Below are 230,686 nucleotides of genomic sequence, written 5' to 3' on the forward strand. Positions count from 1 at the left end.
TTACTAAGTCCTTGGCTGACCGCCTGGACTCGCTTTCAAGTATCAGGGTAAAAGAGGCAGAGCATGGGGAGCATCTTCAAAAAGGTACTGCTTATATCGCACCCGGCGGATTTCATATGAAAGTAATACAATCAGAAACTAAAATGAAAATCGAACTGAATAAAGAAGAACCTCCCCGTAATGGACACCGTCCGGCCGTTGATGTTCTTTTTGAATCAGCGGGAATAATCGATGGCTGTAATAAAATTGCGGTCATTATGACCGGAATGGGTTCGGACGGTACACAAGGGTTAAAAAAGCTGATGGGGTCCGGCGGTGTAAAGACGATCGCAGAGTCCCATGAAACGTGCATCGTTTACGGGATGCCGAAGTCAGTAATAGCGGCAGATCTTGCAGATGAAGTTGTGAATGTCGAAGAAATTGCTCAATCAATAATGAAGTACATGGTGTAGAGAGGTGTGAAGCACATGGAAATGAGTCAATATTTAGAAGTCTTCATAGAAGAAAGTAAAGAAAACTTGCAAACCTGCAACGAACAATTGCTTGAACTTGAAAAAAGTCCGCAGAATCTATCAATCGTAAACGAAATATTTCGTGCAGCTCATACATTAAAAGGTATGTCTGCAACGATGGGGTACGAAGATCTCGCCAACCTTACCCATAAGATGGAGAATGTCCTTGATGGAATCAGAAATGAAAAGATTCATGTTACTCCTGAAATTCTTGATGTTGTATTTAAATCTGTGGATGACCTTGAGGAAATGGTCCTTTCCATTTCAAATGGAGGCGACGGTAGAAGGGATATAACAGAAGTCACAGCCATGCTCCAGGCAATCGAAAATGGGGATGAAATATCTTCTTCAAAAGCAATGGCACAAAAAGAAACAGCGTCTGCGAAGGTTGAAGAAAAGCCTTCAATAGAGTATGAAGCTTACGAACAGACCGTAATTGAACAATCTTATGAAATGGGAATGCATTGTTATGAACTTGCTGTGTCGCTTAGAGAAGATTGCCTTCTGAAGGCAGCAAGAGTATTTATGGTCTTTGAAGTACTTGAGAAAATCGGGGAAGTAATTAAATCAAGACCTACTGTAGATAAACTCGAAGAAGAACAATTCGATCAAACATTTACCGTAACAATCGTAACGAATGAAAACTCACTTGACCTCAAAAAGAAAATAATGAAAGTATCAGAAGTTGAAAAAGTAGAAGTAATTGAAATAACACCTGGAATTCTGCAAAGCCATGGTAACGTACATACAAAAGAAGAACAAAAGCAGGAACAACAGACAGAAAATGCATCTGTAAAAGAAGCGGAACCTGTGAAAGATTCGGATTCTCCAAAAGAATCCCCAAAATCAACTTCCTCAAATAAAACGATCCGAGTGAATATAGAACGTCTCGATATATTGATGAATCTATTCGAAGAGCTTGTTATTGACCGGGGAAGGCTGGAACAGATATCAAAAGATCTTGATAACCCTGAATTAAATGAAACAGTTGAGAGAATGACCCGCATTTCAGGTGATTTACAAAATATTATTTTGAATATGCGGATGGTACCGGTAGAAACAGTCTTTAATCGTTTTCCACGAATGGTGCGTCAGCTGGCCAGAGATTTAAACAAAAAGATCAATATTGACATTGTAGGAGCGGAAACGGAACTGGATCGCACGGTCATCGACGAGATTGGCGACCCATTGGTCCACTTGATCCGTAATGCGATCGACCACGGTATTGAAAAACCGGAAATCCGCTTGAAAAATGGTAAAGTCGAAGAAGGAACAGTCAAGTTAAAGGCTTACCATAGCGGAAATCATGTGTTCATTGAACTAGAGGATGACGGGGCTGGCATCAATACAGAGCGGGTCCTTGAGAAAGCGGTTCAAAAAGGGATTGTCAGTGAAGAAACTGCTCAGACACTGACTGACCGTCAAATTTATGAGTTGATCTTGGCTTCAGGTTTTTCTACGGCAGAACAAATTTCCGACATATCCGGAAGGGGAGTTGGATTGGATGTAGTGAAAGCAACGATAGAGTCGCTTGGTGGATCAATCACTATTGATTCCACTGAAGGGAAAGGCTCACTCTTTTCCATTCAGCTTCCATTAACTCTTTCTATCATCTCGGTGATGCTTGTGGAAATCGAGAAGGAAAAATACGCAATCCCATTATCATCAATTATTGAGACAGCCATTGTGAAAAAAGAAGATATCATGAATGCACATAATCAAAGAGTCATCGATTTCCGTGGAAGAGTGGTACCGATGGTATTTCTTGAGGATGTTTTCGAAGTTCCAAAAGAGAAAAAAGAAAATGAAGAATTCTATTCCACAGTAATCGTGCGAAAAGGGGAAAAGATGGCCGGACTTGTTGTTGATTCCTTTATCGGCCAGCAGGAAATCGTCTTAAAATCATTAGGGAATTATCTGACAGATGTATTTGCCATTTCCGGTGCCACCATTCTTGGTGACGGACAGGTAGCGTTGATCGTTGATTGTAACGCATTAATCAAATAAGGAGGTATAGGTAATGAGTGAGATGACAGCATTAACGGAGGATCTAAAGCTTATCGTGTTTCAATTAATGGATAAAGAATATGCCATTCCTGTCAATCAAGTGCGGTCGATTGAGAAACTGCAGTATATAACCAGAGTACCTAAAACTCCATCTTATGTGAAAGGTGTCGTCAATTTACGGGGAGTAGTGACTCCGATCATCGATTTAAGGTCCAAGTTCGGACTGACTCCTGTTGAAACTTCAGATAGTACAAGAGTCATCATTGCAGGACTCCAGGATAAAGAAGTCGGATTGATAGTGGATGCGGCCAATGATGTGCTGGATGTCTCGAAGGACGCCATTGAACCTCCACCTGAAGTAGTCGGGGTTGTGGAAGCTGAGTATGTAGGCGGGGTAGTGAAGAAAGACAGGAGATTGCTTATCTTACTTCATTTGGACCACATCCTTGAGACTTTGTAGGAGATAACTTATGGGATATGAACAAAAAATCAACTCTATGCATCTTGATATATTAAAAGAGATTGGTAATATCGGGGCTGGTCATGCAGCAACTGCCCTCTCGATTCTATTAGATAAACAAATAGATATGAAAGTTCCCAGCGTGAAGATCGTTTCCTTTGATCAAATAATGGAAATGGCAGGGGGAGCTGATAATGTAGTAGTCAGTGTCTTTTTGCGGATTGAAGGAGATGCGCCGGGCAGCATGTTTTTTATACTTCCCCTTGAACAAGCATCAGCGTACATTAAATCCATGACCCATGACGATAGCTTCTCTTTTCATGCTTCGCCTCCCTCTGACTTGGGGCTATCGGCCATGCAGGAATTAGGGAATATACTTTCAGGGTCTTACCTGTCATCTTTAGCGGATTTTACACAACTCAACTTATTGCCGTCTGTACCGTCTTTGTCGGTTGATATGGCCGGGGCCATCATCGGTTTCGGATTGATTGAAATTTCCCAGGTCAGTGATTATGCAATAGTAATCGATACTGCTATAAAAGAAGTAGCAGCAGGTTCAGGAAGTGTGAATGGACATTTTTTCCTTCTTCCTGATCCAGATTCACTGGATATCATCTTTCAATCCCTGGGTGTTCAAAAATGATCCAGCTGCAGTCTGTCGTTAAAGTCGGTATCGCTGATATGAATACGGTGAGAGGAAGCGGTTCAATTCGGACTTCGGGACTTGGCTCATGTGTTGGTGTCGTTTTATTTGACGATTACTTGAAAATAGCCGGCATGGTACATGTCATGCTTCCAAGTTCTGCGATTGCTAAGGAAACACCACTGAATGCAGCTAAATATGCAGATTCAGGTGTGGAAGAGTTGATACGCAGGTTGAGGGTAATGGGAGCGGCTTTGCCAAGGTTGAAATGTAAAATGGCCGGGGGAGCCCAAATGTTTCAAGTTTCTTCGAAGAGTGAATTGATGAGAATAGGTCCCCGAAATGTAGAAGCAGTAAGAGAAGCACTGTTGAAAAAAAATATTCCGCTCATTGGGGAGGATGTAGGAGGCAGCAAAGGAAGAACGATAGAATTTTTTGCTGCTGATAGTACGCTTCAGGTCCGTACCGTGAATGAGGGAACAAAAAGGTTATAACAACAACGGAATAAATGAAGGAGGAGGAGTCTTATGTCTCAGCAACCCGTTCGCACCGAAGAACAAACCTATTGGGATAAATGGATATCGAACCGTGACACTCAAGCGGGTGATCTGTTAGTGAAGAAATATATGCCCTTGGTGTCTTATCATGTTGCGCGAATTTCTGTCGGGCTGCCGAAAAATGTTTCGAGAGAAGATATCAAAAGTCTTGGGTTGATGGGATTACTCGACGCCCTTCAAAAATTTGATCCAACAAGAGATTTGAAATTTGATACGTATGCTTCATTTCGCGTAAGGGGTGCCATTCTTGACGGCTTAAGGAAAGAAGATTGGCTCCCAAGGTCCACCAGGGATAAAGCTAAAAGAATTGAAGCGAAAATGGTTGAACTTGAACAAAGACATCTTCGTCATGTTACAGCAGAGGAAGTAGCCGAAGAATTGGAGATGACTGCAGAGGATGTTTATCAAACTACTAATGAACATTTCTTTGCAAATGTACTTTCCATGGATGATCAGCTGACAGATGAGGACCATGACACTGGGACGTATTCCTTAAAGGATGAAAAGACGATCTCACCTGAGGAGGAAGTTTTGAAGGGTGAGAATTTGGTTGAATTGGAACAAACGATCAGGAAGCTTTCTGAAAAGGAACAGCTTGTGTTAAGTTTATTTTATAAAGAAGAGTTGACCCTTACAGAAATTGGGGAAATCATGAAGCTTTCCACATCCAGAATTTCACAAATACATTCTAAAGCCATTTTTAAATTGCGTAACCTGCTCAGTTCTTAAACTTTTCGGAATGAGGTATGTTATATGAGTTTAAAGGCGATTGAAATGCAAATCGCGCTTCCGAGGACATTTGATGCGGCAAAACAGACAGCGCAGCTTAATATACACAATCATGTGGCTCAGAGCGCGGCAGGAACTGAAATGGAAAAAGAACTGAACAAAAAAAGGCACACAGCAACTGGAATTGAACAAAAAGGGAATGCAGGCCTTCAGAAGGACCATGATCGGAACCACGAACAGGATGAACATAAAAAGCAGAGAGATTCAACTTCAGAAGAAAACAAGTTCAATCCCCACCCATATAAAGGGAAAAAAATTGACTGCTCAGGTTAACTACATAAGAACAGCATATTCCAAAGAACAGGTGATACTATGACCACGTTTTTATTCTTTGTATCGTTTCTGCTAAACATCGTATCCCTGCTTGCCATCATCATCCTTTATACAAGGCAGAACAGATTCATCGACCTTGAAAAACGGCAGGGGAAGATGCTTCAGGAGATGGAAGAGACGATTTCAACCTATCTTATAGAAATGAAAGAAGAAAATGAAGCCTTCATCAACAGCCTTCATCAAAGAAATGAAGAACCTTCATCCCATCCCGCACAGCCTGATTCCAGCCGTAAAGAGGAACCGTCCTCACTTGCCAATAAGCGCCTTCATGCAGCCAAAGCGTACAAGAAGCCGGCTGCTTCGGTTGAAAGGAACGAGGAGGATAGCGGTTGGTCCCCGCCTCTCCCTGATGACAGCAGGGAATTCGGGGGCGGATCATTGGTCACTCAAGTTATCACTCTCCAGCAAAAAGGGCTCTCTATTGAAGAAATTGCAAAAAGGCTTGGAAAAGGAAAAACAGAAATTGAACTTCTATTAAAATTTAATCAAAAATCATAAGAAGTTCTTGCTTGGGCAAAAGAGGTATGCTATAGTATTCATGGTGTGATTACACACGTTTCTCGATTGAGTGGATGGTGCTATTCAAGTAGGATAGTTTCTGCTGCAAGATGACAGAAACGGAGGAGAAAAATTAAAACCATTAGGAGGAAACACACATGTCAGTAATTTCTATGAAACAATTACTAGAAGCTGGTGTACATTTCGGACACCAAACTCGCCGTTGGAACCCAAAAATGAAGAGATACATCTTCACTGAGCGTAACGGTATCTACATCATTGACCTTCAAAAGACTGTTAAGAAGGTAGAAGAAGCTTATAACTTCGTGAAAGAATTAGCTGGTAACGGCGGTAAAGTTCTTTTCGTAGGGACTAAGAAGCAAGCACAAGAATCTGTTAAAGAAGAAGCAGAACGTGCAGGTATGTACTACATCAACCAACGCTGGTTGGGTGGAACACTTACTAACTTCGAAACAATCCAAAAGCGTATTTCACGTCTTAAGCAAATCGAAAAGATGGAAGAAGATGGAACATTCGAAGTACTTCCAAAGAAAGAAGTAGTTCAACTTAAGAAAGAACATGAACGCTTAGTTAAATTCCTAGGCGGAATTAAAGATATGAATACACTTCCAGATGCATTATTCATCATCGACCCTCGTAAAGAGCGTATTGCTGTAGCTGAAGCTCGTAAATTAAATATCCCTATCGTGGGTATTGTCGATACGAACTGTGATCCGGATGAAATCGATGTTGTCATTCCTGCGAATGACGATGCGATCCGTGCAGTTAAGCTTCTTACAGGTAAAATGGCAGATGCCATCTTAGAAGCTAAGCAAGGTGAAGAAGCAGCTGTAGCAGCTGAGTAATTTTAAGAAGGTGATAAGAGGGACTTACCCTTATCACCTTTTTTTAAAGAGTATGCCCAACTGATGTCCCTTTTTCAAGGGGTATCGTTCTATGACTAATCATCTCAAAAACTGCAGAATGAACATGCGTTATATCGTTTATACTGACTACTGACTGCTTAATGAAATGATTTTAGTCTACATAGTTAAACTAAGGAGGAAACCCACTATGGCAATTACTGCACAAATGGTTAAAGAACTTCGTGAAAAAACTGGCGCTGGAATGATGGACTGTAAAAAAGCGTTAACAGAAACTGACGGAGATATGGACAAAGCAATTGACTTCCTTCGTGAAAAAGGGATCGCGAAAGCAGCTAAAAAAGCTGACCGCATCGCTGCAGAAGGTACAACTTTCATTACAAGCGAAGGAAACACTGCAATTATCCTTGAAGTGAATGCAGAAACTGACTTCGTTGCGAAAAATGAAAACTTCCAAAACCTTGTTAAGGAACTTGCAGATCATTTACTAGCTACTAAACCAGCTTCTGTAGAAGAAGCTATGGATCAAAAAATGGCTAACGGTTCTTCTGTTACTGAATTCATCAACACAGCAATCGCTAAGATTGGTGAGAAAATCACTTTACGTCGTTTCGAAATCCGCACAAAAGACGATAACGCAGCATTTGGTGAGTACCTGCACATGGGCGGCCGCATCGGCGTTCTTACTGTGGTTGAAGGTACAACTGATGCAAGTGTAGCGAAAGACGTTGCTATGCACGCTGCAGCTTTAAACCCTAAGTATGTTTCACGCGACCAAGTTTCTGCTGAAGAAGTAGAACGTGAGCGTGAAGTCCTTAAACAACAAGCACTTAACGAAGGCAAACCTGAAAATATCGTTGAAAAAATGGTAGAAGGCCGCCTTGGGAAATATTTCGAAGATATCTGTATCCTTGATCAAACGTTCGTTAAGAACCCTGACCAAAAGGTACGTCAATACCTTGAGTCTAACAAAGCTACTTTAACTGACTTCATCCGTTACGAAGTAGGAGAAGGTCTTGAAAAGCGTCAAGACAACTTCGCTGAAGAAGTAATGAGCCAAGTTAAAAAGTAATCGGATCAAAGAAGTTAAACATTTCTTAGTAGGGAACACCTGGCGTGTTCCCTATTTTTCAAGAAAAATTCTACTACATATGGAGGTTCCCATGAGCGTTCCTAAATACAAACGTGTCGTTCTTAAACTGAGTGGAGAGGCTTTGGCTGGAAATGACGGCTTCGGAATTAACCCTTCAGTTATAAAAAACGTGGCAGAAGAAGTGAAAGAAATCGCCGAGCTTGGTGTGGAAGTAGCCGTTGTTGTTGGCGGAGGAAACATCTGGCGTGGTAAAATAGGTAGTGAAATGGGAATGGATCGTGCATCAGCAGACTACATGGGGATGCTTGCGACCGTCATGAATTCCCTTGCATTGCAGGACAGCCTGGAACAGATCGGGATTGAAACAAGAGTTCAGACTTCAATTGATATGCGCCAAGTTGCAGAACCTTATATCAGAAGAAGAGCGATTCGCCATTTAGAGAAAAAGCGTGTTGTCATCTTTGCGGCAGGTACAGGTAACCCATACTTCTCTACTGATACTACTGCAGCCCTGCGTGCGGCAGAAATTGAAGCCGAAGTGATCCTGATGGCGAAAAACAATGTCGACGGAGTTTATTCTGCGGATCCAAAGAAAGATGAGTCAGCAGTTAAGTATGAAGAATTGTCTTATCTGGATGTTCTTAAGGAAGGGCTGGCGGTAATGGATTCCACTGCCTCTTCATTATGTATGGACAACGATATTCCTCTTATTGTATTCTCAATAATGGAAGATGGAAATATCAAAAGAGCCATTACAGGCGAAAACATCGGTACAATAGTTAGGGGGAAAGCATAATGCCAAATACGATTATTGCAAATGCCAACGAAAGAATGAATAAAGCCATTCAAACTTTTTCTCGTGAATTGGCGAGTATCCGTGCGGGTAGAGCCAATGCATCTTTACTTGATAAGATCACGGTAGATTACTACGGTGCTCCGACTCCGGTCAATCAACTGGCTGGTATTTCAATTCCAGAAGCAAGAATGCTTGTTATTCAGCCTTATGACAAATCAGCTTTGGGTGATATCGAAAAAGCGATTCTAAAGTCAGACTTAGGAATTACGCCTACTAGTGACGGTAATATCCTTCGTATCGTTATCCCTGCATTGACAGAAGAACGCCGTAAAGATCTGGTTAAACTAGTGAAAAAAGAAGCGGAAGATGCAAAAGTCGCGATTCGAAACATCCGTCGTGATGCAAATGATGATTTAAAGAAGAAAGAGAAAAATGGCGACATCACCGAAGATGATCTTCGTGGATTCTCTGACGATGTTCAAAAAGCTACGGACGAGAGCATCGCAAAAATCGATAGTATCTCGAAGGATAAAGAGAAAGAAATTTTAGAAGTTTAATCCGACTATAAAAAATTTAAGGGGCTGGCCTATAAGTGAACTCATATTCCTTATGGGACAGCCCTTTTTTATTACATAACTTCTATTTCAATACATATAAAAAGCTGTCCGATTAACTGACGACAGAATTTGTAACTATTAAAATCTTGTTGTTGTATCTAAGCAGTACCAGCTGTTGATTGGAGTGCAAGACGAAGACTCCTGCGGGAGAAGTGGCCAATTAGAAAAGCGGAAGGGCTTTGCTCAGAGGTGGGTGGCATAAGCCGAATCGGCCTGGAAGGCGCTCTTTGCCTTCTTGGTCGGTTTGGCTTATGACATGTGCCTCTAAGCCCTGCAGCTGGACAAGTGAGACCCCACAGGACCGCAGCGACGAAGAGGCTCACGGGTCACCCGCGGAAATCGAAGTCTTGTACGGAAATCAACAGCGGAGTTTAAGAGAGATTTTAAAATATACTTAACAGTAAAATACTGGTATAGAAAAAGCATAAAGGATTTTGTTGAAGATATCTTCCTTGTTTTTTGATATGATAGTAAAGGTAAATATTTTTTGGATTGTTGCTGGAGGAAATCTTATGCTAAACAAGCTTAAACAATGGAAACGACAACAAAATAATGAAGATGTTGATGAGCGCTTCCAGGAATTATTAAAGCATCCCGTACCCGGTCATATTGCAATCATCATGGATGGTAATGGGCGCTGGGCACAGAAAAGAGCTCTTCCTAGAGTGGCCGGGCACCATGAGGGGATGAAATGTGTTCGCAGAATAACTAAACTGGCAAATGAGTTAGGTATAGAAGCTTTAACTTTATATGCATTTTCAACCGAGAACTGGAAACGTCCGAAGATGGAAGTTGAATTCCTAATGAAACTTCCTGAAGAGTTTCTCGGTACTTTCCTGCCTGAATTGATCGAAGAAAATGTACAAGTAAAGATGATGGGGGCGAAGGAAGCAATCCCTCCGCATACATTGAGGGCTGTGAACAAGGCGATTGATGCAACGAAAGATAACGACGGACTTATCTTGAATTTCGCCTTGAATTATGGAAGCCGTGCAGAAATACTCGATTCCATCAAACATGTCTTAAAAGACGTGCAAAATGGTATACTAGATGAAAAACAATTAAATGAGGAAGTTTTTTCAAATTATTTGATGACGAAAGAATTGAAAGATCCAGATCTGCTGATCCGTACCAGCGGTGAAATCCGATTGAGCAATTTTATGCTTTGGCAGCTAGCGTATACTGAATTCTGGTTTACAGAGTGTTTATGGCCTGATTTCGGTAAAGAACAATTAGTTGAGGCAATTGAAGCATATCAAGGTCGTTCAAGACGATTCGGCGGGATACAAAGTGAGGAATCATAATGAAACAAAGAATTATTACTGCAATTATTGCAGCAGCTGTTTTTTTACCTATCATTCTTTATGGTAAATCTCCGTTTATCATATTGATGTACCTGATCGCTTCAGTGAGTTTATATGAAGCACTTAAGATGAGAGGGCAAAAAATCTATTCCATACCAGGTTTGCTATCCTTGGCAATTCTTTGGGTATTTTTAATACCCGATATTTACATAGGAATTATTAGTTATATTGGATATTCAAAGATTGAACTTTCGTTTTTTGGCGTCTTGATTTTTTTAACCTATACGGTCATTACAAAGAATCGATTCACATTTGACGATGTAGCTTTTTCATTATTGAGCATTCTGTATGTCGGTATCGGTTACTTTTACTTTATGGAAATCCGTTTGGAAGAGGGCGTTCAGTTTGTGTTTTATGCCCTGTTTATCATCTGGGCCACAGATTCAGGTGCGTACTTCATCGGTAAAGCCATCGGAAAGAAAAAACTTTGGCCCCATATCAGTCCCAATAAGACGGTTGAAGGTTTTGTTGGGGGAGTGGTTTGTGCCGTCATTGTCGGGGTGATCATGACCTTCTTCAGCGACTTGGAAATGTCCATTCCAAAGCTTATCGTCGTGACCGCCATTCTTTCCATTTTTGGTCAAATGGGTGATCTGGTTGAGTCCGCTTTGAAACGCCATTATAAAGTAAAGGATTCGGGTCACTTATTACCGGGCCATGGTGGAATGCTGGACCGGTTTGACAGTCTTTTATTTGTTTTACCCCTTCTTTATTTCCTTTTATAAAAGATTGGAAGGGGGTCTTGGGAGGAGTGTAATTTTTGAAGAAAATTAGTTTAATGGGTGCCACGGGTTCGATAGGATCCCAAACCCTTGATGTAATTAGGGAACACCCAGAAGAGTTTAAGCTGACTGCATTATCAGTTGGAAAAAATATAGACGGTGCAAGAAAGATGATTGCAGAATTCAAGCCATTACTTGTATCCGTGCAAAGGGCAGAAGATGCCGACATGCTTCGAAAGGAGATACCTTCAAATGTGAAGGTTCTCTTCGGTGAGGAAGGATTAGTGCAGGTAGCGTGCCATCAGGATGCAGATATCCTTGTGAATGCAGTGCTTGGAAGTGTGGGGCTTTATCCGACACTGCAGGCAATCGAAGCAGGAAAAACAATAGCTATCGCCAATAAAGAAACACTGGTGACTGCCGGTCACATTGTAATGGAGGCAGCCAGGAAGAAGGGTGTAGCGTTATTACCTGTAGACAGCGAGCATTCTGCCATTTTTCAAGCGCTTCAAGGGGAACAAGAAAAGAATATTGAAAAACTGATCATTACCGCTTCCGGGGGGAGCTTCAGAGACCGCAAAAGACATGAATTGGTCGGGGTAACCGTCAAAGAAGCACTTAATCATCCCAATTGGTCGATGGGTGCTAAAATCACAATCGATTCAGCATCCATGATGAATAAGGGGCTGGAAGTGATAGAAGCACATTGGTTATTCGATATCCCTTACGGTAAAATTGATGTCTTGCAGCACAGGGAGAGTATTATCCATTCAATGATACAATTCCATGACACTTCCGTTATGGCCCAGCTTGGAACACCGGATATGCGTGTACCGATCCAATATGCATTAACTTTCCCTGACCGCCTGGACCGCCCTGCGGGAAAACGATTGGATTTGGCCGAAATAGGTCAGCTGCATTTCGAGAAAATGGATGTTGAGCGCTTCAGGTGCCTTGAATTCGCTTATGAAGCTGGACGCACCGGAGGCAGCATGACAACCGTGTTAAATGCGGCCAATGAAGCAGCAGTGGCACTATTCCTGGACAATAAAATTCCATTCCTTGGAATAGAAGATTTGATAGAAAGAGCATTGAATGAACACGAAGTCATCCAAAGTCCTGACCTTGAGACCATTCGTGAGATCGATAGAAGGACTAGATTAACTGTTTCCCAGTGGATTTAAATAGCGGGCTTGTGCATGATTGCATGTACATCAACGTAGTATTTATAAAAGATAATTTTTACGGTTGAAATTTGTACTTATCAGGCCTGTGAATACCAGGTTATTAAAAGGTGGTTTTATATTTGCAAACTGTCATTGCCTTTATCGTTATTTTTGGCGCATTAGTATTTTTCCATGAACTGGGCCACTTGATTTTCGCTAAGCGTGCGGGGATATTATGTCGTGAATTTGCGATAGGCTTCGGTCCTAAAGTGTTTTCTTTCAAGAAGGACGAAACGACATATACGATTAGGCTCCTGCCGCTTGGCGGGTTCGTCCGTATGGCCGGTGAAGACCCGGAAATGGTCGAATTGAAGGCCGGACATAGAATAGGTCTTATTCTGGACCAGGATGAAAAGATAAAGAAAATCGTCCTCAATAATAAAGACCGCTATCCGAATATCCGTGTGATCGAAGTCGAAGATGCGGATTTAGAGCACAGACTTTACATTCGTGGATATGAAGAGGATGAAGAAGAAGTAATGAAGAAATTTGAAATATCGCGGGAAGCGGTGTTTGTTGAAGATGGTGTTGAAACACAGATCGCTCCGTGGGATCGCCAGTTTGCTTCAAAATCCCTTCCTAAACGAGCGATGGCCATTTTTGCCGGACCGCTATTCAACTTCATTCTGGCTTTCTTTATCTTTTTACTTGTCGGATTATTACAAGGGGTGCCTACCAATGATCCTGTACTCGGAAACTTGACTGAGGATGGGGCAGCCAGAGAATCGGGGCTTCAAAAGAATGATGTCGTCCAGAGTATTGATGGCAAGGAAATATCTACTTGGGAAGACATCGTTACAGTCATACAGAAACATCCCGGTGACGAACTTATGTTCACTGTTGAACGCGGAGGCGCGACCCAGGAGATTTCTGTCACACCTAAGCCGCAAGAAGTGGAAGGCAAGGAAATTGGAATCATCGGTGTTCACAGCCCGGTTGAAAAGTCTCCGTTGAAGGTTGTAACGAATAGTGCAGAGCAAACTTACGAGTGGACAAAAATGATCTTTGTCCTTCTCGGCAAGCTTGTATCAGGTGAGTTCTCCATTGATGCTTTATCAGGACCGGTTGGGATTTACCAGTCAACAGATGTTGTAGCCAAATCCGGTATCTTTTACTTGATGAGATGGGCAGCGATCTTGAGCATTAATCTAGGTATCATGAATTTACTTCCAATACCTGCACTTGACGGGGGAAGACTTCTTTTCTTCGCCATAGAAGCAGTTCGCGGAAAGCCTGTCGACCGTCAAATGGAAGGGATGGTCCATTTTGTGGGATTTGCTCTTCTTATGGTCCTGATGCTGGTCGTTACTTGGAATGATATTCAACGATTCTTTTTATAAGATGTACGTTTCATAAAAAGGTTATAGAAGGATGTTCAGGCAGTTTCTACCTCAAACTACTAAAACTGAGGGTAGTACTGCCTGTTCATTTACGCTAAAATAGAAAAGAGAATGGAGGGTGTTTCTCCGTTCTTTTCTTATGATTTACATATCTTTTATCAAATAAATAATATTATCTGTTAACTGAGGTGCTAATAAATGAAGCAACGTAATACTTTAATCCCTACCCTTAGAGAGACACCGGCAGACGCGGAAATCAAAAGTCATCAGCTTTTGCTGCGTGCGGGTTATATTAGACAAAACGCAAGCGGGATTTACAGTTTTCTCCCGTTAGGAAAAAAGGTCTTGAAGAAAGTGGAAGATATCGTCCGGGAAGAATTGGACGCGGTCGGAGCAGCAGAACTGTTAATGCCTGCTCTCCAGCCTTCTGAATTATGGAAGGAATCCGGAAGATGGGGTACGTATGGTCCTGAGCTAATGCGTATGAATGACCGTCATGACCGGGAGTTTGCACTGGGTGCAACTCATGAAGAAATGATTACAAGCATCATAAGAGATGAGATCAAGTCATACAAACGGCTGCCGCTTACTCTTTATCAAATCCAAACAAAGTACCGTGACGAAAAGCGACCGCGCTTTGGTTTGCTGCGAGGCAGGGAATTTGTAATGAAAGACGCCTATTCTTTCCACTCCTCTCCAGAGAGCCTGGACGAGACTTATGAACAAATATTTCAAGCCTACACAAACATCTTTACACGCTGCGGGTTGAATTTCAGAGCTGTTATTGCCGATTCTGGTGCAATGGGCGGAAAAGATACTCATGAATTCATGGTGCTATCCGAGGTCGGTGAAGATACGATTGCTTATTCGGATCAATCCACTTATGCCGCGAATATAGAAATGGCTGAAGTTATTGATTCATATTCACGATCAAATCAAGAAATGCTGGCAGTGGAAAAAGTTTCTACTCCGGATGTCAAGACGATAGAAGATGTAGCGGCCTTCCTTGATGCAGGTAAAGAGAACTGCATTAAATCCCTGCTATTTAAAGTAGACGAAGAATATGTGCTGGTCCTTTCCCGTGGTGATCACGAAATCAATGATATAAAAGTAAAGAACTTTATGAATGCAAATCTAGTAGAACTGGCTTCTGCTGAAGAAACCAAAGAAATCCTTGGCTGCGAGTTCGGATCGATCGGTCCTTGTGCGTTAGGAGATAAAGTGAAGATCGTAGCTGACCAGGCTGTAAGATATATTCGCAACGGAGTAGCAGGTGCCAATGAGGAAGGGAATCACCTGATCAATGTGAATCCTGAACGTGACTTTCATGTTTCTGAGTACGGTGACCTGCGTTTCATTCAAGAGGGAGATCCTTCACCTGATGGCAAGGGAACAATCGTCTTTGCAAAGGGAATAGAGGTCGGCCATGTATTCAAACTTGGAACAAGATATTCCGATGCAATGAACAGTACGTACCTTGACGAAAATGGCCGTGCACAATCAATCATCATGGGGTGTTATGGAATCGGGGTTTCCCGTACACTAGCAGCAGTGGCAGAACAATTCAACGATGATAATGGCCTTGTATGGCCATCTAACTTAGCTCCTTACGATCTGCATCTGATTCCGATCAATCTGAAGGATGAACATCAAGCGGCTTTGGCACATGAACTTTATGAAGAGTTTGGAAAACATCGATATGATGTTCTTATGGATGATCGTGCTGAACGTCCGGGAGTGAAATTTGCTGATTCTGACTTAATTGGCCTGCCTGTCCGGGTTACAGTAGGAAAGAAAGCATCTGAAGGAATCGTTGAAGTAAAAGTAAGAAAAACAGGTGAAATGCTTGAAGTTCATAAAGATGAGCTGATGTCCACCTTGACCGGTTTACTTGAAACAGTTTCTTAATATTAAAGGGCTGATCCTATAGGGAAGCAATGATCCTTATCGTCAGCCCTTTTCTTCGGTTATTAATGAACAAATATTATATAGAAATGGGGGAAGTGACAAATGGATGAAATGTCCCTCGGCAAAAAAGAGAGATTTCAACTGTTACTGCAGCAATTAGGGCTGACGGAAGATGCATTCGTAAAGTATTTCAACAATGCAGAGATAGAAAAACTTTCCGTCTATCGAAGTGAAAGAAAATGGCATTTCCATTTTACGCTTGAAGAAATGATTCCTTGCAAAGTATGGAGCCGCTTTTCGATAGCCCTGCAAACATCGTTTAAACATATCGCAAACGTAAGCTTCAGTTTGAAAGTGCTCAACATGGAAGTAACGGAACAAGCGATTCTGGATTATTGGAGTGAATGTGTTAAAGAAATTCAGGGGATTTCTCCCCCTCTCTCAAAACTTCTCAATACTCAAAAGCCTGAAATAATCGGTAACAAAATTGTGGTTAAAGCATCGAACGATACCGAAGCGACCCAGTTGAAGCGTAAATATGGAGAAATCATTTCTTCCGCATTCGAGAATTTTGGTTTTCCGAAATTGGTTCTTGATGCAGAAGTTGCAAAAATAGAGGAACAAAATAATGATTATGAAAAATTCCTGGAAGAAAAGATGAAAGAAGACCAGGAGAGGGCTAAGCAGGCCCTCATCGAAATGGAAAAAGCCGAAAAAGAAGAAGCATCCGATGCACCCAGCGGACCATTTATGCTCGGTCTTTCCATTAAAGATGACGCAGACTTCAGAAAGATTGAAGAAATCTATGATGAAGAGAGACGTATTGCAATCGAAGGTTATGTATTCGACTGTGAGACACGGGAGCTGAGAAGCGGTCGAACTCTATTAACCTTTAAGGTGACTGATTATACCAGTTCGATCCTCGTGAAGATGTTTTCAAGGGATAAAGAGGATGCTGCCATCATGAATAACATGAAAAAAGGAATGTGGGTCCGCTGCCGTGGAAGTATCCAAAACGATACCTTTGTCAGAGATTTGGTGATGATTGCCAATGATGTGAATGAAATTAAACCTGTCCTTCGACTTGATACGGCACCTTCCGAGGAGAAAAGAGTAGAGCTCCATATGCATTCCCCAATGAGTCAAATGGATGCGGTGAGCTCTGTCTCAAGCCTTGTGGCACAGGCGAAAAAATGGGGACATAAAGCGATAGCCATCACAGATCATGCAGTCGCTCAATCCTTCCCGGAAGCTTATAATGCTAGTAAGAAAAATGATATAAAGGTTTTATATGGGCTTGAAGCAAACCTGGTGGATGATGGGGTCCCCATTGGCTACAACGAAACCGACCGCCCATTGGAAGATGCCGTTTATGTCGTTTTCGATGTGGAAACAACGGGGCTTTCAGCAGTTTATGATACCATCATCGAGCTTGCAGCCGTGAAGATAAAAGATGGCGAGGTCATTGATAAATTTGAATCCTTCGCTAATCCGCATCATCCCCTATCTGCCACTACAATCGATTTAACGGGTATCACGGATGAGATGGTCCAAAATGCACCTGAAATAAATGACGTCCTTCTTGATTACCATAAATGGGTGGGGGACGATGTATTGGTCGCTCACAATGCCTCTTTTGACATGGGCTTCCTGAATGCCGGTTATCAAAAGGCGGGACTTCCGAAAGCGGCTAATCCAGTAATCGATACGTTAGAGCTCGCGAGATTGTTGTATCCGCAATTCAAAAACCATCGATTGAATACGCTGGCAAAGAAATTCGATGTAGAATTAACGCAGCATCACCGCGCAATCTATGATGCGGAAGCTACCGGGTATCTTCTTTTAAAGATGCTGAAAGATGCGTTTGAAAAAGGCATAACCAACCATAATAAATTAAACGATTATATGGGAAAAGGGGATGCTTATAAACGTTCCAGGCCATATCACTGTACCCTGATTGCCCAAAATGAGGAAGGGCTTAAGAACCTGTACAAATTGGTATCCATTTCACACATGCATTACTTCTACAGGGTCCCCAGGATTCCCCGGTCACAGCTTCAGAAGTACCGGAAGGGTATTTTGGTGGGTTCAGGATGTGACAAAGGTGAAGTCTTTGAGGGAATGATGCAAAAAGGGATAGCGGAAGTGGAGGAGACAGCTCATTTCTATGATTATTTAGAAGTTCATCCCAAAGAAATCTATCAGCATTTGATCGAGCTTGACCTTGTGCAGAGTCAAAAGAACCTGGAAGATATCATTAAGAACATCGTGGAGCTCGGTGAAAAGATCAACAAGCCAGTTGTAGCAACAGGGAATGTCCATTACTTAAACGAAACGGATAAAATCTACCGGCAGATCCTTGTCGGGTCACAGGGCGGTGCCAATCCTTTAAACCGTCATACACTCCCTGACGTGCATTTCAGGACGACGAATGAGATGCTCGATTGTTTTTCTTTCTTAGGTAAGGATAAAGCGAAAGAAATTGTCGTCGAGAATTCCAACAAGATTGCTGATATGGTTGAAGTGATCAAGCCGATCAAGGATGATTTGTACACACCTAAGATCGAAGGTGCCGACGAAGAAATGCGCCGGATGAGCTATGCAATGGCAAAGAGCATTTACGGGGAGGAACTTCCTGAAATCGTTGAAGCAAGGCTTGAAAAGGAACTAAAGAGTATCATCGGTCATGGGTTTGCCGTGATTTACTTGATTTCTCATAAACTCGTAAAAAAATCTCTCGATGATGGTTATCTTGTAGGTTCGCGTGGATCGGTAGGGTCTTCCTTCGTAGCGACAATGACTGAAATAACCGAAGTGAATCCACTGCCGCCGCATTATGTTTGTCCTGCATGCAAGAAGTCAGAGTTCTTTGATGACGGGTCTGTCGGCTCAGGCTTTGATCTTCCGGATAAAGACTGTCCTGATTGCGGACACGCATATAAAAAAGATGGGCATGACATTCCTTTCGAAACCTTCCTTGGTTTTAAGGGGGATAAAGTTCCCGATATCGATTTGAACTTTTCTGGTGAATACCAGCCTAAGGCACATAACTACACGAAAGTCCTGTTTGGTGAAGATAATGTATACCGGGCAGGAACGATTGGTACAGTTGCAGAAAAAACAGCCTATGGGTATGTAAAGGGATATGCGAATGATAATGCACTCCAAATCAGGGGAGCGGAAATCGATAGACTGGTCAGCGGCTGTACCGGCGTCAAACGTACAACCGGTCAGCATCCAGGTGGTATCATCGTTGTTCCGGATTATATGGATATATTTGATTTTTCACCGATTCAATTTCCTGCAGATGACAAGAATTCAGAATGGAGAACAACACACTTTGATTTCCATTCAATTCATGATAACTTGTTAAAGCTTGATATACTCGGTCACGACGATCCGACTGTTATCCGGATGCTTCAGGATTTATCCGGAATCGATCCGAAAACGATTCCGACAGACGACCCTGAAGTAATGAAGATATTCAGTGGAACAGAGTCACTGGGAGTAACTGAGGAACAAATAATGTGTAAAACGGGGACGCTCGGAATTCCTGAATTCGGTACTCGCTTTGTTCGTCAAATGCTTGAAGATACAAAGCCGACAACCTTCTCAGAGCTTGTACAAATTTCCGGTCTTTCACATGGAACGGACGTGTGGCTTGGAAACGCACAAGAGCTGATTCACAACAACATATGTAATCTCAGTGAAGTAATCGGCTGTCGTGATGATATCATGGTTTATCTTATCTATCAGGGACTAGAACCGTCCCTTGCGTTTAAGATCATGGAATTCGTACGTAAGGGGAAGGGTCTTCAGGATGAATGGGTAGATGAAATGAAGAACAACGGAGTACCTGACTGGTATATCGATTCCTGCTTGAAAATAAAATACATGTTCCCGAAAGCCCATGCTGCAGCATATGTTCTTATGGCAGTCAGAATTGCTTATTTCAAAGTGCATCATGCTCTCCTATATTATGCTGCTTACTTTACAGTAAGGGCAGAGGATTTTGATATTGAAGCCATGGTAAGGGGTTCCCAGGCTGTACGCGCAAAGATCGAGGAAATCAACAGCAAGGGTCTCGATGCTTCACCTAAGGAAAAAAATACTCTTACTGTACTGGAGCTTGCTCTCGAAATGTGTGAAAGGGGCTATAAATTCCAAAAGGTCGATCTTTACCGTTCCCACGCTTCGGAGTTCATCATTGACGGAGATTCTTTAATTCCTCCTTTCAACTCCATTCCGGGTCTTGGCACAAACGCGGCGATCAATATCGTCAAAGCCCGTGAGGATGGCGAGTTCCTTTCAAAAGAGGATCTTCAGCAAAGGGGACGTGTATCGAAGACGATTATTGAGTATCTTGATAATCATGGATGTCTGGAAAGCTTGCCGGATAAAAATCAATTATCCCTCTTCTAGCCCTGTCTCATGGGAATTGTTTGCATAAAAATGTGGATTATGGTATATTTTTATTGGAAATACTAAAGATAGCTCTAAAGCAGAAGAGTGGGGTCGCACCCCACTCTTTCGTTATTACATGGAGATTTTTAACGATTATTTCTAGTCTTGGTGCAAGATTTTCATATAGACCAGGAGGTAAGTATGAGCAAAATTATTACACTAGTAGAAGAACTTGTCACACCTATCTTAGATGACATGTCATTAGAACTAATTGACATGGAATACGTAAAAGAAGGATCTAATTGGTTCCTTCGTGTATTCATCGATAAGGATTCAGGTGTCGACATTGAAGAATGCGGAATAGTCAGCGAGCGATTGAGTGAGAAGCTGGATGAAATCGATCCGATTCCTCACAATTATTTCCTGGAAGTCTCTTCACCAGGTGCAGAACGTCCTTTGAAAAATGAAAGGGACTTTCAGAAATCAATCGGTAAGAATGTATACGTGAAAACGTATGAACCGATTAATGGGGAGAAGGCATTTGAAGGAATTTTACTTTCCCATTCTTCAGAGACAATTGAGCTTGAAGTAACAATCAAAACTCGAAAAAAGAAGGTTGAAATTCCTGCTGATAAAGTGGCGATCGCAAGATTAGCCGTAACGTTCTAAAAGGATACCAACCGTATAATAAAGGGGGATGACACCACCATGAGCACTCAGTTATTAGATGCTCTAACTGTTTTAGAGAAAGAAAAAGGCATCGCCAGAGATGTGATTATTGAAGCAATTGAAGCAGCTTTGGTTTCGGCTTACAAGAGAAACTTTAATCAAGCACAAAATGTCCGTGTAGACCTTAATCTTGAAACCGGGACTATGCGGGTATTTGCCCGTAAAGAAGTTGTTGATGAAGTATTTGATTCCCGTCTTGAAATTTCAGTCGAAGATGCCGGGGAAATCAATCCAAGCTATGAAGTCGGCGATGTTGTGGAATTAGAGGTTACACCTAAAGACTTCGGACGGATTGCTGCTCAAACAGCCAAGCAAGTTGTGACACAACGTGTCAGAGAAGCGGAGCGGGGGATCATTTACTCTGAATTCGTCGATCGCGAAGAAGATATCATGACAGGAATCGTGCAGCGCCAAGACAATCGATTCATATATGTAGCATTGGGCAAGATTGAAGCGCTCCTTCCTGTGAGTGAACAAATGCCTAATGAAACGTATAAACCTCATGACCGGATCAAAGTATTTATTACAAAAGTCGAAAAAACGACAAAAGGTCCTCAAATCTTTGTTTCCCGTACTCATCCAGGCTTATTAAAAAGACTATTCGAGATTGAGGTTCCTGAAATTTTTGACGGAACGGTTGAAATCAAATCGGTAGCCCGAGAAGCCGGCGACCGTTCAAAGATTTCAGTCCACGCTGAAAACTCCGAAGTCGACCCGGTTGGAGCTTGTGTAGGGACAAAGGGAGCACGTGTACAAGCGATAGTCAATGAGTTAAAAGGCGAGAAGATTGATATTGTACAGTGGTCGGAAGATCCGGTTACATTCGTCGCAAACGCACTAAGCCCATCAAAAGTGCTGGATGTTCAAGTGAATGAAGATGATAAAGCAACCAGAGTGGTCGTGCCTGATTATCAACTATCACTTGCAATTGGTAAACGAGGGCAAAATGCGCGTCTCGCAGCTAAATTGACAAACTGGAAGATTGATATCAAGAGTGAAACAGATGCACGGGAACTTGGGCTCTATCCTCGTGAAGAAGCATTCCTTCCTCAAGATGAAGAAGAAGAGTATGATAACGAACCTTTGAATATTGATTTCGATGATCAAGATTAAGAGGTGAAAATCATGAGCAGCAAAAAGATTCCATTGCGCAAATGTGTAGCAACTGGAGAAATGAAACCAAAGAAAGAAATGATTCGGATTGTCCGTTCAAAAGAAGGAGAAGTATCAATCGATCCCACAGGCAAGAAATCAGGACGAGGTGCTTACCTTTCTAAGGATAAAGATGTCATTTTACAAGCAAAAAAGAAAAATACTTTAGCCAATCAATTACAAGCTAAGATAGATGATTCTATCTATGAAGAATTGATAAGTCTTGTAGAGAAGGAGTAACGTTTAGCGTATGAAACAAGATCGTTGGATGTCACTTTTAGGGTTGGCAAATCGGGCACGTAAGATTATTTCAGGTGAAGAATTGGTGATTAAGGAAGTGCGGAGCGGACGGGCAAAACTAGTGCTGCTTTCCAAGGATGCCTCCGAAAACACTCATAAGAAGGTCACAGATAAATGCAAGTCTTATCACGTGCCGGTCAGGTTGGTGGAAGACAGATATATCCTTGGCAACTCTATAGGAAAAGAAGCCAGGGTGGTCGTAGCCTTATCCGATAAAGGGTTTGCCGATAAATTATCTGAAATGCTCGATTGAATCTCAATGGGGGTGAACATATGAGCAAGATGCGTGTTTATGAATATGCAAAAAAATATAATGTTTCAAGCAAAGATGTTATTTCTAAATTAAAGCAATTGAATATTGAGGTATCAAATCATATGGCAACAATAGAAGACGACACGGTGAAAAAATTAGATTCGATGTTTTCCGGTAATTCAAAGTCTAAAGAGCAGGGAAATAAGCCGGCTCAAAAAAATTCCAGTCAGAAACAAAACACTGCCAGAGAAGAAAATTCCCCAAACAAGGACAAGGTGAAATCTGCTCCTAAGAATCGTGAAGGGAAAAAACATGATCAGCAGTCACAGACAAAGGAGAAAAAAGTTTTCAATAATAATAATCATAACAACAAGAAAAATAAAAATAATAGAAACAATAAGCCTAATAAAAACTTCAAGCAGGCTCCACAGCAACAGCAGCCTGCCAAGAAGAAGGAGCTGCCTTCGAAGATCACTTTCTCTGAATCATTGTCGGTAGCTGAACTTGCAAAGAAACTTCATAAAGAACCTTCTGAAATCATCAAGAAACTCTTTATGCTGGGCGTTATGGCAACAATCAATCAGGAACTTGATAAAGATTCAATCGAATTGATTGCCGGTGAGTACGGCGTTGAGGTTGAAGAAGAGATCAAAATTGATACGACGGATCTCAGTGTGTACTTCACTGAAGATGCTCAAGATCAATTGAAGGAACGTCCTTCAGTTGTAACCATCATGGGTCACGTCGATCATGGTAAAACAACATTACTGGATTCAATCCGTAATACGAAGGTAACTGCAGGCGAAGCAGGCGGGATTACACAGCATATCGGTGCTTATCAAGTTGAAGTGGAAGGTAAGAAAATCACTTTCCTTGATACTCCTGGACATGCTGCATTCACTACAATGCGTGCCCGCGGTGCTCAAGTTACGGATATCGCCATCATTGTCGTTGCTGCTGATGATGGTGTCATGCCGCAGACTGTGGAAGCGATCAACCACGCAAAGGCTGCCGAAGTGCCAATCATCATTGCTGTGAATAAAATGGACAAGGAAGCAGCTAACCCTGACCGTGTCATGCAGGAACTGACAGAATATGAACTGGTACCTGAAGCTTGGGGCGGAGACACAATCTTTGTTCCGCTATCAGCACTATCAGGGGAAGGTATCGATAACCTTCTTGAGATGATTGTCCTTGTAAGTGAAGTAGAAGAGCTGAAAGCAAATCCAGGTCGACTTGCACTTGGTACAGTCATCGAGGCTCAATTGGATAAAGGACGCGGATCTGTAGCTACCTTATTGGTGCAAAATGGTTCGCTTAAAGTCGGAGATCCGATTGTAGTAGGAAACACATTTGGTCGTGTACGTGCTATGGTAAATGACCTGGGCCGCCGTGTGAAAGAAGTGGGTCCATCTACACCAGTCGAAATCACTGGTCTGAATGATGTACCTCAGGCAGGAGATCGTTTTGTTGTGTTTGAAGACGAGAAAACGGCCCGTTCTGTCGGTGAAGCACGTGCTTCTCAAGCTCTTCAAGCTCAACGAGGTGAAAAATCCAAAGTAAGCCTTGAGACTTTATTTGAACAAATGAAACAAGGTGAAATGAAGGATCTTAACCTAGTTCTTAAGGCAGATGTTCAAGGGTCTGTAGAAGCTTTGGCTGCCTCATTGTTGAAAATTGAAGTTGAAGGTGTAAAGATTAACATCATTCACACTGGTGTAGGGGCTATCAATGAGTCCGACATCACTTTGGCATCTGCATCGAATGCCATTGTAATTGGATTTAATGTGCGTCCGGATGTAAATGCAAAGCGTGCTGCGGATGCAGAAGGTGTAGAAATCCGCTTACACCGCATCATCTATAAAGTGATGGAAGAAATTGAAGCAGCCATGAAAGGGATGCTTGATCCAGAATTTGAAGAAAAAATTATCGGTCAGGCAGAAGTCCGCCAAACATTTAAAGTGTCTAAAGTTGGTACGATTGCGGGAAGCTATGTAATAGAGGGTAAAATTTCTCGCGACTCAGGCGTGCGTCTGATTCGTGATGGCGTCGTAATCTTTGAAGGTGAGCTTGATGCTCTTAAACGTTTCAAGGATGATGCTAAAGAAGTTGCAAGAGGCTATGAATGTGGAATTACGATCAAAAACTTCAATGATGTTAAAGAAGGCGATGTTATCGAAGCCTATGTTATGGAGGAAATCACTCGTAAATGATCACATATGTTGAATGTGAGTGCATGATTCATGATTCTCACTCTTTAAAAGAGAAAAGAGCTGTATTACAGAGAGTCCTTACTCGATTAAAGCAGAAGTATAATGTAGCTGTTTCTGAAATTGATCATCAGGATGTATGGCAAAGAACGAGAATAGCCATCGTAACCGTTGCTTCTACAAGGGCGTCCAGTGAAAAAGAAATAGAAAAAGCATTAAAGTTTATCGATTCTTTCCCTGAATGGGAAAGAATCGATACGATAAGAGAACTGATTTAATGAATGACACTCACTTCAATGATCACAATAATGATAGAAATATGGGGTGATATTGATGAGCCATCGTGCGAATCGAGTTGGCGAGCAAATGAAGAAAGAGCTCAGCGATATTATCGGACGAAAAATTAAAGACCCGCGTATTGGATTTGTTACAGTTACGGATGTACAGGTTTCCGGGGATCTTCAGCAGGCAAAAGTATACATTACTGTTCTTGGTGGAGAAGACCAAAGAGAAAATACATTAAAGGGTCTGGCGAAGGCGAAAGGATTTATACGTTCGGAAGTGGGACAGAGAGTCCGCCTTCGTAAAACACCGGAAATAATCTTTGAGTTTGATGAATCGATCGAGTATGGAAATCATATTGAGACTTTACTTCGTAAAGTCCAAGATGAACCGGAAGACGATTCACAGAATAAAGACGAGTAACATGAAAGGACTGATCCGAGCGGGAATCATTTTCGTAAGGATCGGTCTTTTTATTTTGATTTTTTTGTATAGCGAATGGAGGTTAGGTAATGAACGGAATATTACCTTTATGGAAGCCAAGGGGCATGACTTCCCATGATTGTGTGTTTAAGTTAAGGAAATTGCTTCGGACGAAGAAGGTTGGCCATACTGGTACCCTCGATCCCGAAGTATCGGGTGTCCTGCCGATTTGTATCGGAAGGGCGACAAAAATAGCTGAGTATATAACTTCCGCAGGAAAAACGTACGAAGGGGAAGTAACCCTCGGCTCCAGCACTACAACCGAAGATGCCTGGGGGGAAGTGGTTGAAACAAAGCTGGTTGAGAAACCGATCGAAAGAACCACGGTACAAGAGATTCTAAATAGCTTGACTGGAGAAATCACTCAGACGCCGCCGATGTATTCAGCTGTTAAAGTGAATGGCAAGAGACTTTATGAATATGCCCGGAAAGGGATCGAAGTGGAAAGGCCATCCAGGAAGGTCCATATACATGAGTTGGAGCTTCTGGATGATTGGACAACATTGGAGGGGGAACATCCTCATTTCTCCTTTAGAGTATCTTGCAGTAAAGGGACATACGTAAGAACCCTTGCTGTCGAAATCGGTAAGCGGCTTGGCTATCCTGCTCATATGTCATCGCTTACCCGTACGAAATCTGCAAGTTTCACACAAGCTGATTGTTTCACGTTGGAGCAAGTCGGGGAGTATGTCCAAAGTGAAAGAGCTGAGGAGCTTCTTTATCCTTTGGAATCGGGGCTTTCTCATTTGCCGAAAATGGTAATTAGTGATACATTAGCAGAGAAAGTGAAGAATGGTGCACGTTTACAAGAGCCTGAGGATTGGCCAAAGGGATCAGAAGTGGTAATGGAGCACGAAAGCCGTGCCATCGCTATTTATCAGTGCCATCCCGACAAACCTGAGGTCATCAAGCCTGTAAAAGTCCTATTCAACGACTAGTGAAAAAGGTGAAATACTGTGAAATTAATAACTGTACATCATCCTCATTCGTTTAGTAAAGAAGAGTTCCCCCCGATGGTCTTGGCGCTCGGTTATTTTGACGGCGTTCATAAAGGGCACCAGAGGGTGATCAGAACGGCTGTTGAAACAGCGAAAGAACAAAATGTACATAGTGCTGTGATGACGTTTGACCCTCATCCTTCTGTTGTACTTGGGCATAAACATAAACATATACGTTTCATTACCCCTCTGGAGGATAAAAAGGAAATCATAAGCGGATTAGGGGTGGACTATTTATTCGTGGTGCGCTTCACTTCAGAGTTTGCCAGCCTTTTGCCGCAGGAATTTGTCGATCAATATATCATCGATTTTAACGTAGTTCATGTTGTGGCAGGATTTGATTATTCTTATGGCAGAATGGGAAAGGGAACGATGGAAACTCTGCCTTTTCATTCGAGGGAGAGATTTACTTCCACTACCGTACCAAAGCTTACAGAAGAAGAAGACAAAATCAGTTCCTCTTTGATCCGCGAAAGTCTGAAAGAAGGAAACGTGACAAAGGCTGCCAAACTTTTGGGCAGACCTTATGGGATGAAGGGTACCGTTATTCATGGTGATAAGCGCGGCCGGAAAATCGGTTTTCCGACAGCGAATATAGAAATGGCCCATACTTACTTAATCCCTAAAAACGGGGTGTATGCGGTCCGCATGAGAATTCATGAGCAATGGTATGAAGGCGTATGTAATGTCGGTTTTAAGCCTACGTTTAAAAATCCTGATGAATTTTCATTATCAATTGAAGTTCATTTGTTTAATTTCCATTCCTCCATCTACGGGGAAGAGGTTTATGTTGAATGGTTTAATAGGATAAGGGATGAACAAAAATTTTCGGGAATTGAAGAGTTGATCAACCAAATTCAGAAGGATAAAGAAACCGCCATCTCTTACTTTTCAGGAATTTGATGTTATCCCTTGATTTTTGTAGAAAAAAGTAGTATTCTAAATAGCGTATGAAATGAACCTTTGCTTGGCATCACGAATCACCAACGTATGCTCGGTAACTGGGGATTTGAAAGAAATCATTAGGAGGTGAAAAGGATGGCTATCACTAAAGAACGTAAAAACGAACTTATCAGTGAATACAAAACACATGAGAACGATACTGGATCTCCAGAAGTTCAAATTGCTGTCCTAACAGAAGAAATTAACAATCTGAACGATCACTTGCGCGTTCACAAGAAAGACCACCACTCTCGTCGCGGTCTTCTAAAAATGGTAGGTCACCGTCGTAATCTTTTATCTTACCTGCGTAAGAAAGATGTACAACGCTACCGTGAGTTAATTAACAAACTAGGTTTACGTCGATAATCAGACACAAGGAAGCGGGAATATTTCCCGCTTTTTCTTTAGTTTTTATAAGTGGAAATCTTTGTATGATTGTCCACCACTTTTTTTACCGGTCAATCAAAGATTTTATTTCAAAAGTATTCATATAGCGATTTTTTGTCTACAATACATAATAAGAAAAGCGGATAGGCTTCTGGTTATGAGGCGGGCATACACCGGTGTGGATATGCTGAGTCTGGTAATGGGAGCTGTATATTAAAAACTCTGCTTGGCAGAAGATTAAAGTCCATACTTATTTGAATATAACAGCACATTAGTGCATGATATAGATTACTGGAATTTTTAATACGGGTAAGGTAAAACCTACACCCTTTAAGTGATGTATAAAGAGAGGGGTACACTATATGGAACAAACTAAACAAACCTTTTCCATCGAATGGGCTGGAAGAGAATTAACGGTGGAAGTGGGGCAATTGGCTAAACAAGCCAACGGTGCAGTATTGGTGCGCTACGGAGATACAGCAGTACTGAGCAGCGCAACAGCATCTAAAGAGCCGAAACCGCTGGACTTCTTTCCGTTAACAGTTAACTATGAAGAAAGATTATATGCAGTTGGTAAAATCCCGGGAGGATTCATTAAGCGTGAAGGGCGTCCAAGTGAAAAAGCCATTTTAGCCAGCCGGTTAATCGACCGACCAATCCGCCCGTTATTTGCAGACGGCTTCCGTAACGAAGTTCAGGTCATCAGCATGGTCATGAGTGTAGACCAGAATTGTTCGTCTGAAATGGCGGCTATGTTCGGATCTTCTCTTGCCCTGTCGGTATCTGATATTCCTTTCGAAGGTCCGATCGCCGGTGTGATAGTAGGTCTGATTGATGGGGAGTTCATCATTAACCCGTCAGTGGATCAGCTTGAAAAGAGTGAAATTCATCTTTCTGTGGCAGGAACGAAAGATGCAATCAACATGGTTGAAGCAGGGGCAGATGAAGTTCCTGAAGAAACGATGCTGGAAGCCATTATGTTCGGTCATGAAGAAATCAAACGATTAGTAGCTTTCCAGGAAGAAATCGTTGCAAAAGTTGGAAAAGAAAAAATGGAAATAAAATTATTCGAACTTGATGCAGATTTGGAAACAGAAGTTCGTTCACTATGTGAAGAAGAATTGATCCCTGCTATTCAGGTTCAAGAAAAACATGCGCGTGAAGAAGCAATCACTTCGGTTAAAAATAATGTAATTTCTGCATTTGAAGAGAGAGAAGCAGAAGAAGACACGTTGAAGCAAGTGAAAAAAATCTTGGACAAACTCGTAAAAAATGAAGTTCGCCGTCTGATCACTCAAGATAAAGTTCGTCCTGATGGCCGTAAAGTAGATGAGATCCGTCCGCTTTCTTCAGAAGTAGGCCTTCTGCCAAGAACACATGGATCCGGACTATTTACACGTGGACAAACCCAGGCTCTCAGCATTTGTACACTGGGTGCTTTAGGCGATGTTCAAATCCTTGATGGGTTGGGAATCGAAGAATCCAAGCGTTTTATGCATCATTACAATTTCCCTCAATTCAGTGTAGGGGAAACAGGCCCAATCAGAGGACCTGGCCGTCGTGAGATCGGACATGGTGCTTTAGGTGAACGTGCCCTTGAGCCGATCATTCCGAATGAAAAGGATTTCCCATATACAATCCGCCTCGTATCTGAAGTTCTTGAGTCAAATGGCTCAACTTCACAAGCGAGCATTTGTGCAAGCACACTTGCTATGATGGATGCAGGGGTACCGATTAAGGCTCCTGTCGCAGGTATTGCAATGGGTCTGGTTAAATCTGGAGAACATTATTCTATTCTTACGGACATTCAAGGAATGGAAGATTTCTTAGGCGATATGGACTTTAAGGTAGCAGGTACTTCCAAAGGTGTTACGGCTCTTCAAATGGATATCAAGATTGAAGGATTATCAAGAGAAATTCTTGAAGAAGCGCTTCAGCAAGCTAAAATAGGCAGAATGCAAATCCTTGACAGCATGCTTGCAACATTGGGTGAATCAAGATCATCCCTGTCCCAGTATGCACCAAAGATTCTTACCATGCATATCAATCCAGATAAAATCCGCGACGTTATTGGACCAAGCGGTAAGCAAATCAATAAAATCATCGATGAAACTGGAGTTAAGATCGATATCGAACAAGATGGAACCATTTTTATTTCTTCCACTGATGAAGAAATGAATAAGGTAGCCAAGAAAACAATCGAAGATATCGTAAGGGAAGTTGAAGCTGGCCAAATGTATCTCGGTAAAGTTAAACGCATTGAGAAATTCGGTGCATTCGTAGAAATTTTTGCCGGAAAAGACGGATTGGTTCATATTTCTGAAATTGCAGAGGAACGCATCAGGAAAGTAGAAGATGTTGTTTCGATCGGCGATGAAATTTTAGTGAAAGTCCTTGATGTAGACAATCAAGGAAGAGTTAACCTATCCAGAAAAGCCGTGCTTAAAGAACAACGCGAAAAAGAAGAACAAAATCAAGCATAATGCATTGACAGGCTGTCCTGTAAGGAGATCTTTCTTCCGACAGGCAGCCTTTTTCTGTTGATTTCATACTGCGTTCTACCTTGTCCATTCAACTCATATGTTTAAAAGGAAGGAAGGTGGATACAGGTGGAAAAAAAATACTTGATTGGAATTTGTGTAATTGCTATTCTGACAATATTAGCCGTTGAAAATCCATTAACAGATCAATATGTTCTCAGCTTGAAACACCAAGCGGCAGCTGTAAATGGAAGTATCGATACTGTAGCTGTAAGCGGCGGAATCAGTAGTGAAGATTTAACTCAAAAAATAAAGGAAGCAGCAAAAGACAAATCGTTTCCTGCTCAAAACGCGAAGATTGATTCTGTGTGGAAAGCGACTCCAGGTTATAACGGAGTGAAAATAGATATTGATAAATCGTTGCATAATATGAAGAAGGACCGTGGTTTTTCTGAAGAAAAGCTTGTTTACAAACAGATTCCACCCCAAACCCATTTATCCGATTTACCCCCTTCCCCGGTATACCGCGGGAATCCGGATAAGCCCATGGTTTCCTTTATCATTAATGTTGCATGGGGTAATGAACATATCCCCAATATGCTTGCTACTTTGAAAAAGCATCACGTTTATGCTACCTTTTTTCTAGAGGGCAGGTGGGTAAAGAACAATCCGGAGTTAGCTAAGATGATCGTGGATGCAGGCCATGAAGTAGGAAACCATTCTTATTCCCATCCAAATATGGAAACACTCGAAACATCGAAAGTAATCAATGAATTGAAAAAAACCAATGAGATCATCGAGGTGACGACCGGAGAGAAGGTGAAATGGTTTGCACCGCCAAGCGGAAGTTACAGGGATGAAGTGGTGAAAATCGCGCACCAAATGGATATGCGCACCATCATGTGGAGTGTCGATACAATTGATTGGCAAAAACCTCAGCCGGATGTTCTCATCAACCGCGTGATGTCAAAGCTGCATAAAGGTGCCATTGTTCTAATGCATCCAACCGCTTCAACCGCAAACTCCTTAAACAGCTTAATTGTTCAAATTAAAGACAGAGAGCTGCGGCTGGGTACCATTACAAGTTTATTTAAAGAAGAACGGATTCTGGAAGAGATCGATCATTCTTCTAAAGATGGAAATGATCATACAAACTCATAATTTGCTGCATCATGAATAGGAGGAACACTTTTTGATAAAGAAACATACTTGCCAAAATGGACTAAGAATCGTATTAGAAGAAATCCCCACTGTCCGATCGGTCGCGATCGGTATTTGGATCGCTGCCGGTTCAAGGAATGAAGTGCAGGATAACAATGGTATCTCTCATTTTCTTGAGCATATGTTCTTTAAGGGGACAAAGACCAAGTCGGCTAGAGAAATCGCAGAGTCATTTGATAGCATCGGGGGGCAGGTCAACGCTTTTACATCTAAAGAATATACGTGCTACTATGCGAAAGTGCTTGATAATCATGCAGAATATGCACTACATACATTGTCTGACATGTTTTTCAATTCCGCATTTGATGAAGAAGAAATGGGCAAAGAGAAAAACGTGGTTTACGAAGAGATAAAAATGTATGAGGATACTCCCGACGATATTGTACATGATCTACTCAGTAAAGCTATATATGAAGAGCATTCGCTGGGTTATCCAATATTGGGGACAGAAGATACGCTGAGTACGTTTAATAGGGATAAATTAAAGCAATATATGCATGATATGTATACTCCGGAGCAAGTGGTCGTTTCGGTAGCGGGAAATGTGAATGAAAGCTTCATCAAGGATGTTGAAAAATTATTTGGCTCATACCAAGGCGGAAAAGGACCTGAGGAGAAATCTCAGCCTTCATTCAAATACAATAAACTTGCCCGCAAGAAAGATACGGAACAAGCACATCTATGCATGGGCTTCGACGGTCTACAAATTGGCCACAGCGACATTTATAACCTGATAGTATTAAATAACATCGTCGGGGGAAGCATGTCTTCCCGTCTTTTCCAGGAAGTCAGGGAGCAAAGGGGATTGGCATACTCTGTATTCTCATATCATTCTGCATACCAAGACAGCGGTATGGTAACGATCTATGGAGGAACCGGTGCGAACCAACTAGACCAATTATTTGATACGATCCACCATACACTTGAGGAACTAAAAGCAGAGGGCATCACTTCCAAAGAGTTGACCAATAGTAAGGAACAACTGAAAGGAAATCTGATGTTAAGCTTGGAAAGTACGAACAGCCGTATGAGCAGAAACGGAAAGAATGAATTATTATTAAAGCGTCACCGGACGCTGGATGAGATAGTAGAGGAAATCGACGGTGTTACTATGGATAAGGTCAATCGTGTTGCAAAGGACATTTTTACAGATGACTATGCAGCTGCACTGATCAGCCCTGATGGGAATCTTCCAAAGAACTTTAAACAATGACTTCATTGAATGAAAGCAGGTGAAAGCCTGCTTTTTATTTTTCCTCGGACAGAAAGTCCTTCTAAACGTACAAGCCAATGTATACATTGTACTACAGAGCATAATAGGAGGACTGATTTCAGTGAGGTTAAGTGAGTTAAGTGGAAAAGAAATCGTAGATTATCGAAAAGCTGAAAGGCTTGGCGTTCTCGGGCAAACCGATTTAGAGTTTAATGATAAATCCGGCCAGATTCATGCTTTGGTCATTCCAACAGGTAAGTGGATGCGTAAACAAGGAGGAGAAATCAAGGTCCCTTGGCATCAGATCAGGACGATTGGGACAGATATGATCATATTGGAGGTCTCAAACGATTAACCTATATATTGACTTAAAGGAAGAGGCTGGGACAAAAGTATTTTAGTCTAAGTAAAACCCGAACTAATTTGCGTTATTAGAGGCAAATTAGTTCGGGTTTTTAATTTGATTAAATGGACATTTATATTTAGCTCTTTCAAGCGGTTGATTGGAGTGCAAGACGAAGACTCCTGCGGGAAGAGTAGCTTATGTGAGACCCCGCAGGAGCGAACGCGACGAGGAGGCTCACGGGCTACCCGCGGAAAGCGAAGTCTTGCACGGAAATCATTAGCGGTATTAAGAGCCTACACTTAAATTGTTCGTCTTTATGTGGTGGTTTATTAGTTTTGTCCCAGCCTCTTTTTTTAATTTTATTTATACGAGCTTGTCGCCTCTGAAAAAGCCGCCTCCGCTTTTCTTTTCACCCATTAGGTCTCGATAACATACACTGTTGAAGTGAAAAGGGATTTAGAATAGCGATTATGTTAAAAGAAGGTGAAAGCAGTGATGTTGACCGGAATGCAGATCGCAGTTCTAGGCGGAGATGCTCGTCAGCTGGAGATTATACGCAAGCTCACAGAGCTGGATGCGAAGATTTCTCTGGTTGGTTTTGAACAGTTGGATCATGCCTTTACAGGGGCTACGAAGGAAAAGTTAGGTGAGGTAGACTTCTCCATTATAGACGCCATCATTTTACCTGTACCCGGCACGAATCTACAGGGAGAAATAGATACGATCTTTTCGAATGAAAAGATATGTTTAAGTGAAGATATCGTATCGCAAACGCCAGAGCACTGTACGATCTATTCAGGAATAAGCAATAAATACTTGGATAATGTAGTCAATTCAACAAACCGGAAATTGGTTCAGTTATTTGAAAGAGATGATGTCGCCATCTATAATTCCATTCCTACAGTGGAAGGGACAATTATGATGGCTATTCAACATACGGATTTTACGATACATGGCTCTTCAATCGTCGTATTGGGCTTGGGAAGGGTGGGTATGAGTGTAGCCAGGACATTTAATAACCTGGGAGCAAAGGTAAAGGTGGGAGCGCGTAAAAGCGAGCATCTTGCCAGGATCACGGAAATGGGGCTGGAAGCGTTCCATCTTGATCAGTTAACGAAAGAAGTTGAAAACTGTGATATATGCATTAATACAATTCCTACTTCCATTATAAAAGCCAATGTGATTGCTAAGATGCCCCCGCATACCCTCATCATTGATTTGGCATCCAAACCGGGAGGCACAGACTTCCGATATGCAGAAAAACGAGGGATAAAAGCCTTGCTGGCACCGGGGCTGCCTGGAATTGTAGCTCCAAAAACTGCCGGTCAAATATTAGCCAATGTGTTGGCGCAGCTTCTTGAAGAAGATTTTAATTCTGGAAAGGAGAGCTTATCTTGAGTATTAAAGGAAAACGAATCGGATTTGGATTAACGGGCTCACATTGTACTTATGATGCTGTATTCCCTGAGATCGAAAGGCTGGTTAATAACGGAGCCGAGGTCATGCCCATCGTGACTTCTACGGTGATGAATACAGAAACGCGATTTGGAAAAGGAGAAGACTGGATTAATAGGATTGAAAATGTTACAGGACATAAGGTGATTGACTCTATCGTGAAAGCAGAACCATTAGGGCCGAAAATCCCCTTGGATTGTATGGTGATTGCGCCGTTAACAGGCAACTCGATGAGTAAATTCGCAAATGCCATGACGGATTCTCCGGTGCTGATGGCTGCCAAGGCTACCCTCCGTAATCATCGGCCAGTCGTTTTGGGAATTTCAACAAATGATGCATTAGGGTTGAATGGCATTAATCTTATGAGGTTGATTTCGACCAAAGATATTTATTTTATCCCATTTGGCCAGGATGCCCCTGAAAGCAAACCAAAGTCAATGGTTGCCAGAATGACCCTCATACAAGAAACGATCGAAGCAGCTATTGATGGAAAACAACTTCAGCCGGTCATTATAGAAAAGTATTTAGACTAAGCGTTTTGAAGGCTATCATCTGTTGGTTGGATGGCCTTCTTTTCATGCAGTTAAATAAATTCATCAAAAAAACCACTATTGTCAAATAATTGTTTATGTTAAAATAACCTTTATTATAGTAAAAGACTAAATTGTTAGATACTACTATGAGAAAACATAAATGGTTGGAAGGAGAGAAGAGTTTTGAATACAAGTGGTTTTCATGTAGCAGTCGTCGGTGCTACGGGTGCTGTAGGACAACAGATGCTTCATACATTAGAAAAAAGGGATTTTCCGATAAAACAGCTGACTTTATTATCATCTGCCCGTTCAGCCGGTTCAACCGTAACGTTCAGAGGGAAAGAATGGACGGTAGAAGAGGCTAAGCCGGAAAGCTTTGAAGGTGTTGACATTGCATTATTTAGTGCAGGGGGAAGTGTATCAAAACTTCTTGCTCCCGAAGCTGTTAAACGCGGTGCCATCGTGGTGGACAATACAAGTGCCTTTCGTATGGATCCGAATGTTCCGCTTGTTGTACCGGAAGTGAATGAAGAGGACATCAAGCTTCATAATGGCATCATTGCCAATCCAAACTGTTCAACGATTCAAATGGTAGCTGCTCTTGAACCGCTCAGAAAAGAATATGGCTTATCGAAAGTGATTGTATCTACTTATCAGGCAGTTTCAGGAGCCGGGGCTGCGGCAATTGATGAAATGCATGATCAATCACAAGCGATATTGAATGGAGAATCATTCGAACCTGCTGTGCTTCCTGTGAAAGGGGATAAGAAGCATTATCAGATTGCATTTAACGCCATTCCTCAAATTGATATGTTCCAAGACAATGGGTTTACCTACGAAGAGATGAAAATGATTAATGAAACGAAGAAAATCATGCACTTGCCTGCTCTTAAGGTGTCAGCAACATGTGTGAGGCTTCCTGTTGTAACAGGTCACTCTGAAAGTGTATATATTGAAATAGAAAAGGAATCTGTCTCAGTTAAGGAGCTGCAGTCCTTGCTTGAAAATGCACCGGGCGTAACGCTTCAGGATCTCCCTGAAGAACAAGTATACCCGATGCCTGCTTACGCAGTAGGAAAACCTGACGTATTCGTAGGGAGAGTTCGTAAGGATTTAGATGAAGATAAAGGATTCCATATGTGGATTGTCTCTGACAATTTATTAAAAGGTGCTGCGTGGAATTCGGTACAGATTGCAGAAAGCTTGGTTAAACTGGGATTGGTGAAGTAAAAAAGAGGAATATTCTACTATTCGTTTCCTATGATCAACTAGTTCGTTCCCTCCATGCCTCTTGAACAATGACAATGAGGTGTAGTCATGAAAGTGATCGTTCAAAAATTTGGTGGAACATCTGTACGTGATGAAGCAAGTCGTAAGAAGGCACTTGCTCATATTAAAGGAGCGATCGATAAAGGGTATAAGGTGGTAGTAGTGGTCTCTGCAATGGGAAGAAAAGGAGAACCCTATGCTACTGACTCTTTATTATCCTTGATCGGGGGCCAAAATGCTCTCGTGAGCAAAAGAGAACAGGATTTACTGTTATCGTGCGGGGAAATCATTTCCAGTCTGGTCTTCTCGAATATGCTGCTTGAAAACGGCATCCGGTCTACAGCATTGACCGGGGCCCAAGCAGGGTTTATCACGAACAGCGATTTTAATAATGCAAAGATCATTGAGATGCGATGCAGCCGTCTATACAAAGAGCTTGATAGTTATGATGCTGTCGTCGTAGCAGGTTTCCAGGGAGCTACGAAAGAAGGAGATATCACTACGATTGGCAGAGGGGGAAGTGATACTTCTGCTTCTGCGCTTGGAGCCGCACTGAAAGCGGATTTCATCGATATTTTTACAGATGTCGAAGGGGTAATGACAGCGGATCCCAGGATCTCGGCAAAAGCAAGGCCGATTTCTGTTGTATCATATAATGAAGTATGTAATATGGCCTATCAGGGAGCCAAAGTGATCCACCCCAGGGCAGTAGAAATCGCGATGAACTCTAAGATACCGATCAGGATTCGATCCACATACTCAACGAGTGAAGGAACGCTTGTAACAACAGCTGAAAATACGAAGGCACATAAAGAATTCAGAAACCACCCCGTCACTGGGATTGCGCACGTAAGTCAACTGACTCAAATAAAAGTATTCGCAAAGAAGGATCAGTATAATCTTCAGGCAGAAGTGTTCAAGGCGATGGCGAATGAAGGAATCAGTGTGGATTTCATTAATATCTCTCCCCGGGGAGTCATCTATACGGTTGCTTCGACCTTTGCTGAAAAAGCGATTGCGATATTGAAGAAGAAAGGTCATGATCCTGTAGTAGAAGAAAACTGTGCTAAAATTTCAGTTGTAGGGGGAGGAATGACCGGGGTGCCTGGAGTCACTTCAGCAATCGTCACTTCCTTGTCTGATAATGGTATCCGGATTCTTCAATCCGCTGACAGCCATACGACGATTTGGGTACTGGTGAAAGAAAGTGAATTAATACGTGCAGTGAATGCTCTTCATGATACCTTTCAGTTAGAGAAGGCTCACTGTACATTCAAAGCAGGATAGATTTAATAAAGGGGAGTGTAAGTCTTGAATTTTGGCCGTATTTCAACAGCTATGGTCACACCATTTGATCATAAAGGTAATATAGATTTTACGAAGACTACTCAGTTGATAAATTACTTGATTGATAACGGTACGGATTCCCTTGTGGTTGCCGGAACTACCGGGGAGTCTCCGACCTTGACTAAAGAAGAGAAGGTTGCTTTATTTCGTCATGTTGTTAAAGTTGTGAATGGCAGGATTCCTGTGGTGGCAGGAACAGGCAGCAATAACACTCACGCATCAATCGAACTGACCAAAAAAGCAGAAGAAGCAGGGGTCGACGCTGTCATGCTGGTGGCGCCTTATTATAACAAGCCTAGTCAAGAAGGGTTGTTTCAGCACTTTAAGGTCATCGCTGAGTCAACCACTCTGCCAGTCATGCTATATAATATCCCGGGAAGGTCATCAGTGAATATTGCACCGGAAACCGTCATTAGGTTATCCGAAATCGATAATATTGTGGCGGTCAAAGAAGCCAGCGGCGATTTGGATGCAATGACTGAAATTATCTCAAAAACCTCTGAAGACTTTGCATTATACAGCGGAGACGATGGTCTTACGCTTCCAATCTTATCAATCGGAGGAAATGGAATCGTTTCTGTGGCATCCCATATCATCGGGAACGAGATGCAGCAAATGGTCGGAGAGTTCTTCGAAGGCAATATATCTGTTGCAGCAAAGACTCATCAAAAGCTATTACCGGTAATGAAAGGGCTGTTTACGAGCCCGAGTCCAACACCTGTAAAGACCGCACTGCAGTTGAGAGGTCTGGATGTTGGTTCTGTACGTCTTCCATTAATTCCTCTATCAGAAGCTGAAAGAACAAAGCTCAGCCAATTGATCAATACCATATAATAGTGAAAAGTGTGCGGAAATCAAATTTTCTGCACATTTTTTTTATCATGAAAATAAAGGATTTAGTAAATGGATATCGAAATAGTTACATAGAAAAAATGATGCATACTTCGACTTTATCCAGTAGAACACCTCAGAACCTGAACGTTCCTTTACAGGGTAAAATTGGTTGTACTTAAAAAAAGTTATCTAGTATAATGAATCTGACTGACTATAGATCGGGGAGCACAGCATAGGAGGACACAAATTGTGAGTAAGACAAAAAATGAGGTAATCCGCATAATTCCATTAGGTGGAGTGGGGGAAATCGGTAAGAATATGTACGTTGTGGAAGTCGACCACGAAATCTTCATCATTGATGCAGGTCTGATGTTCCCGGAAAATGAAATGCTTGGAATCGATATCGTCATACCTGATATCCAATATCTGATTGAACACAAAGACCGGGTGAAAGGGATCTTCCTGACCCATGGCCATGAAGACAGCATCGGTGCCATTTCGTATGTATTGAACAGAATCAAAGCGCCGGTGTATGGAACGAAATTGACGAATGCTTTAGTCAAAGCACGCTTAAAAGACGCACATGTTGAAGAAGATGTGAAATTTTTCAATGTCCATTCAGACAGTTTGTTGAATTTCGATGGAGTTCAAGTTTCTTTTTTCAGAACCACTCATAGCATCCCGGATTCGGTTGGGGTATGTATCCATACTTCTGAAGGGGTAATCGTACATACAGGGGAATTTAAATTCGATCAGTCAGCCAAACATCTATACAGACCGGATTTAGGCAAGATGGCTGCTATAGGGGATAAAGGGGTGCTCTGCCTATTATCGGATAGTACAGAAGCAGAGAGACCGGGTTATACGACGTCCGAGGCTGTCATTGCCAGTCAGCTGACTGAAACGTTCCGAACTGCCAAAGGGAGGATTATTGTCGCATGCTTCGCTTCCAATCTTATTCGCTTGCAGCAAGTCTTTGATGCTGCTGAACAAAATAACCGTAAAGTTGCGGTTGTGGGAAAAAGCTTGAAGCGAGTATATGATGTGGCATTAAAACTCGGTTATTTGCATATACGCGATGAAATCATGATAACGCTCGATGAAATAGAAAATCATCCAAACGATGAAATTGTCATCATTGCCACCGGAAATCAAGGCGAGCCTTTTGAAGCATTACAGCGCATGGCAAAGAAGTCCCATCGATTAGTTAATATCGAGTCAGGTGATACGGTGCTTATCACAGCTACTCCGTCGCCAGGTATGGAAGTAATCATCGGCAGGACCGTCGATATGTTATTCAGGGCAGGAGCAGAGGTGCTGACTGCGAATAAAAAAGTCCATGTTTCAGGACACGGCAGTCAGGAAGATTTAAAGTTCATGCTGAATATCATGAAGCCAAAACATTTTATACCGATCCAGGGTGAATATAAAATGCTTGTTGCACATTCCAAGGTTGCACATGATATCGGGTTGCCATATAAAAAGATCTTTATCTTGGATAAAGGAGATGTCCTTGAATATAAAGGCGGAAAAATGAAAATGAGCGGCAGGGTACAGGCAGGAAATGTCCTCATCGACGGAAGCGGAGTGGGTGATGTAGGAAATATCGTTCTTCGTGACCGAAAGCTCCTTTCAGAAGATGGTGTATTCACAGTTGTGGTGACAATTAACCGCAGATCCAAGACAATCGTGGCGGGTCCTGAGATCATATCGCGCGGATTTGTTTATGTAAGGGAATCTGAGGAGTTGATCGAAGGGGCATCCGGCATAGTCAGTGATGTCGTTCAAACGTATCTCCAAAAAGGTTCATTTGAATGGTCTGCCATCAAACAGGACATCCGCGACCAGCTCAATTACTATCTATTCAACAAAACAAGAAGAAGACCGATGATACTGCCGATCATCATGGAAGTGTAAGACCTTCTTCCAAGAAAGAAAGAGGCTGGGACAAAAGTGTTTTAGCCTAAGTAAAACCCGAATTAATTCGCCTTCCAGCTGGCAAATTAGTTCGGGTTTTTAGTTTACATGTAGATTTTACATGTTAGCTATTTCCAGCGGTTGATTGGAGTGCAAGACGCAGACTCCTGCGGGAAGAGTAGCTAATGTGAGACCCCGCAGGAGCGTAGCGACGAGGAGGCTCACGGGCTGCCCGCGGAAAGCGAAGTCTTGCACGGAAATCATTAGCGTTGTTAGAGTCTACTCTAGAATGTTCGTCTTTAGACCGAGGTTTTATAGTTTGGTCCCAGCCTCTTTTTGATTCCACAAGCAGTATTCTAAGAATAGAAACAGTCATAGAAGCAGCCGAGGGGCCACCGGCCAAGCTGCCAGCATACCGGAAGCAGTTTCAGAAGTGTTGATTGATGGTATGAAAAAGTGTTCTTTTTTCAATAATAACAAGAGAAGAGGATTGAAAAAAGGAGATGTCATTATGAACGAAAACCAATTGAACATGAATCAAGAGCAGCCGGCACAGCCAAATAAAGGTGACGAGGATAGTAAAGAAAAGCCATCTGGATTAATGGAAAAGATACAACAGTTAGGACAAACCAATGTACCTCAGCTTTCACAGGACTCAAATATCCACTGCCTGACAATTGTAGGTCAGATTGAAGGTCATATGCAGCTGCCGCCGCAAAATAAAACGACAAAATATGAACACGTGATTCCTCAATTAGTGGCGATAGAGCAAAATCCGAAAATAGAGGGTGTGGTAGTCATCCTGAATACTGTCGGTGGTGATGTGGAAGCGGGACTGGCTATTTCCGAAATGCTTGCCTCATTGTCAAAACCGACTGTTTCCGTTGTATTGGGCGGGGGACACAGTATCGGGGTGCCGATAGCTGTTTCCTGTAACTATTCATATATTGCCAGTACCGCAACCATGACAATCCATCCAGTCCGTCTGACAGGACTGGTCATCGGTGTACCGCAGACATTTGAATACCTTGATAAAATGCAGGACCGCGTCGTCAGTTTTGTCACAAAGCACAGTAATATTACAGAAGAAGCATTTAAAGACCTTATGTTTGCAAAAGGTAATCTCACGCGTGATATCGGTACGAATGTAGTGGGAGATGATGCCGTTGATTATGGATTGATAGATGGTATCGGAGGTATAGGTGAAGCAATTCGCAAAATCAATGAATTGATCGAAATGAAAAAGCAAAGTGATGAAAAAGAGGGGTTGATACAATGATCTTATATACAACCGTCCCACAAGAGCAGATCTATCCAACCGATGCTGAGGAATTCAGCGGTCAGATGATGGTAGAGCATGATGGTGTGCCGCTTCTTGTACAGCGCGTGGATAATAAATATCGGATTATCCGCATCATGAGCAGCGACCCCGCACATTATCTGAACAGTACGATATGTCCAGGTGAATTTATCACGAATTAAGGACGAAAGAGGATTTTCTGAAAATATTGGATATGCTATAATAAATGTGGAAGAGAAATATCCGTAACGTAAACCATACTCCATTTTAACGGGAAGGGTCTGACACCTAGGCACATGATATGCCCCAAGTGATCAGCCCTTTCTTCAATTACATAACAACAAAGAATTTATAGAATTTAGGTGAAACATATTGGCAAAACGAAAAAAACGAAAGAAGCGTTCTTCAACAAGTGCTTCTCTGAAACAAACGATCAAATATGAGATTACCGGACTGGCTCTAATGGCATTAAGTTTGATCTCCATCATAGAGCTTGGAGCAGTGGGAAAGGCATTCGTGTATTTCTTTCGGTTTTTTCTTGGGGAATGGTATATGGCTGCATTATTATGGGTCATCTATATTGCAGGCTACCTGATGATTAAAAGGGAAGTCCCTTTATTATTCAGCAGACGGTTACTAGGACTTTATATTATTATCGCAAGTTTTTTACTTTTAAGTCATGTGAAATTATTTGATTTATTGTCCAATAACGGGATGTTTGAAAATCCCAGTGTCATCATGAACACGTGGGATTTATACTGGATGGATGTGAATGGAGAGACCAGTACCTCAGATCTTGGGGGAGGGATGATCGGCAGTATCTTATTTGCCGTTTCATATTTCCTGTTTGATTCACAGGGTGCCCGGATTGTGAGTGCAACCTTTATTTTGATAGGGATCATCCTGGTAACGGGAAAGTCACTTGGCGAGGTATTGGGAAAAATCGGATCTCGTTTTCGGGTGTTTTTGAGCGGCCAATGGGCTGCTTTCAAAAGTGACATGAATGATTGGAAGGAATCCAAAGGAAAGAAAAAAGCAGAAAAACAACAGAAAGCAAAAACTGCAGAGAAAAAGAAAGATGCAGCTGATGATCAGGAAGATGTGCAGGAAGAAGAGAAAATTGAGCCTATCATCTCAAATTTTGCGGAAAGAGCTTACGGGGGCATACCTGGAGATAAAGAAAAAGATAAAGAGGAAGCAAGTGGCCCTATTGGTGAATCTGCAAAGCCGACAGCTCAAACACAAAACAGCAAAGTGGAAGAAGATGGAGCTGATACTACACCGCCTATCACGTTTACCGAGGTCGAAAATAAAGATTATAAACTGCCTTCGCTGGCATTATTAAAAAGCCCTAAACAGACCGATCAAAGCAATGAGTATCAATTGATACATGCCAATGCCGCAAAGCTGGAAAGGACATTTCAAAGCTTCGGTGTCAAAGCTAAAGTGACCCAGGTTCATCTCGGTCCCGCGGTAACCAAGTATGAAGTCCATCCGGATGTCGGAGTCAAGGTAAGCAGAATTGTAAATTTGAGCGATGACCTGGCTTTAGCATTAGCTGCAAAAGACATTCGAATAGAGGCACCGATCCCCGGAAAGTCAGCTATCGGGATCGAAGTACCGAATTCTGAAGTCGCAATGGTTTCTTTACGGGAGGTACTTGAGTCTAAGCAGCATAATAAACCTGAATCCAAACTTCAAATTGGGCTTGGGAGAGACATAACAGGTGAAGCAGTACTGGCTGAGCTGAATAAGATGCCTCACCTGCTTGTTGCCGGGGCAACAGGAAGCGGGAAGAGTGTATGCATCAACGGCATCATTACAAGTATATTGATGCGTGCAAAACCCCACGAAGTAAAATTGATGATGATCGATCCGAAGATGGTAGAATTAAATGTTTACAATGGAGTGCCGCATCTGCTTGCACCTGTCGTCACTGATGCAAAAAAAGCGTCACAGGCATTAAAGAAGGTTGTCAGTGAGATGGAACGGCGTTATGAATTATTTTCACACACAGGTACAAGGAATATTGAAGGATACAACGAATATGTAAGAAGACAGAATGCAGAGAATGAAGAAAAGCAGCCATTACTTCCGTACATTGTGGTTATTGTTGATGAATTGGCTGACTTGATGATGGTAGCCTCGAACGATGTTGAGGATGCAATCACCAGACTTGCCCAAATGGCTCGAGCAGCGGGAATCCATTTAATTATCGCTACCCAGAGGCCTTCTGTGGATGTCATTACCGGCGTGATCAAAGCGAATATACCTTCCCGTATTGCCTTTGCTGTATCTTCGCAAACGGATTCCAGAACCATATTGGACTCCGGGGGGGCTGAAAAGCTATTAGGCCGCGGAGATATGCTGTTCATGCCTGTCGGCGCTTCCAAGCCGACAAGGGTCCAGGGCGCATTTTTATCCGATGAAGAAGTGGAGGAAGTAGTGGATTTCGTGATATCACAACAAAAAGCGCAATATCAGGAAGAAATGATTCCTGATGATGTACCTGAAGAAGCAGGCAGCGGGGAAGCGGAGGATGAATTGTATAACGATGCTGTTCAATTGATTGCCGAAATGCAAACTGCTTCAGTTTCCATGCTTCAGCGCAGATTCAGAATTGGATATACAAGGGCTGCTCGTTTAATAGACGAAATGGAAGTAAGAGGAGTAGTCGGTCCATATGAAGGAAGCAAGCCCAGGACTGTGCTGGTCGGTAAACCTTCTGAAGAACAAAACGCATAAATGAATTAGTTTGTGACAACGAGTGAAGTTATCCTTAAAAAAGGGAGCTTCACTTTTTTTATGCGGTTTCATAACGGATCTTTTGCAAAATTGACGGGGAAGCGTCATTGCTGTTGGAAAATTAGATTTAAAGGGGAAAAATGACCCGCTCATTAAGAGTAACAATAAAGATGTCCGTTGAATGAATCTATAGATTACTAAATCAAAGTACATTAAAATAAACGCTTCATTTTCTTGTATTCTAGTTTATCCACCAATGTGATATACTATTAAAAGCGTTTACATTCAGAAGATAATTATTTCAATAATGTAATAACAAGCCGTGTGAAGTGATGAAATGTAAAAACGGAGTAAAATTTGTCATGTAAATATGAAATAATACCTCTGTTTCTCCTATTAATTACCATTTTTATTTTCAGAATTGTCTTATTGGTCTTTTTTTTCGACAAAATCACATAATGCTATTTATTTATTAAAAGAAAAGTGTTATAGTATTTTCGATTAGTAGGAAAGATATACATCAGAGGTCTGATGTCTTGAGAAAATTTGGTGGTGGTTCCAGTGACGATAAAAACAGACAATCGACATTTATACTTACAAGTTATTGACCGTTTGAAAAAGGATATTGATGCAGGAGTTTATAAAGAAAAAGAAAAACTTCCGTCTGAATTTGATCTTTCCAAACAACTGGGTGTTTCTAGAGCGACCCTCAGGGAAGCGTTAAGAATCCTTGAGGAAGAAAGTGTCATTATACGCCGGCATGGTGTAGGAACCTTTGTAAACGCTAAACCCCTGTTCACTTCAGGGATTGAGCAATTGAACAGTGTTTCCAACATGATTAAGCAGGCAGGAATGGAGCCAGGAACCATTTTCTTAAGCTCAACTACTCAAGAAGCAACTGAGGATGATGTTAAGAGGTTTCAAAGTGAAGAAGAGGAAAACATTATTCTGGTCGAACGCGTTCGGACAGCTAACGGCGAACCGGTAGTGTACTGTGTGGACAAGATTCCTGAAAGAGTCTTAACAAGGAATTTCACGCATGAAGACAATTCGATATTCTCTGTATTGGAAAACCGCGAGAATAGAAGAATCACACATGCCGTCGCCCAGATCGAACCAATGGGATACCATGATAAAATTTCACCGATCCTGAATTGCGAGCCCGAAACGGCATTACTCGTACTCAAACAAATGCACTTTGATGAGAATGATGAGCCGATATTGTACTCAGTGAACTATTTCAGATCAGACAAATTCAGCTTCCATGTTTTAAGAAAACGTGTCTAGCAAACAATCTTTCTACTAATTGATAACAACAAATTTGGGGGGTACTCTAGGTGAAAAAGCGTAAATTCGGTTTAGCGCTGTCTTTTGTTCTTGCAGCAGGTACAATTTTAGGTGCATGTGGATCAAGCGAGAAAGAAGAAGGTGCATCTAGTGGTGATGGCAAGAGTAAAGAAGATCAATTTACTGTAGCAATGGTTACGGATGTTGGTGGAGTAGATGATAAATCATTCAACCAATCTGCATGGGAAGGCCTGAAGGCTTTCGGTGAAGAGCATGGATTGGAAAAAGGTAAAAGCGGTTACGATTATCTTCAATCGCAATCTGATGCAGACTATGCTACAAACTTAAACACATTAGCTCGTCAAGATTTTGACTTAGTATACGGAATCGGCTTCCTTATGGAAGGTGCAATCAATGATATCGCACAGCAGCAGAAAGATTCTCACTTTGCTATTGTTGATGCAGTAGTAGATCAACCAAACGTTGCAAGTATCACATTTAAAGAGCAGGAAGGTTCTTTCCTTGCAGGTGTGGTAGCAGGTCTAACAACAAAAACAAATAAAATTGGCTTCATCGGCGGGATGGAAATCCCGGTTATCGAGCGTTTCCACTCTGGTTTCTTAGCTGGTGTTAAAGCGGTTAACCCTGAAGCTGAAGTAGTTGCCGATTATGCTGGTGCTTTCGATAAGGCAGAACTTGGCCAGACGATCGCTTCTAAAATGTACTCTCAAAACGCAGATGTAGTGTTTCATGCAGCTGGTGGAACAGGTAATGGATTATTCAAAGAAGCTCGTGATTTAAAAGAAAAAGATCCTTCCCGCGAAATCTGGGCAATCGGTGTTGACTCCGATCAATCTGCCGAAGGTAAAGTAGGAGATCATAACATTGTTCTGACATCTTCATTGAAGCGTGTTGATAATGCTGTTCTTGACCTTGCAAACAAGGCGAAAGAAGGAAACTTCCCTGGTGGAGAAGTGATTTCATACGGTCTTAATGAAGATGGCGTAGGTCTTGCAGAACTAAACGAGGAACTATCTAACAAAGATGAAGTAATGACGAAAGTAGACGAGTGGAAAGAAAAAATCGCTAACGGAGATATCACAGTACCTGAGTCTCTTAAAGATGCTGAGTCTTTCTCCGCAGAGTAATAACTAAAATGATGACAGGGATAAGCGGGCCATGGAATGCCGGTCTCTTATCCCTTTTTCCTTAAAGATAACTGGATACATAGTACTAACCGGAACTTCGGGATTGGTATAAATTAACTGGTTTTATGTTTAAAACTTTAATTGAAGTATAGAAATAATTCCTTCTATCTTTCATTTAGAGTTTTAATAGGGGAAACCCTTTTTTCTGGCAGACCAAGGTCTGACCTCTAACTACTAAACTATTTATCCCCAGCCTAAGCAAGGAGTGAAAGCAATGGATTATGTAATCGAGATGCTGAATATCCGCAAGGAATTCCCTGGCATCGTGGCAAATGATAATATCACCCTCCAGCTAAAACAAGGTGAGATTCATGCGCTTCTTGGTGAAAATGGTGCAGGTAAGTCAACGTTAATGAACGTCTTATTTGGACTTTATCAGCCGGAGCAAGGTGAAATCCGCGTAAAGGGTAAGAAAGTAAACATCACAAACCCTAATATTGCAAATGATCTGGGAATCGGGATGGTCCATCAGCATTTTATGCTTGTTGATACATTTACCGTCACCGAAAACATCATTCTCGGCAGAGAACCAAAATCAGGGGCAGCTGTAGATATTAAAAAAGCTGAAAAAGATATATTGGATATTTCCGAAAGATACGGGTTGAAGGTGGATCCATCAGCTAAGATTTCAGACATTTCAGTGGGCATGCAGCAGCGTGTAGAAATTCTCAAAACACTATACCGCGGAGCGGACATTCTGATCTTTGATGAACCTACCGCAGTATTGACCCCTCAAGAAATAAAAGAACTCATTCAAATTATGAAAACCCTTATCAAAGAAGGCAAATCGATCATACTCATCACTCATAAACTCAAAGAGATTATGGAGGTGTGTGATAATGTAACCGTTATCAGAAAAGGTAAAGGAATAGGTACCGTAAAAGTTTCTGAAACGAATCCAAACGACCTTGCCAGCCTGATGGTGGGACGGGAAGTAACATTCAAAACAGATAAAACAGAAGCTTCACCAGATGGAAAAGTGTTGGAAATTATCGATTTAAATGTAAAGGATAACAGGAACGTGCCTGTCGTCAAAGGATTGAACCTTGAGGTGAGAGCGGGAGAAATCCTGGGTATTGCCGGTGTCGACGGGAATGGGCAAACCGAACTAATCGAGGCAATCACAGGGCTTCATAAAGCTGAAAGCGGCTCGATCAAATTGAATGGCAAAGAAATAGTAAACTTAAAACCTCGTAAGATTTATGAAACCGGAGTGGGTCATATTCCTCAGGATCGTCATAAACACGGATTGGTTTTGGATTTTCCGATAGGTGAAAATATGGTCCTTCAGACCTATTATCAAAAACCGTATTCAAGTAAAGGGATTTTAAACTATAAAAAGATTTATGATCAAGCCAGGAAACTAATATCTGAGTTTGATGTAAGAACACCATCTGAATTCACTCTGGCACGGGCACTATCCGGCGGTAATCAGCAAAAAGCGATTATCGGGAGGGAAATAGACCGGGATCCGGATCTATTGATTGCAGCCCAGCCGACACGCGGATTGGATGTAGGGGCGATTGAATTTATCCATAAACGCCTGATAGAACAAAGAGATAACGGAAAAGCTGTATTGCTGCTTTCATTTGAATTAGATGAAATCATGAATGTCAGCGATCGCATTGCAGTCATTTACGAAGGTCAAATCGTCGCCATTGTCGATCCAAAAGAAACGACCGAACAAGAGCTTGGTTTGTTGATGGCAGGTTCAAAAGGAAAGGGAACGGGGGAAAACACAAATGTCTAATCGATTAACAAATATTTTGATCCCGGTTATTTCGGTCCTTTTAGGTATCATTGTTGGAACGATTATCATGCTTGTGAGCGGTTATGATCCTATTGCGGGATATACAGCGTTGTGGCAGGGGATATTCGGTGAAATCTATTATGTAGGTGAAACGATCAGACAGGTAACACCGTATATTTTAGCCGGGCTGGCTGTGGCCTTTGCGTTCAGAACGGGACTTTTCAACATTGGTGTAGAAGGACAACTGATCGTAGGCTGGATGGCTGCTGTTTGGGTGGGTATTGCGTTTGATGACCTGCCGAAAATCATTCACCTGCCGATGGCCATCATCGCAGCTGCGTTAGCGGGTGCAATATGGGGATTCATTCCGGGCTTATTGAAAGCCAAGTACCGGGTGCACGAAGTTATCGTTACAATCATGATGAACTATATCGCTTTACACGTAACAAATTCCATCATTCGTGATGTTTTGACGGAGCGTAAAGATCGTACTGATTATATAGCAGATTCAGCATCATTAACATCACCATTCTTTGAAAGCATTACAGACTATTCCCGTTTACACTGGGGAATCTTCGTAGCACTGGCCTGCGTATTCATCATGTGGTTCTTATTGGAAAAAACGACACGGGGATATGAGCTTCGTTCTGTAGGGTTTAACCAGCATGCATCTCAATATGCAGGTATGAATGTCAACGGAAACATCATTCTTTCTATGGTCATCTCCGGTGCTTTCGCCGGACTTGCCGGAGCTATGGAAGGGCTTGGGACATTTGGATACGCCTCAATCAAAGGCGGTTTCACAGGTGTAGGTTTTGATGGTATCGCTGTTGCGTTACTGGGCGGCAACGTCGCTATCGGTGTAGTATTTGCTGCACTCTTGTTCGGAGGTTTGAAGGTAGGGGCCTTAAATATGCCGCTTGAAGCAGGTATACCGAATGAACTTGTAGATATCATTATCGCTTTGATTATTTTCTTTGTGGCTTCAGGCTACATGATCCGCTACTTAATTCAGCGATTCAGTAAAAAGGGGGTGAAATAAGTGGGCTTAATGGATATTTTGTTAATACTTATCCCGTCTACATTATTATGGGCTTCGCCACTTATTTTCACTGCTTTAGGCGGAGCGTTTTCAGAACGATCCGGAATTGTCAATATTGGACTTGAAGGCCTGATGGTCATTGGTGCCTTCTCGAGTATCGTCTTTAATATAACGTTTGCTGAGACGTTCGGTGCGGCAACTCCTTGGGTCTCACTTCTTATTGCAATGCTGATGGGTGGACTGCTTGCTGTTCTGCATGCTGTTGCTTCCATCACATTCAGAGCTGACCAGGTAGTATCTGGTGTAGCAATCAACCTGCTTGCAATTGGCTTAACATTATTTCTTGTTAAGCGAATCTATGGCAAAGGTCAAACAGATATTATTTCGGAAGGTTTCGGTAAAGTGGATGTGCCGCTTTTACACAAGATCCCCGTGATCGGTGACATCTTTTTCTCTAATACGTATTGGCCGCCATTCGTAGCCATCCTTGTATCGGTGATCGTTTGGTATGTCATGTTTAAAACACCATTTGGGCTGCGACTCCGTTCCGTAGGTGAACATCCGATGGCTGCAGATACAATGGGTATTAATGTGACGAAGATGCGTTATATCGGGGTTATCATCTCTGGTGCATTCGCAGGTGTCGGCGGCGGGGTTTATGCCCAGTCCATATCTTCTGATTTCAGTCATGCGACGATCAGCGGACAAGGGTTCATGGCTCTCGCAGCTTTGATCTTCGGTAAATGGCACCCGCTTGGTGCAATGGGTGCAGCTTTATTCTTTGGTTTTGCACAAAGCTTGAGTATCATCGGAAGCAGTATTCCATTATTCGAAAATATCCCTAGCGTATATCTATTGATCGCTCCTTACGTATTGACAATTTTAGCACTGACCGGTTTCATCGGCCGTGCCGACGCACCTAAAGCATTAGGTACACCATACGTAAAAGGAAGCCGTTAATTAAAGAAAAGAGTGTCTATGTTGAAACATCAACAAAGGCACTCTTTATTATACTTGTGTAAACGTACATAAAGCCAATATACTCAATAAATGGTTTTTGCGTTCCATTCCTGTCTTGATTACCTAGCACGAATACATTGTGAATGGATAGGATTAAGACTAATCAAAATAGATTTAGTAAACGTATTAATTTCAGGGTGATTCCAGCTTTTGCAAGGAAATCAATAGCGGTGATGAATGAAATCAAATAAGTTGAGAAGGCAAAATAAGCTTCTCTATTTAGGGTTGCCTAAAAACAAATCCAAAATCAGGGTGAAGTGAGTATTTTGACGGTTTCGTTCATATCAGGAGGGTCACCGGCCTCTCGCGGAAAGCGAAGTCTTGCACGGAATCGGGCAACGATGTTCAAAAGCAAAGAACCATAGTCTGAACAAATATCTCTAAACATATAATGAATATCATGTATCGATTTTTTCCAACAGAGGAAGATGCTTGAATTCTTTCTATTACTACATGTATAGTTAAAATAAAATACCGCACAATAAAGGTGTTTATATCTTTTAGTTCCATGTTTATAAAAAATGCAAGTATGGACAAGGAGGACGGTACAATGACGGACATTAATGAAGTCGTTAAGAAAAAGCAAGGCTACACATTACATATCGTGAAAACGGATAAGTATAAAACGAACAACCTTGTGATGAAAATGAAAGCCCCCTTAGATCAGGAAACTGTGACGCTGCGCGGGCTTCTTCCGCATGTCATGCAAAGCAGTACAAAGACGTATCCGAATACAACAAAACTCCGTACTTATTTAGATGAATTATATGGTGCCAGCTTTTTTACCGACTTGGCAAAAAAAGGGGAGTATCATATCGTCAGTTTCTCTGTTGAGATAGCAAATGAGAAATTCTTAAAGGATTCAGAGCCGCTGCTTGAGAAAGGGCTTGAATTTCTTTCAGACGTGTTATTGAACCCTAATATTGAGAATAATCAATTTGATGAAGGGACAGTCGAGAAGGAGAAGCGGAATCAAAAGGTGAGGATTCAGGCAGTGTATGACGACAAAATGCGTTATGCCAATTCCAGACTGGTGGAAGAAATGTGTAAGAATGAGAGGTTCGCTCTTCATGTAAATGGAATGAAGGAGAATGTCGATTCGATTTCTTCAAGAGAATTATACCATTACTATCAGAAAGTCATCAATGAAGATCAAATGGACCTCTATGTCATTGGGGACGTCGACGAAGCGCAAGTCGAAAATTTCTGTGACAGGCTGTTTTCAATGCCGGAACGATCACCTTTAGAATCCCAATCCTCAGAAGTAAAGCGAAAAGAGAAGGAAAATGTAGTAAAAGAAAAGCAGGATGTTAAGCAAGGAAAGCTGAATGTGGGATACCGGACAAACACCCAATACGGAGATGACGATTATTATGCACTTCAGGTCTTTAATGGTATATTCGGGGGCTTCTCTCATTCGAAGCTGTTTATAAATGTAAGGGAAAAGGCCAGTCTTGCGTATTATGCAGCCAGCCGCCTGGAAAGTCATAAAGGACTTATGATGGTGATGTCGGGAATTGAATTTAAAAATTATGATCAGGCTGTCGGTATCATCAATGAGCAGCTGGAGGCCATGAAAAATGGTGATTTTACCGAGGGAGAAATTGAACAGACAAAAGCAGTCATAAAAAACCAGCTGCTTGAAACTGTGGATACTTCAAGGGGACTGATCGAAGTCCTGTATCACAATGCTGTATCCAATAAGCAAATCGACCTCGGGACTTGGCTCGAAGAAGTGGAAAGAACGACCAAAGACGAAATCATTGCAGCAGCTAATAAAGTCGAGCTTGATACAATTTACTTCTTAACAGGAATGGAGGAATAAAGATGAAGAAAATTTCCTTCGATCAAATACAAGAGAATTTATATTATGAGAAGATGTCTAACGGTCTGGATGTTTACATCCTTCCAAAGAAAGGATTCAATAAGACGTATGCAACCTTTACAACGAAATATGGAAGCATCGATAATCACTTTGTCCCATTAAACGAAGAGGAATTTGTGAAGGTACCGGATGGCATTGCTCACTTCCTCGAACATAAGCTCTTTGAGAAAGAGGATGGGGACGTCTTTCAGCAGTTCAGCCGTCAAGGTGCTTCTGCTAATGCCTTTACTTCGTTTACACGTACAGCGTATCTATTTTCCAGCACAAATAATGTAGAAAAAAATCTTGAAACTCTGATCGATTTTGTTCAAGATCCCTATTTTACCGAGAAAACGGTTGAAAAAGAAAAAGGCATCATCGGACAGGAAATTACGATGTACGACGATAACCCGGATTGGCGATTGTACTTCGGGGTTATCCAGAACATGTACAAAAATCATCCTGTGAAAATTGACATTGCTGGCACCATCGACTCGATTACGCCGATTACGAAAGATATGCTGTATCAATGCTACAATACTTTCTACCACCCAAGTAACATGCTTCTCTTTGTGGTTGGCCCTGTCGATCCCGAACAAATCATGAATCAGATCCGTTCAAACCAGGAAAGTAAGCCATATGAAAAAATGCCGGAGATTAAACGTCAATTTGATGAGGAGCCGGATGCAGTCGCCGAAACAAAACAGGTGCTGAAAATGAACGTTCAGTCTCCTAAATGCCTGGTGGGCTTAAAGGCGCCAGAACCGACACAGCAAGGAAAAGAAATGCTGAGGCAGGAACTGTCGATGAACGTTTTCCTTGATTTATTGTTTGGAAAGAGCTCTAGCTATTATTTCGATCTTTATAATGAAGGGCTCATTGATGAGACATTCCATTATGATTATACTCAGGAAAACGGATTCGGTTTTGTAACCGTCGGAGGGGATACCGAAAAACCTGATTTACTTGCCGAGAAGCTGAAGGAGCTTCTGTTGAAAGCGAAGGCAGAATCTCTGTTCACGGAAGAAGGACTTGAAAGAACGAAAAAGAAAAAAATCGGTGCTTTCCTTCGAGCGGTGAATTCACCTGAATTTATTGCCAATCAATTCACACGTTATGCATTTAATGAAATGGATCTGTTTGATGTAGTCCCTACTTTGGAATCCTTGACCTACAATGATATTCAAAAGGTGGCGGACTCCATCATCAGCGAAGAACGATTCACTGTATGTCAAGTGGTTCCGAAATCATAATTCATATAGGAACTGCCCTTCGAGCGGGGGTGGTTCCTATCTATGTTTGGGGGGGAATATATGAAATTTGCTTTGATTACAGGGGCTTCAGGAGGTATTGGAAAAAGCACCGCCCTGACTCTCGCGAAGAAGAGATGGAATCTTTATCTTCATTATCATTCTGATCGGGAAAGTATCGACGACTTGTTGACCGAAATAAAGAGGACTGGAGTAGAGGCGATCCCCATACAAGCAGATTTAGCCCAGCCACACCAGGTTCAGAAGGTCATTGACTCCATTTTTCGAATTGATGCCATTGTATATTCAAGCGGAGTAGCGGGCTGGGGGCTTTTTCAGGATCAATCGGAAGAAGAAATGGATCAAATGATCAATATTCATGTGAAAAGCCCCATGATGCTGATACAGGGTCTGCTTCCTAAGCTGATGAAGAATAAAGGCAGTATAGTGATTGTCAGTTCAATTTGGGGGCAAATCGGCGGTGCTTGTGAAGTTGTTTATTCAACAGTTAAAGGGGCTCAGCTTTCATTTGTAAAGGCTCTTGCAAAAGAGACAGCCCTAAATGGAGTAAGGATTAATGCGGTTGCTCCCGGTGCGGTGGCTACGAAAATGTTGGGTTCGTTTTCCGACGAAGAAATCCAGCAAGTCAGTGAGGAAATACCAATGGGAAGGCTGGCATTGAGTAAAGAAGTCGCTTCCTCCATTTATTTCCTTTTATCTGAAGATTCATCTTACATAACCGGCCAGACACTAGCTGTTAATGGAGGATGGCATACATAATAATTTTATCTCAAAGCGCATATTTTTCCCTCCATGATACAAACTAACATTGTATTTCAATTAAGAGGAGGTTCATTACGATGTCAGTATTAGATAACTGGTCAGAGTGGAAAAACTTTTTAGGGGATCGCCTGAATCAAGCACAGCATACCGGAATGGAAAACGAAACGGTTTCAGATTTAGCTTATCAAATTGGTGATTACCTGGCAAAACAGGTCGAGCCAAAGAATGACCAGGAAAAAGTATTAGCGGATTTATGGTCTGTAGCTTCTCCTGAAGAACAGCATGCTATTGCAAACATGATGGTAAAGCTAGTGAACAATAACGGTACTCGTTAAGGAGAGGGAATTTTCCTCTCCTTTTCTTATGACCTGCTTTTAGAAAGCTATATGATACCTTCTTCTTTTTCGATATGGACGACTCTATCCCTTAAATCATCCTAAAGAACTGTTTGTGGATTGATTATGCAGAAATTGTATTAATTCTATAGGTTTTCCTTTTCTATTAGATGAAAATCATTTATTATAAAAGCTAGATGTTTCAAGTGATTTTATCGAAAAAACCCCTATGTTGTCGAATTATGTTGTCGCATAGATTTTCAGGAGGTAACCAATGGAACGAAAAGAATGGTATTTAGAATATGAAATTCAAAAAAACCGTCCTGGCCTCTTAGGTGATATTTCCTCATTATTAGGGATGCTTTCTATAAATATTGTCACGATCAATGGTGTCGATGAAGGAAGAAGAGGGATGCTTCTTCTTGCCAATAATGAAGAGCAGATAACTCGTCTGGAATCGATCCTGCAGACTATGGATACGATTAATGTGACGAAATTAAGGGAACCTAAACTTAGAGACAGACTCGCTGTCAGGCATGGCCGGTATATTCAGCGGGATGCAGATGATAAAAAAACGTTCAGGTTTGTTCGTGATGAACTTGGATTGCTGGTCGACTTCATGGCCGAGCTTTTTAAGCAGGAAGGTCATAAGCTTGTTGGAATAAGGGGAATGCCTCGTGTAGGGAAAACCGAGTCGGTTGTCGCTTCAAGTGTGTGTGCCAATAAGAAATGGCTATTTGTTTCATCCACATTGTTAAAGCAGACGATCAGAAGCAAGCTGATTGAAGACGAATATTCCTCCGACAACCTGTTCATCATTGATGGCATCGTGTCAACCCGACGGGCAAGCGAGAAGCATTGGCAGCTTGTAAGGGAAATCATGCGGCTTTCGGCAGTGAAGGTCATCGAACATCCGGATGTATTTGTTCAAAATTCAGAGTACTCATTAGATGACTTTGATTATATCATCGAGCTGAGAAACAATCCTGAAGAAGAAATTACATACGAATTAGTGGAACAAAATAACCTTTTCCAAAATTCCGATTTTGGAGGTTTTGATTTTTAATATTGGAAGGTGTTAAATAGTGACGGAATTAGGAAAACGTCTGAAAGAAGCCCGTGAAGCCAAAGATTACAGTCTTGATGACTTACAAAGAGTGACGAAGATACAAAAACGTTATCTAGTCGGCATTGAAGAAGGCTCTTATGATATGATGCCAGGGAAATTCTACGTCCGGGCTTTCATCAAGCAATACTGTGAAGCAGTGGGCTTGCAGCCGGAAGTGATCTTTGAGGAATACAAAGATGAAATCCCGACAACGTATGAAGATGAGATCCCAGTCTCCCTTTCTCGTGTACAGTCCAGGAAAGGAGTTTCAGGCGGTTCATCCAAGGCCCTTGATATCATCCCAAAACTTTTGATCGCTGTATTCGTTATCGCGGTTCTAATTGCCCTATGGGTATTCGTGCAAACCAAAGTGGCCGATAATGCAAACAGTGAAGATACAACCAACAAAGAACCAGTGGCTGTCGATCAGCAGGACCTTCCTGAAGAAGAATCTGCTGAAGAGGAAGACAAGGATCAAAAGGAATCCAATGAAGAAACCCAATCTGAAGATGAAAAAGAAACCAAAGAACAAAAAGAGAATACTGAACAATCATTGGAGGCAGTTAAAACAGAAGGTACAAAAACGACCTATCAACTCAAGAACACGGATCAGTTTAAGCTTGAGCTGGCTGCTAAGGGAGACGCCTGGGTAGCCGTGTACAATTCAAAAGATGAAGTGTTGTTCCAAGGGATGCTGTACGAAGAGGATAAGAAAGAGTTTGATCTTACCTCTGATCAGCAGGCGTATCTTATAATCGGTAACGCTGCTAACACTGATATCAATGTGAATGGCAAACTGCTCCAGTATAAGATTCCTACGGATACGGTCAGACAGGATGTTATCATCCAATACCAGCCTGCAGAATCTCAACAATAAGAATATGGGGGCAACCGAGCTCCATAAGTCACATGCTGTAATCATTTTGTTTTCTAAGTATTGGAGGTAGAAAGGTGAACTTACCTAATAAGATTACAATATCGCGGATCTTTTTGATCCCATTATTTTTAATCATCATGCTTGCCCCACTAAACTGGGGAGAGATGGTCTTCCTCGGTGCAGAGATGCCGGTGAAGCATTTTGCAGGAGCGTTGATTTTTATCATCGCTTCGACTACTGATTGGATAGACGGGTATTATGCAAGAAAGTATAATATGGTGACCAATTTAGGGAAATTTTTAGATCCGCTCGCGGATAAACTTCTCGTGTCTGCCGCTTTAATCGTCTTGGTGGAGATTGGTCTTGCTCCTTCATGGATCGTCATCATCATCATCAGCCGTGAATTCGCTGTTACCGGCCTGCGTCTCGTTCTTGCAGGTGAAGGTGAAGTAGTGGCGGCTGGGCAGCTTGGAAAGATAAAGACATGGGCACAAATCATCGCTATTTCAGCTCTATTGCTCCATAATGCCATCTTTGAATTATTCAATTTCCCATTTGCGACGATTGCTTTATGGGTTGCGATGTTCTTTACGATTTGGTCAGGATGGGATTATTTCAAACATAACAAGCAGGCGTTTGTTAACTCTAAATGATTTTTAAGACGGAAGCTGGACGTATGTTCGTTCCCATTATAATCTATAAGAGATGATTCTCGAATGAATCATCTCTTTCTTTATATGAAAGAGTCTACTTAAGGGGGAAAACCAAGTGAATGCTGAAATTATTGCAGTCGGTTCGGAATTACTATTAGGGCAGATTGCCAACACAAATGCTCAATACATATCAGAACAGCTGGCTGAAGCGGGAGTGAATGTCTACTATCACACCAGTGTAGGGGATAACCCTCTCCGTCTGACTCAGGCTATTGAAGTTGCCCAGGGAAGAGCGGATCTGCTCATCTTTACCGGCGGCCTCGGACCTACTAAAGATGATCTGACGAAAGAAACGATAGCTCAAGCATTGGGAACGGGCTTAGCGATGGATGAGGAAGCTTTGGATTCCATAAAATCTTACTTTCAGAAAACAAAACGTCAAATGACACCAAATAATGAAAAGCAGGCTCTTATACTTCAAGGCTCACAAGCTTTAAAAAATGAGAATGGAATGGCTCCTGGTATGTTCTTTAAAAAGGATGGGCTTCAGTACATGCTGCTGCCGGGACCGCCATCTGAAATGCGTCCCATGTTCAGTAAATACGGTATCCCTGCCATTTTAGGCAGCCTCAAGAGGAAAGAAATCATTCAATCACGGGTTTTGCGTTTCTTTGGAATCGGTGAAGCCCAGTTGGAAACGGAATTGGAAGAGCTGATTGACACCCAGACGAACCCTACCATCGCACCGCTCGCAGGGGATGGGGAGGTCACTCTTCGGCTGACTGCCAAGCATGAGTCGAGGGAAGTGGCGGCTGCACTTCTGGATGCTTTGGAAGAAAAAGTATTAAATGTGGCTGGAGAGTATTTCTACGGGTACGATCGTGACTCCCTGGTCGAAGTGGGTATGAAGTTCCTGGAAGAAAAAGGTTTTACCCTATCATGTGCTGAAAGCCTGACAGGGGGGCTGTTTCAATCAGAAATCACGTCTATACCCGGGGCTTCAACCGTATTGAATGGGGGCGTGGTCTGTTACCAGGATGAGATAAAGAAAAAGGTGCTTTCCGTTAAGGAAAGTACACTCGAACAGCATTCAGCCGTAAGTGAACAATGTGCAAAAGAATTGGCTGAAAATGTGCGGACTCTCTTTACTTCCGATATAGGCATCAGTTTCACTGGGGTAGCGGGACCCGACGACCATGAAGGAAAAAAGGCAGGCACAGTATGGATCGGCCTTGCGGTAAAAGACCGTCCTGCCAAAGCATTCCTGCTTAACTTGGCGGGAGGCAGGAATGCCAACCGGAAGCGGACTGCAAAGTACGGCTGGCATTATCTTTTAAAAGAACTAACATGAACCAAGCACAAACTGTCTCCAGCATAAGCAGGGAGACAGTTTTTTATATTTGTTCTCTCCGGGGAATGGACAATCACAAAAAACCGAATGGATGTTCGACTTTTTTCTTGTTTTCTACTTTGACATGGTTTATAGTATAGATAGGTTGGATTTGAGACAAGCTTATAAGTTGTCTTTAAGTTCTATATTCAAAGGAGGAAAAATAGTGAGCGATCGCAAAGCAGCCTTAGATATGGCGTTGAAACAAATAGAGAAACAGTTTGGAAAAGGCTCTATCATGAAGCTTGGGGAACAAACTGATAGAAAAGTAGTGACATGTCCGAGTGGATCACTTGCGCTTGACGCGGCTCTTGGAGTCGGCGGGTATCCTCGCGGAAGAATTATTGAGGTGTATGGACCGGAATCCTCAGGTAAGACAACAGTAGCACTTCATGCTATCGCGGAAGTACAGGCGCAGGGCGGTCAGGCGGCTTTCATCGATGCCGAGCACGCACTTGATCCTGTATATGCACAAAAGCTTGGAGTAAACATAGATGAACTATTGCTTTCTCAGCCTGATACAGGCGAGCAGGCACTGGAAATCGCTGAAGCATTGGTACGAAGCGGTGCAGTTGACGCCATCGTTATCGACTCTGTTGCAGCTCTTGTACCTAAAGCAGAAATCGAAGGGGAAATGGGAGATTCACACGTAGGTCTTCAAGCCCGCTTGATGTCCCAGGCCCTTCGTAAATTATCAGGTGCCATCAACAAATCGAAGACCATCGCGATCTTCATCAACCAGATTCGTGAAAAGGTCGGAGTCATGTTTGGAAACCCCGAGACGACTCCTGGTGGACGCGCTCTGAAATTCTATTCTTCTGTTCGTTTGGAAGTACGTCGTGCGGAAACCCTTAAGCAAGGTAATGAGATGGTTGGTAACAAAACGAAAATCAAAGTCGTTAAAAACAAAGTCGCTCCTCCTTTCCGTGTAGCGGAAGTGGACATTATGTACGGTCAAGGAATCTCCAAAGAAGGGGAAATCGTCGATCTTGGGTCCGAGCTTGATATCGTCCAGAAGAGTGGTGCATGGTACTCTTATAACGAAGAGCGTCTTGGACAAGGCCGTGAAAACGCGAAAATCTTCTTGAAAGAGAACCCTGAAATCCGAACTGAAATCATGTTGAAAATCCGTGAGCATTACGGATTGGATACGGGAGCGGCAGACACGGAAGATCAAGGAGAACTTAATCTATTGGAAGATTAAAGATTAAGACTAAAACTCCAGGGAAGCAGACATATTTTATGTTTGCTTCTCTTTTATTTTTTACTTCTTTTTACAGGAGTGTTGTCGACCATATGTGTATCTACCGTAATAATGTTATGTATACAAGAGGGGTTATACCGATCGAATTTTGTCGAATGGCAAGAAATCCTTGAGAAATCTAGTGATAGACAGGACAACCCCTTGACAATAAATTTTCTGAGATTTAAAATTAACATGTATATTTTACAAATTTTTCGAATGAATATTTGAAAGCCTAGCGCTGTATATTGAGTTCAAATGAGCAATGTACAAGCCGACATGTAAAAGACATGATGACAGTTCATAGCAAGAGGAGGTGAAATAATGCAACCTATTACAATCATCTCCATTTTGCTTGGCCTTATCGTCGGTGTAGTTGTTGGATACTTTATTCGTAAGTCCATTGCTGAAGCGAAAATTGCCGGTGCCAGAGGTTCAGCAGAGCAGATTTTAGAAGATGCTAAGCGCGAGGCAGATGCTCTGAAGAAAGAAGCACTACTTGAAGCAAAGGACGAAAATCATAGACTTCGCACTGAAATGGAAAATGAACTTCGTGAACGAAGAAATGAATTGCAAAAACAAGAAAATCGTTTAATGCAAAAAGAGGAAAACCTCGACCGTAAAGATGATACGCTGGATAAGCGTGAAGCTTTATTGGAAAGAAAAGAGGCAGCTCTTAACGAAAGACAACAACATATTGAAGAGATGGAAAGCAAAGTGGACGAGATGGTACGATCACAGCAAACTGAACTTGAACGTATCTCGAGCCTGACTCGTGATGAAGCGAAAGGAATCATTCTCGACCGCGTGGAAAATGAGCTCTCCCATGATATTGCGATCATGGTCAGAGAACATGAAACACGTGCGAAAGAAGATGCTGACAAGAAAGCGAAAGAAGTCCTTTCACTTGCTATTCAACGTTGTGCTGCTGAACATGTGGCAGAGACAACAGTTAGCGTTGTGAACTTGCCAAATGATGAGATGAAAGGTCGAATTATTGGACGAGAAGGACGTAACATTCGTACGCTGGAAACATTGACAGGAATCGATCTCATAATTGATGATACTCCTGAAGCGGTTATTCTTTCTGGTTTCGATCCGATTCGTAGAGAAACGGCTCGAATTGCATTAGAAAAATTAGTACAGGATGGACGTATCCACCCTGCACGAATTGAAGAAATGGTAGACAAATCCCGTCGTGAAGTGGATGAATATATCCGTGAAATCGGGGAGCAGACAACGTTTGAAGTTGGTGTTCACGGGCTTCACCCGGATTTAATCAAGATTCTGGGCCGTTTAAAGTATCGTACAAGTTACGGACAGAACGTATTAAAGCACTCAATGGAAGTGGCCTATCTATCCGGCTTGCTTGCTGCTGAGCTTGGTGAAGACGAAAGACTTGCCAAGCGCGCCGGTTTACTTCATGACATCGGGAAAGCAATCGACCATGAAGTGGAAGGAAGCCATGTTGAAATTGGTGTGGAACTCGCGACGAAGTATAAAGAGCATCCTGTTGTCATCAACAGTATCGCTTCCCACCACGGAGACACGGAACCGACCTCAATCATTGCGGTTCTTGTAGCGGCTGCCGATGCCTTATCAGCAGCACGTCCAGGTGCAAGAAGTGAAACGCTCGAAAATTATATCCGCCGTCTTGAGAAGCTGGAGGAGATCTCCGAATCCTATGAAGGAGTAGAGAAATCCTTCGCGATTCAAGCAGGACGAGAAGTGCGCATCATGGTAAGACCTGAAGCCATCGACGATTTGGAATCCCACCGATTGGCAAGGGATATCCGTAAGCGGATCGAAGATGAACTTGATTACCCTGGCCACATCAAAGTAACGGTCATCCGTGAAACGAGGGCCGTGGAATATGCGAAATAAAAAAGTTGACTCCCGAAAGGAATGATTTCTTTCGGAGTCAGCTTTTTTATTTGAATCTGTTCACCTTACTTGATGCATAGTGTTAAGGTTATATGTGATACAATAAACTACATAACTAATTGGTCATTTGTAACAAATACATATAAGAGAAGGGAAATATCATGAGAATTTTATTTGTTGGAGACGTAGTCGGCTCAATGGGCCGTGAAATGATTACAGAATATTTATCGAAGCTTAAAAAGAAGCATGAGCCCGATTTTACCATCGTAAATGGGGAGAACGCTGCATCAGGAAGGGGGATCACCGAGAAAATTTATAAAAAATTTCTTCAGGATGGCGCTGACATGGTTACCCTGGGAAACCATACTTGGGACAATAAAGATATCTTCGATTTTATTGATTCATCCAAAAAAATGGTGCGTCCTGCTAACTTTCCTGAAGGAACCCCTGGTAATGGTTTAGTTTTTGGAGAGGTTTATGGAAAGACTGTTGCCGTGATAAATGCTCAAGGGAGAACATTTATGCCCCCGCTTGACGATCCGTTTAAAATAGTCGATGCATTAGTGGATGAAGCAAAAAAGAAAACCTCCATCATCTTTGTTGACTTTCACGCAGAAGCGACAAGTGAAAAGCAGGCAATGGGATGGTTCCTGGATGGCCGGGTTTCAGCGGTGATCGGCACGCATACCCATGTTCAGACTGCGGATAATCGAGTCCTTCCAAATGGAACAGCTTTTATGTGTGATGTAGGAATGACAGGTCCTTATGATGAAGTGTTGGGGATGAATAAAGAGTCTGTGCTTAAGAGGTTTCAGACGAGTCTGCCTGTACGGTTTGAAGTTCCGAAAGAAGGGCGGAAAATATTGAGTGCGTGTCTGATAGATATCGATAATAAAACCGGAAAAGCAAAAAAGATTGAGAGGATCCTTATCAATGAGGACCATCCATTCATAGCTGAATATTAATGTTTTTCCTTCCTTTTTCAGTCATACCGGAATGAATTGTCCATCTCTTGAATATAGTAGCAGTGGAATCATTTATACCAAGTTTGTTCTTTACCACGGACATACGGTATGGGGGAAATGACAAGGAGGAAAAGGAATGGAAATATTAAAAGTTTCAGCAAAATCTAATCCTAATTCTGTAGCTGGTGCACTCGCCGGTGTTCTTCGTGAGAGAGGGGGAGCTGAGATTCAGGCAATTGGTGCAGGAGCGTTGAACCAGGCTGTTAAAGCAGTTGCAATTGCCAGGGGATTTGTTGCTCCCAGTGGTTTAGATTTGATTTGTATTCCGGCATTTACAGACATACAGATTGATGGAGAAGAGCGCACAGCCATTAAGTTAATAGTGGAACCAAGATAAAGTAAAAACCAAATGCCGTCTCTAAAAGTATGAGGAAATTTACAATATATTTCAGCCCTGTATTTGGGAAGGAAAGATTAGTGCCTCATATCCCGGCAATTGAAGCAGGGCTGTTCGTTAAAGATTTTTCTTTAGTGGACAGCCTTTTTATTTTTCATTTATAGTACATATAGGATGTAAGGAAGGATTTGAGAGAAATGATTTTTGACGCACATTGTGATGTATTGATGAAACTTTATATTGACCCTGATAACCTTTCGTTTCAATCAAAACAAGATATGCACATTACATACCCTCAATTGAATGAAGGTGGATCTAAAGTCCAATTGTTCGCCATTTATATCCCATCTTACTTAAAGCCCGGGCAGCGTTTTCATGCGGCTCTGAACATGGTAAACCTATTTCACAGGAAGATCCTTGATCCGCATCACAATGTGAAATTGGTCACTTCCAAACAAGATATTGATAATCTTTCACAGAATGAAATAGGGGCTATGCTGACACTTGAAGGTGCAGAGGCAATTGAAGAAGATTTAGAAAAACTCGAAACGCTCTACCGGCTTGGGGTGCGTTCTGTGGGATTAACATGGAATTGGGCTAATGCGGCAGCGGATGGGGCATTGGAACCGCGGGGAGGGGGCTTGACTAACTTTGGGTTTGAGATGGTTAATTTCCTCAATGAAAAAAAGATGTGGACCGATGTCTCCCATTTATGTGAAAAGGCATTCTGGGATACACTCGAAGCGTCTCTATACCCGATTGCATCCCATTCCAATGCCTATTCAATCTGTCCTAATCCCCGAAATTTAAAAAATGACCAAATAGAAGCACTCATAAAAAAAGATAGTGTAATGGGTGTAACTTTCGTACCTCCGTTCTTAAATAAAAATGGAAGTGCGGTCCTGACCGACATTGTAAGGCATGTTGAACATATATGCAGCCTGGGCGGAGAAGATCACGTTGGTTTCGGCTCTGATTTCGATGGAATCGATCAAACGGTAAAAGGGCTTTCATCTTACCAGCAATATGATAATCTGATCGGGACTCTTCAGCGCTATTATAGTGATAAACAAATAAAGAAATTCTTGTTTGGAAATTTCCATAAACGAATTCAATTTTGAATGGAGGCTGATCTTCTTAGGAGATCAGTTTTTTTATGTCAAATGGTTCACACAGTAGTGATTTCCAGAGAAAAGTGATAAACTTGTTTAGTACATGTTTAATAGAGATGAGATAAATTAGATAGTTATCTATGAATATCACCTGTGTATTTCCAGGTGAAATAATGGAAATCAGAGACCTGTAAGAAAGGGTGTAAAATATATGAAGGAACAACTTTCATGGAAGGTTGGCGGTCAGCAGGGTGAAGGGATCGAAAGTACGGGGGAAATTTTCTCCATGGCCTTGAACCGCCTTGGCTATTACTTATACGGTTACCGCCATTTCTCCTCACGTATCAAGGGAGGGCATACAAACAATAAGATCCGTGTCAGCACTACTCAGGTTCGTGCGATTTCGGATGACTTAGATATTTTGGTAGCATTCGATCAGGAGACGATCGATGTGAACTATAAAGAGCTTCATGACGAAGGTGTCATCATCGCGGATGCCAAATTCAAGCCTGAGAAACCCGAAGATACAAAGGCTTCATTGTATATTGTCCCTTTTACTGAATTAGCAGCAGAACTTGGAACATCATTGATGAAGAACATGGTTGCAGTCGGTGCAACTTGTGCTGTTTTAAATTTGGATACTGAAGTGTTTAAAGAGGTAGTGGATGAAATCTTTGGACGTAAAGGTGAGACGGTTGTAGAGAAGAATATGGAAGCGATCAGACAGGGATATGGCATCATGAAAGCTGAACTTGGGGATAAAGCCGGTTCCCATCAGTTGAAAGAAGCAGACGGCCGTAAACGTATGTTTATGATCGGTAACGATGCGATTGCCCTTGGTGCATTGGCAGGCGGGGTGCGTCTGATGGCTGCTTATCCCATCACCCCGGCATCAGAAATCATGGAATATTTAATTAAAAAGCTGCCGATGGTAGGCGGCACAGTTATCCAGACAGAGGATGAAATCGCTGCAGCGACAATGGCGATAGGTGCAAATTACGGCGGTATCCGTTCATTTACCGCATCTGCCGGACCTGGTCTTTCTCTTATGATGGAAGCGATCGGGTTATCGGGAATGACTGAGCAGCCTCTTGTCGTAGTCGATACCCAGCGCGGAGGGCCATCTACTGGATTACCTACAAAACAGGAACAATCTGACCTGATGGCTATGATATATGGTACACACGGTGAAATACCTAAAATTGTCATGGCTCCAAGTACAGTACAGGAAGCTTTCTATGACACAGTGGAAGCATTCAATCTTGCCGAAGAATATCAATGTCCGGTCATTATTCTATCAGACCTGCAGCTTTCATTAGGTAAACAAACGGTTGAACCGCTTGATTACAGCAAAGTGGAAATTCGCAGAGGGAAGCTTGTCTATGATGAAGCTCAGCTTGGAGAATTGGAACCGAAGAAATACTTCAAGCGTTTTGAGGTAACAGAAGACGGAGTATCCCCTCGTGTGACTCCAGGAATGAAGAATGGGATCCACCATGTCACAGGTGTGGAACATGATGAAACGGGTAAACCTTCAGAGTCGCCTGTAAATCGACAGGCTCAAATGGACAAGCGTATGCGTAAAATAGAAAATATCAATTTCAATCATCCTATCCATATTGCAGCACCTCATGAAGAAGCTGATTTACTTCTGGTAGGGTTCAATTCTACACGTGGAGTAATAGAAGAAGCAATGACCCGTTTGGAGAAGGACGGAGTTAAAGTGAATCATGCGCATATCCGATTGATTCATCCTTTCCCTGCGGACCAACTCCAGCCGCTAATGGAAAAAGCGAAGAAAGTAGTTGTAATCGAACATAATGCCACTGGGCAGTTATCTAATATTATCAAGATGAACGCGGGGTATGGGCATAAAATCAAAAATATGACAAAATATGATGGCACCCCATTCCTGCCTCATGAAATTCACTCTAAATGTAAGGAGTTGAGCTGATCCATGGCTACATTTAAAGACTTTCGAAATAATGTGAAGCCTAACTGGTGTCCTGGATGCGGTGACTTCTCGGTACAAGCCTCTATTCAGCGTGCTGCAGCGAACGTGGGACTCGATCCAGAGAATCTGGCTGTCGTTTCCGGTATCGGATGTTCAGGCCGTATCTCAGGATATATTAATTCATATGGTTTCCATGGAATTCATGGGCGATCCCTTCCAATTGCTCAAGGACTAAAAATGGCAAACAAAGACTTGACGGTGATCGCCTCTGGCGGTGACGGCGATGGATTTGCCATTGGCCTTGGTCATACAATACATGCAATTCGACGAAATGTTGATATCACATATATTGTCATGGATAACCAAATTTATGGATTGACTAAAGGACAGACATCCCCGCGTTCTTCATCGGGATTTAAAACGAAGTCCACACCACAAGGTTCAATCGAACCAGCGCTGGCACCGATGGAAATGGCATTAACAGCCGGTGCAACCTTTGTTGCCCAGAGCTTCTCATCTGATTTAAAGGAACTGACTGCATTGATAGAAGCAGGGTTGAACCACAAGGGATTTTCTTTGATTAACGTATTCAGTCCTTGCGTTACCTATAATAAGATCAACACGTATGACTGGTTCAAAGAAAACCTGACGAAGCTTGCAGATGTGGAAGGGTACGATCCTTCCAACCGTGAGCAGGCAATGAACACGCTAATGGAAAAGGACGGACTTGTTACAGGGTTGATTTATCAGAACACTGAGCAGCCATCTTATCAGGAGTTAGTCGCGGGCTACTCCGAAGAACCGCTGAATACACATGATTTGAAACTTGATGACGAGACATTTGATGGTTTATTAAAAGAATTTATGTAACCAATAAAGCCGGCCGCCATAGAAAATGGGGTGCCGGCTTTTCTCTTTTTTTAATCAGAACTGTTATAATTTTTATTTTCAATAAGAGGCTGTTTTGGACGGTTTTGAATGATATGCGTTTGGATTCTCTTTTGATTCTCTACAAGTCGTTTTAAGTCAAATAAATTTTGGGCCATTTTATCATTGGAATCCCTGATTGAATCAACTTCTCCAATAAAGTTGCTGAACGTATTCTCAACTTCCTGAAATCGACATAAGAATTTCTCATTTTGCTCTTTAAATTGATGTTCCTTTTCATATTCAATTACATCGATTCGTTCTTCTTGCTTTTTCGTCCTAATATCGATATCGGCAAATTGAGCAGAGAACCACCATTCGTTTTCTTCGATCTTTTTCTGATATTGATGCAGCATATCTTTAATAAATTTCATTTTCTCCTTCTCAGAATGGATCAATCGTTCTTTGGCATCCTCTAAGGATTTGATGGTGTGTTTACGTTCTGCTATGAGTCTTTCCAGTTCTTCTGTTTTAGATAGTAGATCAAAGAAGACTTCCTTCTTGGTTTCTTCAGACTTTAACAATGCATTGTTTAAATCGTTGATATGAAGCTTCTGGCTCTTGTTTTGTGTTTTTAACCTTTCTGATTTGACCACCAGGTTTTTATTATCTTTCAAGAGCTGATCATTCTGAGCCGACAGCTCCTTATTGAGGTCTTCAAGTTGAGACAAAGCGGCTTTTTGGTTATTATTTTCTAATTGGAATTTAAGAAGGTCTTTTTCTAATGTTTTGATATGGTCACCCTGTGTTACAATAAGTGATTCTTTGTCACGTAAGGCACGATGGAGGAACATTACCTCTTCTTCCAGCTTTTCTTTTCCTTCTTTGAATTTGTTTCTTTCCAAAATCAAATCATGTTCGGTTGTTTCATTGATTCTTATTTGAGTATAAAGATCCTCGATTTCCTCATCCTTCCCCTGGATGACTCTTTTATAATAATCGGCCTCGGCATATAAATGACTTTCTTTTATTTTCTGGATAGTTTTTTTCAATCGATTGATCTCCGATTGAAGATAATGCTTTTCCTGATTTTCAATATGATACATGGGAGATTTCATTGGTCTATCGATCAGAACCTCCTCCTCTTGGGTATGTGTCTTACTTTACCTTATGCACTGAATCAGCATCCAGTTCCTTCGTAAAAGCCCATTTCTAAGATGGTTACATAAAGTTTGGAACAAATTTCGACAGTTCTGCCTCTCTATTGTATAAGCCTTAAAAAACCTTTATACTGTTATAATGTACAAGTGTAATTGTCAGCTTTACTATTACGGATTTTATAATAGAAGAAATCGGTTAATATTCGTTTGTTATAGAGTTAGAAAGGGGAATTTTCATGAACGAAGAACAACGCAAACATGGACAGCAAGCGAAGTCAGATACTCCAGCGGACAAAAAATCCGAAAAAGATTACAGTAAGTACTTCCAAAGCGTCTATATTCCTCCCTCATTGAAAGATGCAAAAAAACGGGGAAAAGAAGAAGTAAAATATCATAATGATTTTACGATTGAAGATCAATATAGAGGACTGGGGAACGGCAAGAAGTTCTATATTCGCACCTATGGTTGTCAGATGAATGAACATGACACTGAAGTCATGGCAGGGATATTTATGGCTCTTGGGTACGAAGCGACCCATACAACCGAAGATGCGGATGTCATTCTCTTGAATACATGTGCCATCCGTGAAAATGCTGAGAATAAGGTATTCGGCGAGTTAGGTCACTTAAAACACCTGAAGCGCGAGAAGCCAGACCTTTTAATCGGAGTCTGTGGATGTATGTCTCAGGAAGAAGCCGTAGTAAATAAAATTCTGAAAACATATCAGCAGGTTGATATGATTTTCGGAACCCATAATATTCACCGTCTTCCTCAAATTTTATCAGATGCCTATATGTCTAAAGCGATGGTGGTGGAAGTTTGGTCCAAAGAGGGAGACGTTATCGAGAACCTTCCTAAAGTGCGCAAAGGTAATATTAAAGCTTGGGTAAACATTATGTACGGCTGTGATAAATTCTGTACGTATTGTATCGTACCTTATACCCGCGGGAAGGAACGCAGCAGACGCCCTGAAGAAATCATAGCTGAAGTGCGTCACTTGGCGGCCCAAGGGTATCAAGAAATTACGCTTCTCGGACAAAATGTAAACGCGTATGGAAAAGATATAGAAGATCTAGAGAATTATGGCCTTGGTGATCTGATGGATGAGCTGAGAAAGATTGATATCCCGCGCATTCGTTTTACTACAAGTCATCCAAGGGATTTTGACGATTATTTAATTGAAGTCCTCGCTAAAAAGGGGAATCTCGTAGAGCATATCCACTTGCCGGTACAATCAGGCTCTACACCGGTATTGAAAATCATGGCTCGTAAATATTCCAGGGAACAATTCCTTGAATTGGTCCGGAAGATTAAAACAGCTATGCCAGATGTTGCACTGACTACTGACATCATCGTAGGATACCCGAACGAAACAGAAGAGCAATTCGAAGAAACCCTTTCCCTTTATCGTGAAGTAGGATTTGAGTCTGCTTATACTTATATTTACTCTCCACGGGAGGGAACTCCAGCAGCGAAGATGAAAGATAATGTACCGATGGAAGTGAAAAAAAATCGCCTGAGACGTCTGAATGAAGTCGTTCAAGAATACTCTCGAAAAGCACTTGAGAAGTATGCGGGTACAACAGTAGAGGTCCTTGTTGATGGGGAAAGTAAGAAAAACCCTGACGTTTTAGCAGGGTATACACGCAGAAATAAATTAGTGAATTTTAATGCACCTAAAACAGTGATTGGTAAAATTGTAAAAGTGAAGATCACGGATACTAAATCCTGGTCTCTAGATGGTGAAATGATTGAAGAAGGCCAAATAGGTTCAGAATTTCTAGAAGCGGCAGAGGTGAAGTGAAATGGCAAAATATACAAAAGATGATATTATGAAAAGAGCAGAAGAATTGGCGGAAATGATCGCTGAAACAGAAGAAGTGGATTTCTTCAAGCGAGCTGAAGCACAAATCCATGAAAACCAAAAAGTACGTGAGATGATTGCAAGCATCAAGAGTCTACAAAAGCAAGCTGTCAACTTCCAGCATTATGGAAAGATAGAGGCGTTGAAAATGGTGGAAGCCAAAATTGAAAACCTAGAAAAGGAAATCGATGAAATTCCGGTTGTCCAGCAATTTAAAGAGTCTCAAACAGACGTAAATGATCTTCTGCAAATCGTTGCATCTGTTATTTCTAATAACGTAACAGATCATATCATCGAATCTACAGGCGGAGACCTTCTCCGCGGTGAAACAGGTTCTCAGGTCAAAAACTCCACTCCTGGAAGCTGTTCTTAAGAGAAAGATAATTTAATACCCTGAAAGAAAGGCCAATGTTATGAAGAGAATCAACTTCTGACATTGGTCTTTTTTAATATGTATATGAAATAATCGGCCTTCTTTATTTAATAACACAAAAAGCTTTTAGGGAACATTCAATGGGTATTCGCATACAATACATTATCTCGCAACAATCCCATTATGTAATAAAATTTTCTCGCACAAACACCTAGACAGTCGCATAAGATGAATTGAAAATGAATGAGGAGGTTCGCTCGAATGGCAGAATATAGAGAGATTATTACGAAAGCGGTCGTAGCGAAGGGACGTAAATTCACACAGTCTCATCATACGATTAGCCCGCCGCATAATCCATCGAGCATTTTAGGCTGCTGGATCATCAACCATAAGTATGAAGCACACAAAGTAGGCAAGAAGGTGGAAATACACGGTTCATTTGAGGTAAACGTATGGTACTCTCACAGTGACAACACGAAAACATCCGTTGTAACTGAAAGAGTCGATTACTGTGATGAAATTAAACTCAAATACCGTGATCCGGACGTCTTGGATGACATTGAAGTATGTGCACGCGTACTCCAACAGCCGAATTGCTGCGAAGCGGTGATTTCACCAAACGGTAACAGAATTATCGTTCATGTTGAACGTGAGATCCTGGTTGAAGTTATCGGAGAAACAAAGGTATGTGTACTCGTAAATCCTGAAGGCTGCGATGATGACGACTGGGATTGCGACTTTGATGATGAAGAATTCGAAGAGCTCGACCCAGACTTCTTAGAGGGAGTAGAAGAATAGCCTGTGCTAGGAAGAAGGCCTCTTCCTAGTTTTTTTCTTCTGCATTTTAAGGGTTAAAGAGATGGCTCATTTTAAAAAATGCAAACCATACATGAGTGAATAAGTTATGTATATCTTACAAGAGCGTCTGTTTGATGCTCTTTTTTATTGTTCATATTTCAAAGAAAGGCAGCTTAAGATTTAAGCTGCCTTTTTTGATGAAGTTGTTTACATTATGAATAATATACTGATCACCGCGATTGTAATGGAAGCAATCAACCCTGTCAGCAGGGGTTTGAAGCCCAGCTTTGAGAGATCTTTCAGTCGGACCTGGAGTCCAACCGCAGCCATGACCATGATGATCATAAATTTAGAGAGGGATTTTAGCATATCTTCGATGATATCCGGTATCACTCCGATTGTATGAAGGACGGATACTCCAAGAAACATCAGGACAAACCACGGAAATGCCTGTTTAAGTGATGAAGTACTTGGCGTCTCGTTTTTTAACATGAAAGGTAATAACAACATGACAGGGATCAGAAAAAGCGTACGGGCAAGTTTAACTGTCGTGGCCACGTCCCCAGATTGATCTCCATAACTGTAACCGACTGCAACAGCCGAAGACGTATCATGGACAGCGGTACCTGCCCAAATACCAAACGAAACCTGGGATAATCCAAGCAAATGTCCGATAAGGGGAAAAGAAATAAACGCGATCAGATTGAAGAAAACAATGGTGGACAATGCATATGCGGTTTCATTCTCTTTTGCCCCGATAATCCCTTTCACGGCAGAAATGGCAGTAGCTCCGCAAATGCTTGTTCCTATACCAATCAATAAGCTCAGCCTTGTTTGAATACCGAGTACTTTCCCAACCGCATAAGTAACGCTGATGCCAACCGTCACCGATATTAAAATGATCCATAGTGCAGATTGGCCGATTTTCATTATTTCTAAAAGGCTTAATCCCACTCCTAAGAAGACAATTGCTACTTTAAGAAGCTTTTTGATAGTGAATTGAATGCCAGGCTGCCAAGAGGTAGGCAGATCTGTTGTATTTCGGATGATAATTCCTATCAGAATGGCAAATAAAAGACTGCCGGCCAATGGGAACAAAGAGCCTAAGCCTTTTGCCATTATGCTGATCATTAAGATAAAAACCAATCCGATGGTTTCTTTGGGGAGTATGTTGTTTGTATATTGATGCACGTTGATGCAGCTCCTCCTTTAAAAAATCTATTTTCAAGTATAATATATTATAAGTGTAATGGGGACCCCTTACCGAATTCTAATCTATGTTAATATAGAAAGATACTATAAGGCTTTTGCGAAAGGATTTTTTTATGAAAAAGACATTAGTACTGGCAGAAAAACCTTCTGTCGGCAGGGATATTGCAAGAGTGCTTCAATGCACGAAAAAAGGAAATGGATTTTTGGAAGGAAAAGAATATATTGTGACCTGGGCACTCGGTCATCTTGTCACACTTGCAGATCCTGAATCTTATGACGAGAAGTATAAATCATGGAAGCTGGAGGATCTACCGATTATGCCTTCATCCTTAAGACTTGTCGTTATCAAGAAAACAGGAAAGCAGTTTAATGCAGTTAAGGACCAGATGAACCGTCCTGATGTCGGTACCATTGTAATCGCCACTGATGCGGGACGAGAAGGCGAACTTGTTGCACGCTGGATAATCGAAAAAGCAAGAGTCCATAAGCCCCTTAAACGGCTTTGGATTTCATCTGTTACTGATAAAGCCATAAAAGAAGGCTTCAGCAAACTGAAGGACGCGAAGAAATATGAGAATTTATATGAAGCCGCCCAAGCAAGGTCTGAAGCAGACTGGTATGTAGGTATGAATGCCACGAGAGCATTAACAACCAAGCATAATGCACAGCTGTCCTGTGGAAGGGTGCAGACTCCCACGTTGAGTATCATCGCGCAGAGGGAAGAGGATATAAAGCAATTCAAACCCAAAGCTTATTATGGTATCAAAGCTGCAACTGACAAGGGGACTTTCCTCTGGACTAATTCCAAGGGTGATACGAAAACATTTTCCAAAGAAGAGCTGAATGGAATTTTAACTTCCATTAAGAATGAGAAAACCGGTACCGTCAAGTCAGTGAAAACCACCCTGAAAAAACAATATGCCCCGTCCCTCTATGATCTTACTGAATTACAGAGGGATGCACATAAAATTTATGGCTTCAGTGCAAAAGAGACACTCTCGATCATGCAAAAGCTATATGAACAACATAAGCTTGTAACGTATCCGCGTACTGACAGCAAGCACCTCTCTTCGGATATCATTGATACATTAAAGGAACGTCTGAAGGCAATTAATATCCAGCCTTATCGTCCTACTGTCAATAAAGCTTTGAAAAGCTCTATTTCATTGTCTAATGCCTACGTCGATGATCGCAAAGTCAGTGATCACCATGCAATCATCCCGACAGAGGAGACTCCTTTTCTTCAACGTTTACAGGACAGGGAAGTAAAGATATATGACTTGATCGTGAAACGTTTTCTGGCGGTATTCTTACCTCCTTATCAATATGAGCAGACGAAAGTTGATCTGAAGATTGGCAGCGAACAGTTCCACACAAAGGGTAAAAGGGTTAAAGAAAGCGGCTGGAAAGATGTATACGGGTTTGATCATGATGAAGATCAGCTATTGGGTAAAATGGAGGCCGGTACTGTAGTAAACATCCTTTCAGTTGTGGAAACGGAAGGGTTGACCGCTCCGCCAAGCCGTTTTAATGAAGGGACTTTATTAGCAGCAATGGAGAACCCTGTAAAATACATGAAAGAAAGCAGCAAGAAGCTTCTGGAAACCATTGGGGAGACAGGCGGACTTGGAACCGTTGCGACCAGGGCTGACATCATTGAGAAGCTATTCAACTCAGGTTCCATGGAGCAGAAGGGTAAAGAAATATATCTTACTTCCAAAGGAAAACAATTATTGGATCTTGCGCCGGATGAATTGCGTTCTCCTTCCCTTACAGCTGAGTGGGAGCTTAAGCTTGATAAAATTGCGAAAGGCTCTCTGGAAAAGCGGGAATTCATGAGGGAAATTAAAGATTATACTAAAAAGTCTGTTCACGAAATAAAATATTCAGATAAGAAGTTTTCACATGATAACCTCACTGGAACAAAATGTCCAGACTGCGGCAGCCTGATGTTAGAGATCAAAAATAAAAATGGAAAGAAATTAGTATGTCAGGACCGTGAATGCGGACATCGGAAAAATATAAGCAAGAAAACAAACGCACGCTGCCCAAACTGCCAAAAGAGATTAGACTTGCGGGGAGAAGGCGAAGGGCAGCTGTTCGTGTGCGTATGTGGACATAAAGAGAAACTGTCCGCCTTCAATGAGCGAAGGAAAAAAGATAAACACAACAAGGCCAGTAAACGTGATGTGAATCAATACTTAAAAACCCAGCAAAAAGATGAACCTGTCAATACAGCTCTGGCTGATGCGCTCGCAAAATTAAAACTTGATCAATAATATAAAAGAAAGATAGGGATTGCTTCCCTATCTTTTTTCTCTGTATATTGATAGAATATTCTTAATAATCATGTAAATGAGGTGAGAAGGATGACACCGGTTACTGTAAAAGGATTTTTTGCAGCTATCCAAAACGGGGATATAGATGTCGTAGAGCAGTCCTTGCAGGCGGATACAAATTTATGTAATGCAGAGGATGAAAACGGATTGATTGCACTCGGAGTAGCAGCTCATTACGGGCAGATGGGGATTGTCCAGCTTTTATTGAATTATGGTGCGGATATCAAGTCAGTATCAAATTCTAAGGTATCTTATATACCATCCAATAGTGCATTGCATGCTGCGATAGCAGGTAAAGCCCCTAAGGAATTGGTTGAATTTTTATTAATAGAAGGAGCAGACATTCATGGTATTGATTCAGAAGGATATACACCCCTCCATGTCGCTGCTTTTGAAGGAGATGAAGATCTTGTGACACTGCTGTTGGAATTCAGCGCTGACCCTGATTTCAGAAATGATGCCAATCAAACACCATTTGATATTGCAGAAGATAGAGGAAACATGGACTTCATATCCGCCTGTGAACGATATTCAACCAGGTTATAACCGTTAACTTGAAGGAAGCTTATCTCAATCGAGAGTCAGCTTCTTTTTTTTTGCGTATTATTCTTTTTACATCATTGATGTCATTCGACTTTATGCAAAAATAAATAAATTTTTTTTGGGGATTGATGTAATCCCTTACATCATTGTTGTTAATGGAATCATGAAATAAAAAGTCAGGCCATATTATCTGAAAACAATATCTTTTTAGAAAATTCTGTTGTTATTTGTCGTTTAACGTATTAAAATGAATCTTAATTTCATCTGAAGGGAGGACATCTTGATGCTGACATTTCTTGCATCAGTCTGTATTTTAGTAACGGGTTATATGATTTATTCAAAGGTGGTCGAGAAGATTTTCGGTATAGATGACTCGAACCTCACACCTGCATACGCCAGCAAAGACGATTTTGATTACATGCCAATGAGCTGGTGGAAAGCGAGCTTGGTTCAATTATTGAATATCGCAGGACTCGGGCCGATCTTTGGAGCCATTTTAGGGGCTTTATACGGACCGGTCGCATTCATATGGATCGTCGTGGGTACACTTTTCGCAGGAGCTGTACATGATTATTTTTCGGGCATGTTATCACTCCGGCATAATGGAGCTCAATTTCCTTCATTAGTGGGAAGATACCTTGGAAGACATGTCAGATCTGTAATGAATATTCTCTCTATCATCTTGATGATACTTGTAGCAGCAGCATTTACTTCAGGACCTGCTCAATTGATGGCCGAAGTGACACCATTATCCTTCATGGCATCATTGTTAATAATTTTTACATATTTTATTGTTGCCACTGTCTTGCCCATCAACAAAATCATCGGTAAGGTATATCCGATTTTCGGTGCAGTCCTGATATTTATGGCAGTCGCGATTGGTATAGGGTTGTTCTTCTTCGAACATCCTGTACCGAACCTGACACTGGACAATCTACATCCTCAGGAGCTTCCGTTATGGCCGCTGCTGATGGTGACTGTTTCATGCGGAGCGATATCAGGCTTCCATTCTACACAAAGCCCGATCCTTGCCAGAACGTTAAAAAAGGAAAGCGAAGGAAGGAAAGTGTTTTATGGAGCAATGGTGGCCGAAGGTATCATCGCATTGATCTGGGCTGCTGCGGGAATGGCATTCTTCAATGGTACCGGAGGGCTTCAGGAAGCATTGGCTGCTGGAGGTCCTGCAGGAGTTGTAAATGAAATCAGCAAAACGACCCTTGGTACCCTTGGCGGCATCCTGGCGGTACTCGGTGTCATCATCCTGCCGGTAACCACCGGTGACACTGCATTACGATCTTCAAGAATGATGCTCGTAGATCTATTGACTGATTGGAGAAAAAAAGAGCTGAAAGGAAAGTGGCTTCCTGCACTTCTGGTTATCCCTGTAGCACTGCCGACATTCCTGCTGACTCAGATAGATTATACCTTCCTATGGAGATACGTAGGCTGGTCCAATCAGGTAGTAGCAACTGTCATGCTGTGGACTGCTGCTGTTTATCTTCTCCAAAATCAGAAGTTTCATTGGATCTGCAGCATTCCCGCTTTATTCATGACAGCTGTGGTCAGCTCTTATATCTTTTATGCACCGGAAGGATTTCACCTTCCATATACTGAATCCATGATCATAGGAGCTGTCATCTGGACAGCCGTACTGATCTGGTTCATCCGGCAATTACTTAAATATCGACCAGTAAGGCAAAAATCCCTAAATGTTAAATCTGTAAATTCATAGATTTTCAGACACAAGGACAAAAGTGTTTTATCTGAGTAAACCCGAACTAATATTTTGAATTTTAGTATTCAAATTAGTTCGGGTTTTTAAGTATATTTGATTAGAATTCTGAATATTTTGTCGATAAAAAACGAGCTATTTTAAAGAATTACCCTAATTATTTTACATATTTCGCAGAATACATATGCTAACGTTAATTCAACTCCTATAAATAGTTTATTCTATTTAAGAATATACATAATGACCAAAAGTCAAAGGAGCTGATTTTACATAGTGTATAGTGCAATTTAAAAATGTACAAGTTAAAATGAGTTGAAAAGACAAAATATTCAGACATCATCAGATCCGTGAAATTTAGTAAGCGCTCGATAAGCAACAAAAAACATGAAAGCGCTTACTATTGGAATTAATCTATTAGTCTAGGAGGAATAGGGATGTCAGACAAAGTGAAAATTGGTCTTATTCAAGCTTCTCATGATGTAGATGGAAGTGAACCGGTAGAAGTCCATAAGGAACAGTCCATTATAAAACACATTGAATTAGTAAGGGATGCAGCAAAAAAAGGGGCACAAATCATTTGTTTACAGGAAATTTTCTATGGCCCCTATTTTTGCTCAGAACAAAATCCTAAATGGTATGATTCTGCAGAAGAAATTCCGAATGGGCCTACGACGAAACGCTTTCAGGAATTAGCTAAAGAGCTGAATGTCGTGATCGTTCTCCCAATCTATGAAAGAGAAGGAATAGCCACCTATTACAATACAGCTGCTGTGATCGATGCTGATGGTTCGTATCTCGGCAAATACAGAAAGCAGCATATTCCTCATGTCGCAGTTGGCAGCGAAGGGTATGGCTTCTGGGAGAAGTACTACTTTAAACCAGGCAACCTGGGTTATCCGGTTTTCGATACGGCCTATGCAAAAGTCGGGGTGTATATCTGTTATGACCGGCACTTCCCTGAGGGAGCAAGATTATTAGGGTTGAAGGGAGCAGAAGTCGTATTTAATCCTTCTGCTACCGTTGCCGGGCTTTCTGAATATTTATGGAAACTTGAACAGCCTGCCCATGCCGTAGCAAACGGTTATTATTTGGGAGCAATTAACCGGGTCGGTTATGAAGGACCCTGGAACATGGGGGAATTTTACGGACAATCTTATCTGGTAGATCCCCGAGGCGGGTTTGTTTCAATCGGAAGCAGAGACAAAGATGAAGTCATCATCGGGGAAATGGACAAGAAATTGATCCGTGAAGTGAGAGATACTTGGCAGTTCTATCGTGATCGCAGACCTGAAACGTACAACGAAATGACAGCGCTGCTTCCTTGATTTGGCCAGTGCCGCTGTCTTTATTAATCCAGCGCAGTTGCCTTAACAAAATAGGCTGACATCGAAACGCTCTTTGCATGCATTCTTTGTCAGCCTGTAACTGTTTGGCTTTATGAATTTATTAACAGGGGGAATAGGGGGAAGCTATTGTGTCCAAGACATTATCATTACTTAATCTTGAGGAGAATTTTCAGGAGGCACATAAAGGTTTATCCAACAGAGATGCTTTGGAAGAAGCGAATCGATGTCTGTATTGCTACGACGCACCTTGCATTCAAGCATGTCCAACGGGAATTGACATCCCTTCATTTATTAAGAAGATTGCTTCCGGAAACTTTAAGGGCTCCGCAAAAACGATAATGAGTTCGAATCCTGTCGGCGCAAGCTGTTCAAGGGTATGCCCGACTGAGGAGTTATGCGAAGGTGCATGTGTTCTTAATCACTCCACAAAGCCAATTATGATTGGTGATCTCCAACGTTATGCTACCGATTGGGCGCGGCATAATGACGCTGTTTTATTTGAAGCAGGTGAACCAAACGGAAAGAAGGTAGGGATTGTCGGAGGAGGGCCTGCAGGATTATCCGCAGCCAGGGAATTAGCACGTTTTGGTTATGAAGTAACCATATTCGAAGCGGCTGAACAAGCTGGGGGTTTAAACACGTATGGCATTGTGTCGTTCCGCCTTCCACAAAGTATCTCCTATTGGGAAGTAGAGCAAGTCAGGAAACTGAATGTTGAGATAAGGACAAATACCAAGGTCGGTGAAGATATTTCTGCAGAAGAAATCCTGGATAGCCATGACTTTGTCATACTGGCTGCCGGCATGTCACATGTACCTCCCCTGAATATTGAAGGGGAGCATCTTGAAGGGGTTCATGATGCCATAGAGTTTGTAAAGTCCACCAAGAGCGGTGAGATTTCAAATGAGTATATCGGTAAAAAAGTGGTTGTCATCGGAGCTGGGAATACTGCCATTGATGGTGCGACTTGTTCAGTTCGATTGGGAGCTGAAAATGTAAAGATCTTATACCGTCGTACGTTGGAAGAGATGACGGCTTATGATTTTGAATATGAATTTGCAAAACAGGATGGAGTGGAATTCCGATGGCTTACAGCTCCTAAGAGAATTATTGGAAATGAAGATGGCAGGGTGATAGGGATTGAATGTTTGAAAATGGAGCTTGGCGAACCGGGCGAAGATGGAAGGCGCCGTCCCGTTCCGGTAGAAGGATCCGAATTTACCTTACCGGTTGATGCTGTTATTAAAGCGATCGGTCAAACAAGGCATCAATCTTTAATCGATCAATTCCAATTGGCACATAAAGGCGGAGTCGTCCAAGTGGATAAGGATACACTTCAAACTTCCAATCCGAAAGTATTGGCTTGCGGTGATGTAGTTTTCGGAAAAGGAATCGGGGAAGCGATGGTCGTGACAGCTGCTGAACAAGGTAAGAAGGCGGCCCATCACCTTCATAGTAAATTGACGTCGCTTCAGATCAATTAAGATTTGTTAGAGGGGGGAAACACATGGCAAATTTAAGCATTGATTTAGCAGGAATTAAATCACCGAATCCTTTTTGGCTGGCATCAGCACCGCCTACCAATTCGGGTTATCAGGTGCAAAGAGCATTTGAAGCTGGTTGGGGAGGCGCCGTCTGGAAAACGCTGGGGGAACCGATTATCAACGTATCGTCAAGATTTGCGGCGGTAGGTTTTAACGGACAGCGTGTAGCGGGCTTTAATAACATCGAACTCATTACGGATCGACCATTGGAAGTGAATTTAAAAGAGATTTATGAAACGAAAAAGCGTTTCCCGAATCATGCAATCATTGCTTCATTGATGGTAGAACCAAAGCAGGAGAAGTGGCATGAGATTGTCAAGAAAGTGGAGGATATCGGTGTCGATGGATTAGAGCTTAATTTCGGATGTCCGCATGGGATGGCCGAAAGGGGAATGGGAGCTGCCTCAGGTCAGGTTCCGGAATTGGTCGAAAAACAAACGTACTGGGTGAAAGAAGTGGCAAAAACACCTGTCATCGTTAAATTGACTCCTAACATAACGGATATCACCGTAACAGCAGAATCAGCCGTTAAAGGCGGAGCTGATGCAGTAAGTATGATCAATACAATCAATAGTCTGGCGGGCGTCGATCTCGACAGCTGGAACACCATTCCTCATGTAGCAGGTAAAGGCGCGCACGGCGGCTATTGTGGACCGGCAGTGAAGCCTATAGCGCTGAATATGGTGGCTGAGTGTGCACGCAATCCTCGTATCAATGTTCCGATTTCCGGCATGGGAGGAGTATCAAATTGGCAGGATGCCGTGGAATATATGCTGATGGGTGCATCAGGTGTTCAGGTATGTACGGCCGCTATGCATCATGGTTTCAGAATTGTCGAAGATATGCTTGATGGACTAAATAACTACCTTGATGAAAAAGGCATTTCGTCTGTAAAGGATCTTGTCGGGAAATCAGTACCTAGATATTCCGATTGGGGGAATTTAGATCTTAATTACAGTGTGGTAGCGAAAATAAATAATGATGTGTGCATCAATTGCAACAAATGCCATATCGCTTGCGAAGATACCTCTCACCAATGTATCGACATGCTTAAAGACCCAAAAGGAAACAGTTATTTAAAGGTGCGCGAAGAAGATTGTGTGGGCTGCAATCTGTGTTCAATCGTGTGTCCGGTGGATGGTGCAATCGATATGGTGGAAGTACCTAGCGGCCATATGCCGATGACATGGAATGAACGTCAGGCTGCACTTGGTAAATTGGCACAGTGTGAAACGAATGCGGTGAAATAATCAGGAGGGTGAGAAATGAAAAAAATAATTCAAAATGGAACAATCGTTACAGCAGCGGATATCTATAAGGCCGATATTCTTATCGAAGATGAAAAAATCATCAGTATTGGAAAGGGTTTTGACAACAGTGATGCTGAAGTCATTGACGCCGAAGGGAAGTATATTTTTCCCGGCGGGATTGATCCGCATACCCACTTGGAAATGCCATTCGGCGGTACAGTCTCTAAAGATGATTTCGAGACAGGCACAATAGCTGCTGCCTTTGGGGGAACGACAACACTCATCGATTTCTGTTTGACCAATAAAGGTGAACCCCTTCAAAATGCAATTGATACATGGCATGCAAAGTCAAAGGATAAGGCTGTGATCGATTACAGCTTTCATTTGATGATAGGCGAAATCAATCAGGAAGTATTAAGCCAGCTTCCTGAGGTGATTGAAAAAGAAGGTATTACATCTTTCAAAGTTTTCATGGCGTATAAAAATGTTTTTCAGGCAGATGATGAAACCTTGTTCCGTACCTTGGTGGCAGCAAAAGACCTTGGTGCCCTGGTCATGGTGCATGCCGAAAACGGTGATGTCATCGAGTATCTGACAGAAAAAGCACTGGCTGAGGGGAATACAGACCCAATTTACCATGCATTGACGAGACCTCCCGAGCTTGAAGGGGAAGCCACGGGAAGAGCAGCGAAGTTAACAGGGCTTGCTGATTCTCAATTGTATGTGGTCCATGTATCCTGTTCTGAAGCTGTAAAACAAATAGCCGAGGCAAGAAGCAAGGGTCTTAACGTGTGGGGTGAGACCTGTCCCCAATATCTAGTGCTTGATCAAACTTACTTGGAACGGCCGAATTTTGAAGGCGCTAAATACGTGTGGTCCCCGCCGCTGCGCGAAAAGTGGAACCAGGATGTATTATGGAATGCATTAAAAAGCGGCGAGCTTCAAACACTTGGATCCGATCAATGTTCCTTTGACTTTAAAGGGCAGAAAGAACTTGGATTAGGGGACTTCACTAAAATTCCAAATGGCGGACCGATCATTGAGGACCGTGTATCAATATTATTCTCAGAAGGAGTTGAAAAAGGAAGGATTACCTTGAATCAGTTTGTTGATATCATGTCCACACGAAGTGCGAAACTATTTGGTCTTTACCCGCAAAAAGGGACCATTGCAGCAGGATCGGATGCAGATGTGGTGATTTTCGACCCTAATGTGGAACGGGTCATATCCGCAGAGAACCATCATATGGCAGCGGACTATAACCCGTTTGAGGGAATGAAAATCAAGGGAGAACCCGTTTCTGTATTATCCAGAGGTGAATATGTCATTAAAGATAAGCAGTTCGTGGGCAAATTGGGGAAAGGAAAGTATGTTAAGAGAGCGAGATACGGAAAACAACTTTCGAAAGAAGAGAGCGAAGCCTTACAACCTTCTAAATCCTAGTTTCACTCGACTTATGAATCTTGCTTAATAGTAGAACAGCTCCTGCATGAGGAGCAGAATGGTTTGTCCTGCTCCCATGCCTCTCTTGGATTCGTTTGGTTTTGCCATTTGAAGCACACAAAAAGGAGTGTTCATGTTGAAAACAAGCTATTTGAAGTCACCTGATTTACTGCCGGTAAAAGAGAAAGATAGAAAAATCACGAAATTAGGATATTCATTCATGTGGGTCGGTATGGTGGTCGTGCTTGCCACATTCGCCATCGGAGGAGCAGGAGTGATGTCTTTACCGCTTCCCCTTGTACTCTTGGCCACTCTCATAGGCTCTTTAGCAATTGGACTTTTTATTACCTTGACAGGTGATATTGGGGTGGAACATGGATTATCTTTTCCAGTATACATGCGGGCTCCATTCGGAACATTAGGGACTCATATTCCATCACTGGTCAGAGGGGTAGCAGCCTCTATGTGGTTTGGTATCAATACCTATTTCGGAGCCACTGCAATGAATGGAATTTTGAACCTCTTATATGGTTTTGATAACTGGTTTGTATGTTTCATGATTTTTGCTTTATTGCAATTAATCAACACAGCACTGGGGATCAAAGCGGTTGAAAGGTTTGCCGACCTTGCAGCTCCCGTCATCATTTTAATATCCGTATGGATGTATTCTTCTCTATCTGAGTCTGCAGCTGCAGAAGGGAGAGATATATGGAATTGGGTGGAAAGTCCTGTTACAGGAGGAGCGGCAGTCACAGCATTTCTCGTTGTCATTTTTAGTAATATGGGATTCTGGGCGACCTTGGCAGCCGATATCCCATCGATATCACGCTTTATGAAGGCTCCTCGAAATGAGAAGAATTGGTTTAAACGAAATAAAAGCTCTTTGATTGGAAATTTGATCACTCTCCCGATTACACAGACATTCATGGTATTAATCGGTGCTGTATCCTATATTGCAGTCTTAAATTATGATCCTGTCATTGCACTGCAGGAAGCTGCCGGAGGTTTAGTACTTGGTATTCTTTTGCTCATGATTGTCCTGGCTCAATGGTCGACAAATATTGCAGCGAATGTTGTACCGGCAGCGACTATTTTCTCTAACGTAGGCGGACCAAAATTCCCATTTTGGGCAGGCGTATTTACGGCAGGTCTCGTCGGGACTCTCGTGCAGCCGTGGAATTTATTTGGAGTCATCATTCCTGTTCTTTTGTTTATAGGAGGTATATTATCCGCAATCGTCGGAATTCTGGTTGCAGATTATTATTTAATCAGAAAGCGAAGAGTGAATGTTCCTGCTCTATATGAAGATCATGGTCAATACAAATATATGAATGGAGTTAACCTGGCCGGTTTCATCTCTTGGATTATCGGAGCGGTTGCTTCTTATTTTGTCCCTAGCTTTTCATTCCTGGTTGGCTTTGGTGCAGGAGCTGTTTGTTACTATTTCCTCGCCAAGTTTTGGTGGTTCCAAAAATATGAACAGGCGGAGTTACTCGACCCGGATGACGATAAGTATTTAGGCATTTCGGCAGGACGGGACTGGGAGATTGATCTTGAAGGTGACAGATCAATTGAAGAAGCCCCTGCTGGTACAAGTGCCACCGTTTAATTTTTGGTTCCGTTAAGGTTGTTTCTTTAAGGCTTCTATGGAACTGTATCTATAGAAACCTTGGAATATTAAGAGGCTAATGAGGGAGGTTGCTTATGTCGGAATATCAAGAATTCTTAAATGAACGGGATAAAATGGATTTTCTTATTCAAAAAGGATTCAAAATAGAAAAAGTGACAGAGAATTTAAGCGGGGCATACGTCGTTTTTAAGCATTCAGAAAATAAACGAAGTGCGACACTTCATATAAAAACAGCCAATGCAAGAAAGTACTTTTCAAACCTTTTGATCCATTCATAAGACGAAAGGGGGATATAAATGGAGAACCTGCCTGAACTGGCCAAAGATAAGATAAGTGAAATGGAGAAACTTCAATTGTTCCCGAGCAAAATGGACACATCCGAGGATCTTGTGGAATGGATGATATCCTTTCTTTCTTCACCTGAAATATCGGAAGAAGAATGGATCAAGTTCTGCCATTCAGAGGTTCACATTTTGATCCCAGCAGATGAGTAAAGGGTTGGTTATTCCAATCCTTTTTATCTATTTACGTCTACCCAATTGAACGTATTATGCCAGAAGAAGGAGAAGATGATGAAAAGTCTTTATTATCACTCGGTTCAATCGATACTTTCCAGAAGATATTTTGAACATTCAAGGGTCATAGCGGGTCACAAGGGTATTCAGCGTCAGGTGAAATGGGTTCATGTGGTTGAAGTTACCTCTATCAAGAACTTACTCAACGGTAATGAATTGATTCTTACTACAGGGTTGGCTTTAAAGGAAGAGTCTGCGTTCATTTGCTTGCTGAAACAACTTATACAAAGTGAAGCCGCAGCCTTATGTGTAGAACTTGACACGAATATCTCAACGATCCCACCATCGGTCATCCAATTGGCTGAACAACACGATTTTCCTATTATAGTATTTGATGAAGAAGTGCCGTTTGTCAGCATCACACAGGATATCCATTCCGTCCTTATCAACCAGCAATATGAAATGATGAAAAAATTAGATGATTTTGCTCAAGTGCTTAATAAGAGATTGCTGACCGTCAATCATTCTCAAGAAATACTAAAGTTATTACATAAAGAATTAGGGGTACCCGTTATTTTCCAATTGAAGGAACAAGAACCGCAGCTTCATCCCCCGATGAGGCGTTCAGAGGAATTAAAAGTGCGAAGTAAGTATGAAGAACATTTTAAGAGCCCCGGAAGTGATTTTGCTTCTGCAAAAGTCATTTTGTTTGATCAGGAATATGCAGAGCTTTTCATTTTTAGGGATGATCATCCCTTTGGTGAATATGAAACCTTGCTTTTGGACAGGACTTCCACTGCACTTGCTCAATTTTTAATGAGGGAACTCTATTTCAATGAAAAAAAGAGAATCGAAGAATCCAAGTGGATTATGTCATGGCTGAAAGGTGAGCAGTCCAGCGAAAGACTTGAGGCTTATTTAAGAGGCTTAAGAATGAATTTTCATGGAGGAGTCGTTTGTGTATTTAGTGAAATGAAAGGTCAGGAAGCTCAGGATTTTACTTATTTCAATCTAGTCGCAAGAAGTATATTCGAGCAGCAGGGGTTCCACGCACTGCCTGAGAAAGATGGAGATGATTTACTATTCATCCTTCTTGATACCAGAAAACAGATGGATTGGAAGAATCGATTGAAGACCGCGCTTGAGAAGATTCAGAGTTCGCATTTCCTATCGAAAGGAAAAGACATTGTCATTTCCATAGGTAAATATCAGGAAGAAATGATGAACATTCATCTAAGCTTCAAAACTGCAAGGGAAAGTTTGTTGTTCCGTTCGAAAGTCAGAGGGAATCACCGGTTCTTTTTCTTTGATGACTTACACCTTTATAGGCTGATTTCCATCGTAAACAATAATGTGGATCTATGGGGGATGATTGAAGAATACTTGAGTCCCATCATTTTGTATGATGCAGAAAACGAAGGAAGTTTATTATTGACTCTAAAAGTATTCTTAAGCTGTCAGGGTTCAAAACAAGAAACGGCAAAGAAATTATTTATCGTCAGGCAAACGCTGTATCATCGTCTGAAGAAAATTGAAGAATTGCTTGGTAAAGACTATATGAGTTCGGATAAAAGGTTAGCGATTGAGTTTTTATTGGCAGCTCATGATTATCTCGACCCATTAAAGGATGTAATGAGACAGTCGGCCGTAAAATGAGAGGCCGAAGTTAAAGTTTCAAAGAACGAATTGTCCAATGTACAACCCGGGTTACTTTACATTTTGTCTAATGAAAGCCCTTACTTCATCTTTCATAATGGAAGTATACACTTCAAAACGCTTATGCCTGGTGAATCTGTGCTATCCAAAAGTGCTCAAGGAGGAGTTTAAATGTCGGTCATTAAAAAAGAAGTAGCCGTTTTGAAAAATTATATCAATGGGAAATGGGTGGAATCACTAAGTTCGCAAACGATGAAGGTCTTGAATCCCGCAACAAATGAAGAGCTGGCAAACGTTCCGATTTCGACTAAAGAAGATGTCGATCGCGCGGTTCAGTCAGCTAAAGAAGCTTCGAAATCCTGGAAGAAAACACCTGTCCCGAAGAGAGCGAGAATCCTCTATAAATACCATACTCTTTTATCCGACAATCATGAAGAATTAGCCAAGCTCGTAGTGCAGGAAAACGGAAAGTCATATAAAGAAGCATATGGTGAAGTACAGCGCGGGCTTGAATGTGTGGAATTTGCATGCGGTGCCCCGACGTTGATGATGGGTGAAACACTCAGCGGCATTGCAGAAGAAATAGATTCCGAGATGTTCCGTTATCCGCTGGGAGTTGTCGCTGGAATAACACCTTTCAATTTTCCGATGATGGTGCCGCTCTGGATGTTCCCCCTTGCTGTTGCATGTGGAAATACTTTTGTGCTTAAACCATCGGAAAGAACACCGATCCTTGCTAACAAACTTGCTGAATTATTTACCCAAGCTGGAATTCCTGAAGGTGTGCTGAATGTAGTCCATGGGGCGCATGATGTGGTGAACGGGCTGATTGAACATCGTGATATTGCAGCGATATCATTTGTCGGGTCTCAGCCTGTAGCAAAATATGTTTATGAAAAATCGGCTTCTCAAGGGAAACGGGTCCAGGCTTTGTCCGGAGCGAAAAATCATCACGTGGTAATGCCTGATGCAGATATGGACAAAGCGGCGGACCACATCATCAGCTCTGCGTTTGGAAGTGCAGGACAACGGTGCATGGCCTGCAGTGCAGTCGTAGTAGTAGGAGACAACGAACCATTTGTTAATGCACTTAAAAAGAAAGCGGATGAACTTTGTATCGGAAATGGAATGGACGATGAAGTACTGCTCACGCCTGTAATCAGAAGTGAACATCGGGACCGGACTCTTAAATACATTGAAAAAGGCCTCGAGGAAGGCGCTTCCCTGATTCGTGACGGAAGAAAGGAAATGGATGATTTGAAAGAAGGAAACTTTTTGGGAGCAACGATTTTCGATCATGTGACTCCTGAGATGACCATTGCGAAAGAAGAAATGTTTGCCCCGGTGCTGAGTCTGCTGCGTGCAGAAGATTTAGATGAAGGACTTGAATATATTCGCAAATCCCGTTTTGGAAATGGGGCGACCCTCTACACAAAAGATGCTAAAGCAGTAAGAAAGTTCCGGGAAGAAGCTGATGCGGGTATGTTAGGGATCAATGTTGGTGTACCGGCTACCATGGCATTCTTTCCATTTTCAGGGTGGAAGGATTCTTTCTATGGAGACATGCATGTTAACGGAAAAGACGGAGTAAATTTCTTTACTAGGAAGAAAATGATTACCTCAAGATTCGATTTCTAGAAAAGAGAGTAGGAGGAGTTACCATTGGTGAAAACTGATCAAGATATGTGGCTGAAGCAGGATGAACAATATATATGGCATTCCATGAAGCCGTATAATCCTGCTGGGACGATGGTTGTGACCGAGTCAAAGGGTTCCTGGGTAACGGATAATGAAGGCAAGAAATATCTTGACGGAATGGCTGGATTATGGTGTGTGAACGTTGGATACGGGAGACAGGAACTGGCAGAAGCTGCATATGAGCAGCTGAAAAAAATGGCCTACTTCCCTCTCACACAAAGTCATCAGCCCGCTATTAAGCTGGCGGAAAAACTTAACGGGTTACTGGGGGATGAATATGTGATATTTTTCTCCAACAGCGGCTCGGAAGCCAATGAGACGGCATTCAAAATAGCCCGCCAATATCATCAGCAGAAGGGTGAAGGAGAACGTTACAAGATTGTTTCGAGATATAGAGCGTATCATGGAAATTCAATGGGTGCTTTGGCTGCTACAGGGCAGGCACAAAGGAAATATAAATACGAACCCTTGGCTCCTGGTTTCATCCATGTAGCTCCGCCGGACTCATACCGTGATGAAGCAGGGGGGGAATCCCCACATGAATTACCTGGTGTGAAAGCGATTGACCAGGCAATGACCTGGGAGCTCAGTGAAACCGTGGCTGCTCTGATAATGGAGCCGATCATAACGGGAGGAGGTATATTAATACCTCAGGAAGAATATATGAAAGCAGCTAAAGAAGTGTGTGAGAAACACGGGGCATTGATGATCGTCGATGAAGTGATATGCGGTTTCGGCCGCACGGGCAAGCCGTTTGGCTTCATGAATTATGACGTGAAGCCGGACATCATCACGATGGCCAAAGGAATCACATCCGCTTACCTGCCGTTATCTGCTACGGCCGTCAAGCGTGAGATATATGAAGCCTTTAAAGGATCTGAAGAATATGATTACTTCCGCCACATCAATACGTTCGGAGGGAATCCTGCAGCCTGTGCTCTCGCCTTGAAAAACCTTGAAATCATGGAAAACGAAGATCTCTTCACTAGATCTGCGGAGCTGGGAGAAACGGCACTGAATAGTCTCAAGAATCAGCTGCAGGGGCATAACCTCGTTGGTGACATACGAGGAAAAGGACTGCTGATTGGGATCGAGATGGTCAAGGATAAACAATCAAAAGAACCATTGGAAGTGGATAAAGTAAACAAGGTGATTTCATATTGCAAACAAAACGGCGTGATCATAGGAAAAAATGGGGCGACTGTCGCCGGATATAACAATGTCTTGACACTTTCACCTCCTCTGAATATCGAAGTGGAAGATCTTGAATTACTAATCTCAACAGTAATAGATGGTATTAAAAACGTGCAATAATGATTATGATAAGCTGCATACTTTGCAGCTTTTTTTTTGCACCAATATTAGAATTTTATGGTAAAATTAATCCATCAACCATTGAAAGAGGAGAGACTTGATGTCGGTATCATTTAAAGGAATTGATCATATTCAATTGGCTGCACCTGAAAATTGTGAATCAGATGCAAGGAGGTTTTATGGAGAAATAATAGGGTTGAAGGAGATTCCCAAACCTGAAAACCTGCGTGGAAGAGGAGGCTGTTGGTTCCAGTTTGGCTCACAGGAGATTCATGTAGGTATTCAGAAAGATTTTGTTCCAGCAACAAAAGCTCACCCGGGGTTGCTTGTAGAAGGGCTGGACAGCTTTCGCAGTACCTTAACTCTGAAAGGCATTGAAGTAAAAGAAGATACCCCGATTAATGGCAGAAACCGTTTTTTTGTATCAGACCCTTTTGGAAATAGAATAGAGTTTTTGGAATATCATTAATTTCACTGATCAATCACATGCATCTTCTGTAGGAGATGCATGTTTCAGTATGTCGATTTTCGAAATTCTTGAGGTAAATCCTTGGTTGAAGGTGGTACATCCCTTTTTTTAACATTGATTGTATCGGATGAATGGATTGTTACAATCAGCTGGCCCCCGTATACTTTCGAACGGATCAAGAGGGGCTGATTATAAATGTTGCGAAAACGAAATCAGGACCATACCAACTCACAGTAGCATCTCTTCCGTGAGGAACATAAGGGACCCTTTTACTATGATGAAAAAGTTCGACTATTTTAACCCCCGCAAGATCGACAGCATTGTATAGAGTGGAAGAGACCTGACAAATACCTCCCCCGATATCTTCTGAAAGCTCTCCTCTTACTATGACGGGAGCCTTTTTATAACCTTTGTCTTTTGTACGTTTACCCACGACTTTGTTAAATGAAAATACTTCACCGGGAAAGACAACTGTATTGTTGATTTCATTTGCTGCAAGTGCAATATTATGAGACCGTTCCATATTATGTCGGTTGAAATAAGTGACATATTGTCCGATTTGCTTGGTCCGGATCGAAGAAAGCAATTCACTATCCACTCTGGGATATATTACTTTTAAGGGTACTTCAATCGAAGTTGAGCCCTTAGAGAGTAAAGCTTCCAACAGCAGGTTATTGAACTTTTTTTCATGTAAAGTATATCCATTTTCATGCTGTATAATCTGATTGTTTTCATCCAAATATGAATCACGGGGCGGAACCGACACTTTCTTGTTTATGTCTTCGATGATCTTTGCACTCACTTCTGGGTTGAGAAGTGGTTCGTCAATGCCTTTATATAATAAATCGTTTTTTTGATAGGACGAAAGCTGGCTTTCTTGAAAGGTAATATCGATTTGACCGGCGGAGGTTTCTTTCATAACAGGAAATGAAAGAAGAGTGATCAAAGTTAGTTTTGTCAATAGCTGTATCAACGGTTATCATTCCCTTCCTCAGTAGTATAGGTGAGTAATTTACTTTCATGTAGAAAATGTGAAGGATAATGATTTCCAATAATTACAGCTTATTCATTTGAGGTTCATTCAGAAACTATAGAAAAAAAGGTATGGTTCATTATGTATTTTGCAAGGACCCTCATTGTTTATCTTCTTTTCCTTTTTATTATGACTGGACAAGGTGAAGCTGTAATGAAGATAGAAAATGAAAGTGCCATAAATGATCCGCGCCCCTCTTTTTCGATTGAACTTCTGCCGTGGCGTACTGTAAATGAAATGATACCGAATAAATCATTTTTCACGATCATTGACGTGGAAACAGGTCTTTATTTCAATGTGCAGCGGAGGGCAGGGAGTAAACATGCAGATGTCCAGCCCCTTACAAGAAAAGATACAAAAATCATGAAAAGTATATATGGGGGTAAATGGAGTTGGGATAGAAGAGCTATTTTGGTTCAATACAAAGACCTTTTGATCCCTGCTTCCATGAACGGAATGCCGCATGGAGCCGGAGCACTCCAAAATGGATTTCCTGGACACTTTTGTGTTCATTTTTATGGCAGTACCACACACAAAACCCCGACACCCGATTTGGCTCATAAATTGATGATTCTAAAAGCCGGTGGAGAACTTCATAGGTATTTATACAACATGGACCCGTATGAGAGCCTTCATATTATGGAAGTAGCAATCAATCAGCATGATGACAATCTTCTTTCACTTGTCTTGTCGGAAGGGAAGAAAGGTACTGCAAAAAAACTGATAAATGAGATAGAACACATCGATATTGCTGAACTTTCATTGCTCCCATCCGAGGATTTACATCCTCTTTTCGGGCTGGCCGTGAAAGCGAAGCTGAAGTGGATTTCGAATGAAAAAACGCAATTGGTAAAAAATGGTGAAGTAATCATCCGTAAAAATAGTCCTGAAGATCAATGGGCGATTGATGGTGAAATTCTCACTGATTTGGTGAAATAGTTTTCTGTCATTTACAGTTATTGTGAAAAATGTATGGAAAAAACGAAGCGGTAGAGTTTTTTCTCCAACAAACAGGGAAAAGGTTAGGTAAACAAATCGTGGAGGTTAGTAACTCATGCTGGAGTTTATTATAAATGCGATTAGAGAACTGGGGATGTGGGGACTGTTGGCCGGGAACGCAATCGAAGCTTCTTCTCTGCCTTTCCCTGGGGTATTAGTCACACTGACATATGGATATCTGCTTGACCCCTCATGGGGAAAGCTGATCAGTCTTGCTATTTTCAGCAGTCTGATTTATACCGTATTCAGTTACATTCCGTATGTGATCGGATTTAAAATAAAGCATACAATCAAAGATAAAACAAATGATAAAAACACAAGGAAAGTCGAAAAAGCCCAGAAGTGGTTCAGAAAGTATGGTGTATGGAGCATCGCTCTTTCGCGACCACTCGGGATCGGGAATTATATCTCCTACGCCTCCGGAATAAGTAAAGTAAACAAGATAAAGTTTGGCGTTCTTACGTTTATAGGAATCTTTCCAGTTACCTTTATCATGTTAATTGTCGGTAAAAATGGGCATTTAGAGTCGGTTCAGGCGTTAATGAGCAGTGTACAGAACTATATTTTCATCGGCGGGGCTGTATTACTCATCCTTTACATTGCTTACAAATTTCTATACTCGGCCAAAAAGAAGAAAGGCGGAGACTCTTCCCAAGAAAACATAACTCCTAAAACGGCAAAGCAAGGTGAGTCATAAAAGGTAAGTGGGATAATATTATTCACTCGCCGCTTCATAATCGTCCATCCTTATAAGGGTGGCGATTTTTTAGTGTGAACAGGGCATAGAGCGAAGCCCTTCCGCATTTCTTTTTGTCCAGCTCCGGCGGCTAGAGGCTCGAGGTCATAAGTCAAAAACATCAAAAAGGCAAAGAACGCCTTTCCGATGTTTTCGCCTTATGCTTGTCGCCTCTGAGCGAGCCGCCTCCGCTTTTCTTATTGTCCAGCTGCAGGGCTTAGAGGCCCATGTCATAAGCCAAATCGTCCAAGAAGGCAAAAAACGCCTTCATGGCCGATTCGTCTTATGCCACCTGCCTCTGAGCAAAGCCCTTCCGCATTTCTTATTGTCCAGCTGCAGGGCTTAGTGGCCCATGTCATAAGCCTCTCTTCAAAGCCCTTCCGCTTTTCTTTTTTCCTCAATCTGTTACGTGCTCGTTATTGAGTCATTGTGATATAATGAATAGTCGAGATTAGTAGAATTAGCATGAAAGGTTTGATTCGGACCATGACTCAATATACGCCTATGATCAGGCAATATTTACAGGTGAAGGCAGATTATCAGGATGCCTTTTTATTTTTTCGTTTGGGAGATTTTTATGAAATGTTCTTTGATGATGCGATTTCAGCATCCCAGGAACTTGAAATAACGTTAACAAGCCGCGATGGGGGCGGCGAGGAAAGAATTCCTATGTGCGGGGTCCCTTATCATTCAGCACCTAATTACATAGAACAATTGATCGACAAAGGCTACAAAGTCGCCATATGCGAACAGACAGAGGATCCGAAGCAGGCAAAGGGAGTCGTCCGAAGGGAAGTGGTGCAGCTTATCACCCCAGGGACGGTAATGGACGGAAAGGGATTGAATGATAAGGAGAACAACTATATTGCCTCCGTGACACCTTTTGACGACCTTATTTTCGGGCTCTCATATAGTGACCTCACTACCGGTGAATCTAAAGTGACCTTGGTAACGGATGGGATCCAAACATTATTAAATGAACTATCTACCATTGGGGCAAAAGAAGTTGTCCTTCCACTTGATATAGATGAGGAAATTCAAAGAAAGATCAATGAAAGAAATGAGCTTACACTTTCATTTGAAGGGGAAACAAGACTGGATGTTTCTTTCTCTCATCTTCTTGCATCCCTTGAACAGGATAAACTGAAAGAGGCAGCCGCCAGGCTCTTTCAATATTTGTTCCGTACCCAGAAAAGAAGCCTGGATCATTTGCAGAAAGTAGAGACCTATCATATCTATCAATATATGAAGATGGATTACTATTCAAAACGGAATCTCGAATTGACCGAAACGATCCGATCCAAAGGAAAAAAAGGCTCACTCCTCTGGCTTCTTGATGAAACCATGACGGCCATGGGCGCACGTCTGCTGAAACAATGGATAGATCGTCCTCTTATCCAATTAAAAGATATCCAAAAACGTCAGACTGTGGTTGAAGTCCTTTTGGAAAGGTTCTTTGAGAGACAGGACCTGAGGGAACGTCTAAAAGAAGTGTATGATTTGGAGCGGTTGGCAGGAAGGGTCGCCTTCGGGAATGTCAATGCACGTGATCTTATCCAGTTGAAAAAATCACTTCAGCAGATCCCTGTCTTAAGACACCTAGTTGAGACCATGGGAAATGAAGCAACAGATCAACTTGTCTCAGAATTGGATCCGTGTGAAGAGCTGACTGATTTATTGGAACAGGCACTGGTTGACAACCCTCCTCTTTCAATTAAAGAAGGCAGCCTCATGAGGGATGGATACCATGAAGAGCTGGATCAGTATCGAGATGCAAGTAAGAACGGAAAAAGCTGGATTGCAGAACTCGAACGAAAAGAGAGAGAGCGTACGGGAATCCGTTCATTGAAAGTCGGTTTTAATCGGGTATTCGGTTATTACATCGAAGTGACAAAAGCCAATCTTCAGCATTTAGAAGAGGGACGGTATGAAAGAAAGCAAACATTAACAAATGCGGAGCGCTTTATTACACCTGAATTAAAGGAGAAAGAATCCCTCATTCTTCAGGCTGATGAAAAATCAGTGGATTTAGAGTATGAGCTTTTTATAGGGATCCGCGAAACGGTGAAAGAGTATATTCCGCGTCTTCAGAAATTGGCCAGACTGGTAAGTGAACTTGATGTCCTTCAATGTTTTGCAACGGTAAGCGAGAAAAGGCATTACAATAAACCTTCATTTAATGATGATCGGAAAATCATTCTTAAGGATGGCCGTCACCCTGTAGTTGAAAAAGTCATGGGTGCTCAGGAATATGTGCCAAATGACTGCTATATGGATGCAGAACGGGAAATGCTGTTAATCACTGGACCTAACATGTCGGGTAAAAGTACGTATATGCGTCAAGTAGCCCTTACATCCATCCTTGCCCAAATCGGTTGTTATGTCCCTGCAGATCAAGCAGACCTGCCGATTTTTGATCAGGTATTTACCCGCATCGGTGCAGCCGATGACTTGATTTCCGGCCAGAGCACGTTTATGGTTGAAATGCTCGAGGCAAAGAATGCAATCGTCAATGCGACGCAGCAGAGTTTGATCCTATTCGATGAAATAGGCCGTGGAACTTCCACATACGACGGTATGGCTCTTGCTCAGGCGATCATTGAATATATACATGAAAATATCGGTGCAAAAACGCTGTTTTCCACGCATTATCATGAATTGACCATCCTTGAAGAAGAATTGAGAAAAGTGAAAAATGTCCATGTCAGTGCAATGGAACAGAACGGAAAACTTGTTTTCCTTCACAAAATCAAAGATGGGGCTGCCGATAAAAGTTACGGGATCCATGTAGCGGAACTTGCCGATCTCCCGCCAGCACTGATTCAGCGAGCGAACGAGATATTATCCCAGCTTGAACAAAAGGAAGACGGGTTGTCTCTATCCAAACAGGATGCGGATCTGAGAAGAGATGCAAAATCAGAAGCCGCTCCGGTTAATGATGAAATCGCTCAGTTATCCTTTTTCCAGACAGAAAAGAAGGGTTCCAATGATTTACCTGTTAAATCAAAAGAAAAGAAACTCCTGGATGAACTAAAGAAACTCGATATACTTGAAATGACCCCGTTGGATGCGATGAACACTTTATATTCAATCCAAAAAAAGTTAAAAAACTAAGGGCGGTGTAAACGTGGCGAAAATCTTTCAACTAGACGACTCGCTTTCAAACAAAATTGCCGCGGGCGAGGTTGTTGAAAGGCCCGCTTCAGTCGTAAAAGAACTCTTGGAAAATAGTATAGATGCTAATGGAAACGTAATTGAAATTCATATAGAAGAAGCGGGTCTCAACTCCATCCGCATCATTGATAATGGCGATGGCATCGAAGAAGAAGATGTTGAGACAGCTTTCAGGCGTCATGCAACGAGTAAGATAAAAGATGAAAATGATCTCTTCCGGATCCGCACATTGGGGTTTAGAGGAGAGGCACTGCCGAGTATCGCTTCAGTTTCTCATTTCACTCTGAAAACAAGTACGGGAAATGGCCCTGGTACATTCATCGAGCTCCAGGGAGGGGAGATTGTGAAACTGGAGAATACTTCTTCAAGGAAAGGAACAGATATCACAGTTTCACAGATTTTCTTTAATACTCCCGCGAGGTTAAAGTACTTAAAGACCATTCATACAGAACTTGGAAACATCAGTGACGTCGTAAACCGCATTGCGCTGGCTCATCCCGATGTGTCAATTAAACTGCTGCATAATGGCAAATCACTTCTTCATACGAATGGAAACGGTGATGTCCTTCAAGTACTGGCGGCCATCTATGGAGTGGGAATCGCAAAGAAAATGGTTCCTATTGATGTAAGTACACTTGACTTCCGTATAAATGGATATGTCTCTCTCCCTGAGGTCACCCGTGCATCAAGAAATTATATTTCCACGATGATCAATGGGAGGTTCATTAAGAATTATGCTTTGGCAAAAGCGATAGGAGAAGGGTATCATACACTGCTCCCGATTGGGAGGCACCCGATTGTTTTATTAAATATTGAAATGGACCCTGTTCTAGTAGATGTAAACGTCCATCCTTCCAAAATGGAAGTCCGTATAAGCAAGGAAAGTGAATTAAATACGCTAGTGACGGATGGGATTAAAACGATCTTTAAAAGGAAGGAACTCATTCCTTCTGGAGCTATTGTTCAGAGAGCCGCGAAACCGAAGTCTGATCAAACGTATATGGACTTGGATCACAGACCTGTACCCGAAAAGAAAGAAGCGCGCATTTCATGGCCTGTGACTGAACCAGACCATGGGATCGGGGATGTGAAAAAGAAACAAACGTATGATTCACATCAAATGGTAAATGAAGAGAAAACACCTTTACCTACTGAAACAACTGCTTTAATTAATGATACGAAAGAAACAATGCACGTTGAATCTGAAATGATTCAAACAAAAGAGGTCGAGCTGAATGAAGCAGCTAATGAATCATTCAGGGTTCCCCCTCTTTATCCTGTGGGACAGATGCACGGCACATATATTTTTGCTCAAAATGACCAAGGACTGTATATCATTGATCAACATGCTGCACAGGAACGCATCAAATATGAATATTTCAAAGAAAAAGTCGGTCAGGTGGCCAAGGAGCTTCAAGAGCTGCTCGTACCGATGACATTGGAGTATTCCACTGATGAGTATATAAAAATAAATGAAAACCGATCAGCACTTGAAGAAGTGGGGGTCTTCCTTGAAGAGTTCGGCCATAACAGCTTCATTGTACGTTCCCATCCCCAATGGTTTCCTCAAGGGGAAGAAAAAGAAACCATCGAAGATATGATTCAGCAGGTGTTAAAAATGAATCGGGTGGATATCAGGAGGCTGCGGGAGGAAGCAGCAATCATGATGAGCTGCAAAGGCTCTATTAAGGCCAATCATTATCTCAGGAATGATGAGATTCTTGCATTGTTAGATGAATTGAGGAGGACGACCGATCCTTTCACATGTCCACACGGACGCCCTATCATCATTCATTACTCCACATATGAAATGGAAAAAATGTTCAAGCGAATAATGTAAAACAACGCAGGAAGCCTGGTAAACCCGGGCTTCTTTTTTATTCGTATATTTATTTTCAATAATACTGTTATGTTAACTTTTGAAAAATGGTACCTATATTATGTTGGATATTTATATTTAGTGTTGAATTATTTCAACTTTAGTGTAAAATTACACTAAAAGGAACATACTGGGGGAGTTGGGAATGTTTTTAAATTCTATAAAGAAAAAGAGTATCTTTATCATTCTTATTCTATTACTTGCTTACTCTTCAGCTTTTACATTAATTGCGTCAAACAAAAAAGAAGAAAATGTCATATCAGACGTGGGGCGTTTAATGCCGACTAAAATCAAGAAAGTGATAAAAGGCAAGGAAGAAAACAGTATGATTGAAACAATCACAGATGCGAATGAAAATGATCTAAAGATATCGGTTGCGGGCAAACGGCACAGCCAAGGGGGACATACGTATTATCAAGATGGCGTTGTGTTGGATATGACGGATTATAATGAAATTCTACATGTCGATCCCGGGAAAAAGACGATACATGTACAAAGCGGGGCGACTTGGGATGATATTCAACGGGCAGTGAATCCGTATGGTTTAGCGGTGAAAGTGATGCAATCACAAAATATATTCACAATAGGAGGTTCTCTCTCTGTAAATGTCCATGGAAGGGATATTAGAAACGGATCATTAATCGAGACAGTCAACTGGTTCAGATTATTGAAACCGGATGGGACGATTATAAAGGTTTCCAGGACTGAAAACAGTGAATATTTCCCTTTGGTGATAGGGGGATATGGCTTATTCGGGGTCATCCTTGATTGTGAACTTCAATTAACGGAAGATGAATTATATACGATGAGAACGGAAGAAATATCATACGAAGAGTATACGGAATATTTTAAAGAAAATGTACTGGCTGAAGATAAAGTGAAAATGCATTTAGGGAGAATCTCGACAGCCCCTCATTCCTTTTTGGAAGAGATGTATGTAACAGACTATTATTCAAGTGAAAATCAAAAAGAATACAGTGTGTACAGTGAACTTAAAGAGGAGAGGTTCACTTTTTTAACTAAGTTCCTGCTCGGGTTATCCCGGGATTTCAATTGGGGGAAGGATGCATTCTGGGACATGCAGAAAGCATTCTTTCTCAAGCGCAATGAGAAATTGGTGACGAGAAACAACGTCATGCGTTCAGAATCGGAATTCCTTGAATATGAAGCAAAGAATAATACTGATATTCTACAGGAATATTTTGTCCCTGTGGATGAATATGAAGATTATATCAACGACTTAAGGACCTACCTTCAAAAAAGGGATTTAAATTTGTTGAACATTACTGTCCGGTATGTTGAGCGTAACAATGAGGCAGTCATGTCTTTCGCTAAAGAGGATATGTTTGCACTGGTGCTCCTCATTAATCAAGGAATGAATGAAGAAGATATGGCAGAGACAGAAGAAACAGTGAGGGGGATGATCGACATTACTTTAGAGCATGGTGGCAGTTATTATTTGCCCTATTATGAGTATCCGACAATAGATCAGATGAAAGAGGCCTACCCGAATAGTGAGGAATTCTTTCAACAGAAAAGAAAACTGGACCCCGACGAACGCTTCATGAATCAATTTTATGAGAAGTATGGCTTATGAGATGGTTCATATTATCCCAAAGTTTCGCCATGACTGCAGCTAGTGTATCGTTTCCGTTCTATTTGCTCTTCATACAGAATATTGGCCGGTCATTTTCTTCCTTTGGATTTGCATACGGGTTATTCACGCTGAGTGCAGCACTCAGTCACCGCTTGATCGGGAAGTTGGCGGATCAATCAGGCGGTTTGAGACTATTGATCTTTTATGCTGTTGGAATGAGCTTTCTCTTCCTCCTCATACCTTCTGTGACATCTATAGAGACAGTTTATTTCATCCAAATCATCCTCGGTATTCTGGGAGCCGTCCAAAAGACGAGTGAAAAGCTGGTCCTCAGTGATATTCCGCATGCCGGCAGCAGGGGCAAGATGATCGGAAACTATCATTTTTGGACTTCCCTGAGCTCTAGTTTTGCTGTCATGGGGACCGGTCTATTTTTGAATTACTTTACCATCCATTATATTTTTTATGGGTGCTCCATGTTTTTTCTGATAAGTGGAATAAGTCTCATCTTTGGTCATGAAGAACGTATACAAACCAATAAACTGCCAACAAAAAAAACGAAAGGGGGCTGAATCTCTTTCGTTTTTTATAACTCTTCCATTTTTTGAAATTAAGAAGGATATCGTAAATAAAAAGCTAATATTAAATAAAGGATACATTTCTGAATTTTCAATAAAATACACAGGGGGAGTAAGATGAATGGGGGAATAGAGCTTCAACCGTTAAAAAAGAAAAAACGGATAGCTATTTTATTTTGGACGCTCGGGATATTGGTGTTTCTTGCGGGAGGGGGAATCATTGGGGTTAACTTCTATGTGGAGAGGTCATTACCCTTGACTTCCGGAACGATAGCTTTAAACGGATTGTCTCAAGATGTGGAGGTTATCAGGGACGAACAAGGTGTACCTCATATATCGGCAGAAACAGAAAAGGACTTGTTCATTGCCCAGGGATATGTTCAGGCTCAAGACCGATTATTCCAAATGGATTTAAGCAGAAGGCAGGCTTCGGGACAATTAAGTGAAATCATAGGGAAAAAAACCGTTGAAAGGGACAAATTCTTTCGGACTTTAGGGCTCAAGAGGGCTGCGGAAGTATCCTATACAGCCTATCCCGATGAAGCGAAACAGATCCTGGAATGGTATGCAGAAGGCGTCAATGCGTACATGAAGGAAGCAGAAGAAGAGGGCCGGCTGCCGGTCGAATTCACTCTCTTGGGATACAAGCCAAAAAAATGGACGCCAATCGATTCATTGACCATCGGAAAATATATGGCATTCGATTTAGGCGGGCATTGGCATGGACAGGCATTCAGGTATTGGGCGCTGAAGAACCTCTCTGAGGACAAGGCATTTGACCTGTTCCCGTCATATCCGGAAGGTGCACCTGAAATCCTCTCCTCCATCAAGGAGCTTTCAATCGATATAGAAGACTCTTTTGCCGGAGCGGTCATTCCACCGGAATTTAACGGCAGCAACAATTGGGTGGTTAGCGGGGAGAAAACGGCAAGCGGAAAGCCTTTATTGGCTGATGATCCGCATTTATCTCTCGGTACGCCTTCCATTTGGTATCAGATGCATTTAAAAGCCCCCGAAATGAATGTAAGTGGAGTCATCTTCGCTGGAATTCCGGGAATCATCTTAGGTCATAATGAAAAAATCGCTTGGGGAGTAACAAATACAGGTCCGGACGTTCAAGATTTATATATAGAAAAAAAACATGAACAAGATTCAACACTTTTTCTATATGATGATCGGTGGGAAGAAGCGACCGTTATTCAGGAACCGATCACTGTAAAGGGGGAGGAAGTGATTCCTTATGAAGTGGTCATCACCAGACATGGCCCTGTTATTTCAGATTTTGCCCATCAAACGGATAAGGAACATGCGCTCTCACTCAGGTGGACCGCTTTAGATCCAGGTCTCGAACTGCAGGCGATCATAAATATTAATAAAGCAAATAATTGGGAAGAATTCGAGAAGGCACTGGAGGATTTTCATACACCTACTCAAAACTTTGTCTTTGCCGCAAAGGATGGAACGATTGCATATAAAGCGAATGGGAAAATACCAATTCGTAATAAAGGAGACGGATTGATACCGGCTCCAGGGTGGGATCCGGATTATGAATGGAAAGGATTTGTGCCATTTGATGAACTGCCTTCGATTGTCAACCCCGAAAAAGGGTTTATAGCTACCGCGAACAATAAAGTCATTGATGACAGTTATCCCTATCATATCAGTCATCACTGGGCTCAACCTTACAGGTACATGAGAATTGCTCAGTATTTGGAACAAAAGGAAGACTTAACGATACAGGATATGAAAAATCTTCAAATGGACCAAATTAATTTGCACGCTGCAGAGTTTGTACCGATTTTATTAAGGGATATAAAAGATAAAGATTTGACGTCAGGCCAAAGCCAAGCTGTTAAAGTGCTTGAAGAGTGGGACTATAAAGATGATAAATCCGAAGCAGCACCGTTGTTGTTTCACACTTGGATGAACACGTTATCAATGGATATGTTTGAAAAAGAAATACCAAAGGAAATGATGGATCTTTTTGAAGGGCGTCAAAGTATAGTAGATGAAATGCTGAGAAAAGCTCATGAAGGGGAAGTATCCTCATGGTTTGAACCATTTGGCGGATATCAATCGTATCTGCAGAAATCATTGGATGCTGCCATAAGTGAAATTGGGGAACGGTATGGTTCTTCCATGGAACAATGGAAATGGGGCGATTACCACAAGGTTTATTTTGAGCATCCCATGTCAAGTGCCTCTCCGCTTTTAGAACGGTTCTTCAATAGTAAAGATCCGGTTCCCGTCGGCGGAAGCAGGGTCACTGTCCAGGCAGCGAGTTATAATCAAGATGGGGTCGTCAACCATGGTGCCTCATGGAGATTTGTTGTAGACACTGCAAACCTTACAGAAGGATATCATATTGTGGGACCTGGGCTGGCCGGCCACTTCAAGAGTGAATGGTACGATAATCAAATTGATGCGTGGGTACAGGGGGAGTATCATAAAACGTCATTGACTGATGTAAACAGTGAAAATAAATTAGTGTTGAAAGCTGAATGAATGGGGGTCTGATATCCTTCTTGGAATGAAGGATATCAGACTATTTTAATTGAACATGATTAAAAATATTGAAAAAGGTTATACTTACAAGATGTGATTTTTAAGACTATTATGGTACGATAATGTGTAAGGAAGATTTACATAGAAAGCAGTGAAAGTATGGCTCATGCTACCAAACAAAAATTGATCGTACTCATCGGTCCGACTGCTGTTGGAAAAACCAAAACAAGCATTCATCTTGCCAATACGTTCAATGCAGAAATCATAAGCGGGGATTCTATGCAAATTTATAAAGGCATGGATATCGGTACTGCTAAAATAACAGAAAAAGAGATGGCAGGGGTTCCGCATCATTTAATTGATATTAGAGACCCCATGGAACCGTTTTCTGCTGCAGAATTCCAACAGCTTGTCAGAGGTAAAATATCGGAGATTCATTCTCGTGGGAAAATGCCCATGATTGTAGGGGGTACAGGGTTATATATACAATCTGTCATTTTCGATTATCAGTTTACGGAGGCACCGGGAGATGCTGAGTATCGTTTTAGTCTCGAAAAAGAAGTGAAGGAAAACGGTATTGCACCCTTGTATGATGACTTGCGACGCATTGATCCGGAAGCTGCAAGAAATATCCACCCTAACAATACACGGAGGGTCATCCGCGCTTTGGAGATTTACCATTGTACCGGTAAGACGATGACCGATTATCAGGTAGGTCAATCTCATGAATTGCTTTATGACACAGCGTTGATTGGTTTGAACATGGACAGGGAAAAGCTTTATGACCGCATAAACAGGAGAGTCGATCTCATGCTCGATGAAGGACTCCTGGAAGAAGTTAAAACTCTTTTTGATCTTGGAGTGCGGGAGGTTCAATCCGTTCAAGCTATCGGGTATAAAGAGATATATGAATACTTGGAAGGAAATATAAGCCTGGAGCGGGCAATCGAGGATCTTAAGCAGAATTCCAGGAGATATGCAAAAAGGCAGTTAACGTGGTTTCGCAATAAGATGGATGTAAACTGGTTTGATGTGACCGATGAAAATCATCATCAAAAAATTATCAAGGAGATTTCCGAATTTATTGCAGGAAAGCTTAAACTAAAGTCGAATTAGTAAGTAGAGATAGAGGAGGAGGACTAAACATGAAACAATCCATTAATATTCAAGATCAATTTCTCAACCAATTGCGTAAAGACAATTCACTTTGTACGGTATTCCTTTTGAATGGCTTCCAAATCCGCGGTCATGTCAAGGGGTTTGATAATTTTACCGTTCTATTTGAATGTGAAGGGAAACAGCAGCTTGTTTATAAGCATGCGATTTCAACATTCGCTCCTCAGCGAAATGTTCAAATAAATTTTGAAGATAGTAATTAAACGTTTAGTTCTGGTTCTAACTGATTAAACCTGACAGAGCTGCCTGATGTGATTCGGGCAGCTTTTTTATTTTTGGGATGAAAATCATACATTTAATTAATGAAAAGAGTAATGTTTGAATAGAATGATATGAGAATCCATCTGGTTGTTTCCCCTTTCACTACCATAATAAGGGGAAGGCGGGTTCGATTCTTGTTCGATGGTAATAATGTTCAGATTTCTGTATATTTCTCGGGAAAGCGCAAGATATGACACAATTCTGCGTTTTTTTCATTTACTTTTCTTTCATGGATGTCGGTATGTCGAAATAGAGAAGAGGATAAATAGGCGTTTGTCACCCAAAAGGCCTCAAAGAGTATACTGTCTGTAGAATGGTGAGGTGAAATTTTTGGAACAACAACCAATGAGAATGAAAAATAATGGACAAATAAGTATTGTGCTTAATTCACAGAAACGTAATTCAGTACGGGATACACTTAAGCCCGATACCCTGCCCCAATCATTTCCTCAAGAGCATGTGGCATTAAAGGAGATCGAAGAAGAGTTAGGGTCTCTTGTCGGAATGGAAGAAATGAAAAAGATGGTGAAAGAAATTTATGCATGGATATATGTGAATAAAAAGCGTGAAGCAATGGGGTTGAAAGCAGGTAAGCAAGCTCTTCATATGATGTTTAAAGGGAATCCGGGTACAGGGAAGACGACTGTAGCAAGAATAATCGGCAAATTATTTTTAAAGATGAATGTGTTATCAAAAGGTCATTTAATCGAAGCTGAGAGGGCAGACTTGGTCGGGGAGTACATCGGTCATACTGCCCAAAAAACAAGGGACTTGATCAAAAAATCATTAGGCGGGATCTTATTCATCGATGAAGCGTATTCCTTGGGAAGAGGGGGAGAAAAGGATTTCGGGAAGGAAGCGATCGATACCCTTGTTAAACATATGGAAGACAAACAACATGAGTTCATCCTCATACTTGCGGGTTATTCAAAGGAAATGGATCATTTCCTCACGTTAAACCCGGGGCTTCAGTCCAGGTTTCCGCTGGTGTTTCATTTTCCAGATTATTCCGTAGATCAATTGATGGAAATCGGAAAGCGGATGCTTGACGAAAAGCAATACTTATTAAGTTCAGATGCCGAAAGGAAGATCCGTGAGCATTTGCACTCAGCAAAAAATTCACTGTCACCCATGGCATTTTCAAATGGGAGATACGTTAGAAACATATTGGAAAAATCGATCCGCGCCCAAGCGATGAGACTTCTCTTGGAGAATTGTTACAGCAGGAATGATTTAATCACCATCAGAAGCAATGATCTGATTTTTACTAAAAGTACTGCAGATTAATAATGATTGATAGGTGTAATCCTATGAAAACATAAAAAAAGCATTCATATAAATGAATGCTTTTTTATGTTGAATCACCCATGTGCCCGGAGACTTCTATTGGGTAATCGCCATTTATACAAGTATGACAGGACACGCAGCGCTGTCGTCAGAATGAATAAAGTGTAGAGTTCAAATGAAGAACTTGCAATCCCGAGACCAACAGCTGCACCGCACAATACCGCCCAGACAGCATATATTTCAGAACGTAGAACAAGGGGCTTTCTCCCGGCTAGAAGATCACGGATGATACCTCCGCCGCTTCCAGTCAGAACGGCCGCCACAATGACTGCTGATAGTGGATGACTCATTTCAGACGCATATAAGGCACCCTGAATTGCAAAAGCAGAAAGGCCTACGGCATCAAAAAAGTTTCCCCAGCGCCTCCAATGTTTTAACAGGTTATTCGGAAATATAAAAACAGCCGTTATGGCTAGAAGGGCAATTTGAAACAGCATCCCCTGTTCCCATAAAGCGGAAACCGGAACACCGATAAGTAAATTCCTGATGGCCCCACCGCCAAAAGCAGTGACGATCCCCAGTATATATACACCTAGAATGTCATATTCTTCTTCCATGGCTATGATGGCACCAGATACAGCAAATGCAATGGTTCCGATGATACTCAAAACTTCCCAGGTCATACTCAAGCCTCCTAACCCTATACGTAATCTATGTAGACAAATTACTAATCTCTTTAATTCAAACATACTGATTTTATCATGAAAAAATTCATTTGTAACCATTTTTCATGACTTTAAACATAGTGTTTGTGAATTACTTTTGATAAGATGGGATTTATACAACAATACGAATCGAAAGAAGGGTGCTTATTGAAAAAAGATATGAAGGAAAAAATCCTGTTAGTCGGTTGTCAGCTGGAAGAAGATGACCTCCGCTTTCAATATAGCATGAAAGAGCTTGAAGAGTTGACTGAGACGGCTCAGGGGGAAGTGCTGGCGGTATTATCTCAAAAAAGGGACCGGATTCATCCGAGTACATATATAGGAAAAGGAAAGGTAGAGGAGCTTTCGGCTCTGGAAGATCAGTTTGAGCCTGACATCATCATTTTCAATGATGAGCTTTCCCCCAGTCAGATACGAAATCTGTCAAAAGAGCTGGATGCACGGGTCATTGACCGGACTCAGCTTATTTTGGATATATTCGCTCAGCGGGCCAGGTCACGTGAAGGGAAGCTGCAGGTAGAATTAGCTCAGCTTCAGTACCTGCTTCCACGCTTAATCGGACAAGGTACTTCCCTTTCAAGGCTGGGTGGGGGAATCGGTACAAGAGGACCCGGTGAAACCAAGCTCGAAAGCGACAGAAGACATATCCACCGCAGAATCGATGACATCAAAAAGCAGCTTCAAACGATTGTGGAGCATCGGGAAAGATATCGTGAAAGAAGAAAGAAAAATAAAGCCTTTCAAGCAGCCCTCGTCGGGTACACGAATGCAGGTAAGTCCACCTTATTCAACCGCCTTTCGGTAGCTGATTCGTATGAAGAGGACCAGCTCTTTGCCACATTGGATCCGATGACAAGGAAAATGGTGTTACCCAGCGGCTATTATACCTTACTGACGGATACTGTGGGATTCATACAAGATCTGCCTACCTCCCTCATAGCAGCCTTTCGCTCCACTCTTGAAGAAGTGAAAGAAGCTGATCTCCTTCTACATGTAGTGGATAGTTCGAATCCCGATTACCATCAGCATGAAGAAACCGTACTATCGCTCCTTAAGGACCTTGGAATGGAAGGTTTGCCCGTGCTGACGGTTTACAATAAGCGGGATATAAGTCATCCTGAGTTTGTGCCGGTGAGTGGTGCAGGTCAGATCATGGTCAGCGCCATAGATAGTGAAGACCGTAAACAGCTGTTATTAAAGGTTGAAGAGATGGTTAAGAATCAAATGGATCCTTATCACGTAATGATACCTGCAAGTGAAGGGAAGGTTCTCTCGCAGCTTAAGAATGAAACAATTTTAAAAAAACTCGAATTCCTGGAGGAATCCCAATCGTACGAAATAGTCGGGTATCATCTTGAAGATCACCAAATAAGAGGAAGCATCAAGAAATTTCAAAAGCAGAAGGGAAGCAAGTAATGTTTGAACAATTAGTGCATGGAGAGGTTTTAAAACCTCTGGTAAATAAAGTGGAAACCTCAATTCATTCAATACATAAAGGGATTGATGAACGTGCTGAGATGAATCAGTTCAAAGTACTCAGATCGTTTCAAAAGCACAAAGTAAGTGACTCGCACTTCATCCCGTCTACCGGCTACGGGTATGACGATATAGGCCGGGACACGCTTGAAAGTATCTACGCAGATGTCTTCGGCGGTGAAGCCGGATTGGTCAGGTCTCAAATCATTTCAGGGACACATGCCATTTCCATTGCATTATTTGGTGTGTTAAGACCTGGTGATGAATTAGTGTATATTACCGGTAAACCTTATGATACCCTGGAAGAAATAGTAGGAATACGAGGGGAAGGTACCGGTTCTTTGAAGGATTTTGGCATTTCGTACGACTGTGTGGAACTGAATGATTCTGGAAAAGTGGACTTTGTAAATGTCCAGAAAACCATTTCCTCAAAAACTAAAATGGTAGGGATTCAACGTTCTAAAGGATATGCCAACCGTCCTTCTTTTACAATTGAAGAAATAGAAGAAATGATTCGCTTTGTCAAAGAAATCAACCCCGAAATCGTAGTGTTTGTAGATAATTGTTACGGTGAATTTGTAGAGGGGTTTGAGCCATGTCATGTCGGGGCTGATCTCATGGCCGGGTCTTTAATCAAAAACCCGGGTGGCGGCCTGGCCAAGACAGGTGGTTATATTGTAGGGAAAAAAGATATGGTGGAAGCTTGTTCATACAGAATGACCTCCCCTGGCATCGGATCTGAAGCGGGGGCTTCCCTCTATAGTCTTCAGGAGATGTACCAAGGCTTTTTCCTTGCACCACATGTAGTCGCACAATCCTTGAAAGGAGCTGTATTCACTTCTGCCATGCTGACAGAGTTCGGAATGAATACCAATCCTGCCCCTGGTGACAAACGTACAGACCTTATACAATCCGTGCAATTTGACGACAAAGAAAAGATGATTTCTTTTTGCCAGGCCATTCAATTTGCTTCTCCGATCAATTCGCATTTTACGCCGTATCCGAATTATATGCCCGGATATGAAGATGATGTCATCATGGCTGCGGGGACTTTCATCCAGGGTTCAAGTATAGAATTATCTGCAGACGGACCGATCAGACCACCCTATACCGCATATGTACAAGGTGGACTGACCTATTCACATGTGAAAATAGCCGTATGTTCGGCCTTGGATAATTTAATGGAAAAAGGTTTAATAACCATTCATAACGGATATTAAAGTATTAATTGGATAGTCTAAAATCGACTATCCTTTTCTTTTGAGTTTCCATGTAAGAATTTCTAACATTTCATTGACAGAACTTCTAACATTACATATAATAAAATCATGAAGGAAAAGAAAAGGAGGAATCGAGATGAGTGGAAGTGAAATTCGTCGAACGATGGCACTCTTTCCTATAAGTATTGTCATGCAGCTCACGGACTTAACGGCTCGTCAGATTCGATACTACGAAGAGCATGAGTTGATTTCTCCAGCACGTACAGAGGGGAATCGTAGGCTCTTTTCCTTGAATGACATTGATAAACTATTAGAAGTTAAAGATTTGTTAGATCAAGGGGTGAATATGGCAGGTATAAAGAAGATATTCTCAGTGACTGCCATGGACGAAAAGAAAGTAGTGTCTGAAACAAGTAAGCAGGAGGAAGAAAAAGCAAGACAGGATCTTACTGACGAACAGCTTCGTAAATTACTCCGAAATGAATTGATGCATTCCGGAAAGTTTAATCGGGCTTCCTTGCGTCAAGGAGACATGTCCCGCTTTTTTCATTAATAAATAACCTTATATAAATCTGAGGAGGAATTACGTAAATGTCAAAGTATACTCGTGAAGATGTGATTAGATTAGCGAATGAAGAGGGTGTTAAATTCATTCGTCTGCAATTCACTGATATTTTAGGGACGATCAAGAACGTAGAGATCCCTTTCAGTCAGTTGGAGAAGGCACTAGATAATAAGATGATGTTTGACGGATCTTCAATTGAAGGATTCGTGCGTATCGAAGAGTCGGATATGTACCTTTTCCCGGACCTTGACACATGGCTTGTATTCCCTTGGACTGCGGAAAAGGGTAAGGTTGCCCGCTTGATCTGTGATATCTATAATCCGGATGGAACTCCATTCGAAGGGGATCCGCGTAACAACCTTAAGCGAGTGCTAAAGGAAATGGAAGAGCTTGGATTTTCTGACTTCAACTTGGGACCTGAGCCTGAATTCTTCCTCTTTAAATTAGATGTCAATGGAGAGCCTACGCTTGAATTGAATGATAATGGCGGATATTTTGACCTTGCTCCTACTGACCTGGGTGAAAACTGCCGTCGTGATATCGCTCTTGAATTAGAAGAAATGGGCTTTGAAATTGAAGCGTCTCACCATGAGGTAGCTCCTGGTCAGCATGAAATCGACTTTAAATATGCAAGTGCGCTGAGAGCCTGCGACGATATCCAAACGTTTAAACTTGTTGTAAAAACCATTGCACGCAAGCACGGTCTTCATGCAACGTTCATGCCAAAACCATTATTCGGAGTGAATGGTTCAGGAATGCACTGTAACATGTCGCTATTCAAAGACGGTAAAAATGCTTTCTTCGATGAAAAAGGAGATCTGCAATTAAGTGACACTGCACGCCAGTTCCTGGCAGGAACCATTAAGCATGCAACTGCATTCACTGCAATCACGAACCCTACTGTTAACTCGTATAAACGTCTGGTTCCTGGTTATGAAGCTCCATGTTATGTTGCATGGTCAGCTCAAAACCGCAGCCCGTTAATCCGTATTCCAGCTTCCCGTGGAATCAGTACACGTGTAGAAGTTAGAAGTGTGGATCCGGCAGCAAACCCTTATTTGGCTATGTCTGTCCTGCTTGCAGCAGGTCTTGACGGCATCAAGAACAATCTTGAGGCACCTAAGCCAATCGACCGCAACATCTATGTAATGGATAAAAAGGAACGTGAAGAAGCAGGTATCACTGATTTACCGGCCACTTTATATGCTGCATTGGAAGAATTGAAAAAAGATGAAGTGATCATTAAATCCTTAGGCGGCCACATCTTTGAACACTTCGTGGAAGCGAAAGAAATCGAATGGGATATGTTCCGTACACAAGTTCACCCTTGGGAAAGAGAACAGTATATCCAAATGTACTAATACCCATTTAACACATGGAAAAAGCCAGCGCTGACTCAGCGCTGGCTTTTTCATGTGTTTTCCAAACAAAAAAATGCAATTAAATAGTAACGGGTTCGGTTTTGGAGTACAAAATTGCAATCTACACCGCAAAATGTTGCAGTAATTGCAGATGCGTTTACAGCTAATCTTACCCGAGAAGGTGAACAAAAGCGGAACCCGAGCCAGATGAAAGATCAAAAAGGGGAGAAATTTCCCTTAATGAAGAAATGGAATTGAAAACAGTAAAATAAAGGAAGTTTTACTTCTATTTACTTAAAAAACATTAACATTGGGGATCTGTGCAAGATTAGAAGGAAATTTTCCCCTTATTTACCCCTGTCAAAGCGAGCTTCAACAGATTAACAGGAAAATTTCCCTTATTTATATCTTTAGTTACTCTATAAAGGATAAGGTATCCTATGACCCGAAAATTACCAACCTGTTTTTTAGTTTAATAGGGATATACCTCATTTTCACATCTTCCAACTTTGTAGACTAAACTAACACGTTAGCCAGATAATAAAAAACCTGTAACGCTTCAATTTTAGTGCAGTTACGGTAACAAATTAATATACAAATTAGAACCCGAATTCCTTAAAAAGTTTGTTACATCCAATAAAAAAAGGGCTGCAAAATCATGACGATTTGCTTCCCTTTTTTCAATATTTTTATAGTTTGTACCTTAAAACAGAACCCGTAAATTAAATAGCGTTTTTCTGGAATTAATGGACTTGTCGATAGACACCGATGACTTTCCCTAAAATAGATACATTACGTAAAATGATCGGACTCATAGTTGAGTTTTCCGGTTGCAGCCTTACAAAATCTTTTTCTTTGAAAAAACGTTTGACTGTTGCTTCGTCTTCTTCCGTCATTGCAACTACGATATCCCCATTATTAGCAGTCTGCTGTTGTCTTACGATGACGAAGTCCCCATCAAGAATACCGGCTTCGATCATACTGTCTCCCATGATTTCAAGCATGAAAACCTGTTCATCTGAAGGAGCCAGGCGCTCAGGCAGCGGAAAGAATTCCTCGACATTTTCAACAGCCGTAATAGGCTGTCCTGCCGTTACTTTACCAATCAACGGAACATTTACAACTTTTTGACGGGGGATCGTGTCCTCTTCTAAATCGAGAATCTCGATTGCCCTTGGCTTTGTTGGATCCCGGCGGATAAGTCCTTTGCTTTCGAGTCTTGCCAGATGACCGTGGACCGTGGAACTGGAAGCCAAACCGACAGCTTCCCCAATTTCACGGACTGAAGGCGGATAACCCTTTTCTTTCACGGATACTTTAATGTATTGAAGTATGTCTTGCTGTCGTTTAGACAATTTAGTCATGTTCACGCACCTCTATTATCGATCTTATGTTCCCATTATAGCATGTCTTTCCAATTGATACAAACATAAGTTCGAATTTTCGGTTGACACCAAACGGATGTTCGTATTACAATCAAGTTACAAAGAACAGAACAAACATTCGTATGGGGGTCTTTTATATGTTAACACACATTTGGAATCGTTTTTCTTACATAATTACTCTTTTTGTATTATCTTTTTTATCAGCTGGCTATTTATTTTTAACGACAGGGAGCGAGCCTTCCTATGAAACTGTAACTGTAGGTAAAGGTGATACTCTCTGGACGATTGCAGAAACGTTTGAAGGAGAATATTCCATGACAAGAGAAGAGTTCATTAAATGGGTGGGGAAAGAAAATAATCTTATATCTTTTACGATCGAACCAGGAATGTCACTGGTTTTGCCTGTAGAATCTTCCACTTATTCTACCCATTCCGATATACAGCTTGCCATGAATAATGACTAAAGGGTGAGATTCAATGAGAGCTGCGATTTACTGCAGGGTGAGTACAAAGAAAGATACGCAGGAAACTTCACTTGAAAGACAGGAAGCGGAATTGGTTAAGCTTGCAGAGGAGCACCAATTTGACGTACAAGCGATTATTAAGGATCAGGCAAGTGGTTTTGAACTGGACCGCCAAGGTGTCCTGACACTGTTGGATTTAATAAAGGACCAGTCCATTGATGCAGTGCTGATTCAAGATGAAACGAGAATAGGAAGAGGGAATGCAAAAATTGCATTGATTCATTGCATTTTAAAGGAAAATGTAAAAATCATTAGTCAGACCCATAGTGGGGAGCTGCATTTATCTGAATCGGATTCAATGGTCATCAATATTGTCAGTATGGTAGAAGAGTATCAAAGAAAACTCCATAACTTAAAAATTAAACGAGGGATGAAAAGAGCGGTTGAAAATGGCTTCCGTCCGCACAAAAACTTAAAAAATAAAGGGAATTCCGAAGGCAGGGAGCGGATTGAAGTCCCGGTTGAAGAAATTGTGAGACTGAGGAAGAATGAGCTGACGTTTGCCGAAATCGCCGCTACCTTGAGAGGTTTCGGGTATAATATATCAAAAGCGACTGTACATAGAAGGTTTAAAGAGTATATAGAAGCCCAGCAAGAAACATAACCCTTGTCATAAAGGCTGTTATCTAGTAACATATCGGTATATTTCAAAGAGCTGCAGATAGCTGGATAATAGCAGTAAAGGAGTTTTCATAATGCTTTCAAAGAAAAAGATGAATAGAATAAATGAATTGGCAAAGAAGTCAAAAGAGAGTGGCTTAACTGAAAATGAAGCAAAGGAACAAACGAAGTTAAGAAAAGAATACCTGGAGACATTTCGTCAATCAATGAAAGGCACAATAGAAAATACACGCATCTTCGATTCCGAGGGCAACGAAGTCACCCCCAAGAAAGTCAAAGAAATCCAAAACAAACGAAAAATGCATTAAATCGCAAGTCATCATGGGTGATTGGTCCATGATGGCTTTTTTATTGGCTTATGGTGAGAGTGTGTATAAGATAACTGTTGATAATAGTACGTTCCAGCGGTTGATTGGAGTGCAAGGCGAAGACTCCTGCGGGAAAAGTAGCTTATGTGAGACCCCGCAGGAGCGAATGCGACGAGGAGGCTCACGGGCTACCCGCGGAAAGCGAAGTCTTGCACGGAAATCATTAGCGGTATTAGAACCTACTCTGAAATATACTTTTAAAGGGGTTTTTATTTTTCAACAAAACAAAGTCATGTTATCATTCAAGTTAGTTGTATAAACTACCAAAGAAGATTAATATTAATAATGAAGTATGAAAAGGAAGGATGTCTGACATATGTTTGATAATACAGATCAATTAGCAATTAATACAATGCGAACATTATCTATCGATGCAATTGAAAAAGCAGGTTCAGGACACCCGGGTATGCCGATGGGTGCAGCACCTATGGCGTACGCTCTGTGGACACGCTTCATGAATCATAACCCGAAAAATCCTGAGTGGTTTAACAGAGACCGCTTTGTTTTATCTGCCGGGCATGGTTCCATGCTATTGTACAGCCTTCTACATTTATCAGGCTATGATGTATCAATGGATGATCTTAAGGAATTCCGCCAGTGGGGAAGCAAAACTCCCGGGCACCCTGAGTATGGTCACACACCAGGTGTAGAAGCGACTACCGGTCCTCTTGGACAAGGAATTGCGATGGCTGTCGGTATGGCGCTTGCAGAAAGACATTTGGCTGCAACCTACAATAAGGATAGCTACAATCTCGTTGACCATTATACATATTCGATTTGCGGTGATGGAGATTTAATGGAAGGTGTTTCTTCAGAAGCAGCATCTTTAGCAGCTCACCTAAAACTTGGACGCTTGGTCGTTCTTTACGATTCAAATGATATTTCTTTGGATGGAGAATTGGATAAATCTTTCTCCGAGAGTGTTGAAGGCCGTTTTGAGTCATATGGCTGGCAATATATCAGGGTGGAAGACGGTAATGATCTTGAGGAAATTTCAAAAGCGATTGAAGAGGCTCAATCCGACACTTCACGTCCGACGATGATTGAGGTTAAGACTGTTATCGGATATGGTGCACCAAATAAATCAGGAAAATCAGATGTTCATGGTGCCCCGCTGGGTGAAGAAGAAATGAAGCTTACTAAAGAAGCTTATAAATGGACATTCGAACAGGATTTCCATGTACCGGATGAGGTATACAGCCGTTTTGAAGAGAAGATTCAACACACAGGTTCTCAAAAAGAAGAAGAGTGGGCGAATCTGTTCGTAAAATATAAGGAAGAATATCCTGAGTTGGCAGTCCAATTAGAAGCTGCAATTAAAGATGAGCTTCCTGAAGGATGGGACAGTGAAATACCTGTGTATGAAGAAGGTAAATCACTGGCAAGCCGTGCTTCTTCCGGAGAAGTACTAAATGCCATCGCCAAAAATCTTCCTTCATTCATCGGTGGGTCTGCCGATCTGGCAGGTTCAAACAAAACAATGATTAAGGGAGAAGCAGATTTCACTCCAGAATCATATGAAGGGAAAAACATCTGGTTCGGCGTCCGCGAATTCGGAATGGGTGCAGCGATGAATGGCATGGCCCTGCATGGCGGCCTAAAAGTCTTTGGCGGAACATTCTTCGTCTTCAGTGACTATCTAAGACCGGCAATCCGTCTCGCTGCACTTATGGGTCTTCCTGTAACATATGTGTTCACACATGACAGTATTGCTGTAGGGGAAGATGGACCAACACATGAACCAGTAGAACAACTTGCATCACTTCGTGCAATGCCTAACTTGTGTGTAATCAGACCAGCTGACGGAAATGAAGTAGCTGCGGCATGGAAACTTTCCATGGAAACTACTGATCAGCCGACATTGCTTGTGTTATCCCGTCAAAACCTTCCTACATTAAAAGGAACTGCAGATAAAGCATATAACGGAGTAGATAAAGGCGCGTATGTTGTTTCACCGGCAGGGAAAGAACAGCCGGATGCGTTATTGCTTGCTACAGGGTCGGAAGTCAGCTTGGCTGTAGAGGCACAGAATGCGTTAGAGAAAGATGGCATCAGTGTTTCTGTTGTAAGCATGCCTTCTTGGGATCGTTTTGAAAAGCAATCCAAGGAATATAGAGATTCCATCCTGCCTAAGGCTGTAACGAAACGTCTTGCCATTGAAATGGGATCACCTCTTGGATGGGACCGTTATGTGGGTGCAGATGGAGACATTCTTGCCATCAATGGATATGGCGCCTCTGCTCCTGGAGATAAAGTGCTTGAGGAATACGGATTTACAGCAGATAATGTTGTATCAAGAATCAAAGCATTGCTTCAATAAGTTTTGATAAACAAACAGGCTAACTCCTTAGGAATCGACTTCTGATGGGAGTTGGCCTTTTTGATTGATCTTGTATACCTCAATACGCAATGGAGTGCACAGTCACTTTTATGACTGTTCATTCCAGCTGTATGGAAGGTTAGCTGGGAGCTGTTCGCAAATGCATTTAAAAAGAGAAAGTAGTAACAAACGTACAGAGTTTATTCCACTTCTTCTGATAGGTGATGAGGCAGAAGAGATGGTCATGCACTATTTACATGAAGGAGATATCTATACTATTTGGAAAGAAGAGCAAAGAATCGGCATCATTCATGTTCTTCACAGCTCCGGTAACTCTGCTGAAATAAAAAATATGGGCCTGTTGTGCACAGAGCAGGGTAAAGGTTTTGGTAAAGAAGCAATGAAACTTTTAGAAGAAAGCCTATCAAAAGATGGAATTGTTACCTTGAGCGTCGGCACGGCAAATAGCAGTATTGAAAACCTCGCTTTTTATCAAAAATGCGGATATAGGATAAATGAGATCAAACATGACTTCTTCCTTCAATATCCCCGGCCGATCGTAGAAAATGGTATAAGGGCACTTGATATGATTGTTTTGAAAAAACCAATTGGATAAAAGAAACTTCGACAAAACTAGTGCAATTTCTCTACAATTTCTGACATGGTCGTATTCTATCTTCCTTTATACTAGATAGAAGGAAATGTAGGGGGGAATATAAGGTGAGAAGTTATCAAATCTATTGGATTGAAGAACCATTTGCCAACCACTACTATGGACGTGAAAGAATGTTCTTTGGGCTTTTTTCAGAATGGGAAGCAAGCAAAGGAGAACTGAATCAAATCATCGCTAAACAAGTAGACTTCATCACTAAACCCATACCTTACCTTCCTACTCAAAGAATCCTGCAGCATGAACTGGTAAAGGTTGAAGGTTCAAAGTGGATAGACACAACTGCGCAGATTGAACGAAAAGATTCGGGAGCAACCCTTATTCTGAACGAAAAATGCATGACGATAGAATCATGGGGTCCCCATGACTGCGAGTATATATTTTTTGAAATCTTAAGAAGGAATATGGGGCAATTACTGGCTATTGATTTGAAAAACGAACGGTACGGCTGGTTGAAACCTATAAAACAAAGAAAATTTATATATTAATAAGAAATTATGACAGAAATATTGTATAATGTTCCTTGGTTTAGTACACTTTTATAAGGACAACAAGAAGGAGGAAGTAAGAACATGTCAACGACTTGGCTACTTATTCTAGTTGGAGTTCTAGCATTACTTGCCGGAATTGCACTAGGATTTTTCATTGCTCGTAAATACATGATGAGCTACTTAAAGAAAAATCCACCTATTAACGAACAAATGCTTCGCATGATGATGATGCAGATGGGACAGAAACCGTCACAGAAGAAAATCAATCAAATGATGAATGCAATGAACAAAAATATGAAGTAATAGGGTTGAGCACTCACAATCGTTGAGTGCTTTTTCTATTTATGCGCCCCTCTCTAATAGCTTTGAAATGGATGAAGCTGATATGAAAATGTAACAAACATGACGAAAAAACTTCGTCTTTATTGTTCAGTATAAAAAAGAATTTATGATAGAATAAGGTGCGGAGGGAGACATATGAAAAAATGGATGATGGCTTCACTTTCATTTTTGGTGTTATTGTCGGGTTGTAATAATAATAAGACTCAAGAAGTGATAGATGAAGAAACACTTGAAGTACAAGATAGCGCGGCGAGTGATACCCGTGAATATCTTACCTATAAAATCAATAGAGATAAGAAATCCATTAACAGGGGTTTAATCACTATGATGATAAACAACCGAAGTGACATGGATGAAATCGAGACGGGACTAATGTCTTTATCAACAGATCATTTTTCCCCGGAAGATTATGTTTATCAAGAGGGACAGTATTTGAATAATATCAATTCCTGGTTAGGCAGGGAATCGAAGGAAAATGAGGAAGGGCTCAATCCGTCCATTAAGATTACAGAAGGAATGGGCTGGGAAGAGAGGATTGAACGTGAAAAGAAAGACCCTATGTATCTTGCCTATATTCACGAACAGAATTACGTTGACTCAAAAGGGAAAATACAAGGGATTTCATTAGGATTTGCGATGAATAAAATTGATTACATACGTGTAAAAGATTCCAAGGGATTAATGCATTTTGATGAAAAGGTCATTGATGATAAGGTGTTGGAAGAATACGGCAAGGAAGCCGCCCAGAAAGTCGTCAGCAGAATTCGTTCCATGAAAGAATTAAAAAATGTACCGATTTTTGTTTCGATCTATAAATTACAGCCAATCAACAGTGTCGTCCCCGGTACTTATTTCACGAGCAGTTTTGTCGACGATAATGACAAAACGATAAAAAAATGGGAAGACATCAAAGAGAAGTACTATTACTTTCCAAGTAAGGAAGGAGAAGAAAAAGACCGTGATCTCCAGAACCGCATAAGGGATTTAGAAGATTACGTCTCTAAATATTTCTCTCACCAGGATATTGAATTTGTGGGAAAAGCACTGTACAAAAAAGATAATTTAAACCAACTGGTCATCGATGTCCATACGGGTATGGTCAAAGAAACCGAGCTTGTAGGATTCGCACAGGCAATTGGACCTGAAATTGTCGACTATTTCCCTCATATGCCCGTATATCTCTATGTGAAGACTCCCAAAGGGCTTAAAGCAACAATTGTGAAAGAAGTCGATCAAGAACCATTTGTTGAAATTCATGAATAACAGGAATACTACGAAATGAGCAGCCTATGTCTAAAGGCTGCTTTTTTAATTGACAGTATTGATCGGATTCCGATAAAAATAAAGATTTCTCAAATTTAGAAAATTTGGTAAAATAAAGAGTCATTTATTATATCTGCGGAGGATTTATTATGAAGGTCTTTTTAGATTTAAAGTGGTTCTTTATACAAGAGAAAAGATCGTATATAACGGGGACGGTCATACTCTTGTTCGTAGCATTACTACAGTTGATCCCACCTAAAATTGTCGGAATTGTGGTGGATAGTGTTAAAAATAATAACCTTACTTCCGCTCAGCTGATGAAATGGGTGATCATTCTCGCTGTAACAGCCCTTTCTATGTATGGTCTTCGTTTCGTATGGCGTATCATGATATTCGGATCAGCCACAAAGCTTTCCCGATTACTGAGAAATCGCCTGTATCACCATTTCACGAAGATGTCCCCATCTTTTTATCAAAAGAGAAGGGTCGGCGATCTTATGGCTCATGCTACGAATGATTTACAGGCAATTCAGCAGACGGCCGGGTCCGGTGTCCTGACACTTGTCGATTCACTTGCCACGGGCGGGTTTGTCATCATTGCCATGGCATTCACAATCAGTTGGAAGCTGACCCTGATTGCACTCATCCCCATGCCGTTTATGGCGCTGTTGACCAATTACTACGGTACACTTCTGCATAAACGTTTTCATAAAGCGCAGGAAGCGTTTTCGGCTTTAAATGATAAGACCCAGGAAAGTGTCTCGGGAATAAAGGTGATCAAAACGTTTGGGCAGGAAAAAGAAGATATCGAGTCATTTAAAGAACAATCAAGAGATGTGGTAAAGAAAAATGTGGCGGTTGCAAAAGTTGACTCGTTATTCGATCCGACCATATCCATTATTGTAGGAATCTCATTTTTCCTATCCATTGTTTTTGGGTCCCGTATGGTCGTTGGTGGAGAGTTGACGATCGGTGAATTGATTTCTTTTACCACCTATTTGGGATTATTGATATGGCCTATGCTTGCTTTCGGCTGGCTCTTTAATATCGTGGAAAGGGGGAGGGCTTCCTATGACCGGGTATCGGGTCTGTTAAGCGAAGAGATTGAAATTAAAGATAAAGAAAATGCACTGGAGCAATGTCCTTCAGGAGATATTGAGTATCAGGTGGATTCTTTTTCTTATCCCGATGAAGAAAAAATTGCATTAAAAAATATTCATTTCAAAGTCGAAAAGGGCAGCACGATCGGTATTGTCGGAAAAACGGGTGCCGGTAAAACCACTATTTTACGGATGTTATTAAGGGAATTTGAAGGGTATCAAGGAGAAATACTTTTTGGTGACCTTTCAATAAAAGAGTATAAACTTTCAAAATTGAGGGAAGCGATTGGTTACGTCCCGCAGGACCATTTCTTGTTTTCGTCAACCATTTTTGAAAACATAGCATTTACAAACCCGCTCATTGAGCGCCGTCATGTGGAAGAAGCTGCAAAGCTTGCACAAATTCACGAAGATATCATGGATTTCACTCACGGCTACGAAACCGTAGTAGGTGAAAGGGGTGTTTCATTATCAGGAGGACAGAAACAGCGTATTTCAATCGCCAGGGCACTCCTTATGGACCCTGAAGTTTTGCTCCTTGATGATTCACTCTCAGCGGTGGATGCAAAAACTGAAGAAGCCATCTTGTCCTCTTTAAGGGAAAATAGAGCTGGTAAAACGACCATCATCACTGCTCATAGACTTAGCGCAATTCAGCATGCAGATCTCATTGTCGTATTCGATGGCGGAAGAATTGTTGAACGGGGGACTCATGAAGAGTTGATGGGTCATAAAGGTAAATACAGAGAAATGTATCTTAGACAGCAGTTAGAAGAACTGGTAGAGCATGGGGGGTAAGGCGAATGGAAAAGGGTCCAGCAATTACAACAGCCAGACAGCGTGAAATTTTCTTTCGTCTGATGAGATATACAAAGCCTCATAAAAAGAAAATCTTTACGGCTTTTTTACTATTATTATTTACGACCATCGGGGATGTGCTCGGTCCGATCATCATTAAAGTCTTCATCGATGATTACTTGACACCGAGAGAATTTCCTTATGGACCGCTTATCGCTCTCGGATCGGCATATGTAGTGATTCAAATAGGAAATGTTCTCATTTCTTACTTCCAACTATTAAAGTTCCAGGAAATTGCATTAAACATCATTCAGCAGCTTCGGGTAGATGTCTTTACAAAGGTTCAAAGTCTTGGTATGAAATATTTTGATAAAACTCCTGCGGGCAGTATCGTATCACGCGTGACAAATGATACTGAAGCGATCAAAGATATGTTCGTAAGTGTAATGGTCTCTTTCATTCAAGGAGCATTTTTACTCACGGGAATCTTTATCGCAATGTTCGCTCTTAATGCGAAGCTCGCACTATTTTGTTTATTCATACTACCCCTCATTCTCTATATCATGGTTCTTTACCGAAAATACAGCTCTATATTCTATCAAGATATGAGAGAAAGATTGAGCCAACTAAACGCAAAATTAAGTGAGTCTTTACAGGGGATGTCAATCATACAAGTCTTCAGGCAGGAACAGAGGATGCGTGAAGAGTTTGGTGATATCAATGAGAAGCACTACTTGGCGGGCATGAAAAATATTAAAGTGGATGGACTCCTTTTAAGACCCGCAATAGATCTTGTGTATGTCGCAGCATTGATTGTAGTGCTTAGTTTTTTTGGTATTACCTCATTTAATCAGCCAATTGAAATAGGCGTACTGTATGCATTTGTCAACTATCTTGACCGTTTTTTTGAACCAGTCAATCAAATTATGATGCGGTTATCCTTGTTTCAGCAGGCAATCGTTGCCTCTTCGAGGGTTTTTACATTATTGGATGAGGAAGAAGTATCCCCTTCTCAATCATCAGAGAATGGCGTTTCCCATGAAATTGAAGAGGGGCAAATAGCATTTAAAGATGTTACTTTCTCATATGATGGACAAAAAGAGGTGCTCAAAAATATCACCTTTACTGCCAATCCCGGTGAGACCGTGGCACTCGTTGGTCATACAGGGAGCGGGAAGAGTTCAATTATTAATCTCCTGATGAGATTTTACGACTACTCTTCCGGGGATATATTAATAGATGGAAGATCCATTAAATCCTATCCAATGAATGAACTGAGGGAAAAGATGGGACTTGTGCTTCAAGATCCTTTTCTCTTCTATGGCACAATCAGGGATAATATAAAACTTCATAATGAAGCCATGACCGATGAAGAAATTTTAGAAGCAGCCAGGTTTGTGCAGGCAAACGTATTTATTGAGAAGCTCGAAAATGGTTATTCCAGCAAAGTAGTAGAGAGAGGTGCCACGTTATCTAGCGGACAGAGGCAGCTGATTGCTTTTGCCAGAACGATTGCAGCACAACCAAAGATATTGATCCTCGATGAAGCGACGGCCAATATCGATACGGAGACAGAGGAAGCGATCCAGACCGCGCTATCTAAGATGAGGAAGGGCAGAACTACCATCGCCATCGCCCACCGCTTGTCAACGATACAGGATGCAGATCTCATCCTGGTACTGCACCAAGGTGAGGTAGCGGAAAGAGGAACACATCAGGAACTTCTTATGAAGAAAGGGATCTATCACAAGATGTTTTTATTACAAAATGGACTTGTAGAAGGAATGGAAGATGTGGTTTCAAAAGGGATTTCATGAAATTAAGAAGCAGACCTGCTGCAGGTCTGCTTTTCATTATATGAATAGAAGTATGCTTTTCCGATTATTCAGCTTACTTGAGTCGAATATTTCTTTATGTAAGTTGTATTGTAACTGTTCAATAGTAAATCCAATTCTTGACTGTATTGAATGGCCTGAGGTGACGATAGTCCATTTTCGGCAACTATTTCAATTAATTGAGCACGCTTTTTCTCTATACGTTCCAGAAGCTCTTGTTTAGACACGGCTGTTTCCTTTCTTTTGTATTTCCTTACATTAGGAATACAAAACTAGTAATAACTGTAACTTTTTTATTAGTATAACGAAAAAGGGATAAATTTTCAAAGCTAAAATATATATTTAAAGACGCTGAAACATGATTGGAAAGAGGTGAATCAATTTGTAATTAAATGGTCACAAATCGTTCACAGAATAGATTCTCATAGTATAAGCGATTATTTGATAGAATAGAGATATATTATCAAAAACAGGAGTTGTCATGATGGCAGATATCAATTTATTTCTGGCTTTCGGTGCGGGGTTTTTAAGTTTTATTTCCCCATGCTGCCTGCCTTTGTATCCGGCCTTCCTGTCTTATATAACAGGGATGAGTGTCAGTGAACTAAAAACGGACAATGCCATGCTGCAAAGAAGAAGCCTTATACATACAATATTCTTTCTCTTGGGCTTTTCAGTCATTTTCATCGCGATCGGATTCGGTACATCATTCATTGGAGAATTCTTCCTGGACTATAAAGATTTGATCCGCCAGCTCGGCGCAATTTTCATTGTTGTGTTCGGATTGGTTGTCTTAGGTGTATTTACCCCGGAAATGCTGATGAAAGAACGTAAGATTGAGTTCAAGAACAGACCGTCGGGGTTTATTGGTTCCGTATTGATCGGGATGGCATTTGCAGCAGGGTGGACACCGTGTACCGGTCCTATTCTTGCCTCGGTCCTGGCACTCGCAGCAACAAATCCGGGTTCGGGTGTATTATATATGACAGCTTATGTGCTTGGATTCGCCATTCCGTTTCTCATTCTTTCTTTCTTCATCGGCAGAATGCAGTGGATCAGAAAAAACAGTGCAAAAATCGTTAAAATCGGCGGTTATATTATGATTGCAGTCGGAATCATGCTTTTCTTTGATTGGATGACTGTCATTCTTTCATATTTCACTTCCATATTCGGGGGCTTCACAGGATTCTAAACATCTCTTGAGAGTATTTACATTGGAACATTCTTCTGAATAATGATATAGTAAGGATATAACTAGGACTATAGTATGACGAGATGGATGCAGCGAAGGCTTTTGCGAGGAGGAACACCTTTGGCAACTATACTGGTAGTGGATGATGCTAAGTTTATGAGAATGACACTTGGGAATATGCTGACATCCAGTGGACACACTGTAGTAGGGGAAGCGGAAAATGGAGTGGAAGCTGTACTGAAATATGATGAACTTCAGCCAGACCTGGTAACAATGGATATTACGATGCCAGAGATGGACGGGATAGAAGCAGTGAAGGAAATCCTGACAAAGTATCCGAAAGCGAAGATCATTATGTGCTCGGCCATGGGGCAGCAAAGAATCGTAGTGGAAGCAATAGAAAGCGGCGCCAAGGACTTCATCGTAAAACCTTTTGATGAGGTAAGGGTCGTTGATGCAATAAAGAGGGTTTTAGGTTTATAAATGTGGAGGGAGGTTATTTTAACCTCTCTTTTTGATGTTTTCGTTTTCAAGTGAAATAAGCTATAATATAAAAGTAAATAAGTAGAGAGTTAAAGGATGATTGTTTATGATGATTGCTTCATCCATCGCAGCAATATGTATGGGATTTTTTGTTTTATTTATTCGAATGAAGGCACAGAAAAAGCCGGTAAGCGGTAAAAAAATTATTTTACCGCCGATATTTATGAGTACAGGCGCTTTAATGTTTGTTTTTCCTTTTTTTCGCGTGACGATGGCGGAACTTTTTGAAGCACTCGCTGTGGGAATGTTGTTTTCCATTCTCCTGATAAAAACGTCTAAATTTGAAAAACGGGATAATGATATCTATTTAAAAAGATCCAAAGCATTTGCGTTTATATTGATTGGTCTTCTAATCATCCGGATAGTCGCCAAATCGATTCTCAGTACCACAATCGATTATGGGGCACTTAGCGGGATGTTCTGGATTCTTGCATTTGGGATGATTGTTCCTTGGCGTATTGCCATGTATGTTCAATATCGAAAACTCTATCAGGAAAATAGCGACCTTACGACCAACTCCATTTGAATGATAAAAAAACGAGACAAAATGATTTCATTTTGTCCCGTTTTTTTATTGTTCTAAATGATTTATGGTGTTACACCTTGAAATGGTAAATTCCGTGTTACGTTTTTCTTACAAAACACGAAATTGTGAGTAAGGTATTTACTTCAGGGGAAGAGGGAGAGAAACATACATACAAAAGGGGTTTTCACGTTGTTCACTTTACATGATATCTGGACGTTTTTCTTGGCATTTTTCTTAACATTGCCGCTTGTGACAATTGTACATGAAGCAGGTCATGTATTAGTGGCCAGAATATTTGGAGCAAAGATAAAATTTGCAATCGGTACCGGGAAAAAGTTATTTAATATAGGGCCCCTTGAAGTCAATAGGATGTATTTTATGGAAGGTTGGTGTCAATACACTGAATTGAAATACAATAAAGTGTGGTCGCATGTGCTGATCTATTTATCCGGCAGCCTATTTAATCTTATAGTCATCTTAATGATTAATTTTCTCATCTATCAAGGTGTTTTTCCGGTTCATATCTTTTTCTATCAATTTGTTTATTTTTCTGTATATTTTATCTTTTTTTCACTATTCCCTTACCGGAACGGAGATGGAAAGCCAAGCGATGGACTGGCCATCTACGACGTAATCAAATACGGAAAAGCCGCAGACCCTATAGATTAAAACTAAAGCGGAGGCGGCTTGCTCAGAGGCGCCTCGCACATCCACACAATAAAAAATTTGGCAGTACAAAAGTATACAAAAAAGGTAAACGACTCAAATCGTTTACCTGCGGTTTGCTTTTTTCCATTTTCTAAAAAGAAAAACAGCCGCCACTGTAAATATAATGTAGAGAACAATTGGAATTACGAGAATAGAACCCACACGTTTCATTCCTTTTCTATCGTTTAAAATAAATTTTCATAAGGAGTGACGTCAATCTTCATATCATCTAATTTCTTTCGCAGGAATTTATGATCTCGTTTAGGCGTGGCCATGATGTAGCCTCTGATCACCAGTTCCTGTGAAATGGAAGGAGCTTTCTCCCTGATAGCCAATTCCCCGATTTTTCCGGCGATTTTATGTTTAGCCACGTCTCTGAATAAATCAGGAACAGGAGTGACTAATTCATTTAACATTTTCTTTTCCTGATCGCCCCATAAATGAATCGTTTCATTAACATAATATTCTTCCCAGTCCATATCTGACTTTCCATCTTCTTTAGGAAATCTCTTTAAAAATTTTCGAAACATAAAGAAGCCGCCTATGGCAAAGGAAGCCGTTAAGAAAACCACCCAAAAAAGGATAAAGTATAAAAACCATCCGTCTAGCTGCATGCTTTCACCTCATTATTCTATGCACTTTCGTCGAAAACTATTGAAATGGCGGAAGTCAGCCATTTTTCCTTCTGTTCTGCAAAAAATCCAAAACATTTCTATTAACAGTTAAATAGAAAATAAGCTTAGTGTCTCAATAAAAGCATATGTATCGTCTTTCATTATAGACAACGCAAAAGGATGTGACAAGAATATCGTCATAAATCTAAAAGATGCCTATACTGTTCTTAATAAGAAATGATATACTAAGAAATAACAAATATCGTGAAAATTCTATCTTTTTCGATAGTCATCTATTTCTAGCGGGTTTTGGAAGGACGGGGAAGTCAAATGATAAAGTATAAAGGAAGAATCTTGTTTGTTTCAGCAGGAGCTTTATTGATCATTATTTGGGATTTCATCTACTATTTTGTTCTTCACTATTCTTTCAATTTGCAAGTTGATTTACTTTTCGCGACGCTTATATTATTTATCGGATATTATACTGGTAAAAATTACGATGAAAGCAATGAAATCGTAACAGCGCTTAATAAGAGTGAAGAAAAAATTAAGAGGTTGAACGAAGAGCTGCAGCTCGTCCTGCAAAATATTTCAGAAGTGGTGTTTCACACAAATTTAGAAGGAGAATTTCAATTCCTGAATCAATCGTGGGAAGACTTAACGGGTTACAGCCTGAAAGAAAGCTTACATAAAAATGCTCTTCACTTTATTTCATTTCATGAACGACATGAATTTCTGCGTCTGTTGAGAAAGACCATCAGCGAGAAAAAAGAAAAAACAAAGATGGATTTTTCCTTTCAGATGAGGAATGGGCAGTTTCGATGGGGAGAAGTAAACATCAAACTGAATTATAATGAAAAAGGTGAACTGGCTGGTACAGTCGGAACGATATCCGATATAACCGAAAGAATACATAATGAAGAAGAACTGCTGGAAATGAATGAAACCCTTGCCATAGAATCACAGAAACTTTCAGTTGCAGGACAATTAGCAGCAGGCATTGCCCATGAAGTGAGAAATCCCCTAACATCCATAAATGGTTTTCTCCAGCTATTAAGGGATGATGCGGATGAAAAGACGAGGGAGTATCTCGAAATCGTGTTTTCTGAAATTAAAAGAATTGAGCTGGTACTCAGTGAATTGTTGATCGTTGCGAAGCCTCAGTCCGTTACTTATAAACGTATTAATATCGTTGAAACACTCGACCATGTGGCAAGACTGCTCAATACGAATGCAATTCTTTACAACATAGAAATACAAACCGCTTTTCAGAAGCAGGAGTTATACATAAAAGGAGACGAAAATCAGCTTAAACAGGTTTTTATCAACCTCGTAAAGAATGCCATAGAAGCAATGCCCCATGGAGGCAACATAATGATCCAGGCTGGGTTAAACCAATACAATAAAGTGGAAATTACCTTTAAAGATGAAGGGATAGGCATGAAGAAACAAGTCCTCGATAAGCTGGGAGAACCGTTCTTTACCACTAAAACCAAGGGGACAGGTCTTGGCCTGACAATCTGTTTGCGCATATTAAGGGATCATTCTGCTGATATTAACGTCCAAAGTGAACAGGGTGAAGGAACGACATTTTCAATACGATTCGACGCTGTCCAGCAGCAAGAAAGGAAAAAAAGGGAACAACTACATAATGCATGATTGGTGAAGAAGTTTTAGGTTATCCTCCTGAAGCTTCTTTTTTTGGGAGTGAGGAAATTTGGGGAAATGCAGGGTGGTAAGAATGGCGGGACTGCCTGGGAATCGAACCCAGCGGAGACGGCACGCGCCTCCCAGGAGGTTTTGAAGACCTAGGCAAGCACCAGCTCAACAATCAGCCCCGGGTTTTTATTCTAAATCAGTTATATCATTTTCCTGGCTTCTGTTCAACGAATATACCTATACATCAGCAGATAACTTATTGAATCAGAAGATTTAATTAAAATAGATAAGCAGCATCAATTGGTTGTATATTTCAAATATTTGTAAAATTAGAACTTTGGTGAAAGTAAAAACTATTTCTTTACCAACGGTTCATCCCCGTGATAAGATACATTTTGCCGGCTAATATTTGGAAGAAGAAAGCGATTACTTAGCTTTATCTCCAACACAATTCATGCTAGAGAGACAGAAAGGGGATATGCATTATGAAAAAGTTATGGTTTTTAGGTTTAGGGTTATCTTTATTCTTGGTTGGTTGTTCTGACACTGGTACAGAAGAAGGAAAAAAAGAGGAATCTTCTGAAACAAGTCAGGAAAGTACAGACGCAGCTGGAGAATTAATGGATTTTTATCTAAATTTGACTAGCACAGTAAATGGTACAGATATTGACTTGAATGGCTACGAGGCTGCAGTTGGCGGGGAAACGCCTCCAACGGGTGACGAGCTTGCAAAGTTAGAAGAGGCAGCTGCGGTTTCTGCTGAAGAATCTGCTAAGGCAGTTGAAAATACAGAAATCCCATCAGGTCTTGATGAGTATAAAAAAGACATAGAAGAGTTCAAAGCAACTTTGGCAGAGTCTTATACGCTGAAATCTGAGGCTCTGAAAAAAGAGGGAGAAGCGGATCTTACAGCAGCTGACGAAAAGATGATCGAAGCTGAAAATCAGATTAAAGCAATCCTTGAAAAAGCTGGATTAGTCAGCTCCAGCTTAGTGAACGACTTAAACGGTTAATTCACATTGACTATGATGTAAAACGTAAAACGAATCCTTTAAAAGAAGGGTTCGTTTTTTTATTTCATGAACAAGGTGTCCTTAATAGTTGAATACCCCTATATAAGAGTTGAAAGGAGGTTAGGTACATGGAGTCTATTATTCCTTTTATTTCTGAGGTCGGATTTCCAATAGTGGTGACGATGTATCTGCTATATCGCATAGAAACGAAGCTGGATGCAGTGGTGTCATCCATTCAGACCCTTCCTCAAAGAATGAAAGAATAGGAAAGAGAGGCCCCATGGTCTCTTTTTTTTGGCAAGTGGAAAAATATAGTATTTTGATATATAATGAGAACGAACGTTCTGTCTTGGTAACAATTCCTTTTCCCCGCGTCATGAGAGTTTGATATAATTCAGGGTAGAGATACAGGTAATGAGAGGAGATTGTGCGTTGAAATTTATCCATACGGCCGACTGGCATTTAGGGAAACTGGTTCACGGTATATACATGACGGAAGAGCAGAGATACATATTAGAGCAATTCATTGAATTGGTAGAGGAAGAAAAACCCGATGCAGTCGTAATTGCAGGTGATTTATACGACCGTTCCGTACCGCCGACTGAAGCGGTGGAACTGCTGGATGAGGTTCTATACAGAATCAATGTAGAATTGAACACACCTATTGTCGCTGTTTCAGGTAATCATGACAGCGCTGAACGTCTATCGTTCGGCTCCTCGTGGTATAAGCACAGCCACTTTTACTTGAAGGGAAAACTTACAGATTTTACACCAATTAATGTGGGCGGGGTGAATTTTCATTGTGTTCCTTACGCAGAACCGGGTACGGTGCGTCAACTTTTAGAAGATGATTCGATTCATTCCCATCATGATGCGATGAAAGCGATTGTTAACAGGATACAGGAGGGTATGACCCATGAGGAACCCCATGTGTTCGTGGGACATGCTTTTGTCCTAGGCGGCAAAACAACTGATTCAGAAAGAACCCTGTCAGTAGGGGGATCGGGGTGTGTCGGCAGTGACTTGTTCGAGCCGTTTCACTACACTGCATTGGGCCATCTGCACAGCCCTGATGCAATTAAACATGATACGATCCGCTATTCAGGGTCTCTTCTGAAATACTCATTCTCGGAATCTAGGCAACGGAAGTCAGTGACGATTGTCGAGATGAAGGAAGACGGTTCGTTTGAGCTCAGTGAACGTACCTTACGTCCCAAGCAGGATATGAGAGAGCTGCAAGGGCACTTGGAAGAACTGCTTGATCCAGCCTTCTATCAATCTCAGAAAGTGGATGATTATTTAAAGGTCACACTGCATGATGAAGGAACCCTGATCGACCCTATAAATAAGCTGCGACAGGTATACCCGAATGTATTGCATCTTGAACGGAAATTGGAGTTGACGGATGCAAAGAAGAAAAACAGTTTCAAAGTGATTGAAGATAAAAAGAAGTCCGAACTTGAATTGTTTAAAGAATTTTATTCGGACATGACGACCGGAGACTTTTCTCAATCCAAGGAAGATGTTTTAGAGAAGATCATCGAAAAAGCAAGACAGGAGGTGTTGGAAGGATGAAACCCCTTAAATTGACATTGCAGGCATTCGGACCATATGCCGAAAGGGAAGAAATTGACTTCCGTCAATTGGACAACCGTACAATGTTTGTGATTTCAGGTAAAACGGGATCGGGCAAGACGACTATTTTTGACGGTATCTCCTATGCGATTTATGGCAAGGCAAGTGGTGAAGACCGTACTCCGACTGAAATGAGAAGTCAATTCGCCAAAGATGAAGACGTCACAGAAGTGGAGCTTTTATTCAGTCTAAGGGGGAAGACGTACCGGATCTGGAGGTCGCCACAGCAGGACAAAAAGAAAGCCAGGGGAAACGGGTTTACCACTATCAATGCAAGAGCGGAATTATTCACGTATGAAAAAGACGGTACAGAGAAGCTGCTTGCTGCTAATGTCAGGGATGTCGATGAGAAGATAAAATCGCTTATTCAATTGGATGCCAATCAGTTCCGACAGATTCTCATGATACCTCAAGGGGAATTTCGCAAACTATTAACCTCCGATAGTAAAGATAAAGAAGTCATCCTTCAGAGGTTATTCCATACACAACTTTATAAAGTGATTCAGGAAGGGTTGAAGGCAGAAGCCGATGATTTAAGAAAGACGGTGGAAGCATCAGTTGAGACACGCACAAGGGAATTACTGAAGATATATACTGATGAAAATGAAGAATTAAAGGTTTTATTACAAGAAGAACAGATCAATGACAGCAAGATAGTAGGGATCCTGCCGGCTCATATAGAAAAAATGGAACAGAAGTTGGCCGAAGAGCAAAATTCGTATCAATCTGTCCAAAACAGAAGAGATAACATCAATAAGCAGCTGGCGGAAGCGAATACCCTGTTACAGCTATTTGAATTGCAGGGGAATTTAGCAGCTGAATTGAATAGTTTGGAGCAGAAAAAGACTGAGATGGAAGGTATCACTCAAGAAATCACTCTTGCTCATAAGGCAGCCAGGTTAATGAAACAGGATGAATACTGTCATAAACTGAATCAAATCTTTAAAGACTTAAAGCATGAACTTCAGCAATTGGTAAAAGAAAAAGAAATAGTATCCGGGAAGCTTGAGTCGGCTAAGAAACAATATAAAGAGGAGGCAGGTAAAGAATCCCTAAGAGATGATTTGGTTAAAAAGGTCAATCACCTGGAAAGTATCCAAGAAGATGTTTATTCGCTCGATTCGTTACAATCGGAATTGAATGAGCTCGAGGAGAAAACTGCAAAGCAGGAGCAATTGATCAACAAACAATCTGAACAGATCACTTTTTTAAGAAATGGAATCAAGGAAAGAGAAAGTCGTCTTGAGAAGCTTGAAGACATTCAACATTTGTTGTTTCAATCTGAAAAATCGCTTCAGGAGAAAGAGTCTTTAGTAGAAGCACTTAAGGAAATCCAAACGTTATCTTCCCGTCTTGATCATTTCAAGACAAAATGCAAACAATTGAATGAGCAGTACAGCAACATCGGTGTACGGGTAAAAGACGCGTCTGAATCTGTCGCTTATCTGGACAGCACGTGGCGTGCGGCACAATCTGCCATCCTGGCCCGTGATCTAAAGGATGGGTCACCTTGCCCTGTCTGTGGGTCGCTGGATCACCCTGCTCCTGCCAGAGATGAACACCAACTTCCTTCAGAAGAAGATATGAACAGTGCGAAGGAGACACTTCAATCACTTCAGTCAGAAGAAAAACAAATCAGTCTTGCTCTCGCCCAGGAAGAAACGAAAATCCAAGGAACTGAAGAGCAGATTCATTTACTCATTAAAAGGGCAGTGAAGAATGCAGACAACCTTTCGATTGAAAATTATATGGAAGTCACTGAAGAGGCCCAATTAAGTGTAGAACACCTGAAAGGTGAAATTCTTGAAAAGAAAAAAGAAGCGGAATATCTTAAGGAGATGAGAGTGCAAGTCAAGAAGGGCAGGGAGAAACTTGCTGAACTTGAAGAAGCCAGTAAGGTTCATGAGGCCAAGCATCAAGAACTTCAAATGAGTCTCTTGAAAAAGAAAACGGCTTTTGAAAAGGTAAAAGAGACAATCCCTTCAGAACTGAATTCAAGAAAAGACTTTGATTTTGTGTTAAAAAAGACAAAAGATTCATTGGTGAAAATGAAGGGTGATTTCGAGAAGGCTCAATCACAATTTTTTGCATGTGAAAACGAGCATAGTGTAAAAGACTCACAGATAAATGATAAGAAGGCTCAAGTCGAGAAGGCGGATGCCGACATGAAGCAGGAGAGGGAAGCTTTTCTTTCTTTATTGACACAGGAAGGATTTCCGCACTACCGGGCCTTTCACGAAGCAAAAAAGTCGGACGAAGAGATTGCTGCACTTGAAGATAAAGTAAAGAAATATGGTGAAGATTTACGATCTGTCAAAGATCGGCTATCTGATGTCAGCAAGCAGCTTGAATATAAGGAGAAGCCTGAGATACACATTATTGAAGATTCATTGAAAGCTGTTTCTACAGAGCTGAAGGAAATCAACGAAGAGCTTAACCGTATGATTTCACAAACGCAGGAAAATAAAAATATACTTACCCGTGTGGTTGAGATCAATGAAGATATTAAGGAGCTTGAGGAGGCTTATCAAACGGTCGGACACCTAGCAGATATTGCGCGCGGACAAAACGCAAACCGCCTTACATTCGAGAGGTATGTATTGGCTTCGTTCCTTGAAGATATCTTAAGTGTTGCCAATGAACGATTAATCAAAATGACAGCCGGCAGGTATAATCTGATCAGGAAGACAGACCGAAGTAAAGGGAATATACAAAGCGGATTGGAGCTTCTCATATTTGATCAATACACAGGGCAGGAGCGGCATGTCAAAACGCTATCAGGCGGAGAGAGCTTTAAAGCGTCCCTGGCATTGGCGCTTGGCCTTGCAGATGTCGTCCAGCAATATGCAGGCGGCGTATCCCTTGAAACGATGTTCATTGATGAAGGGTTCGGAACGCTCGACCCTGAAGCACTGGACCATGCAATAGAAGCTTTGATGGATATCCAAAGCAGCGGCCGTCTGGTCGGATTGATTTCCCATGTCCCTGAATTGAAAGAAAGAATCGATGCGCGCCTGGAGGTCATATCCTCACAAAATGGAAGCAGGACAGAATTTCAGTTCATGGTCTAACACATTAAAAAATTATGGTAATTCATTAAAAAAGTCAGGGCAGCCCTGACTTTTTTGTTTTTTAACAGGTTAGTTTCGTCGATCAGAGGAAATAAATAGAAATACGTTAAACTTGAGGAGCTTTGAAATGAAGAACTTACAGCCAGTCCTGATTCCCAGACAACTAACCTTATTATTAATCCTTTCTACCGGACTATTAAACCACGTTATGATCATCCCGAGTATTTTACATGCTTCAGGCAGGGACGGATGGATGAGTGTAATCATCTCCTATCCTGTCTTAATAATAGCTACGTTTCTTATTTACTACACACTGAAAAATTCTCCCCCCGAAGGTTTTTTTTACCTCTTGAAGTCAAAATGGCACAAGGCATTCGTTTGGCTATTCGGGCTGCCGGTCTGTTTATTTTTGCTGGCAAGCGCATATATCACGTTCGTTGATTTAATAATATGGTTAAGGGCATATTTTTTAGCTGATGTCCCCAAATTACTGATTGTCCTCATTATGACATTCACTTGTTTCTTGATTACATGGTCGGGGATAAAATATATGGCCATAGCAAGCGGTTTTTTATTACCGCTGGTCATGATTTTTGGCTTTTTCATTGCCTTCACCAATACAAACATGAAAGATCCGAGTCTGCTTTTTCCTATTTTCAGCGACGGCTTTTATCCTGTTTACAAAGGCATGATCTATGTTCTGAGCGGATTATTGGAGATATACATAATCATACTGCTTCAGCCTTTCAGCAAAGGAAAAATAAAAATGCATCATCTAATTATTCTAAGGCTTATTTTCTTGGGGCTGATCATGGGTCCTTTAACTGCCTATATCATGGAGTTCGGATATGTGGAAGCTTCGAAAATGAGGTATCCCGCTTATGAGCAGTGGAGGATACTGGGCATTGGGGAGTTCATCACTCATCTTGACTTTTTCGCTCTTTATCAATGGTTATCCGGGGCAGTCATCAGAATCGGTTTGTTTATATTTTTATTTGGGTTCTTGATTACCAATTCAAAAAACAAGGACAGAATGAAACTGAGGGTTATAGTGCCTCTCTACGTTGTATTCGTGTTATTACTGCTTGTTGATATCGATACATTCTATTTTTATCGTTTTTTATATGAATTTTTCTTCCTTTCACTGTTGTCTTTTTACTGTTTCAGATCATTGTAAGTGCTTTGATTGTGAAGGCATTCTCCATTAATGGCTCACGTTAAGGTAAGGGAAAAGGTAGCAGGCTGACTCCTGGAAAGCAACAATCCGTTTCAATAAAATATGCTGCCCACACAAAAAGGATGTTGTTTAGTATGAAACATGATTTAAAAGATAAAGGTAAAAAGCTTACAGCAAAAGAAAAGATGGAAGGTTTAAAATCCTTATTTTCTAAAAGTCAGGATTTACTTTTTAAAGAACATCGATTTGAACAGGGAAAGGTAACACTGGTTTTTTTTTGAGAGCCTCATAGACACCCAATACCTTGATAAATTCATTCTGCCCAGGCTCGATATACTTACAGAAAAACCCGTTATACAAAAGTTCCAGGCATATTTTCAAGTTGAAAATCTTACCGATCAGAATCAAGAACACATTTTATCATCCTTATTTACAGGCTATGTGCTCTTTTTTGTAGAGGATGTAATCTTTGGTGTTCAGGCTGGGAATCTTCCAAAGCGGGATCCGGAAGAATCGGCGCTGGAAACATCAATCAGGTGACCGAAAGACGGGTTTGTTGAGGATTTGAATACAAATATCTCTTTAGTGAGGAGAAGACTTTTTTCACCATCATTATGTGTCGAGAAATATACTCTGGGCAGCAGAAGTAAGACTAAAGTGGCAGTCTTATATTTAGATGATGTGCTTGATGAAAGGGTACTGGTTGAACTTCATAAGACTGGAAAAAATTGAAATTGACGTACTAGTCTCCAATGAAGAGCTTGAGTCGCTTATAGGTGATTCACCTTATTCGATATTTCCAGGCTTTGATTATACCGGAAGACCTGACTTTATCGTGGAAAGCTTAAAACAAGGCAGGTTTGCCATTATGGTGGACGGGTGTCCCACTGTGTCGTTTGCACCTGTCAATTTACTTTTACAAACAAAATCGCCTGAAGATTCAAACATCAATTATTTCTACGTCTCGATAGAACGAGTGATCAGGATGAGCGGCTTACTTATATCTGGGTTTCTACCGGGTATGTGGGTAGCTTTTTCTGCTTATAACCTGGAACAGATTCCTTATTTGCTTGTCGCTACGATTTCGATGTCAAGATTTGGCTTGCCGCTTTCTGCCCCTGTTGAAATGTTCATTGTGCTGTTTTTGTTTGAATTTTTTAATGAAGCTGGCGTACGGCTGCCCCGGGCCATCGGGCAGACTGTTTCGGTACTTGGTGGTCTCATTGTCGGGGATGCTGCCATTCGAGCTGGGTTAACTTCCCCTACTATGCTCGTTGTAGGGGCGATAACGTATATTTCATCTTTTACACTTGTAAACCAATCATTAAAGAACGGGCTTACAATCTTAAGGTTTATCGTGTTACTTTTAAGCACGTTATTCGGCTTGTTTGGAGTAATATTATCCTTTGTGGTCACCATCCTATATTTAGCCACAAAATCTTCATTTGGCGTCCCATACTTGGGTTCTGTCGCTCCTATTAGTTTAACGGAAACGCTTCGGGCATATATAAAGTTACCACTTCAATTTTATAAGGATCGAACGAAATCGACAAGTCCGGCAGATTCTGAAAGGAAGGGAAATGAAGGATCGTGACTTCTAAGACAATCAAAATCTGTATCATATTTTTATTACTTCTTTTGTCAGGATGTACCGGGATTAAAAATATTCAGGACCTGACATATGTCGTGACAATCGGTATGGACTATGATCCCGATCATGATGAATATACAGTTTATCTGCAAGGCTTGAACTTTATTAATGTTGCTAAACAAGAAACCAGGCCCGCGGAGATAGTACCTACATTGGTCGGTACGGCAACTGGTAAAACGATGAATCTCGCAGTAAGTAAGTTGTACAGGGTTTCCAGGCCGCCATTGTTCTTTGGGCATACAAAAGCGCTCGTGTTATCCAAAAATGTGATGGAATATAAATTCAAGGAAGTGCTGGAGGACGTAGGGAGAAACCGTTCGTTGAGACCTAACCTTTTATTATTCACGACCGATCAAAATATAAAGGAACTCCTCCACACAAAAGGCTTATTTAGTTATCCTCCTGTTTATACGGTTTTGTTGACTGAAGAGCATATTGAACCAAGTCAGGATGACATAGGTCCAGTCAGCCTAATGTCATTCTTAAGAAAATATTATGAGCCGATGGGATCTGCCACCATTCCAATACTGACAATCAATCATGAGGCATGGGAAACTGATGCTCCCAATCCTTCACTCTTGCTGAATGGTTACAGCCTGTTTCAGAGTTCCTCATACAGGGGATCTCTTCCATCCAAGGAGGCTATATGGGTTGACTGGCTCCTCCATAAAAGGAACCAAGTCAACTATGGTCTTTATTTGGAAGATGAATTGGCCGCTACCTTTAAATTATCCTCACAAAAATTGAAAGTGGAATACAGCAAGGACTCAAATAAACCCTCATTTATACTTAATGTGAATGTGGAAGCGGAGCTGTTGGAAAAGGTTAAGGATGTACCCTATGAAAAGGTGAAAGGTTCATTGGAGGATTCAATCAAAAAGGAAGTTCAATCTGTTTATGATATCGGGATTGAAAAGAAGGTGGATCTACTGAATGTCGGTGAGAAATACTACAGATTCAATGCTGGTCAATACAAGGCACTCAAGGATGGGAATTCATTTTATCTTAGTAAAGATTCTTTAGAAAAAATCAATGTCAAGGTAAGTATTACTCATTATAACGCCTACCGGTTTGATAAAGTGAAGGACTGATTCCTTTCTGTGGATAGCCGCATCAGTGGCTCAATATCGCATTACAAAACCTTTATTTCCTTCTTATCCGGGGTTATAGAGAACGGAATTTCAGTATTCATCATGTACTCATTATAATAACCACCTGTGGAAAATCAGTGTAATTTACCTGACTCTTCTATTTACACTTTATATTTCCAAATAAGTTTAATATGATTAAGACAATAAGAATATAAAAAAGCAGGTGATAATAATGAAAATGAGTATTTATATATTATTATTATTAATCTCAGCTGCAGTGGCAATCGGGTGGAGCTGGAAGAGGCTATTGGATTTCAACAGTTACAAGAAGCCGTTTTTAGAAGGGGTTGCGCTTCAATTTTTCTTCCTGCTTTTAGCGTCCATCTGGTGGCTTTTGACAGAGGATTTTTCTAAGGGGATCATGGGCGTATTTTATTATCTTATCGCTTTCCTGGTCATCATGGTGATCCATGGGTATATTCTGCATTATTTATTTTCAAAAAAGAAAATGAAAGAAGAAGCAGAATGAAGGCTATTGGAATCGATGCAGGAGGAACACTTACTAAAGTTGTGTACGAAGAGCAAGGGAGATACCATTATAAAACCTATGACAGTAAAGAATTACTTTCTGTGATAAAGTGGCTCGAACTCACTTCACCTCATGCAAAAATATATGTAACCGGCGGCAAGGCAGGGAAAATTAAATCAATGATTCCTCATTGTGCAGTGTACCCTGAATTCAAAGCAGTTGAGGAAGGGACACGATTGCTTTTAAAGGAACAAAAACAAAAAAATGTAGACCGATTCATTCTCGTGAATATCGGAACGGGGACTTCCTTTTTTAAAGTGGATGATCGTAATTTCACACGAGTACTTGGCAGCGGCATAGGCGGGGGTATGTTTATGGGGCTTGGTACTAAACTGACGGGTGTGAAGGACTTTTCTGAGTTGGTGAGGTTATCCGCAGACGGCCGCCGGGAATCGGTCGACTTGATGGTGAATGAGATTTATGAAGGTCAGGAGTCACCTGTTCCCGATTATTTAACAGCTGCTAACTTTGCCAAATATGCAGATTGTAAGACCAGGAAAGAAGATGTATTAAGGTCATTAACCAATATGATGGCGGAGACAATCATCTTATTGGCCCATCAACTTTCAATCACACACAACACTGGGTCTATCGTCTTTATCGGCAGTACCCTCCGTGCGAATACATCTCTGAAAGAAGATCTGTCACAATTCAAAGAGATGCTTGATTATGATCCCATCTTTATAGGTAATGGAGCCTTCTCAGGCAGTCTCGGTGCCCTGAGCTTAGGTTTGAAAGAACAGGGGGATTTCACAAAATAGTCATGGAAACTCATGGGAAGCGCATTGTTTTTTCTATTTCTATCTACTAACATAGAATGAGAACAGCAGTGAAAGCGGAGGAGATTGAAGTGTCTAAGTTAAAAACACTGGCAGTGGTGATGACTCTGTTGGGTATTCTCCTTGCGGGTTGCAGCAACAGTGACTTCCAAGCAGAAACAAATTATGAAATAGCAGACTTCACTTATACCAACCAAAACAATGAAGAAGTGAGTTTAAAGGATTTAGAGGGAAAAGTCTGGATTGCGGATTTTATTTTCACTAACTGTGAAACTGTCTGTCCGCCGATGACGTTCAACCTGACCAAGCTTCAAGAGGAACTGAAGAAGGAAGGGGTGGAGGATTACAAGATTGTCTCCTTCAGTGTAGACCCTGAGAATGATAAACCTCAAGTATTAAAAGAGTATCTTTCGAAATACCAAGCAGATACCAGTAAATGGGAATTGTTGACCGGTTATCAGTTTGATGAAATCAAGGACTTCGCCGAACATTCTTTTAAAACAATTGTGGCTAAAGACCCCAATTCCGATCAAGTCATTCATCAGACAAGCTTCTTTCTAGTGAATCAAGAAGGTGTGGTTGTTAAGAGTTACAGTGGTAACAGCGACGTTCCTTATGATGAAATCACGGCAGACATGAAGACCCTGATTGAAGAGGGTTCAAAAGAGTAGCTGCAACAAGAATAGTCAAGAGAAACAAACCTGTTTCTCTCGGCTATTTTTTTATTCACATATGGGAATATGGTAAAGTTAGAATAGTTATTCAATTATTGAAGTGGGTGAAGAAAATTCGAAAAACAAAAGGAATCTTTATCTTTGATTGCGTCATCACGGTAGTGATCCTAATGTGGACAATTAAGTCTTTTTCAGAAGGGGAAACCATGAAAGGCATGCTCTTCATCGCATGTTTTGCATTAATGACGGGAGTATTATTTACACATTATAAGCAAAGGAAATCGTAGCGGGAGCAGGTGAAAAAGGGTGCATAAACGATTTTATACGGTCGGTATGGCCGGACATATAGATCATGGCAAGACTACGCTCACTAAAGCGCTCACCAATATCGACACTGATCGGCTCAGAGAGGAAAAGGAAAGGCAGATTTCAATAGAACTTGGCTTCGCCCCTCTTTACCAAAGAGATGACATGCAGATTTCCATCATTGATGTACCCGGTCATGAACGCTTCGTCAGGAAGATGATTGCTGGCGTAGCTGGGATTGATCTTGTTGTGCTGGTTGTCGCTGCAGACGAAGGCATCATGCCTCAGACACGTGAGCATGTGGATATCCTTTCCCTCCTTGGTATCTCAAATGGGATTGTCGTGCTCACGAAATTATCAAATGTGGATGCTGACTTGAGAGAGCTTGCAAAAGATGAGGTAGAAGAAGAGCTTAAAGGTTCTCCTTTTGAGGGCGCTCCTATCTTGATGGTAGATAGTGTTTCAGGGGAAGGAATCCCAGAACTAAAGGATTTAATCATACGCTCTATAGAAAATATTCCGGTCAAGAGTGCAGAAGGTGAGTTTCGTTTGTCGATCGATCAGGTATTTACCTTGAAAGGGCAAGGCACGATCGTTAGGGGGACTATATACGAGGGAACGATCTTGACGGGAACGGATGTCACCATTCTCCCTCAAAGAATTCGAGCGAAAGCAAGACAAATCCAAGTCCATGGGATCAATACCCGGCAAGGATTTGCAGGTCAGCGGACAGCAATCAATTTAGCAGGGGTCAATTACCAACACGTAGAACGTGGAAACGTATTGGTGTCCTCTTCACATTTTGCTGTAACGGACACGGTTGATGTGTCACTAAACATCCTTGGAGGAATTGAGCATGACCTTAAACAAAGAATGGAAATAAAAGTACATACAGGAACATCCGAAGTGATGGGTAAACTTATATTCTTCGACCGGAATAAGGTGGAACAACAAGAAGACTCCATACTTTGTCAGATTCGATTAAATGATAAAATCGTGGTAAAGCGCGGTGATCGATTTATTATAAGGAGACCAACACCTGTAGAAACACTCGGCGGCGGCTGGATCATTAATCCAAACGGAAGAAAGTATAAATTCGGCGGCGAAACGATCACAAAGTTACGTTCTATAGAGGAAGGGACACCGGAAGAAAGAATCTTAAAACTTCTTCAAAAGAAGAAGAGCCTGCCTGTTGAATCCATTCTTAAAGAAGCATCCATCAATCCTGAAGAACTTAATGAACTATTGAAGCAGCAAGGGTGGATAGAGCTGCGCGCCTCCAGCATAACCCACCTCAGCATTGTGGAGAGATGTAAAGAAATGATTAAGGATGTTCTTTGTTCCTACCATGAAAGTCACCCACTCCAAAAAGGAATCAACAAAGGGGAGCTGCAACCATTGCTTCAGCCTTTCACTGATGTTGTGATTCAATATAGTATCGAAAGGTTACTTCAACAAAAAGAAGTAACGAGAGAGAAGGGCTTCTTTCGTTTAGAGGGTTTCGCTCCGAGCCTTCCTACTCAATGGGAAAAAAGGTGTTTGCAGATGCTTCATTCCATCAGGAAAGATGGGCTGAATGTAAAAAAGATGATAGACTATTTTCAAGAGGCTGGCATACCTGAGTCCCTGAGACAATCTTTTTATCACTTCTTTATACAGGAGAAGTGGATCGTCCCGCTGGATGAAAAATATGCGTATGCTCATGGGGTGTATGAAAAAGCTGTAGAAGATCTGAAAGAACATACGGGCAGCACTTTTACAGTAGCCCAAGCAAAAGAGATTCTGGGCATATCTCGTAAATACATGATTCCTTTTTTAGAAAGGCTGGATAAAGAAGGGTATACAGTCAGAATGAAAGAAGAGAGGAAATGGATTTCTTATGAAGATTAAGACTGATAGGTTTTTCTTTTCGAGAAATGTGGTATAAATGTACTCATACAATTGTATATCTTAGTAAATAGACAAGGCAAGAAAGTAGGAGACGTAAGATGCAGGAATTATGGAGAGCATTTGGATGGGTGATCCCCATTCTTGCACTGGTTACCATTACTTCTATCCTAGCCGTCTCCGTATGGAAAAAGAAAAAAGGCAAGGGAAGGTGGATGAACCTCCTTCCCGTCTTATTGCTTTCGATTTCCATTGGCGGTATATGTATGATCACCCTAACACCATTTCTTGGTGACGGAGGAATGAACGGCGGGGTTAAAGGCGATACCAACATGGAGCCTTTCTCCAATCTGAAACTGAACCTTTTATATCGGAATCATTTGGAAGTGCCGATCCGTAACTTAATAGCCAATGTTATTCTCTTTGTGCCATTCGCTTTCTTTTCAAGCTGGTGGATGCGTCATCAAAGGGCGATTCTTTTGAAGGTGACGTTTCTCGGGTCACTCTTTTCATTCTTTATCGAATTGACCCAATATTTTCTTCCTTTAGGAAGGTCCACTGATATTGATGATTGGCTGATGAATTCGTTGGGATCGCTTCTAGGCGGTATTTTATTTATCATAGGAGGTTTCTTATACAGATTGTTGAAGTTAAATGGCAAACTAAATAGATGATAGGAGTCACCGGGAGCATATACCTTACGGAAGGTATATGCTCCCTTTTCTTAGGTTCACTGTCTATAAATGCTGAGGACCCTTTCAGGGGTTGGGAATGCATGGTTATATAAAGTTAGAAAATTATGTTAATATTGTAGGGATATCAATTTTCAAAGGAGAACATACATGGAAATACAAATACATAAGGCATCACTTGATGATGCTGAATTATTGACTTAAATAAAGAAACTAGCGTTTGATGGTGAGGCTGCTAAGTGGCTTGATGAAGAAAATTACAAGGTGGATTACAATATACAGCCTCCTGGATATGCTTCGGTTGAAAAGAACAGGTATATGATTGGGGAATTGGAAGTCTATAAAATATTAAATGGGGAAAAGGTAGCTGGAGGAATCATCGTGACAAGTTCAGGGCGAGCGTACGGAAGGATCGATCGCATTTTTATCCACCCTGACTTTCAGGGGCAAGGTATTGGTACCAGGGTGATTGAATTGATTGAAAAAGAATTTCCTGAAGTGAGAATATGGAATCTTGAAACATCTGCGAGGCAAAAGAATAATCACCGCTTTTACGAAAAAGCAGGGTATCGAACAACGTTTAGATCTGATGATGAATATTGTTACGAGAAGAGGATGGAAAAGGAGGCAGAGCATAAGAATCTACTAAAGGAAAAAGACCTTTCAGGAAGCATTTACGAACATTGTGATTCGAGTCATTCTGAATTCTATGGGGTTACGTTGGAAGGAAGTTCGATCAGTAACAGCAACCTGATGAGTAGTCACGTGAGTAACTGTAATATGAGTCAAGGAAAATTTCAAAATATCAATTTTACACACTCCCTATTTGCAGATTTAAATCTTTCAAATAGTCAATTTGCCCATGTGAACCTGGGTGCCGTTTCCTTTCGGAACACTGATTTGGGAGAGGGGGAAGATCCCTTGAGCTTTAAAGGATGTGAGCTTCAGGGAACCAGTTTTTCTAACTGCAATTTAAAGGGTATTATGATTGAGGACTGTGATTTGTCAGGGATGAAGATTGATAATATTCCGGTGGAAGAACTGATGGCTGCCTATAAGAGGCTGCACAATACATAATATGGCGGGGTTCAAGGAGATTCGACCCCCGGTTGGAAGGAGATGGGACCATGAACGAAGAAAGACTATCCATCTTTGATAAAGATTATAATAGATTAGGAGAGCGTCCCAGGTCGGAAGTGCATGAAAAAGGGTACTGGCATGAAACCTTCCACTGCTGGCTGGCTCACCATGATGAAAACAGCGGGGAAGATTATATTTATTTTCAGTTGAGGAGTGAACGCAAGAAAGATTACCCCGGACTGTTGGATATCACAGCTGCCGGGCATATTCTGTCTCATGAATTGATGGAAGATGGAGTAAGGGAGATCCAAGAAGAATTGGGGCTGGACATTTGCATCAATGAACTTATTTTTACAGGTGTAATCAAGGAAGAGTTGAATGGCGGGGGTTTTACAGACCGTGAATTAGCAAATGTTTTTCTATTTACAAAACCGGTGGCATTTGAACACTTTTCTCTTCAAGTGGAGGAATGTTCAGGGATCTTCCGTACGAGTCTGCGGGACTTCGAGCATCTTTTTTTCCAGGAAAAAGCTGAGATCGAATCAGAGGGCTTTATTGTTAATGAAGATTCAAATAAGGTATACATTAGCAGGAACATTTCAATAAATGATTTTGTAGACCATCCGCTGTCTTATTTTCATGAAATTATTAAGATAGTAAAGAGACAGCTGTTGGAAAAATAATTCAAGTTTCCCATGTTCATTTTATCCTTAATCCTCTATCATGATAATTTCAGTATTTATGCATGCAGATTAAGGGGGAGTGTTGTGAACGGTACAGCACATATGGCCGCGGGAGCAGCGGCAGGATTTATTACAGCCAATTCAATGGGATCAGACTTAAGCACGACTGCCATACTTGTTACAGTCGGTGGAATTGCCGGTCTGATGCCAGATATGGATATTGATGGCAAGCTTAGTAATAAGGTGACATTTTCACCGAGGATGATTCGGGCGGTGGCACAGGTAATTGGTTTTATGATGATGGTTTACAGTTTCCTGGAAGAGCAAGGAAGGGAACAATGGATCGGTATAGGGTACGGTATCGGTATTTTACTGCTTTCCACCGTGATTACTCAGAGGAGGATGCTGACCTTTACGGGAATCGGGGTGACGGCAGCAGGCTGGCACCTTAGTGAAACCTGGATATGGCTGCTTGGAATTTACATCGTAATCGCTTCACTTGTTTCACACCGGAGTTATACTCACTCTCTGCTGGGTTTGACTTTTTTTGGATTCATCGCAAAATACTTTGAGTCTTCACTGATGATTGAGGGCATTTTTGAAGCGTGCATGCTGGGATATGCCAGCCACTTAGTCGGGGATATGAAATTCCTTCCTTTCAATAAAAGAGGCGTCAAATTATTTCTGCCATTTACAACGAAAGAAATATAAAATTTGTTGACCATTTTTTTCACGTGCTATAAAATATTGGAAACAAGAATATAACCTATGCAATGATGAAGAAAAGTAAGCTGTTGAAACACTCCAGAGAGCTGATGGCCGGTGAGAATCAGTGTGGGAAAACAGTCGAATGGGCTTTTGAGCATCCAGGCTGAAATAAAAGTAGGTTTGGCGGAAAGTCCCACCGATACAAGGGACAATGTATCGAGGAAGGATTCCTCTGTACAGATAAGTGCGTTCACGGCAGTGGACGAATGAAGGTGGCACCACGGGTTTCCCGTCCTTTTTAGGACTGGAAGCCTTTTTGTGTTTAAAGAAATGGGAGGAATGAAAGTAATGAAAAAGCAAGTGTTGACCGGAATCAAACCAACAGGCAGGGTGCACCTGGGGAATTATATCGGTGCCATAAAACCCGCTCTTGAGCTGGCCGAAAATGAATTATACCAGCCTGCATATTTTGTAGCGGATTATCATGGACTTACGAAGATACATGACAGAGAGGAAATGAACCAGCTCAGCAGGGGCATTGCAGCAACTTGGTTAGCGTTGGGGCTTGATCCGGAAAAAGCAATCTTTTACAGGCAATCAGATGTTCCGGAGATTTTTGAATTAAGCTGGATTTTAGCCTGTTTCTCACCAAAAGGATTGATGAACCGCGCACATGCCTATAAATCCATTGTCGAGGAAAATCATCACTCAGGGAGAGAAGCAGATACAGGGGTAAATATGGGGTTATTTACGTATCCGATCTTGATGGCTGCGGATATTCTTCTTTTTCAAGCTGAAATTGTTCCGGTTGGTAAGGATCAAATCCAGCATGTTGAAATCGCAAGGGATATCGCTGAAAGCTTTAATCATACCTACGGGGAAACATTCACACTGCCTCAGTATGTCATCGAAAAAGAAACCGCAGTACTCCCCGGATTGGATGGACGTAAAATGAGTAAAAGCTATAATAATACCATTCCATTATTCGAAGAACCGAAAAAGCTCCAAAAACTGATCAATAAGATCAAGACAGATTCCAGTCCGCCTGAAGCGCCGAAGGATCCGGATGATTCCATCATTTTTTCGTTATATAAAGAATTTGCAACAGAAGTTCAAACACAAGAAATGAGAAGTCGCTTCCTAACCGGGATCGGCTGGGGTGAAGCCAAGAAAGAGCTTTTTAAAGTCATGAATGTACATTTAGAAGAACCGCGTGAAAAATATAATGAGTTGATGGCATCCCCTGATAAGCTTAATGAAATGTTATTGCATGGTGCGGAAAAAGCAAGAAAGAAAACCAGACCTTTCTTAGAAGAAGTCAAAATGAAAATCGGGATCATCCACTCTTAAAGGTGAAAATATTAAAAGAGGCTGGGACATACACAGATGTCCCAGCCTCTTTCCCAGCAAACACACTATGGTTTTAAAATCACCTTAATATTTCCGTCTTCTTTCTTATCGAAAATATCATAACCCTTTGCAGCCTCTTCAAGAGGTAAACGATGAGTGATGATATCCGTTGGATCAAACTCGTTGTTTTCTATCATGTCATACAACTTAGGCATAAGGTGTATGACTGGAGCTTGCCCCATTTTGATAGAGACATTTCTACTGAAGAAATCCCCTAATGGAAAACGATTTGCCTCAGTGCCATATACACCTGTCAATTGCACCGTCCCGAATTTCCTTACTGCCTGCGATGCGGTTTTAATAGGGGAGATGGTTCCGAATTGATTATCAAATTCAGATCCGAACGTCTCATCAGGAGCGACGGTCCCATCCATTCCTACACAGTCGATGACCACATCAGCACCCCCTTTGGTATATTCGTGGAGGACAGAGCCGATGTCCGGGGTCTCTTTGAAATTATAGATTTCAGCACTGTTTGTACGTTTAGCATGACTTAGACGGTGCTCAACCTGATCGACAGCAATGACGCGCTCGGCCCCTTTTAACTTGGCGAACTTCTGAGCCATCAGTCCGATCGGACCGCTCCCAAGAACAATGACCGTATCCCCTTCTTTTACTCCGCTGTTTTCAACGCTCCAATAAGCCGTCGGAATGACATCCGAAAGGAAGAGGACACTTTCGTCGTCAAGGTTACTGGTCTCAGGTACTTTAAATGAAGTAAAGTCCGCATAGGGCACTCGTAGATATTCTGCCTGTCCGCCTGGGTAGCCTCCCATCATTTCAGTAAATCCAAATAGACCTCCAATTTCTCCATGTGGGTTGGAATCGTCACACTGACTTTCCATCTGGTTCTTGCAGAAAAAACATTCCCCGCAGCCAATATTGAATGGAATGACGACACGGTCCCCTTTTTTCAGACTTTTTACTTCCGACCCTACTTCTTCGACAATTCCCATTGGCTCATGCCCCACTACATAATCTTGTTCCGGTTCGATTCCGCCGTGGTAAAGGTGAAGGTCAGAACCACAGATACCACTTGCAGTGATTCTCACGATCATGTCTGTATTTTCTTGAATATCGGGAGTTTCAACTTCTTTGACCACCATTTTTTCTTTTCCTTGGAAAGTCACGCCCTTCATTCCTATCACATCCTAATCAAGTATTTCTATACATATAGACTTGATATTGGTTGTTCAAACATATATTTTTTATGCATGCTATTTTGTACGACCTTTTGCTTAAAAATAACTCTTGGCATTCCATTGAAAATGCCAAAGTATTCATAATTTTCATTGACTTTTAATAAAGTATGATGTAAGTTATGAAGAAGTTATTTTAATAAAGTGATTGATGATAGTTAATTAAACCAAATAGATTCTTATCCAGAGAGGTAGAGGGACTGGCCCTATGACACCTCAGCAACCAGCCAAGGGCATGGTGCTAATTCCAGCAAGTTGAATTCAACTTGGACGATAAGAGGGAGATTGAACGACTGAAGCCTTCTTATATTTCATAAGAAGGCTTTTTGTTTTATATCCTTTTTCGTTTAAATAAGAAAAGGAGTGACGAAATTGAAAAAACACATCGATACCATTCTCGTTCAATCAGGAAATCGTACGGATGAGAGGACAGGAGCAATAAGTCCTGCCATTCACTTATCAACCGCATATCAGCATAAGGGGATCGGTCAATCGACTGGATTTGATTATACGCGGACCGGAAACCCGACCAGGACCATTTTGGAAGATACACTGGCTCTTTTGGAAGAGGGGGATAGAGGCTTCGCTTTCAGTTCGGGGATGGCAGCCATCCAAGCTGTACTGAGCTTATTTTCGTCAGGTGATGAATTGATTGTTTCCCAGGATTTGTATGGCGGAAGCTATCGTTTGTTTGTACAGTATGAAAATCAATACGGTATCAGGTTTCATTTCGTGGACACTCATGAAGAAAATCATATTGTTGAAAAAATAAACGAAAAGACAAGAGCGATATTCCTTGAAACGCCAACCAATCCATTAATGAATGAAACAAGTATTTCAACGGTGTCTACCATCGCTAAGGATAACGAGATATTACTGATTGTGGATAACACCTTTTACACACCAATCCTTCAAAAGCCCATTGCAGAAGGTGCTGATATAGTCGTTCACAGTGCTACAAAGTATCTAGGCGGCCACAATGACGTACTTGCCGGTGCTGTCATCGTCAGAAACAAAGAATTGGGAGAGAAACTCTATACCATTCAGAATTCGATCGGTGCCGTTCTTTCACCCTTTGATTGCTGGCTGTTACTCCGCGGCATGAAAACATTAGGCCTGCGGATGGCCCAGCATGAAAAAAATGCAAATGAGGTTGCAGAGTATTTAACGAATCATGACTGCGTGACGGATGTCCTTTATACCGGAAGAGGCGGGATGCTTTCTTTTCGCATTTCTAGGGAGGAATGGGTCGGTCCTTTTCTTGAGAAATTAGACATCATTACATTCGCGGAAAGTCTTGGCGGTGTTGAAAGCTTCATTACGTATCCTGCAACCCAGACCCATGCTGATATTCCTGAATGTGAAAGGAATACACTCGGCATATGTAATCGTCTCTTGAGATTTTCGGTCGGTATTGAAAATGTAGATGATATCATTTCAGATTTGGAGAATGTTTTTAATCAATTAAGAGGAGAGGTGCTTATACATGAGTGAAAAAACGTACTCACAGCAAACTTCCCTGCTTCATTCTCACGGATATGATGCCCATACAGGTGCTGTTTCTACACCGCTCTATCACGCAACCACTTTTCATCAGAGCGATTTTGACCAATATGGATCCTATGATTACAGCAGGTCGGGAAATCCAACCAGGGAAGCATTGGAAGAGACGATTGCAGAACTTGAAGGCGGCGTAGAAGGGTTTGCTTTTTCTTCAGGCATGGCAGCCATTTCTACGAGTTTCCTTATGCTTTCGCATGGGGATCATGTCCTCATTTCTGAAGAAGTATATGGGGGTACTTATCGATTGATCACAGAGGTATTGAACCGATTTGGCATTCAGTATTCCTTTGTGGATATGAGGGATCTTCATGAGGTCGCCCGTTCAATCAAACCAAATACAAAAGTGATTTACATTGAAACACCTTCGAACCCTTTACTTAACATTACAGATATTGAAGGGGTCGTAAAATTGGCAAAAGCCAATAACTGTCTGACCTTTCTCGATAATACGTTTATGACTCCTCTGCTGCAAAAGCCTTTATCACTTGGAGTAGATGTGGTCTTACACAGTGCAACCAAGTTTCTGGCAGGTCACAGTGATGTACTCGCCGGAATAGCAGTGACCGGAAATGAAAAAATCGCCCAGAAGTTATCATTCTTACAAAATTCATTTGGTGCTGTACTGGGACCTCAAGACAGCTGGCTATTGCTGAGAGGCCTTAAAACATTGCATGTACGCCTTAAGCAGTCATCCGAAAGTGCCTATAAGATCGCCCGCTTCCTTGAAACGAGGGATGAAGTGGAAGAAGTATATTACCCGGGACTGAGCTATCATAAAGGCCATGAAATCCATGTTCGCCAGGCAAAAGGACCTGGTGCTGTCTTATCCTTCCGCTTAAAAGGTGAAGAAGAAGTCAGGAAATTGACAAAACAAGTAGATATCCCTGTATTTGCTGTAAGCTTAGGTGCAGTTGAATCCATCCTTTCATATCCTGCAAAAATGTCTCATGCATCCATGCCTGAAAAGGAAAGAGTGAGAAGGGGGATCACATCTGGCCTGCTGAGGTTATCAGTTGGATTGGAGAACACAGATGAATTGATTAAGGACCTTGAACAGGGGTTGAATTCTCTGAAAGAAGTACCAATAAAGAAAGTCATCAATTTATAACAGAGAATGAAAGAGAAGGAGGGATCGTGTGAAACCGCTCATACAATCTTTGAAAGAAAGAATTTTGATAGCAGACGGAGCAATGGGGACTCTGTTGTATTCATACGGGGTGGATCGATGCTTCGAGGAGTTGAACCTTTCACACCCTAATGAAGTATTGAAAGTCCACAGAGATTATATAGAAGCTGGAGCGGATATCATCCAGACCAATACGTACGGTGCCAATTACGAAAAACTTTCCCGGTATGGGCTGGAGGATTCTGTGAAAGAAATCAATACCGCAGCTGCAAGGCTCGCTAAAAAGGCGGCTGGGGATCACACCTATGTAATAGGGACCATTGGTGGAATCAGGGCGATCAAGCAAAATATTTCACTCGAGGAAATCAAAAGAAGCTTCCGGGAACAGCTGTACTGTTTGCTTCTTGAAGGTGTTGATGGAATCCTCCTTGAAACGTACTACGACTTTGAGGAATTGACGACAGTCCTGAAGATTGCAAAGCGGGAAACAGATCTTCCCGTCATTGCACAGGTATCGCTGCATGAAACAGGAGTTCTTCAAAATGGCATGAAGATAAAAGAAGCTCTTCATCAGCTGGAATTGCTGGGTGCAGATGTTGTAGGGATCAATTGCAGAATGGGTCCATATCACATGGTTTCTTCACTTGAAGAAGTGCCGGTTCCCAAGAGCTCCTTTCTATCCGTTTATCCTAATGCGAGTCTGCCGAACTATGAAGAGGGAAGATTCTATTATTCTGCTGAACCGGAGTATTTCGGGGATATCAGCAATGAACTCCGCGAACAAGGGGCCAGAATCATAGGAGGATGCTGCGGGACGACCCCTGAGCATATCCGGGCTGTGTCAAAAAAATTAAAAAGCAGGGTGCCTGTGACTGAAAAGAAAGTGAAGACAAAAAAGTCGGTGCAGCTTTCATCCCAGCCTCCAAAAGAGAGGCTCCTGCATCATCAAGTGAAAGAAAAGAAGACGGTAATCGTCGAACTGGACCCGCCCAAGCACCTTGATACAGATTTGTTCTTTAAGGGTGCTCAAGCTTTAAAGGAAGAGGGGATTGATGCATTGACCCTTGCTGATAATCCATTGGCATCTCCGAGGGTCAGTAATGACGCGATCGGGACAATGGTAAAGGAACGATATGATCTTACTCCATTGGTTCACATCACTTGCCGTGACCGTAATTTAATCGGTCTACAATCACATTTGATGGGACTCCATACCCTGGGGATCCACAATATTTTAGCTATTACAGGTGATCCCGCCAAGATAGGGGATTTCCCGGGAGCGGCTTCTGTTTACGATCTCTCAAGTCTGGAACTGATTGAATTAATCAAACAAAATAATGAAGGAATATCATTCTCCGGCAAGTCACTCAGGCAAAAGACTCAGTTCTCAGTAGGTGCTGCATACAATCCGAACTTCAGGCATATGGATGCTTCGGTAAAACGCCTCGAGAGAAAAATAAAGGCTGGAGCTGATTACTTCATTTCTCAGCCTATATTTGGAGTCGAAGAAATGTTCCAAGTATACGAAGCTACGAAGCATTTAGATACGCCAATTTTCATTGGGATCATGCCTTTACTGAGTTCGAGAAATGCAGAGTTTCTTCACCATGAAGTACCCGGCATCAAAGTACCGGAGGAAACAAGAAACAGAATGAAGGATGCAGGTTCAGACCCCGTCCACACAAGGGCAGTCGGAATGCAGATTGCAAAGGAATCATTGGACACCGCACTTGAATTGTTTAACGGTATCTATCTGATTACTCCTTTTGTCCGTTATGATATGAGTATTGAATTGCTACGGTATATGAAAGAAAAAGCAGTGATAGAAAAGGAGGTTCCTTATGGCCGGCACATTATTTGAACAGCAGCTTAGAAAGAAAATACTCGTCCTCGACGGGGCGATGGGAACAATGCTTCAGGAAGCAGGTTTATCCCCGGAAGATTTCGGTGGTGAGGAATTGGACGGGTGCAACGAACACCTTGTCCTGACCGCTCCAGATGTCATTTACAACATACACAGGGAATATCTGCTGGCAGGAGCGGATGTGATTGAAACGAATACATTCGGGGGCACCCCCGTTGTACTGGATGAATACGAAATAGGATCGAAAGCCTATGAAATAAATAGAACAGCAGCTGAAATAGCCAAACAAGCGGCAAATTCCTTCTCGACAGCCGAGCGGCCAAGATTTGTAGCAGGCTCTATGGGACCGACAACGAAAACGCTATCGGTAACCGGGGGAATCAGTTTCGATGAATTATCGGAGAACTACCGTATTCAGGCAAAGGGACTTCTGGATGGCGGAGTGGACGTTCTATTACTCGAGACCAGCCAGGATGCTCTGAATGTGAAAGCAGCTAACCTTGGTATACGGGCAGCATGCGAAGAAAGCGGAAGGGAGGTTCCCATCCTTCTATCGGGAACCATTGAACCGATGGGTACGACATTGGCGGGGCAGAATATAGAAGCATTTTATTTGTCGCTGGAACATCTGAATCCACTGGTGGTCGGATTGAATTGTGCGACTGGACCTGAATTTATGAGGGACCATCTTAGATCTCTTTCAGATTTAGCGACAACGTATGTGAGCTGTTATCCAAATGCCGGCCTGCCCGATGAGGAAGGGAATTATAATGAAACGCCGGAATCCCTTAGTCTTAAAATGAGGGGATTTCTTGAGAAAGGCTGGCTGAACCTTGTAGGTGGATGCTGCGGTACCTCACCAGAACACATTCGGGCTTTATCAGACTTGGCAAAAGAATTTCAGCCAAGGATTCCGAATGAAGCACATGCCCATGCCGTCTCAGGCATCGAACCATTTTTATATGAAGATAAAGACAACCGTCCGATCCTCGTGGGTGAACGAACGAATGTGATCGGCTCAAGGAAATTTAAGCGCTTGATAGCCGAGAATAAAATCGAAGAAGCTTCAGAAATTGCAAGAGCCCAGGTGAAAAACGGAGCTCAGGTCATCGACATCTGTGTGGCTGATCCTGACCGGGATGAAGTGAATGATATGAATACGTTTATCCAGGAAGTCGTGAAGAAAGTGAAGGTCCCGCTTGTCATAGATTCAACTGATGAAGAAGTCCTGGAAACAGCTTTGAGATATTCACAAGGTAAAGTGATCATCAACTCCATCAACTTGGAAGACGGGGAAGAGCGATTTGAAAAAATTACCCCGCTCATTAAGAAGTACGGAGCTGCAGTTGTGGTAGGAACCATCGATGAAAAGGGAATGGGAGTCACGGCACAGCGAAAGGTTGAAATTGCCCAACGGTCCCATGAACTGTTGACGAAGAAATATGGGCTTGCTTCAGAGGATATCATCTTCGATCCGCTTGTATTTCCAGTGGGGACCGGGGATGCACAATATATAGGCTCAGCGAACGCTACCGTTGAAGCGATCAAGAAAATTAAAGAATTGCTCCCCCAGTGTCCACACATACTCGGGATAAGCAACGTCTCGTTCGGTCTGCCTCCTGTAGGGAGGGAAATCCTGAATGCCGTATTCCTATATCACTGTACGAAAGCCGGACTTGATTACGCGATTGTGAATACAGAGAAGCTTGAACGGTTCGCTTCCATTCCAGCAGAGGAGGTGGAACAGGCAGAAAAACTCCTGTTTGAAACAACGGATGCAACGCTTGCAGCTTTTACTGAATTTTATCGTGGAAAGAAAAAAGAGGTAAAAATACCTGTCAATACGATGACTCTGGAAGAACGGCTAGCTCATTATATTGTCGAAGGTACGAAAGAAGGGTTGATTCCCGATCTTGAACTTGCTTTAGAACAATATAGTGCGCCGCTCGATATCATCAATGGTCCTTTAATGGATGGTATGAGTGAAGTGGGACGCTTATTTAATGATAATCAGCTTATCGTGGCAGAAGTACTTCAAAGTGCTGAAGTCATGAAAGCATCTGTCGCCTTCTTGGAGCCGCATATGGAACAGAGCGGAACATCATCCTCTTCCAAAGGAAAAGTAATACTTGCCACCGTAAAAGGTGATGTTCATGATATCGGTAAGAATCTGGTGGACATCATTCTCAGCAATAATGGTTATGAAGTGAAAGACTTGGGAATCAAAGTTACTCCTCAGGAACTAATTGAAGTGATAAGACAAGAAGAACCGGATATTGTCGGATTATCAGGACTTTTGGTGAAGTCTGCTCAGCAGATGGTCATTACGGCGCAAGATCTAAGGCAGTCCAACATCTCAGTGCCGATCATCGTAGGAGGCGCAGCACTGACCAGAAAATTCACCTCCACCAAAATAGCAAAGGAATATGAAGGTCTCGTTCTATATGCAAAAGACGCCATGGATGGACTAAGCATCATCAATGGGGTGCAAAATGAAGGGACCAGAAAGAAATGGGAAGAGGAAAGCAGGCTGAAGCTCCTGGAAACGAATGGGGCCGAAGAAAAAGAACCTGCAGGAAACTCATCGGTTGCAGTGAAAGTCCGCTCAACTGTGTCAACGGATGTACAGATTTATGTACCGCCGGATTTAAGGCCGCATATCATCAAAGATTTTTCACTGAATCAAATTCATCCTTATATTAATCAGCAAATGCTTCTTGGTCATCACCTTGGGATCAAAGGGAAGGTTTCACGGCTTCTTGAGGAAAGAGATGAACGCACGCTCCGAATCAAGGAAATAACGGATGATTTATATGAGAAAGCAAAAAACGAAGGATTAATACATGCTTCCGCACTTTATCAATTTTTTCCTGCCCAGTCTCAAGGCGACGATGTGATTATTTACGACCCGGATGACGCCGGAAAAGAAATTGAACGATTTCATTTTCCTAGGCAAATGAGAAATCAGCATTTGTGCTTAGCCGATTATCTTCGATCGGTCGAAAGCGGTGAAATGGATTATGTCGGGTTCTTTGCCGTGACAGCCGGACGAGAAATCAGAAAATGGGCTGCTGAATTGAAAGAGGAGGGAAGATTCCTGGAAAGTCATGCTATTCAAGCATTGGCACTTGAGACTGCTGAAGGACTAGCGGAAAGGGTTCATGAAATGATGAGAAGCCGCTGGGGATTTCCCGATCCGGTTGATTTGACAATCCAGGATCGTTTTAGGACTAAATACCAGGGACAGCGTTTTTCATTTGGTTACCCTGCTTGTCCAGACCTTGATGATCAGCAAAAACTCTTCAAGCTCCTCAACCCTGAACGAATAGGGATCGAATTGACGGATGGATGTATGATGGAACCGGAAGCTTCTGTTACAGCAATGGTATTTGCCCATCCTGAAGCCAGGTATTTTAATGTACTTTAGGAAATCTGGCGTAATCAAAATGAAAATAATGATTGAAAAGCCCCCTGACGGGTAACGGGTTCTGTTTTGGAGTGCAAAATTACAATCTACACCGCAAAATGTGGTAGTCATTGCAGATACATTTAAAGATGATCTTACCCGACAAAATGAAAAAAGCGGAACCCCTCGAGCTAGATGAAAGAATCAGTAACATTGGATGATTAAATAAGGGAAGAAATTTCCCTTAATGAAGAAATGGAACTGAAAACAGTTAAAATAAAGGGAAGTTTTACTTTTATTTACTTGAAAAACATTAAAATTGGAGATCTGAGCAAGATTAGAAGAAAATTTTCCCCTTATTTTCCCCTATCCAAGCGAGCTTCAGCAGAATAACGGGGAAATTTCCCCTTATTAATATCTTTAGCTGCTCTATAAAGGATAAGGTATCCTGTGAATCCAAAGATCACCAACCTGTTCTTTAGTTTAATAAATTTTTACCTAATTTTCCCATTTTTTTAATTTTGGAGACTAAACGAACACGTTACCCAGATTATAAAAAAACATCGCAATTGAAGCGTTACAGAAAGTTCTGTAACGCTTCAATTTTAGTGCCGTTTCGGTAACAAGTTAATATTCAAATTAGAAGCCGACTTCTTAAAAAGCTTGTTATATCCAATATAAAAAGGGTTGCAAAATCATGATGATTTGCTTCCCTTTTTTTAATGTTTTTTTATAGTTTGTACCTCAAAACAGTACCCGGTGCTGACAGGGGGATTTTTTTATTGGTTCTATACGACTTTCATGGGTTGAAGGTGCAGGCGGTGAAGTTGATTTGCTGTTAGAGATATTTTAGAGCATGCAGCTGAAAGCAGGAATTATGCCTCTGCGTTATGATGTAACAAGCCTGATTCTTAGATCATCCTTTTTTCGTTTTCAGGCCGAATATAAACGGGAAAATCAAGCTCGATTCTTTCGAGGATCTTTTCTTCAGATAAACCGGTTACCATGGATAGGTTTGCTATACTGGGTGTCATCCCCATATTTTTGCAGAATTCACAAGCACTTTTAATCGAAAGGATTTCAATCGATACTCTTGACAGTTTTCTTTTCACCTTCATCAACTCCCCAATTATTTGGCCATCGGTTGAAAAGACGTTACAATGAATCTATTTTTACGTGCATCCTTTTGACTCATGAATCTGATAAATCGCTCAGAAGAGTTTATCTGCAATTTTTTGGTTTAATCGACATGAAATTCGAAATTCAACAATTCTTTCTTACATTATATACCCTTCCAGGTGTGTAGGCGAGATAATTCAGTTGAAAAATAGAATTTTTATAAATGATCGTGCAATATTATGAATACATTTACAATTATGCAAACTTATTGGCTTTTAATTGAATGATCGCAACTTTAATTGGATGAAAATGGTACAATATGAGTGGGATTAAAGTCTTAAAAGAAGAAAATGAATTCTTTTTTGACGGAATCTTTTCTGAATTATGATTGAGGAAAAGGGGAATCACAAATGGCAGGGTGGGTAAGGAAGAGGGATTTTTCAATTGGGGACAAGGGGATTGACTGCATTGACAGGCTCATCATCGGTGGAGTTTCTCAGTCAATTCTAATACAGGGAGAAAGCATAGATAGACCAGTATTATTATTCATACATGTAGGACCCTCGATGCCACTTCCAGGTGTGTCAAGCAGGGGGCAGGATTACACGATTGCAACAACTACAAAAGAGTTGGTGAAGCATTACATCTTAGTGTTTTGGGACCAGCGGGGAACCGGAAAGTCGTATTCTGCAGATGTTTCTTCAGAATCTATCCATCTCGAGCAATTCATCCGTGATGCCTATGAATTAACCCAGTATTTAAAGAAAAAGTTTAATAGAAAAAAAGTATTCCTGGCTGCTCATTCCTTTGGAAGCCTCATCGGTATTCACTTGGCGAAGAGGTTTCCTGAGGAATACCATTCTTACGTGGGGATATCACAAATCATCAGTTGGACTGATAATGACCGGCTTGCTTTGCAGTGGGCTAAACTCGAAGCAGAAAAAAGGGAAAACATAAAAGCAATCAACGAATTAAATGACATAGGTGAGCCGCCTTATACTGAAAGTTATAAACAATGGTCGGTGCTGAGAAAATGGCAGACAAAATTCAATTCTTTAATATATAAGGGAGATCGTTTGAAGCATCCTGGGTTCGCAAAAATCATGTGGCGGATGATTTCATCACAAGATTATTCATTACTGGATGTCTATAACACCCTGTATAAAAGTTTTAAACTTACATACACAGATACTTTTATCAAAGACCTGCCGAACATTAATTGCAGGAATTCAGTGCAAAATCTAAAAATACCGGTGACGTTTATACATGGTATGAAGGATGTGCATGTATTCGGTTCGTTAGTAGAAGAATATGTTGAATCGCTCATTGCTGAAAAAGGAAAGAAGATGATTCAACTGGAAAAATCAGCTCATTTATTCCACCCTGATGATTGCCGGAAAATAGAACAATTACTGATAGAGGAAAAGGAACATTTATTTCGCAGCCTATAATAATTGGCTTATGGTAATTTACTATACTATAATAGATTGAAAGGATCTTACAAATAAATAATTGTAAAAGCTTCACCAACTATCAGGGGAGGAACGTGCTAGATATGCATATAAACAAAGATTTACATAGCTTTTTATTAAGTAAAGCCCGTGAATTAACGGAGGCTTGGTATAATACAATTGACAAGAATAAAGCATCCGGAGTGTACTCCTCTAGTGATCCGAAAGTAATTGAAAACTTAAAAAATCAAAATTTTGAATTCCATCAATTATTTTGTGAAGTGTTTATGATAGATAAACAGACGTTCAATAAACGGTTGGATGATTGGGTATTAACCATTGCGGAAGATAAACACCATCTTGAGACTCCTACCCATAATATCATACAAGAATTTATGCGTGTCCGTAATCAATACCTTGATTTTGTGAATGAATTTGCCCAAAATTATCCGGAAGAAAATATATTCGACCAGATGAGAATGTGGGAGGATATTGTGATTGAATCATTTGACAGGGCAATGTTAAGGTTTATGGAACTTCAAAATCAAGTTGTGGAAAAACAGCTGCATTCACAGCAGCAAATCATCCACGAATTGAGCACTCCTCTCATTTCCCTAAATGAAGATACGGCATTGGTTCCGCTAATAGGGAATATCGACCCGACCCGTGCTAAATTGATACTTGAAAACACATTGGAACAATGTGTTCAAAAAGAGGTTTCCTATTTATTTATCGACCTTTCAGGTGTTGTCATGATTGATACGATGGTTGCCCATCAGCTATTTCAGCTTATAGATGCCCTCGAATTAATCGGTGTGAAACCAATTCTTTCCGGGTTGCGGCCTGAAATTGCCCAAACGGCGGTTCAGCTTGGTCTGAACTTTGATAGATTGACAATCACGTCTACATTGGCTCAGGCCATTACAATTAACAGTAAGGCTCATAGTTAAGGTGAAAGCATTCGTCTTCATTCGACGGATGCTTTTTTAGTTTTTGGGAGCGAAAAACACTTTGAAATTAAAAATCTTGAATTAAAGATAAATATATTGTAAGCTATTTGTAGATAATGAATAGAACTATAGGATTGGGAGTGAGTAACGAATGAATTTAAAACCACTGAAAGGGCAGCATCATGTTTCTGCCATAACGGCCAACGCCAAAAAAAACTATGAATTTTATACGAAGACACTGGGTCTCCGTTTAGTGAAGAAGTCGATCAACCAGGATGATACTTCAGTCTATCACCTCTTTTATGCGGATGAACGGGGAAATCCAGGAACAGACATTACTTTTTTTGAAATCCCTCACGCCGGTAACACGTATAAGGGAACAAACAGCATCACTTTGACAGCATTGAGGGTAAAAAGCGATGAAGCTTTAAAATTCTGGAAAGCCCGCTTTGAACAAGCAGGGGTGGAACATGATGAGATTTCTAATCATACAGGAAGAGCTGCATTAGGGTTTCGGGATTTTGAAGGACAACGATTGATGCTGGTGTCTGACGAACATAATGAGGGTGTTCCCGGAGGCAAACCTTGGGAAAAGAGTCCAGTCCCATTTGAATATGGAATAGTGGGACTGGGACCGGTTACTCTTACCGCAGCAAGAGGGGATCTTACCGCTAAAATACTGACTGAAGTGTTGGGCTATCGCGAAACGAGAACCTTCTCCGCTTATGAAAAAGACCAGCCCGACATTCGAGTGTTTGAAACTGGAGAAGGGGGAACAGGTGCAGAACTTCATCTTGAAGAAAGAAATGATCTGCCCCAGGAAAGACCCGGAAGAGGAAGTGTCCACCACGTAGCGTTCCGTGTTGAAGATGAAAAGGAATTGCGGAAATGGGTGGAAAGGGTAACCCAAGCCCGCCTGCCAAACTCGGGGTTTGTAGAACGTTATTATTTCCGTTCACTCTATTTCCGTGAACCTAACGGTATCCTTTTTGAATTGGCGACGGATGGACCAGGCTTCGAAACGGATGAAAACTTTGAAAGCTTGGGAGAAAATCTTTCACTGCCTCCATATTTTGAAAGCCAGCGTGAATCAATAGAGGCAAAATTAAAACCTCTGGATACGAAAGAATAGAGATGGGAGGAATGAAAATGAAGCATATTTTTAATAAGGGTAAAAATGATAAATTACCAACCTTGTTACTTCTGCATGGTACCGGGGGAGATGAGCGGGACTTATTGCCCCTCGCGGAAATGATTGCCCCTGATGCATCCGTATTGAGTGTAAAAGGAAACGTGGACGAAAATGGAATGGCTCGTTTTTTTGCACGCTTGCGTGAGGGAGTCTTTGATGAGGAAGATTTATTATTTCGTACTAAAGAATTAAATGAATTCATTGATGAGAGTGCCAACAAATATGAATTTGACCGCGAAAATGTGGTGGCCATAGGGTATTCTAACGGAGCGAATATTGCGGCCAGCCTCATTTATCATCATAAACATTCACTTAGGGGCGGGATCCTTTTTCATGCAATGGTGCCTCGCCGTGGAGTGGTTCTTCCTGAGTTGAGTGGTTCACCTGTATTCATCGGAGCCGGAAAGAGAGATCCATTGATACCGATGGCCGAAACTCAGGAATTGGTCGACAACCTAATCGATGCGCAATCACCTGTTACCGAGTATTGGACTGATGGCGGTCATGAATTAAGAAGAGAAGAGGTGGATGCAGCGAAAGAATGGTTTGAAATGAATTTTAATAATGAATAGATGTAAGAAACCCGGGAAGTGCTGAAGAGTCTCCCGGGTCTTTTAATTTAAATTGACAGTTACCTGAACGTGTTTCTTCTTTTGCATAGCTTATTATCGATTTTTCTAGAAATACCTCGAATTCTTCAGATGTCATCGGTTTGACTTTCATGGATTGTCCCCTAAAACAGTCTGACAATCAAAATGAGTGACTTACCGGTTTATTTTTCCGAAGGAATCAAGAGACCGCAGCATGGACAGCGTCAAGATACCGCTCCATTCGTTCTCTGCCTTTTTCCACGTTTCCTCGTATTCACCAAACCAGGACCAGGATGGCTGCCAACAGCCTATTTCATGCTGAGAATTTATTTCGGCATCTAATTGAATCTCCGTTTCCTTTTTCAGTTCTTCATGAAATGGAGAAGAAGGAAACGGCGCGATATCTAAAGGCTTCGCTACGTATTCATTCCACTTGGCAGGATCTTTGCAGACTGTTTCGTCAACTGTTTCTGATAATGATAAATAGATATCTTTTTTAATTTCTTCATGATCAGGGAGATGTTGAAACAGCCTGGAATAACAAAGGAAATCATGGTGATTAACAGGGCGGGGAAGCTTGGCTAGTTCCACCGATGCTTTTTTTGTCCAATCTTCCAATAATGGATTTTCTTTTTGATATAAGTGAAAATAACCTACAATCTCAGCATTTGGGTTAGCCCATGTTGTCTGTACCCCGCAGAACCCTTTTCTCTCATCGAAGTGCCACCAGGGAGCATGTGGAACATTATTGACTTCGGGTGGCACTGCATGCCATGTTTCCATTTGGACATCGTATGTTGATTCCAGGTAATGCATTGCTTTCACAATCACAGGGTGGTCCTTATCAACGTGAAGATCCCTGGCAATCTGTAAGCCCACAGTCGTAGCCAGTGGAGAGGAGCGTTCCAATCTGAAATCGGGTTCAAGACTGTTCCCGAAGCCTCCATCGCTGTTTTGAAAGTTGGCAAGTTCGATTACAGCATCTTCTCTGCTCCCGTTTTCAAAGTGATAGGTAAATAGTTTCTGTTCCAGTGGGCGGGCATGCGAAAATAAAAATGACCGTGCTGCCTCCCAACCTTCCTTTGTTAGCATCATAGTTCATACCCCTTCCTAGATCGTTATTTGTTTATGTTAAAAACACTTTTTAAAGAGTCGATGTCAAAATGTGCCCCTTACTACATTAGCTATTCCCCATCAGAATTCCTGCATTTCAGACGATATTTAAAGATACTTAAGAACTGTACTAACCTACAGTATGATGAGGGGTGACTTTAATTGAAACTTTTCATGCAGGAAATGCGTATATATGGGCATGAGAGGAAATGAAAAGGAGGGACAATTATGTTCTTTGTAATCGGGTGTATATTGGTTTGTATTTTAGCCGTTTTTCTGTTTGCGAGACGACTTGCACCACAATCCGAGTTATTGAATGCCTTCAAAAAACGTCATTCGTTCAGGAATACAATGATAGGTTTGCTTGCTGCTGCAGTTGCAGCATTCATTGTGCATGCATTTGTTATGACCGGGGAAGAATGGAGGGAATCCGCCATTATTCAAGTGGAAGATTCACAAGGCGACATCCATTTGTTTCAAGGACTTGAGGGGGAAGCAGCCATTGCTTTTGAGGAGACTCCAAAAGCAGGCAGGGAATATCGGACTTCTTTACTGATATGGGGAAACCATGAGAATGTAAGGATTAACGTCAGTAAAAAAGGAGAGGGAAAACAAGCGTTTCGGAAGGAAATGAACGCGGATTTCACTCCTTTTAATGCTCGGGCATATATAGCACCACTATCTATTTTATTTAAAGAAAAAGGCCTGTGGCGTATCACTTTGGAAAGCAACGGAGAGGATGCCGGTAATATTGTTGTTAAAGTAGAGTGAAGCAAAAGTTCCTTTCAGAGACCATGTAGAATTAAGCTTGAGCATATTTTCACATTGCAGACTGCTTAAAAGACTACTAAACTAGTATACAAAATACATACGAAGCAGGGGTAATACAACTTATGAGTTTCATGCTGAAATCAGTCATCCTTACAATAGCATCAGGCCTTCAAGGAACAGCGATGGCAGTTTTTCTGTTCCCGCATTTCATTCCATCAGGCGGTGCTGCAAGTGTCAGTGTGCTGCTGAATTATCTGTTCCATATACCCTTCTCGATCACTCTCTGGATATTAAACGCCGGACTCTTGATTGCCGCAGTGAAATGGCTGGGAAAGGCGAATGCCATGTGGACAATGGTCTGTGTGACAGTTACATCAAGTACCGTGAACTACATTAGTCCTCATACGGAAACACCCCTATCGAATGTTGGGTTAGATATGGTAATCGGGGCAGTGTTGTTTGGAATCGGGATCGGGATTCTTTTCAGAATGGGTGCGTCTTCAGGAGGAATGGATATCCTTGCCCTCATCCTATCCAAATTGAATGGATACTCTCCAGGAAAAACCCTCTTTGTCATCAATGGAAGTTTACTAGTATTAACGGGTATTGTTATTGATTTGAAAGTCATCCTTTATGCGCTCATCTGCCAATTCATCGGAACAAAAATACTTGATTTCATTTATAAGATCGACATTAAGCAGGGATCCTTATGGATTGAAAAAACAGCAGAGTGAAGGACCGCATCTCAATGTTACAAGCATTGAGATGCGGTCCTTCACTCCTTTTTTATTATCGAGTTCACCGTGTGTATAGGGGAGTTCTCAAAAAATGAAAGGTATTGAAAAGGCTTATTTTTTGGAAGTATCAACTTCCTTATCTCATCAGGTGTCCGTCCCTCCCGGTAGTGATTCAGAACGTTCTCCTGAAGGTTCAACAGAAAATCCCGTTTCCGCTCCATCAATCTCCTGCCATTAGGGAGATACCCGCCGTGTGAACAGTAAATTTCCTTGAAAGAGTAGGTCAGCGCTTTATCCAGAGAATGGATTAATTCTGGCACAGATTCAAATGAAAAATGAGAGGTTGGTGAATGATACAGGTATAAATCACCGGAGACACAGATTCCATTTTCCTCATCAATTAAGATGATGTGATCATCGGCATGACCGGGAGTATGAACAATTTTAAACGAATGTCGGCTTGTTCGGAACTCTTCATTTTCAAGTATCAATGGATTAAAGGCCTTCCGGTTATTCCAAAACACCGAACGATAAAAAGGAAGCTTTGTATCCTCACTGCATTTTGACACCCCATTGGCATGAATCCATTGAGGGATCTTCAAATGTTTCTCGATCCAGGGACTGTTTCCTGTATGGTCTTCATGATGGTGGGTATGGATGACACTCTTTATAGGGTGTTCCTTGATGATCTTTCTAACTTGACTATGTAAACTATATGGACCGGAATCGACAAGTATATCATCAACGAGTGTGAGATAGACGGACATTCTAAGACCTGCGATTTTTCTGACTAACTTGAATGTTTTAATCAAGACGGATTCCCTTTCTTTTATCAGCTTAGTGGTTATATTCTAAAGTTATGAATGAAAATCCTTTAAATTATATCTTGAAAATATTTTATAAAAAATAGGTTTAAAGTAAAAAATAAAGGGTATTAGTTAAGGATGTTTTTTATAGATCAAACTAAAGAGTTAAGCAGAAATGACTTAACAAAAGGCTTGAGGGGGCAAAAAGTTGGAAAAGGCAAAAGTTCTGGGTGAATTAATCGTCACAAATAAAATGGAAATAGCAGAGAAAATCAGTAAATCCTTAAATGATGATTACAAACAGTTTTTAAAAAGGAATAACTTTAATAAACCGGAATTGATGGATTGGCGGGCGAATCTGATTGAAATGACTGGCAGGGCATTGATCGCATTCGAGGCGGAAGCCGTGTGGGATGAATTGAACACATGGTCCCAAAAGACTGGCCAGACAGCGGTGGATTATGGTATAGCCATCGACGATCTGCTCAGTATGAATAAAGTATACCGCAAAGAAATATGGAACTTTATACAGGATAATATGGATAAACCCATGATGAAAATTGAAACATTATTGAGAATCAATGAGATCATCGATTCATTGCTCGATCAAACAGCCTATGTGTATAGTGTCACATTTGTAGATTACCACAAGAAAACAATCCGTCTTGCAAAAGATACAATGCTCGAGGTCTCAACTCCTGTCGTTTCTTTATCTGATGATATCGCGATACTTCCGCTCGTTGGCGACCTCGACACCCACCGTGCGAAGATCCTGATGCAAACAGCATTGGAACGATGCGGAGAGTTGGGGAATTCAGAATTGATTGTCGATGTATCCGGTGTACCGATTGTGGATACGATGGTGGCCAATGAATTTTTTGTACTTGCAAAATCATTGAAGCTGATTGGTGTACAGCCCATCTTTACAGGGCTTAGGCCTGAAATAGCCCATGCTGTCGTTAGTCTTGGGATAGATTTCAAGGAAATTAAGATTCTTGGTTCTTTAAAGCAAGCCCTGGCACCTCGTATTTGAAGTTATATCAATGCAAAGAGTCATGGAATCTTCTGTTCCATGGCTTTTTCAATTGCGGATACATAGGGAAAGACCTGTCAAATTAAGCGTTTTTCATAAATATTATGGTAAGATAGATGAAGATTCAGGTGTAATGCATAGGAGGAAATGTTTTGCAGAATTGTGAAGTATGTAAAAGCAAGTTTAAATGGAAAGAACTATTATTTTCGATATGGAGTTCGTATAAGCCTGTTGAATGCAAAAACTGTGGTAAGAAGCATACAATCAGCTTTGCTTCAAAATTTTTTGTTTCATTTTTGATCATTGTGCCTGCCGTTATTTTTGGGCTGCTGATTGCTCCTGATATGGGCTTGAACAAAGCCGTGACCTTCGGGATCATTGTTATGATTGCATTTGCCATTTCGCTGCTGCTGCCGTTCTTTGTTAAATATGAAGTGAAACCAAAGTCTGAATAGGGATTTGCGAGGGACTGCCTTTATTGGCAGTCCCTTAATTTTTTTTTGGAATAAGGGAGTCAATTATGAAAAACACTAATGAAGACTATCATCTAAGGAGCGGACAAATGGCGAAACAAAATATTCCTTTAACAACAGCCGAAATCACAGCATTATGGGTCAGTTACATGAATTGCTCTGCAACAATTTGCTTTTATAAATATTTCCTGCATCATAACGAAGACCAAGAAATAAAAGGATTATTAAAGGATGTATTGATTTCATGCAATGATACGGTTAAAAAAGTAAAAAACATTTTTGAGGAAGAAGATTTTCCGGTGCCACAAGGTTTTTCAGACAAAGATATTGATCTCACAGTCCCGCCACTATTTACTGATTTATTTTCACTGAGTTTCATCTATCGCGCAGGTCAAATCATCATATCCCATTACGCAACTTATTTAACAAAAGTGGCAAGGGAGGACATAACTGAATTTTTTCACGAAAAGCTGAATAAGACAAGCGATCTATATAAGAAATCATTGAATTTAATGATTTCAAAAGGAATTTATGACCGTCCACCCAAAATGGAGTACCCTGATTCTGTCAACTACATTAAGCATCAGCCCTCCCTGTTAGAAACCTGGTTTGGCGAATCCAGGACGTTAAATGCATTTGAATTGAGCGAACTTTTTTTTGCAATCGAGAGAAACTGTATCGGTATGGTCATGTTGAAGGGATTTCTCCAAGTTTCAAGAGACAAAGATGTAAAAGAGTATTTTCGGCAGGGCAAGAAATTAAGCGAGAAGCAGATTTTCACATTCAATAAAGTATTGATGAAAGACGAATTCTTTCCGACTTATCCCGTAGCGATGGAGGTTAAAAATACCGATGCATCCCCTTTTTCAGAGAAACTCATGCTATTCTTTATATCGGCTTCAAACACAGTAGGTCTCACAACATTGTGTCATGCAGCAACGATGTCAATGAGAAAGGATCTTGCGGTACATTATGGATTATTTGTAACTGAAATCATGAAATATTCAACAGATGGACTCAGCTTGCTGATCAAAAGAGGATGGATGGAACAGCCGCCGCAAGCAGCAGATCAAAAAAATTTATACGACTAAGAATGGATGATGGGGGTTTATGATGAATAAGAGTGAAATCGTTATTTCTAATTTACTAGGCATTTTATTACTGTTGATCTTAAGTTTATTTAAAGTTTCAGCTCTCAGGAGGCAGATGGAATTTTGGGTGAATTCCTTCTACTTAAACTTACGCTCATTTTTTTATACACTTAGATAATACAATTCATCCAGGCTGCCTGCTTGGTGACCTTTTTTCACTAGGTGATACACCAGATTATGTAAGAGTACTCCAGATGTAAGGTGATGTACGCTATATTCTCACAAAATAGTCGAAATTTCTGTATTTCTACTATGTCAAAGCATTGAATATTGAGATACAATGAAGGTTATATATCGAGATTTGTCATTTGGTGTTTCGAACCAAATTCAGATAACGGCATTATCCAATTGTCTTAAGTTACGTGCTTTGAAGGAGAGAACACATGCTGGAATATAGAGTTCATCAAGGAGAATTCGAGGAATATGTTGTATTCGTTCATGGTATTGGAGGAAATTCAAATATTTTCGGTAAACAGCTTCATGCATTTAAAAAACATTATAATGTAGTAACCATTCACTTGCCTGGTCATGGACAATCGCCAAGCGTCAAAAGCTATGACGAAAAGTTTTCCATTGAATTGAACCTTCGGGAAGTATTAAAGGTACTGGATCACTTGAAAATTGAACGTGCTCATTTCGTAGGGGTATCACTTGGCTCCATTTTTATTCATGCTTTGTTACAGCGGTACCCTCATCGAGTGAAGAGTGCTGTGATGGCTGGCTGCATTACACGCTTTACGCTGTTTGCGTCTATACTTCTGAAATTGGGGGATGCCATCAAGGCGTTCATTCCTTTTATGTGGTTGTATAAAATATTCGCATATATTATGATGCCAAAGAAAAATCATGCTGTTTCACGCAAGCTTTTCATCAGAGAAGCAAAGAAAATGAATCGACATGACTTTTTAAGCTGGTACAGACTGACCCCATACGTAAAATCCACATATATGGGCGTACAGAAAAAGTCATCAAATATTCCCAAACTGTATATTTCCGGGAAAGAGGACCATTTATTCGTCAAAGCTCTTGATAGGGATATACAGGGTGATCCCTCAGCAGAAAAAATCTTCTTAGAGGACTGCGGACATGTATGCAATGTGGAAAAACCTAAAGAGTTTAATGATTACGCACTGGAGTTCCTTTCCCGTCAAAAAAGAATTCCCCTTCGAAAAGTACTTTGAAACCCAACCCATTTTACCAAAGTAAAATGGGTTTTTTCTTTTCCATCACATACTGCTATATGACTAAAAAAGGAAAAAGGGGCATGAAACAAGAATATAATAGAGAGGAGGATATGAATGAAAGATTTGTTGAACTTCCGTTACGAGGAATATCCATTTGAGTTATTTTCGCTTTCACATATATACGCAGTTATTCTTATGCTGGTCATTATTTCACTTATGTATTTGTATAGAAACAGATTAACTGGTGTTTCGGAGAAAGCAATAAGATGGATACTCATATCACTGATGGCGGCAGGAGAAGTGTTTTTTCATGTATGGTATGCAGTGAATGACGTATGGTCTCTTGCAATAAACCTTCCATTTCAGTTATGTTCGATTTCTCTTTATTTATGTATCATCATGCTTCTGACTAGAAACAGGCTGCTATTTGAAATTACTTTCTTTGCAAGCATGACGGGTGCCTTTGTTGCCATGGTCACCCCGGAACTATTCTTTGGCTTTCCACATATAAGATATTTTCAATTTTTCATTGTACACTCTTCCATTGTACTTTCATGCTTTTACATGGTTTGGATTGAGGGATTCACGGTAACCATTTTTTCACCATTAAAGTCGTTTCTGGCATTGAACATCATCGCTGCCGGGGTGTATGGCATGAACATACTTCTGGGAGCCAATTATATGTTTCTCACTCATAAACCATTCAACCCTAGTCCCATTGACTATTTAGGTGAATACCCTTGGTACTTAATATCATTGGAATCTATTTCCTTTTTTCTGTTTTATTTGATTTATATTCCTTTTCATATTAGAAAAATTGTAAAAAAATGAAACTTTTTAACATTGGAATCGTCTATTAATTAGGCACTTTTCTGTTAAAGGTGATGATGGTCACATTCTTATAGAAAAGTAAGGTGCAAAGCTTTGGATATTATTATTTTGTATATTGTTATCATGGTACTTTCTTATTTGGCTGGAAGTGTGACGGGTGCTTACTATATTGTAATGCTTTACACTGGTCAGGATGTCAGGGAATTGGAGAGCGGGAATGTCGGGGCGACAAATGCAGCGCGTATTATGGGCAAGAAGGGGTTTCTGCTCACATTGTTGATTGATGCCGCAAAAGTTTTTTTTACTTTGTTTATTGTACAGGTGTGGCTTGTAGACAGTGCCATTGCCCTGGTCATCAGTTCAGTTCTTCTGTGTATTGGTCATTTATTTCCAATACAGCTGGGATTTCGTGGAGGAAAGGGTGTAGTTGTATATCTGGCTTCCGCCTTGTTTATATCACCTATTTCTATAGGTGCCGCAGCAGGTGTGATGGGAACATCCTATGGGCTGTTCCGTCGTTATAAAACGTCAGGTTTTCTCTCAATGGCCTCCATCCCTTTTACAGCATTTTTGATTGAAGATTCATTCATCGTCCCATTTGGTCTCCTATTTTTATTCTGCATAGTGGTAATATCTCATTTTAAATGATTTTCGCCTTTCAGTCACTTAAAATCATGAAATTCACTTCATCAAGAGGAGGTACATGTATGAGGGAGCATTCCTTTGTATATAAGATTGCAACCGACCCATACGAATTCCAACAGATCAACCAACTGAATTACCAAACCTTCGTGAAAGAAATCCCGCAGCATGAGGCGAATGACAAAGAACAGCTCGTGGATAAATTTCATGATGAAAATACATATATTATTGCTAAATACCAAGAACAAATCATCGGGATGATTGCCGTCCGGGCCAATCGTCCTTTTTCCCTTGACCTTAAGATTAAGGATCTGGACGAGTATATTCCTGCTGACAGTGTACCTTGTGAAGTACGTCTTTTATCCGTTAAAGAAGAGTATAGAAGTACGCGTGTTTTTTATGGGTTGTGTGAAAGGCTGGTTCAATTCTGTTTAGAGAAAAGGTATAACCTGGCACTTATTTCCGGGACCGTCCGTCAGCTTAAACTGTATAGAAGAATCGGCTTCAAACCTTTTGCATCACTGGTGGGGGAGGAAGAAGCACGTTTTCAGCCAATGTACTTAACGAAGGAGAGCTTTGAACAGTCAACAAAGGCTTTCCAAAAATTGATGCGGTCAAATTCCCGGGATGGCAGAGAAGGAAGAAGCACATTGAGGCATTCATTCCTGCCAGGTCCGGTCCCTCTTCACCCCGAGGTTGAAAAGGCTTTCAGGGAAGCATCCGTTTCTCATCGAAGTACATCCTTCATTCAGGAAGTGAAAGGAATTCAATCAGTTTTATGCGACTCAACAAAAGCGAATCATGCTCAAATCGTGTTGGGAACAGGCACCTTGACCAATGACATGGTTGCTCAGCAGCTAAAGCTTTTAAACGGGGAGGGTCTGATTCTGGCAAACGGGGAGTTTGGATACCGGCTGATCGAACATGCGTATAGAAGCGGGTTATCTTTTAGGACGATCGAGAAACAATGGGGAGAAGATATTTCACTATCAGATATTGAATCCTCACTGAATGCTCATTCCCCTAAATGGATATGGACGGTTCACTGCGAGACATCCACAGGCTATTTATACGACCTGGAAGGCATTGTTTCTTTGTCGAAGGAATACAGTACAGAACTATGTGTGGATGCTTGCAGTTCTCTAGGCGTCGTTCCCGTGGATTTCGAGGATGTTTATTTCGCCACTTCAGTCAGCGGGAAGGGGATTGGTTCATATCCCGGACTTGGAATTGTTTTTCACAGGGATGAGGTTTCTTCCCATCCATCGATACCAAGATACTTGGATTTAGGCATGTATTCAGAAAAAGGGAGCATACCCTTCACTCATTCTTCAAATCTGACTGGGGCGTTGAGAGAAGCCTTAAGGAACTTGAATATGTTCGAGAATTCACAGTTATCCGATACTGTGAAGAAGACATTAAGAGAATGGAATATTCGAATGGTCGGAGATGAAAGCTATTCACCGGGAGTCATTACGATTGAGATTCCCCCAGGGTTATCAAGCAGGGTAATTGGGGATGAATGTAAGAAAAGAGGGATACTGCTCAGCTATGAAAGTGATTACCTCCTTAAAAGGAACTGGGTCCAGGTTGCACTGATGGGATATCAGCGGGAAGAAGAAGTGATGAAAGCAATGACTGTCCTTAAAGGTGTACTGACGCCCATTCAGGAAATCAGGTATGTGTAAATGGAAAAACTAAAAAAATTACATATTAGAGTGAAAAAATTCAAACTGATAGCAATCATACTGCTTCTGCTATGGGTCAAGACGATAATCGTCATGTTTGCAGGCTTTAATATCTCTGCGCATTCTTTTCTTGAATTATGTCTTCTTCTTATAAATTCAATTGGCTCATTGATGATTGCATTAGGGTTCAGCTTTTATTTCAGTAAAAAAGTTCATGCGTTTACGTTATTCCTGGCGATGGTCACTATCACAGGGATTCTGTATGCCGATTTACTATATTATCGGTTTTATTCGGATTTTGTAACTCTCCCTATTTTGTTTCAATTTAAGAATGTCGGAGGGATCGGTCCCAGTACATTTGAGTTGATGAGTCCCTGGGATTTACTGCTTTTCACAGATATTTTCGCTGCGGGATGGTATCTGAACAAGGGAAGGCAATTGCCTTCGTTGAGTTCAAAAGATAAACTGAATTATTTATCGGCAAGCTTTGCAGTTGTCCTATTGACAGTAGTTCTTGGTCTAATCAAAAGCCCCTATTTATTTCAGGAAGCCTATGATCGGGAACAGATGGTTACGGCCATCGGTCCTTTTAATTATCATGTGTACGACACAGGTTATGCACTGGGGGTCAATCTCAATCCATTAGTCGCATCTCAAACCGACACAAATTCCCCGCTGAACTATACAAAATCAAAGAAAAATGACCAGTCTGATTTGTTTGGTGCAGCTGAAGGGAAAAATGTCATCTTGATCAGTATGGAGTCGACTCAGAACTTTGTCATAAACAGAAAAATCGGGGGAGAGGAAATTACACCGTTTTTGAATTCCCTCGTGAAAGAAAGCTATTACTTTAACCAAATTTATGACCAGACCGCACAAGGAAAAACCTCGGATTCGGAGTTTATGATCGATACAGGCCTTTATCCGCTGGCGAGCGGCTCTGTGTTTGTCAGAAACCCTGAAAACGAATTTAAGAGTATGCCTCATATCCTGAAGGATCATGCCGGCTACCACTCAGCCGTATTTCATGGAAATGATGCAACTTTTTGGAACAGGCATATCATGTATGAATCTCTTGGATACGATCGATTTTACTCTAAAAAAGATTTTGATGTGACAGAAGAAAATTCGGTTAATTATGGGATTAAAGATATTCCGTTTTTCAAACAGTCAATTCCTTATATTCAAGATCTGCCTAGGCCTTTCTATACTCGTTTCTTAACATTAACTAATCATTTTCCTTTCTTATTGGAAGAAGAAGATCAATTTATACTACAGGCATCGACTGAAGTGGATGTGGTCAATCGGTATGTGACAACAGTAAGATACGAAGATGAGGCGATCAAACAATTTTTCGATCAACTAAAAGAAAAGGGAATCTATCAAAATTCGATTTTTGTACTGTATGGGGATCATTATGGAATTTCTGAAAAATATGAGCCTGGGGTATTGGAACTGCTGAATATGGAAGACACCCCGTTGAATCATGTGAAACTTCAGCAAGTTCCTCTTATCATTCATGTCCCGGGAATAGAAGGAGAGACCGTATCTACAATCGGCGGAGAAATTGATATCCGTCCCACCATTCTTCACTTACTTGGAATAGAATCGAAAGAAAATCTTTCTTTTGGACACAGTTTGTTTACACGAGTCAAAAATCATCCGGTCATTTTTAGGGATGGAGGATTTGTAACCGAGAAATATGTTTATAAAGATAATGTCTGTTACAGCCGTAAGAATGGGGAGCCTGTACTTGATAATCAGTGCAAACCGTTTAAAGAAATCGCCAGAAAAGAATTAGGGATGTCAGATGATATCATTTATGGAGATTTATTAAGATTTTTGGAATAAGCCTTTAATCCATTCAACCATAATGAAATTATGTAAACCTTCGATCTAAAATAGAAAGCTCAGGCAAGAAATAATAACTTGTCCTGAGCTTATTTTTTATTCGATGGTTGTTGTACCAAAGGAAAAGAAATTTTGACTTTTGTTCCTTTGTCCAGCTCACTTTCGTATTCAATCGTCCCGTCCATTTCACGGATGATCTTGTTTGTGACCATGCTGCCCAGTCCGGTTCCCTTTGATTTGGTTGTATAGAAGGGGAGGCCGATTTTTTTTAATTCATCATTGGTCATACCTTTCCCATCATCGGAAATCGTCACCACAATTCGATTAGAAGAAGGAATTTCTTTCGTTTCTAAACATACTTCTCCTTGCCCTTCAATTGCTTCAATTCCATTTTTTATTACATTCATGATCGCCTGTTTCAAGTACTGCTCGTCCCCTTTGATCCAAAACTGCCCGTCTTTAGGATAGGAGATCGTTACGTTTGAATACGAGGCGAATGGTCTTAAAAGCTCTACACAATCATGCAGGACGTTTCCTGCATTAAGCTTTTAGGTGAAAACTACCTGGTCTAGCCACGTTTAAGTAGTCAGTAATGATTTTATTCGTACGATCCAATTCATCCAGAATAAGAGGAGAATATTTTTTGAATTGCTTATCGTTTGTATCCTCGGCAAGATGCTGAATGAACCCCCTGACTGTAGCAAGGGGATTGCGGATTTCGTGAGCGATGGAGGCAGCCATCTGACCTGCCATATTTAATTTATCAAGGTACATCATTTCTGCTATCTGTTTATTTGTCTTGATCAGATGCTCAATAATGAGCACCATAGAAACAAATGTAAAATAGAAAATACTGAAATATATAAAATAAAACGAGGGATATAAAATCGGAACATTAAAATAAATGCTTACAAAATAAATAGACGAATAAATCGTGAAAATAATCGTGCTCCATATAAATTTTGAGGCCGAAGTTAGAAAAAGTTTGCGGAATGCAATAGCGACCAGGAATGCAAGAATGGAAACAATTAAGCCAATCGTCACAAAAGGACCTCCGATTATGGATCTGTAAATCAAAACAAGCAGAAGTACAAGTGAACCGGAAATCCAGCCTGCGTAAAGAGTGACAATCAGAATGGCAATCATTCTTAAGTCGAAATGTGTGTTCCCAAGCTTTTCAATAGGATATAGCATACATAAAAAAGCGCCGAAAGCCCCAATCAGACCGTACGTGATTTTATGCTTTAATAACAGAATCTGTTTAACTTTAAAGGGGAAAAAAATATTCGCATTGTACGTTAGCGAAAAAAGAATCGTGATATTAATCAATAATGTCTTGATAAGTGTTATCAAATGAAAGCCTCCAAAAAATTCTAACCACAAGTGTAGTTTCAAACCTACATAAGATACCAAATTACGGACAATATTACAAGTAAAAAAATACCTTTATTTTTCTTGGTGAGGAGAAAAAATCAAGGAAGAAGACCTTCTCTTTACTTATCGGAAGGTACCCCTTGCCGATGTTTTTGTTTGACTATGGGAGCAATAGGAATCTGCGGTTTTTTACCCATACCTGCCTGATTCATGCTGTGAAGAACCATTCCGATGACAATGACAACGAGCCCCGATAAGGCGATTTCATCTGGAAGAGGAGCAGAGAAAAAGATTACTTCACCCACCATGACAAATAATACTTGTGTGGATTGAGTCGCTTCGACGGAAGCAAGCTTACCCTGATGATTTCTAACCATGTCGGTTGCAATGAAAAAGAGAATGGTTGCCACAATTCCGGAGCAGATTGCCACGATTAGGGACTGAAGGACCTGGGTGGCTGAAGGGAGACCGACATGTAAATAACCAGCAGAGGCAATCAGTAGCCAGACAGGGACTGTGGCTATTGTCATACCGAATACGCGTTGAAAAGTATCCAGCCTTCCATTGCAGACTTCCATCATCTTTCTATTGCCGAGGGGATAGGCGAATGCTGCCAAAACAACTGGCAGGATTCCGCTCATCACCATTTTCAGGGAAAGCCCCTGTGCGTTTGGGATCTGGATAAGAACAACCCCGCACAAAATGAATAATGAAATAAAAAGTGAGCGCAAGGGTATTTTTTGACGTACTTGTTCAGTTCCGGAAGATGTGATGACTTTTTGGGTGAATAATGGCCCGAGAAGCGTCCCGGCCACGATGGTAAGCTGCCAGGTACCGGCTGTAAGCCAGCCTGGACCATACACGGCCGCATAGGTGATCGGCGCATAAAACAATACGAAACCAACAAAGCTCCATCCAAGCCAGGGGAGAGGATTCCTTACGATCTCCAAAAGCACCTGCTTCATGTTTTTCCTCAATAGTACGATGAAAACAAGAAATGGGACCATGAATAAAAACCTTAACGATGAGCTCCATAGCCAGCTTCCGCCTGAAAGTTCCATCGATCTGTTTAAAATGAACGTCACAGCGAAAAACATAGATGCTAAAATACCCAGCATCATCTCTCTCATAATTATCATCCTTTTCAGTCATATATTGTATAATATATTAAACTTTTATCATAAAATAGTATACTCTTTTATGGATCGTCCCCCTCAGTTACTGCAGCAGTCATTTTCCTTGGTATCTGGAATATATACTAAATAAGTGAAATAAGTCTGATGGGGTTCATGAAGCCTTTCATGGATAGATATAAAGGGGTTGGTAAGATTGAGTGAAGCTGAAATCCTTGAGCGCCCTAAAGTCATGCACAGAAAGATTCCCCGTAAAGAAATGGCGAAAAGGGTGATCTTGATAACGCTGGGCGCCATCATAATGGGCGTGGGGCTTGAAATCTTTCTTGTCCCTAACAATGTAATTGACGGAGGTATTGTAGGTATTTCAATCATTCTCTCCCATTTGACTGGTCTGAAACTCGGACTATATATATTTATTCTAAACATTCCATTCTTTTTCATAGGTTATAAGCAGATAGGGAAGACGTTTGCATTTTCTACGCTGTACGGTATCATCATCCTCTCGGTTACCACCATCTTTCTACATCCGGTCCCTGCATTTACCCAGGATATTCTGCTCGCGTCCTTGTTTGGAGGAATCGTCCTGGGGATAGGGGTCGGGATGGTTATCCGTTATGGGGGATCACTAGATGGTACAGAAATACTAGCCATTCTTTCGAGTAAGAAACTCCCTTTTTCAGTAGGCGAAATCATCATGATCGTAAACCTGTTCATTTTATCAAGCGCCGGTTTTGTATTTAGCTGGGACCGGGCCATGTACTCATTGCTTGCATACTATGTTGCTTTTAAAATGATCGATATCACCATCAAAGGTCTTGATGAGTCTAAATCTGTCTGGATCATAAGTGATAATTATGAAAAGATCGGTGATGCACTCTTACATCGATTAGGCAGGGGTGTTACATATCTTAAAGGGGAAGGAGCTTTTTCAGGAGATGATAAAAAAGTCATCTTTTGTGTGATCACGAGGCTGGAAGATGCTAAACTGAAAGATATCGTATCTGAACACGATCCCGCGGCCTTCCTTGCGATTGCAGATATAGCTGAAGTTAGAGGGGGCAGGTTTAAAAAGGTTGATATACATTAAAAATACCGTCTTATTGCCGTTAGAAGGCTTATGAAGACAAGGTATCCACATTTGATAAGAAACATTTTACCAGAATAACGTTTACTTTAAAAAGAAAAAACGCAAATGACTTCAATCTAAGTAATTCAGTTTTGGAGTGCAAAACTAGAAAAAGCAGTCCAAAAAGGACTGCTTTTTTACTATGAATTCGTAATAAAAATCACATAATTAATACATTAATTGAGAAAGTAACCACGGTAAAGTCCAGGGTTCTTAAAATAAGGGGAAATATTTCCGTTAAACTGCAAAATTTAGCTTGGGAGAGGTAAATAAGGGAATGATTTACCGTTAAGCATGCTCAGTGACCCAATTTTTTATGTTTTTAAGTTAATAGCGGAAAATTTTCCCCCTATTTGACCTGTTTTCCTCGACATTTCTTCCATAAGGGTAATTTCTTCCCTTATATATGATCTCATGGTGCTGGCACTTTTTTGGTACTTGCTTCTATGGGGGAGGGGGCAAGGAATAAAGAATCGCTTATTGAACAAACGAAGGGCTTATTTCGGAGAAAGAATCATAGTAAGCTTGTTAAGTTATTTTAATCCTTATAAAAACGAATTAAGCATAATGGTTAAAATCCGTTGGCTTTTTTAAACCATTCCGCAAGTGAATTCGCCACGAAGATCAAAAGACTACGAAATATATTTCAGTGTTGCAAAACGTGATGCGATTTTAGATACGAAAACACACTTGAAAATAAAAGATATGCTGTAATATCAATTTAAAATAGCATACGAATAATGGTGCGAATTCGTATGCTAAAGACTATGAATTTTTATGGTTTGCACCTCTAGAGTGAACTATTTAGACTTCAATCGTTTGCGTTTTTTCTCTTTTTTATGCGTCTTATAGGTTCATTTCTTCCTCAGGTGGGACAAGATGACCTAATTGGCCATAATGGATGATTCTCCTATACTCTCCCCAGACTCTTTTTCGCCCGATTTCTGTATTTAACCAGTTTTGGCGGGTGATTTCCTTGTTTTGGTATGTAGCATTGAATGGATATGGAATATAGCTTAAACCACTAGGGAAATGTTTCATGAGTGTCCGGATCTGCCTTCCTGCTGCATGGCTTTTACAGATGACCAACATGGAATTTATCCTGGTGAAATCAATGACTTCCTTTACATAGAGTACATTTTCCAGAGAATTCGTCGATTGATCTTCATATATGATTTTGTCTTCGGGAATCCCAGCTTGAAGCAGGAAGGAAATAATCACAGATGCTTCTGTAAAAGATTGGAATTTCCTTCCATCCCATTCCGGATGGGATATGCCGGTCATGCTTCTCCCTCCTGTCACTATGATTAGAGGAGCCAGGTTTAGCTTGTAAGCCTCGATTGCTTTTTCCCAGTGACCCGGGTGGGTGCCGCTGAAGACAAAGATTGCATCACACTTTTTTGGGCGAACACCCTGGTGAAATGTAAGTTCAGTAACTTGTTCCAATTGTTTTTTATTCAACTGCGGCATGTCAGTCTCTTTCGGAATGATCGGATTCATTTTAATCCCCCTGTATAGGTGTGATCGCCTGTCTTCTCCCAGAATTCTTGATTTGTCGAAAGAAAAAGCTGACCCAGCTCATCTTTTCGTTTTTGGGCTTGTTTATGAAGTTTTGTCTGTTTGATTTTTCCCTCAATTTTCTTGTAGTGCTCATGATCCTCATATTCCCAAATGGCCATGATTGATGTTTTATCAGAATTCACCCATCTTCCCACCAGTTTTGATCCAAACTTTAGCTGGTTAGGCAGTAAATAGTGATGAAAAAACTCGGTGAAAAGTTCAAATCTTTCTGGTTTAATACGATATGTTCTAATTCTGTATACCATAATTTCCCTCACCCTTTAACCATATATTACATGTTTGTTCTGTTTTGTGCAATATTTTTTTCTGTATATTTCTGTTTCGTTAATGTTTATCCATTTTATGAAAGGTGTAACATTTATCTTGACGGGGTGTTGACAATTAGAAAAAACTGCCATATAATCTTTTTAACCATTCGAGCCAGTGTTGAATATACTATATATAAAGCTATGATGGGGACACGAATCATTTTTGGCATTCTTTTCAGAGAACAGGGTCACCGGCTGAGAGCCCTGAAGAATAAGGGATGATTTACCACCTCGGAGCAATTATGGGGAATGATAGTATCCATAATCGGGTAAGACCGTTATCTTTTTTGAGCGAAGCGAGACCGCTTCGGAATTAGGGTGGAACCACGACCGCACGCGTCCCTTGTACAGGGATGAGTGCGGTCTTTTATTTTTTTCATCTGTTGCAAACACAAGGATTGAGAGGAGTGGTCGATTTCACCACCAGTCTATCTAACAACACCAACAATAATAAAATGCTTACTGAGCGATGAAGAGGACATGAATGGTTCTCAATTTCTTTCCAGAGAACAGGGTCACCGGCTGAGAGCCCTGAAGAATAGGGGATGATTTACCACCTCGGAGCAATTATGGGGAATGATAGTATCCATAATCGGGTAAAACCGTTATCTTTTTTGAGCGAAGCGAGACCGCTTCGGAATTAGGGTGGAACCACGACCGCACACGTCCCTTGCATGGGGATGAGTGCGGTTTTTTTATTTATATAATTGATAGGAGGAATGATCATGTCAGTTCAATTTGAGGCAGAAAAAAGGAATCACCGAAAGCTGGGGGCACAGCTAGAATTATTTATGTCCATGGAGGAAGCGCCGGGTATGCCGTTCTTTTTGCCAAAGGGGATGGTTATCAGAAATGAGCTTGAGAGGTTCTGGAAGGAGGAGCATCGAAAAGCAGGTTATGAAGAAATAAAGACACCAGTCATGATGAAACAGGAACTTTGGGAACAGTCAGGCCATTGGTTGCATTATCATGAAAATATGTATTTCTCGAATCTTGATGATCAGTCTTATGCCATCAAGCCGATGAATTGTCCAGGAGCAGTATTGATTTATAAGAGCAAGAGGAGAAGCTATCGCGAGCTGCCGATTCGTTACGGGGAGCTTGGTTTAGTTCATAGGCATGAGTTTTCAGGTTCATTAAGCGGGTTACTGAGGGTCAGGTCTTTCACTCAAGATGACGCCCATTTATTCGTTCTTGAGAATCAGGTCCAATCGGAGCTGAATAACGTCCTCGATTTGATTGATGTATTTTATTCAAAATTTGGCTTTCAATATAAAATTGAACTTTCCACTCGTCCTGATGAATACATGGGATCGATTGAGATGTGGAATAAGGCAGAAGAAGATTTGGAAAAGGTTCTGCAAGACAGGAAGGCTGATTATCAAATCAATGAAGGTGACGGGGCGTTTTATGGACCGAAGATCGATTTTCATCTTGTGGACTCCATTGGACGGAGCTGGCAATGCGGTACTGTGCAACTTGATTTCCAGATGCCCGAAAAATTCAATTGTGAATATATCGGGGAAGATAATAAAGTACGCAGGCCAATCATGATTCATCGTGCCATTTATGGATCCATTGAACGCTTCATGGCCATACTCATTGAACATTATGAAGGGAATTTTCCTTTGTGGCTTGCCCCGGTGCAGATAAAGGTGCTGCCGATATCACAGGAACAAGTGGAATACGCCCTCAAGGTGAAGCGACTCTTGGAGGATAAGGGAATCAGGGTGGAAATCGATGATCGAAATGAAAAAATCGGTTATAAAATCAGGCAGGCTCAAATGGAAAAAGTCCCTCATGTAATGGTTGTGGGAAATAAAGAAATTGAAGGAGGGAATGTGTCATTGAGGAATCGTGAAGGGAAATCCGAGGTGATTAATGTGGAAAAAGCGATTCAATCTTTTATGAAAGAATTGGGGTGATAGAAAAGGTAATAAGTCGGATAAAAGTATTTTAGTCTAAGTAAAACCCGAACTAACTTGCATTCTAGGAAACAAATTAGTTCGGGTTTTTAATTTGTTCAAATGTACATTTAGATTTCTCTTTCCAGCGGTTGATTGGAGTGCAAGACGAAGACTCCTGCGGGAAGAGTAGCTTATTAGAAAAGCGGAAGGGCTTCGCTCAGAGTCGGGGGCATAAGACGAATTGGCCATGAAGGCGTTCTTTGCCTTCTTGGCCGGTTTGGCTTATGATCTGTGCCTCTAAGCCCTGCAGCTGGAGAGGTGAGACCCCGCAGGCTAGCCGAGGAGGCTCACGGGCTACCCGCGGAAAGCGAAGTCTTGCACGGAAATCATTAGCGGTATTATGAGTCTACAATAAAATTGCTCGTCTTTATTTGGCGGTTTTTTAGTTTTGTCCCAGCCTCATTAAAATACATTGCTGTTCTTCTTCGGTTCATCAAGTGTCATTTGCTTAAGTTCGAGCTTCATCTTTTCTGTTTCAATCACAAAGTTTTCATGTTTCAATTGTTCGAGCTTCAATTGATCTTCAAGCATCTTTTGCTTGATTTTTGACTGCTTTTGCATATGATCTGTAAAAATAGCAATGATAGGAATGGAAAAAACCATGATAACTGCAATGGTCCCAGTCATTTTTTACCTCCTTGTTTCATTGAAATCCCTTCATATTTCATACTTATTAGTAAAATTATAACAAATACAGAAGAACTCGTATATACGTTCTTTTGCTTTATAGTAGCCTTTTAAATTTCGATGTCATATTGAACTGATAACCGGTATGAAATACATGTTGGATATTATATATGGAAAGAAGGGAAAGGTAAGAAATTTGGACTTTTACCTTTATGTTCTATGAAAACATGGTATTCTATAAATATGATTAGATTTAGACTGGAGATTACATATGAGATTGACAAAAAAAATACCTAATACGCTGACATTGGGCAACTTATACTGCGGTTTTTTATCGATTGGTTTTGCAGCTAATGGTCAGTTCAAGAATGCTGCAGTACTGATTATTATTGGAATGATGCTTGACAGTATGGATGGGCGGCTGGCGAGGATGCTTGACGCTGACAGTACGTTGGGAAAAGAACTTGATTCGCTGGCAGATATCGTTACATTCGGTGTGGCTCCTTCATTCCTGGTTTACTATACTTCCTTTCATCAATTTGGATTATTGGGCTTCTTTGTTGCAGGGCTGCTGCCATTGTTCGGTGCATACCGCTTAGCACGCTTCAATACAAGTCCGCCTAAATCATCACTTCATTACTTTATAGGCGTCCCGATCACAGCAGCAGGAGGAATACTTGCCATCTTGACTTTATTCGGAGACCGTATTCCGAACATCGTAACTTCGGTCATTTTCACCGCTATGTGTTTTTTAATGGTAAGCAGAATCCGTATCCCAAGTTTCAAAGAAATCCCGCTTCCAAAATACGGTACGATCGTGACGATCTTTATTGGAGCACTCTTGTACGTTATATACAAAGGAACGTATGAGCAATTTCCTTACTTAATATACATCGCTGCCCCGCTTTACTTTGCCTACGTGGCCTATCGTTTTATTAAAAGAGGGAAACATGAATGATATTAAGAGACTGGGACAAAAGTGTTTTAATCTAAATAAACCCGGACTAATTTGCGTTTCAGGAAGCAAATTAGTCCGGGTTATTAATTTGTACAAAATACATTTTAGGTTTAGCTCTTTCCAGCGGTTGATTGGAGTGCAAGACGAAGACTCCTGCGGGAAGAGTAGCTTATTAGCAAAGCGGAAGGGCTTCGCTCAGAGGCGGGGGGCATAAGACGAATTGGCCATGAAGGCGTTCTTTGCCTTCATGGCCGGTTGGGCTTATGATCTGTGCCTCTAAGCCCTGCAGCTGGACAGGTGAGACCCCGCAGGCTTGCCGAGGAGGCTCACGGGCTCCCCGCGGAATGCGAAGTCTTGCACGGCGGAAATCATTAGCGGTATTAAGAGCCTATACTGAAATTCTTCGTCTTTTGTGGGTAGATATTAGTTTTGTCCCAGCCTCTTTAATTCACAGAAGGTGCGAACACTTTTTCCTGCCACTTATGATAGAAGTAAATGATAATCGAGACACCCACTATCACCAACAGATACTGCCATGGTGTGATGTTTTGGTAAGATGCGATTCCTAAAACATCTAATAGAGGCAGAGCTGCGTAGCACATAAAGACATCCATAATAATATTGACCAGTAAATACAGTTGAAACCGGTGACAGGTGAAGCGGAATATCCAAAACGTCCCTACAGCAAACAACCCATATGCAAAACTCACATCAATCATATATCCCCAAGGAACAATATATTCATGAATCTCCCACCAATCATAGGTATATGCAATTTGAAAGACAATGGTCATCAACAAACAAGTAAAGATCGTGACTGGCATAAAACGTCTGATTGTATGAGGTTTGGCAAAAAACAAGGAGAACCAGGGGAGAAGAAATCCTATAAAGAGAAGAATCTTTGCTGTCATATAAAAACTCCCATTAACGTAGTTACTATTTATTCTTGCGTTAAGAAACATGGATATACATATAGATTGCCGTTTTAAATCAGACACTTGAACACCGTCCACAAGTTTTTTCCTTTGATGGACATTTCACTTAGTCCATTCTTACCAAATAAAGGTTATAGCGTAATAACATGGGATATTTATCGATATACTTTATAGGTTTTACTTTGTGTGAAGGAGAGATGCTATGTTAAAAAAAGTTTGGCTGCTGGCTGCTGCTTTAGTCTTGATGTTTCCATCCTGGGGTATGGCGGGAGATTTCGGAAAAGACGATCCGTCCGGTGTTCCGGGACAATGGTATGTAGGTACGGTTCCATCCTATGTGGCACCGTCCAAACACCCGGTTTTATTTGTACATGGATTGAATTCTTCGTCCAATACATGGTGGAACGACAACAATATGTATGACACTGCATACCAAAATGGTTATGAAACAGCATTTATCGATCTCTACCCGACTAAAACAATGTGGGATAATGGAGCATTATTGTCAGGAAGAATCCGTGATATGTACAATTATTTCGGTGAAAAAGTCGTCATTGTAGCTCACAGTAAAGGCGGCATAGACACACAATCAGCTCTTGTGCATTATGGAGCGTACCCTTATGTAGAACGGGTGATTACACTTTCTTCACCTCACAAGGGGTCAGAGCTCGCCGACCTTGCATATAGCAGCTGGGCCGGATGGCTTGCGGGCATACTAGGCAGCAAAAGTGATGCAACTTACTCTCTGCAGACGGGCTATATGAGTTATTTTCGTGAACAAACTGATTCCCACGGCAACGTCGGAAGAGTCCCTTTCTATACCTTTGCCGGTACGAAGTGGGGAAGCTTCGGAAGTTCACTTTATTGGGGCGGTTTATATCTTAGCTCATATGGAAGTAATGATGGAGCTGTAACGGTGAACAGTTCGCGCCTGCCCTATGCTGCACATCTCGGTACAAGTTCCTGGAACCACTCTACGATCAAAGAAGGGTCCTCTACATTCAACCTGTTTAAAAGTTATTTGAATGAAAGCGCTCCATCGAGTTTTGGTGCCGGTATTCAAAGTATCGATTCTGAAGTCCAAACTGCTTCGACATATATTCGCGGCGGAGCATATAAAGGAAATAAACAGGAAACGTTTTATGTTGAGGAAGGAACTGAAGAAGTTACAATTGACTGGATCAGCAATCATAAAAACACGTCCCTGAGCCTGGAAGATCCTGATGGAAAAGATACCTATACTCTTAAAACAACAGCAGATGAAAATGGATTTTTCAATGATGCGTTTCATCACAGTGTTTCCATCGCTATCCCCAAATCAGGAAAATGGAAACTGCATGCTAATACTTCTGAAGAAGAACACTACCTGATGAATATCACTTACGATAGTGAAATGAACGACTCAGTGAATGTGCATATAAGCTCAGACACTATAAAAGTGAAGGAGAAAAGCAGCAAAGTTAAATTGAAAACGGATATTACCATTGACTATTACAAGAACGGAAAACTTAAAAAAGGAAAAATAAAATTCAAAGATTCTACATTCAAACTGCCTAAGCTCGGTGAAGGTGTCTACAATTTAACCATAGATGTGGAGGGGGAGAAGGGCAGCGATAAATTTAAAAGGACGATGGTAAAGTCCATATATGTGGATGATGAAGGAAAAATGTATTTTCAATAATAGTAGATTCAACAACAGTGGAAGCTCATCTAATTGAGCTTCTTTTTTTTACGGCGGAAGTGAGAAGCCGATGTGAAAAGGAAGTTGTTTTGTTCGATAATCGTTTTTCTGCTAACGATCCGTATATTTAGTCCCTGGACACAAGGAATCAATTTACTTCTCATTCCGACATCATTTTTAGTCATTTTTCACCATCCGCTATTCCGGAACATGGTCCTTTCGTTTCGTTTTTTCGTAAAGAAAAGGGTTTCTTGTCGAACGCATCAAATTAGTTTAGAGTACCGAAACATTAAGGAGGAATACGTATGAAAAACAAATGGATCAAGGGCACAGTATCCGGGGTATTAATGGCATCGGGTATCGCACTGACCGTTCCAACCTCACCCGTTTCTGCAGATGGACCAGGTTACAATGGGAGTGAAACGATCAAGAATGAACGTTTGCACAGTTATGATGAAATGTCTAAGCTGCTTGAACGACTTGATGCTAAGTCAGAAGCTCTTTCACTTGAGGTATACGGACAATCTGTAAAAGGACGCGATTTATATCTTGCAAAATTCGGAACAAACGAAAACAATCCGACGATTTTATATTTGACGCAGCAGCATGGGAACGAGGTTCTCACGACGGAAGGTGCTCTTAAATTCATTCAACATCTCACTTCAAATTCAAAGGAAGTAAAAGAAATGTTAGATAATGTGAATATCTTGGTGGCACCACGTTTAAATGTCGACGGAGCGGAAGGTGACGTGAACTTTTCTTTAGAAGATTATGTGTCAGGCACGCATACCCGCTATAATGCAAACGAAGTGGACCTAAACCGGGATCACGTGGATCGTCTGCAGCCGGAAACTCAGGCACTCCACGAAAATGTACTGCAGAAATACACTCCAGATTACATGATCGACCTTCATCACCAAGGTGCGGAGACAACGCTGGGAGAAACGGATGAGCTAGTGTCAGGTTCGATTTTATACCCGACGAACGAAGAGGTAGATCCTCAGATCGTCGAAAAGTCCAAGCAGCTTGGGGCTGTTTTATATAATACTGTGGAAAGCAGAGGTTTTGGGACTTTATCAAAATATATCGGAGGTTCTGCGCAGACCATTTCCAGAAATGGGCTGGCAGCCGAGTATGGGATTGCAACGCTTCTTTTTGAAATGAGAGGTATGGCGGATCACTATAGGGAAGATTATGTACTCGGTCAAAAGAGTAACGGGTACTTGATCAAGCAGGCGGTTATCGGAATGGAAGCGACTGCGAAAGCCATTGCTGATGGCTCGATTAAGGAAGCGGATACTTCTTTCTGGGATACTTTACCTGAGAGTTCCTATAATCACAGTGAGCATGAATAAGCAAGATTGGAAGAGTGAACGTGCGGTCCCCGTTTGGGAACGCACGTTTTTTTAACAGGTGTATTGTTCGATGAGTTTCGCATATTCATCCGCAGCAATCAGTGCGCCCTTACTGTTTAAATGGATGACATCGAGTGTAAATCTCAATCCCCTTTTGGCTGAGAGTCGATCGATTTTATTGATATTCTTATAGAAGAGGGCGTCTTTCATGATACTGAGAACTCTGGTATTGATAAAGTCACTGCTTGAACCGCCAGAAAAATGTTCTTTGAATACTTCATGCATATTGAGTAAGTCAACAGAAGTGTGTTTGCTCGTAATAATCTGAATGACAAAAGACAGCTCGTGTAATTCCCTGTTGTGTTCATTCTCGGTTTGTTCACCGATCAATGCCGGGGTAACAGCAATCACCCGTTCGGAATGGAGGGAAAGAAGGGATATAAGTTTTTCAAACAACTCCCTGAATTCCTCATGATCACTGACAGGCGTCTTAGCTTGAACTTTCAATAGTTTGGAATAAACATCATTAACACCGATCCATAAAAAAGAGAGGTCATAGTCAGAGGTAACTGGCTCTTTCACCAATCGTGCATATAAACTTTTGAGGGTTTCACCCGGTTTACCCTGGTTATCAAAATCGTCCTGGGGAAATCTTTCTTTCAATAGCTTGACAAATGATACGCCGGGTCTGCCTTCAGTCAAGCTATCACCAAACAATCCTATTTTCATAAAAAATACCCCCTTTCTAGTAGTATACAATATTTACCTATTGATGGGTGTAATATATACTACTGTTGAAATCTGACAAATCCCAAAAGCACTTTAACACGTTAAACAAGCGAGGGACGGGCCTTTGGGCTAGGTCGTTCAATTGAACTATAGGGGAGGAAATAATGGTAAACTATTCGTATATACGGAAGAGGAGGTCAAAGGATGTACGATAATTTTGAAGTGAACATTACACCTCTTAAGAGAAAGAGGCAGGTTCGCGTTTACTTACCTAATACATACAATGAAGATGGGACAATACGCTACCCAGTCTTATACATGCATGACGGACAGAATCTTTATAGGGATGAAGATGCAGGGTATGGAATGGCTTGGCGAGTCGGGGATTACCTGGATAAAAGTGATTTGGACCTGATAGTGGTGGGGGTTGACTGTAATGAAGGTTTGAAAAGATTAGATGAGTATGGACCGTGGCAAAGCAAGGAAATGACCGATGTATTTTCTTCTGAACGGCAGTCAATAGGAGGAGAAGGAAAGGAATATATCGACTATATTGTACATGAATTAAAGCCTATGATCGATGAGAAATACCGGACATTGCCAGATGACACCAGCATGGCTGGCAGTTCAATGGGAGGCCTTATTTCAACGTATGCTGCATGCGTGTATCCACATATTTTTAAAAGGGTAGCTTCTATTTCCTCCGCATATTGGTTTAATCAGGTGGAGATTGAAGACCTGATCAAAAAAAGCGATTTATCAAAAATTGAAAAATTTTATTTAGATATCGGAACGAAAGAAAATACAGAAAGCATTAATGATCTTACATATATAGACTCAAGCAGGGAAATATATCATTTACTTCAGGAAAAGGTTCAGGATTGCCGTTTCCATGTGGTGGAAGGTGCGGTACATAACGAGTTGGCATGGAGGGAACGGTTGCCGCAGATATTTGGTTATTTATATAAGAGATAGCGCAAAAATTATATTAAAAACGTATATAGATGACCTCTTGCTATCATATATACAGAAAAAGCTTGAGGAGTGGAAGCCTCAAGCTTTTTCTATTTCACGATCATGACCGGACATTTTGCCCGTTTAGCCACCTTATGGCTGACACTTCCCAGTACCATTTCCTGAAAAGTATTGAGGCCGCGGCTTCCGATTACCAGCGCATCATAAGCATGCTTGTTTGCATATTCAACAATGGCAGGGCCGGGTTCTCCATGTAAAATAATCGTTTCGTATTTTACTTCAGCATGTTTCGCTTTTTGTTCAATCAATTGAAGTTTAAATTTTCTTTTATCTGAGGCATCGGTCCCCCAGTGCTGAAGGACATCATCTTTTGATTGTTTGGCGTCAATCACATAAACAATGTTAATTTCCGCACCGGGTTGTAATGAAGCAAGTGTGATTGCTTTATCAGCCGCTCTGATTGAATGCTCAGATCCGTCTGTGGCAAGCAATATTTTTTTAAACATAGAAGTTCCTCCCCTCGAATGATTGAACTTTCTGAATATATTCTATTTTACACCAGTCTTCACATAAAAAAATGTAACTTTTTTTACATTTATACAACTCGGCAGAAAACATAAGAAAAACGGTATAATCAAAAGATAATTCTTACTGGTTACGCTTTCATTGGTGGTTCACAAAAACAATTATCCATTATATAATGTGCCTTGTGTAAAACGGCCCCGACTTTCATGAGAGTTGAAAGTCACGACAAAAAAATAAAAGAGGTGCATTATGAATTTATCTTCAAAAATTAAATATGAATGGTTTGGAAACATCCGCGCAGACATTCTTGCAGGGATGGTCGTAGCGATGGCATTGATTCCCGAAGCAATTGCATTTTCGATCATTGCCGGAGTAGATCCGATGGTCGGGTTGTACGCATCATTCTGTATCGCAGTGGTCATAGCATTTGTCGGTGGACGTCCGGGCATGATTTCTGCAGCGACGGGTGCAACGGCTTTATTGATGACTACTTTAGTGGCCGAGCACGGATTAAAGTATTTGCTTGCTGCTACTATCCTGACAGGCGTGATTCAGATTATTATGGGTGTCCTAAAACTAGGCCGCTTAATGAAATTTGTTCCACGTTCTGTCATGATAGGATTCGTTAACGCATTGGCAATCTTGATTTTCACAGCCCAATTGCCGCATTTTGTTGGAGAAGAGTGGATGATGTACGTGATGGTGGCTGCGGCTCTGGCCATTATCTATATTCTCCCGCGTTTTACGAAGGCCGTACCTTCACCGCTAGTAGCAATTATTGCTGTATCGATTTTTTCTGTTATGGCAGGTACAGGTGTTAGGACAGTTGGGGATATGGGTGAATTAACTCAAACACTGCCTATTTTCTTGATTCCTGATATTCCATTTACGTTTGAGACGCTTCAAATCATTTTTCCTTATTCATTATCGATTGCCATTGTCGGTTTGGTTGAATCATTGCTGACTGCTTCGATTGTAGATGATATGACGGATACATCAAGTGATAAGAATAAAGAAGCAAAGGGACAAGGAATGGCCAACATTGTTTCAGGATTCTTCGGCGGTATGGCTGGATGTGCAATGATTGGACAATCAGTCATCAATGTTAAATCCGGCGGCCGGGGCAGACTATCCGCGTTTGTGGCCGGAACATTCTTAATGATCCTGATTCTGCTCTTGAATGATTTCTTAGTTCAAATTCCGATGGCGGCACTCGTAGGGGTCATGATCATGGTCTCGATTGGTACATTTGATTGGGGCTCTGTCATGAATCTTCACAAAACGCCAATCACGGATACCATTGTGATGCTCGCTACCGTTATTACAGTGTTATTCACACATGACTTATCGAAAGGCGTCCTCGTAGGAATCATTTTAAGTGCCGTATTCTTCGCTTCCAAGATTTCAAAAGTGAAGGTTACCACTTTGGCATCGGAGCAAACCCATAAGAAAGTATACCGGGTGTCCGGACAACTATTCTTTGCATCCGTTACAGATTTCGTTGAAAGCTTTGATTTCACGGAAGATGTGAAGGAAGTGACATTGGATCTGACGAATACTCATTTATGGGATGATTCAGCCGTTGGGGCGATTGATAAGATTGTGCTGAAATACCATCACAACGGGGTTAAGGTAAACTTGGCAGGACTTAATGCCGAAAGTAATAAATTAATGGATAAACTGGCTGTTCACAATAAGCCGGGTGGCCTTGATAAGGTTGTTAATCATTAATAGATCGAAAAACCAGCAGAGAACATTCTCTGCTGGTTTTTTTAAGATTAATAGATTCCTACTGCATCAAATGAAAGTTTGACTGAATTTACTTCAGCTGAACCACTGCCATAAAGGTCGCTTGCCGCCTGGACAGCAGCTGCCCTTGCCTGGCTGAAGGTTGAAGAGGAAGTGAGGTATACCGTATTCATGCGGTAATAAATGTCACCGAGTTTCTCACGTCCGATGCCGGGTACGGTCACTCCATAGAAAGTTCCTCCTTCACTTAATAGATATGCCTGCTTGTTGATGATTCCAGAGTTGATGTGAACGCCGCCGTTATCTTCCGTTCCAGTATAGCGAACGGAGTAATGATCAGGGTCACCATATTTGCTTGGGTCGCTCATAGATCTGAGGGCATCACCGCTTGTCCCGGGAGTGTAAATGTCTTCACCGATTTCAAAATCAGGGTTTTGACCTTTTTCGAATTCCACTAGTGTCCCGAATATATCAGAGATTGCTTCGTTCAAAGCACCTGATTCGTTCTGATAGACCAGGTCAGAGGAGAAGTTGGTAACGGCATGTGTCAGCTCATGCGCCACAACATCAATCCCGCCGGAAAGCGGTGCGAATGTAGTTCCGTCCCCATCCCCGTAAACCATCTGTGAACCGTTCCAGAATGCATTGTTATAACCGCTGCTGTAGTGGACGGAAGATACCAGTTCAGCCCCGTTGTTGTCATAAGAATTTCGGTTATAGTTTTCTTTGTAGAAATCATAGGTTTGTCCAGCAAAGTAATGGGCATCGACCGCTGCTGCATCATAGGAGTCATTGAACACATTATCACTGTCCGCCCATAGTGAGCCAGGCAGGAAGAATTGAGGGAAGAAGGTCATGTTGTCCATGTCGTATGTATAAACTCCTCCACCCCGGGTATTATCCTGCAGATAGTAGGTGCTTCCTGAAAGTGTAGTATTCAGCTGTTTCGTTCCGCCAAGCACCCCGGTGCCCGTACCTACTTGATTCGTCCCGCTGACTTCGTGCATATCATTGTATTTATTGAGGATTTCCCCGGTTTTTGTATCAATGAAATAGTTCCAGTTCCCCGGCTCAGGCTGCAGGAAATTCAAATTGATAAAGTATGCGTACCGGGCAGAATCATTATCTGTATAAACAACAAGCTCAGGCTTTGCATCTTTTTCAAGCTTAGGATCGATCCCTAAATCACTTTTTGCGATTTTGAGTGCTTTATTCGCTTTCACCTTTTTACTTGCCTTCAAGCTTTTCTTATCCAAGTCGGCAACTACTGCACCTGAAAAAGCTTTGATGATTCCATTTTCATTCACAACAGCTGATTGAGTGGAGCCCCAGACAGGCACCCCTTTGAACATTTGCTGAAAGCGGACGACTGTAAGCCCGAGCTCATCTTTTTCAACAGATAAGACCTTGAATTGGTCTTTAGCACCTTTATCCGTTAACTTGAAGGTATGCTTATTCTTTTCTAAATAAGAGAGAACGATGGTTTCCGCTTTTTCTTTAGATGGGGCAGAGAGAACTCCTGATACAAACTCAGGCGTACCTGCTTTTTCATTCCATTGAACATTTGCTTGGGGCTGTGCAGCGGCACTTCCTGTAGCTAACATGCCCGCCAGCAATCCTACTGACAAACCAACACCTGCTATCTTTTTCTTTTTCACTTGAACGCCTCCCATTTTTTATTTCTAAAAATTCTGTCAATAAAATGTTAACATCACAATATATATTTTGGTATTGGGAAAAACCAGGACTATATTAGTAGATAGAATTGAGCATTATTAAGGTGATTGAGGAAAATTTTCATGAAATAGACGATTTAGAGTGAAAAAATGTAAAAGATAATGATGTATCACGATTCCGAACACCTGCGTTTACATAATGATTCCTGGGAAGTCATTAAATAAGTTAAAATCCCTCTATGCCGAGACGACATAGAGGGATTCGTTTGTTGTTAAATAGATTAGTATCTTACAGCATCATAAGAATTGATTCGTCCATGTTCGAAGTAGTAACCGGTGCCGCTGATCGGATCTGCAGTCTGTTCAATTGCCTGACGGATTTGAACATTGTTTCGACCCTGGGAGGCAAGAAGTCCGGCAAGACCGGCAACATGTGGAGAAGCCATTGATGTACCTGACATATAGGAATATCCGTTATTAGGTACTGTGGCAGCTATGTCGACACCAGGTGCTGTTACATCCACCCATGATCCGTAATTCGAGAAAGAAGCCTTACGGTCATTACTGTCTACAGCTCCGACTGCGATCACGTTTGCATAAGATGCTGGTTCAAAGGTAGTTGATACTCCATCGTTTCCTGCTGCAGCGATAACGACGCTTCCTTTATTCCATGCATAGTTAACGGCATTTTCCAAAGTAGTGGTAGAGCAGTCACAGCCTAAAGAAAGGTTGATGACTTCTGCACCTTGATCCGCAGCATAACGGATACCATCGGCGATGTCCGCTAATGAACCGCTTCCGTTTGCATCTAATACACGAACGGCAAGGATTCTAGTATTAGGCGCCATTCCTGCAATACCTGTGCCATTATTCGTTTCTGCAGCGGCTGTACCTGCAACATGCGTACCATGACCATTCAGATCCATTGGGTAGTAATCATTGTCGACGAAATCATAGCCGCGGATGGTCTTGCCGTCCAGGTCAGGGTGGTTATAATCTACGCCTGTATCAAGAACTGCGATTTCCTGTCCGCTGCTGCCGCGGGTGTAATCCCATGCGTAATTAGTGTAGGTGTTTTGAGGACCGTATTGATAGCCTTGATAATAAGTATCATTTGGTGTCCATGTGCCGGCAAGTTTGTAGTTAGGCTCCGCGTATTCAACGTTCGGGTTGTTGTTCAACGCTTTAACAACGGCTTCTACATTCCCTACCTTAAGGACTTTGAAAGGTGATTCAACTGCATCTGTGTCTTCAACCTCAGTGGCCTTTACGCCTTTAAGCGCATTTCCTTTTGTTGATGCTGTAGCAGAATCTTTAAACTTTACAATCACTTCACCTTTTACATACTCATTTTGCTCAAGGCTTTTGTTTGCGGATGTATTTTTTGATGAGATTTCCAAAGAGGTGGAATCCTTCGCGAAAGCACTTCCCCCAAAGCTTGGAAAGATCGCGAGTGATGCAGCTAATGATAATGCGGCTATTTTCTTGAACTTCATAAATGTATTCCTCCGTTTTCTTTTTTTAGAGTGGGGCCGACTACATAACGACAAATTTCTGATAATGATCCGAATTCCGATTTCCCTTCCGATTTCCTCCTTTCAAAGAGCACTGGAGACGCTGTTGAAGAATGATCCTTGTATGTAGTGCATCTCGCTAAATAGGATTCTAGCAAACTATCTAAAAATAAAGAATACCCACGGAGTCAGGGTAATTGGTTATAAAAGGAAAATGAACGGTCAAAAATTAAAATTTTTCCTCTTTTCATGAAAAGTTTCCTTGAAACCGCTGTCACAACATCATTACGTATAGGAAATCAGTCACGTCTTTTCTCAACACGGTTTTTAAAAATTTTTTCTATGACAAATTTCATCAAAAGATTATATGGAGAATCATGACAACTAAGTGGTAAAATGACAATTATGGAGAGGGGGAAGAGGAAATGGGCACTATTGTAATTTCAGGGGGAGGAAATGAACAACAGACAGAGGACATTGATCGTCATTTTGTCTCCTTATTAAATCGGGCCCGGCCGCTCTTATATATTCCGGTTGCAATGGAACCGTCTTCCGTTTCATACGAGGCATGCTGTGAATGGATAAAGGGGGTCTTCAGCCCTCTTGGAATAAAACGAATAGTTATGTGGACAGATTTAGAAGATAAGAGCTTAGTAGAGTTAATGGACTTTTTTGCTGTTTATATTGGCGGCGGGAATACATTTCGACTTTTGAAAATACTGAAAGACACACATTTCTCAAAATTGATAAGGGAATATTTGAAGACTGGTGGGACTGTTTATGGAGGCAGTGCCGGCGGGATTGTTTTAGGAAGCCATATAATGACTTGTGCACTTAATGATGAAAATAAAGAACACTTAGAGAATAATGAAGGTCTGGGCTTATTGGACCGCTATGCCATTCTATGTCACTATGAGAAAGGGCAGCAGACATTCATACGTTCTTTTATAAATAATTTTCAACTTCCTGTCATTGCGCTCTCAGAGGAGACGGGACTATGCATCAAAGGGTGTGAAATACAAGTGATTGGTAACAAGAATGCAGTGGTATTTGACGATGATGGGAATAGAGAAGTTGAAATTGGGGCTCTGTTGAAATGAAAAGTCGCTGAAAATGAAAGAACCTTTTATTCTGAAATCATTTGAAAGCCCTAAAAAAACTGAAGGCAGCAAAGAGAAGATAGGTGAAATGAATGAATTTAAAACTCCTGATTTTTCCAGCGTTTGGAATATTGATCATGCTGGGCATTTTTGTAAGAAATGATGCGCGCACATTACATATTGAACAGTCCGATTTACCTGTCAACAGAACACTTGCGGTTGATATTTCCCAACGATACCTTGCCGGCTGGTGGAAACCGTCATCAAAACTCGATGCGACACCATATGAAGCGACCGAGGTGTACCAAATGAGTGACGAAGTAATCGTTGAAATATTGGATGAAAGAGATCCTTCGGCTTGCAAAGGATATGAAATCATCATTAATAAAAATAACGGAAGTGTGACAAGTAAAGAGGAAATCAATTATTGCAGGTAGGTTGATGGAAGGTTGATTGATACATAATGAATAAAATATTATTTTTTTTTAGCTGTTTAATTGCAGTTGGAGGGATTGCGATTTTGTTTCTCACAGGTCTTCTTAATACTGTCATGCCTAAGATAGGCAAAGCAGCTTTCCAGGCAGCTATGGCTGGAAGTTATTCCGCTGATGACTATGTAATGGACTTTACATTCATCAATTCTTCTGCAGTCTTTTTGATTGTAGGTGGAGTATATAGTGCATATTTAATGTACAAAAAGGGAATGTTGGAGAAATGAACAAGACTTGAAAAGGGGTTAATGAAATGAATGCCATTCAAGATTTCTGCAAGGATTTATTTTTAGATGTACTTGCAGCAATAAAGGGATTTTTATATGGCTTTATCGTGATTGGTTTGACGATAGGCATGGTCGGTGTCTTGATTTATTTATTCTTTTATATGAAAAACGTGATCTTGTCCTGATGTCATGAAGTTTCAGCTTGAAGTTTCAAGCCCGTCCCTCACTAAAATAGCGTGATCTAAGGGACGGGCTTTTTCGATATCATTCGATAAGCTATACAAGGGTGTTCGATTCAAAGAATAAGTGTTTACAGGGGGAATTTACAAACAAACATTTTTTCTATTACAATGAAATAGTTTTTTACTCACATATAGATATAACTAGCGGAAAAAGGATGGGGAGTGCATAAATGAATCACATATTGATTGATGTCCCGAAGAGTATCGAAACAGATAGGCTGCTTTTAAGGATGCCGCTGCCTGGTGACGGCACCGTCGTGAATGAAGCGATCAAAGCATCATTCACCGAATTGAAGCCTTGGCTTGGTTTCGCTCAAGTCCTGCCTTCAGTAGATGAGACGGAGTCCAACAACCGGGAAGCGCATGCGAAGTTCTTAACCCGAAAAGCCCTTAGGTATCTTGTTTTTTACAAACAAACCAATCAATTTATCGGATCTACGGGTTTTCATAATATTGACTGGGATGTACCCAAGTTCGAAATCGGATACTGGATCGATTCCAGAATGGGAGGAAAAGGATATATGAGAGAAGCTGTCGGGCGACTGACAAAACTTGCTCTGACGGATTTGAAAGGCAGGAGAGTGGAAATCCGCTGTGAAAGTGAAAATATTAAAAGTGAAGGATTCCAGAACAGCTTGGATATGAATTGGAAGGTATTTTAAAGAATGAAGACTTATCTGTGGACGGGAAACGACTAACGGATACATGTGTTTATGGGATGGTAAGGTAGATTGTAAGAATGGTATGATATCAGTTGCTAGCAATTTGATATCATGATGATAAGTGATGCTATCACATTAAAGGACCCGCTGTTTTGACTTTTCAGCGGGTTTGAAATGGATTATGAATGGCTATGATGATTGCCATTCCATTCTTCTGCAAGCATGCTGTATGTTACGATATCCTCGTAATGATCATATAGCCACTGACCGTCCCGGGTTATTCCTTCTCTTATGAATCCCAGACGTTCAGGAATGGCGAGACTCTTTACATTGTTAACAGCGCATTGAATATCCACACGATTAAGTTTCATTTTAGTAAAGAGGTAGTTTAATAGAGCTGTGATGACAGTGGTGACAATTCCTTTTCCTTGGGCATGCTCTGATAAGAAGTAGCCGATACTTGTTGATTTTGCTTTCCAATCGATGTAATGCAGTCCGATCATGCCAACTAATTCACCTTCAAAACGTATGCCTGCATCAAACCCATTATTATCAGCATAATTACGGATCCATATGGGGATGATGGGTTCGAAATCTCCAGGAGATTGACGCTTATCCACCCATTGGAGCCACCTTCGCAAGTGTTCCCTATTTGTATCGATTAACTCAAATAACTCCTCTTTATGGTGCTGCTGAAATAATTCTATCGAGATTTCCTCATTGACTGCAAAAGAAAACATTGACCTCTCCCCTTTATGAAATTTAGAAAATTATACCATGAATGCCGGTGAAAAGAGTTACAGTTTTTAGAGGATTGATTTATAATGAATGAATAGAAATCGAGTAGGAGGTGGTGGCATGGTAAAGGGATTACCAAAGTCTGGAGCGTCTCATGCAAAGCCTGTTACTGGGAAGGCGATACTTTGCATGGGGTGGAGAAAAAACTGATCGCCCATACATTTTTCGTATATTTCCAATGATGGGTTTTGCACCTTATTTAGTATTTACCATTAAAAATAAGGGGCTGACCTAAATGAAATATGTGAATGCAGACAAAATACTACCGGAAAACTTATTGAAGGAAATTCAACATTATGTTCATGGAGAGACGATTTATATTCCTAAGCCAAAAAAGGCATATAAGAGGTGGGGAAGTAAATCTGGATCCAGGGCGCTGATTGATGAACGGAATGCATGCATTAAAGAAGCATTCAAAAATGGTACGACGATTGGTCAATTGGCACTGGAGCATCACTTGTCGTGCGAAACAATTAAGAAAATCGTTTATAGGAAATAATCTACATTCACCGGGAGGGACATCTCCCGGTGTTCTTTTATTCGTTTTAGTTGGCGAACATTATGTACAGTTTATTTCTAACTCATTTTATACATTTATTTTACTATCAAGATGTATTATTGTAGAAGTGAGTGTTAGATAGAAACTTTAGAGACTGAGTACTCGATTTAGGAGCGATTGACATGAACGCATTTATTCGAAATGATCAATATAATTTCATTAACTACCAGACACAGGTACTGATCAACGGGTATGGCACGGTGAATGATATCAGTGTGCTCCACGCTCTAAAAGGGTTGATCAGAGATAAAGTGCTGAATCTTTTTGAAGAGTTAACACCTGAACAAATGAAAATCATAGAGCAAATTATCAATGTAAAAGATTCTGAACATGCAGAGGATTTCCTGACTGAACTAAAGGAGTATGTGATCCCTTTCAAGGAATTAAATGAAACGTCACTGAAAAAAATGTTCCCTAAAGTCAAAAAGCTTAAGATCCCGGATCTGAATGAACTAGACTATAAAGGAATTTCGTATCTTGGATGGAATAACTATGGACAGGAAAGCAAGTATATTGTTGCTGAATGTGAAGGAAAGCTAAAAGGCTTTAAAGGTACATTTAAAAACAGCAGCAAGAAAGGAATCTGTACCATTTGCAATACCTTTTCCAGTGTGGGCCTCTATGTTTCGGAATCAAAAAGATCTTCTCAAGGTACATTTGTGAAAAAAGGAAATTATATCTGCCATGATAGTACGGATTGCAACGGTAAACTGAGGGATATGGATAAGCTTCGAGATTTTATTGAAAGAATCAATCATTAAAATAGACCGGGTATATGCCCAGGTCTATTTTATTTGCAGCCTTCATTAGTAGTTTGGGGGTGAATCAACCTCCATCTTTTACAAAGATACGGAATTCCGATATTGTGTAAAGTTGATAAATCCCTTGAAACATGGCTACACTTTAAGTAGTATAGATAGGTAGAAAATTTGTAGAGTTTCGAAATGAGGGTTATAAATGGAGAAAACATCCATATACGGATTAACATTAGATCAACTGACCTCATGGCTGGTTGAGCACGGTCAAAAGAAGTTCCGTGCCGCTCAGGTGTGGGATTGGTTATATAAAAAAAGAGTGACTGACTTTTCACAAATGAAAAATGTTAACAGTGAATGCATTGAATTATTAGAAGAGCATTTTCACATCCAGACGTTAAAGCAGGAAATCAAACAGGAATCGAAGGACGGAACAATTAAATTCTTGTTCAAACTCGAGGACGGCAACCTGATAGAGACTGTTTTGATGCGATTCAATTATGGGTTGAGTGTGTGCGTAACCACACAGGTCGGCTGTAATATCGGCTGTACTTTCTGTGCAAGTGGATTACTGAAGAAAAACCGTGATCTATCCAGCGGGGAAATTGTCGAACAGATCATGAATGTACAGCATCATTTGGACTCACAGGGCAAGGAAGAGCGTGTAAGTCATATCGTCGTGATGGGAATCGGGGAACCTTTTGATAACTATGATAACATGATGGACTTCTTCAGGGTTGTAAACGATCAGAAGGGTCTATCCATCGGTGCACGTCACATTACCGTATCCACAAGCGGTTTGGCGGATAAGATCTATAAATTTGCCGATGAAAACATTCAAATCAACCTTGCAGTGTCCTTGCATGCACCGAATAATGAGCTTCGTACGAAGATTATGAAGATCAACCGTGCATATCCATTGGAAAAACTGATGCCGGCAATTGATTACTATTTAGAAAAAACAAATCGACGCATCACCTTTGAATATATTCTTCTGCGTGATGTGAATGATCATAAAGAAGAAGCCCTTCAACTCGCTAAGCTATTGAAAAACAAGCGTCATTTATCCTATGTGAACTTGATTCCATACAATCCGGTAGACGAACACAATCAGTATCAGCGCAGTACGAAGGATGCGATTGTAGGATTCTACGGCACACTGCTTGAACACGGTATCAACTGTGGTGTGCGGGTAGAGCAAGGTACAGATATCGACGCAGCATGCGGTCAGTTACGAAGTAAGCAGATTAAGAAGGATAAAGAAAAGATTCAATCTTAATACATGACATTAAAAACACACGAATTCTGATGAGTTCGTGTGTTTTTTTTATGTGTGTAGAAATATTGTTTGGAAATTTATACTGATTTTTAATAAATATTTATTGAAAAACAATAAATGATGAGGTATGATGTAAAAAATGGAAAAATTGGAGTGCATGATGAAACTAACCACAATATTTTTAAAGTCTGCGGTTCTATTGATCGGACTGGTTGTTTTGGGTCTGAGTGTCTTCGGATTGTCGAAACTTGCAGAATTCTCGGCGTCGGTTAATCCTGAGTTTTCCTATCTTAGGTGGCCGGTAATGCTTGGCTTATTCATGACCGAGGTTCCTTTTTTTCTTGCACTTTACCAGACATTCAGACTATTGGGGCGCATTGAAAATAAAGATGCATTCTCTGAAGAAGCAGTAAAGAGCCTAAGACGAATTAAAATGAATGCCTTGGTCATATCCTGCTATATGTTGCAGGTGCATTATTTCTGTTTTCTCAGAAGGCGCTGCACCCTGGTTTGGCCATAATTGGATTCGTCATCATTCTTCTCTCAGTGACCGTTTCCATTGTTGCGGAAGTATTGCAAGAACTATTGGGTCGTGCTCTCGAATTCAAGTCCGAAAATGATTTGATTGTATGAGGTGAAGAAATGGACATTAAGATCAATATCGATGTCATGCTTGCAAAGAGGAAAAAGAGTGTGACTAAAGATACTCAAGTATAGAATTGAAACAGAAAGGTGATGGGGTTTATGGAGCTTGATGCAGTGATTTTTGATATGGATGGTACGTTATTTCAGACAAATCAAATACTGGAAATGTCTCTGGAAGATACATTTGAAAGATTGAGGTCATTCGGATCATGGAAAGGGGAAACCCCGATTGAGAAGTACCGTGAAATGATGGGTGTGCCACTACCCAAAGTATGGGAGGTATTGTTACCGGAACACTCAGATGATGTGAGGAAAAGTATGAATGAATATTTTCAAAGAAGGCTGATTGAAAACATTCAACAGGGAAACGGTGAACTATATCCACATGTAATCGAAGTATTAACCTTTTTAAAACAAAAACAATTGAAGCTATTCATCGCAAGTAATGGGTTAACCGCCTATCTGCAAGCAATCGTGCATCATTTTCGCTTGGATCGCTGGGTGGATGAAACATTCAGCATAGAACAAATTCAATCTTTACATAAATCAGATTTGGTTGAAATGATTTTGGTGAAACATTCGATAAACAAAGCTGCAGTGATCGGTGACCGGCTTTCTGATATCAATGCTGCAAAAGATAATGGTTTGATTTCTGTTGGATGCCGCTTTGATTTTTCTCAAGAGGAAGAGCTTGTACAGGCAGATGCAGTCATAGATGATTTAGGGGAATTAAAGGAACTATTTCCTTTTTGTGATGGGGTAAACACTGCCCTTGCTTTTAAATAAGCATCTTTCAAATTTAGGGGGGAGAGGTATTTGAAAAAGTTCCATATGGCGGTAGGCTTTGTTATAATAAGTGCTTTTATCCTAATGACGGGTTATGAACTTGGTGCAAATGATAAATACGACTTCTACTCTAACGTAGAAAGTACCGATCTTTCAGGAGAAATGGTGAATTCAATTTCACTGTCTTCAAAGAAAGAAGATGTTTTAAAACGTTTCGGCCTCCCTGAAAAAACCCATCAAATTTCGAAACCGAAGACTACCTTTCTAGTCTACAAAGATATACAATTCGGATTGAAGAACAATGAAGTTTTTCGTTATTTCTTTTCAGATAACCATAGTACATCCGAACGAATCACAGCAGGAGATCCCAGTGAAAAGGTCATTGAAACATACGGTTCTAATTATTATGAAAGAACCGACACAGGGGCAGAAATCATCGGATACTTTGACAAACAACACCACATCAATATAGAATTCAGCTTCTATGAAAACAAAGTGATTGGAACAATCATCGAAAAAATAAACTGAGTTCAAAGGCCCGTCCCTCGTTGCTTTAATGCGTTGAAGGACGGGTCTTTTGTGTAATGGGATTTTATGTTAGGATTAAAAAGATTGAATTTTTTGTATTTTTCCCCGGAGTGGGGTTAATTAAGGTTTGCAGCAAGCTGTTTTATTGATAGTTAAGTGAGAAAAGCATGAATCACATACCATATTTGAAATCAGCAGCGAGGTGTAAGAGTGGAAACAATACAGCATGATATCACGATAATAGGTGCAGGTGTAAGCAGCATTTTCTTTGCCTACACACTAATGAATTTGAATAATGATGCACGAATACATATGATTGATATCGGTAAAGAGTTAGAGAATAGAGTGTGCGGTCTCGATGAAGGAAATGAGTGTACATGCGAAGGAACATGCAGCAAGTACGCGGGTTTTGCTGGACTCGGGAAGTCAGAAGGGAAATTTAATTATACGAACGCCTTCGGCGGTGAACTTCATAGGAAAATCGGAGAAGATCATGCACTTCATTTGATGGAGGAAGTGGATGAGATCCTATGTCAGTTTGGCGGCAGCGCCAGGGAAAAATACAGCACAGAGAATGTATATATTTCTGAAAAAGCAAAACGGCATGGTTTGCATGTCCTATCGACGGAGGTGCGGCATTTAGGATCGGGTTTAGCACATGAAATCTTTCATAACATGTATCAAATCATGCGTGAACAGATGTCTTTTACATTTGAAACAAGGGTGGAAACTGTTAAGAAGACCGGTAAGGGATTTGAACTTCACACGAATCGGGGAATATTCAAGACTGGCCGCGTTGTGATAGGTACCGGAATGAGCGGCAGTATCTGGCTGAAAAGCATGATGGAATCATTTGGTGTCTATCCTGGAGAAACCCGTTTGGATATGGGATACCGGGTGGAGATGAAAGGTGATCAGCTGCAGTCTATTCTGCAAGACACCTTCGAAACAAAGTTGAAAATCGTGAGGGATCAATACGAAGCGACTACCTACTGCATGAATCCCCGCGGCAGAATCATACGTAAATATCAAAACGGTCTAGTCATGCCTGATGGACAAAATGCACTTGAGAAAGATACTCCGAGTGCAAATCTGAATTTCACGTTGTTTGTTCCAAAGTACTATTCTTCATACGAAGAGGCTTTGGATACAGCAAAAAATGTCATCGGAGGAATCAACAACGGAAAAGACAGGATCGTTGTTCAGCGGCTTGGTGATTTCATAAAGAACAGGAAAACAGAAACACTTGCTCATAATGAAGTGGAGCCATCCCTTGAGGCTGAAGGGGGAGATGCACGCATTCAAGTACCTGATTGTTATGGAAGTGTGTTAATCGATTTTTTACATGCATTGGAAGGTTTAATAGGTGAAGAGATTCACAGGGATACACTTATCTATGGGCTGGATGCGAAATTTTATGAACCGAAGTTCTCTACGAACGCATATTTGGAAAGTGAGGTTCCGGGTGTTTATTTAATCGGTGATTGTTCGGGAGTTACACACTCGCTTTCTCAGGCTGCCGCAAGCGGCATATATCTAGGCAAACACTTTGCATTCAACTAATAGAACGAAATAGGATTAAAAGTTATCCAAATGCATAGGGTTTGAAAAAATAAGGAAGTGATTGAGAAGTGTATAAGTTAGACAAAAATGAATATCAGAGAATCAACCCTTTGATCGATAATGAAAAGTTTAATTTTACTTTTTCCTATTCTCTTGCCGACAAGATTGTCTCCGGGGAAATATGGGTGGATGATGTTGATCAACCAGCACAGGCCATATTCAAGTTATCAAATGGAATTCATCACTTTGCAGGAAAAAGAGTTTCGCACGAGGGGGTCTTGGAGTGGTTTAAAGAGCATATAGAAGAAGCATCTCCTTGCGTATTGTTCGCAGATGCTGAGTGGGAAGAATTTATTGACAAGGAACAGCTTCATAAAACGAAAATTCAGCGGGTGGGATACAAGTTTGATAAAGGTCGCTACAATAAGCTTAAAGCTTACACCATTCCTGAAGGTTTACGATTAAAGAGAATCGAATCAAGTCTAATCTCGAAAAGTAAGCAGTATCCAGAAAAGTTTTATAAGTTGTATTGGGAAAATAAAGAGAACTTTTTATCCAAGGGAGTCGGATTTGGTCTATTAAACAAAGAAGATGAAATCATAGGAGAAGTCGTTTCATCATATTTTGCAGGTAGATATGGTGATCCAGATATATTCATTTCTGAGGATCATCGAGGAAATGGATATGGCACCCTGCTTGCTCGTGCCTTTATAGACGAATGTCTAGAGCGGGGAGTATGCCCTAAATGGGAGTGCGATATGACTAACATTGAATCTCAACAGCTTGCTGAAAGATTAGGATTTATCAAAATCGGCAGCCACCCTTTGTATGTCATGAATTAATGGGGGAGAGGGAGAGTTGAAGGAAGAGAATAACGGTTTAAAAAACTTTTTACAGAGAAACAGTGATAAGCTTAGCGTGATTGGCATTGATGGGTTAAGCAGGTCAGGTAAAACAACTTATGTTAATGAGTTGGGGAAGATGCTTGAAGAAAATCATACCGATTATATGTGTTTACATATGGACGATTACATAGAAAAGCGCAATAAACGATATAATACGGGATTTGAAGAATGGAAAGAGTACTATTACTTACAGTGGGATGTAGAATATCTTCGAAAAAACATGTTTGCTAAACTTAAAAATTTTTCCCGTTTGACGCTTCAATATTATGATAATGAATCGGATGTTCATGTTTCCAAAACAATGAAATTGCCTTCTAGCGGTGTAATATTAATTGAAGGGGTATTTCTTCAACGAAAAGAGTGGAAAGGATTTTTTGATTACCTCATCTATTTAGACTGTGAAAGAGAAACCCGTTTTAGAAGGGAGAGTGAATATACTCAGACACAAACGGAAAAATTCAAAAAACGTTACTGGAAAGCTGAGGATTACTATATGAAATCCGTACAGCCTGCGGCAAATGCCGATTATGTAATCAAAACATAGGAAAGGCTTATAGGTGTGATCATGGGATGGTTATTAATCGTTGTTCATGCAATCAGCATGACTTTGGCTTTAGCCGTATTTACATCAATCTATAGAAATAATCCAGTAAAGGGGAAATGGTTCCTGAGTACTATCCTCATATGTGGATTATTCAGTCTATATAGATTATTCAATTTCTCGCTGATACTGGGAGTGGGGACGGTTCTCATGTATGTGTTATTTACGATGATCACCATTCGTACACTTAAAAAAAGTAAGCCTGCTGCATGAGGAAAATACGGCAGGCTTTTGAATTTGTCATACGTTAAATGTAGCAGTAGTTAATAGTATTTTCCTCTCTAGGCTATGCACTGTTTATTCTCAATAAATATGTAAAATCAAGTGCTTATAGCTCTTTTAAAAACACAAAACTTTTTTTCTTATAATCCATCTTCTTTTCATAAAATCGATGCGCATCCAGCCGCTGCAGACCGGAGGATAGAGAAACGATTTCATAATCTCTCTCTTTAGCCCACCTCTCGACATAGCATAACAGTTTATCACCATAACCTTTTGAGCGCTCATTGGAATCAGTCACTAAATCACATACCCAAATAAATCTTCCGTTATATAATGTAAGCATTGGCATGAACCCAGTGACTGCCACGATTCTTTCCTCTTTATAGAGGGCTGCAAGTTTGTAACCTTCAGTGGCAGCCGCTTCCTTAACCAATTCAAGAAATTCTTCCTGAGTCAAATGCTTCCTGAGCTGATTCATCACAGGGTAAGCAGCAATCCAATCTGCTTCTGTACTCAATTCTCTGATCGTTGCCATGAACATTCTCCTTTGTTTCGTATATATGGAAGGCTGATCAAGTTTAAAATCAGCCCCTGTGAATTAATACTTCTCCTGCAATTTTTTAACTTCATCCCTGTGAAAAGGAGAGCCCTCCACCTCGTCAACTACGCTAAATGGATTCCCGTCAGGATCGAAGAAATCAAAGAATTTCATTCCACCAAACTCTTCAATTTCAGATGTTTTTATACCGTTTCTGTTAAAATGTGAATAAGCATTGTCGATATCAGATACAAGAAAGTTAAAATATGAATTTTTCATGTTTCCCTTGATTGTGAATTCCGATGGCTGCGGCTTTTCCACCTCTACCAATCCAAGCTGTGTCTGACAGTTTGGAAAGTAAAAGCCAGCACCGCCTTCCCATTCATCGATTAGTTTTACACCTAAAAGATCTTCATACCATTTCTTTGATTTTTTTAAGTCTGTTACAGGAATAAATACACTTCCAACCTTGAACATACAAACACTCCTTAGTTTATTGATATCTTTCACCTTAATAACGTAGATAACGGCAGAAAAGTTACATCATCTACAAAAAAAATGGAGGGGTCATGTGGTTTTCGATAACATGGAAAAGACAATGTCAAAGCTATACCGTTATAGTTTAATGTTGACTGGATCCAAATGGACGGCTGAAGATTTAGTCCAAGAAACTCTGATAAAGGTGTATACGATTAAAAAGACTGACCCACAAAGAGAGTTCACTAATAGTTTTCTTTACACTGTTGCTAAAAACCTCTTTATAGACGAACAAAGAAAGAAAAAAGCCGTCGCTACTTTCAGGGAAGAACTCCATCAATATGAAATAGATTATACCGGATGCGAGAGTATAGTCGAAGAACTTCTCTTGAAATTGCCAATTCGCCAGGCGATTCTAATCACGTTGAAAGATGTCTTCGGATATCATTCACAAGAAATCGCAGCCATGCTGAGGGTCACTGATGAATCGGTTAAAACGGCTCTATCACGATCAAGATCCCGATTAAAGAAATTAAGTAAGGATATTCCGCAAATTCTCCATCAACCGACTGATAAAGAACTTATTCTCGAATTAACCAGAGCGATCAAACAGGGTAATCCAGCATCTCTATTTGCACTCTCTCGTCTTCTCGAATCACGTCATTATTCGTTATCCAGAATATCTGGCACCAGGTACGTGCATGTAATTGACCCAGATGGGAATATACTGGAAATAATCTGCTGAAAATTACCTATTTAAGGCATGTTAAAACCGAATGTTTAGACTGAGTATAAAAAGAATGTTACGGTTGTATGTGGGTAAACTAATAATCGACCGGGCTTTTAGCCTGTTCGATTTTTTTTTGCTCGTAAAATCATGGTAAAGGAGGGTGTATGAATGGATAAATGGATGAAATTCCTTGAGGTGAATGCCCCTCGAATTCTGGAATTAACGATTGAACATGCAATACTAGTTGGATTAGCGATAATTGTGGCACTGCTGATCGGTATTCCTCTTGGAATTTATTTAACGACGAATGATTACCTTGCCGAGACGGTTTTGCAAATAGCGTCAGTCATGCTGACAATCCCGAGTATTGCGTTATTCGGAGTCATGATACCAATCTTCTCGCTGATCAATCAGGGGATCGGCTTTGTTCCTGCCTTTGTAGCACTTGTTCTCTATTCTCAGCTCCCCATCATCCGGAATACATATACAGCGATTAAAAATGTCAGCCCAGAAATGAGAGATGCTGCCAAGGGACTTGGGATGAAGACACATCAGCGTTTACTGCGAGTGGAAATCCCTAATGCATTTCCTCTCATCATGGCTGGCATAAGAACAGCAGTCGTGCTGAATATAGGGATTGGGGTCATTGCAGCCTATATCGGGGCTGGAGGTCTCGGTGTCCTTATCACACAAGGAATTTCGAGAGGCGACAATTATTTGATCATCAGCGGCTCGGTTGCAGTTGCCATTCTGGCAATCATAGCGGACGGAGTCCTCATGTGGATCCAAAAACGCTATACACCAAAAAGTATATCCAATTAAGCAGAGAGGTGAAAAGATGATTACATTCGATCAGACGACGAAAACATACGAAGGCGGAGTGACAGCAGTCAACAAGGTTGATTTCACCGTGGAAAAAGGTCATATCGTTGTTCTTCTTGGTCCTTCCGGATGTGGTAAAACAACACTGCTCCGCATGGTGAACAGGCTGGAGTCGATTACAGAAGGGAAAATCATCATTGACGGACAGGATTCAATGGACTTGAATGAGATTGAATTAAGAAGAAAGGTAGGTTACGTCATACAGAGCAACGGTCTATTTCCCAATATGACGATTGAAGAGAATGTTATGATCGTGCCTGATTTATTAGGGTGGGGAAAAAAGCAGAAGAGGGAACGCTTTAATTCATTGATGGATATGATCGGGTTAAGTCCCGACAAGTACAGAAAACGGTATCCACATGAATTATCTGGCGGACAGCAGCAGCGAATCGGTGTCATTCGTGCACTTGCAGCCGATCCTCCAGTCATGCTGATGGATGAACCATTTGGTGCGCTCGATCCGATTATCCGTGAAAAAATACAAGACGAGTTTCTTCAGATTCAAAGAGAAGTGAAGAAAACGATTCTGTTTGTGAGTCACGATATCGATGAAGCGATCAAGATGGCCGATAAAATCGTATTACTGCGAGGAGGGGAAATCATGCAGTATGATTCACCATCAGAAATGCTGGTTCGGCCGGAAAATGATTTTGTATATGAATTCTTTGGGAAAGACCGTGCTATTAAAAGCTTGAGTCTTCATACCATTGAGGATCTGAAAGAAATCATCGGTCTTGTTGAAATTGATGAATCCATTCAAGATACCAAAACAATCAGCGTCCATCATGACCTTCGAAATACACTTTCCATGCTCTTGAATCAGGAAGCTGAGCAAGTCATTGTATTGGATCACTCAGGCAATGAATTAGGTGCGATTACCATCGATCGTGTCCAAAAATATCTTCACTATGAGATCAAGGGCAAACCTTCCCCGGCTGTGAAAGGATGATTTCATGAATAATAAGAAACTAGTCAGCCGTATTGTACGCTATTTTGTGTATGCACTGGTGATCGCCTTTTTTGCGTGGGCGATAATGAATCAATATTTTAACTATATCTTCAGTGAAACCAATACATTTTTGTTGCTGTTAAAGCAGCACTTCCAGCTTGTGCTGGTATCTTCTCTACTGGCAATAGCAGTTGCTGTTCCTATAGGAATATTAATTACAAGGAAATCGTTCAGAAGAGCAGAGTGGGCTGTTTCGAACACTGTTAACTTTGGACAGACCATTCCCAGCCTTGCTGTACTTGCACTTACGATCAGCATTCTTGGTATAGGATTTAAAACAGCGATTTTTGCACTGTTTATCTATTCTCTGCTGCCAATATACAGAAACACAGTAGCAGGTATTGACTCAATTGATGACAATTTAATAGACGCGGCAAGAGGGATGGGTATGACTCCATCACAAATTCTTTTTAAAATCGAACTACCGAATGCAGCTTATTCCATTTTGGCAGGGATCAGGACTGCTGTTGTATTGAATATTGGAACAGCGGCGCTTGCTTATGTTGTCGGGGGCGGTGGACTCGGAGTCTGGATCTTCACAGGCATACAGCTTTTCGATAACGGTTATTTGATTTCAGGGGCCATTCCTGTGACCCTTCTGGCGATAGTAGTCGATTATCTGCTGAGACTGCTGGAACGCTTGGTCGTTTCTGACGGAATTAAGCAAACCGGCGAAATGTAACAAGAAGCGGAGGTGATTTTATGTTAAAGAAACTACTAATTCTAAAGCTGGTTGCTGTGCTAACCCTTGCCCTTTCATCATGTTCAAGTATCGGTGTCGGAGGAAAGCAGGTTGCTGTGGGCGGAAAGAACTTTACAGAACAATACCTCCTTTCAGAAATGACGGCTTTTCTATTGAAAGAAGAAGGCTTTAAAGTCAAACAGATGAACAACCTGGGAAGCACAGTGGTCAGAAAAGCCCTTGAAAATGAGCAGGTTGATCTGATGTGGGAGTATACGGGGACAGCTCTCATAACCTACATGGGTAAAGACCCGATTTCTGATCCAGAGAAGACCTTTCAAAAGGTAAAGGAGATTGATGCCAAGAAGGGAATTCACTGGATGAACATGTCTGATGTCAATAACACATATGCTCTTGCCATGACGAAGGAAAAGTCGCAGGAATTGGGAATAAAGTCGATAAGTGATCTGGCATCCTATATCAATGAAAATCCAGGCACGATCACGGTTGCTTCGGATGCAGAATTTGCTAACCGTCCAGATGGGCTTCCCGGTGTAGAAAAAAAATACGGATTCAGCTTCGGTGCAGAGAATATCAAACAAATGGACATCGGACTGACTCAGCGAGCACTGGATAAAAACCAGGTGGATGTATCAGTAGCCTTTGAAACGGATGCTACTATTAGAGATTATGGACTTATTACGTTAAAGGATGATAAACGATTTTTCCCCCCATATCGTGCTGCCGTCAGCATCAACGAAAAAACATATGAAAAATATCCGGAAATAAAAGAAATCACGGCCCGTTTGGCAAATAACCTCAACAGTGATATCATGCGTGAACTGAACTATAAGGTAGACATTGAAGGAAACAGTGTGTCAGTGGTCGCTCATGATTGGCTTGTTGAAAACGGATTATTAGAAGACTAATAAAAATCCTGCAGTTTATTCTCTTACTGCAGGATTTTTTAAAAGTTAGAAATCTTGTTAAAGGCAAAGCAGTATCGGTAGGAACATTCGTATGTAGGATAATGTCAGCTAGTTCTTACAAAAAGCGAGTAAGATTTCAGTTGAAGAGAGTGTGATACCTATTGAGGTGCACACTCTTTTCACTCTTTCTAAAGATTGGTCTGCTTTCAGAAAGAACCATTATTATCATTCAGTTTTTTTAATTTCTCTGTTGAAGAGTTTTTCTTATAGTAAGTCTCCATAATTTCTAGTATCTTTTCTTCTGATAATCCTGAAAAATCAACCAGCATTGAGATGGTGGGCTTGATCGAAAGAGACTCACATGTCTGGATTGTGGACAGAATCAAATCATGATAGTCTTGCTCCCTTGATTGTGAACGTTTCCGCTTTTGTTGGTTATACTCATTAATATGATGTTGATTATCTGATGGTTTCATAAGGATGAACCTCCTAATCTTTAAAAAAGGAATTGTATTAGGTTTATCCGTAAATATGGGGAGATAAACATTTTTTGGCTCGCGGGATATGACGAGTAGGGATGAACATACTGAGTGCATGCCTTCTAACATGTTTCCTACAATCCATATTGAGGTATTAATACATATATAAGGAACGTTTTTAGGAGGAAAAAAAATGAAAAATGCGATGCTGATCGTTAATCCTTCTTCTGGTAAGGAAGAAGCACTCAATTATGTAGAAGAAATAGAGGGGATTTTGAATAAGCAAGGATATGAGGTGAATGTCAGTCAGACAGAAAAAGAACTGGATGCTACAAGATTTTGTCAATCTGCATGCAAAGATGAATATGATCTTGTTGTATCACTTGGCGGGGATGGTACACTTCATGAGACGATTAATGGACTGATCGATGAACATCATCGTCCGAAGCTGGGGATTATACCGATGGGAACGGTGAATGACTTTGCAAGAGCCTTGAATATTCCATTGAACCCTGAGAAAGCGATCGACGTTCTTCGTCATCATCAGACTAGAATGGTGGATATCGGCACTTTCAACGACGATTATTTTGTCAATATCGTAGCAGTAGGGGCATTGGCAGAAGCTACATACGATGTCACCCCTGAAGAGAAGACGAAGCTGGGGCCGCTTGCTTACGTGGTTGAAGGAATGAAAACACTCGCTTCGAATCCTTCCTATCCATTGACGATTGAGCATGATGGTGAGAAGTGGGAAGGAGATTCTTTATTATTCCTGGCAGCCTTGACCAATTCCATTGGGGGCTTTGAGAACCTGGCCCCCGATGCAGAAGTGGACGATGGTGTTCTCCACTGCTATATCATTAACGATATTAATGTATTGAAACTTCCTGCAATATTAACATCCATCCTCGCGGGTAAGCTTAAGAAGAATAAAGATGTAACTTACTTTAAGGCAAGAGAGCTCAGAATATCTTCCTTTGAAGAGCTTAATACAAATGTAGATGGTGAAGAAGGCAGGAAGCTTCCGATTGAACTGGGAATCATGCCGAACCACATTGACGTGATGGTTCCTCTTAAAGAATGATACCCTCTGTAAAGAAGAGGTTGAATTCCTAAACGGAGTTCGATCCTTTTTGTTATAATCATTGGAATTTTATGTTAATATAAAGGCGGAAATCATTATGATGGAGGCGGCTTGAAGAATACGAAAGTTGTAAAAGACAGAAAGACAGTCATTGGGTTAATATCAGCTTTCTCGTTAAGCATAGCGGGGATAGTATTTGCTGCAAATGATAGTCAGTATTGGGTGTCCTCATTAGTGGCGGCATTCATTCTGTTACTGATCAGTGTAAGAAGAGCAGACAAATTGTATCGGGAAGGCTGAAATATACAGGTGTTAGTTAGGTTTTCGCGGATTATGCAGGGTATGAGGATGAATATTCAAAACGGTAACAGGACAAGAGATTTTCTAAAAAGGATGAAACAAATGAAATCGGAAAAACAGAAAATGATCGACGGCGAGTTATATGAACCCTGGGATGAAGGGTTAGTCAAAGAGAGGGAAAGTGCAAGGAAATTGGTAAGACAGTTTAATTCAACAATTGAAACAGATTATGATGAACGTGTGGCACTAATAAAGGAACTGTTCGGTTCTACTGGAGATAAAGTCTATATGGAGCCTAATTTCAGGTGTGATTACGGATATAACATTCATGTCGGGGACAACTTCTTTGCGAATTTTGATTGTGTCATCCTTGATGTATGTGAAGTCAGATTTGGCGCTAATTGTATGCTCGCACCAGGGGTGCATATTTATACCGCAGCACATCCGGTCAATCCCTATGAACGTATCAAGGGACCTGAATTTGGTAAGCCGGTTACCATTGGGAATAATGCATGGATTGGCGGAGGTGCAATCATTAATCCGGGTGTGACAATTGGAGACAATGTGGTGGTTGCTTCTGGATCCGTCGTGACAAAGGACGTATCTTCAAATGTAGTGGTTGGAGGAAACCCTGCGAGAGTACTAAAAGAAATTGATTTGAACAATCCGAATTAACTTATGAATCGGGGAATATACATAAGTAAAAAACGCTGACTGATTGAAAGAAGTCATATCAGCGTTTTTTACCCTGCCTTAAAATTTTTGTGGGAATTGTTTTGTTATTCCTTTAGAAAGAGCATCAGCCAAGTGGAAAATGTGTGCTCTGCCTTTATCGAACGATTCGATATTCTGATTCCAATCTTTTTGGATACGTGCTACTGCTTCTTTTGTAACAAAGTCTAGGTGCATATATAAGAGCTCTTTCAACTCTTTTTCAGACCAGTTGGGATTTGCTCCAATCAAGAATGCAGTGATATCATCAGCATTCCGATACCATTCTTTATTTAGTTTTTCTACTTCTGCCTGATTGCCAGCTTTTGCAGATTCGACGATCTTACCGGCAATGACAATATGTTCTGTCAATAACTCAGCAAGTTGGTTTCCTGCTTTTTCTCCATAGAAAGGTTTGATGGCATTTCCGATATCCTTTTGGTTTTGAAGCAGTCTTTCAAGCACTTTTTCTTGATCTTCCAGACCGTCGACAGCACTAACAATATAGTTGTGCGTCCAAATTACATGATCGTTCCAAAGGGTTCGCATGTCTTCTTTAAGCTTTAGGGCATCGGGGCTCACGCATTCTTTTTTGGCAGCCTGAGTTTCTGGAAGCCGGGCAGCCATTGTCAACGTCATGAGAATAGCGGTGAATACAATAAAGTATTTTTTCATTTGTATCTTCTCCTTTATTTAATTTAGTAATCACGTAGTAGTATTCACTGAAGTAAAAGAGTTGATTCCAAAGAAAAATCTCTTGAATGAGGAGGTCTAGATATGGAAAGTTCCCTTGTGGCGTACGTAATAGGAAGCGGGATAGTATTGTCACTTATCCTGCATTTCCTTCAGATAAAAGGAATACTGAGAAGTTATCTACCTTTCAGAATATTATTCAGTCTAATGATTGCTGCACTATTATCCATTCCGGTCTCCATTTTCTTCATAGGGGGCTGGACGGGACTTGGTATATCCGTGATGGCAGTGTATGTGCTGCTGTTTTGTATCACAGGGTTAATCTGTATGTACCTGTTGAATATTTTCTTTCAAAACAGAGGATAGGTGGGGGATTGACCATTTTTAAAAATAATAAGTGCTTGTCTGCACACAGGTGCAGGGTTGTACATATAGTGAAGTAGAGAAACAGAAAATCGGCAAAAAAGAATGCGGTTGTTCCAAAACGGCTTTAAAAATCCTTTAGTCACCGTAAAAGAAAGCTTCATTCGGTTTTGCCCATGAACAAGCTTTCTCGTCTATATACTTCCGCCGTATAGACAAGAGTACCTCCTTATTTGTTCGTACAGTAAAAGTGTTCCTGCAGTGCCGGGAACACTTTTGCTATTTTTATTGAACATTCTTGTCGGTGTTGATTGAGGGTTCTTTTAAATACCGGCTGCTTTAAAACCAGCAAAAGCGAGGAGGATCCCGAATGTATAACTTGCAGTAAGATAAACAGCAAGGACCTTGAATTTTTTTCCTGCAAACATATGGATGTTCTCAAGCTTGAAGGTAGAGAATGTTGTAAAAGCACCGAAGTATCCGATACCGATGAATGAATAAATCGGGCCTTCCAAACCGGCACCAATCGTGTATCCCAATAAAAAAGAACCGATTAAATTGACTAGTAATGTTGCAAATGGGAAAGATGCAGAAAAATGTTTCCCAAACCATAGACTGATCCAATACCTGGATATAGCACCGAAAAACCCTCCAAGTGAGATCATGATTATTTGAATAAGCATCAATCATTATCCTCCACGACTGAATTTTCCCGCTTCCACAGAATGCTGCCGGTTTTAAAGCCCACCCCAGACATGAAGAGTCCGCCGGCCATACTTAATATCACGTATAGAAATGCGAAAAGCCATTGTGCTTGTTGCAGTAATTCAATGGTCTCCACACTGAAAGTAGAGAACGTTGTGAAAGATCCAATTAAACCCGTGCCCAGAGCTGCCTTCACGGAAGGACGCATTTTCTTGGATTGAAAAAGATATGTGGTCATCCATCCCAGTATAAAGCTGCCGGTCAAATTAACGAGCAGTGTGCCTAGAGGAAAGTGATACTGCCAATGTGAATGAACCGAGGCACCCAGAGCAAACCTTAAAAGAGAACCGACGGCACCCGCTAGTCCTACCAATAAATAATTTTGCAAAATAAAGCATCTCTTTTCTTTAGAATTGATTCACTTAACTATGTTCATTATGGGTGATAATGGGTATGATATCAATGACATTATATAAAGAGAGAGTTGAAAACAATGGGAGCATCACCTGCAGAGTATGAACTCACACTTGAAATAATTCAGAGCTTAAAAGAAGGAAAGAAGCGGGGTTTTCAGGAAATCATGGATGAACTGCAGCCATATGACATGGCACAGCAGTATCAGCACCTGCCTGCAAAACATCGTAATAAATTTCTCCTATTCTTGACCATCTCCCAGCTTAAAGAGCTGATGAAGGAATTAGAGAGTGAGGATCAGCTGGAAGTCCTGCAGAAATTAGGCATTGAAAAGTCGACCAAAGTGCTTGATCTTATGGAAAATGATGATTTGACCACACTTTTATCCGATCTTGAACCTGATCAGATTGAAGAATTGTTGTCTGAAATGAAACAGGAAGAATCTGATGTAGTTCAGCACATGATGAACTATCCCCTTGAATCGGCAGGGCGTCTCATGAATAACCGATTTGTGTGGATCTCAAAACATTATACGGTAAGAGAAGCTGTCGATAAACTAAAGGATTTTGCCGAACTTGCCGAGTATTTGAATTACCTTTATGTAATAGATGAGGGTAAAAAGCTGGTGGGGGTTGTCTCTTATAAAGACCTTCTCCTGGGGGAAATGCAGGATAAAATTGAAGATATCATGTTTACAAGAGTGGTCAAAGTTGACGTTCTTACCGATCAGGAAGAAGTGGCGAAATTGATCAGCCGCTATGATTTCGTTTCGATCCCTGTCATAGAAGAAGATGATAAACTGATGGGAGTCATTACGGTCGATGACATTATTGATGTAGTGATCCAAGAGGCAAACGAAGATATTGAAAAGCTATCTGCTTCCGGTAAAGCGATTGATTTCAACACGAAGCCGTTCGTGGCTGCATACAGACGGCTGCCGTGGCTCATACTCTTGTTATTGATCGGTCTTGTGTCAGGCAGTATCATAGACGGATTTTCAGATACACTGCAGTCTGCAGTCGCTCTGGCATTCTTTATGCCGATGATAGCCGGTATGACAGGAAATACAGGTACACAGTCCCTTGCAGTAGTCGTAAGGGGGCTGGTTTCACAAGACTTGGACGTAACACAGGTTTTGAAGCTGATATTTCGTGAATTATGGGTAGGTATCATCATCGGTCTTAGTTGTGCAATATTGATATCGATCATTGCATTCATATGGCAGGGAAGCTTCGTACTTGGAATCGTAGTGGGTAGTTCACTATTGATCACACTCATAATCGGAACACTAGCAGGAACCATCATTCCGCTCGTTCTCTATAAGTTTAATATTGATCCTGCCGTAGCTTCAGGTCCACTCATTACAACAATCAACGATATCTTTTCACTGCTCGTATATTTCGGCATTGCAAGCATGTTCATTTCAAAATTATCCTAAACTAAAACCGCCCCGGCAATGAGCAGCGGGGCGGTTATTCTATGATTATACTTTCTGTGGCTGTTGGTTAAGATGTCGTTCGATTATGTCCGCCAACTTAATAATATCTGTATATTTCTTGGTTTGCTGGGTTTCTATATAAGTTAACAAGAACGTTTCCGTGTCAAAGTGGTATATGACGGAAAGTACAGGTGTCTGGTCCTCCGAACTGAAAGTGTGAATAATCTCACTTTCTTTAAAATCAATTTGAGTTTTCAGCATTCGCAGAATTGTATCGAATGACATAAAACGTCTCCCTTCTATATTATAGAGGGATTGACTAAATACAGTCTCGTAGACCCAAAATAATTTAATCTTGATTAAGTATAAATTATATCATACAATTAAATATTTATATACCTATCAAGGAGGGCGTAATTGTGACACCTGAAACTTATTATTTTTTCAACTATAAAATGAAAATGAATCTTTTCCCGAATATGCTTGATAAAGTAATGCAGAAGGCTGCCGCTATGGGATTTTCAGAAGATGAAGGAAGTTCTTTTCGCTTAAAAAAATTCGGAGAAGCCTCCAAAACAACTAAATAATATGATGAATATTGTCGGAATATTTTTGAAATCTCGATTTAAATTAATGAGCATACCTATTCCAATCAATTGTTAAGAATACGGAAATTTTCTACTTACACCCACTATACCTATCAAGTTTACATAATTAAAGTGTGATTTGTACTGCCTTCATAAATTTGCCCTTCTAGTAAAGAAGAATGAACCTTTATCTCTTCATTCTATATTCTGCAAGTTGCGCATATAGTGAACTAGTAAATCTTATAAGTATAGGAGTTCATTCATGGCGTACAAATCCAGAAAAGATAGCACCCTACCCCTACTAGTATTTGTGACTATGAAATCTTTAGCAAGAATGATGGTTCTCGGAATTATCCTTCTTTATTTTTCCGTCTGGCTTATATCTGCGACGGCAATCAAGCTGAAGGTGGACACGCTGTTTTACTCGACAGTATCTGATATGGTACCGAAAGAGACCCTCTTGAAGCTTCTATCTGAAGAGATTACTTCACTCAGGGTAATGAATGAAGAGGAATTGGAGTCCGACTTTGACTGGCTTGAAAGTGTAACCAATGTCTCGTTGTTTGATCCCCGCAGTTTATTTGGAAGAGAGATACCGGGGATTGAAAATTACCATACCCAGATAGCCGTAGCGGGGAAAGGGACGGATATAACCAACCTGCCTGTAGAATCGCCCGCACCGACTGAGGAACAATTGAAGAATCAGGAGTTTGATCAGAAACAGATTGACCGGGCAAATGGCGACAGTGGAGAAACCGTTGAAGAAGTCGATAAGAAATCTGTCTTTATTTATCATTCCCACAGCTGGGAAGCATTTAGCCCGCTTATTAAAAATAATCAAACCGAAAATCCTGCCAGTACGAATGAAAAAGTAAACGTCATTGCGATCGGGTCAAAGCTTCAACAAGAACTTGCGAAAAGAGGGATAGGTGCCGTACAGGATAAGACAGATACTACGCAGGCACTGAAAGAGAAGAACTGGACCTATTATGAGTCATATAAATTATCAAGGGAGCAGGTTCAAGAAGCACTTGCCGGAAATAATGACCTCAATTACCTGATTGATATCCACCGTGACTCCCAGCCCAGGGAAATCACCACTAAAACAATTAATGGGAAGCAATATGCACGATTATTCTTTATCGTAGGTAAAGAAAACAAGAATTTCGAAAAAAATCTGGCCATCGCCAAAGAATTGAATGGCGCACTCGAAAAGAAATATCCCGGCATCAGCCGCGGGGTATTTGTTAAAACGAAAGCTGAAGGAAACGGTGTCTACAATCAGGACTTGACCGAGCGAGCCATGCTCCTGGAATTCGGTGGTGTAGAAAATAATTTAGTCGAGCTCTATAATTCAACGGAAGCATTTGCAGAAATCTTCGCAGAGTTTTACAAGGAAGATGTTGTAGAAGTTAATGGATAAGTGTGTCTGCGAAAAGCTGCTGTGATAAGGCAGCTTTTTTCGTTTTCTCCGTTTTTTGCATAAATTCTGCAAAAAACGCGGGAAACTATAACCTATGCGGGTTATGAATCCTTTTCAATCTTGAAACGAATTTTTGGAATGTTGTTTAGAGAAGGTGAAACCCGGATAAAGAATGATAGAATAAAAAACAAGGAGGAACTAATTAATGTCACACGAAAAGTATCAATCATTAGTACAAACATTACATGAGTGTATGGAGGCTTGCAATCATTGTTACGATGCATGCCTTGGTGAGGATGATGTTAAAATGATGGCGGATTGTATCCGTTTAGATCGTGAATGCTCAGACATGTGCGGATTTTTAGAACAGGCACTGGTAAGAGGCACGCCGTTTGCATCCGAGCTTGCTTCAGTATGTGCATCCATCTGTGAAGCTTGCGGAAACGAATGCAAAAAGCATGACCACGATCACTGTCAAAAATGCGCAGATGCCTGCTTTAAGTGTGCAGAAGCTTGCAGAAATATCGCATAAACAGGTCCGTCCTTCAGTACTTTAACGTGCCGAGGGACGGGCCTTTACATTTTTCCAATGGATGGAGGAAGCGCTGCTGTGAGGATGGCAATGACTTTTTGCCTCTTGATACTCCTTTTCGAGTTCTTGCAGGGTCAATTCAAACAGTTGTTTGCCGTTCTTCTTGAAAATGTTATAGGTGATCAGTTTGTTTATAAGCTCCTCCCGGCGTCTTTCTAAAGTATGTCGAATGATTTTTCCCATTATCTTGCACCCCTTTTATCATTTATTTCATGAGAAAAGTCTTTATTGTTTTTACATAACAAAAACCTTCTTCCGAAGATAAGAAGAAGGTTTAAATAGTTTTATTCTTCATCTTATCTTTTCAAGCTTTCGGCTTGATGGAATTAGCACAGTGTTCCGTGAAATCAGAATCTGTTGCTGAGGTGTCATCGGGCCAGTCCCTCTGCCTCTCTTGATAAGTTATTCATGATTAATAAGTTAGATATACTTTAATACATAGTATTCCGAGTTGTCAAGTATGAATAAATGCGAGATGAAGATTTTTCCACTTTAGTCTCTAAGCATCCAGTACACAGAATCTTCATTAAAAAGTCACAATAAATTCCCCATTTGTTTATGATTTCACAATAAAAAGTGATAGGCTAATGGTATAAACCTGCATATGGAGTGAATGACGATGAAAAAGGTTGTTGTAGTTGGCGGGGGCATCACAGGACTCATAACGATGTACCATCTCGATAAATTAAAAAGAGAAAATAATATTGATATCGAATTGATACTGGTCGAACGTGATCAAGAGCTTGGCGGAAAGATTAAAACCGTAAAGGAACATCCGTTCATCATGGAGACGGGGGCAGACTCGATTGTTGCAAGAAATGAGGGTGTGCTGGCTTTAATAGAAGAATTGCAGCTAGAGGATGAACTTGTGTATAACGAAACAGGGCTATCCTATATCTACATGAACGCGAAGCTGCATAAGATTCCCGAAGATACGATTTTCGGTATTCCGATGAGTATAGAATCGTTAATGGAAAGTACGTTGGTTTCAGAAGATGGCAAACGTGAAGCGTGTAAGGATTTGGAAACTCCCAACAAGATATTTACAAAAGAGAGTTCGGTAGGTGAATTTTTGGAAGCGTTCTTTGGGCGGGAACTTGTCGAGAACCAAATTGCACCTGTACTATCCGGTGTGTACTCAGGAAACCTTCATGATTTGACGATGTCTAGTACGCTTCCGTATTTGGTGGATTATAAAAATCAATATGGAAGTATCATCAAAGGGCTTGAAGCAAATAAAGAAAGATTTAAGAGTTCCTCCAAAGGGAAATTCATCTCTTTCCGAAACGGGTTATCTGCTCTGATAGACCGGCTTGAACAGGTGATAGAAGATGCTGATATTATTAAGGGTGAAGAACTTATTAACCTGAAGCAGTATGAAGATAAGTACGAGCTCACTTTTACTGACAGAAAGCAGGTTGAGGCCGATTATGTAGTTTTTTCAACACCACATGATGTTACACAAATGATTTTGAACGATCCTCTAATGGATCAACACTTCAGCCTATTGAAAAATTCATCTCTCACAAGCATTTATATAGGGTTTGATGTAAAGGATGATATTCTTCCTGAAAATGGAACAGGATTTATTACATCGCATGGCAGTGATGTTCTATGCGATGCTTGTACGTGGACAAGCCGAAAATGGAAGCATACAGCAGAGGAACATGAATTGTTGGTAAGATTATTCTACAAAAGTTCCAATCCTCATTACCGAGAATTAAAGGGCCTTAGTGAAGAGGATCTTACAAACGTAGCACTTAAGGATATATCAAAAAGTCTGGCCATTAACGAAAGACCGGTATCCGTTAAGGTCACCGAGTGGAAAGACCTTATGCCGAACTACCATTTGCAGCACAGCGAGGCAGTGAACTCACTTCAACATACACTTAGTGAGAACTATCCTAATGTGACACTTGCGGGCGCGTCTTATTTCGGAGTCGGAATCGGTGCTTGTATTCAAAATGGAAAGCATACGGCTGAAGCCATTATTGAAAAAATAATCAGATAAGTATTTTTGGGCTTGAATTCTTTAAAGGAATTTCAAGCTCTTTTTTTCGAAAAATTCATCGAAGCCTAGGTGGTCAGGGAAAAGAAGTTTTAGTCCAGCCATCATAGCATTTAAAATCACAAGGTACATATCAGCCGGAAAAAACATCCTCCTTTCTTTAGCATAATCTCAAATAAAAAGAGAAAGATAAGTTAAGGAGGGATTGCACATGAAGCATATTAAAGCATTTGCCATTAAATTTGTGGCAACCTTTGTACTTCTATATTTGATCCTTGCAGGTGTACAAGCCATTACCTTTGGAGATGTTTTTCTTATATCATTAGTGTTGGGATCAATTGCTTATTTACTTGGAGATCTGTTTTTGCTTCCAAGAACAAGTAATACAGTAGCCGCACTGGCTGATTTTGGACTTGCATTTATCTTGATTTACTTTATGACGGATGGAATGACGGATGGCGGTACTTATTTAATAAGATCTATTCTTGCTGCTCTAGCATTAATGGTGTTTGAACTGTTTTTCCATAGGTATGTAGTTCGTGATATCTTACCTAATCGGTCAAATAAAAGAAAAGCGCCGGCCAATCTTCAGTATCAGACTGAAGCTTCAGAACAAATTCATCCCGAATTCCCAACAAAACTCACGGATGAATTCCATATGAAAAACAGAGACAAGGAATAATACATGAAAACAAACCTGATAAGGAAATCATCGGGTTTGTTTTTTTATGATTGATTTAGAAAATGAGGTGGGAGTTGCTATGCTTCTGTAGAAAGTTCAAAAGCCAGTGTCGCTCTATAAAGCAACACTGGTTGTGACATTTACTGTCGCAGCAGCGGGAGCGTACAGCATCTGAATGATCCACCGGACTTAATGATTTCATCGAATTCCACTTCGATTACCTCATACCCCCGTTCGCGAAGTTTACCGTTGACTTCCTTATTTATTGGAAGGCTGATAACTTTCTTGTTTCCAATTGAAAGAACATTTACTCCCATGGTGAATTGTTCCTCTCGTGAGACATCGATCAAGTGAAATTCAGAAGCCAGTCGGTTAACGTCTTCTTCCAATAATCCTTCACGATGGATAAGTGCATCCTTGTCGGAAAGGATGTTAAAGATACAATCAAGATGAAGGATATCTTCATGAATCGGCAGGGAGATGACTTCGTAGTCTGGCAGGTATGACTGAATTCGTTCTACTGCACCTGGTGTCGTCCTATCACTCAGGCCGATGTACACGGTTCTTCCATGTACAAGCACATCACCGCCCTCAGTTTCATCTTCAATGAGATCTATGTATGGCAGGCCTCGGCTGGACAGCCATTTTTTCAGTTCACCTTCTTCACCTTGTCTGACTGGCATTTTCATATCCGAGATGAATAAAGTTTTGCCCACCGTGAACCCGATATCCCTTGTAAAGACTTGTTCAGGAAATGCTTCGTCCGGTGACAGCAAGTGGGTTTCAATTCCGTTTGATTTCAATATTTCAAGGAATGTTGCATGTTGTGAGACGGCTTTTTCTACATCTATATTCTCTTTATGGTAGCGTCGTTGAGTTTCATTAATCACATCAACAATTTTCATATAGTTCGGCGGACATAAAATGACTTCTTTTAAAGAAGCAAATTCATTATGGCAGCATACTTGATTCTGGTTCATTGGACGTCCTCCCAAGTGCAATATGTTAAAAGGGTTGCTTTTACATTATGATGCTCATATCTTTTAGTACCATTCATGGAAGGTTATTTAAGCAGTATGTTCTTTCTTCCATTTCTTATTCATCAAGAAGGCGACGAGGGCAATCAGAGCTACCAGCAATAATGAAATATAAAAACCGAATCGGATACTTTTCTCTATGATTGTCCCCGTTACAGCGGAAAACAGAAGAGCCAGCCCAAATATGCTAAGAATGATGCCCGAGCGTTTTTGTTTCAAAATTTTAAAAGCCGAGAGGATGATAAATGCCCAGTTATAAAGGAGCAGGATTCCAGCAGCTGTGGTTAAATATTCATATACTTTCCCGGGCAGGAGGAGAGCCGTGATCACTGAAGCAATCAGTCCTGTAGTAGCAAGACCCAATGAGGGAAGTGGAAGGTCCCTTGGCTTCTTCAGCTTCTTTTCAAAGATTTTCGGGGCATCGCCGTCTTTGGCAAGAGTGACAAGCAGGCTAGTCACGCCGAAGAGTGCAGCCGTAAGTGCTGAAAAGCCGGCAATGATGATAGCACCATTGAATACATGAGGGAAGAAAGGGAGATTGTGCATACTCAGTGCCGTCACAAAAGGACTTTCTTTATCATTAAAGGCTTCTAGAGAAACGAGTAATACAGCCATTGCCAAAGATGCCACATAGATCAACGTCAGGATGAGAAGCATGACATTCCCCGCTTTGGGAGCCTCCTTTTTATCCTTCAACTCCATCGCCATCAGGCCGATCACCTCGATACCCCCGTATGCATAAAATGCATAAATCAAGGATGCCCATAAACCTTTCAACCCTTCAGGGAAAAGGGAATTCTGATTGAATAAAAATTCTGGAATCTCTCCTTTGCCTTCAATTACACCAAAAAGGGCAAGCGCCGCAATCACAATGAACATAATGATGGCTGATGTCTTTATTACGGCAAATATGCCTTCAGCTTTGTCAAAACTTTTCGTTCCCAGGATCACAATCAACAGGGAGAGAACGGCATAACCGCTTGCAAATACCCATAGTTGAATACGTGGAAACCAAAATTGCGAAAGAATGGCCAATGCTGTCAGCTGGCTGCCCATGATCAATATATTTGAACACCAATAATTCCATCCGCAGCTGAAGCCTGCCCATTTGCCGAAAGCTTTAGCTGCGTAATAACAGAAAGACCCTTCCTGCGGGTCCTCGGCTGTCATTTTCGCAAGCAGATTATAGACAATGTACGTTCCAACCGCAGCAAGGACGAACGAGAATACGATGGAAGGACCGGTCTGTTTGATTCCGATGGAAGAACCCAGGAAATAGCCAGTTCCAATCGTACAGCCCACTCCGATCAGAGAGAGGTGCCACCAACTCATGCTTCCTTTCCCGCCAGAGCCAGACCCATTTGTATTCGTGCAGCCATTTGCCATGTCAGCCATCCTTTCTAAAACTATACTGTCGCTTCCTCTAATTTAGGTTTTGCTTCTGCTTTGATAAATATGAATACCATGCCCAAAACGACAAGAGCAAGTATCCCTGCAGCAATAAAGCTGCCATTGAGAAAATCCTTCATAAATATGGACATCAGGGGCGGTCCGGCCGCTACACCGATAAAACGGGAGGAACTGTAAAAGGATGAAATCGTCCCCCGTTCCTCTTTTTCGATATTCTCCGTAATCATCGCATCCAAGGTAGGCAGCAATGCCCCGATGGATAGACCAAGAAAGCTTGTCACGGTGAGAAGCATGAGTAATTGATCACTTGCAAACCCCACAAAGGAAACACTTCCAGCCATGGCCAACAGACTGACCATGATGATTTTTTTCATTAATTTCAATTCCCCTTTTATCTTCCGTCCGGTGATGAAGGAAGAAATACATAGGAAAAGGAGTGGAATGGCCAACACAAATCCTTTTTTCACACCGTAAAGGTTGTGTGTCTTTTCGAGAATGTCTGACAAGAAAAACAGGACGGCAAAAAGTACATACATGGCGAAGATACCTATGGTAAACACAGTGAAAATCCATTTTCCTTCATTTTTAAATATTTCTTTTGTCTTTTTGAGGAAAACGTTCAATTTAACCGGTTCCTCTTTTTCCTTCGGCGCCTTTATAAAGAATAGGACTAAGACGATTGATATTAAACTGAAAAAGGAAATCGAAAAGAATGGCAGATACCATAGAAACGCGGCAAATAGCGCTCCAAGAATGGGGCTCAGTACTTTTCCGAACGTGTTTGAGGTTTCAATGATCCCAAGACAGGAACTGGTTTTCTCGTCATCATCCTTGTAAAGATCCCCTACAAGGGGAAGAATAATCGGCGCTGCACCCGCTGCACCGACTCCTTGAAGGACTCGTCCGATAATGATCCACGTAAAGGGTTCATTGATTTTCCATGAGGCATATCCGGCAACCAGGCCACCGATAAGAGCAAGAATCAAGCTTGGTATGATCACAATCTTTCTCCCGAGGCGGTCAGACAAATATCCTGCAACCGGTATTAGAAATATGGAAGCAATTGAATAGGAAGTAATGATCATACTTGTTTGAAAAGAAGAAATGCCAACCTTACTTTCAAATATGGGCAGGACCGGTATCAGCATTGAATTTCCCAAAGTCATGACCAAGGGGATGGAAGCCATGCTGACGACACACCAATTACTGACTTTATTATCGCTTTTATATTGTTCCTTCATGATGTCTACACCTCGTAGTTGATTCTAAGGATTACTATTAAAGTATTCGGAAATAGAATGAAATTCATTCATTCTTCATATGGCTAATTAATTCCATGGATGAAAGCTCAGAATATTTATTCATGGTCTGAAGAAGGATAGGAATAATTACATGTTGGAGGAAATTCAATGAGAAAAATCTTTGTATTTGCAGCAGCAGTCTTGCTATTTTCAGGTCAACACGCCGTCTTTGCGACCGAAGCGTCCAGGTGGGAAGTGGATTTCAAGAGAATTTCAGAAGAAGGACAAACGATCATAATCAAAAACACTGGCTCAAAGGTGCATGCCGTGAAGGCAGAAGTAAAGGGGTATGAAGCAAATGGGACAGAAATTTCATTGGCACCTTATATAATGAGGAAGAACGTGAAATCTAATGAGGCATTATCATTTAAAAATGTGGACAATGTATCAGAATTAATTGTTACAATTACCTGGAGGGACAAGCTAATGAAGGTGAAAGCCAGAGGTTTAGCATCTGGTGAAAAGAAAACCTTTATTCTGGAAAAAAGAGGGAGTAAAATAAATATACAATAAAAATAAGCAGCTTCCTTTCGAATAAGGAAAGCTGCTTATTTATTTATATTTCAATTATCACAGGGAGGATCATAGGTTTTCTTTTAGTGTGTTTAAAGAGATACTGACCCACGGCCTTCTTAATGCTTTGCTTGATGATACTCCATTGCCGGCGCTCTTCTTGCGGGAGTTCGCTGAAAACTTTCTCAACCAGCGCGTTCAGCTCATGAATGAGTCTTTCAGAGTTTTTGACAAATACAAATCCACGGGTGATTGTGTCGGGCCCTGAAAGTATCCTGTGATCTGACTTATTGAGGGTAAGGATGATGACAATCATCCCATCTTCTGAAAGCTGTTTTCGGTCTCTCAGCACGATCGATCCTACATCGCCTACACTTACTCCATCAACATAGGTATCACCTGAAGGGACAGACCGAGTCTGTCTTGCGAGACCGTTCTCTATATCTACGACTTCACCGTTTTTAATAATAAATGTATTTCCTTCTTCAACCCCAATGCTTTCCGCAAGCATGCGATGGTGGTGGAGCATCCTGTTTTCCCCATGAATAGGGATGAAGTAAGTAGGATTGATTAAAGTCAGCATTAATTTTAAGTCTTCTTGGTAGCCATGTCCGGAAACATGCATGCCGGTAGTGCTGCCGGTACCGTATATAACATATGCACCCAACTGAAAGAGATTGTCGATGATTCTAGACACCGCTTTCTCATTTCCGGGAATCGGCGAAGCAGCGAGTATGACAGTATCACCAGGATGGATTGACACATCGCGATATTGTCCTGTTGAAAGTCTCCCCAGTGCAGCCATTTGTTCCCCTTGACTTCCAGTACAAAGAATGGCAACCTTGCCTGGATCGAGAGTATCAATCTCCCTGGGTTCAATCAGCATACCGTCAGGAATGTCCAAGTACCCTCGTTCCATCGCAACGCCAACGACATTCACCATACTCCGTCCCAGAAGAGCCAGTTTCCTGTTTGTCAGTATAGCGGCGTCCACAACCTGCTGAACACGATTAACATTAGAGGCAAAGGTAGAAACGAATATTTTCCCGTCGGACTTACTAAATGCTTCATTCAAATGCTCTCCGACCATCTTCTCGGATGGGGTCAATCCTGATCGTTCAGCATTCGTACTTTCAGATAACAGGACAAGTACCCCGTTACGGCCTATATCTGCAATCTTGTGCAAATCAGATCGTTGATGATTCATAGGCGTTAAATCGAATTTAAAGTCCCCGGTGTGGACAACATTGCCTTCGGGGGTATGAAATACGATCCCTAGACAATCAGGTATACTATGACTCACGCTGAAAAAAGAGACACCGATCGACCCCAATTGCAGATTAGAGCTTTCATCAATTGTCATCAAAGTAGTATCTCTCATCAATCGATGTTCTTCTAGTTTCAGTTCGATCATGCCCAGAGTAAATCTGGTGGCATAAACAGGTATGTTCATTTTCTTGAGGAGATAGGGAATCCCGCCGATATGATCTTCATGACCATGCGTCACAATGAGTCCCCTGATGTTGTCGCGGTTTTCCTCAAGATATGAGATATCAGGGATAATCAGATCGATTCCAAGCAGGCTCTCATCAGGAAATTTCCCACCGCAATCCACTATTATTAAATCCTCGTTGTATTGCAAGACATACATGTTTTTACCGATTTCATTTATACCGCCAAGGGCAAATATAGAAAGTAAGCTGCTCATTTTATTTCCTCCCGTTGAGATGGTGCGTATATTATTCCCTGCAACAACAGAGTTTATGAGAATTGGTAATAACAAGTTAAAGGAATATTCCCTGCTTAACGCTGCATCCTAAAATAAAAAGTGGAGGGACTAGAATGGAGTATGGGTCACAAGTAAAAGAACTTTGTGAAGCGGTCGAGCACGCACAAGCTGCCGTATATCATTCACAGGAACTGAATGATACGGGACAATTTCAACATGCACAGCAGCTGATTGCTTATGTGAATCAGTTATTGTTTGAATTAAAAGATGTACAAATTAACGAAAAAGACTCACTCAAGGTGAAACACGCCAGGGAAATGATTAGACACTTGCAGGAAACGCAGGCATCACTGCAGTAGGAAAGGATGCATTAGAAATGAAGAAAGTTACAAAATACCAATATTGTAAGGAATGCAAGCGGGATACCCTCCAGAAACTGACTGAAGACGCGCTGGAGATAGAAGCAACATGTACAATTTGCAATAAGTCCATAAATATAGCCAAAACTTTTTTCTAACTCAAGGAATTGCAATTCTGAGTTATTTTTCTGAAATTAGTGGTACAAGCAATTTGCCCCGAATAAGGATGAAGTATGTTCTTATTCGGGAGGCAAAACATGAATTCGATGATTACATATTTTTTATTAGGTATTTCATTGGCTGCACCCATTGGCCCGGTCAATGCTGCCCAACTGGATAACGGGATCAGGCACGGGTTTTTCTCTGCGATTGTATTTGGCATCGGAGCACTTATGGCGGATGTTATATATATGCTATTGGTTTATCTGGGTATCATCAAATTTTTAGATATGGAATTCATGAAGACATTTTTATGGTTTTTTGGCTGTTTTGTTCTTACGTACACAGGAATTGAAAATGTGATAAAGAAAGAAGAGTTCCACTTTATAAGTGAGCAAAGAAGCAGGCAGGTACTTTCAAAATCGTTGAGTGCTGGATTTCTGATTTCCATTTCCAATCCATTGACCATCCTCTTCTGGCTTGGAATCTATGGGAGCGTACTTGCTCAGACTGCCAGCAAATTCACTCATGATCAATTACTTCTCTACAGTAGTGCCATGATCGCTGGCATTCTTTTATGGGACTTAACAATGGCAAGCTTAGCAAGTATTGCTAAAAATATATTTCACACGGGCTTTTTAAAGGTGATTTCGGCAGCATCCTCTTTATCAATGATAGGATTTGGCATTTATTTCGGCATACAGGCTGTCAAAGCATTGTTATAAAGGGAAAACGCTTGGAAAGCATCTCAGTTTCCAAGCGTTTTCCTTTTATCTTAGAGGGTATGGTATTAAAGCAAACCTTTAGTGGAATGAATAAGATTCAATGGACTCATTTCATTTTTTCTTCTGATTATTTGTTTATAGGAGGTGAACGTCTTACTGTGTAGGACGATACATAATGGCACTGAATCTCTTTCTGCTCATATTATTAATAGCGCTTACAGCTTTTTTTGTAGCAACTGAATTTGCGATTGTAAAAGTGAGGACGTCAAAAATCGATCAGCTCATTACTGAAGGGAGAAAAGGCGCACTATCAGCCAAAAAGGTGATCTCGCACCTGGATGAGTACTTATCTGCATGTCAGCTGGGAATTACCGTTACTGCACTCGGCCTGGGGTGGCTAGGGGAACCCACAATAGAAGAACTGCTGCATCCTTTCTTTGAGTATTTTCAATTAAATGAATCACTGACGCATATTCTATCATTCGGAATAGCTTTTTCATTAGTCACATTCCTTCATGTCGTGATAGGTGAATTGGCACCAAAAACAGTTGCCATACAAAAAGCAGAAACAGTTACGCTGCTTTTCGCAGGTCCGATCATCCTGTTCTATAAAGTCATGTTCCCTTTTATATGGTTATTGAACGGGGCAGCCAGAATGTTTGTGGGCTTATTTGGAATCAAGCAGGCTTCTGAGCACGAACTCGCTCATTCAGAGGAAGAAATCAGAATCCTCTTATCGGAAAGCTATGAAAGCGGGGAGATCAATAAATCCGAACTGAAATATGTGAATAATATATTTGAATTTGATGAACGGATCGCGAGGGAGATCATGGTCCCCCGTACAGAAATGGTGACCATTTCAAGAGAAGCGACATTCGAAGATATTAAAGGAATTATATCGTCCGAGCACTACACGCGTTATCCAGTCGTAGAGGATGGAGATAAAGACAGTGTTTATGGATTTATCAATGTGAAGGAATTTTTGACGGCAAAAATGGTCAGGGAAATAGAAGAGGACAGTCTTGAACCATTCATCATCCCGATCATCCGGGTGATCGAGACCATACCCATCCATGATCTATTGGTGAAGATGCAGAAGGAACGTGTTCATATCGCGCTACTTTTGGATGAATATGGAGGTACTTCTGGATTAGTGACTGTAGAGGATATCATCGAAGAAATCGTCGGTGAGATAAGAGACGAGTTTGATGAAGACGAAATCCCTGAAGTTCAGAATGTGGGGGAGAACCATTACATCATTGACGCTAAACTGCTGCTTCACGAAGTGAACGACCTGCTGGAAACGAACATATTACATGACAGCATCGATACCATCGGGGGATGGTATCTCGAGGAGAGCATGAATCAGCAGAACAAGGAAATTAAAACTGAAAACGGTTTTTTATTTACCATCCATGAGGGGGACGGACACCATATTCATTATTTGGATGTAAAAAAATTAAATTAACCAGCAAAAAAACAAAAAGGCTTGATTCAACTCAAGCCTTTTTGCGTTTTATAGTGTACTCTATATGTTGGTTAAATTAAAGTATCAGATGGTTTTATCTACAAGCATTTCATAATGAGGTGAGTTCATATCTTTCATGAAAGTATCCAATTCCTCTTTTGTCTTTTCGTCAAGACCTTTGTAAATCAGGAAGGCCTTCGTCTTTTCAGAAGTAATCATCTTTCTGTAAAGTTTAGAAATTTTTTTACTCCTGTGGGTGTCCATTCAATCCATCCACTCCTTGATAAATGATTAAGATTATTATAATCATTATAAGCTCGTTTTTTCAAGATATTACACTTAGATGTTATAAAATTATAATATTTATGAAAAGCAGGGAGCTGGATGTGAATAGGGATTGCTGTGTATTTTAAGGGCATTCAATCCACCATGAGCTTAATAGCCTGGATATTTATTAAATAGATACAACGTAAACTTTAACCAAGTCACTCCATGATTTATATCTTATAACAAATTGAAATAAACTAATCATGGATCC

220 protein-coding genes, 1 tRNA gene, 2 pseudogenes, 2 riboswitches and 1 other annotated feature (2 of these 226 only partly in view) are annotated in these 230,686 nt (G+C 41.1%); of the genes and pseudogenes, 185 read left to right on the forward strand and 38 right to left on the reverse strand.

Translation table 11 applies throughout. The annotated features are described in order from the left end of the window. The 61 genes from HWX64_RS08455 to HWX64_RS08755 form a co-directional block, all read left to right on the forward strand. Positions 1 to 452 carry the end of a chemotaxis response regulator protein-glutamate methylesterase gene (locus HWX64_RS08455; RefSeq protein WP_175989021.1) on the forward strand. The gene continues 667 nt to the left of window position 1, outside the view, so only the last 452 of its 1,119 coding nucleotides appear in the window; its start codon lies off the left edge, out of view; it ends in the stop codon at positions 450 to 452. 15 nt (positions 453 to 467) lie between these two features. Continuing rightward, complete coding sequence (locus HWX64_RS08460) at positions 468 to 2,519, forward strand: chemotaxis protein CheA (RefSeq protein ID WP_175989023.1); 2,052 nt, start codon at positions 468 to 470, stop codon at positions 2,517 to 2,519. A gap of 13 nt (positions 2,520 to 2,532) precedes the next feature. Then, entirely contained in the window at positions 2,533 to 2,979 is a 447-nt protein-coding gene (locus tag HWX64_RS08465; RefSeq protein WP_175989025.1) for a chemotaxis protein CheW, read from the forward strand. Between the two features lie 10 nt (positions 2,980 to 2,989). Then, positions 2,990 to 3,622 carry a chemotaxis protein CheC gene (locus HWX64_RS08470; RefSeq protein ID WP_175989028.1) on the forward strand — a complete coding sequence of 211 codons (633 nt, stop codon included), beginning with the start codon at positions 2,990 to 2,992 and terminating at the stop codon, positions 3,620 to 3,622. Then, positions 3,619 to 4,116: a chemotaxis protein CheD gene (locus tag HWX64_RS08475; protein WP_175989030.1), complete on the forward strand. Its 498-nt coding sequence runs from the start codon at positions 3,619 to 3,621 to the stop codon at positions 4,114 to 4,116. Before HWX64_RS08470 ends, HWX64_RS08475 begins: the two co-directional genes overlap by 4 nt. 33 nt (positions 4,117 to 4,149) lie before the next feature. Next, on the forward strand, positions 4,150 to 4,908 hold the full coding sequence (locus tag HWX64_RS08480; RefSeq protein ID WP_175989032.1) for a FliA/WhiG family RNA polymerase sigma factor: 759 nt from the start codon (positions 4,150 to 4,152) through the stop codon (positions 4,906 to 4,908). A gap of 24 nt (positions 4,909 to 4,932) precedes the next feature. After that, a complete protein-coding gene (locus HWX64_RS08485) occupies positions 4,933 to 5,241 on the forward strand; it encodes a hypothetical protein (protein ID WP_175989034.1) in 309 nt (102 codons plus the stop codon). 39 nt (positions 5,242 to 5,280) lie between these two features. After that, a complete protein-coding gene (locus tag HWX64_RS08490; RefSeq protein ID WP_175989035.1) occupies positions 5,281 to 5,799 on the forward strand; it encodes a hypothetical protein in 519 nt (172 codons plus the stop codon). Between the two features lie 158 nt (positions 5,800 to 5,957). Beyond that, positions 5,958 to 6,665, forward strand: coding sequence for a 30S ribosomal protein S2 (rpsB, locus tag HWX64_RS08495; protein WP_071617860.1), 708 nt, complete (start codon positions 5,958 to 5,960; stop codon positions 6,663 to 6,665). Positions 6,666 to 6,873: 208 nt separating this feature from the next. Then, a complete protein-coding gene (gene tsf / locus HWX64_RS08500) occupies positions 6,874 to 7,755 on the forward strand; it encodes a translation elongation factor Ts (protein ID WP_175989037.1) in 882 nt (293 codons plus the stop codon). A gap of 91 nt (positions 7,756 to 7,846) precedes the next feature. Next, on the forward strand, positions 7,847 to 8,572 hold the full coding sequence (gene pyrH, locus HWX64_RS08505; protein ID WP_032088806.1) for a UMP kinase: 726 nt from the start codon (positions 7,847 to 7,849) through the stop codon (positions 8,570 to 8,572). Continuing rightward, positions 8,572 to 9,129, forward strand: a complete 558-nt coding sequence (frr, locus tag HWX64_RS08510) for a ribosome recycling factor (protein WP_175989039.1) — start codon at positions 8,572 to 8,574, stop codon at positions 9,127 to 9,129. Before pyrH ends, frr begins: the two co-directional genes overlap by 1 nt. A 572-nt stretch (positions 9,130 to 9,701) precedes the next feature. Continuing rightward, the gene (locus HWX64_RS08515; protein WP_175989041.1) at positions 9,702 to 10,493 is read left to right on the forward strand and encodes an isoprenyl transferase; all 792 of its coding nucleotides are present in this window, start codon (positions 9,702 to 9,704) and stop codon (positions 10,491 to 10,493) included. Beyond that, the gene (locus HWX64_RS08520; RefSeq protein WP_175989043.1) at positions 10,493 to 11,278 is read left to right on the forward strand and encodes a phosphatidate cytidylyltransferase; all 786 of its coding nucleotides are present in this window, start codon (positions 10,493 to 10,495) and stop codon (positions 11,276 to 11,278) included. The genes HWX64_RS08515 and HWX64_RS08520 overlap by 1 nt, the downstream gene beginning before the upstream one ends. 35 nt (positions 11,279 to 11,313) lie before the next feature. After that, on the forward strand, positions 11,314 to 12,459 hold the full coding sequence (gene dxr, locus HWX64_RS08525) for a 1-deoxy-D-xylulose-5-phosphate reductoisomerase (protein ID WP_175989045.1): 1,146 nt from the start codon (positions 11,314 to 11,316) through the stop codon (positions 12,457 to 12,459). Positions 12,460 to 12,581: 122 nt separating this feature from the next. Then, entirely contained in the window at positions 12,582 to 13,841 is a 1,260-nt protein-coding gene (gene rseP / locus HWX64_RS08530) for an RIP metalloprotease RseP (RefSeq protein WP_175989047.1), read from the forward strand. A gap of 198 nt (positions 13,842 to 14,039) precedes the next feature. Next, on the forward strand, positions 14,040 to 15,749 hold the full coding sequence (locus HWX64_RS08535) for a proline--tRNA ligase (protein WP_175989049.1): 1,710 nt from the start codon (positions 14,040 to 14,042) through the stop codon (positions 15,747 to 15,749). 102 nt (positions 15,750 to 15,851) lie between these two features. Further along, positions 15,852 to 20,171: a PolC-type DNA polymerase III gene (locus HWX64_RS08540; RefSeq protein WP_175989050.1), complete on the forward strand. Its 4,320-nt coding sequence runs from the start codon at positions 15,852 to 15,854 to the stop codon at positions 20,169 to 20,171. 183 nt (positions 20,172 to 20,354) lie between these two features. After that, a complete protein-coding gene (gene rimP / locus HWX64_RS08545) occupies positions 20,355 to 20,822 on the forward strand; it encodes a ribosome maturation factor RimP (protein ID WP_175989051.1) in 468 nt (155 codons plus the stop codon). Between the two features lie 39 nt (positions 20,823 to 20,861). Then, on the forward strand, positions 20,862 to 21,995 hold the full coding sequence (nusA, locus tag HWX64_RS08550; protein WP_175989052.1) for a transcription termination factor NusA: 1,134 nt from the start codon (positions 20,862 to 20,864) through the stop codon (positions 21,993 to 21,995). 9 nt (positions 21,996 to 22,004) lie between these two features. Next, positions 22,005 to 22,274: an RNase P modulator RnpM gene (rnpM, locus tag HWX64_RS08555; protein WP_175989690.1), complete on the forward strand. Its 270-nt coding sequence runs from the start codon at positions 22,005 to 22,007 to the stop codon at positions 22,272 to 22,274. 10 nt (positions 22,275 to 22,284) lie between these two features. After that, a complete protein-coding gene (locus tag HWX64_RS08560) occupies positions 22,285 to 22,587 on the forward strand; it encodes a YlxQ family RNA-binding protein (protein ID WP_175989053.1) in 303 nt (100 codons plus the stop codon). 20 nt (positions 22,588 to 22,607) lie between these two features. Beyond that, the gene (gene infB, locus HWX64_RS08565; protein WP_175989054.1) at positions 22,608 to 24,800 is read left to right on the forward strand and encodes a translation initiation factor IF-2; all 2,193 of its coding nucleotides are present in this window, start codon (positions 22,608 to 22,610) and stop codon (positions 24,798 to 24,800) included. Then, entirely contained in the window at positions 24,797 to 25,075 is a 279-nt protein-coding gene (locus HWX64_RS08570) for a DUF503 domain-containing protein (RefSeq protein WP_175989055.1), read from the forward strand. The genes infB and HWX64_RS08570 overlap by 4 nt, the downstream gene beginning before the upstream one ends. Positions 25,076 to 25,130: 55 nt before the next feature. After that, positions 25,131 to 25,502: a 30S ribosome-binding factor RbfA gene (gene rbfA, locus HWX64_RS08575; RefSeq protein ID WP_175989056.1), complete on the forward strand. Its 372-nt coding sequence runs from the start codon at positions 25,131 to 25,133 to the stop codon at positions 25,500 to 25,502. An 89-nt stretch (positions 25,503 to 25,591) separates the two neighbouring features. Continuing rightward, a complete protein-coding gene (truB, locus tag HWX64_RS08580; RefSeq protein ID WP_175989057.1) occupies positions 25,592 to 26,500 on the forward strand; it encodes a tRNA pseudouridine(55) synthase TruB in 909 nt (302 codons plus the stop codon). 18 nt (positions 26,501 to 26,518) lie between these two features. Further along, positions 26,519 to 27,463, forward strand: coding sequence for a bifunctional riboflavin kinase/FAD synthetase (gene ribF / locus HWX64_RS08585; protein ID WP_175989058.1), 945 nt, complete (start codon positions 26,519 to 26,521; stop codon positions 27,461 to 27,463). Between the two features lie 135 nt (positions 27,464 to 27,598). After that, positions 27,599 to 27,868 (forward strand): 30S ribosomal protein S15, encoded by a 270-nt coding sequence (gene rpsO / locus HWX64_RS08590; protein ID WP_032088789.1) that lies wholly within the window; start codon positions 27,599 to 27,601, stop codon positions 27,866 to 27,868. A 383-nt stretch (positions 27,869 to 28,251) separates the two neighbouring features. After that, the gene (pnp, locus tag HWX64_RS08595; protein ID WP_175989059.1) at positions 28,252 to 30,372 is read left to right on the forward strand and encodes a polyribonucleotide nucleotidyltransferase; all 2,121 of its coding nucleotides are present in this window, start codon (positions 28,252 to 28,254) and stop codon (positions 30,370 to 30,372) included. Positions 30,373 to 30,498: 126 nt separating this feature from the next. Next, positions 30,499 to 31,530 (forward strand): polysaccharide deacetylase family protein, encoded by a 1,032-nt coding sequence (locus HWX64_RS08600; RefSeq protein ID WP_175989060.1) that lies wholly within the window; start codon positions 30,499 to 30,501, stop codon positions 31,528 to 31,530. 31 nt (positions 31,531 to 31,561) lie between these two features. After that, positions 31,562 to 32,803, forward strand: coding sequence for a pitrilysin family protein (locus HWX64_RS08605; RefSeq protein WP_175989061.1), 1,242 nt, complete (start codon positions 31,562 to 31,564; stop codon positions 32,801 to 32,803). 121 nt (positions 32,804 to 32,924) lie between these two features. Then, complete coding sequence (locus tag HWX64_RS08610) at positions 32,925 to 33,158, forward strand: YlmC/YmxH family sporulation protein (protein WP_175989062.1); 234 nt, start codon at positions 32,925 to 32,927, stop codon at positions 33,156 to 33,158. Between the two features lie 486 nt (positions 33,159 to 33,644). After that, positions 33,645 to 34,547: a dipicolinic acid synthetase subunit A gene (gene dpaA, locus HWX64_RS08615; RefSeq protein WP_175989691.1), complete on the forward strand. Its 903-nt coding sequence runs from the start codon at positions 33,645 to 33,647 to the stop codon at positions 34,545 to 34,547. Further along, complete coding sequence (locus HWX64_RS08620) at positions 34,544 to 35,137, forward strand: dipicolinate synthase subunit B (protein WP_175989063.1); 594 nt, start codon at positions 34,544 to 34,546, stop codon at positions 35,135 to 35,137. The genes dpaA and HWX64_RS08620 overlap by 4 nt, the downstream gene beginning before the upstream one ends. Positions 35,138 to 35,320: 183 nt before the next feature. Continuing rightward, positions 35,321 to 36,367: an aspartate-semialdehyde dehydrogenase gene (gene asd, locus HWX64_RS08625; RefSeq protein WP_175989064.1), complete on the forward strand. Its 1,047-nt coding sequence runs from the start codon at positions 35,321 to 35,323 to the stop codon at positions 36,365 to 36,367. An 87-nt stretch (positions 36,368 to 36,454) separates the two neighbouring features. Continuing rightward, a complete protein-coding gene (dapG, locus tag HWX64_RS08630; RefSeq protein ID WP_175989065.1) occupies positions 36,455 to 37,693 on the forward strand; it encodes an aspartate kinase in 1,239 nt (412 codons plus the stop codon). Positions 37,694 to 37,717: 24 nt separating this feature from the next. After that, complete coding sequence (gene dapA / locus HWX64_RS08635; protein ID WP_303049470.1) at positions 37,718 to 38,587, forward strand: 4-hydroxy-tetrahydrodipicolinate synthase; 870 nt, start codon at positions 37,718 to 37,720, stop codon at positions 38,585 to 38,587. A 249-nt stretch (positions 38,588 to 38,836) separates the two neighbouring features. Beyond that, positions 38,837 to 40,504, forward strand: coding sequence for a ribonuclease J (locus HWX64_RS08640; protein ID WP_175989066.1), 1,668 nt, complete (start codon positions 38,837 to 38,839; stop codon positions 40,502 to 40,504). A gap of 532 nt (positions 40,505 to 41,036) precedes the next feature. Next, positions 41,037 to 41,783 (forward strand): ClpP family protease, encoded by a 747-nt coding sequence (locus HWX64_RS08645; RefSeq protein ID WP_175989693.1) that lies wholly within the window; start codon positions 41,037 to 41,039, stop codon positions 41,781 to 41,783. Then, positions 41,780 to 41,986: a YlzJ-like family protein gene (locus HWX64_RS08650; protein WP_175989067.1), complete on the forward strand. Its 207-nt coding sequence runs from the start codon at positions 41,780 to 41,782 to the stop codon at positions 41,984 to 41,986. Before HWX64_RS08645 ends, HWX64_RS08650 begins: the two co-directional genes overlap by 4 nt. Positions 41,987 to 42,176: 190 nt before the next feature. Next, positions 42,177 to 44,549, forward strand: a complete 2,373-nt coding sequence (locus tag HWX64_RS08655) for a DNA translocase FtsK (RefSeq protein ID WP_254871068.1) — start codon at positions 42,177 to 42,179, stop codon at positions 44,547 to 44,549. 561 nt (positions 44,550 to 45,110) lie between these two features. Further along, positions 45,111 to 45,836: a GntR family transcriptional regulator gene (locus HWX64_RS08660; RefSeq protein WP_175989068.1), complete on the forward strand. Its 726-nt coding sequence runs from the start codon at positions 45,111 to 45,113 to the stop codon at positions 45,834 to 45,836. A 50-nt stretch (positions 45,837 to 45,886) separates the two neighbouring features. Then, positions 45,887 to 46,984 carry a BMP family protein gene (locus tag HWX64_RS08665; protein ID WP_175989069.1) on the forward strand — a complete coding sequence of 366 codons (1,098 nt, stop codon included), beginning with the start codon at positions 45,887 to 45,889 and terminating at the stop codon, positions 46,982 to 46,984. A gap of 274 nt (positions 46,985 to 47,258) precedes the next feature. Then, on the forward strand, positions 47,259 to 48,794 hold the full coding sequence (locus HWX64_RS08670) for an ABC transporter ATP-binding protein (RefSeq protein ID WP_175989070.1): 1,536 nt from the start codon (positions 47,259 to 47,261) through the stop codon (positions 48,792 to 48,794). Beyond that, positions 48,787 to 49,836, forward strand: coding sequence for an ABC transporter permease (locus tag HWX64_RS08675; protein ID WP_175989071.1), 1,050 nt, complete (start codon positions 48,787 to 48,789; stop codon positions 49,834 to 49,836). Before HWX64_RS08670 ends, HWX64_RS08675 begins: the two co-directional genes overlap by 8 nt. Continuing rightward, entirely contained in the window at positions 49,837 to 50,796 is a 960-nt protein-coding gene (locus HWX64_RS08680; RefSeq protein ID WP_175989072.1) for an ABC transporter permease, read from the forward strand. A gap of 610 nt (positions 50,797 to 51,406) precedes the next feature. Continuing rightward, on the forward strand, positions 51,407 to 52,681 hold the full coding sequence (locus HWX64_RS08685) for an EF-P 5-aminopentanol modification-associated protein YfmF (RefSeq protein ID WP_175989073.1): 1,275 nt from the start codon (positions 51,407 to 51,409) through the stop codon (positions 52,679 to 52,681). Between the two features lie 2 nt (positions 52,682 to 52,683). After that, a complete protein-coding gene (locus HWX64_RS08690) occupies positions 52,684 to 53,973 on the forward strand; it encodes an EF-P 5-aminopentanol modification-associated protein YfmH (RefSeq protein ID WP_175989074.1) in 1,290 nt (429 codons plus the stop codon). Between the two features lie 60 nt (positions 53,974 to 54,033). Next, on the forward strand, positions 54,034 to 54,750 hold the full coding sequence (locus HWX64_RS08695; protein WP_175989075.1) for an elongation factor P 5-aminopentanone reductase: 717 nt from the start codon (positions 54,034 to 54,036) through the stop codon (positions 54,748 to 54,750). Between the two features lie 80 nt (positions 54,751 to 54,830). Then, positions 54,831 to 55,088 carry a DUF3243 domain-containing protein gene (locus tag HWX64_RS08700; protein WP_175989076.1) on the forward strand — a complete coding sequence of 86 codons (258 nt, stop codon included), beginning with the start codon at positions 54,831 to 54,833 and terminating at the stop codon, positions 55,086 to 55,088. 274 nt (positions 55,089 to 55,362) lie between these two features. Then, the gene (locus tag HWX64_RS08705) at positions 55,363 to 56,154 is read left to right on the forward strand and encodes a DUF3388 domain-containing protein (RefSeq protein WP_175989077.1); all 792 of its coding nucleotides are present in this window, start codon (positions 55,363 to 55,365) and stop codon (positions 56,152 to 56,154) included. 19 nt (positions 56,155 to 56,173) lie between these two features. Beyond that, positions 56,174 to 57,073: a RodZ domain-containing protein gene (locus HWX64_RS08710; RefSeq protein ID WP_175989078.1), complete on the forward strand. Its 900-nt coding sequence runs from the start codon at positions 56,174 to 56,176 to the stop codon at positions 57,071 to 57,073. Positions 57,074 to 57,147: 74 nt separating this feature from the next. Beyond that, positions 57,148 to 57,726, forward strand: a complete 579-nt coding sequence (gene pgsA, locus HWX64_RS08715; RefSeq protein ID WP_175989079.1) for a CDP-diacylglycerol--glycerol-3-phosphate 3-phosphatidyltransferase — start codon at positions 57,148 to 57,150, stop codon at positions 57,724 to 57,726. A gap of 115 nt (positions 57,727 to 57,841) precedes the next feature. Continuing rightward, a complete protein-coding gene (locus HWX64_RS08720; protein ID WP_175989080.1) occupies positions 57,842 to 59,077 on the forward strand; it encodes a competence/damage-inducible protein A in 1,236 nt (411 codons plus the stop codon). Positions 59,078 to 59,282: 205 nt separating this feature from the next. Further along, positions 59,283 to 60,320 carry a recombinase RecA gene (recA, locus tag HWX64_RS08725; RefSeq protein WP_175989081.1) on the forward strand — a complete coding sequence of 346 codons (1,038 nt, stop codon included), beginning with the start codon at positions 59,283 to 59,285 and terminating at the stop codon, positions 60,318 to 60,320. Positions 60,321 to 60,683: 363 nt separating this feature from the next. Further along, complete coding sequence (gene rny, locus HWX64_RS08730; RefSeq protein ID WP_175989082.1) at positions 60,684 to 62,243, forward strand: ribonuclease Y; 1,560 nt, start codon at positions 60,684 to 60,686, stop codon at positions 62,241 to 62,243. A gap of 161 nt (positions 62,244 to 62,404) precedes the next feature. After that, positions 62,405 to 63,208: a TIGR00282 family metallophosphoesterase gene (locus HWX64_RS08735; RefSeq protein WP_175989083.1), complete on the forward strand. Its 804-nt coding sequence runs from the start codon at positions 62,405 to 62,407 to the stop codon at positions 63,206 to 63,208. Between the two features lie 136 nt (positions 63,209 to 63,344). Then, positions 63,345 to 63,605 carry a stage V sporulation protein SpoVS gene (spoVS, locus tag HWX64_RS08740; RefSeq protein WP_032088761.1) on the forward strand — a complete coding sequence of 87 codons (261 nt, stop codon included), beginning with the start codon at positions 63,345 to 63,347 and terminating at the stop codon, positions 63,603 to 63,605. A 197-nt stretch (positions 63,606 to 63,802) separates the two neighbouring features. Then, positions 63,803 to 64,726: a dipeptidase gene (locus HWX64_RS08745; RefSeq protein WP_175989084.1), complete on the forward strand. Its 924-nt coding sequence runs from the start codon at positions 63,803 to 63,805 to the stop codon at positions 64,724 to 64,726. A gap of 202 nt (positions 64,727 to 64,928) precedes the next feature. After that, positions 64,929 to 66,671, forward strand: a complete 1,743-nt coding sequence (locus tag HWX64_RS08750) for a 2-oxoacid:acceptor oxidoreductase subunit alpha (protein WP_175989085.1) — start codon at positions 64,929 to 64,931, stop codon at positions 66,669 to 66,671. A gap of 3 nt (positions 66,672 to 66,674) precedes the next feature. Further along, on the forward strand, positions 66,675 to 67,541 hold the full coding sequence (locus HWX64_RS08755) for a 2-oxoacid:ferredoxin oxidoreductase subunit beta (protein WP_175989086.1): 867 nt from the start codon (positions 66,675 to 66,677) through the stop codon (positions 67,539 to 67,541). A gap of 50 nt (positions 67,542 to 67,591) precedes the next feature. Here the strand turns inward: HWX64_RS08755 and HWX64_RS08760 are convergent, their stop codons facing one another. Next, positions 67,592 to 68,590: a hypothetical protein gene (locus tag HWX64_RS08760; protein WP_175989087.1), complete on the reverse strand. Its 999-nt coding sequence runs from the start codon at positions 68,588 to 68,590 to the stop codon at positions 67,592 to 67,594. A 344-nt stretch (positions 68,591 to 68,934) separates the two neighbouring features. Between HWX64_RS08760 and miaB the strand changes: the two genes are divergently transcribed. The 3 genes from miaB to HWX64_RS08775 all read left to right on the forward strand — a co-directional run bounded on the left by miaB (position 68,935) and on the right by HWX64_RS08775 (position 71,734). Then, positions 68,935 to 70,503 carry a tRNA (N6-isopentenyl adenosine(37)-C2)-methylthiotransferase MiaB gene (gene miaB / locus HWX64_RS08765; protein ID WP_175989088.1) on the forward strand — a complete coding sequence of 523 codons (1,569 nt, stop codon included), beginning with the start codon at positions 68,935 to 68,937 and terminating at the stop codon, positions 70,501 to 70,503. Between the two features lies 1 nt (position 70,504). Then, positions 70,505 to 70,936, forward strand: a complete 432-nt coding sequence (locus tag HWX64_RS08770; protein ID WP_175989089.1) for a RicAFT regulatory complex protein RicA family protein — start codon at positions 70,505 to 70,507, stop codon at positions 70,934 to 70,936. Between the two features lie 261 nt (positions 70,937 to 71,197). Continuing rightward, positions 71,198 to 71,734, forward strand: a complete 537-nt coding sequence (locus HWX64_RS08775) for an outer spore coat protein CotE (RefSeq protein ID WP_175989090.1) — start codon at positions 71,198 to 71,200, stop codon at positions 71,732 to 71,734. 207 nt (positions 71,735 to 71,941) lie between these two features. On the opposite strand, the gene HWX64_RS08780 is transcribed toward HWX64_RS08775, so the two are convergent. Next, positions 71,942 to 72,925, reverse strand: coding sequence for a YeiH family protein (locus HWX64_RS08780; RefSeq protein ID WP_254871069.1), 984 nt, complete (start codon positions 72,923 to 72,925; stop codon positions 71,942 to 71,944). A 134-nt stretch (positions 72,926 to 73,059) separates the two neighbouring features. Here HWX64_RS08780 and HWX64_RS08785 point away from each other — a divergent pair, with 134 nt between their 5' ends. From HWX64_RS08785 to HWX64_RS08850, 14 genes are all read left to right on the forward strand, one after another. Continuing rightward, entirely contained in the window at positions 73,060 to 75,225 is a 2,166-nt protein-coding gene (locus HWX64_RS08785; RefSeq protein WP_175989091.1) for a DNA topoisomerase III, read from the forward strand. A gap of 90 nt (positions 75,226 to 75,315) precedes the next feature. Then, positions 75,316 to 75,831, forward strand: coding sequence for an ankyrin repeat domain-containing protein (locus HWX64_RS08790; RefSeq protein ID WP_175989092.1), 516 nt, complete (start codon positions 75,316 to 75,318; stop codon positions 75,829 to 75,831). A gap of 280 nt (positions 75,832 to 76,111) precedes the next feature. Then, complete coding sequence (locus HWX64_RS08795; protein ID WP_175989093.1) at positions 76,112 to 77,560, forward strand: carbon starvation protein A; 1,449 nt, start codon at positions 76,112 to 76,114, stop codon at positions 77,558 to 77,560. Between the two features lie 434 nt (positions 77,561 to 77,994). Continuing rightward, positions 77,995 to 78,885 carry a nitrilase-related carbon-nitrogen hydrolase gene (locus HWX64_RS08800; protein WP_175989094.1) on the forward strand — a complete coding sequence of 297 codons (891 nt, stop codon included), beginning with the start codon at positions 77,995 to 77,997 and terminating at the stop codon, positions 78,883 to 78,885. Positions 78,886 to 79,034: 149 nt separating this feature from the next. Next, the gene (locus HWX64_RS08805) at positions 79,035 to 80,390 is read left to right on the forward strand and encodes an NAD(P)-dependent oxidoreductase (protein ID WP_175989095.1); all 1,356 of its coding nucleotides are present in this window, start codon (positions 79,035 to 79,037) and stop codon (positions 80,388 to 80,390) included. A 23-nt stretch (positions 80,391 to 80,413) separates the two neighbouring features. Then, complete coding sequence (gene preA / locus HWX64_RS08810) at positions 80,414 to 81,700, forward strand: NAD-dependent dihydropyrimidine dehydrogenase subunit PreA (protein ID WP_175989096.1); 1,287 nt, start codon at positions 80,414 to 80,416, stop codon at positions 81,698 to 81,700. 15 nt (positions 81,701 to 81,715) lie between these two features. Further along, positions 81,716 to 83,143: a dihydropyrimidinase gene (gene hydA, locus HWX64_RS08815; protein WP_175989097.1), complete on the forward strand. Its 1,428-nt coding sequence runs from the start codon at positions 81,716 to 81,718 to the stop codon at positions 83,141 to 83,143. A gap of 133 nt (positions 83,144 to 83,276) precedes the next feature. After that, a complete protein-coding gene (locus HWX64_RS08820; protein WP_175989098.1) occupies positions 83,277 to 84,752 on the forward strand; it encodes an NCS1 family transporter in 1,476 nt (491 codons plus the stop codon). Between the two features lie 95 nt (positions 84,753 to 84,847). Beyond that, positions 84,848 to 85,051: a hypothetical protein gene (locus tag HWX64_RS08825; protein ID WP_175989099.1), complete on the forward strand. Its 204-nt coding sequence runs from the start codon at positions 84,848 to 84,850 to the stop codon at positions 85,049 to 85,051. Between the two features lie 18 nt (positions 85,052 to 85,069). Continuing rightward, positions 85,070 to 85,267 carry a hypothetical protein gene (locus HWX64_RS08830; protein WP_175989100.1) on the forward strand — a complete coding sequence of 66 codons (198 nt, stop codon included), beginning with the start codon at positions 85,070 to 85,072 and terminating at the stop codon, positions 85,265 to 85,267. 75 nt (positions 85,268 to 85,342) lie between these two features. Further along, entirely contained in the window at positions 85,343 to 86,944 is a 1,602-nt protein-coding gene (locus HWX64_RS08835; protein WP_175989101.1) for a PucR family transcriptional regulator, read from the forward strand. A 171-nt stretch (positions 86,945 to 87,115) separates the two neighbouring features. Continuing rightward, complete coding sequence (locus HWX64_RS08840) at positions 87,116 to 88,582, forward strand: CoA-acylating methylmalonate-semialdehyde dehydrogenase (protein WP_175989102.1); 1,467 nt, start codon at positions 87,116 to 87,118, stop codon at positions 88,580 to 88,582. A gap of 24 nt (positions 88,583 to 88,606) precedes the next feature. Further along, positions 88,607 to 89,956 carry an aspartate aminotransferase family protein gene (locus HWX64_RS08845; RefSeq protein WP_175989103.1) on the forward strand — a complete coding sequence of 450 codons (1,350 nt, stop codon included), beginning with the start codon at positions 88,607 to 88,609 and terminating at the stop codon, positions 89,954 to 89,956. 100 nt (positions 89,957 to 90,056) lie between these two features. Further along, entirely contained in the window at positions 90,057 to 90,425 is a 369-nt protein-coding gene (locus tag HWX64_RS08850; protein WP_175989104.1) for a glyoxalase, read from the forward strand. 175 nt (positions 90,426 to 90,600) lie between these two features. Here HWX64_RS08850 and HWX64_RS08855 read toward each other — a convergent pair whose 3' ends face one another. Further along, positions 90,601 to 91,398 (reverse strand): VanW family protein, encoded by a 798-nt coding sequence (locus tag HWX64_RS08855; RefSeq protein ID WP_254871070.1) that lies wholly within the window; start codon positions 91,396 to 91,398, stop codon positions 90,601 to 90,603. Positions 91,399 to 91,611: 213 nt separating this feature from the next. Here HWX64_RS08855 and HWX64_RS08860 point away from each other — a divergent pair, with 213 nt between their 5' ends. From HWX64_RS08860 to spoVK, 10 genes are all read left to right on the forward strand, one after another. Next, entirely contained in the window at positions 91,612 to 92,397 is a 786-nt protein-coding gene (locus HWX64_RS08860) for a hypothetical protein (protein ID WP_175989105.1), read from the forward strand. A 115-nt stretch (positions 92,398 to 92,512) separates the two neighbouring features. Beyond that, positions 92,513 to 93,154 carry a DedA family protein gene (locus HWX64_RS08865; protein WP_175989106.1) on the forward strand — a complete coding sequence of 214 codons (642 nt, stop codon included), beginning with the start codon at positions 92,513 to 92,515 and terminating at the stop codon, positions 93,152 to 93,154. A gap of 525 nt (positions 93,155 to 93,679) precedes the next feature. Beyond that, the gene (gene mutS / locus HWX64_RS08870) at positions 93,680 to 96,307 is read left to right on the forward strand and encodes a DNA mismatch repair protein MutS (protein ID WP_175989696.1); all 2,628 of its coding nucleotides are present in this window, start codon (positions 93,680 to 93,682) and stop codon (positions 96,305 to 96,307) included. Between the two features lie 13 nt (positions 96,308 to 96,320). Next, on the forward strand, positions 96,321 to 98,207 hold the full coding sequence (gene mutL / locus HWX64_RS08875; RefSeq protein WP_175989107.1) for a DNA mismatch repair endonuclease MutL: 1,887 nt from the start codon (positions 96,321 to 96,323) through the stop codon (positions 98,205 to 98,207). A 184-nt stretch (positions 98,208 to 98,391) separates the two neighbouring features. Continuing rightward, the gene (locus HWX64_RS08880; RefSeq protein WP_175989108.1) at positions 98,392 to 99,843 is read left to right on the forward strand and encodes an FAD-binding oxidoreductase; all 1,452 of its coding nucleotides are present in this window, start codon (positions 98,392 to 98,394) and stop codon (positions 99,841 to 99,843) included. Further along, positions 99,840 to 100,415 (forward strand): MFS transporter, encoded by a 576-nt coding sequence (locus tag HWX64_RS08885; RefSeq protein ID WP_175989109.1) that lies wholly within the window; start codon positions 99,840 to 99,842, stop codon positions 100,413 to 100,415. The genes HWX64_RS08880 and HWX64_RS08885 overlap by 4 nt, the downstream gene beginning before the upstream one ends. Before the next feature lie 123 nt (positions 100,416 to 100,538). Beyond that, complete coding sequence (locus HWX64_RS08890; RefSeq protein WP_175989110.1) at positions 100,539 to 102,926, forward strand: penicillin acylase family protein; 2,388 nt, start codon at positions 100,539 to 100,541, stop codon at positions 102,924 to 102,926. 159 nt (positions 102,927 to 103,085) lie between these two features. After that, positions 103,086 to 104,042: a tRNA (adenosine(37)-N6)-dimethylallyltransferase MiaA gene (miaA, locus tag HWX64_RS08895; RefSeq protein ID WP_175989111.1), complete on the forward strand. Its 957-nt coding sequence runs from the start codon at positions 103,086 to 103,088 to the stop codon at positions 104,040 to 104,042. Positions 104,043 to 104,071: 29 nt separating this feature from the next. Continuing rightward, positions 104,072 to 104,305, forward strand: a complete 234-nt coding sequence (hfq, locus tag HWX64_RS08900) for an RNA chaperone Hfq (RefSeq protein WP_175989112.1) — start codon at positions 104,072 to 104,074, stop codon at positions 104,303 to 104,305. A gap of 403 nt (positions 104,306 to 104,708) precedes the next feature. Then, positions 104,709 to 105,650, forward strand: a complete 942-nt coding sequence (gene spoVK, locus HWX64_RS08905; protein WP_175989697.1) for a stage V sporulation protein K — start codon at positions 104,709 to 104,711, stop codon at positions 105,648 to 105,650. Between the two features lie 74 nt (positions 105,651 to 105,724). Here the strand turns inward: spoVK and HWX64_RS08910 are convergent, their stop codons facing one another. Continuing rightward, positions 105,725 to 106,333 carry a trimeric intracellular cation channel family protein gene (locus tag HWX64_RS08910; RefSeq protein ID WP_175989113.1) on the reverse strand — a complete coding sequence of 203 codons (609 nt, stop codon included), beginning with the start codon at positions 106,331 to 106,333 and terminating at the stop codon, positions 105,725 to 105,727. 201 nt (positions 106,334 to 106,534) lie between these two features. Here HWX64_RS08910 and hflX point away from each other — a divergent pair, with 201 nt between their 5' ends. The 4 genes from hflX to glnA all read left to right on the forward strand — a co-directional run bounded on the left by hflX (position 106,535) and on the right by glnA (position 110,997). Then, on the forward strand, positions 106,535 to 107,791 hold the full coding sequence (hflX, locus tag HWX64_RS08915; protein ID WP_175989698.1) for a GTPase HflX: 1,257 nt from the start codon (positions 106,535 to 106,537) through the stop codon (positions 107,789 to 107,791). After that, entirely contained in the window at positions 107,791 to 109,071 is a 1,281-nt protein-coding gene (locus tag HWX64_RS08920; RefSeq protein WP_175989114.1) for a methionine gamma-lyase family protein, read from the forward strand. Before hflX ends, HWX64_RS08920 begins: the two co-directional genes overlap by 1 nt. 136 nt (positions 109,072 to 109,207) lie before the next feature. Next, a complete protein-coding gene (locus HWX64_RS08925) occupies positions 109,208 to 109,624 on the forward strand; it encodes a MerR family transcriptional regulator (RefSeq protein ID WP_175989115.1) in 417 nt (138 codons plus the stop codon). A gap of 38 nt (positions 109,625 to 109,662) precedes the next feature. Beyond that, complete coding sequence (gene glnA, locus HWX64_RS08930) at positions 109,663 to 110,997, forward strand: type I glutamate--ammonia ligase (protein WP_175989116.1); 1,335 nt, start codon at positions 109,663 to 109,665, stop codon at positions 110,995 to 110,997. A gap of 743 nt (positions 110,998 to 111,740) precedes the next feature. Here glnA and lexA read toward each other — a convergent pair. Next, complete coding sequence (gene lexA, locus HWX64_RS08935; protein WP_175989117.1) at positions 111,741 to 112,361, reverse strand: transcriptional repressor LexA; 621 nt, start codon at positions 112,359 to 112,361, stop codon at positions 111,741 to 111,743. Positions 112,362 to 112,519: 158 nt separating this feature from the next. Between lexA and HWX64_RS08940 the strand changes: the two genes are divergently transcribed. The 11 genes from HWX64_RS08940 to HWX64_RS08985 all read left to right on the forward strand — a co-directional run bounded on the left by HWX64_RS08940 (position 112,520) and on the right by HWX64_RS08985 (position 122,696). Next, positions 112,520 to 112,846, forward strand: a complete 327-nt coding sequence (locus HWX64_RS08940) for a LysM peptidoglycan-binding domain-containing protein (protein ID WP_175989118.1) — start codon at positions 112,520 to 112,522, stop codon at positions 112,844 to 112,846. A 13-nt stretch (positions 112,847 to 112,859) separates the two neighbouring features. Further along, positions 112,860 to 113,510 carry a recombinase family protein gene (locus HWX64_RS08945; protein WP_175989119.1) on the forward strand — a complete coding sequence of 217 codons (651 nt, stop codon included), beginning with the start codon at positions 112,860 to 112,862 and terminating at the stop codon, positions 113,508 to 113,510. A gap of 91 nt (positions 113,511 to 113,601) precedes the next feature. Then, entirely contained in the window at positions 113,602 to 113,835 is a 234-nt protein-coding gene (locus HWX64_RS08950; RefSeq protein ID WP_175989120.1) for a DUF896 domain-containing protein, read from the forward strand. A 100-nt stretch (positions 113,836 to 113,935) separates the two neighbouring features. Beyond that, on the forward strand, positions 113,936 to 114,154 hold the full coding sequence (locus HWX64_RS22190) for a hypothetical protein (protein WP_368495581.1): 219 nt from the start codon (positions 113,936 to 113,938) through the stop codon (positions 114,152 to 114,154). Positions 114,155 to 114,211: 57 nt separating this feature from the next. Continuing rightward, positions 114,212 to 116,215 carry a transketolase gene (gene tkt, locus HWX64_RS08955; protein ID WP_175989121.1) on the forward strand — a complete coding sequence of 668 codons (2,004 nt, stop codon included), beginning with the start codon at positions 114,212 to 114,214 and terminating at the stop codon, positions 116,213 to 116,215. 160 nt (positions 116,216 to 116,375) lie between these two features. Continuing rightward, the gene (locus tag HWX64_RS08960) at positions 116,376 to 116,831 is read left to right on the forward strand and encodes an N-acetyltransferase (protein WP_175989122.1); all 456 of its coding nucleotides are present in this window, start codon (positions 116,376 to 116,378) and stop codon (positions 116,829 to 116,831) included. A gap of 104 nt (positions 116,832 to 116,935) precedes the next feature. After that, positions 116,936 to 117,373, forward strand: coding sequence for a sporulation inhibitor of replication protein SirA (gene sirA / locus HWX64_RS08965; RefSeq protein ID WP_175989123.1), 438 nt, complete (start codon positions 116,936 to 116,938; stop codon positions 117,371 to 117,373). 84 nt (positions 117,374 to 117,457) lie between these two features. After that, positions 117,458 to 117,679: a YneF family protein gene (locus tag HWX64_RS08970; protein WP_064093594.1), complete on the forward strand. Its 222-nt coding sequence runs from the start codon at positions 117,458 to 117,460 to the stop codon at positions 117,677 to 117,679. Positions 117,680 to 117,853: 174 nt separating this feature from the next. Next, the gene (locus HWX64_RS08975) at positions 117,854 to 118,981 is read left to right on the forward strand and encodes a CamS family sex pheromone protein (RefSeq protein ID WP_175989124.1); all 1,128 of its coding nucleotides are present in this window, start codon (positions 117,854 to 117,856) and stop codon (positions 118,979 to 118,981) included. A gap of 149 nt (positions 118,982 to 119,130) precedes the next feature. Beyond that, positions 119,131 to 120,879, forward strand: a complete 1,749-nt coding sequence (locus tag HWX64_RS08980) for an ABC transporter transmembrane domain-containing protein (RefSeq protein WP_175989125.1) — start codon at positions 119,131 to 119,133, stop codon at positions 120,877 to 120,879. A gap of 5 nt (positions 120,880 to 120,884) precedes the next feature. Next, entirely contained in the window at positions 120,885 to 122,696 is a 1,812-nt protein-coding gene (locus tag HWX64_RS08985; protein WP_175989126.1) for an ABC transporter ATP-binding protein, read from the forward strand. Between the two features lie 68 nt (positions 122,697 to 122,764). Here the strand turns inward: HWX64_RS08985 and HWX64_RS08990 are convergent, their stop codons facing one another. Further along, a complete protein-coding gene (locus HWX64_RS08990; protein WP_175989127.1) occupies positions 122,765 to 122,941 on the reverse strand; it encodes an aspartyl-phosphate phosphatase Spo0E family protein in 177 nt (58 codons plus the stop codon). A gap of 257 nt (positions 122,942 to 123,198) precedes the next feature. Here HWX64_RS08990 and HWX64_RS08995 point away from each other — a divergent pair, with 257 nt between their 5' ends. From HWX64_RS08995 to HWX64_RS09010, 4 genes are all read left to right on the forward strand, one after another. After that, a complete protein-coding gene (locus tag HWX64_RS08995; RefSeq protein WP_175989128.1) occupies positions 123,199 to 123,906 on the forward strand; it encodes a cytochrome c biogenesis CcdA family protein in 708 nt (235 codons plus the stop codon). 120 nt (positions 123,907 to 124,026) lie between these two features. Then, positions 124,027 to 124,389 (forward strand): response regulator, encoded by a 363-nt coding sequence (locus HWX64_RS09000; protein WP_175989129.1) that lies wholly within the window; start codon positions 124,027 to 124,029, stop codon positions 124,387 to 124,389. 106 nt (positions 124,390 to 124,495) lie between these two features. Beyond that, complete coding sequence (locus HWX64_RS09005; RefSeq protein WP_175989130.1) at positions 124,496 to 124,975, forward strand: CcdC family protein; 480 nt, start codon at positions 124,496 to 124,498, stop codon at positions 124,973 to 124,975. 189 nt (positions 124,976 to 125,164) lie between these two features. Next, complete coding sequence (locus HWX64_RS09010) at positions 125,165 to 125,644, forward strand: site-2 protease family protein (RefSeq protein ID WP_175989131.1); 480 nt, start codon at positions 125,165 to 125,167, stop codon at positions 125,642 to 125,644. A 224-nt stretch (positions 125,645 to 125,868) separates the two neighbouring features. Here the strand turns inward: HWX64_RS09010 and HWX64_RS09015 are convergent, their stop codons facing one another. Continuing rightward, positions 125,869 to 126,297 (reverse strand): DUF2621 domain-containing protein, encoded by a 429-nt coding sequence (locus HWX64_RS09015; protein WP_175989132.1) that lies wholly within the window; start codon positions 126,295 to 126,297, stop codon positions 125,869 to 125,871. 330 nt (positions 126,298 to 126,627) lie between these two features. Here HWX64_RS09015 and HWX64_RS09020 point away from each other — a divergent pair, with 330 nt between their 5' ends. Further along, a complete protein-coding gene (locus HWX64_RS09020) occupies positions 126,628 to 127,956 on the forward strand; it encodes an ATP-binding protein (protein ID WP_175989133.1) in 1,329 nt (442 codons plus the stop codon). An 83-nt stretch (positions 127,957 to 128,039) separates the two neighbouring features. On the opposite strand, the gene HWX64_RS09025 is transcribed toward HWX64_RS09020, so the two are convergent. Then, a tRNA-Sec gene (locus HWX64_RS09025) sits at positions 128,040 to 128,136 on the reverse strand. 305 nt (positions 128,137 to 128,441) lie between these two features. Between HWX64_RS09025 and HWX64_RS09030 the strand changes: the two genes are divergently transcribed. The 17 genes and pseudogenes from HWX64_RS09030 (at position 128,442) to HWX64_RS09105 (ending at position 146,342) form a co-directional block, all read left to right on the forward strand. Then, the gene (locus HWX64_RS09030) at positions 128,442 to 128,969 is read left to right on the forward strand and encodes a hypothetical protein (RefSeq protein WP_175989134.1); all 528 of its coding nucleotides are present in this window, start codon (positions 128,442 to 128,444) and stop codon (positions 128,967 to 128,969) included. 128 nt (positions 128,970 to 129,097) lie between these two features. Continuing rightward, positions 129,098 to 129,235 (forward strand): YvrJ family protein, encoded by a 138-nt coding sequence (locus tag HWX64_RS09035; RefSeq protein ID WP_175989135.1) that lies wholly within the window; start codon positions 129,098 to 129,100, stop codon positions 129,233 to 129,235. Positions 129,236 to 129,401: 166 nt separating this feature from the next. Continuing rightward, positions 129,402 to 130,544 (forward strand): exonuclease SbcCD subunit D, encoded by a 1,143-nt coding sequence (locus tag HWX64_RS09040; protein ID WP_175989136.1) that lies wholly within the window; start codon positions 129,402 to 129,404, stop codon positions 130,542 to 130,544. Next, on the forward strand, positions 130,541 to 133,675 hold the full coding sequence (locus HWX64_RS09045; protein WP_175989137.1) for an AAA family ATPase: 3,135 nt from the start codon (positions 130,541 to 130,543) through the stop codon (positions 133,673 to 133,675). The genes HWX64_RS09040 and HWX64_RS09045 overlap by 4 nt, the downstream gene beginning before the upstream one ends. Positions 133,676 to 133,802: 127 nt before the next feature. Beyond that, positions 133,803 to 134,852: an endospore germination permease gene (locus tag HWX64_RS09050; protein ID WP_175989138.1), complete on the forward strand. Its 1,050-nt coding sequence runs from the start codon at positions 133,803 to 133,805 to the stop codon at positions 134,850 to 134,852. 134 nt (positions 134,853 to 134,986) lie between these two features. Further along, on the forward strand, positions 134,987 to 135,133 hold the full coding sequence (locus HWX64_RS21900) for a hypothetical protein (protein WP_254871071.1): 147 nt from the start codon (positions 134,987 to 134,989) through the stop codon (positions 135,131 to 135,133). A 304-nt stretch (positions 135,134 to 135,437) separates the two neighbouring features. Then, positions 135,438 to 136,446: pseudogene (locus tag HWX64_RS09055) on the forward strand (spore germination protein). Next, entirely contained in the window at positions 136,443 to 137,594 is a 1,152-nt protein-coding gene (locus tag HWX64_RS09060; RefSeq protein WP_175989139.1) for a Ger(x)C family spore germination protein, read from the forward strand. Before HWX64_RS09055 ends, HWX64_RS09060 begins: the two are co-directional and overlap by 4 nt. A gap of 232 nt (positions 137,595 to 137,826) precedes the next feature. After that, positions 137,827 to 138,123, forward strand: coding sequence for a hypothetical protein (locus HWX64_RS09065; protein ID WP_175989140.1), 297 nt, complete (start codon positions 137,827 to 137,829; stop codon positions 138,121 to 138,123). Further along, positions 138,120 to 138,944, forward strand: a complete 825-nt coding sequence (gene coaW / locus HWX64_RS09070; RefSeq protein ID WP_175989141.1) for a type II pantothenate kinase — start codon at positions 138,120 to 138,122, stop codon at positions 138,942 to 138,944. The genes HWX64_RS09065 and coaW overlap by 4 nt, the downstream gene beginning before the upstream one ends. A gap of 89 nt (positions 138,945 to 139,033) precedes the next feature. Then, positions 139,034 to 139,633, forward strand: coding sequence for an SCO family protein (locus tag HWX64_RS09075; RefSeq protein ID WP_254871072.1), 600 nt, complete (start codon positions 139,034 to 139,036; stop codon positions 139,631 to 139,633). A gap of 309 nt (positions 139,634 to 139,942) precedes the next feature. Continuing rightward, complete coding sequence (gene selB, locus HWX64_RS09080; RefSeq protein ID WP_175989143.1) at positions 139,943 to 141,832, forward strand: selenocysteine-specific translation elongation factor; 1,890 nt, start codon at positions 139,943 to 139,945, stop codon at positions 141,830 to 141,832. A gap of 98 nt (positions 141,833 to 141,930) precedes the next feature. Continuing rightward, positions 141,931 to 142,503: a VanZ family protein gene (locus tag HWX64_RS09085; protein WP_175989144.1), complete on the forward strand. Its 573-nt coding sequence runs from the start codon at positions 141,931 to 141,933 to the stop codon at positions 142,501 to 142,503. A gap of 222 nt (positions 142,504 to 142,725) precedes the next feature. Further along, positions 142,726 to 143,598, forward strand: coding sequence for a GNAT family N-acetyltransferase (locus HWX64_RS09090; protein WP_254871126.1), 873 nt, complete (start codon positions 142,726 to 142,728; stop codon positions 143,596 to 143,598). Between the two features lie 50 nt (positions 143,599 to 143,648). After that, the gene (locus tag HWX64_RS09095) at positions 143,649 to 144,284 is read left to right on the forward strand and encodes an NUDIX hydrolase (protein ID WP_175989145.1); all 636 of its coding nucleotides are present in this window, start codon (positions 143,649 to 143,651) and stop codon (positions 144,282 to 144,284) included. 84 nt (positions 144,285 to 144,368) lie between these two features. Further along, the gene (locus tag HWX64_RS09100) at positions 144,369 to 144,995 is read left to right on the forward strand and encodes a metal-dependent hydrolase (protein ID WP_175989146.1); all 627 of its coding nucleotides are present in this window, start codon (positions 144,369 to 144,371) and stop codon (positions 144,993 to 144,995) included. A 53-nt stretch (positions 144,996 to 145,048) separates the two neighbouring features. Beyond that, positions 145,049 to 145,292, forward strand: a binding site (T-box leader). Positions 145,293 to 145,340: 48 nt separating this feature from the next. After that, entirely contained in the window at positions 145,341 to 146,342 is a 1,002-nt protein-coding gene (locus tag HWX64_RS09105) for a tryptophan--tRNA ligase (RefSeq protein WP_175989147.1), read from the forward strand. A 65-nt stretch (positions 146,343 to 146,407) separates the two neighbouring features. Here HWX64_RS09105 and HWX64_RS09110 read toward each other — a convergent pair whose 3' ends face one another. Beyond that, positions 146,408 to 147,541: a zinc-dependent alcohol dehydrogenase gene (locus HWX64_RS09110; protein ID WP_175989148.1), complete on the reverse strand. Its 1,134-nt coding sequence runs from the start codon at positions 147,539 to 147,541 to the stop codon at positions 146,408 to 146,410. A 236-nt stretch (positions 147,542 to 147,777) separates the two neighbouring features. Further along, positions 147,778 to 147,881, forward strand: a riboswitch (SAM riboswitch). Positions 147,882 to 147,973: 92 nt separating this feature from the next. Here HWX64_RS09110 and HWX64_RS09115 point away from each other — a divergent pair. From HWX64_RS09115 to metH, 4 genes are read left to right on the forward strand one after another with little or no spacing between them, the layout of a single operon-like run. Beyond that, a complete protein-coding gene (locus HWX64_RS09115; protein WP_175989149.1) occupies positions 147,974 to 149,095 on the forward strand; it encodes a methionine biosynthesis PLP-dependent protein in 1,122 nt (373 codons plus the stop codon). Next, positions 149,088 to 150,272, forward strand: coding sequence for a cystathionine beta-lyase (metC, locus tag HWX64_RS09120; RefSeq protein ID WP_175989150.1), 1,185 nt, complete (start codon positions 149,088 to 149,090; stop codon positions 150,270 to 150,272). The genes HWX64_RS09115 and metC overlap by 8 nt, the downstream gene beginning before the upstream one ends. 28 nt (positions 150,273 to 150,300) lie before the next feature. Beyond that, positions 150,301 to 152,151: a bifunctional homocysteine S-methyltransferase/methylenetetrahydrofolate reductase gene (locus HWX64_RS09125; protein ID WP_175989151.1), complete on the forward strand. Its 1,851-nt coding sequence runs from the start codon at positions 150,301 to 150,303 to the stop codon at positions 152,149 to 152,151. Continuing rightward, positions 152,132 to 155,581, forward strand: coding sequence for a methionine synthase (metH, locus tag HWX64_RS09130; RefSeq protein WP_175989152.1), 3,450 nt, complete (start codon positions 152,132 to 152,134; stop codon positions 155,579 to 155,581). The genes HWX64_RS09125 and metH overlap by 20 nt, the downstream gene beginning before the upstream one ends. A gap of 890 nt (positions 155,582 to 156,471) precedes the next feature. Here metH and HWX64_RS09135 read toward each other — a convergent pair. Beyond that, on the reverse strand, positions 156,472 to 156,672 hold the full coding sequence (locus HWX64_RS09135; RefSeq protein WP_175989153.1) for a hypothetical protein: 201 nt from the start codon (positions 156,670 to 156,672) through the stop codon (positions 156,472 to 156,474). 417 nt (positions 156,673 to 157,089) lie between these two features. On the opposite strand from HWX64_RS09135, the gene HWX64_RS09140 reads away from it, so the two are divergent. The 4 genes from HWX64_RS09140 (at position 157,090) to HWX64_RS09155 (ending at position 160,844) form a co-directional block, all read left to right on the forward strand. Continuing rightward, positions 157,090 to 158,130, forward strand: a complete 1,041-nt coding sequence (locus tag HWX64_RS09140) for an alpha/beta fold hydrolase (protein ID WP_175989154.1) — start codon at positions 157,090 to 157,092, stop codon at positions 158,128 to 158,130. 104 nt (positions 158,131 to 158,234) lie between these two features. Continuing rightward, the gene (locus tag HWX64_RS09145; RefSeq protein WP_175989155.1) at positions 158,235 to 159,080 is read left to right on the forward strand and encodes an STAS domain-containing protein; all 846 of its coding nucleotides are present in this window, start codon (positions 158,235 to 158,237) and stop codon (positions 159,078 to 159,080) included. A 151-nt stretch (positions 159,081 to 159,231) separates the two neighbouring features. Then, positions 159,232 to 160,212 carry a ring-cleaving dioxygenase gene (locus tag HWX64_RS09150; RefSeq protein ID WP_175989156.1) on the forward strand — a complete coding sequence of 327 codons (981 nt, stop codon included), beginning with the start codon at positions 159,232 to 159,234 and terminating at the stop codon, positions 160,210 to 160,212. Between the two features lie 17 nt (positions 160,213 to 160,229). After that, on the forward strand, positions 160,230 to 160,844 hold the full coding sequence (locus tag HWX64_RS09155; protein WP_175989157.1) for an alpha/beta hydrolase: 615 nt from the start codon (positions 160,230 to 160,232) through the stop codon (positions 160,842 to 160,844). Here HWX64_RS09155 and HWX64_RS09160 read toward each other — a convergent pair. Both HWX64_RS09160 and HWX64_RS09165 read right to left on the reverse strand, forming a co-directional pair. Further along, positions 160,831 to 160,995 (reverse strand): hypothetical protein, encoded by a 165-nt coding sequence (locus tag HWX64_RS09160; RefSeq protein WP_175989158.1) that lies wholly within the window; start codon positions 160,993 to 160,995, stop codon positions 160,831 to 160,833. The genes HWX64_RS09155 and HWX64_RS09160 overlap by 14 nt on opposite strands. A 41-nt stretch (positions 160,996 to 161,036) precedes the next feature. Beyond that, positions 161,037 to 161,957, reverse strand: coding sequence for a hypothetical protein (locus tag HWX64_RS09165; RefSeq protein ID WP_175989159.1), 921 nt, complete (start codon positions 161,955 to 161,957; stop codon positions 161,037 to 161,039). A gap of 246 nt (positions 161,958 to 162,203) precedes the next feature. On the opposite strand from HWX64_RS09165, the gene HWX64_RS09170 reads away from it, so the two are divergent. Next, positions 162,204 to 162,746, forward strand: a complete 543-nt coding sequence (locus tag HWX64_RS09170; RefSeq protein ID WP_175989160.1) for a hypothetical protein — start codon at positions 162,204 to 162,206, stop codon at positions 162,744 to 162,746. Positions 162,747 to 162,868: 122 nt separating this feature from the next. Then, positions 162,869 to 163,480 carry a YitT family protein gene (locus tag HWX64_RS09175; RefSeq protein ID WP_175989161.1) on the forward strand — a complete coding sequence of 204 codons (612 nt, stop codon included), beginning with the start codon at positions 162,869 to 162,871 and terminating at the stop codon, positions 163,478 to 163,480. A 41-nt stretch (positions 163,481 to 163,521) separates the two neighbouring features. Here HWX64_RS09175 and HWX64_RS09180 read toward each other — a convergent pair whose 3' ends face one another. Then, positions 163,522 to 164,295, reverse strand: coding sequence for an MBL fold metallo-hydrolase (locus HWX64_RS09180; protein ID WP_175989162.1), 774 nt, complete (start codon positions 164,293 to 164,295; stop codon positions 163,522 to 163,524). Positions 164,296 to 164,497: 202 nt separating this feature from the next. Between HWX64_RS09180 and HWX64_RS09185 the strand changes: the two genes are divergently transcribed. From HWX64_RS09185 to HWX64_RS09220, 8 genes are all read left to right on the forward strand, one after another. Continuing rightward, positions 164,498 to 165,322, forward strand: a complete 825-nt coding sequence (locus tag HWX64_RS09185; protein ID WP_175989163.1) for an STAS domain-containing protein — start codon at positions 164,498 to 164,500, stop codon at positions 165,320 to 165,322. Between the two features lie 152 nt (positions 165,323 to 165,474). After that, positions 165,475 to 165,777 (forward strand): TIGR04104 family putative zinc finger protein, encoded by a 303-nt coding sequence (locus HWX64_RS09190; RefSeq protein ID WP_175989164.1) that lies wholly within the window; start codon positions 165,475 to 165,477, stop codon positions 165,775 to 165,777. A 65-nt stretch (positions 165,778 to 165,842) separates the two neighbouring features. Next, positions 165,843 to 166,886 (forward strand): DUF3231 family protein, encoded by a 1,044-nt coding sequence (locus HWX64_RS09195; RefSeq protein ID WP_254871073.1) that lies wholly within the window; start codon positions 165,843 to 165,845, stop codon positions 166,884 to 166,886. A 443-nt stretch (positions 166,887 to 167,329) separates the two neighbouring features. After that, entirely contained in the window at positions 167,330 to 168,127 is a 798-nt protein-coding gene (locus tag HWX64_RS09200; protein ID WP_175989165.1) for an alpha/beta fold hydrolase, read from the forward strand. Positions 168,128 to 168,244: 117 nt separating this feature from the next. Then, a complete protein-coding gene (locus HWX64_RS09205) occupies positions 168,245 to 168,961 on the forward strand; it encodes a TIGR02206 family membrane protein (protein ID WP_175989166.1) in 717 nt (238 codons plus the stop codon). A 93-nt stretch (positions 168,962 to 169,054) separates the two neighbouring features. Beyond that, positions 169,055 to 169,609, forward strand: a complete 555-nt coding sequence (locus tag HWX64_RS09210; RefSeq protein WP_254871074.1) for a glycerol-3-phosphate acyltransferase — start codon at positions 169,055 to 169,057, stop codon at positions 169,607 to 169,609. A 59-nt stretch (positions 169,610 to 169,668) separates the two neighbouring features. Next, positions 169,669 to 171,291, forward strand: coding sequence for an aminotransferase class V-fold PLP-dependent enzyme (locus tag HWX64_RS09215; protein ID WP_175989167.1), 1,623 nt, complete (start codon positions 169,669 to 169,671; stop codon positions 171,289 to 171,291). After that, a complete protein-coding gene (locus HWX64_RS09220) occupies positions 171,292 to 173,142 on the forward strand; it encodes an LTA synthase family protein (RefSeq protein WP_254871075.1) in 1,851 nt (616 codons plus the stop codon). An 89-nt stretch (positions 173,143 to 173,231) separates the two neighbouring features. Here the strand turns inward: HWX64_RS09220 and HWX64_RS21905 are convergent, their stop codons facing one another. From HWX64_RS21905 to HWX64_RS09230, 3 genes are all read right to left on the reverse strand, one after another. Continuing rightward, positions 173,232 to 173,564, reverse strand: coding sequence for an ATP-binding protein (locus HWX64_RS21905; protein WP_254871076.1), 333 nt, complete (start codon positions 173,562 to 173,564; stop codon positions 173,232 to 173,234). 118 nt (positions 173,565 to 173,682) lie between these two features. Further along, positions 173,683 to 174,495, reverse strand: coding sequence for a histidine kinase dimerization/phospho-acceptor domain-containing protein (locus tag HWX64_RS21910; protein ID WP_254871077.1), 813 nt, complete (start codon positions 174,493 to 174,495; stop codon positions 173,683 to 173,685). A gap of 140 nt (positions 174,496 to 174,635) precedes the next feature. Next, the gene (locus tag HWX64_RS09230; RefSeq protein WP_175989168.1) at positions 174,636 to 175,646 is read right to left on the reverse strand and encodes a multidrug resistance efflux transporter family protein; all 1,011 of its coding nucleotides are present in this window, start codon (positions 175,644 to 175,646) and stop codon (positions 174,636 to 174,638) included. A 235-nt stretch (positions 175,647 to 175,881) separates the two neighbouring features. Between HWX64_RS09230 and HWX64_RS09235 the strand changes: the two genes are divergently transcribed. Then, entirely contained in the window at positions 175,882 to 176,739 is an 858-nt protein-coding gene (locus HWX64_RS09235) for a YitT family protein (RefSeq protein ID WP_175989702.1), read from the forward strand. An 885-nt stretch (positions 176,740 to 177,624) separates the two neighbouring features. Here HWX64_RS09235 and HWX64_RS09240 read toward each other — a convergent pair. After that, positions 177,625 to 178,278: a YdcF family protein gene (locus tag HWX64_RS09240; protein ID WP_175989169.1), complete on the reverse strand. Its 654-nt coding sequence runs from the start codon at positions 178,276 to 178,278 to the stop codon at positions 177,625 to 177,627. Beyond that, on the reverse strand, positions 178,275 to 178,604 hold the full coding sequence (locus tag HWX64_RS09245; protein ID WP_175989170.1) for an NIPSNAP family protein: 330 nt from the start codon (positions 178,602 to 178,604) through the stop codon (positions 178,275 to 178,277). Before HWX64_RS09245 ends, HWX64_RS09240 begins: the two co-directional genes overlap by 4 nt. 788 nt (positions 178,605 to 179,392) lie before the next feature. Here HWX64_RS09245 and thrS point away from each other — a divergent pair. Beyond that, positions 179,393 to 180,592, forward strand: a complete 1,200-nt coding sequence (thrS, locus tag HWX64_RS09250; protein ID WP_175989171.1) for a threonine--tRNA ligase — start codon at positions 179,393 to 179,395, stop codon at positions 180,590 to 180,592. A 444-nt stretch (positions 180,593 to 181,036) separates the two neighbouring features. Here thrS and HWX64_RS09255 read toward each other — a convergent pair whose 3' ends face one another. Next, positions 181,037 to 181,261 (reverse strand): hypothetical protein, encoded by a 225-nt coding sequence (locus HWX64_RS09255; protein ID WP_175989172.1) that lies wholly within the window; start codon positions 181,259 to 181,261, stop codon positions 181,037 to 181,039. A 271-nt stretch (positions 181,262 to 181,532) separates the two neighbouring features. Between HWX64_RS09255 and pssA the strand changes: the two genes are divergently transcribed. Further along, a complete protein-coding gene (gene pssA / locus HWX64_RS09260) occupies positions 181,533 to 182,219 on the forward strand; it encodes a CDP-diacylglycerol--serine O-phosphatidyltransferase (RefSeq protein ID WP_175989173.1) in 687 nt (228 codons plus the stop codon). A 443-nt stretch (positions 182,220 to 182,662) separates the two neighbouring features. On the opposite strand, the gene HWX64_RS09265 is transcribed toward pssA, so the two are convergent. Then, entirely contained in the window at positions 182,663 to 183,130 is a 468-nt protein-coding gene (locus HWX64_RS09265; protein ID WP_175989174.1) for a hypothetical protein, read from the reverse strand. 226 nt (positions 183,131 to 183,356) lie between these two features. Here HWX64_RS09265 and HWX64_RS09270 point away from each other — a divergent pair, with 226 nt between their 5' ends. Beyond that, positions 183,357 to 184,835, forward strand: a complete 1,479-nt coding sequence (locus tag HWX64_RS09270; protein WP_175989175.1) for a triacylglycerol lipase — start codon at positions 183,357 to 183,359, stop codon at positions 184,833 to 184,835. Between the two features lie 305 nt (positions 184,836 to 185,140). Then, positions 185,141 to 186,190: a M14 family metallopeptidase gene (locus HWX64_RS09275; protein ID WP_175989176.1), complete on the forward strand. Its 1,050-nt coding sequence runs from the start codon at positions 185,141 to 185,143 to the stop codon at positions 186,188 to 186,190. 51 nt (positions 186,191 to 186,241) lie between these two features. On the opposite strand, the gene HWX64_RS09280 is transcribed toward HWX64_RS09275, so the two are convergent. Next, positions 186,242 to 186,919 (reverse strand): GDSL-type esterase/lipase family protein, encoded by a 678-nt coding sequence (locus HWX64_RS09280; RefSeq protein ID WP_175989177.1) that lies wholly within the window; start codon positions 186,917 to 186,919, stop codon positions 186,242 to 186,244. 204 nt (positions 186,920 to 187,123) lie between these two features. Here HWX64_RS09280 and HWX64_RS09285 point away from each other — a divergent pair, with 204 nt between their 5' ends. Then, positions 187,124 to 187,894 carry an alpha/beta hydrolase gene (locus HWX64_RS09285; RefSeq protein ID WP_175989178.1) on the forward strand — a complete coding sequence of 257 codons (771 nt, stop codon included), beginning with the start codon at positions 187,124 to 187,126 and terminating at the stop codon, positions 187,892 to 187,894. Positions 187,895 to 187,983: 89 nt separating this feature from the next. Here HWX64_RS09285 and HWX64_RS09290 read toward each other — a convergent pair whose 3' ends face one another. After that, entirely contained in the window at positions 187,984 to 188,400 is a 417-nt protein-coding gene (locus HWX64_RS09290) for a universal stress protein (protein ID WP_175989179.1), read from the reverse strand. Positions 188,401 to 188,668: 268 nt separating this feature from the next. Between HWX64_RS09290 and HWX64_RS09295 the strand changes: the two genes are divergently transcribed. Beyond that, the gene (locus HWX64_RS09295; RefSeq protein WP_175989180.1) at positions 188,669 to 190,150 is read left to right on the forward strand and encodes a SulP family inorganic anion transporter; all 1,482 of its coding nucleotides are present in this window, start codon (positions 188,669 to 188,671) and stop codon (positions 190,148 to 190,150) included. 47 nt (positions 190,151 to 190,197) lie between these two features. Here the strand turns inward: HWX64_RS09295 and HWX64_RS09300 are convergent, their stop codons facing one another. Both HWX64_RS09300 and HWX64_RS09305 read right to left on the reverse strand, forming a co-directional pair. Beyond that, positions 190,198 to 191,772, reverse strand: a complete 1,575-nt coding sequence (locus HWX64_RS09300; RefSeq protein ID WP_175989703.1) for a M4 family metallopeptidase — start codon at positions 191,770 to 191,772, stop codon at positions 190,198 to 190,200. Positions 191,773 to 192,125: 353 nt separating this feature from the next. Further along, positions 192,126 to 193,340 (reverse strand): S8 family peptidase, encoded by a 1,215-nt coding sequence (locus HWX64_RS09305; protein WP_175989181.1) that lies wholly within the window; start codon positions 193,338 to 193,340, stop codon positions 192,126 to 192,128. A gap of 443 nt (positions 193,341 to 193,783) precedes the next feature. Between HWX64_RS09305 and HWX64_RS09310 the strand changes: the two genes are divergently transcribed. The 5 genes and pseudogenes from HWX64_RS09310 to HWX64_RS09330 all read left to right on the forward strand — a co-directional run bounded on the left by HWX64_RS09310 (position 193,784) and on the right by HWX64_RS09330 (position 196,148). Beyond that, positions 193,784 to 194,458: a Type 1 glutamine amidotransferase-like domain-containing protein gene (locus HWX64_RS09310; RefSeq protein ID WP_175989182.1), complete on the forward strand. Its 675-nt coding sequence runs from the start codon at positions 193,784 to 193,786 to the stop codon at positions 194,456 to 194,458. Positions 194,459 to 194,550: 92 nt separating this feature from the next. Beyond that, positions 194,551 to 194,895, forward strand: coding sequence for a hypothetical protein (locus HWX64_RS09315; protein ID WP_175989183.1), 345 nt, complete (start codon positions 194,551 to 194,553; stop codon positions 194,893 to 194,895). A gap of 26 nt (positions 194,896 to 194,921) precedes the next feature. Continuing rightward, on the forward strand, positions 194,922 to 195,176 hold the full coding sequence (locus HWX64_RS09320; RefSeq protein WP_175989184.1) for a hypothetical protein: 255 nt from the start codon (positions 194,922 to 194,924) through the stop codon (positions 195,174 to 195,176). A 26-nt stretch (positions 195,177 to 195,202) separates the two neighbouring features. Beyond that, on the forward strand, positions 195,203 to 195,361 hold the full coding sequence (locus HWX64_RS09325) for a hypothetical protein (RefSeq protein WP_175989185.1): 159 nt from the start codon (positions 195,203 to 195,205) through the stop codon (positions 195,359 to 195,361). A 227-nt stretch (positions 195,362 to 195,588) separates the two neighbouring features. After that, a pseudogene (locus tag HWX64_RS09330) lies at positions 195,589 to 196,148 on the forward strand (GNAT family N-acetyltransferase). Between the two features lie 111 nt (positions 196,149 to 196,259). On the opposite strand, the gene HWX64_RS09335 reads toward HWX64_RS09330, so the two are convergent. Beyond that, positions 196,260 to 196,820 carry a GNAT family N-acetyltransferase gene (locus HWX64_RS09335; RefSeq protein ID WP_175989186.1) on the reverse strand — a complete coding sequence of 187 codons (561 nt, stop codon included), beginning with the start codon at positions 196,818 to 196,820 and terminating at the stop codon, positions 196,260 to 196,262. 293 nt (positions 196,821 to 197,113) lie between these two features. Here HWX64_RS09335 and HWX64_RS09340 point away from each other — a divergent pair, with 293 nt between their 5' ends. The 11 genes from HWX64_RS09340 to HWX64_RS09385 all read left to right on the forward strand — a co-directional run bounded on the left by HWX64_RS09340 (position 197,114) and on the right by HWX64_RS09385 (position 204,712). Beyond that, positions 197,114 to 197,377 carry a CD3324 family protein gene (locus HWX64_RS09340; protein WP_175989187.1) on the forward strand — a complete coding sequence of 88 codons (264 nt, stop codon included), beginning with the start codon at positions 197,114 to 197,116 and terminating at the stop codon, positions 197,375 to 197,377. A gap of 182 nt (positions 197,378 to 197,559) precedes the next feature. After that, the gene (locus HWX64_RS09345; RefSeq protein WP_175989188.1) at positions 197,560 to 198,198 is read left to right on the forward strand and encodes a FusB/FusC family EF-G-binding protein; all 639 of its coding nucleotides are present in this window, start codon (positions 197,560 to 197,562) and stop codon (positions 198,196 to 198,198) included. A gap of 196 nt (positions 198,199 to 198,394) precedes the next feature. After that, entirely contained in the window at positions 198,395 to 199,471 is a 1,077-nt protein-coding gene (gene rlmN, locus HWX64_RS09350) for a 23S rRNA (adenine(2503)-C(2))-methyltransferase RlmN (RefSeq protein WP_175989189.1), read from the forward strand. A gap of 157 nt (positions 199,472 to 199,628) precedes the next feature. Further along, positions 199,629 to 199,991 (forward strand): DUF2975 domain-containing protein, encoded by a 363-nt coding sequence (locus HWX64_RS09355; protein ID WP_254871078.1) that lies wholly within the window; start codon positions 199,629 to 199,631, stop codon positions 199,989 to 199,991. Next, a complete protein-coding gene (locus tag HWX64_RS21915; RefSeq protein WP_254871079.1) occupies positions 199,982 to 200,104 on the forward strand; it encodes a DUF2975 domain-containing protein in 123 nt (40 codons plus the stop codon). Before HWX64_RS09355 ends, HWX64_RS21915 begins: the two co-directional genes overlap by 10 nt. Positions 200,105 to 200,206: 102 nt before the next feature. Beyond that, positions 200,207 to 200,902, forward strand: a complete 696-nt coding sequence (locus HWX64_RS09360; RefSeq protein ID WP_175989704.1) for an HAD hydrolase-like protein — start codon at positions 200,207 to 200,209, stop codon at positions 200,900 to 200,902. A gap of 30 nt (positions 200,903 to 200,932) precedes the next feature. Continuing rightward, positions 200,933 to 201,430 carry a DUF4309 domain-containing protein gene (locus HWX64_RS09365; protein WP_175989190.1) on the forward strand — a complete coding sequence of 166 codons (498 nt, stop codon included), beginning with the start codon at positions 200,933 to 200,935 and terminating at the stop codon, positions 201,428 to 201,430. Positions 201,431 to 201,712: 282 nt separating this feature from the next. Then, complete coding sequence (locus HWX64_RS09370; protein WP_175989705.1) at positions 201,713 to 202,993, forward strand: NAD(FAD)-utilizing dehydrogenase; 1,281 nt, start codon at positions 201,713 to 201,715, stop codon at positions 202,991 to 202,993. Positions 202,994 to 203,103: 110 nt separating this feature from the next. Then, entirely contained in the window at positions 203,104 to 203,835 is a 732-nt protein-coding gene (locus tag HWX64_RS09375) for a GNAT family N-acetyltransferase (protein ID WP_175989191.1), read from the forward strand. A 16-nt stretch (positions 203,836 to 203,851) separates the two neighbouring features. After that, positions 203,852 to 204,442 carry a kinase gene (locus tag HWX64_RS09380; protein ID WP_175989192.1) on the forward strand — a complete coding sequence of 197 codons (591 nt, stop codon included), beginning with the start codon at positions 203,852 to 203,854 and terminating at the stop codon, positions 204,440 to 204,442. A 21-nt stretch (positions 204,443 to 204,463) separates the two neighbouring features. After that, positions 204,464 to 204,712: a hypothetical protein gene (locus HWX64_RS09385; protein ID WP_175989193.1), complete on the forward strand. Its 249-nt coding sequence runs from the start codon at positions 204,464 to 204,466 to the stop codon at positions 204,710 to 204,712. Positions 204,713 to 204,827: 115 nt separating this feature from the next. Here HWX64_RS09385 and HWX64_RS09390 read toward each other — a convergent pair whose 3' ends face one another. Together HWX64_RS09390 and HWX64_RS09395 are read right to left on the reverse strand one after the other, a co-directional pair. Further along, positions 204,828 to 205,256: an N-acetyltransferase gene (locus tag HWX64_RS09390; protein WP_254871080.1), complete on the reverse strand. Its 429-nt coding sequence runs from the start codon at positions 205,254 to 205,256 to the stop codon at positions 204,828 to 204,830. Positions 205,257 to 205,319: 63 nt separating this feature from the next. Continuing rightward, positions 205,320 to 205,736 (reverse strand): VOC family protein, encoded by a 417-nt coding sequence (locus HWX64_RS09395; protein ID WP_175989195.1) that lies wholly within the window; start codon positions 205,734 to 205,736, stop codon positions 205,320 to 205,322. Positions 205,737 to 205,830: 94 nt separating this feature from the next. Between HWX64_RS09395 and HWX64_RS09400 the strand changes: the two genes are divergently transcribed. The 5 genes from HWX64_RS09400 (at position 205,831) to HWX64_RS09420 (ending at position 209,968) form a co-directional block, all read left to right on the forward strand. Then, positions 205,831 to 206,481 carry an RNA polymerase sigma factor gene (locus HWX64_RS09400; RefSeq protein WP_175989196.1) on the forward strand — a complete coding sequence of 217 codons (651 nt, stop codon included), beginning with the start codon at positions 205,831 to 205,833 and terminating at the stop codon, positions 206,479 to 206,481. Positions 206,482 to 206,634: 153 nt separating this feature from the next. Then, positions 206,635 to 207,288, forward strand: a complete 654-nt coding sequence (locus HWX64_RS09405) for an ABC transporter permease (protein ID WP_175989197.1) — start codon at positions 206,635 to 206,637, stop codon at positions 207,286 to 207,288. Between the two features lie 16 nt (positions 207,289 to 207,304). Continuing rightward, positions 207,305 to 208,297 (forward strand): ABC transporter ATP-binding protein, encoded by a 993-nt coding sequence (locus HWX64_RS09410; protein ID WP_175989198.1) that lies wholly within the window; start codon positions 207,305 to 207,307, stop codon positions 208,295 to 208,297. A 4-nt stretch (positions 208,298 to 208,301) separates the two neighbouring features. Beyond that, a complete protein-coding gene (locus tag HWX64_RS09415) occupies positions 208,302 to 209,039 on the forward strand; it encodes an ABC transporter permease (protein ID WP_175989199.1) in 738 nt (245 codons plus the stop codon). 20 nt (positions 209,040 to 209,059) lie between these two features. Next, a complete protein-coding gene (locus tag HWX64_RS09420; RefSeq protein ID WP_175989200.1) occupies positions 209,060 to 209,968 on the forward strand; it encodes a glycine betaine ABC transporter substrate-binding protein in 909 nt (302 codons plus the stop codon). A 206-nt stretch (positions 209,969 to 210,174) separates the two neighbouring features. Here HWX64_RS09420 and HWX64_RS09425 read toward each other — a convergent pair whose 3' ends face one another. Next, positions 210,175 to 210,444, reverse strand: coding sequence for a hypothetical protein (locus tag HWX64_RS09425; protein WP_175989201.1), 270 nt, complete (start codon positions 210,442 to 210,444; stop codon positions 210,175 to 210,177). A 196-nt stretch (positions 210,445 to 210,640) separates the two neighbouring features. On the opposite strand from HWX64_RS09425, the gene HWX64_RS09430 reads away from it, so the two are divergent. From HWX64_RS09430 to HWX64_RS09440, 3 genes are all read left to right on the forward strand, one after another. After that, the gene (locus HWX64_RS09430) at positions 210,641 to 211,531 is read left to right on the forward strand and encodes a diacylglycerol kinase family protein (protein WP_175989202.1); all 891 of its coding nucleotides are present in this window, start codon (positions 210,641 to 210,643) and stop codon (positions 211,529 to 211,531) included. A 111-nt stretch (positions 211,532 to 211,642) separates the two neighbouring features. Next, positions 211,643 to 211,831, forward strand: coding sequence for a hypothetical protein (locus tag HWX64_RS09435; protein WP_175989203.1), 189 nt, complete (start codon positions 211,643 to 211,645; stop codon positions 211,829 to 211,831). Positions 211,832 to 211,933: 102 nt separating this feature from the next. Next, on the forward strand, positions 211,934 to 212,506 hold the full coding sequence (locus tag HWX64_RS09440; RefSeq protein ID WP_175989204.1) for a sugar O-acetyltransferase: 573 nt from the start codon (positions 211,934 to 211,936) through the stop codon (positions 212,504 to 212,506). A gap of 78 nt (positions 212,507 to 212,584) precedes the next feature. Here HWX64_RS09440 and HWX64_RS09445 read toward each other — a convergent pair whose 3' ends face one another. After that, on the reverse strand, positions 212,585 to 213,217 hold the full coding sequence (locus HWX64_RS09445; protein ID WP_175989205.1) for a glycosyltransferase: 633 nt from the start codon (positions 213,215 to 213,217) through the stop codon (positions 212,585 to 212,587). A gap of 102 nt (positions 213,218 to 213,319) precedes the next feature. Here HWX64_RS09445 and HWX64_RS09450 point away from each other — a divergent pair, with 102 nt between their 5' ends. Next, positions 213,320 to 213,601, forward strand: a complete 282-nt coding sequence (locus HWX64_RS09450; protein WP_175989206.1) for a hypothetical protein — start codon at positions 213,320 to 213,322, stop codon at positions 213,599 to 213,601. A gap of 320 nt (positions 213,602 to 213,921) precedes the next feature. On the opposite strand, the gene crcB (HWX64_RS09455) is transcribed toward HWX64_RS09450, so the two are convergent. Beyond that, the gene (crcB, locus tag HWX64_RS09455) at positions 213,922 to 214,281 is read right to left on the reverse strand and encodes a fluoride efflux transporter CrcB (RefSeq protein ID WP_175989207.1); all 360 of its coding nucleotides are present in this window, start codon (positions 214,279 to 214,281) and stop codon (positions 213,922 to 213,924) included. Beyond that, positions 214,281 to 214,691: a fluoride efflux transporter CrcB gene (crcB, locus tag HWX64_RS09460; protein WP_175989208.1), complete on the reverse strand. Its 411-nt coding sequence runs from the start codon at positions 214,689 to 214,691 to the stop codon at positions 214,281 to 214,283. Before crcB (HWX64_RS09460) ends, crcB (HWX64_RS09455) begins: the two co-directional genes overlap by 1 nt. Positions 214,692 to 214,796: 105 nt before the next feature. Between crcB (HWX64_RS09460) and mgtE the strand changes: the two genes are divergently transcribed. From mgtE to HWX64_RS09480, 4 genes are all read left to right on the forward strand, one after another. Further along, on the forward strand, positions 214,797 to 216,155 hold the full coding sequence (gene mgtE, locus HWX64_RS09465) for a magnesium transporter (protein ID WP_175989209.1): 1,359 nt from the start codon (positions 214,797 to 214,799) through the stop codon (positions 216,153 to 216,155). A 419-nt stretch (positions 216,156 to 216,574) separates the two neighbouring features. Then, positions 216,575 to 216,742 (forward strand): hypothetical protein, encoded by a 168-nt coding sequence (locus HWX64_RS09470; RefSeq protein WP_175989210.1) that lies wholly within the window; start codon positions 216,575 to 216,577, stop codon positions 216,740 to 216,742. A gap of 316 nt (positions 216,743 to 217,058) precedes the next feature. Continuing rightward, the gene (spoIIP, locus tag HWX64_RS09475; protein WP_175989211.1) at positions 217,059 to 218,165 is read left to right on the forward strand and encodes a stage II sporulation protein P; all 1,107 of its coding nucleotides are present in this window, start codon (positions 217,059 to 217,061) and stop codon (positions 218,163 to 218,165) included. Positions 218,166 to 218,370: 205 nt separating this feature from the next. Then, positions 218,371 to 218,697: a four-helix bundle copper-binding protein gene (locus HWX64_RS09480; protein ID WP_175989212.1), complete on the forward strand. Its 327-nt coding sequence runs from the start codon at positions 218,371 to 218,373 to the stop codon at positions 218,695 to 218,697. 21 nt (positions 218,698 to 218,718) lie between these two features. Here HWX64_RS09480 and HWX64_RS09485 read toward each other — a convergent pair whose 3' ends face one another. Further along, complete coding sequence (locus HWX64_RS09485) at positions 218,719 to 218,940, reverse strand: Fur-regulated basic protein FbpA (RefSeq protein WP_175989213.1); 222 nt, start codon at positions 218,938 to 218,940, stop codon at positions 218,719 to 218,721. 110 nt (positions 218,941 to 219,050) lie between these two features. Further along, a riboswitch (SAM riboswitch) is annotated at positions 219,051 to 219,161 on the reverse strand. A 215-nt stretch (positions 219,162 to 219,376) separates the two neighbouring features. On the opposite strand from HWX64_RS09485, the gene HWX64_RS09490 reads away from it, so the two are divergent. Both HWX64_RS09490 and HWX64_RS09495 read left to right on the forward strand, forming a co-directional pair. Then, the gene (locus HWX64_RS09490; protein ID WP_175989214.1) at positions 219,377 to 220,768 is read left to right on the forward strand and encodes a protoporphyrinogen oxidase; all 1,392 of its coding nucleotides are present in this window, start codon (positions 219,377 to 219,379) and stop codon (positions 220,766 to 220,768) included. A gap of 208 nt (positions 220,769 to 220,976) precedes the next feature. Beyond that, on the forward strand, positions 220,977 to 221,447 hold the full coding sequence (locus HWX64_RS09495) for a YndM family protein (protein ID WP_175989215.1): 471 nt from the start codon (positions 220,977 to 220,979) through the stop codon (positions 221,445 to 221,447). Between the two features lie 140 nt (positions 221,448 to 221,587). Here the strand turns inward: HWX64_RS09495 and HWX64_RS09500 are convergent, their stop codons facing one another. The 3 genes from HWX64_RS09500 to HWX64_RS09510 all read right to left on the reverse strand — a co-directional run bounded on the left by HWX64_RS09500 (position 221,588) and on the right by HWX64_RS09510 (position 225,135). Then, positions 221,588 to 222,427: a dimethylarginine dimethylaminohydrolase family protein gene (locus tag HWX64_RS09500; RefSeq protein ID WP_175989216.1), complete on the reverse strand. Its 840-nt coding sequence runs from the start codon at positions 222,425 to 222,427 to the stop codon at positions 221,588 to 221,590. Positions 222,428 to 222,514: 87 nt separating this feature from the next. Further along, positions 222,515 to 223,870, reverse strand: coding sequence for an amino acid permease (locus HWX64_RS09505; protein ID WP_175989217.1), 1,356 nt, complete (start codon positions 223,868 to 223,870; stop codon positions 222,515 to 222,517). Between the two features lie 20 nt (positions 223,871 to 223,890). Next, positions 223,891 to 225,135 carry an MFS transporter gene (locus HWX64_RS09510; protein WP_254871081.1) on the reverse strand — a complete coding sequence of 415 codons (1,245 nt, stop codon included), beginning with the start codon at positions 225,133 to 225,135 and terminating at the stop codon, positions 223,891 to 223,893. Between the two features lie 168 nt (positions 225,136 to 225,303). Here HWX64_RS09510 and HWX64_RS09515 point away from each other — a divergent pair, with 168 nt between their 5' ends. Further along, positions 225,304 to 225,708, forward strand: coding sequence for a hypothetical protein (locus tag HWX64_RS09515; RefSeq protein WP_175989218.1), 405 nt, complete (start codon positions 225,304 to 225,306; stop codon positions 225,706 to 225,708). A gap of 43 nt (positions 225,709 to 225,751) precedes the next feature. Here HWX64_RS09515 and HWX64_RS09520 read toward each other — a convergent pair whose 3' ends face one another. Further along, a complete protein-coding gene (locus HWX64_RS09520; RefSeq protein WP_175989219.1) occupies positions 225,752 to 227,416 on the reverse strand; it encodes a ribonuclease J in 1,665 nt (554 codons plus the stop codon). Positions 227,417 to 227,550: 134 nt separating this feature from the next. Between HWX64_RS09520 and HWX64_RS09525 the strand changes: the two genes are divergently transcribed. From HWX64_RS09525 to HWX64_RS09535, 3 genes are all read left to right on the forward strand, one after another. Further along, positions 227,551 to 227,796: a hypothetical protein gene (locus tag HWX64_RS09525; RefSeq protein WP_175989220.1), complete on the forward strand. Its 246-nt coding sequence runs from the start codon at positions 227,551 to 227,553 to the stop codon at positions 227,794 to 227,796. Between the two features lie 257 nt (positions 227,797 to 228,053). Further along, the gene (locus tag HWX64_RS09530) at positions 228,054 to 228,680 is read left to right on the forward strand and encodes a LysE family transporter (RefSeq protein WP_175989221.1); all 627 of its coding nucleotides are present in this window, start codon (positions 228,054 to 228,056) and stop codon (positions 228,678 to 228,680) included. 172 nt (positions 228,681 to 228,852) lie between these two features. Then, positions 228,853 to 230,148 carry a hemolysin family protein gene (locus HWX64_RS09535; protein ID WP_175989707.1) on the forward strand — a complete coding sequence of 432 codons (1,296 nt, stop codon included), beginning with the start codon at positions 228,853 to 228,855 and terminating at the stop codon, positions 230,146 to 230,148. Between the two features lie 84 nt (positions 230,149 to 230,232). Here HWX64_RS09535 and HWX64_RS09540 read toward each other — a convergent pair whose 3' ends face one another. Both HWX64_RS09540 and HWX64_RS09545 read right to left on the reverse strand, forming a co-directional pair. Further along, on the reverse strand, positions 230,233 to 230,412 hold the full coding sequence (locus tag HWX64_RS09540) for a hypothetical protein (protein WP_175989222.1): 180 nt from the start codon (positions 230,410 to 230,412) through the stop codon (positions 230,233 to 230,235). A gap of 264 nt (positions 230,413 to 230,676) precedes the next feature. Further along, positions 230,677 to 230,686 carry the final stretch of a DUF421 domain-containing protein gene (locus HWX64_RS09545; RefSeq protein ID WP_368495582.1) on the reverse strand. 710 nt of this gene lie beyond the right edge of the window, so only the last 10 of its 720 coding nucleotides appear in the window; its start codon lies off the right edge, out of view; its stop codon occupies positions 230,677 to 230,679.

It is taken from the genome of Bacillus sp. Marseille-Q1617 (assembly GCF_903645295.1).
Classification (GTDB): Bacteria; Bacillota; Bacilli; order Bacillales; family Bacillaceae_B; genus Rossellomorea.

Bases quoted from the DNA above. Each gene is read 5' to 3' on its own strand.
- HWX64_RS08460 (WP_175989023.1), top strand. From the start codon at position 468: ATGGAAATGAGTCAATATTTAGAAGTCTTCATAGAAGAAAGTAAAGAA.
- HWX64_RS08465 (WP_175989025.1), top strand. From the start codon at position 2,533: ATGAGTGAGATGACAGCATTAACGGAGGATCTAAAGCTTATCGTGTTT.
- HWX64_RS08470 (WP_175989028.1), top strand. From the start codon at position 2,990: ATGGGATATGAACAAAAAATCAACTCTATGCATCTTGATATATTAAAA.
- HWX64_RS08475 (WP_175989030.1), top strand. From the start codon at position 3,619: ATGATCCAGCTGCAGTCTGTCGTTAAAGTCGGTATCGCTGATATGAAT.
- HWX64_RS08480 (WP_175989032.1), top strand. From the start codon at position 4,150: ATGTCTCAGCAACCCGTTCGCACCGAAGAACAAACCTATTGGGATAAA.
- HWX64_RS08485 (WP_175989034.1), top strand. From the start codon at position 4,933: ATGAGTTTAAAGGCGATTGAAATGCAAATCGCGCTTCCGAGGACATTT.
- HWX64_RS08490 (WP_175989035.1), top strand. From the start codon at position 5,281: ATGACCACGTTTTTATTCTTTGTATCGTTTCTGCTAAACATCGTATCC.
- rpsB (WP_071617860.1), top strand. From the start codon at position 5,958: ATGTCAGTAATTTCTATGAAACAATTACTAGAAGCTGGTGTACATTTC.
- tsf (WP_175989037.1), top strand. From the start codon at position 6,874: ATGGCAATTACTGCACAAATGGTTAAAGAACTTCGTGAAAAAACTGGC.
- pyrH (WP_032088806.1), top strand. From the start codon at position 7,847: ATGAGCGTTCCTAAATACAAACGTGTCGTTCTTAAACTGAGTGGAGAG.
- frr (WP_175989039.1), top strand. From the start codon at position 8,572: ATGCCAAATACGATTATTGCAAATGCCAACGAAAGAATGAATAAAGCC.
- HWX64_RS08515 (WP_175989041.1), top strand. From the start codon at position 9,702: ATGCTAAACAAGCTTAAACAATGGAAACGACAACAAAATAATGAAGAT.
- HWX64_RS08520 (WP_175989043.1), top strand. From the start codon at position 10,493: ATGAAACAAAGAATTATTACTGCAATTATTGCAGCAGCTGTTTTTTTA.
- HWX64_RS08535 (WP_175989049.1), top strand. From the start codon at position 14,040: ATGAAGCAACGTAATACTTTAATCCCTACCCTTAGAGAGACACCGGCA.
- HWX64_RS08540 (WP_175989050.1), top strand. From the start codon at position 15,852: ATGGATGAAATGTCCCTCGGCAAAAAAGAGAGATTTCAACTGTTACTG.
- rimP (WP_175989051.1), top strand. From the start codon at position 20,355: ATGAGCAAAATTATTACACTAGTAGAAGAACTTGTCACACCTATCTTA.
- nusA (WP_175989052.1), top strand. From the start codon at position 20,862: ATGAGCACTCAGTTATTAGATGCTCTAACTGTTTTAGAGAAAGAAAAA.
- HWX64_RS08560 (WP_175989053.1), top strand. From the start codon at position 22,285: ATGAAACAAGATCGTTGGATGTCACTTTTAGGGTTGGCAAATCGGGCA.
- infB (WP_175989054.1), top strand. From the start codon at position 22,608: ATGAGCAAGATGCGTGTTTATGAATATGCAAAAAAATATAATGTTTCA.
- HWX64_RS08570 (WP_175989055.1), top strand. From the start codon at position 24,797: ATGATCACATATGTTGAATGTGAGTGCATGATTCATGATTCTCACTCT.
- rbfA (WP_175989056.1), top strand. From the start codon at position 25,131: ATGAGCCATCGTGCGAATCGAGTTGGCGAGCAAATGAAGAAAGAGCTC.
- truB (WP_175989057.1), top strand. From the start codon at position 25,592: ATGAACGGAATATTACCTTTATGGAAGCCAAGGGGCATGACTTCCCAT.
- rpsO (WP_032088789.1), top strand. From the start codon at position 27,599: ATGGCTATCACTAAAGAACGTAAAAACGAACTTATCAGTGAATACAAA.
- pnp (WP_175989059.1), top strand. From the start codon at position 28,252: ATGGAACAAACTAAACAAACCTTTTCCATCGAATGGGCTGGAAGAGAA.
- dpaA (WP_175989691.1), top strand. From the start codon at position 33,645: ATGTTGACCGGAATGCAGATCGCAGTTCTAGGCGGAGATGCTCGTCAG.
- dapG (WP_175989065.1), top strand. From the start codon at position 36,455: ATGAAAGTGATCGTTCAAAAATTTGGTGGAACATCTGTACGTGATGAA.
- HWX64_RS08645 (WP_175989693.1), top strand. From the start codon at position 41,037: ATGAATCAAGAGCAGCCGGCACAGCCAAATAAAGGTGACGAGGATAGT.
- HWX64_RS08650 (WP_175989067.1), top strand. From the start codon at position 41,780: ATGATCTTATATACAACCGTCCCACAAGAGCAGATCTATCCAACCGAT.
- HWX64_RS08670 (WP_175989070.1), top strand. From the start codon at position 47,259: ATGGATTATGTAATCGAGATGCTGAATATCCGCAAGGAATTCCCTGGC.
- HWX64_RS08675 (WP_175989071.1), top strand. From the start codon at position 48,787: ATGTCTAATCGATTAACAAATATTTTGATCCCGGTTATTTCGGTCCTT.
- HWX64_RS08685 (WP_175989073.1), top strand. From the start codon at position 51,407: ATGACGGACATTAATGAAGTCGTTAAGAAAAAGCAAGGCTACACATTA.
- HWX64_RS08690 (WP_175989074.1), top strand. From the start codon at position 52,684: ATGAAGAAAATTTCCTTCGATCAAATACAAGAGAATTTATATTATGAG.
- HWX64_RS08695 (WP_175989075.1), top strand. From the start codon at position 54,034: ATGAAATTTGCTTTGATTACAGGGGCTTCAGGAGGTATTGGAAAAAGC.
- HWX64_RS08700 (WP_175989076.1), top strand. From the start codon at position 54,831: ATGTCAGTATTAGATAACTGGTCAGAGTGGAAAAACTTTTTAGGGGAT.
- HWX64_RS08705 (WP_175989077.1), top strand. From the start codon at position 55,363: ATGGAACGAAAAGAATGGTATTTAGAATATGAAATTCAAAAAAACCGT.
- rny (WP_175989082.1), top strand. From the start codon at position 60,684: ATGCAACCTATTACAATCATCTCCATTTTGCTTGGCCTTATCGTCGGT.
- HWX64_RS08735 (WP_175989083.1), top strand. From the start codon at position 62,405: ATGAGAATTTTATTTGTTGGAGACGTAGTCGGCTCAATGGGCCGTGAA.
- spoVS (WP_032088761.1), top strand. From the start codon at position 63,345: ATGGAAATATTAAAAGTTTCAGCAAAATCTAATCCTAATTCTGTAGCT.
- HWX64_RS08745 (WP_175989084.1), top strand. From the start codon at position 63,803: ATGATTTTTGACGCACATTGTGATGTATTGATGAAACTTTATATTGAC.
- HWX64_RS08750 (WP_175989085.1), top strand. From the start codon at position 64,929: ATGAAGGAACAACTTTCATGGAAGGTTGGCGGTCAGCAGGGTGAAGGG.
- HWX64_RS08755 (WP_175989086.1), top strand. From the start codon at position 66,675: ATGGCTACATTTAAAGACTTTCGAAATAATGTGAAGCCTAACTGGTGT.
- miaB (WP_175989088.1), top strand. From the start codon at position 68,935: ATGAACGAAGAACAACGCAAACATGGACAGCAAGCGAAGTCAGATACT.
- HWX64_RS08770 (WP_175989089.1), top strand. From the start codon at position 70,505: ATGGCAAAATATACAAAAGATGATATTATGAAAAGAGCAGAAGAATTG.
- HWX64_RS08775 (WP_175989090.1), top strand. From the start codon at position 71,198: ATGGCAGAATATAGAGAGATTATTACGAAAGCGGTCGTAGCGAAGGGA.
- HWX64_RS08785 (WP_175989091.1), top strand. From the start codon at position 73,060: ATGAAAAAGACATTAGTACTGGCAGAAAAACCTTCTGTCGGCAGGGAT.
- HWX64_RS08790 (WP_175989092.1), top strand. From the start codon at position 75,316: ATGACACCGGTTACTGTAAAAGGATTTTTTGCAGCTATCCAAAACGGG.
- HWX64_RS08795 (WP_175989093.1), top strand. From the start codon at position 76,112: ATGCTGACATTTCTTGCATCAGTCTGTATTTTAGTAACGGGTTATATG.
- HWX64_RS08800 (WP_175989094.1), top strand. From the start codon at position 77,995: ATGTCAGACAAAGTGAAAATTGGTCTTATTCAAGCTTCTCATGATGTA.
- preA (WP_175989096.1), top strand. From the start codon at position 80,414: ATGGCAAATTTAAGCATTGATTTAGCAGGAATTAAATCACCGAATCCT.
- hydA (WP_175989097.1), top strand. From the start codon at position 81,716: ATGAAAAAAATAATTCAAAATGGAACAATCGTTACAGCAGCGGATATC.
- HWX64_RS08820 (WP_175989098.1), top strand. From the start codon at position 83,277: ATGTTGAAAACAAGCTATTTGAAGTCACCTGATTTACTGCCGGTAAAA.
- HWX64_RS08825 (WP_175989099.1), top strand. From the start codon at position 84,848: ATGTCGGAATATCAAGAATTCTTAAATGAACGGGATAAAATGGATTTT.
- HWX64_RS08830 (WP_175989100.1), top strand. From the start codon at position 85,070: ATGGAGAACCTGCCTGAACTGGCCAAAGATAAGATAAGTGAAATGGAG.
- HWX64_RS08835 (WP_175989101.1), top strand. From the start codon at position 85,343: ATGATGAAAAGTCTTTATTATCACTCGGTTCAATCGATACTTTCCAGA.
- HWX64_RS08840 (WP_175989102.1), top strand. From the start codon at position 87,116: ATGTCGGTCATTAAAAAAGAAGTAGCCGTTTTGAAAAATTATATCAAT.
- HWX64_RS08850 (WP_175989104.1), top strand. From the start codon at position 90,057: ATGTCGGTATCATTTAAAGGAATTGATCATATTCAATTGGCTGCACCT.
- HWX64_RS08860 (WP_175989105.1), top strand. From the start codon at position 91,612: ATGAAGATAGAAAATGAAAGTGCCATAAATGATCCGCGCCCCTCTTTT.
- HWX64_RS08865 (WP_175989106.1), top strand. From the start codon at position 92,513: ATGCTGGAGTTTATTATAAATGCGATTAGAGAACTGGGGATGTGGGGA.
- mutS (WP_175989696.1), top strand. From the start codon at position 93,680: ATGACTCAATATACGCCTATGATCAGGCAATATTTACAGGTGAAGGCA.
- HWX64_RS08880 (WP_175989108.1), top strand. From the start codon at position 98,392: ATGTTTTTAAATTCTATAAAGAAAAAGAGTATCTTTATCATTCTTATT.
- HWX64_RS08885 (WP_175989109.1), top strand. From the start codon at position 99,840: ATGAGATGGTTCATATTATCCCAAAGTTTCGCCATGACTGCAGCTAGT.
- HWX64_RS08890 (WP_175989110.1), top strand. From the start codon at position 100,539: ATGAATGGGGGAATAGAGCTTCAACCGTTAAAAAAGAAAAAACGGATA.
- miaA (WP_175989111.1), top strand. From the start codon at position 103,086: ATGGCTCATGCTACCAAACAAAAATTGATCGTACTCATCGGTCCGACT.
- hfq (WP_175989112.1), top strand. From the start codon at position 104,072: ATGAAACAATCCATTAATATTCAAGATCAATTTCTCAACCAATTGCGT.
- spoVK (WP_175989697.1), top strand. From the start codon at position 104,709: ATGAGAATGAAAAATAATGGACAAATAAGTATTGTGCTTAATTCACAG.
- HWX64_RS08910 (WP_175989113.1), bottom strand. From the start codon at position 106,333: ATGACCTGGGAAGTTTTGAGTATCATCGGAACCATTGCATTTGCTGTA.
- hflX (WP_175989698.1), top strand. From the start codon at position 106,535: ATGAAGGAAAAAATCCTGTTAGTCGGTTGTCAGCTGGAAGAAGATGAC.
- HWX64_RS08920 (WP_175989114.1), top strand. From the start codon at position 107,791: ATGTTTGAACAATTAGTGCATGGAGAGGTTTTAAAACCTCTGGTAAAT.
- HWX64_RS08925 (WP_175989115.1), top strand. From the start codon at position 109,208: ATGAGTGGAAGTGAAATTCGTCGAACGATGGCACTCTTTCCTATAAGT.
- glnA (WP_175989116.1), top strand. From the start codon at position 109,663: ATGTCAAAGTATACTCGTGAAGATGTGATTAGATTAGCGAATGAAGAG.
- lexA (WP_175989117.1), bottom strand. From the start codon at position 112,361: ATGACTAAATTGTCTAAACGACAGCAAGACATACTTCAATACATTAAA.
- HWX64_RS08940 (WP_175989118.1), top strand. From the start codon at position 112,520: ATGTTAACACACATTTGGAATCGTTTTTCTTACATAATTACTCTTTTT.
- HWX64_RS08945 (WP_175989119.1), top strand. From the start codon at position 112,860: ATGAGAGCTGCGATTTACTGCAGGGTGAGTACAAAGAAAGATACGCAG.
- HWX64_RS08950 (WP_175989120.1), top strand. From the start codon at position 113,602: ATGCTTTCAAAGAAAAAGATGAATAGAATAAATGAATTGGCAAAGAAG.
- tkt (WP_175989121.1), top strand. From the start codon at position 114,212: ATGTTTGATAATACAGATCAATTAGCAATTAATACAATGCGAACATTA.
- HWX64_RS08960 (WP_175989122.1), top strand. From the start codon at position 116,376: ATGCATTTAAAAAGAGAAAGTAGTAACAAACGTACAGAGTTTATTCCA.
- HWX64_RS08970 (WP_064093594.1), top strand. From the start codon at position 117,458: ATGTCAACGACTTGGCTACTTATTCTAGTTGGAGTTCTAGCATTACTT.
- HWX64_RS08975 (WP_175989124.1), top strand. From the start codon at position 117,854: ATGAAAAAATGGATGATGGCTTCACTTTCATTTTTGGTGTTATTGTCG.
- HWX64_RS08980 (WP_175989125.1), top strand. From the start codon at position 119,131: ATGAAGGTCTTTTTAGATTTAAAGTGGTTCTTTATACAAGAGAAAAGA.
- HWX64_RS08985 (WP_175989126.1), top strand. From the start codon at position 120,885: ATGGAAAAGGGTCCAGCAATTACAACAGCCAGACAGCGTGAAATTTTC.
- HWX64_RS08995 (WP_175989128.1), top strand. From the start codon at position 123,199: ATGGCAGATATCAATTTATTTCTGGCTTTCGGTGCGGGGTTTTTAAGT.
- HWX64_RS09005 (WP_175989130.1), top strand. From the start codon at position 124,496: ATGATGATTGCTTCATCCATCGCAGCAATATGTATGGGATTTTTTGTT.
- HWX64_RS09015 (WP_175989132.1), bottom strand. From the start codon at position 126,297: ATGCAGCTAGACGGATGGTTTTTATACTTTATCCTTTTTTGGGTGGTT.
- HWX64_RS09020 (WP_175989133.1), top strand. From the start codon at position 126,628: ATGATAAAGTATAAAGGAAGAATCTTGTTTGTTTCAGCAGGAGCTTTA.
- HWX64_RS09030 (WP_175989134.1), top strand. From the start codon at position 128,442: ATGAAAAAGTTATGGTTTTTAGGTTTAGGGTTATCTTTATTCTTGGTT.
- HWX64_RS09035 (WP_175989135.1), top strand. From the start codon at position 129,098: ATGGAGTCTATTATTCCTTTTATTTCTGAGGTCGGATTTCCAATAGTG.
- HWX64_RS09045 (WP_175989137.1), top strand. From the start codon at position 130,541: ATGAAACCCCTTAAATTGACATTGCAGGCATTCGGACCATATGCCGAA.
- HWX64_RS09050 (WP_175989138.1), top strand. From the start codon at position 133,803: ATGAAGAACTTACAGCCAGTCCTGATTCCCAGACAACTAACCTTATTA.
- HWX64_RS21900 (WP_254871071.1), top strand. From the start codon at position 134,987: ATGAAACATGATTTAAAAGATAAAGGTAAAAAGCTTACAGCAAAAGAA.
- HWX64_RS09065 (WP_175989140.1), top strand. From the start codon at position 137,827: ATGAAAATGAGTATTTATATATTATTATTATTAATCTCAGCTGCAGTG.
- coaW (WP_175989141.1), top strand. From the start codon at position 138,120: ATGAAGGCTATTGGAATCGATGCAGGAGGAACACTTACTAAAGTTGTG.
- HWX64_RS09085 (WP_175989144.1), top strand. From the start codon at position 141,931: ATGCAGGAATTATGGAGAGCATTTGGATGGGTGATCCCCATTCTTGCA.
- HWX64_RS09095 (WP_175989145.1), top strand. From the start codon at position 143,649: ATGAACGAAGAAAGACTATCCATCTTTGATAAAGATTATAATAGATTA.
- HWX64_RS09105 (WP_175989147.1), top strand. From the start codon at position 145,341: ATGAAAAAGCAAGTGTTGACCGGAATCAAACCAACAGGCAGGGTGCAC.
- HWX64_RS09110 (WP_175989148.1), bottom strand. From the start codon at position 147,541: ATGAAGGGCGTGACTTTCCAAGGAAAAGAAAAAATGGTGGTCAAAGAA.
- metC (WP_175989150.1), top strand. From the start codon at position 149,088: ATGAGTGAAAAAACGTACTCACAGCAAACTTCCCTGCTTCATTCTCAC.
- metH (WP_175989152.1), top strand. From the start codon at position 152,132: ATGGCCGGCACATTATTTGAACAGCAGCTTAGAAAGAAAATACTCGTC.
- HWX64_RS09140 (WP_175989154.1), top strand. From the start codon at position 157,090: ATGGCAGGGTGGGTAAGGAAGAGGGATTTTTCAATTGGGGACAAGGGG.
- HWX64_RS09145 (WP_175989155.1), top strand. From the start codon at position 158,235: ATGCATATAAACAAAGATTTACATAGCTTTTTATTAAGTAAAGCCCGT.
- HWX64_RS09150 (WP_175989156.1), top strand. From the start codon at position 159,232: ATGAATTTAAAACCACTGAAAGGGCAGCATCATGTTTCTGCCATAACG.
- HWX64_RS09155 (WP_175989157.1), top strand. From the start codon at position 160,230: ATGAAGCATATTTTTAATAAGGGTAAAAATGATAAATTACCAACCTTG.
- HWX64_RS09160 (WP_175989158.1), bottom strand. From the start codon at position 160,995: ATGAAAGTCAAACCGATGACATCTGAAGAATTCGAGGTATTTCTAGAA.
- HWX64_RS09165 (WP_175989159.1), bottom strand. From the start codon at position 161,957: ATGATGCTAACAAAGGAAGGTTGGGAGGCAGCACGGTCATTTTTATTT.
- HWX64_RS09170 (WP_175989160.1), top strand. From the start codon at position 162,204: ATGTTCTTTGTAATCGGGTGTATATTGGTTTGTATTTTAGCCGTTTTT.
- HWX64_RS09175 (WP_175989161.1), top strand. From the start codon at position 162,869: ATGAGTTTCATGCTGAAATCAGTCATCCTTACAATAGCATCAGGCCTT.
- HWX64_RS09195 (WP_254871073.1), top strand. From the start codon at position 165,843: ATGAAAAACACTAATGAAGACTATCATCTAAGGAGCGGACAAATGGCG.
- HWX64_RS09200 (WP_175989165.1), top strand. From the start codon at position 167,330: ATGCTGGAATATAGAGTTCATCAAGGAGAATTCGAGGAATATGTTGTA.
- HWX64_RS09205 (WP_175989166.1), top strand. From the start codon at position 168,245: ATGAAAGATTTGTTGAACTTCCGTTACGAGGAATATCCATTTGAGTTA.
- HWX64_RS09215 (WP_175989167.1), top strand. From the start codon at position 169,669: ATGAGGGAGCATTCCTTTGTATATAAGATTGCAACCGACCCATACGAA.
- HWX64_RS09220 (WP_254871075.1), top strand. From the start codon at position 171,292: ATGGAAAAACTAAAAAAATTACATATTAGAGTGAAAAAATTCAAACTG.
- HWX64_RS09230 (WP_175989168.1), bottom strand. From the start codon at position 175,646: ATGAGAGAGATGATGCTGGGTATTTTAGCATCTATGTTTTTCGCTGTG.
- HWX64_RS09235 (WP_175989702.1), top strand. From the start codon at position 175,882: ATGCACAGAAAGATTCCCCGTAAAGAAATGGCGAAAAGGGTGATCTTG.
- HWX64_RS09240 (WP_175989169.1), bottom strand. From the start codon at position 178,278: ATGAATCCGATCATTCCGAAAGAGACTGACATGCCGCAGTTGAATAAA.
- HWX64_RS09245 (WP_175989170.1), bottom strand. From the start codon at position 178,604: ATGGTATACAGAATTAGAACATATCGTATTAAACCAGAAAGATTTGAA.
- thrS (WP_175989171.1), top strand. From the start codon at position 179,393: ATGTCAGTTCAATTTGAGGCAGAAAAAAGGAATCACCGAAAGCTGGGG.
- HWX64_RS09255 (WP_175989172.1), bottom strand. From the start codon at position 181,261: ATGACTGGGACCATTGCAGTTATCATGGTTTTTTCCATTCCTATCATT.
- pssA (WP_175989173.1), top strand. From the start codon at position 181,533: ATGAGATTGACAAAAAAAATACCTAATACGCTGACATTGGGCAACTTA.
- HWX64_RS09265 (WP_175989174.1), bottom strand. From the start codon at position 183,130: ATGACAGCAAAGATTCTTCTCTTTATAGGATTTCTTCTCCCCTGGTTC.
- HWX64_RS09270 (WP_175989175.1), top strand. From the start codon at position 183,357: ATGTTAAAAAAAGTTTGGCTGCTGGCTGCTGCTTTAGTCTTGATGTTT.
- HWX64_RS09275 (WP_175989176.1), top strand. From the start codon at position 185,141: ATGAAAAACAAATGGATCAAGGGCACAGTATCCGGGGTATTAATGGCA.
- HWX64_RS09280 (WP_175989177.1), bottom strand. From the start codon at position 186,919: ATGAAAATAGGATTGTTTGGTGATAGCTTGACTGAAGGCAGACCCGGC.
- HWX64_RS09285 (WP_175989178.1), top strand. From the start codon at position 187,124: ATGTACGATAATTTTGAAGTGAACATTACACCTCTTAAGAGAAAGAGG.
- HWX64_RS09290 (WP_175989179.1), bottom strand. From the start codon at position 188,400: ATGTTTAAAAAAATATTGCTTGCCACAGACGGATCTGAGCATTCAATC.
- HWX64_RS09295 (WP_175989180.1), top strand. From the start codon at position 188,669: ATGAATTTATCTTCAAAAATTAAATATGAATGGTTTGGAAACATCCGC.
- HWX64_RS09300 (WP_175989703.1), bottom strand. From the start codon at position 191,772: ATGTTAGCTACAGGAAGTGCCGCTGCACAGCCCCAAGCAAATGTTCAA.
- HWX64_RS09305 (WP_175989181.1), bottom strand. From the start codon at position 193,340: ATGAAGTTCAAGAAAATAGCCGCATTATCATTAGCTGCATCACTCGCG.
- HWX64_RS09310 (WP_175989182.1), top strand. From the start codon at position 193,784: ATGGGCACTATTGTAATTTCAGGGGGAGGAAATGAACAACAGACAGAG.
- HWX64_RS09315 (WP_175989183.1), top strand. From the start codon at position 194,551: ATGAATTTAAAACTCCTGATTTTTCCAGCGTTTGGAATATTGATCATG.
- HWX64_RS09320 (WP_175989184.1), top strand. From the start codon at position 194,922: ATGAATAAAATATTATTTTTTTTTAGCTGTTTAATTGCAGTTGGAGGG.
- HWX64_RS09325 (WP_175989185.1), top strand. From the start codon at position 195,203: ATGAATGCCATTCAAGATTTCTGCAAGGATTTATTTTTAGATGTACTT.
- HWX64_RS09335 (WP_175989186.1), bottom strand. From the start codon at position 196,820: ATGTTTTCTTTTGCAGTCAATGAGGAAATCTCGATAGAATTATTTCAG.
- HWX64_RS09340 (WP_175989187.1), top strand. From the start codon at position 197,114: ATGAAATATGTGAATGCAGACAAAATACTACCGGAAAACTTATTGAAG.
- HWX64_RS09345 (WP_175989188.1), top strand. From the start codon at position 197,560: ATGAACGCATTTATTCGAAATGATCAATATAATTTCATTAACTACCAG.
- rlmN (WP_175989189.1), top strand. From the start codon at position 198,395: ATGGAGAAAACATCCATATACGGATTAACATTAGATCAACTGACCTCA.
- HWX64_RS09355 (WP_254871078.1), top strand. From the start codon at position 199,629: ATGATGAAACTAACCACAATATTTTTAAAGTCTGCGGTTCTATTGATC.
- HWX64_RS09360 (WP_175989704.1), top strand. From the start codon at position 200,207: ATGGGGTTTATGGAGCTTGATGCAGTGATTTTTGATATGGATGGTACG.
- HWX64_RS09370 (WP_175989705.1), top strand. From the start codon at position 201,713: ATGAATTTGAATAATGATGCACGAATACATATGATTGATATCGGTAAA.
- HWX64_RS09385 (WP_175989193.1), top strand. From the start codon at position 204,464: ATGGGATGGTTATTAATCGTTGTTCATGCAATCAGCATGACTTTGGCT.
- HWX64_RS09390 (WP_254871080.1), bottom strand. From the start codon at position 205,256: ATGGCAACGATCAGAGAATTGAGTACAGAAGCAGATTGGATTGCTGCT.
- HWX64_RS09395 (WP_175989195.1), bottom strand. From the start codon at position 205,736: ATGTTCAAGGTTGGAAGTGTATTTATTCCTGTAACAGACTTAAAAAAA.
- HWX64_RS09405 (WP_175989197.1), top strand. From the start codon at position 206,635: ATGGATAAATGGATGAAATTCCTTGAGGTGAATGCCCCTCGAATTCTG.
- HWX64_RS09410 (WP_175989198.1), top strand. From the start codon at position 207,305: ATGATTACATTCGATCAGACGACGAAAACATACGAAGGCGGAGTGACA.
- HWX64_RS09415 (WP_175989199.1), top strand. From the start codon at position 208,302: ATGAATAATAAGAAACTAGTCAGCCGTATTGTACGCTATTTTGTGTAT.
- HWX64_RS09420 (WP_175989200.1), top strand. From the start codon at position 209,060: ATGTTAAAGAAACTACTAATTCTAAAGCTGGTTGCTGTGCTAACCCTT.
- HWX64_RS09425 (WP_175989201.1), bottom strand. From the start codon at position 210,444: ATGAAACCATCAGATAATCAACATCATATTAATGAGTATAACCAACAA.
- HWX64_RS09430 (WP_175989202.1), top strand. From the start codon at position 210,641: ATGAAAAATGCGATGCTGATCGTTAATCCTTCTTCTGGTAAGGAAGAA.
- HWX64_RS09440 (WP_175989204.1), top strand. From the start codon at position 211,934: ATGAAATCGGAAAAACAGAAAATGATCGACGGCGAGTTATATGAACCC.
- HWX64_RS09445 (WP_175989205.1), bottom strand. From the start codon at position 213,217: ATGAAAAAATACTTTATTGTATTCACCGCTATTCTCATGACGTTGACA.
- HWX64_RS09450 (WP_175989206.1), top strand. From the start codon at position 213,320: ATGGAAAGTTCCCTTGTGGCGTACGTAATAGGAAGCGGGATAGTATTG.
- crcB (WP_175989207.1), bottom strand. From the start codon at position 214,281: ATGCTTATTCAAATAATCATGATCTCACTTGGAGGGTTTTTCGGTGCT.
- mgtE (WP_175989209.1), top strand. From the start codon at position 214,797: ATGGGAGCATCACCTGCAGAGTATGAACTCACACTTGAAATAATTCAG.
- spoIIP (WP_175989211.1), top strand. From the start codon at position 217,059: ATGAAATCTTTAGCAAGAATGATGGTTCTCGGAATTATCCTTCTTTAT.
- HWX64_RS09480 (WP_175989212.1), top strand. From the start codon at position 218,371: ATGTCACACGAAAAGTATCAATCATTAGTACAAACATTACATGAGTGT.
- HWX64_RS09485 (WP_175989213.1), bottom strand. From the start codon at position 218,940: ATGGGAAAAATCATTCGACATACTTTAGAAAGACGCCGGGAGGAGCTT.
- HWX64_RS09490 (WP_175989214.1), top strand. From the start codon at position 219,377: ATGAAAAAGGTTGTTGTAGTTGGCGGGGGCATCACAGGACTCATAACG.
- HWX64_RS09495 (WP_175989215.1), top strand. From the start codon at position 220,977: ATGAAGCATATTAAAGCATTTGCCATTAAATTTGTGGCAACCTTTGTA.
- HWX64_RS09500 (WP_175989216.1), bottom strand. From the start codon at position 222,427: ATGAACCAGAATCAAGTATGCTGCCATAATGAATTTGCTTCTTTAAAA.
- HWX64_RS09505 (WP_175989217.1), bottom strand. From the start codon at position 223,870: ATGGCAAATGGCTGCACGAATACAAATGGGTCTGGCTCTGGCGGGAAA.
- HWX64_RS09510 (WP_254871081.1), bottom strand. From the start codon at position 225,135: ATGAAGGAACAATATAAAAGCGATAATAAAGTCAGTAATTGGTGTGTC.
- HWX64_RS09515 (WP_175989218.1), top strand. From the start codon at position 225,304: ATGAGAAAAATCTTTGTATTTGCAGCAGCAGTCTTGCTATTTTCAGGT.
- HWX64_RS09520 (WP_175989219.1), bottom strand. From the start codon at position 227,416: ATGAGCAGCTTACTTTCTATATTTGCCCTTGGCGGTATAAATGAAATC.
- HWX64_RS09525 (WP_175989220.1), top strand. From the start codon at position 227,551: ATGGAGTATGGGTCACAAGTAAAAGAACTTTGTGAAGCGGTCGAGCAC.
- HWX64_RS09530 (WP_175989221.1), top strand. From the start codon at position 228,054: ATGAATTCGATGATTACATATTTTTTATTAGGTATTTCATTGGCTGCA.
- HWX64_RS09540 (WP_175989222.1), bottom strand. From the start codon at position 230,412: ATGGACACCCACAGGAGTAAAAAAATTTCTAAACTTTACAGAAAGATG.